The organism is Bacteroides fragilis NCTC 9343, assembly GCF_000025985.1.
Classification (GTDB): domain Bacteria; phylum Bacteroidota; class Bacteroidia; order Bacteroidales; family Bacteroidaceae; genus Bacteroides; species Bacteroides fragilis.
The window spans coordinates 3,287,273-3,517,958 of the sequence record NC_003228.3 but is presented as its reverse complement, the minus strand read 5'-3'; the positions used below and the strand labels follow the sequence as shown (position 1 = coordinate 3,517,958).

The window sequence follows — 230,686 nt, the reverse complement described above, 5'->3', positions numbered from 1 at the left end:
TACGGAAGAATGCAGTTGACAATCCGGCTTCCCAGGATGTCGTTTTCTGAGGTTTAATGTAGTAGTTGACCAGAGAAGAAGGGTAGGAAATAGATGGATTTGAACCGTAATTGGAATCTTTTGTATAAGTGGACATGATCTGGTAGGGAGACAGGTCGGTAGAGACAACCGCCCATGAACCATACATTTTGAGATAGTCCATAAATGTTGGCAATTTGATGTATTCGGATACCATAGTACTCAGTGCGACAGAAGGATAGAAGTAAGAGTTACTGCCTTTTGCCAGAGTAGATGACCAGTCATTACGTCCTGTCAACGTCAGATAGGCATATTTGTAAAGATCAAGGTTGATTGATCCATAAATACTACGGATTGATTTTTCATTTCGGTTGGCATCGGTAATGGAAGGACCTTGTGTGTTTTTGATACTGTATACGAATGGAACAATCAAACCGTCGGTAGACTGATATTCCTGACGGTAATTACGGTAGAATACCGAAGTTCCGGCATTCAGGGTGAAGAGGATATCCGGAGTCAGATCTTGAGTGTAGGTAGCCAGTACATCAGCGTCTACATTAGTTTGACGGTCATTCCATACTTTGTAGTCACCTTCCCGGGAGTCACCGTAGTTCATGTAAGTTTTGGGTACTTTCATTTCCTGAAGAATTGTTTTCTGGCGTAAGGCGGCACGTCCCTGTATGTTCAGATTGGGGAGGATTTGATAATTCAGGCGGACTTGCCCGTTCACCACATCCCGACTTTCGGATTGCTGGAGCTCTTCGGCTGCAAAGTAAGGATTATTATACCATGCATAATTGTAACTTGCCTGCCGATACCCTTCCTGTCCGGGAACGTATTTGTGTTTTTGGAGTTCTTTACCGTTCACATCGTCTCCCATCCATACAACGATGGTGTACATGTGGTTTTTAGGTCCGTATCCGTAGCGCGGATAACTCGGGGCAACTATTTTGTTGTAGGCCAGATTGGCATCCAGCTGCAAGTTTTTAGCCAGATCAAAGGTAGAGTTGAAGTTGATACCTCCACTGTGCATTTCAGTAGAAGGCACCTGTCCCTTTTGGTAAGCATATTGTCCGGTGACGAAGTAGCGTGCTTTTTCTCCTTTATAAGCTATTGAGATATTATTGTTGGTTACTAGTCCGGTTTGCAGAAAGTCTTTCAGGTTGTCATGGGATACCCAGTCGATAGGTATACGTTCATAGCGCGATTTGTCATCATACTGAGTACCTTTTACATCTCCCCACCAGGGAATCTCTTTTCCAGTCACTTTATCCCTGATCGGGCTGTTCCACTGAGCTACTTTGGTTCCTACATTTAATTTGGGTCCCCAAGTCATGTCACCGTCCGAAATGCCGCCATCTGCACCGTCCCAGAATTCATATTTACCATTTGAACCGCTACCGTATTGATGTTGTGTCTCGGGAAGCACTGCAAAGCCGGCTGTGATCATGTTGTTGGTAGAGAAGTTGATTTCCAAGCCTTCTTTTTTGGCCGTTTTACTGGTGATCAGAATTGCTCCGTTTTTCCCGCGTGAACCGTATAAAGCTGAGGCTGCCGTACCTTTTAGTACATTGACACTTTCAATATTCTCACTTGAGATGTCGAAAAAGTCGGTTTCTACCGGAACTCCGTCCAGTACAACCAATGGTGCGTTGCCGCGCAGTTTGAAACTCGGTGCCTGGAAAATACCGGTAGGGTTGGCTACCAACAGACCGGCTACTTGTCCGGAAAGGGCCGAGCCCACATTCAGACTGGGAGTGGCATTCAATACCTCACTGTTGATTTGTTGGGTTGTGTAACCGATCTTCTTCTTTTGCTGCTTGATACCGATTGCAGTGACCACTACCTCGTCGATGGCCTGAATGTCATCGGACAGTTCAACATTGATTACAGTGTTGTTACCTACCTCTTTCTCTACTGTGCTGTAACCTACGAAAGAGAATAGTAGTGTTGCGTTTTTAGGAACTTCGATGCTGTAACGACCATCTATATCGGTGACAGTTCCGTTTGATGAGTTTTTCACCATGATAGTGGCACCAATTACTGCCCCCATTTTGTCTGTGACTGTACCTGTTACTTTGACTGATTGTGCGAATGCAAGTGATGTGCACAATAACATACTACAGAGTAGCAGGAGAAATTTACTGTTCATAAGTACTAATCATTGAGTGTTTAGTCATGGCGAGTGCGGGGGCAAAAGTTTTCTTTTGCCCAAGACTTGCCATTAATATTAATTTACCTATTGAAAAAAAGAATTTTAGATTTCTGTCAGTTTTACATTTTGAAATACGGAGAGAAGGTCGGTTGCATTTTTGCGATTTATCTGTAAAGCGTCTTCAAATGATTCGCTTTCGGAATCATAGGCAGAAATCGCTACTTTCAGTACATTTGTGAACTCTGCAGCTACTTGCTCTCTGGTCATTTGGTTGCTTTTGAGCTCTTTGTTCAGCTGTTTCTCGATGGAGCGTACTGCGTTGTAGATAGTGGGTTTGCGAATTACGGTACGGCGGGTAGGGTCTCCGGGAACCACTTCTTCCCTGACTACATAGATCTTCATGAATTGGTTATAGAGATAACCGGCTTCTTGCCCGAATTTGTAGTTACCCGCATTAGCCAGTGCATCGGCAGAAGGTTGTTTGATGGTGGAGTAGAACTCCCATGTCTTTTTGACGACAGAATTGAGTTCTGTTTTGTTCTTATTGTCGGATTTATCATCGTCCGGCAATGAATTGACTGCATTTAAGGCAACACTGGATGCCAATAAAGCAAATACTAAAATAAGATGTCTTTTCATAACTTTACCTCTTTTTAATATGGTGCTGCAAAGATCGCAGTGTCATGTTAAAAAGAGGTATCGTCTTTGTTACAATTCGGCTATTTCTTTCAGCCATGCAGCCGAACTGGCATCACTTGGCATGCGCCAGTCTCCTCTGGGGCTGATGGATATACTTCCTACTTTCGGTCCGTCCGGCAGGCAAGAGCGTTTAAACTGCTGGTTAAAGAAGCGGCGGAAGAAAGTTTGCAGCCATTTTTTGATTGTTTCATCATCATAAACTCCACTGAATGCAGTTTGTGCCAGGAAGTAGATTTTTGACGGGCGGAAGCCGAACCGTAAGAAATAATACAGGAAGAAGTCGTGTAGTTCGTAAGGACCGACGAGGTCTTCCGTTTTTTGTTTGATTTCTCCGTTTTCATCTGCCGGTATCAGTTCCGGACTGATAGGAGTGTCCACAATATCCAGCAGAGTTGCTTTGGATGTTTCATCCATACCGTTTTCGGCTACCCACTGTACTAAGTGTTTCACCAGTGTCTTGGGAATACCTGCGTTGACACCATACATCGACATATGATCTCCGTTGTACGTTGCCCATCCCAATGCGAGTTCCGACAGGTCTCCGGTTCCGATCACCATACCCCATGTTTGGTTGGCTATATCCATTAAGATTTGGGTACGTTCGCGTGCCTGTGAATTCTCGTACGTTACATCGTGTATATTGAGATCGTGTCCGATATCTTTAAAGTGTTGGATACATGCTTCCCTGATACTGATTTCCCGTATTGAAACTCCCAAGGAATTCATCAGGTCGATGGCATTGTGATAAGTGCGGTCGGTTGTTCCGAATCCCGGCATTGTTATACCCAGAATATCTTTGCGGGATAATCCCAATTTATCGAATGTCTTGACGCACACCAATAAGGCGAGTGTTGAGTCAAGTCCTCCGGAAATACCTATTACGGCTGTTTTTGCTCCGGTATGTAGCAGACGTTGTGCCAGTCCGGCTATTTGAATCGAGAAGATCTCTTCACAGCGACTGTTGAGTTCGTTTCCTTGCGGAACAAAAGGATGTGGATTGAATGTACGGGTCAGGTTCAGATCTTTACTGTTGACAAACTCTGTAGAAATTCTGACAGCCTCTTTGCCCGGACAATTAGCCTTGTTGGCAGCAAAAGTTGTGTTGACCCGACGCTCTGCACGGATACATTCCACATCAATTTCATTGATAATCAACTGTTCCTCCATGCAGAAACGTTCACTTCGTGCCAGTAGATATCCGTTTTCGTAAATAAGTCCGTTTCCGGCAAAAACAACATCTGTTGTCGATTCACCGAAGCCACTCGACGAAAAAACATAACCGGAGATGCAGCGTGCAGATTGCTGGCTGATCAGAGAGCAAAGATAATTGTGTTTACCAATACCTTCGTCATCGGCGGAAAGGTTAAAGATGATTTCAGCCCCTTGCAGTGCGAGTGAGGAACTGGGCGGAACGGTAGCCCAAAGGTCCTCACAGATTTCTATGCCGAAAGTTGTTTCCGCAGTTTCGAACAACAGATTGTTGCCCATCGGGACAATCTGTCCGCAAAGCCGCACACTGTTTTCCGAGACTTGTAGGGCGGATGTAAACCAACGTTGCTCGTAGAACTCTTTATAATTAGGCAGGTAAGTTTTGGGCACTACTCCCAGTATTTTGCCTTTCTGGATAACTACTGCAGCATTAATTACTGTGGAGTTGACTACTACCGGCATGCCCAGTATGGAAATGATGTCCAGTTGGCGGGTACTGTTTAGAATCTGTATCAAAGCCATTTCTGCCTGTTCAAGCAAAAGTTGCTGGGCGAACAAGTCTCCACAAGTATATCCGGTAATGCACATTTCGGGAAAAGTGAGAATCTGTACTCCTTTACCTTCGGCTATGGTAATAAGACCCTCCAATCTTTCAGAATTAAATTTGCAATCTGCTACTTTTACGCGGGGAACGGCCGCCGCAACTTTTACGAATCCGTAGTTCATTTTCTATTAGAGTTTATCATTTCTTGTTGCAAAAGTAGACATTTTAATCGAATCTTTGTATTTTTGTCAAAATTGAATTGATACATTATATTATTAAATCGCACAAAAACATGAAGAAGATGCTTATGGCTGCCGGAATGGCTGCCGTGATGACTGCTTGCGGCACAGCCGGACAGAAAGCAGCCACCGATGCCGGAAACCCTTTTCTGGCAGAGTATTCAACTCCTTTCGGTGTTCCACCGTTCGACCTGATTAAAGTAGAGCATTACAAAGAAGCTTTCCTGAAAGGAATGGAAGAACAGAAAAAAGAAATAGATGCTATTGTCAATCAGCGTTCGGTTCCCGATTTCGATAATACCATCGCTGCATTCGATCAGAGTGGAGAGTTGTTAAATAAGGTGAGTACTGTGTTTAGTGGTCTGAACAGTTGTAACACGAACGATGAAATGCAGGCTTTTAATAAAGAGATTACTCCGTTGCTTTCGGCACATCGGGACGATATTAGTCTGAATCCGGCTCTTTTTGCCCGTGTGAAAGAAGTTTATGAACGTCGGGAGAAACTGGGATTGGATAAGGAGCAGAATAAGTTACTGGAAGAAACTTACAAGAAGTTTGTTCGTGGAGGTGCCAATCTTGATTCTGTGGATCAGGCGAAGTTGCGTCAACTCAATAGTGAGATTTCGATGTTGCAATTGACTTTTGGACAGAATCTGCTGAAAGAAACCAACGCTTTTGAGTTGGTGATTGATAAGAAGGAAGATCTCGCCGGATTACCCGAAAGTCTTGTGGCATCCGCAGCCGAAGCGGCTAAAGGGGCAGGTATGGAAGAGAAGTGGCTTTTCACTTTGCACAATCCGAGTGTAATGCCCTTCTTGCAATATGCAGATAATCGCGAGTTGCGTGAGAAAATCTTTAAAGGATACATCAATCGCGGCAACAATGGCAATGAGGCCGATAATAATGAAATCGTGAAAAAATTGGTTGCTTTGCGTCTGGAGAAAGCCAAATTGATGGGATATGCCGATTATGCTTCTTATATTTTGGAAGACCGCATGGCAAAGAACGAGGAAAATGTATATCGTTTACTGAATCAGATCTGGACTCCTGCAGTGGCGAAAGCCAAGGAGGAATTGTCTGATATTCAGTCTGAAATAAAGAAGGAAGGCGCTAACTTTACCCCCGAAGGATGGGATTGGCGCTATTATTTTGAGAAAGCGAAGAAAGCCAAGTTCAGTTTAGACGAGAATGAAGTGCGTCCTTATCTTGAATTGAATAATGTGCGTGAAGGTGCTTTCTATGTAGCTAACAGACTTTATGGCATTACTTTCACCGAAATTAAAGACATTCCGAAACCGCATGAAGAGGCACAGGCTTTTGAGTGTAAAGATAAAGACGGAACCCATCTTGGTGTGCTGTATATGGACTTTTTCCCTCGTAATAGTAAGCGGGGAGGCGCATGGTGCGGAACTTATCGTTCTCAAACCTATCGTGACGGTAAACGTTTGGCGCCGGTAGTTACGATTGTGTGTAACTTTACCAAGCCTTCTTCGGGACAGCCTGCCCTGCTTAGTGCCGATGAGGCCGGTACTTTATTCCATGAATTTGGTCATGCACTCCACAATTTGTTTAAAGATGTACACTTTCATGCCGTATCCGGTGTACCGCGTGATTTTGTGGAATTACCTTCTCAGGTTATGGAGCATTGGGTATTCGAACCGGAGGTGCTGAAAATATATGCCAAACATTATCGGACCGGTGAAGTGATTCCTGCTGCATTGATTGAGAAACTCGATAAGAGTGGAAAGTATGGCCAGGGGTTTGCCACAACCGAATATCTTGCCGCTTCTCTGCTTGATATGGATTACCATGTACTGAAAGAGATTCCCCGGAATATGGATGTCACTGAATTTGAGGCTGCTGTGCTGAAAGAGCGTGGCTTGCTAAGTCAGATACCTCCTCGTTATCGTACTACATACTTCAATCACATCATGAACAGCGGCTATACGGCTGGTTATTACAGTTATATTTGGGCCGAAGTGTTAGATAGCGATGCTTTTGAAGCATATAAGGAAACCGGTGATCTGTTTAATCAGGAAGTGGCTTCCCGTTTCCGTCGTTATATTCTCACTCCCGGAGGCATCGACGATGCGATGGATATGTATAAGAACTTTCGGGGTAAAGAACCGGGCATAGAACCTTTGTTGAGGAATAGGGGACTATAGATCGGCTTGTATAAGGCTTTGGCACTATGTTGTTGGGTGAGAGGCTAGCTCTTTTTTTATTTTTTGCTAAAAATAAATGCGGAAAATATAAAAAATATAAATAGTAGTTAGTATATTTGTGGCAGTTTATAGGAATAAACACAAAATACCAACAATTATTAACTATTAAAAGATTTGAAAGATGAAAGAGTACATTGATGTTTTAAAGAAGTGGAAAGATTTCGACGGTAGAGCCAGAAGACGTGAATACTGGATGTTTGTCTTGTTCATGGCTATTTTTGCTATTGTCGCAAGTATTATTGACGCTATTTTGGGTACGATTTGCGTATTTGTAGGTATTTATTATTTGGCTATGCTTCTGCCTATGATTGCTGTTAGTATACGTCGTATGCACGATATCGGCAAAAGCGGATGGTGGTTATTTATCACTTTCGTACCGGTGATCGGCAGCCTTTGGTATCTCTTCCTGACTATTCAGGACGGACAGCCGGGTAGCAACCAATACGGTGAAAACCCTAAAGGAATTTAATACGTACATATTATTGTCATAAGAAACGGCATACGAAAGCAATTTTGTATGCCGTTTTTCTGTTTAATCAAAAAAATATTCGTATTTTGTTTGCGAAAATAAAAGAACTCTTTATCTTTGCATCAGATTTAAAATTGTAATGAATACAATTTTGGAAAGGAGAAAGAAAATGGAATCATACAACCGATTACTAGAGCACAACATCAAACCGTCCATGCAGCGAATTGCTATCATGAATTATTTGATGGAACATAAGACACACCCATCGGCTGATGAAATATATACGGAGTTATCTTCCTCTATGCCAACACTTTCAAAGACTACAGTCTATAATACCTTGAGGCTGTTTTCTGAGCAGGGAGCGGCACAAATGCTTACTATTGACGAGCGGAACACCAATTTTGATGCGGACACTTCACAACATGCCCATTTTCTGTGCAAGCGTTGCGGGCGTATTTATGATTTGAAATGCCAGGTTGAGATGAAACAAGTGGAAGGTCTTCAAATGGATGGACATGAAGTAAGCGAAGTGCACTACTATTATAAAGGTGTTTGTAAGAAATGTTTAAATAATATACGTATTGACTAATTAATTTAAAATTAAGACGAAATGAAAAAGTTTAGATGTACTGTCTGCGGTTATGTTTATGAAGGTGACGCAGCTCCTGAGAAATGTCCTTTGTGTAAAGCTCCTGCAAGCAAATTCGTAGAAGTTGTTGAAGAAGAAGGTGGTGCACTCACTTTTGTTGACGAACACGTAATCGGTGTAGCTAAAGGTTGTGACGAAGAAATGATTAAAGACCTGAACAATCACTTCATGGGCGAATGTACTGAAGTTGGTATGTATTTGGCTATGAGCCGTCAGGCCGATCGCGAAGGCTATCCTGAAGTAGCTGAAGCTTTCAAACGTTATGCTTGGGAAGAAGCAGAACATGCTTCTAAGTTTGCTGAACTGTTGGGTGATTGCGTATGGGATACTAAAACAAACCTTGAAAAGAGAATGAATGCTGAAGCCGGTGCTTGCGAAGACAAAAAACGTATCGCTACACGTGCTAAAGCTTTGAATCTGGATGCTATCCACGATACCGTACACGAAATGTGTAAAGACGAAGCTCGTCATGGTAAAGGTTTCGAAGGACTTTATAACCGCTATTTCGGTAAGAAATAATCTACGTAAATGATTTATAGAGAAAGGCTTGTGTCCGGTTTGGGATACAGGCCTTTTTTGTTAAATTTTCTTTTGAAATAAAGATGTTGACTGATGATTCTTTTATATTTGTGCTTTACTAAAAAAGATACATAATTATGAAAAAGTTACAGTTTTTAGTGTGTTTCCTGCTTTTGTCGGTGGCAAGTTATGCTGCCGAGCGGACGATTCAGTTACCTAAGCCCGACATGAATCGTGCCGGACTGCTAATGAAAGCGTTATCCGAACGTCATTCTACTCGTGAATATGCTTCGAAGGCTTTGAGTAATACCGATTTATCCGATTTACTCTGGGCTGCCAATGGCATTAACCGGTCATCTGAAGGCAAACGTACAGCTCCGTCAGCCATGAATCGTCAGGATATCGACATATATGTGGTGCTTCCGCAAGGAACTTACCTGTATGATGCTAAAGGGCATAAGCTCAATCTGATTTCTGAGGGAGATCACCGTTCTGCGGTTGCTGGCGGTCAGGCCTTTGTCAACAATGCGCCGGTATCGTTGGTGCTGGTCAGTGATCTGTCTAAGCTGGGTGATGCGAAGAGTAATCATGTTCAATTGATGGGAGCTATGGATGCAGGGATTGTTTCGCAAAACATCTCGTTGTTCTGTTCGGCTGCACGTCTGGCCACAGTCCCGCGTGCATCGATGGATCTGGTACGGCTCAAAGCTGCTTTGAAATTAAAGGATACTCAAATGCCGATGATGAATCATCCGGTTGGATATTTTAAATGATGTGTCTTGGCAGATGTTCTGCCAATCTCGTTAACAGTGTTAATTTATCAGGAGATACTTGATTTTCTTAGTGCCAAAAGACTTGATCTTTGCTACCAAATAACTAATGTTTTGCAGTTAAAAGACTAACTTTAACACTATGTTAATTCTAAGCTTTTAATAGCAAAGTATAAAAGAAACAAACTGGTGAATATTAGATGGTTGGGTAAACATATCAGATAGGCAGGGCTTTTATGTCCCGATCTTAGATGTAGGGAATAATTGTTTTATTGATAACTTGATATTCGTTCGGAGTGAAGATAGTGAAGACGGCAGCATATAAAAAGGGCATGGTTCCGTTGAGAAAACCATGCCTTTTTTATTATTGAATTTATTCAGTCCTATTTCTGTTTCAACAGGAACTCGTCGATTGCTTTTTTATAAGTGGCTTTATCTGCTGCTCCACGAAACAGTTGGGGTTCGCCCTCCATTGGGATAAATACAAAGAGGGGAATACTTGTTGCATTGAATAGTGCAGCCAGTTCCTTTTCTTTATCCACGTTCACCTTATATATTACGATTTTTCCGTCATATTCTTTAGCAAGCGATTTCATAATCGGGGCTGTCATGCGGCAGGGACCGCACCAATCTGCATACAGGTCGATAATGGCAGGTTTATCACCTTTATATTTCCACTCTTTTGAATTCTGGTAATCAAAGACATCGTTGATAAACATCTCTTTATTCATCACGATAACCTCACCGCTCTTTGCCTCTTTTTTGTTTTGATCTGCTTTGACTCCATCGTTTACAGCAAACATAATGGTGCTGATCATGGCCAAAGCTACTAATGATAATACTTTCTTCATTCTTTGTTTTTATGTGTATTGTTCAATAACTCCTTTCAGTTCGCTGGCTTGAATCATACCGGAATGGCGCCAGACAGCTTCTCCCTTTTTGAAAAGGATAAAAGTCGGCACAGCCTGAATTCTGTATTTTACAGCTAGTTCTTCGTGTGTGTCCACATCGATTTTTACAATACGGGCTTTCTCGCCTACCTGCTGTTTCAGATCCTCAAGAATCGGTTTCATTGCTTTACAGGGGCCGCACCATTCTGCGAAAAAATCTACTAAAACGGGACTTTGTGACTGTATTAAATCTTCAAATTTTTCCATAATTTTTCCTTTCTTTTGATAAATATAGAGCCCTCGTTTACAGGGGGCAAATATAGTTATTTGTTTTATTATAATAACAGAGAAGTCCCGATTTTGTTCATCATATAGTAACCTTACATTCATCCTCCTGTAATCCGGAAACGGGATCTTTGCGTAACGAAAAAAACAAAAGTTATGCATTTACGGACGTATTATCCCACAGTAGTTCTCTCGGATATTCATCTGGGAACTCAACACTCCAAGACAGAGGAAGTCACTCACTTCCTGAAATCAATAAATTGTGATCGCTTAATTCTGAATGGTGATATCATTGACGGATGGCATTTGCAGAAAAGCGGTTTGGGTAAATGGAAAGCTAAACATACGGATTTCTTCAAAGTAATAATGAAGATGATGGAGAATTTCGGGACACAAGTGATTTATGTTCGTGGTAATCATGATGATTTTCTAGATAATCTGGCACCTCTGAATTTTTATAATATCCGGATTGTGAAAGACTGTATCTACGAAAGCCACGGCAGACGTTATTATGTGACACATGGAGATATTTTTGATACGGTGACTACTCAAATGAAATGGCTGGCTAAGTTGGGCGACACAGGATATACTTTTCTGTTATGGTTGAATAAGGTATACAATCTCCGCAGAATGAAGCAGGGAAAACCTTATTATTCCCTTTCCCAGTCTATTAAGAATAGGGTAAAGACTGCCGTTTCTTATATTTCTGATTTTGAAAAAGAGCTTGTTGGCCTGGCAAGGGCTAAAAAGTGTGATGGCGTGATATGCGGTCATATTCACCATCCTGCCAATACTTTTTATGAAGATATCCATTATCTGAATTCAGGCGACTGGGTAGAAACACTTTCGGCTCTTACTGAAGATGAAGATGGTAACTGGACTATCCGCTATTTTGATAGTGGATTACTAAAGGAAGATAATCATAAGGAAAAACAAACTATATCCATAACAATAGCATCATGAAATTTCTGTTTATTGTGCAAGGAGAGGGGAGAGGGCATTTCACCCAAGCCATTACCCTTGAAGACATGTTATTACGTAATGGGCACCAGGTAGTGGAGGTTCTTGTCGGCAAAAGTTCGTCACGTACCTTGCCCGGCTTTTTCAACCGGAGTATCCAGGCACCGGTAAAGCGTTTCACCAGTCCGAATTTTTTGCCTACAGCCGAAAATAAACGGGCTGATCTGAAAAAGAGTTTTGCATACAATCTGATACACGTACCGGAATATTTTCGCAGTATGTGTTATATCAATCAGCGCATTAAGGAAACAGGGGCGGAAGTTGTGATCAACTTCTACGAACTTCTGACCGGACTTACCTACGCACTCTTCCGTCCCTCCGTTCCTTATGTTTGCATCGGACACCAATATCTGTTTTTGCACAACCACTTTGAGTTTCCCCGAAAAAGTGTGATTCAACTCTCCATGTTGCGCTTTTTCACGCGGATGACGAGTCTGCGCGCTAGCAGGCGGTTGGCACTCTCTTTTCGTAAAATGGAATCGGACCGGACTGAACGGATATCCGTTGTTCCTCCTCTGCTTCGCAGGGAAGTGACCGCTATGCAGCCGGAACAGGGTAACTACATTCACGGATATATGGTTAACTCAGGTTTTGCAGATAGTGTAGAGGCTTTCCATGCCTTGCATCCTGAAATTCCTATGCACTTTTTCTGGGATAAACAGGATGCTGACGAGGTGACTAAAGTGGATGCCACACTGAGTTTTCATCAGATTGATGATGTGAAGTTTCTTAATAGAATGGCCGGTTGCAGAGCATATGCCAGTACGGCCGGTTTTGAGTCTATCTGTGAAGCGATGTATCTGGGCAAACCTGTACTGATGGTTCCTGCTCATATTGAGCAGGATTGCAATGCTTATGATGCCCGGCAGGCCGGTGCCGGAATTATTGGAGAATCTTTCGATTTGGAGTCGTTGCTTCGTTTTGCCGGAACGTATGTTCCCAACCGGGAATTTATTCGTTGGGTTCGTAGCTGTGAACGACAGATCATTGGAGAACTTGAACGACTTGCTGATCAACATTCGGCTGTCACTGTACCTACATTAACTAATTATTTTCCGATATGAAATTGAATAAGACTGATTATATGCTTGAGCGCACATCCGATGGCGGTTATTATGCTTGGCTTACTGTAAATATGCAGTGTAATGCGTATGGGGATTCACCCGAAGAAGCGGTAAAAAACCTGGAACAGACCATGGAAGACCTGGTTGAAGAAATGTATTTGGTAGAGGATTTTATATAGGACAAGAGTTTATAGCATATCAGATGCTGAAACTGAGAAAAAACTTCATTGATAATCAAAAGAGACAGGGTACGCCGTTTGAACGGAAGTGTACCCTGTCTTTTTATTATTCTTCTACAATATCCAGCTCCTTGATGATGTGTGAGGCACCTGCATACTTATCAATAATAAATAGAGTATAGCGGATGTCTACTACTGCGGCACGTTGTGAAGAAGGCCGGAAAGCAATGTCTCCTGTCAGGCCTTCATAATTACGATCGAATCCGGTCCCGATCAATTGCCCTTTTCCATTGAATACCGGGCTTCCGGAATTTCCTCCTGTATTGTCTGTATTGACAATGAAGCAAACAGGCATTTCTCCGTTTTCCATCGCGTAATGTCCGAAGTCTTTTGCATGATACAGTTGTTTTAGTTTTTGAGGCACTACGAACTCCCAATTATCCGGATCTTCTTTTTGCATTACCCCTTTCAGTGTTGTATAGTAATTGTATACTGTCCCGTCGGCGGGCTCGTACGGCAATACCTGACCATAAGTTAACCTCAGGGTTGAGTTTGCATCCGGATAGATAGGCGTACCGGCAACTTGACGCATATCCATCATACCTTTTACCCATACTTTATGAGCTGCATCATAGTTCTTATTGGCATCCTTCATGGCGAGTGCCGTTTTCAACAGTCCGTCCGTGATGGAATATTTAAAGAGGATCATCCAGTCTTTATCCAGTTTGTTAAGAGTGGGGTGAGCGATAAACTTGTTGAAGTTCTCTTTCGAACCAAAGATCGAGTACTTGAAGCAAGCATCGATAAAGGCATCCTTGTTCCCTTTAAAACGGCTGTCTATTACTTTGAAAATACCGATTTGCTGATCTTCCGGAATATATCCGGCATAGGTTTCCAGCATTTTCTTTCCTACGAGTCGTTCTACTTCCGGAAACGGAACAGATGCGAAATATTTATCTGCTTCTGCTTTCAGCTTATCAGTTTCTTCTTTAATCTTTGTGGCATTTTTGCTTTCAAGTGCTTTTTTCAATCCGTCGGTTGAAGGAATTTTCATGAAATCGAGTGCCGTTACCAATGCTTCGCTGATGGCTTGCTGATGATACATGGCATCATGACGATGCGCCACAATCGAGCGTATCTCATCAAAAGCCTTTTGATAAGAGTCATCGCCTTTCTCACGTCCCATTGCCAACAGTTGTTCTTGTTGCTTTTCTTTGGTATCCAACACTTTCAGTCGGACCAAACCTTCGTTCATACCGATGGCATTTTTCCAGTAATTAGCGGAGGAAGCATATTTGCTTGCATAATGTATGCGTACTGCCGGATCTTTCAGCATTTGATCCATCAGTACGGCCTGCCGTGCCTCACGTACGTGGTGGCGCATGAAGTTGGTTGTTTGCATTCGTTCTTTCACTTCGTCGGAAATCATGTAGCGCCAGTTGCGTCCGGGAAATCCCATGACAAATGTAAAATCACCTTCTTTAACTCCTGCCAGGCTGATTGTCAAATGTTTCTTTACTTGTAAAGGAACATTGTCTTTAGAGTATTCAGCCGGCTGACCGTTCTTGTCTGCATAAATGCGGAACAAAGAAAAGTCTCCTGTGTGGCGTGGCCACATCCAGTTGTCGGTATCAGCTCCAAATTTGCCGATCGAAGAAGGAGGGGCACCTACCATGCGAATGTCATTGTAGACTGTCTTTACAAATAGATAGTATTTGTTGCCTCCGTAAAATGGTTTCAGCTCCAAACGTGTTGCCGGAGTGATTTGGATATTTTCTGCTTTTGCAAATCGGTCGGCAACCGTTGCCAGATATTTGGGAGACAAATAATTGATGCCGTTGGGATCGTCATCTTTTTTAAGTTGCTCGTTTACATAGGTTGTCACGTCCAGGATACGGTCGATGAAGGTTACTGTCAACCCTTTGCAGGGTAACTCTTCGTTCCGGTTCATTGCCCAGAATCCATTTGTCAGATAATCGTGATCTACACTGCTATGTTGTTGAATTGCTCCATATCCGCAGTGGTGATTAGTCAATACCAATCCCTCCGCCGAGATGATTTCACCGGTACATCCGCCTCCGAAATGTACAACAGCATCTTTTAAAGCTATTCCATCCGGATTGTAGACTTCCTCTATAGGGATTTGTAACCCGAGATCCATCATGGCAGCTTCATTCTGTGCTTTCAGGTCAGTCAGCATCCACATTCCTTCGTCAGCACTGACGGCCAATGCCATCAGTGCAAACGCAGCAGATAATAAGTTTCTTTTCATCATTATTCAACAATCGTCATTTCGTTAATCAAATGTCCACATCCTCCCAGCTTTTCGAGAATAAAGAGTACATAACGGATGTCCAGGTTGATACAGCGTTGCAGGTTATTATCGAAATTGATGTCACCGCTCAGTGATTCCCAGTTACCATCGAATGCACAACCGATCAATTCGCCGTTTTCGTTCAGTACCGGACTTCCGGAGTTACCGCCTGTGATGTCATTGGTAGACAGGAAACAAACCGGCATTTCACCATTGGGCAATGCATAGCGTCCGAAATCTTTTTTCTCGATCAACTCTTTCAGTTTGGCAGGTACTACGAATTCACGGTCTTCCGGATTTTCTTTTTCAAGGATTCCGTCGGTTGTTGTGTAGTATTTGTAATATACCCCATCTTTCGGGCTGTATGGTTTCACATTGCCATAGGTCAGGCGGATAGTGAAATTGGCATCCGGATAAGATGGTACAGGCAATTTCATTTCACCTAGTCCGCGGATATATGTTTTGTGTAATAAAGCCAGTTCTTCCGGCAATTTTCCCATTTGCTCGGCCAGATTGGTGTATTTGTCAAACTTGGCACGTGAATATTGAGTGGCTATATCTTTTTCGATTGCTTTTACAGTCGGTTTTTTGATGAATTTATCAAAGTTTGCCTGATTGGCTAAAATTGAAGTATCGTACATTGCATCTACGTAGGCATTGTAGTCGCCTTTGTACTCTTTCTCAATCACATCGTAGATGGCAGGGCGCTGTCCGGCAGGAATCATTTCTGCGTATAGTGGCAACAGGGCTTTGGCCACTTTACGGTCTACTTCGTGATCATAGTCTTTATTATGGATGTCGTTGAATACCTCTTTCAGCACTTTGATATTAGCTTCAATACTTGAATCGTTTTTCTGTTCCAATGCTTCTTTCAGTTTGTCCATTACCATAAATGGGCTACCGAATTCAATACCGCCGAAGAATGTTTCCGTCAGACAGGTCTGTTGATATTTGATTGGAGAAGTTTTAGCTACAGCCTCGTCGATCTTTGCCACTACATTCATGTAGTCGGTATTATTTTTTTCTTTGGCAAACTTAGCGAATTTAGCTTCCTGTTCTGCTTTTGTTCCCAAAACATTGTTATCGATGATAGCTTTGTTCATGCCGATGGAGTTCTTCCAATAGTTGCTTGAACCTGCATATTTATTGGCATATTGAATACGTACTTTATCGCTGGCATTCATCGCTTCTTTCAACACGTCCTGACGGGTTCCGCGGATACGGATACGGGGGGCATTGCTTGCCTCCATGCGTTCTTTCACTTCCGAGACGGTGAGATAACGGCTGGTGCTTCCCGGGAATCCCATAATCATGGCATAATCTCCCTCTTTCAGCCCTTTGATAGAGATATTCAGGTGTTTCTTGGTTTTCAGGGGGACATTGGAAGCACTGTATTCTGCCGGTTCGCCATTCGCGTCAGCATAGATACGGAACATTGAAAAGTCACCGGTATGGCGTGGCCACATCCAGTTGTCTGTTTCACCACCGAACTTACCGATTGATGAAGGAGGAGCGGCAACCATACGTACGTCCGGATATACCTTCTTATAAAACATATAGAATTTATTTCCGGCGTAAAAAGGCAAAGCTTGAGGAACGATTCCTTTTTTTCCTTTCAAGTCGCTCTTTTCAAACAACTCCTTAGCCAGTTTATTAAGAAATGTACTGCTGAATGATTCTGATTCAGTGATTTCTTTAGCGGCAATTCTTAAATTTACAATATCCGTAATGTCTTCTATGCGTTCGATAAATGTAAATTTCAGTCCTGGAGTCGGCAATTCTTTGTCTCTTGAAGTTGCCCAAAATCCATCTGTCAGATAATCATGCTCTACAGAGCTATGTTGTTGGATGGAAGCGTATCCGCAGTGGTGGTTGGTTAATATCAATCCTTCCGGTGAAATAATCTCGCCGGTACATCCTCCCCCGAAGATACCTACGGCATCTTTCAGTGAGACTCCGTTAGGATTATACAAATCCTGTGCCTCGAGTTTCAGTCCCTGTTTTTTCATCATATCGATAGAGTGTTGCTGCTGCATTAATTGCAGTAACCACATACCCTCGTCCGCCTTTGCGGAACAAACGGCCAGCGCAGTCAGCGCCAGTAAGTAAAGTTTGAGTCTGTTCATTAGTTTATAAAAAAATTAGAATGATTCGTTGTTTTACTATTTTAATCTATGATCAATTTGTTTTCTTTGATAGCGTCCATCACATTGGCCGGCGGCCGCTGGTTCATCAATTCGTTTTTCATGAAATCCATATAAGGAGCCACATGCTTGAAAAATTGATGATATCCTTTGCACAGATAGTTTAGTCCCGGTTCACCATTTGCTGTGCGACAAAAACGATTTTTGGGGCATTCACCATTGCAGGCAAATAAAAATTCGCACTCTTTGCACTGGGTGGGAAGTGACTTTTGTTTCATTTGTCCGAAAGCAGTCTGGCGTTCACTATACATCATCTCTACCAAAGTTTGATTGTAAATGTTGCCCAGTTTGAATTCCGGAAACACGAAATGGTCACATGAGTAGACGTCTCCGTTGAATTCCATTACGCCGGCGTGTCCGCATGTTTTTGCCATGGAGCATACTCCCGGTTGTTCGCCTACCCAGTTGGCAAGGGTAGAATCGAAGAGTTGGATATAATAGTCGCCTACATCTTCTTTCACCCATTCATCGAAGAGTGTACAGAGAAAGTTTCCCCATTGCTCCGGTGTTACGGAAAATTCTGCCAGTTCTCCTCCTTCGCGCTGTGCCAGTGAGGCCAGATGACGTCCGTCCTGATGCGGGAAGATCCGTTCCACAATGGGAGCGAACTGAATATAATGGCAACCTAATTCTTTGAAAAAGTGATAAAAGTCCAACGGATAATCAGCATTAAAGTCATTCACTACCGCCATGGCATTCCATTCTACTCCATGCTTTTTCAAAAGATTGATGCCATTCGTGACTTTCACAAACGAGGGTTTGCCAAGCTTGTTTTTCCGGTATTCATCATGAAACTCTTGAGGACCGTCTATCGAGACTCCTACCAGCCAGTTGTTTTCACGAAAAAACTCACACCACTCGTCGGTCAACAGGGTTCCGTTAGTCTGTATGCAGTTGTCTATGCTTCTTCCACGGGCATATTTCTTCTGCAACTCCATTGCTTTTTTGTAGAAAGAGAGTGGACGCATCAATGTCTCTCCTCCGTGCCAGGTGAAGAGTACTTGCGGCATGGTTTGCGAATTGATGTATTGCTCGATAAACTTTTCAAGCAGTTCATCGCTCATCACATGTTTGGGATTTTCTTGATAAAGCCGGGACTTTTCCAGATAATAACAATAATCACATGCAAGGTTGCATACAGCCCCTACGGGCTTGAGCATTACGTATAGCGGCTTGGCAAAGGGTGCGTAGGTAGACATTTCTATAATATACGGTTACAATTTTACGGATTAACGGATTGACGGCTTCAATAACTCATTGACTATTTGTCAACTCCGAAAGTGCAAATTTAGGTAAAGTAAATGAAAAATCCGTCCTTATGTAGATGTTTATAAGGATTATTAAAGAAAAGAGTCTTACAAGTTTTAAATATTGATAAAATGTTTCATTTGCATACGAATCCGTTGTACCTTTGTCGTCGAAAAAGTTGTGTATCCTATGAATAAAGTATTGCCTTTTTTACTTTTGCTTTTTGTTTTTACCTCTTGTAGTCGCAAGTATAAGATTGAAGGCGCCTCTTCTGTAACCAGTCTGGACGGTAAAATGCTTTTTATTAAAGTGCTTCAGAATGGCGAGTGGCTCAATATTGATTCTGCCGAAGTGGTGCATGGACTATTTTCGATGAAAGGTAAAGTCGATTCGGTAGTAATGGCTACACTCTATATCGGTGACGAAAGCATCATGCCTTTAGTGATTGAAAAAGGTAATATTCAGGTTTCAATTACAAATACAGAATTGGTAGCAAAAGGAACCGCTCTGAACAATGCCCTCTACGCTTTTATTGATAAAAAGAATTCATTGGATGTTCAGATAGAAGAATTGCAACGTAAAGAAGCCCGCATGGTGATGGATGGTGCCGACTTGGCTGATATTCATGAGCAATTGACTCACGAGGGCGATTCGTTAATGCAAGATATGAATGGCTTTATCAAAAAATTTATCTCAGATAACTACGAAACAGTTTTAGGTCCGAGTGTATTTATGATGCTGTGCAGCACACTACCTTATCCTGTTATGACTCCCCAAATAGAGGACATCATGAAAGATGCTCCTTATTCGTTTAAGAATAACAAATTAGTGAAGGATTTTATTACAAAAGCGAAATCGAATATGGAGCTGATTGAAGAGCATCAGCGCATGGAACAAAATGCGACCTTGAACCATTAGCTAATAAGTTTTTTTCGTATTTTTGCGAAAAAACTTAATGAAAATGAACACGCACTCACTATTTGGTTACCTTTTTATTGCTTTATTTAGTCTTTTAGTTGTATCATGTTATTCGACGCCGGATGGAGTCATGTCATCTCTGTCTCAGGCTGAGAAAATAATGGAATCTCGCCCGGATAGTGCAATGGCTATTTTGCAACATATCCCAACTCCGGAAACTCTTCATGGTAAAGCGCAGGCGGACTATAGCCTATTGATGACACAGGCTATGGATAAAAACTACATAAATTTTACTTCAGATTCGCTGATTAAATTTGCTGTTGGTTATTATGGAGGCCATACTGAAGATCTTGTAGCTAAAGGAAAATCTTTTTATTATTATGGAAGGGTGATGGAAAGCCTTGATAAAGTAGAGGATGCAATGACGTTTTATTTAAAGGCGAAAGATGTACTTCAAAGCAGTGATCAGTTTAAATTATTGGGACTTGTAACAGAGAAAATTGGAGATTTAAATCGCCGGCAGAAATTACTTGATGCAGCTTTAAATGATTATAAAGAATCGTTTGATTTTTATGCTTCAATACCAGATTCTTTATGTATGCTTTATGCGTATAGGAATTTAGGTCGGGGATTCTTATATAAGAATCAAATAGACAGTGCTTACTATTATTATGATAAAGCATTATATATTTTAAACCTTAAAAAGTATTCTGCTGTAGGATCAATACTTTTAGAATTAGGAGTAATTCATCGTTCTGAAAAAGATTATGTTGGTGCTGAGCAATATTTTTTATCTTTTATAGAAAAAGAAAAAGATCCAGAAAAATTATTTTCAGGTTATTTAGCATTGGGAAATCTGTATTTATATATGGACAGATTAAAAGATGCAGAGAGATATCTCTTATTATGTCTTGGAAGTTCTAATCTCGTTATAAAGAGAGATGCTTGTGAATGTTTATATGATTTGGAGAAAGAATTGAATAATTTTAAAGGTGCTATCGGGTATAAAGACATAGCTGACTCTTTACGAATTATTACTCAAGATATTGATATTCAAAATAGCATAGCAACTTTACAGAGTCGGTATAATAGTGAAAAATGGCAGAGGGAAAGTCTACAATCCAGTATTGAGAAAAAGAATATTCTTTTAATAAGTTCATTTGTGAGTTTTATTGCAATAATGGTTATTATTTATATTTATTATAAATATAGAACGAATCAGAAACTGGTTAAGGATATCAATGAAAGAATTCGTAAAAATGATGCTGACATAAAGATGTATCAAAGGCAAATACTCAATTATCAGGACTTACAAAGAGAAACATTGCAGGATTATCGAAATCAGATAGGAGAATTGCATGGGAAAATGTCTGTCCTTGAAGATCAGAATAAAGCATTATCTCTTCGTTTAACAGAGAAGAAGCATGATATACCGGAAAGTGAAGCCGATGATCTCTATGCTATTTATATGCAAGCACTTCATATACTAATAATGTTAAGAGGGAAAAATATAGAGAATACTTCAGGTAAGAAATTGCTTTTGGATGCCGATTGGGATAAGTTATTTCATCTATCTAATGCTATACATGGTGATTTTATTACGCGTATTAAGAATGATTTTCCTACTCTTACCAAACATGATATTGAAATTTGCTGTCTATTAAGATTTGGTATTGAACATGAGGTCTTAGGAAGTATTTTTCTGACGGAGACTGATTCAGTGACAAAAGCTAAAAGACGTATGAAAAAACGACTGAATCTATCTGCTTCGGATGATTTGGACGTTTTTTTGCTAAAATATTAGTTTGGCTTGAGGGGAAATTGTCCGGGTAAATATCTGTTCCTTATTTTTTATCTATTGATTTTAAGATAATTAGATGCCATTAACCCTACCTGAATTTGTCCGGGTAATTTCTTTGGCTGTCTGAAAAATATGCGCTACATTTGACGAAACCAAAACAAATAAAATATGAAATTGCGTGTTATTTTATCGTTAATTGTGGTATTGTTCATTGGACAGTCCATGTGTGCTATGTCCACTCAAATTCTTCGTAGACCCATTGTTTTAGATGGTGAAATTATCGAAGAAGGTAATCGTTCCATCAATCCGTTGATTCCTATTTCTGCAGATATTGATGGCACTACTTTATTTATTGAATTTACAAAGGTTATAGGTAATGTGGATATTACAGTGAAAGATGATACCAAAAAAGAAGTTTATTCATCTTCTGTGGATGTAACTGCTGCTAATCAAGCTACTTCGTTCTCTATTGCCGATTTAGCACCGGGAACTTACCTGCTTGAATTTACCAATTCGAATGGTGGTTATGTATATGGACAATTTATTGTAGAATAAATAATTTTAGTTTAGATGAAAAGCATATTATTATCTGCGGCGATGGAACGTATAAGCAATCAGGCAATCAAGAGGATATAGCTCATTTACTGGAAGGGAGATAAGCTATATGTCGGAAGTAAGTGAACGAGAGTGGGACAATTGGAGATGTTTGTTTACCACCCCTTGTGAAAAATGGATTAATCTTACAGATGCTGAGCTTCAAAGTTAATATGCTGTAGGCTTTACAGACAAACCTGTTAAATCTGATGATGGATATTTTTCAATGGCAAATTACTCCATGAAGATAAGCAGGTATGTGAAAAGATTCTAAGAGTAGTTTCATCTCTATGTTAGCATTCATTGATGCAACACTGGATTTGGACTTGTTTTTTTATATAGTACTATCATATGTTTTTAGTTTAATTGTTTAATACTTAAATGGTTGTTGTGTGCGGGGTGCGTGATGTATCCCGCATACTTTTTATTATTTTATCCTTATATATCTATATTTTTTCTGCTGATTTATCCCTGATTAGTACATAGTATTCTTCATTAGTCTTGTCGGTGATAATTGTATACTTACTGTTGATTTCCTCTAAAATTTTCTTTAATTTATTGATTGCGCTTGTCATATTATTGGTTGGATCACTGTTTTTAGGCCAAAACTCTTCCTTCAATTCGTGTTTGTTCACTCTGTAATTAGGCCTATTTAAGAAAAATATTAATATCTTTTGTTGTTGATTAGGCATTTTGATCGGACGGTCATTGAATAGGACAAAGTCTTTCTCAAAGACAAATTGATCCTTGAATGATAACTCCTCTTTTATGGTAGAATTAGTCCGCTTTTCTGTTTCTACAGTATTGTCAACTGATATGGGGTCCGTGATAATATTGGGATCTGATGTTATATCAACTGTAGATACAGATCTGTTCTTTTGCTGTTTCCTATAGTATAGTACAAATAGAGTAATGGTGTAGATGAGAATCACTTCGACTACTAAATTGATGTAGATATTGGTTTTAGGCATTCGCTTCCACAAAGTTGAGAAACTATAGTCGATATACATTATGTAATCTACACTAACAATTTCATCTTCCAAGTGATAGATAATTTTTTCTGCATTACAAGGAATGCTACTTTGAGGCTGACTCCATATTTCTCTTTGTAGGTGTTTGGAAGTAATAATGCCAACATTAATATATCCTTTTATTTTGTTCTTACTTAAACTATTAATTATTAGATTTTGTATATCAGTGCTTTGTAAACTATCCATCATAAGCAATCCTAATTGACGGGCAAAGAATATTTCTGTATCAATATCTTGAACTTGGTGTTGATAGGTGAACAGTGTATCTTTTGAACAGAAAGTGCGAGTTTCATATGTTCCAATTTTATTAGGTGAATTACTAAGTCCATTCAATGCTAAGTCTTTAGTTTTTTGAGTTATATTGTTGATAACCGCTTCTTTCAAGATGTTTTCAACTTGTGGCTTGAATGCTTCTTTTTCTTTTTGAATGAGGGAATGAATAATTGTATAGGTCGAAACACCTATAGCAATCATAATAAATAGTATAATGACTCCGATTACTAAGAATATTCTTTTATTCATATTTGCCAGATCTTGTGTTGGTGTCGCAAAGTTACTTTAAAAGTTTGAATTTACCATCCTGTTTGTTGAATTAGTGATAAAAACAATTGCTATCTTATTAGAACTTAATATATTGATATTTAGACGTCATTAAATAAAATGACGTTGTTAATAAAAGTGTTGACGTAGAACATTTGTGTGCTTCTATCCACTCGCTTATCTTTGCTGATATTTATTAATTTATTGGTGAAATGAAAATAAAGATTTTAGCAGTATTAGCTGTTGTTACAGTAATTGTAGTCTCTATGTTTATGAGAGAAAAGAGAGAGGATCCTTCATCATTAGTAATGATGAATGTAGAAGCGTTGGCAACAGGTGAGGGGACTTCACCTGCTATATGTGTGGGAACAGGTTCAGTAGTTTGCCCTAATGATGGATCCAAAGTATTGTATTATAGGTAATTGAAAATCATGAAATACTGTCTGACATTTCTCTTTCTTTTGGCAATCTTTACCGGGTGCACTTCAGATTTGCCGAAAGATCGGATGTTGTATGTTTCTTTTCCTAAGGAGGAGACACTACATTCTAAGGTAATTCAGCTTGATTCGGTTTATATGCGTTATCCGTTTCGGGTACATGTGTCCGGTGATCAGGCTGTTGTCTTGGATTTACATGGTACTGATGTGTATTGCCATCTTTTTCATTATCCTGATTTCCATTATCTGTCTTCGTTTGGCAGGAGAGGGGATTCACCGGAAGAGATGCTTTCAGTAGAAACAGTGAAATGTATAGATGGTTCATTTTGGACTTTAGATGCCAACAAAGGCGAGTTAACTAGGTTTGAGTTTGTTTCGGATAGAGATTCGCTTCTGCGTGCAGAAGCGATCTCTTTCGATAAAGACAGCATTCTGCGTGCTCTTGATTTTGTGGCATTCAATGATACGACTTTTCTGATACCTGACTATTCGGGAGATAGCCGATTCTGTTGGGTGAACCGACAAGGAAAGTTTTTGAAAAAAAGTGGAGTGATTCCTTCATTGAACGAAGAAGCATTGAAAGAGGCGCGTCCTGCCTTAGCACAAGCTTGGCGCAGTTTTATAGATTATAATCCTCATAACGGAGTGTTGGTTGCTGCTACTCAATTAGGTGAAGTTCTTGAGATTTATAATCTTCAAAACGGTTTTCATAGGGTCTGTTTAGGTCCTAAAGGGGAACCGGAATTCAAACTTGCGGGCGGGTATGCTATTCCGGATGGGATCATGGGATTCTCGGATGTGCAGGTTACGGATGAGGCTATTTATGCTGTTTTCCATGGTCACACTTTTAAAGAGATTATGGCACAGCACCAAAAGGAGGGAAGAGCTACAGATGGTGGACAATATATTTATGTTTTCAACTTACAAGGGGAACCTTTATGTAAATATACCTTAGATCGTTATATCACAGGTTTCCATGTTGATGAAAGAAATAAGACTATTACAGCAACAGATGTTAATAACGACCAACCCATTGTGGAGTTCCGCTTTGGCTAAAGTCAAGTGTAACAGGTTCGAAAAGGAGCGGGTAAAGCCAACTTGTCGATATGGAAGCTATTTTCCCGCTCCTGACAACCTTTAGAAAAGGAGGTTTAACAGGTACATCTTCCAGGAAAGGAGACATAGACAAAATTATTATTATCAATATAAAATAAAAAGAATGAAAAAGAAATATTATGCAGCGTTATTAGCTGTAGTTGTTATTGCATTTACGGGATATAATGTTTATCAGAGTCAAAAGGCGGATGCCTCTTTATCTGATTTGGCAATGGCTAACGTAGAAGCATTGGCAAATGGAGAACTTTCGAATGGAAATTGTGAAGGTTCTTGGTCACAAGAATGTTGTAAGTGTGATTATATTCATTATACTTATGCTTGTGCAATAGAAGTGACTGGTAATAGCTGCTATACAGTAAGTGGATGTAGCCATTATACAAATTAAAATTTAATAAAAAGGATGTGTCAGTTGTAATATTTGTGACACATCTTTTGGTAACTTTATTAAAGTTATGCATAAGATAATTCTATATATTATTTCTGTTTTAACAGTGTTTACTTCCTGCACAACTACTGATGTACCTGATAAGGTGAGTTTACAACCCCAGGTAATGAATGATAGTCTTTTGACAACTATGCCTGGTGATTTATTGCTGATTGACGATTATTTAGTTTGGTCTGATCCTTTCTCTGATAACAAATTTCTGCATGTACATCGTTCTTCCGATGGAAAATATATCGGTTCTATGGGGCAAAAGGGAGAAGGTCCACAGGAATTTGTAAGTCCTTTAATCAATCGTTTTTCCATTAATCGCTGTATTGCTGCTCATGATGCTAACGGGAAAACCAGAGGCTATTTATCTATTGACAGTTTAATTGTCGGAAAAGAACCTTTTATGTCTTTATCAGATTTTGATCGGAATATACGAATGGCTAAATTGGACGAACAACTGTATCTGACTGAAACCGAAAATGGTGAGAACGATTATTTTAAAGTGAGTTCAAATGGGAAAAAATCTACATTTGGGGTTTATCCGATTCGTGAAGTGAAACACCATATGGGTACATATAAAACTTACGATAAAGATCGTGGACTCCTTGCTTTTGGTCCTTTTAATTTTTCTTATTTGGCTTTGTATAAAAAGGAAGGGGATAATTTTAAGTTATTATGGGAACGCATGCCTGAAAAAGAAAACTATTCTGTTGTTGATGGGGCGATTAGGTTTGATCGTAGCGTGATGGGAGTGAGAGATATATGCATGACTAAAGATTATATTGTTACTCTGGAGCGTGACCGGGAAGTTGATCCGTTGGATGAAAGGACTGTCGGACGTAATGCAAGTAAATGTCCCCGTACGGTTTTTGTGTATGATTATGATGGTAAATTACTGAAAATTGTAAATTTGGGCATGCCTGTAATGCGCATTGCTGCTGACGGACGAAGTAATGCTCTGTATGTGATAGGAGTTAATCCTGATTTTGCATTGGCGAAATATGATTTATAGAAATTGGCTTGGGATTATTGGGGTAGCTTGTATACTTTTTGTCTCATGCAAACCCACGGAGGTTGACGTGCCTATTACTTATTATTCGTCTTTTCTCTTGAAAGATACTACTGTTATGCTTTCTAAAGTAGAAATGGATCCTATGCAGGTAAATGCACGGTGTATGGTGTGGGATGGCGATAAGCGGGTATTGGTTCGTACGTCAACTACAGATTCTATTTATGCTGTGTTTGCTTATCCGGAAATGAAATTTTTGAGCTATACCGGTAGTTTGTCAGAATATAAACAGATATTAGCCGAATGCAATGAAGGCTTTTACTTGGTAAAAGATGATTCGTTATATTTATATCATTTAACAGATAAGGATTTGTTGCAGAAAACGACAACTCATTTCCTTTATAATAGCAATAAGATTCGATTATCTAAAATTAAGAAATTGAATGATAAAATGTATACAGCTCATGCATATACGGATCCTTCTTATAATGATATTAGGTTAAATGAGTTCTATATGCTTGATGCTGAGAATAATATCTTATATCCTAAAGGGCATTATCCGGAGCGTACTGAGGTAAGATTTAAAACGATATTTGACTTTAAGTTTGCCTATGCGCACGAAGTATGGCCAAAACCGGACGGAAGTCGCATCTTAGTTAATTATGTGAGGACTCGCCGTTTTCGGATTTATGATTTGAGTGCCCGATTATTGCACGATGTATGTCTTGATTATGCATCTAATAAATATGTTGTGGATGCAGATCCTAAACGTTGGACAACGTTTATTAGAGATTGTTTTGTTACTGATAAATACATTTATTTGCTATGTCCGGAGGGTGAGCAATCCAGTTTGGTTATAGTAGATTGGGAAGGTAGACCAATAGCGCGTTATCGATTGGATGAAAAGATTTTTTTCTTTTTTATAGATCCGGATAGAAATCTTTTTTGTGGTATTAACTCAAATAATGGGCAGTCTTTTTATTTCCTTGATTTAGATATAAATTAGTAGATATTTATGAAATACTTATATGTGTTATTAGCTTTTTCTTTTTTGTTTTCTTGTAAAGATGAGAATAAAAAACATGCGGAATCTGTTTTGAGGGAATGGATGAATAAGGAAATTGTTTTCCCGAATAAAATGTATTTTAGTATTCAGGGTAAAGAGAATGTTGATTTTCGTATAAAAGATACCGAATATAAGATTGTCGCCTATGTTGATTCTGCCGGTTGCACCAGTTGTAAATTACACTTGTCTAAATGGAAAGAGTTAATCCATTATGTGGATTCTACTCAGTCTGAGCGTGTACAGTTTTTGTTTTTTTTCTTTCCCAAGAATGGAAGAGACATATATCATACAATGAGAATGGATAAATTTACCTATCCGGTTTGTGTTGACACACTCGATTCTTTTAATAAGTTAAATCATTTTCCTGACGATGTAAGATTCCAGACTTTTTTACTGAATAAGGAGAATAAGGTTGTAGCAGTAGGTAACCCCATTCATAACCCGAATATCAGAGATTTATTTTTGAATATAATTTCCGGTGGCACTTCTCTTCCAGATGAAAAACGTCCTCAAACAGAGGTGAAGATAGAGGCTCTGTCTATGGACTTGGGTATGTTTGATTGGAAAAAAGAACAGAAATGTATTTTTACCGTTGAGAATACGGGAAAAGAGTTGCTTGTGATTGATGATGTCAATACTTCGTGCAGATGTACTACAGTGGAGTATTCGAGAGAACCGGTTCAGTCCGGAAAGACGGTAGATATTACTGTCGTTTATAAGGCTGAATATCCGGAGCATTTTAACAAGACGATTACTGTCTACTGTAACTCGCCTGTTTCACCTTTGCAATTGAAAATAAAAGGAGATGCTAAATAAAAGTTAAGAGATTGCCGGCTGACGGTTGAGGCGCAGTGGACAAATAACCATGGGGGGCGATTTTGTTCAATGGTTTATTTCTAGGAGTAGTTGATAAACTTGCTGCAATTCACCGAAAGCCGGCTTTTTATGATTAAGGGTAGTATATGACAGGAGTAGCGGAAAAGAAAAAAAGAATGATAAAGATTTACCTATTATGGGTGCTGTTAGTCGGTAGCTTGTGCTGTTCTTGTACAGGAAATAAACGATTGGAATATGCGTTGGAGTTTGCCGGATAGGAATATTTTTTTCGGACTTTAAAGAAATTTAATGATGCTAAAATGAAAAAGAAATTTTATGCAGCGTTATTAGCTGTAGCTGTTATTGCGTTTACGGGATATAATGTTTATCAGAGTTCCACTTTATCTGATTTGGCTTTAGCTAATGTAGAGGCTTTGGCTAATATGAGTGAGGAGAGGGAAACAGTTAAATACTATTGTAAGGCTTCAGAGGGCAGATATATTTGCTCCTCTTGGAGACCTGGCTTATTGTGGAGTGGAACTAACCTTTGTTCTAATCATGATAGAAATTGTCGTTAAACAAGTCGATTAATAATAAACTAAGATTCATATATTGTTATTATATATGAATCTCAGCCTTTAAAATGAAGTTATTGGTTTATATTATGAAAAAAATAGCATTCTTGTTGCTTCTTTGTTCTTTGTTTGCATGTAGTCGTCAAGCGAAGAATGTTCCTCATTCTGGAGAGCGGCTATTAAATAAGAAAATATATTTGGATTCGGTAGTTGTTGATGCCAGTTATACCAGTGGTTGGGGGAATTTTTATTTAGTTGACTCTATCATTACATTTGCTGATACATATTATTCTAAATTTTATGATTATAAAGCTAATTCTGGTGATTCTGTTGCTGAACATTTTAGAAAAGGCAATGGTCCTGGAGAATTAAATGAATTTATGTTTGCTTATCCTATTCGTAATAAAAAGGGTCAGTGTTTAATTGTTGATAATTCAATTATGCTTCATTCTTTTAAACAACAGGATTATGAATTATTTCATCATGGTCGAATTAATTTCGGTTGGAATGGAGTATGTAAAGATTATGACTCCCCGCGAGCTTATAATATGATGTATTTAACTGACTATGGAGTTGATTTCTACTATCTAAATGACTCTATTATAATTTTTCCTGTAAACCTAATAGATCGTTTCGTTTCGGAGAAAGAGATAGAATCAGATCGTTATGATAAGTTGCATATTTTTGGGGAATTGAACGTAAATACTATGATAGTTGAACGTATCACGGGAAAAATGCCCGAAATTTATCATGAAAAACCTATTCCGAATTTTGAATCTTTTCGTTTTGCAATGAGAGGAGATACTGTATATGTAAATCATTATGTAGATTCATTGATTTATGTTTATTTGTATCCGGATGAACTTATTTACACTATGGGGTTTGAAGGTCGAGATATTGATCGTAATTATACGCAAACAACAGAACTGGATGAGGGGAAGACATTCATGAAAGATTATAAAACTGTTGGTTCAAGTGCTGGATTAGATTATGTACCTGAAACTAATATGTTGATTCGAACATATGTGAAAGAGAGAGTTATGAGAAAGACAGGGCTACAGTTGTATCAAAACTCAAACATGCTGGCTGATATAGATGTACCCAATTACTTTATGTTTCTTGGATACAATAATGGTTGGTACTATGGAGTACGTAAATTACCTTTAGAAACAGAGAATGATATACGTTTTGTTTTTTATAAATTCCGAATAGAATGACATTTTTTTATGTTCTTATCACTTTTCTATTTATGAATACCTATATCTGTTTTAGTCGGAAAAGTAAAGATGAGGTTATTTTTAATAAAAGGAGAGTTGATGTTGGTACTATTATGAATGATACATTACTGAAATGTTCTTTTAAATTTACCAATGTTAGTTCTCATGATATAAAAGTAAATAAAATATATCGATCTTGTAATCTTAGAACAGGAGAGTCATCTTATATATATGATTGTAGACACATCTAGTAAGAATGGATATTTTGAGGTTGCTGTTGTGGTTCAGTTGAATACTTTACAAGAAAATTATGCATTAAAGGTGGTAGGGAATAAAAAAGATTAGAAATGAAATATGATAGTGTATTGTTGTTAATTTCGGTTGTGTTGAGGATTTGTTCATGTAAGAACTAAAATGTAGAAAAAAAGAATGATAAAGATTTACCTATTATGGGTGCTGTTAGTCGGCAGCTTGTGCTGTTCTTGTACAGGAAATAAACGATTGGAATATGCGTTGGAGTTTGCCGGGGAGAATAGGGGAGAGCTTGAAAAAGTTTTGGAACACTATAATGATAGCGGACTGAAACAGGATGCCGCACGCTTTTTGATTGAAAATATGCCCCGCTATTTTAGTTATGAAGGATGGCAATTGGATACGTTAAAAGCAATTCATGCAGCCACAGAACATACGGATGGATGGGTGAATAAAAAAGATCGCAAAAAATGGGAACATTTTTCTTTTCGGACTTTAAAGAAAGTTTATGATGCTAAAGTGATTAAAGCTGAGTTCTTGATTCATCACATAGATCAAGCCTTTGAAGTTTTTGAAAAAAGATCCTGGAATAAATATTTGCCATTTGATGATTTCTGTGAATTGATTTTGCCATATCGGATTGGTGATGAACCCTTGGAGGAATGGCGTGGTTGGTATAGGGAGCGTTATGAATCTATATTGGATTCGCTCTATCAAGGGACAGATGTGGTAGAAGCCACCGATCGTTTAGGGGCTTATTTGCGTCAGGAAAAAGACTTCAGGTATAGTGTTGAGCTGGACTTACCCCATTTAGGTGCAGGTTTTTTGCTAGCTAACAGGGTTGGAAGCTGTGAGGCGTCTTGTGATTTTACGGTCTATGTGTTACGTGCGCTTGGTATTCCCGCTGCAACGGATATTTATCATTATGGACCCGGTAAGGGAGCCGGTCATGTCTGGAATGTATTGAGGGATACAACCGGTGGCTATGTTCCTTTCTGGTTTATTCAGACTAAAGTGGAGCGGGGCGGAAGTGATAAACGAGAAAAAGGGAAGGTATACAGGCGGTGTTTTGGAGCACAGCAGGAGAAAGTATCAGGTATCCGCCGCGATCGGTCTGTTCCGTTTCCGCTGAAAGATCCATATTTAAAAGATGTTACAAGTGACTATTTCCCGGCAAATCAGGTTACAATAGAAATTGATCCTCAGGTTGATAAAAAGTATATCTGCCTGGGTGTGTTTACATTGGAAGGATGTATGCCCATAGATATAACTGTGCAGAAAGGAAATAAAGCAACCTTTATGAATGTAGAACCCGGAATTTTGTTTCAACCGCTATATGATAACGGGATGAAGTGGGTGGCAGCCGGATACCCTTTCCTTGTAGACGAAAAGGGAGAGGTGAAGTATCATAAACCCGATTGCGCTGTGAAAGGAAGTATGGATTTGAGCCGTAAATTCTTATTGCGACAATATCTGAAAGATTATCTCAGCGCTGTAGTGGGGGATAAGATAGAGGGAGCCAATCATTCGGATTTTTCGGATGCCTGCCTGTTGCATCAGATAGTGGATACACCTAAGGTAAGCTACCAGGTAGTCTACCCACAATCCCGGAAGAGATACCGGTATATACGTTATACTTCGACTCCCGAAAAAACACTTCAACTGGCGGAATTACAGCTTTTCCGAAAAGTGGATGATCAAGAGAAAATAGCGGCTAAGGTCATCGATGGCAGTAATGCTTTTATTGCAGATGACCGGTTTGATCGTTTTAAAGTGAATGACGGTGATGGATTAACCTTTTTTCTTACGAAAGAGAAGGGAGCATTCGTTACACTTGATTTAGGTAAGCCGGAAAAGATTGAAAAAATAGTCTATATGCCTCGTAACGATGATAACTTCATTCGGTTAGGGGATCAGTATGAACTGTTTTATCAGGATGGATTTCGTGGTTGGATTTCTTTAGGCAGGCAAGTAGCCTCAGAATTAACATTGCACTATGACAATATACCCCAAAATTCAGTACTTTGGCTTCGGAATTTATCAAGAGGGAGAGAAGAAACCGTATTTCGAAACGAGGGCGGTCGGCAGGTTTTCTTTGTAAAGTGGTAAAAACAGGAAAGAAACAGATCAAAAAAAGAGGAATTTCTTTTATTTATTTTGTAAAATAGACTGTAAATCGCTGAATGGTCTGATTTTGTTGTTTTTTGACCGGATATTAGCTTCCTTAATCTTATTTTTTCTCAAACTTTGTAAGGTAAATCAATGTAGAAAGTATGACTATAATGAAGTTGAGACTGGGAGTTCGTGGGATGATGTGGCTAACCTTGGTAATTATGATGTGGGGCATCATATCTTGTCGAACTCAAGAAGAGAAACGTCTTGAAGAGGTTTTATCTCTTCCGCTCGCCAATAAAGAAGAACTACAAAAAGTACTGGATCATTATAAAGATGACAGCCTGAAGTATCAGGCCGTTTGCTTTCTAATCAGGAATATGCCTTTTCATGCAGGATACGAGGGAAATGCTTTGAAGCATTATTACCAATATTTTGATATTTACGCGCAAGGAAAATTAGGACCGTACGAAGTGATTGATTCTTTAAAAGAAAATTCGTTTTCTGTTTCGCAATTAAAACGGATAGAGGATATTGCCAATATTGATTCTTCTTTACTGGTGCAGAACGTGGATTGGGCTTTTAAGGTGTGGAGAGAGCAGCCTTGGGGCAAGAATGTAAGTTTTGATAATTTTTGTGAGTTTGTTCTACCTTATCGGCTGGGAGATGAACCACTTGGATTCTGGAGAGAAGATATTTATAAACGCTATAATCCAATATTAGATAGTATCCGGTTGTTGCCTCAAGCTCAGGATCCGTTGGTTGCTGCAAAGGTGTTGATGGATTCGCTTGTTGTGGAACCATCCCATTTTACCGGTCTGTTTCCCGCCGGTCCTCATTTAGGTCCTTCAGTAGTGTCATGGCGTGCGGGGAGCTGTCGCGAGTTCGCCGATTTGGTAGTGTATGTAATGCGTGCTTTGGGTATTCCTTGCGGGACAGACTATATGGCGATGCGTGGAGATAATAACGTGCCGCATTTCTGGAATTTTACATTGGATAAAGATGGAAAAACGCATATTACGGAATTTCCCGATCCTAATTGGAAACGGGCTGTGAGTATGTATAATCCTAAGGCAAAGGTATACCGGAATACGTATGGCTTAAACTGGAAAGATGTAAAGAGACAACAGGGAAAAATGATGCATCCGGCGTTTCGAAAACCTCTATATCAGGATGTCACGGCTGTGTATGCCGACAGCTTGAATCGTGATCTGGTAGTGTCTTCTGATATTTTGTGTAAGGAAGTTCACAAAGGAGATATTGTCTATTTTTGCCTTTCCACAAGGATGGATTGGGTACCTATAGCATGGACTGTTTTTGAAGAAGACTCATTGCGCTTTCAAGATACGGAAGGTAGTGTGATTGGTTGTTTGGCTACATGGAATGGAAAACGTCTTGTGATGCAGTCCGAGCCGTTTACCTATGATAAAATGTCAGGAACGATTGCTTTGCTCACTCCTCAAAGTGAAAAAGAAGATATAACCTTGTATTTTAAGTTTCCGCTGTTCTGCGACTTAGGTATCCTTCGTATGCCCGGAGGAGTTTTTGAAGGAAGTAATGATTCGCAGTTTCGCTCTGCAGATACATTGTATTATGTAAAACAATGGCCTTTCCGCTTGAACAACACTATTTTTCCGGAGAAAGAAAAGTCTTATCGCTATGTTCGGTACAAGGGGCCGAAGGGGAGTTATTGCAATATAGCAGAGATGGCTTTCTTTGAAGATACCTCGGATACGTTGGCGTTGAAAGGGCGGATCATCGGAACTCCGGGTTGTTTTCAGAAAGACGGCTCGCATGATTATTACAAAGTATATGATGGCAATCCCTATACTTATATGGATTATAAGACTCCTGATGAGGGGTGGGTCGGATTAGATTTTGGCATTCCCCACCGGATAAAGAAATTTACTTATATTCCTCGTAATTCGGATAATTTTATCCATAAAGGAGATGTATATGAATTATTCTATTGGCATGACAAGAAATGGAATTCGTTAGGTCGGCAAGTGGCAAAAGCAGATTCTTTAAATTATGTAATTCCGAAAGGGGTAGCCTTATTTTTAAAGAATCATACGGAGGGAAAGGACGAACGGATCTTTAAGAAGACCGATGGGAGACAACAGTTTTGGTAGAAGAGAATGAGGATGGTATGTCGTCATTACTAAAGCAAGAATATCTGCCGGACTCTGTCTCGGTTTATAATCGAGAGCCAGATATTTTAAAAGAGATAAATAATGAATGTTAGATGTTTTTTATGGGGGATTTTGTTTATAACTGTATCAAGTTGTATAGAATCTGATAGGATTATGCATTATGTTCGATTTGAACATACCATAAATTTGAAATCCGACAGGATACAGGTCCCTTCGGTGTTATTGTATCCACGAAGTTTGGTTTTATGTGATAGTAATCTGGTAGTATTCAATGAAAAAATGGATACCATGTTTCAATGCTTCCATTTGCCGGATTTGACCTTCCAATATGGTTTTGGAACACAGGGGCAGGGACCGGGTGATTTTTTTCTTCCTTCTATTTCTCCTGTGGAACATAAGAAGAACGGTTTTGTCATGTTAGACGGAATTAACCTGAAACATATTAGTGTTGAGAAAGACAAAGCTATCGTACAGACTTCGACTTTAAATTATGGATTTAATTGTTTTAATGACTTGATAAGTATTTCCGATAGCAGTTATTGTTGTAACGGAGGTTTTGAGAATGAAAAAGAATTTAGGTTTCTTTATCCTGACGGAAATCATGAATCATGGGGAGAATATCCTGAAACAGAGGAACGTTTCGGATCTGTTTTGGGCAGGAATCAAGCGTATATAAAGATGACCGTCGCTAAGCCTGATAAGAGTTGTTTCGTTTCGTTCTACCAACATATACGCCGTTTCAGAATTTATGGTAAAGATGGAGAATTAAAAAGAGATGTTATTTTAGATATTCTTCCCGGGCAAGAACGTCCTGATGTGGATGATTATTTGAGATTCATACATCCTATAAGTATCTATGCAACGGACAGTTATATTTATACATTAAATATGGATATGACAACAGAGGAAATTGAGAATCGAAAAACTACTCCTAACATCCAAGTATTCGATTGGGAAGGAAAACCACTTACACAATATAAACTCGATTGTTTTATTAACACTTTTGTCGTTGATGAAGTTGCAAATAAGATTTATGGAGCTTTTGTTGAAGACGAAGATCATATTTATGTATTTAATTTACCCCGATTATGAGATGGATGATTTTGATTTTTTTGAATTTTTTGTTTTGTGCCCAACTTGTTGGGCAAGTATCACGACCCGATAGAAACCTTTTGCGTGGTGAGACGTATGTGATTGAGGTGCCGAAAGGATGGAAACGTCCTTCTGCTGTGCATTCTTGCAATGATGAACCTTTGAAACGCGTTAATGGGAAATACGAAACTACAAAGTTTATGAGAGTATATTCAAAACGTAAAGATCGTTGTGGTGCGGTATTGACCATTATGGAAATACAAAAATGTGCATCTTTTCAGGAAATATTTAAGGAAGACAGTATTTGGGCATCGACGGATACTACGCAGGTGAAGGTGATATATAAGTCTGTCAATAGTAAGAATGGGGTTAAAAAGATGGCTTTTACTTCGTATAAGGCAGAGCGTCATCCGGAAACTAACGAATTATCTGCTTTGCAAAAGGCTGAATGGTATTTGCAGGGGCGTGAAAATGTATATTATATCAGTTTTACGTCTTGCTCATTGTTTTTAGAACTGCTACCGCAGATTAAAGATATTGTGGCGTCGTTAAAGGAACTTTAAGTAAAACATTTGGTAATATTTTTACGAATAAGATGTGTTTATAATTTAAAATGTATTATTTTTGCGAGTATAGAAAAGAATATCGCAATAAGTAGCCTTGACTAATATATGTGGAAGAAGTTGTCGCTGTATGTTTGTTTAATAACTATTTTGTGTTCTTGTCAGAAACAATGTAGTGCTTATGCACCTCCTACGTTTCCGGAAGTAAAGAAAATACATGCTCATCGTTTGTCGGACGAACTCCTGATCAGCTATCCTTTGGATATGGCTGTTAGTGAGGACTATATCTTTATATTGGCTTTGGCAGATAATGCCTGGTTGCAGGTATATGATAAGACTACAGGGCAACTGCTTGGAAGTTTTGTAACAAGAGGGCAGGGACCGGGTGAAGCGACTACTGCGAACATGTGCTATTATAATGCACGTGAAAAGAAAATTTCTGTGTATGACGAATCTTCTATGAAGTTATTGACTTATCGGTTTGATAAAGACGCTGATAATTGGGGAGCGTTGATAGAAGAACGGTCTTTTTATGATTTAGGAGGTACAGTACGCCGGGTGTGGGAACTTCGGAATGGTAGGTTTTTGGTAGATGGTCAGTTGGGAACAAAGTCGGATCAGCAAAAACGTTTTCAGATGTTGGCAGATGCAAAAGTGGTGGCTGATTACAATGATTTTCCTATAGATACTCCGAAAGAACGTTCCGTTTGGTCATCGCCAGCAATTGCGATATCTCCGGATTGTAAAAAGATGGCCGTAGGAACTTTATATGGAGGAATCCTTGAATTATTTGATTTATCACAAAACATAGAATTAAGAGCAATCCGAAAATTTTATCCTCCGGTCGTGCAATATTTATCCGGAACTATCCAAAACACAGAGGAGACTGTTTGGGGCTTTTCTGCGTTATGTGTTACAGATGAAAGGATTTATAGTGTATTTATAGGTGACAAGAATCCCAATTTATTTAATAACTTATCCGTTTTTGATTGGGATGGCCGGGAATTAATCAAATATAATACTGATTGCCTCGTTTTGAGAATTTGTGCTTCAACTCAGGAACCAAATAAACTGTATGGGATTGCTTTTTCTGAAACTCATGAATTTTATCTGGTCTCTTTTTCCTTGGGTTCTTGACAGGGGATCGCATTAAAATGTATATATATATGAAGAAAGAGGTTTGGATAAAACTGGTGAAACGAATCGGGAACTGGATTGTGAATATCTGTTTCTATTCTTGTGTGGCTTTTGTTGCCTGGATGGTATTGCAGGTGTTTTGCCTGACTTCTTTCAAAATCCCCTCCAATTCAATGGAACCGGCATTGCTTTCGGGAGACAAAATACTGGTGGATAAATGGACCGGTGGGGCACGTCTGTTTAATATCTTTGCGTCATTGCGAGGAGAAGAAGTGGATATCTATCGTCTACCGGGTTTCGGATCGTTTCAGCGGGACGATGTGCTTGTTTTTAATTTCCCTTATCAGGATGGGAGCGACAGCATCGGATTTGATATAATGAAGTATTATGTGAAACGGTGTATTGCCTTGCCGGGTGATACTTTGGAAATACGTAAGGGCTATTATCATATAAAAGGAATCACAGACAGTGTGGGGAATGTGCAGGCGCAACATCGGATTGCACGTGTCAGAAGGGAAGATTCACATGGGATCGTGATGGATGCTTTTCCGTGGGACGGACGTCTGGGATGGACCATTCAGGAATTCGGACCTCTTCCGGTACCGGCCAAAGGGCAGGTGGTGAAAATAGATACATTGTCTTGTTTGCTTTACGGAAGACTGATCCACTGGGAGCAGAAGAAGAGACTGCGGCAAAAAGGAGAGGCGGTATGTCTGGGTGATAGTGCGATAACGGAATATAAATTCACAGAGAATTACTATTTCGTATCGGGGGATAATATGGAAAATTCCAAGGATTCACGTTATTGGGGAATGTTGCCCGAATCATATATTGTAGGTAGGGCATTTACAATATGGCGGTCGGACGATCCTTTACGGGGAAAGATTCGTTGGAACCGGGTATTTAAAAGAATAAAATGATGAGAGAAAAAGTAGATTATATGCATATTATACTTCGTGGAGGACTTCTGGCAATGGTATGTGCACTGCTGTCTGTGGTATGGGTAAATGATCCGATGCTTCCGGCAGGTGAGTTGTCGGGGCAATGGCTCTATCTGGCAAAAGTTGCTATGGGAGCTGCTGTCGGTTGGGTGGTGTCGGCCTTTCTCTATTATAGAAAGGGGTATGATATGGGGGCTGATTTTTATCAGGTCGTTATTTGGAGTTTTATTGTTTTGGCTGCTTCTGAGGCTATTTATGGCTTGAGGCAGCTTTATGGTTTTACTTCTTCCCATCATTCTCTGTATTCCTTGACCGGATCTTTTTTTAATCCCGGACCGTATTCCGGTTATCTGGCTATGATATTTCCTCTTTGTCTGGATCAATGGTTACGATTACGGAAAAGGGAGAATAAGAATTGGATGGAATGGACGGGATATTATGGGGCCGTGGCAGTATTGTTTCTTATACTCTGTGTGCTTCCTGCGGGAATGAGTCGTTCGGCATGGGTGGCTGCTCTTATTTCAGGTATTTGGGTATATGGAGTGCATAAATCCTGGCCGGTACGCTTGAAAAGAGTGTGGATGCGCAAAAAGACAAAGGTGCTGGCCGTCACCTCTGTGTTATGTATAGTTGTGTTGGTCGGAGGAGTCTGTTTGTTTAACCTGAAAAAAGATTCGGCCAGCGGGCGACTGTTCATGTGGAAAATCAGTAGCCGGGCCATTGCAGAGAAACCATTTACAGGCTATGGGCAAGGAAATTTTGCACTGGCATATGGGACAAGTCAGGAAGCTTATTTTGCCGAAGGGAGTTATTCGCCTCAGGAAGAATTGGTGGCAGGAAGTCCGGAATATGCTTTTAATGAATATTTGCAGATAGCACTCGAGTGGGGGATACCCGTATTGCTTTGTTGCCTGGCTTTTGCAGGATTTTGTCTACGGAGAGGTGTGGAACTGAAACGTTGGGGGCCTTGTGGCAGTGTGATCTCTTTGTTGGTATTTGCTTTTTCTTCTTATCCGATGCAATTGCCTGCTTTTGTTATTGCATTCCTGATTTTACTGATGGCTTGTATTGCAGGACGCTTTCTTGCCTGGCAACTGGCGTTTGCTTGTGTGTTGGGATTTTCCGGATACCATTGGTGGCAGGCAGATGTGCATCAAGAGTGCAAGGACTGGGCCAACTGCCGTATGTTGTATCAGGCAGGTGCTTATCAAAGTGCAAAAGAAGGCTATGAACGTTTGTATCCGAAATTAAAGGGAAGAGGGGCCTTTTTGTTTGAGTATGGGCATTGTTTGCATAAATTAAAGGAGGCGGATGCTTCGATTCTATTATTGAAAGAAGCTTCTACCCGAAGTTGCGATCCGATGATACTAAATATTATTGGTAAGAATTTTCAGGAAAAAGGAGAATATGCTCAAGCTGAAAAATGGCTTTTGCGTTCCACTCACTTATTGCCGGGAAGGATTTATCCATATTACTTGTTGGCGAAGCTATATGCCTCGCCTGGATATTTACAGCCCGATAAATTCCATGAAATGGCGGACTTGGTCTTGACCAAGGAACCCAAAGTACAGTCGACAGCCGTACGGGAAATGAGAGATGAAATAAGGAAGTTAGTTATAGATGTAAGTAACGAAAAAATCGTAAATAGCAGAAATGTAAATGATTAATATGTTTTAAATGCAAGAAAAAGTATACAATTTCTTTTGCGTTTCTGAAGATTAGCAATTATATTTGTGACTGTATGCTAATAATATGAAATACATCATATATATGTCTTGGAAATAAGACATCAAATAAATAGAATTTGCTATGATAAACAGAATAAACGAACTACAAATAAGATTCGGGAATGAAATGCAGTTTTCCTATCCGAATCTTGACGGATTAATTGGAAGAAAAGTTTTTTGTCCACCTATGTAAGTAACGTAAAAATCGTAAATTGCTAATAATTAATGGATTTAAGTTTCTGCGTTATCCGGAATTAGTCCACCATTTATTTTGAGTTTTAGAAAGTAACCAACTATATTTGCAATCATAATTAATAGAGAAAAAGTTTAATAACATTATGAAAAACCAGTATCCCTTCTATACGCTTTGTCTGGCATTGACAATGCTGACAGCTTGTTCCGGTGAGAAGAAAGAGAGTGCTTCTGAAAAAGGAGTGGAAACCGTGTTGCCCGACACGAAAAACGAGGTGTCTGTCATGACGCTCAAAAAGCAGATATTCAATCATGAATTGGTGAGTAATGGAAAAATTTCTGCCCGGGGAATGGCTGACCTGAGATTTGAAAGTGGTGAAGTGATAGCCCATATTTGGGTAAAGAACGGAGACCGGGTACGAAAGGGGCAGAAGTTGGCGGAGTTGGACAAATTCAAACTTGACAACCAGTTGTCGCAATCGGAAGACGCTTTAAAAAAGTCGGAATTGGAATTGAGGGATGTACTTATCAGTCAGGGCTATCCGGCAGACGATATTAGTCAGGTACCCGAAGAGACAATGAAGTTGGCAAAGGTGAAGAGTGGTTATGATCAGAGCAAATCACAATATGAAATGTCGAAATACAATGCAGAGCACGCTACTTTGACCGCACCTTTTGACGGAGTAGTTGCTAACCTGTTTTCGAAACCCTACAATCTGGCCAGTACTTCGGATGTATTCTGTACGGTGATCGATATGCAGGGGATGGAAGTAGATTTTACTGTACTTGAAAGTGAGTTGCCATTAATAAAGAATGGAGATAAGGTAGTGATCAAGCCCTATTCGGATGCCGCAACAGTACACGAAGGAAGTATTTCGGAAATCAACCCTTTGGTAGATGATAAAGGAATGGTGAAGGTGAAAGCCCGGGTGAACGGGGCCGGTAAGCTGTTTAGCGGGATGAATGTACGTGTCAGTGTACATCGTTCGTTGGGAGAGCAGTTGGTGATTCCGAAAAGCGCAGTCGTACTTCGTTCGGGCAAGCAGGTTGTATTTACCCTGAAAGATGGGAAGATGGCCCAATGGAACTATATTCATACCGCTTTGGAAAATGCAGACAGTTATAGTGTGGCCGACGGACTGACAGAAGGAGATACGGTCATCGTAAGCGGAAACATTAACCTGGCACACGAAGCTCCGGTCACAATCATTGAATAAGGATGAATCACTAACACAGAACAATTATGATTAAATTCCTGATACAACGTCCCATTGCCGTATTGATGGCTTTTACGGCTTGCTTCATAGTGGGGTTGGTGACGTACTTCACATTACCGGTATCGCTGTTGCCGGATATCTCCATCCCGGAGATTACCGTACAGGTATCAGCTAAAAATACCTCGGCACGTGAATTGGAAAACACAGTCGTGAAGCCTGTCCGTCAGCAATTGATTCAGGTGGCTGCCCTAAAAGACATGACCAGTGAAACGCGTGACGGTGCGGGTATTATCCGGCTTAGTTTTGATTTTGGTACCAATACGGACCTGGCATTCATAGAGGTTAACGAAAAGATTGACGCAGCTATGAACTATTTGCCTAAAGATACCGATCGTCCGAAGGTGATCAAGGCAAGTGCTACCGATATTCCGGTATTCTATCTGAATCTGACTTTAAAGACAGACAGTGCTTATGAAGAGACGGATCAGCAGGCTTTCCTGAATTTATGTGAGTTTTCAGAATCGGTAATCAAACGCCGTATCGAACAGTTGCCGGAAGTGGCAATGGTAGACGTTACCGGTTTGCTGGAAAGACAATTGCAGATTGTACCCGATATGGATAAACTGGCTATGCTTGAATTATCCATTGAAGATATTGAGACGGCTCTGGCGCAAAACAATGTAGAGCCGGGAAGCATGACCGTACGGGATGGATACTATGAATATAACATCAAGTTCTCAACTCTGCTCCGTACTGCGGAAGATGTGGAGAATATATATATCCGTAAAGGAGATCGCATCATACAGTTGAAAGAATTTTGCCGGATAGCGATAGTACCGGTCAAAGAAAAAGGAGTATCTGTGTCGAACGGTAAAAGGGCCGTGACGCTTGCCATCATTAAGCAGGCCGACGAAAACATGGACAATATGAAAGATGCTCTGTCGGAAACAATGGATTATTTCAAAAAGATCTATCCGGATATCGAGTTTAGCGTGAGTCGTAATCAAACCGAACTGCTGGACTATACAATATCCAATCTTCAGCAGAATCTCTCACTCGGTTTTGTTTTCATTTGTATCGTTGCCGTACTCTTCTTGGGAGATGTCAAATCTCCATTCATTATTGGGCTGAGTATGGTGGTGTCTATTGTCATCAGTTTCTTGTTTTTCTACCTGTGTAAAATGTCTCTCAATATCATCTCCCTGTCCGGACTGATCCTGGCACTGGGTATGATGATCGACAGTTCGATTATCGTAACGGAAAATATATCGCAATACAGGGAAAAGGGTTATTCGTTGCGGAGAGCCTGCGTGGCGGGAACAAGTGAGGTGGTGACTCCTATGCTGAGTTCTTCGTTTACGACGATTGCTGTATTTGTACCTTTGGTATTTATGAGTGGTATCGCGGGTGCTATCTTCTACGATCAGGCTTTTGCCGTTACGGTAGGATTGATGGTCTCTTATTTCACCGGTATCATGTTGCTTCCTGTTCTGTATATGTTGGTCTATCGTACCGGGATCAAAGGTGGTCCGAAGTGGTTGAGGCTGAAAATTAATAATCCTTTGAAAGAACATACTCTGGACCGCTTCTACGATAAGGGTGTCGACTGGGTATTCAGTCATAAGACGTTGAGTGTATTGTTCTGTGCCATCTCTTTTCCGTTATGTATCTTCTTTTTCTACTTTATCGATAAAGAAAGAATGCCGGATATCGACGAAAATGAATTGATTACCCGTATTGAATGGAACGAAAACATTCATGTGGACGAGAATCAACGCCGGGTCGACGAATTGTTCCGTGAGTTGCAGGGAGCATCTGTGGAGCAGACAGCGTCCATCGGATTGCAGGATTACATCTTGAACCGGGAACAAGAGTTGTCTTCATCGGAGGCGGAACTTTATTTTAAGACCGAAACCTCGAAAGAGATTGCTCCGTTACAGGAACAAATTTATCAGAAGCTGAAAGAACGTTATCCTTTGGCTGTGATTTCATTCTCTCCTCCTGAAACAGTTTTTGAGAAACTGTTTGTGACCGGTGAGGCTGATATTGTGGCCGAATTATATGCCCGCAATAAGGACAGGGCACCCGGCCCCGGTACTTTGCGTGGATTGGAGCAAACATTCGGTCAGAAGACAGGAATACCTCCTACAGGTATTGCTTTCGAAAACCAATTGAACCTCAGTATTAATCAGGAAAAGCTATTGTTGTATCAAATCTCTTATAACGAGTTGTATCGTGTGCTGAGAACTGCTTTCAAGGAAAACAGTGTAGCTATGTTGCACTCTTATCAGCAATATCTGCCTATCAGCATTGCAGGAGACGAAAAGACGGTTAACCAGGTTTTACAGGAAACCTTGATTCAGACACAACCGGACAGCAAGACGGGAGAGGTGAACTTTATTCCCTTACGGGAGCTGATAAAAGTAACTCCCGCAGAAGATTTGAAGAGTATTACAGCCGGAAGAAATGGGGAGTATATTCCTTATAAATTCTATGGAGTGGAGAATGCGGAGAAGTTGATGACCCAGGTTAAAGAAACCTCTAGCGAGACAGGAGATTGGGACATCGCCTTTTCTGGAAGCTTCTTTTCCAATCAGAAGATGCTGGACGAACTGGTGGTCATTCTGTTCATCTCCCTTTTGCTGATGTATTTCATTTTGGCGGCTCAGTTCGAGAGTTTCATGCAGCCTTTGCTGGTGTTGATGGAAATACCGATTGACGTGGCGTTTGCATTGGTATTGCTTTGGGTGTGCGGACATACATTGAACCTGATGTCGGCCATCGGATTGATTGTGACTTGCGGTATCGTGATCAATGACTCCATCCTGAAGCTGGATGCCATCAACGAATTGCGTAAGGAGGGAGTACCATTACTGGAGGCCATTCATGAAGCCGGACGAAGAAGATTACGACCGATTATCATGACATCGTTGACCACTATTTTTGCAATGGTACCGTTGCTGTTTTCGTTCGACCTTGGTTCCGAACTTCAGAAACCGCTGTCCATAGCCATGATAGGTACTATGACAATCGGTACCCTGGTGAGTTTGTTCATCATCCCTTTGTTGTATTGGTTTATTTATAGAAATAAAGAAAAACGATAGATATGAAGAAAAGGTATTATATAGTAATAGCAGCCTTGCTGTTTGGGGCTTCTGTAGCGAAGGCTCAGGATCATATAAAACTCGATTTGCAGAAGACGATACAATTGGCCAATGACAGTTCACTGGAGGCATTCCGTACGCAGAATATGTATCTTTCCGGTTACTGGGAGTATCGGACTTACAAGGCCAATCGCCTGCCGAGCCTTACTTTGAATATGACTCCTGCCGAGTATAACCGGGATATCACCAAGCGATACGATTCGGAAAAGGACTTGGATGTTTATCGTAGCCAACAGTCGTTCTATGCATCGGGTAATCTGGCTATCCAGCAGAACTTCGATTTGACCGGCGGTACTTTCTACCTGCAATCGCAATTGGGATATATGCGTAGTTTTGGTGGGAACAAGACAACGCAGTTTACCAGTGTACCTATCCGGTTGGGATATTCACAGAGCCTGGTCGGATATAATTCGTTCAAGTGGGAGAGAAAGATTGAACCCTTGAAATATGAAAAAGTAAAGAAAGAGTTTGTGTATAATGTGGAAGCCGTATCCGTGCAGGCCACTACGTATTTCTTTAACCTGGCTATGGCGCAGGCCGAGTATAACCTGGCCAAGGAGAATATGGTTTCTTCGGATACGCTTTATAGCATCGGAGTGCAACGCCAGAAGATAGCAGCCATCTCGAAAGCCGACTTATTGACACTGAAGTTGGATGTGGTGAATGCACGCAATACGTTGCAGAACAAGGCTAGTGCCCTGAAACGCGCCATGTTTTCACTGGTTTCGTTCCTGAACCTGGATAAGAATACGGTTATCGATATCGACTTGCCTGTCCGGCCTCAGGAATTGGTGATACCGGTGGACAAGGCATTGCAGATGGCACATGAAAACAATCCTCAGTTACTGGGGTTAAAGCAGAACGTACTGGAAGCCGAACGCAATGTGGACAAGACGAAAAAAGAGTCGCGTTTCAATGCGAGCGTGAATGCCTGTATCGGTTTCAACCAGGTGGCTGATAATTTTGGAGATGTGTACCACAAACCCATGCAGCAGGATTTGGTATCAGTCAGTGTCAGTATTCCGTTGGTTGACTGGGGGGTAAGGAAAGGTAAATATAACATGGCCCGCAATAACCTGAATGTGGTGAAAACTTCTGCCCGCCAGGATGAAATCAGCTTGGACGAAGAAGTGATCATGACTGTGAACGATTTCAATATTCAACAGAATATGATCACCAGTGCCGAAGAAGCACTAGACCTCTCTATCCTGGCCTATAACGAGACTCGTCAGCGGTTTATCATCGGGAAAGCAGATATCAACAGTCTGACGCTGTCTCTGAACCGTCAGCAAGAGGCACAACAGAATTACATTTCAGCCTTGCAAAACTATTGGCTGAACTATTATAAGATACGTAAACTGACGTTACATGACTTTGCTACCGGAATCTCGCTGACTGACAAGTTTGACTATGCGGGAGGACAATTGGTGCGATAGTGCTAACTAACATTGAAACGATGGATAATCCTTCTAAAATAAAAACGCAGACGAAAGCCTCTTCTTTTACGCTGATTGTCGCCTTTATATGCGTGGCGTTGATCGGTCTGGCCTTAATCCCCCTGCTTCCCGTAAAGCTGAACCCTTCGAGAACCCTGCCCGGTTTTACGGTGCAGTTCAGTATGCCCGGTACTTCGTCGAGGGTGGTGGAAATAGAGGCTACCAGTAAACTGGAGGCTATGTTGGCACGTATCAAGGGCATAAAGAATATCTATTCTACCTCCGATAATGGTTCGGGAAGCATCACCATTGAATTGGATAAGTATGCGGATATAGATGCGGTACGTTTTGAGGCTTCTACCATTATCCGGCAGACCTGGCCGCAGCTTCCCGATGGAGTGAGCTATCCTTATATCAGGATGAAGCGCCCGGACGAGAATGCTTCCCGCCCTTTTATGTCGTTTACACTCAACGCTCCTTCTACTCCTATCTTGATTCAGCAATATGCCGATGAGCATATCAAAACAAGACTGGCACAGATTCAGGGCATCTATAAGATAGACCTGAGCGGAGCTACTCCCATGGAGTGGGTCTTGGAGTATGATAGCGAACAACTGAGACGATTGGGAATTACTTTGAGTGATATCCAGCAGGCTGTCAGCCGCTATTATCTGAAAGAGTTCCTCGGTACCTATAATGTCGAATCATCTACAGGGGGTAAAGAGTGGATCCGGTTGGCGCTGATGCCTGAAACAAAAGATGAGGGTTTTGATGCATCCCGTATCCGGGTGAAGAGTGCCGAAGGTAAATTGATCAGTCTGGACGAGCTTGTAACTGTGTCCCACATGGAAGAGGCCCCCCAAAGCTATTATCGCATCAACGGACTTAACTCCATTTATCTGTCGATAACAGCAGAAGAAACTGCCAATCAATTGCAATTGAGCAAACAAGTGAAAGAAGAGATGGAGGCCATACAAAAGGTGTTGCCTGCCGGATATGAAATTCACACCAGTTATGATGCGACGGAATTTATTCACGAAGAATTGAACAAGATTTATCTGCGTACCGGCCTTACGGTTCTGATCTTGCTGTTCTTTGTGCTGATTATCACTCTGAATCCGCGTTACCTATTCTTGATTGTAGTCAGCCTGAGCATCAATATTGCGGTAGCAGTCATTTTCTATTATCTTTTTGGGTTGGAGATGCAGCTCTATTCGCTGGCCGGTATTACGGTTTCGCTCAATCTGGTGATAGACAATACGATTGTGATGACCGACCATATACTGCACCGGCGTAACCTGAAAGCCTTTATGTCTATCCTGGCCGCTACTCTGACTACAATGGGAGCTTTGGTGATCATCTTCTTCCTTGACGAGAAGATACGGTTGAACTTGCAGGACTTTGCAGCCGTGGTGATTATCAACCTCGCCGTATCCTTGTTTGTCGCTCTGTTCTTCGTACCTGCCCTGATCGAAAAGATCGGGTTGAAAAAGAGGAAACGTCGTCGGACCCAATCCCGCTTCTTCCTTCTCCGGGCCTCTCTTCCGCGAAGAATAACGGTTTACTTTACCCGCTTCTATGGCTGGATGATACGTAAATTGTGTCGTTGGCGTGTGGCTGTCTGCATCTTGTTGATACTATTGTTCGGACTTCCGGTGTTTATGCTTCCGGATAAAGTGGAGGGTGAAGGACGTGCCACGGAGTGGTACAACAAAACCTTGGGATCGTCCACTTACAAAGAGAAGATCAAGCCGATAGTCGACAAAGCATTGGGAGGTAGTTTGCGCCTGTTTATCCAGAAGGTATACAACGGCAGCTATTTTACCCGGAACGAAGAAGTCGTGTTGTATGTATATGCCAATCTTCCGAACGGCAGTACGTTGGAGCAGATGAACGAACTGATCAAGAAGATGGAAATCTATCTGAGCCAGTTTAAAGAAATTAAGCAGTTCCAGACCTCGGTATACAATGCCCGTCGGGGTAATATCAATATCTATTTTACCAAAGAGCATCAGAATAGCGGTTTCCCCTATACACTGAAAGCCAACATTATCAGTAAGGCCCTGCAACTGGGTGGAGGTAGCTGGGGTGTATACGGCTTGCAGGATCAGGGGTTCAGTAATGATGTTCGTGAGGGAGCCGGTTCGTTTCAGGTGAAGATGTACGGATACAATTATGATGAACTGTACGAATGGGCTGAAAAGTTGAAAGCCAAGTTGCTGACCCACCGACGGATCAAGGAAGTCATCATCAATTCGTATTTCTCTTATTGGAAAGACGATTATCAGGAGTTCTATTTTAATCTGAACCGTGAACGTATGGCGCAGGAGAATATCAATGCCAATATTCTGTTCTCCACCATCCGGCCGATATATGGTAAGAATATGGAGATCGGCTCGGTAGTGGCGGAAAATGGTTCGGAAAAGATAAAGCTTTCTTCCAAGCAGTCTCAGGAATATGATATCTGGGCCATGCAATATTTTCCGTATGGAACAGACGATAAACAGTATAAGCTGTCTGAACTGGCCACTATGGAAAAAGGGCAGATGCCCCAACAGGTTGCCAAGGAGAACCAGCAGTACAGGCTATGCCTGCAATACGAATATATCGGTTCGGGCGAGCAGGGAAACAAAATCCTGAAGCGGGATCTGGAAGAATTCAATAAAGAGTTGCCGATGGGGTATACGGCTCAGTCGGAGAGAGAGAGCTGGGGTTGGGGAAAAAAGGATAACAAGCAATACTTGCTTTTGCTGGTAGTGATTGCCATTATCTTCTTTACTACCAGTATTCTGTTCAACTCTTTGAAGCAGCCTTTGGCCATCATATTTATCATTCCCGTGTCGTATATCGGGGTATTCCTGACGTTCTATTGGTTTAAGCTGAACTTTGACCAAGGTGGCTTTGCTTCGTTCGTTTTGCTATGTGGTATTACGGTGAACGCCAGTATCTATATCCTCAACGAATACAATGCCATCCGGAGGCGTCATCCACGAATGTCGGCTTTGAGAGCTTATACCAAAGCCTGGAATGCAAAAATCCTTCCTATCTTCCTGACGGTGGTTTCCACCATCCTTGGTTTTATTCCCTTTATGGTCGGTACGGATAAGGAGGCATTCTGGTTCCCATTAGCGGCAGGAACTATCGGAGGATTGGTGATGTCTATCATCGGAATCTTTTTCTTCCTCCCGGTATTCGTGTTGAAGAAGAGGGTTGGTAAGCGTTGAATACCTTTTAAATAGTGAATGCTTTGAGCAATGGTGCTCTTAAAAGATGAACGATGAACGAGCTGTGCGATAGTCAATGCAGCTTGTTCATCGTTCATTTTTTACCAGTGTTTTTTCTATTTAAGAACGTCTATCGATCCTGATCTTCGTTCTTCACCATTCCTTTGAATTTATCGGGAAGTGCACTTTCTACAGCTGTGTAAGCCTCGGCCATAGTAGCTTTCATATTATCTGCTCCTTGTCCTTTGGGGGGGATGGGATCATGAATGGTCAGAATCATGCGATGACGGTGAATCCATTTGCCGGTGCGTGGCAGGATTTCGAAAGAGCCGTCTATGGTTACGGGAACTACGGCAAGCTGTAAGTCATCTGCCAATTGAAAAGCTCCTTTTTTAAAATATCCCATGTGTCCGGTGAAAGAACGGGCTCCTTCCGGGAAGACCACTAATGATACTCCGTCCTTCAGGGAGTCTTTGGCTTGACGAATGGTTTCAAGTACCTTTTTCGGTCCCGAGCGATCTACAAAGATATGTCCTGCGCTTTCGCATGCTTTTCCGACGAAAGGAATTTTGCGAAGGCTTTTTTTCATCATCCATTTAAAGTTACGTCCCAGAAAACCATAAATCAGAAAGATATCGAATGAGCCCTGATGATTGGGGACAAAGATGTAAGAAGTTCTTTCATGTAGCTTTTCGCGCCCATGCACTTTGACCGGGATCAACAGAAAAAGGCAGATCAGTTGTGACCATATTTTCCCCGGATAATATCCCCAGATGTGGGCTCCTCCCAGCAATGAACCAACGATTGTGACAACCGCCGTGAGGATAGTCAATACTAACAAAATGGGCAATGCAATGCAGATTTGATAAATATAGTATAGTATCTTCATAATGATTTTGGTTTTAGCTTGTGCAAAAATAAACAAAATAATATTGCTGTCCTGAATAATTGCTAACTTTGTTTCAAATTTCAATAGCATGATACGTATACTACATACAGCCGATTGGCATTTGGGACAAACCTTTTTCGGGTATGACCGCACACAGGAACACGAACATTTTCTGGACTGGTTGGCCGGTGTCCTCACTAAGAACAAGATTGATGTACTGATTGTTGCCGGAGATGTCTTTGATGTTTCCAATCCGTCTGCTGCTTCCCAGCGGATGTTCTATCGTTTCATTCACAGGGTGACGACTGAGAATCCGCGATTGCAGTTGGTTGTTGTGGCCGGCAATCACGATTCGGCTGCCCGGCTGGAATCTCCTCTGCCTTTGTTGCAGGAGATGCGTACGGAGATTAAAGGAATTGTCCATAAACAGAATGGCAAAATAGATTATGAGCATTTACTGGTAGAATTGAAGAATGCGGCGGGGGAGGTAGAAGCCCTATGCCTGGCGGTACCTTTCTTGCGACAGGGAGACTATCCGGTGGTAGAGACTGAAGGCAATCCGTATGCGGAAGGGGTGAAGGAACTGTATGCCCGTTTGTTGAAATATGCGTTGAAGAAGCGGACTGACGGACAGGCATTGGTGGCTGTCGGACACCTGCTGGCAACCGGTTCGGAGATTGCCGAGAAAGATCATAGTGAGCGCATCATCATCGGTGGTCTGGAGAGTGTATCGCCCGAGTCTTTTCCCGAACAGATTGTTTATACGGCTTTAGGGCATATCCACAAGGCTCAGCGCGTATCGGGCAGGGAGAATATCCGTTATGCCGGCAGTCCCTTACCTATGTCGTTTGCCGAGAAGCATTATCACCACGGAGTGGTAAAAGTGACCCTGGATGAAGGTTGGGCGGTTGAGATAGAGAAACTTGAATATACTCCGTTGGTGCGTTTGCTAAGTATCCCTGCCACAGAAGCTGCGGCTCCGGACGAGGTGCTGGATGAATTGCGCGGGCTGGAACTACCGGAAGATGAACCGATGCCCTATCTGGAAGTCAAGGTGAAACTAAGCGAACCGGAGCCGATGTTGCGGCAGCAAGTGGAAGAAATACTGGAAGGCAAGCCGGTCCGGCTGGCCCGTATCGTTTCTTTCTATCGGCAGGCGGCAGAGGGGAGCGTGGAAGAAGAAACCCTGACCGCCGGATTGCAGGAGATGAATCCCTTACAGATTGTGAAAGCAACCTTTGAGAATAGTTACCAGGCGGAGATGCCGGAAGAACTGGTAAATTTGTTCCAGGAGGCTTGCCGGACCATCAATTTAGAATGAATCAAATAGGAATTCACCACAGATTACACAGGAATTCACCACAGATTACACAGATTCACACAGATTAATAGATGATCTCGTTGATAGTAAAGATTAAAAGATCTGTGTGAATCCTGTAGTGATCTGTGTTAATCCGTGTAATCTGTGGTGAAAGCAAACCGAATAACCATGAAGATACTAACCATACGATTAAAAAATCTGGCTTCCATTGAAGGAACTTTTGAAATTGATTTCCAAGCCGAGCCTTTACGCTCTGCCGGGATTTTTGCAATATCCGGACCTACAGGAGCCGGAAAATCTACGATACTGGATGCGCTCTGTCTGGCGCTGTATGATAAGACACCCCGCTTCTCCGCTTCGGTTGAGAGTCTTTATATGTCAGATATCGGTGAGAGTCGGGTGAATCAGGCCGATGTGAAGAATATCCTTCGCAGAGGGACGGGAGAGGGATTTGCCGAAGTTGATTTTTTAGGAGCGTCCGGACACTGTTATCGTTCTCGTTGGTCGGTACGCCGGACAGGAAGCCGGGCTAACGGTGCTTTGCGGTCGCAGACGATACAAGTGACCGATCTGACTGCCAATCAGGAACTACAGGGAACGAGGAAAGAGTTGTTGGCACAATTGGTGACTTTGGTCGGTTTGACTTACGAACAGTTTACCCGTACGGTGCTGCTTGCCCAGAATGACTTCGCTACTTTCTTGAAATCCCGTGAGTCTGCCAAAGCCGAGTTGCTCGAGAAGCTGACCGGAACGGAGATATACTCCCGTATTTCCAGTGAAATCTATCTGCGTAGCAAAACAGCCGATGCAGAACTGAATCAGCTGAAGAGCAATGCCACTCTGATCGAACTGCTTTCCGAAGAGGAAATCACTCTTCTACGGATCGAAAAAGAGAGTCTGACCAACCTTCGTGAACAGGGAAGCAAAGCATTGATAGACCTGAATGCACAGCTATCGGTGCTGCATACTTTGAAATTGCAGCAGGAGCAGCGTGATAAGAAAGTGCAGGATATGCGGCTGGATGAAGAAAAAAGTAAGAAGCTCCGGGAAGAATATACACGCCAGTCCGACTCTCTCATTCGCTTCAGGGGACAGTGTGAAGCTGTGCAACCCGATCTTAGCCGGGCACGTGAACTGGATGTTCAGATTCAATCACTGGTCAGCCAATCTAAGCAGGTAGAGGAGATACTGCAAGGTACTGAAAAGGCAGCGAATGCACAAGCCAATAAATTGCAATCTGTGCAGGGAGCCCTGCATACTTCCTGCCTTTCGTTGAAGAATCTGACGGGAGAGATCGAGCTACCGGTTACGGAAGAGACCGGGCTATTTCTTGAATCTATCCGGAACAGGCTGAAAGAGCAGGAAGACCAACTTGCCATTCTTCAGGAAAAGAACGAAGCGCGTGTGAACCGTCTGAATGCTTTTGGGATTGAAGCGGTGACTGACGAGCAAGCCCGATGGATGCAGGAACAAACCCGTTTGCAGAATGCCCGCCAGCAGATGTTGGAATGGAGAAAAGCGGGGACAGAGGCCGAACGTCTGAAAGCACAACAGGAAGAGATGGGGCACAAACAAGAACAGATGCGGAAAGAGATGACCCTTCTGACCACCCGGTTGTCAGAGAAGGAGGCTGAACTGAAAGTGCTGCAACGCCTTTTTGAGAATGTCCGTATCGCGATGGGGAAAGACGTTCGGACCTTGCGGCTGAATTTGCGTGAGAATGAACCGTGTCCGGTATGTGGGGGCACTGACCATCCTTATAGGAATGAGGAACAGGTAGTCCATAGTCTGTATCAGAACATCGAACAGGAATATCAAACCGCATCTGCTGAGTATCAGCAACTAAATAACCGGAATATTGCCTTGAAACAGGATTTGCTTCATCTGTCGGAATTGTCCGGAGAGATAACCGTACAGTTGCAGGCGTTCCTCCAAGAGGCTGAGCAGAAACGTCCTTCGTCTGAGGAGGAGCAAAATCCGGACTATTTTGAGAAACAATTGCATACCGTGCAAGGGAAGCTAAATCTGCTCGCGGAGAAAATGCACCAATACCATCAGCTCTACAAGGAATGGCAACAGCATGAGGGGCAGATCAGGACGGTTCGCTCGGCTTGTGAGGCTTTGCGCGAAGGGGTGGCCCGTTGCCATCTGTTGATACAGCAAGTTCTGGCTGCTAAAGAGCAATTTGAACTACTGAAAACGGCGGAAACGACTGCTCGGGAGCAGTTCCGAGTGGTCAGTGAACAGTTGATAACTCTCCGTCAGGAACGGGCTCCTTTGTTGAAAGGCAAATCTGTCGAGGATGCGGAAGCCGCTATTCGGAAAAAAGAAAAACAATTAAACGATTCCGTGGAACAGGTGCGCAAGGAGGGAGAAGAAGTCCAGTCGCGTATTTCCGGTATGCAGGGAGAGATCAGACAACTGAACAGCTCCATCGACGAATTGATGCTCCGGAAAGAACAGATAGCCGATCCGGAACATTTGCCGGAGACGATCGCCCGCCAGCAAGCCACCAATCAGGAGACCGAACGGCGTCTGTCGACCGTCGAAGCACGTCTTTTGCAACAGGAGCAAAACCGGAAGAAGCTGAAGCAACTGGAGCAGGAACTGACCGAAAAACAGGAGACAGCCAACCGATGGGGAAAACTCAATAAACTGATTGGCAGTGCGGACGGGACAAAGTTCAAGGTGATTGCCCAAAGCTATACGTTGAATCTGTTGCTGATGCATGCCAACAAGCACCTGTCTTATCTATCGAAACGTTACCGGTTGCAGCAGGTGCCGGGAACGCTCGCCCTGCAAGTGATCGACTGCGATATGTGTGACGAGGTGCGTACCGTTTATTCTCTTTCCGGCGGAGAATCTTTTCTGATTTCCCTGGCGTTGGCTCTCGGCTTGTCGTCTCTTTCGAGCAATAACCTGAAAGTGGAGTCACTTTTCATCGACGAAGGTTTCGGTTCGCTCGATGCCGACAGTTTGCGCACGGTGATGGAAGCTCTCGAGCAATTGCAGATGCAGGGACGGAAGATCGGAGTCATTTCCCATGTACAGGAGATGAGTGAGCGCATCGCCGTGCAAGTGCAACTCCATCGCGCGGCGAATGGGAAGAGTGCTATCACTTTGACAAGTTGATAATTGGAAATCGTCAGGCTGCGTTTTTTCGGGGCGGAGTGCGGTCCGAATGGAAAAATCGTTCTGTAGGGAGTTATGGGTTTGTCTTATGGACGGTGATTCCGCTCGCTTTCTGATAGAATGTCACAAGATAGGTGCGATTGCTTCGCTGAAGTATTTCCTTGAAGGAAAGCTGTGTCTTTCTGTTGTTCCTTTAAGTGCTTCGGACACTTCACAACCGGTACGGAAAACGCAAGAATCAGGGGAGAAAAACAGGACAATAGACCTGATGGACAAAAACAATAGGAGATATTTGAAAAAGAAGTAAGCATATTGGGGAAATGCTTACTTCTTTCGGACCAAATGCTTACTTCTTTTTCCTGAAATGCTTGCTTCTTTTGTGAAAAATCCCGGTTCTTCACCTGTTCAATCCCGGTTCTTCACCTCCGTAACCCCACTTTTGGGGACTTTCCCTCTCCGGTTTACTGCTTTTATCGAAAGGTGCTGTTTGTGAAACCGGGTATTTGCTTTCTTAATGTATCGCTATTTGCATCAATCACTTTCTATCTGATACCTCTTCCGAATCGGGATTACGGTTGCTCCATCCCCGGCGCGGTTTCCGTGGTAGTCCGTTTATTTGAATTGCTCTTCATTCAGCGAATAATATTTTCCCTTCAATGCAAGTAATTCCTGATGACTGCCTTGCTCGATGATTTCTCCGTGCTCCAGTACCAGGATGGTATCTGCATTGCGGATCGTAGACAGGCGGTGGGCGATGATCAGGCTGGTGCGTCCCTGCATCAACTGGTCCAATCCCCGCTGGATCAAGATTTCACTGCGTGTATCTATGTTGCTCGTTGCTTCGTCCAGCAACAGGATGGCCGGATCGGCCACTGCGGCACGGGCAATGTTCAATAGCTGCCGTTGCCCTTGGCTTAGGTTGGCTCCGTCGTTTTCGAGCAAAGTATCGTACCCTTGCGGCAAGCGTTTGATGAACGAATGGGCAGCGGTCAGGCGGGCGGCTGCCACTACCTCGTCATCCGTCGCACTGAGGCGTCCGAAGCGGATGTTCTCCCGTACCGTACCTGTGAAGAGATGGGTGTCCTGCAACACGATAGCCATCGAACGGCGAAGGCTGTTGCGCTCGATCCGGTCGATCGGGTGATTGTCGATGGTGATCTCTCCCGACTGAATATCGAAAAAGCGGGGAAGCAGGTTTAATATCGTTGTCTTTCCGGCTCCGGTGGCGCCTACCAGGGCTATTTTCTTTCCTGCCGGTGCATGCAGGGACACTCCTTTCAAGATGGTTTTCTCCGGACGGTAGCCGAAATACACATTTTTCAGGGCTACGTCTCCTTTTATATTTTTCAGTGTGACGGCTTCCGGAACATCCGCTTTCTCGGGCGCTTCATCTATGATTTCGAAGATACGTTCGGCTCCGGCTATGGCAGCCTGTATGCTGTTGTAAAGGCTTGCCAGTTCATTGATCGGGCGGCCGAACTGCCGTGAATATTGCAGGAAAGCTGCCAGTCCGCCTACGTCGAATCCGCGGAAGATGGCCAGTAAAGCCCCCACAATGGTGATGATCACATAGTTCAGCGTATTGAGGTTTTGCATGACAGGCATCATTAGCCCCGAGTAGAATTGTGCTTTCAACGATTTGTCCTTCAGGCTTTGGTTCAGTATCCCGAAGTCTGTTTCCACCTTCTGTTCGTGTCCGAATACTTTCACCACTTTCTGTCCGCTGATCATTTCTTCCGCATAGCCGTTCATCATTCCCAGTGCTTCCTGCTGCGCTTTGAAGTATTTCCGGCTCCGTTTCACAATGCCTTTGGCACTGAGGAACATCAGAGGGACGGTAATCAGCGTTACCGCTGTCAGTATCGGGCTGATAAAGATCATCAGGCAGAAAATACCGATAACCGTCAGTGCACTGGACAGCATATCGGACAGGCTGTCGGTCAATGCGTCACTGATGCGGTCAATATCGTTGGTGTACCGGCTCATGACATCACCGTGCTGATGGGTGTCGAAGTATCTGACAGGCAGACGTTCCATCTTGCCGAACAGTTCCTCACGCATCCGGGTCACGGTGCGTTGTCCTATCTTGTTCAGCAGGATATATTCGATGTAAGTAGCCGCCACTCCTGTCAGGTAGATAGCTGCCAGGAACAGCAGGATGCGCACCAGTCCCTGAAAGTCGCCCGGCAGGATGTAGTCGTTGATAATCGGGCGAAGCATGTACGATCCGGTGAGGTTGGCCGCAATGCTGATCACGATCAGCACACCGATCACAATCAGTAACCGCCGGTCACAGGCCACGTACGATATCAGGCGTAGAAATGTTTTCTTTCCCGCCTTAGGCTTTCCGCTGTATTTCAGATGATCTCCGTGTGCCATGGTCAGATAACGATTTGCTGTGAGTAATATATTTCCTGATACATTTCCGACCGTTCCAACAACTCTTCCGGGGTGCCGATGGATTCTATCTCCCCGTCGTCCAGCAGAATGACCCGGTTGGCCGATTGCATGGTGTATATGCGTTGGGTGATGATAAGTACCGTGGTGTCCCGCAGCCAGGCATTCAGGTTGTTCCGGATACGGAGTTCCGTTTCAGAGTCTACGGCACTGGTACTGTCGTCCAGTATCAATATCTTGGGTTTACGCAGCAAGGCCCTGGCGATGCAGATGCGTTGCTTCTGTCCGCCGGAAAGGTTGATTCCACCCCGTCCCAGCAGTGTGTCGTATCCGGCAGGCAACGAGCAGATGAACTCATGGGCTTCGGCGGCACGGGCTGCCACTTCGAGTTCTTCTTGCGTGGCATCCGGTTTTCCCCAGCGAAGGTTTTCGGCGATGGTTCCCGTAAAGAGTTCGTTCTTTTGCAGCACCATTCCGATGCGGGCATGGAGTTCGCGCAGGTTATAGTCTTGTACAGGGATGCCGTCAATGCGTATTTCTCCGGCGCTGACATCATAGAGGCGGGGGATCAGTTGCACGAGTGAACTTTTTGCCGATCCGGTAGCACCTGCTATGGCCACTGTCTCGCCCGGGCGGATGTGGAAACTGATGTTTCGTAATACGTCCGTCTCTCCGCCGCCATAACGGAAGCTGACCTTCTCGAAGGCGATCTCTCCTTTTTCAATCTCTCGGGTGCTCCGCATGCCTTCGGGTGTGTCGGTCAGCGAAGGTTGTGTGTCCAGTACCTCTAAAATACGTTTCGACGAGGCAGAAGCACGGGCATAAGACATGATGATCATGGAAAGCATCATTAATGACATCAACACCTGTCCCAGGTAGTTGACAAACGATATCAGTTCGCCTACCTTCAGCTCTCCGGTCATCACCTTGTGGCCTCCCATCCAGAGGATAGCGATGATAGACAGGTTCATCACCAGTTGCATTACCGGAAAGATGGAGACAATGATGTTGGAAGCATGAATCACCGTATCACGCAGGCTCTCGCTTTTGTCTTTGAACTTATGTGCTTCGAAGTCCTCTCGTACAAATGACTTTACCACCCGGATGTTAATCAGGTTTTCGCGTACCACCTCATTCAGTTGATCCACCTTCTGCTGAACCTTCAGGAAGAAGGGGAAACCTTTCCGGAGAATAAAGAATACGCTGAAACCCAATATAGGGATGGCAGCCAGCAGGACACCCGCCAGTTCGAGATTGATGCGTACAACGAAAAACACCGCCATGACAAGCATCAGCGGAGAGCGCAGCATCAGGCGCATCGACATCATGATGACTTGCTGGATGCGGCTGATGTCACTGGTCAGGCGGGTAATAAGCGAAGCCGTACTGAACCGGTCGATGTCGAAGAAAGAGAGTTGCTGTATCTTGCCGAAAAGGCCGGTGCGCAGATCGGTTCCGAAACCAATGGATGCATGGGAAGATACGTAAACATTGGCAATGCTGAAAATCAGTCCGACAATGGAGATCAGTATCATCTTTCCGCCCACGGCAGTGATGACGGAGAGGTCTCTTTGCATCACTCCGTTGTCTATAATATCCGCCATGTACATCGGCTGAACGGTTTCGCACATCACCGACACGAGTACCAGCAACGGGCATGCCAGCAGGCTTATTTGGTACTTCTTCAGTATTTGCCAGTATTTTTTCATTTATCCAGTGTTATCACGGTAATCTCCGGCCATGCTCCGAAGCGGAAAGGCAGACCTACGAATCCCATGCCGACGTTTACGTACAGCCCCCGGTTGTCCTCCATGTACATACCTCCCCATTCCGGATAAATCCAGGAGGCAGGCGAGTGATGTCCGATGGCCAGTTGCATGGCATGAGTATGTCCCGCCAACATCAGATCGATGTCCGATTGAGGTAACACTTCACGCCTCCAGTGGGTAGGGTTATGACTTAGTAACAGCTTGAACAGCCCGTTTGTTCCTGCCTGTGCTTTGGTCAGGTCGCCGTGCTGGGAGAAAGGAGGTTCTCCTTCGTTTTCTACCCCGATCAGGGCAATGCTGTCATTTCCCCGGTGTAGCAGGGTGTGCTCGTTGTTCAGCAGTATCCAGCCCATGTCGGCCTGTCTTTTCTTCAGGTCGTTCAGGTTGTTTACCTGGTCACGCTTGCTTTTCCAGCGATAGTAAGGTCCGTAGTCATGGTTCCCTAATATGGAGTAGACGCCGTCTGTGGCATGCAGTTGAGACAGTATCTCTTCAAATCCGTCCAATTCCGCAGCCCGGTTGTTCACCAGGTCACCCGTGAATACGATTAAGTCCGGTTTTTGTGCATTCACCAGGTCCACCATCCGTTGCAGGCTCTTGGCGTTTCCCTGCCAACTCCCGATGTGGATATCGGACAACTGGACAATGCGGTATCCGTTGAAGGCTTCGGGTAGACGGGGAGACCGGAAAGTGACCTCCTTTACTTCGAAACGGTCTTTGCCGACCATCGATCCGTAAAGAATCAGCGCCGCATTGAGTGTGGCAAGTACCAGTCCGGTTGCCACAAAGGGCTTCCGGGACCAGTGCAACCATCGGTTAAACGGGCGTCCGATGATGGAACAGATCGTGAAAATCAGTTTCGGTGAAGCAAATAGGAAAAAGACAACGGCAAAACGCCCTATCCATAACGTATGTTGCTCGGCGTATTCATAGTTGGCAAAGAAAGCCAGTGACACGACTCCTGCCATCAGGAAAAGAGTGGGGAAGAAGTACAGAATCCGCCAGAAAAGACTTAGAGTCAGTTGTTTGATAAATGTCCGGTAAATATAAATGTCCGGCAGTACAAGGATTACTATCAGAAAGCCTAAAACTCGTTGCAGCATATTTTCTTAACTATGGAGTTGAATACATAAAAAGAGGCGCAGGTAAGTTTTTTTGGGGGGACTTCCGAACGCCTCTTCAAAGTTAGAGAGAATTTGTAAAGTACGGTTTAAGTTAAGCTGTATGATTTAATTCTTTTAACTCGTTGAGGTTCTTCTTTATTTCTTTTATATGTCTTATGTTCCGGCGATACACCCATAGGCAGATTCCGAGCCCGATGGCCCAGACGATCAGGCTGACGATAATTCCCGCAGCACCATATTGCCAGACTTGCCTGTGGAAAAAGAAAAAAGTAGCCATCGCAAGCAGATAGAGGATACCTATGATCCATTCGCGAACCATCCATCTATGGTACCGATTGATGCGGGAGATGACTGTGACCAAAGGCATCTCATCGATCCGGGTCCGGCTCAGGTAATGGGCGGAGTACAAATCCCAGCAAAGAGCCGGGATGCACAGTGAGAGGGTTATCCAATAAAAAAGGTCTGTAAGTGTGTCGGCGCATATCCAGAAGAGCACCGCTAATGTCAGTATGCCGATCGAGGCAAAACGCAGTTTCCTGTTGAACCGGTCGATGCTGTTCATCTTGTTACGGGCACGTCCCAGCAGTTGTGCTATCTCTTTTTCTTCAATGAACTCCTTGTTTTTCAGGTGTTCATCCAGAGCATTCCACGATTTCTTCAAGTCATCCAGTTCCATATCTTATTCCTCCTTTTTCATCTTTTTAAGTTTGTCCTTGATCCGGCTCAGCTTAGTGGCTACATTGGTCACAGTCAGTCCGGTGATTTCGGCTATTTCCTCGTAGCTTTTTTCTTCCAGGTAAAGCAGTACGATCGATTTGTCCAGTTGTCCCAATTGATTGATCATCCGGTACAGTTGCCGCAGCATTTCCGTCAGTTCGTCTTTCTCTTCTGTCATCCAGTCGGCTTCGCGGGTCAGTGCGACGATTTCCGGCACATTCTTTTCCTTGCGGATGAAGCTGATGCAAGTGTTGAGGGCTATCCGGTAAATCCAGGTCGATATTTTGCATTCTTTCCGGAATTTGGGATAAGCTTTCCACAGATTGAGAATCACTTCCTGGTAAAGATCGCCGAGCGTAGCGTTCCGGGTGGTATACAGATAGCATACTTTGTAGATAACCCGCTCGTATTCCTTGATTACCGAGAGGAACTCTTTTTGTACAGGCTCGTTGATATGCGCCGGATTCAGGTTCATTGATCTTCTTTTAGGATTACTTTTATTTGGTTAGTCGCAAAGAAAAGGAAATAATCACAGAATAAGAGTGAAAATTGGTGGTAATTGGGGTTCGTCTCCGGATATTTATTAAATTTGGAAGCCATATGGATCAGTGAGCAATGGAGCGTTGGCATGAAGATCAGAAGGCTTTTATCAACCCATACCATACCCATTGGTCTTTCGTTCTGCCGGGTGAAGAAAAGTGATGCGGGGCGGAAAGTATGGGGAAATAGAAAAGATAGAATAGAAATAAACAGTCATTGACAAATGGAAGTACCCTTAGTGGATAAAGATTACTTGCTTGAGAGAACTCCCGGCAATGGAGGATGGACTTATGCACCCATTCCCGAAGTGCCGCAAGATAAAAAGGCACCTTTCGGCTGGGTGAAAGTAAAAGGAAGTATTGATGGTGTCGAAATCAAAAAGCACCATTTGATGCCAATGGGGAATGGAGAATTAGGACTTTCTGTAAAAGCTGAAATCCGTAAGAAGATCAAAAAGCAGGCGGGTGATTATGTACATGTTGTTTTGTACCTTGATGAAGAGCCGTCGGAGATTCCCGAAGAACTGCAATTGTGTTTGCAAGACGAACCTCGAGCATTGGAGTTTTTCAATTCACTGGCTGAAAACGAGCGGCACAATTATGTGAAATGGATCTATTCTGCAAAGACCGATCGGGCAAAAGTAGCCAGGATGGCCAAAGCGATTGACAGGCTTGCAAGCAACCTGAAGTATTACGATAAAGGCTGAATGTGTGGCTATATACATCGATGATCACTCATATTCAGATTCCGGATATATCCTGTTTACCTTCCCGTTATGCCTCGCATAACTTTGCTCCTATCACTTCAAGCAATAGGATGATAAACCATCCGAACACCACCAGCCGGGGAGGAATGATGCTTCTCCAGGCACTCCGGCGGTAATGGTGCCTGATAGCCGATACCCGGTCTTTCCGGTATCGTAGACGGGTACAAACGAAAGGGAGTAACATGCCGGCAAAAACAATTGTCACATCTATGCTCTCGCTAAAAAGATGAATCCCATTTAATCTTGTCCCAAAGGCAACAGGACCCCATATACAAAATGTCCAATAATTAAATATCACTCCGCTTCCCCATACGCGAGAATTTCTTTTCGACCACCGGTCACCGCAATAGTAAAGGTAATCAAAGAAATAAAATCGGTATTTCTTGGGATGTAACCGGCTGCGGGTACGTTCAAAATAATCGGGGTTCTGCATCATATCGTTATGGGTGTTTGCAATGGGGGTACTTCAGGGGGGTACCTCTGTCTGTAAATATAGGGAGATAATATTGAATATTTATTATTCCGGGGGGCTTTTCTTGCCTGAAGCAAAGTATATGCCGGTTGGCAACATCGGACGGTTTCCGGCCGGGGGGATGTTATTTGTTGTGTTTCCTTTATACCGGCTGGAGGATACTCCGGATTTGTAGAGAATCAAATTGTTTTATTTTGTTATATTTATGATAAATATTGTAACTTTGCGGACGATTAACACTATAAATAGACAAAGATGAACAAGAGAAAATTACTAGGCTTGCTCTGTCTGATGACATTGCTGGCTACCTCCTGTGATAATAAAGGAGATTATTGGGGGGCTATGGAATCTTCTAAAGCAACATTAACGTTGGAGCGGATTTGTGATATGGCTACGCTTTCACAAGATTCCGTGGAATTGCTGTCCAATATTCTGGGGATGAATACAGAAGAACTGTATCGGACAGACGTGGTCATGATAGGGAAAGTGACAAGTGAAGAAACCGGATTCTACCAGTATCCCAGATTCCTGATAGCTAAAGATCGAGAGATGAAAGAAGTGCTTACGGAAGCTTATGTACATCGTGATACAGAAGGGACTTTTTATGCTTTCCTGGAATCGAATATGCTCCCCGTGGGCGAAACTTATTATTGCGCCATGGTTGATTATAATTATGGCTATAACGGACGTCCGGGATTGCTGGACCATGTATTGGGCGGAAATACGCGTGGCGAACGTTACAGTGAAGTGAAGCCATTCCGCCTTTCAGGGTTGCCAAGATTGGTTGTGCACGATGCACATTTTACAGGATACAGTTTCTATTTATCTGCGGAGGTCCGTTTCAAAAGCAATGGCGGAATTATAGAACAGGGCGCTTGTTACAGTTCTACTAAAAGAATCCCTACGGTTGATGATCAGAAGACATTGGCACGGGAAACCCGGAATTATGACTATTCGTTTTTAGAAGTAGAGGTGACCGATCTGCTTCCCAATACACATTATTATATACGTCCCTATGTGACTACTGAGGAAGGGACAGGCTACGGACCGGTAGTTGAGTTTACAACCGAACCGGGTACGGAACCGATTATTGATTATTTCACGATGTATATAGATACCGATAGGTCGGTAAACCTGTATGCCACTTTCTATATAGATAATTATCAGATTACGCACTACGGATACAGCTATGGCATTTATTCTCCAGAAACGGGAACGGTGACGGATGAACAGAAGATAGAGGTTCCACTTGAGGATAATCACGGACAACAGCTTAGTAAAGTCATTACCGGATTGCGTCCGGGAATACTTTATGCTTTCCGTGTTTATGCGGAAAATGGAGTAGGGGTTACTTACAGTGGTTACCAGACCGTTAAGATTCCCGTAGAATAAGAAAATGGATTTAAAGAACGAAAACAGATGAAAAGAATAATAATAGGAATGATTGCCTGCATTTGCGCAATCACCGTAATGGCTCAGGTTCAGACACACGACGTAAAAGGAGTAGTATTCGATAGACGACAGCAACCTATTGTGGGAGCATTGGTCACCGCCAAAGGAACCAATATCAGTACAATCACCGATGTAGATGGCAAATTCCTCTTGCAGGAGGTTCCTCTTTCGGTAAAGAAAGTAGTCGTTACATCCATCGGGATGGAGACCCGGGAAGTTGACTTGAATGTACCGGTACAGCTGACCGGAAAACGTAAGAAGGTCTCGTTTGTGGCACATGCCGGTCTTAGTATGAGTAAATATACGATATATGGTTCCGACTTTAAAGTGGGATATGAATTCGGTCTGGGTATCGAGGTGCGTATGTCGAAGCGTTGGGCTTTTCAGCCTACCTTGCAAATCTGTAATCACGGAGCTGAGTTCAATGCCGAAAGATATGGCGTGAAATATCAGGAGACTTGGAATCCGGTATCACTGGATTTGCCGATGTTATTCATTCTTCGTTGTCCGATAGCCCGCAAAATGAATCTGGCATTTTCTATGGGACCTGTTTTTTCGTATGGTTTTGCAGGGAAAGTGAAAGCTAGCGAGACAGGCAAACCCGATGAAGAGTATGATATTTATAGCAGTGAGTATGAATACGACTATTCCGGTGGGAAACATTCTTTGCTGCATCCTTTCAGCTTTGGTGTGGCCTATGGCATAGGGGTGGAATACAAAAAGTGGCTGGCCGGTATTTCAGGAAAGAGCATGTGTCTGGGGCAGGATGATGAAGGCTTTGAAGCAAAAGAGCACAATCTGGTACTTACCTTGGGAGTCATTTACCGTTTCTGATGAAGCGGAAACGGATAATTGGATGTTGAATGTAAAAAACAGAAAGATATGAAAAAATATATAGCATTGGCATGGGTCTGCCTGGCATTGACCGACGTAATGGCACAAAAGCAAAAGGTAGTAGAGAAGGTTGTGGACGAAGATTACTATCCGGTAGAGGGTGCCGTGGTTACCCTGAAACGTACGAATCAGAATGCGACGACCGATAAAGACGGAGTATTTATACTGGAGGAGGTACCGGTATATTTTGATTCGTTACAAGTGAAAAAAGGAAAACGTAGCGGATATATAGATCTTCCGATGCGCATACAGATGCGCACACAGGTGATGCAACGCTTCTCGTGGTCGGTAAAGGCAGGAATTGGAGCAGGGAAATTCATGCAGGGGCCCGAATCGAAACTGAAAGACGGATTCAGTATCTATGGTGGGGTGGGAGCCGATATCCGGATGTCGAAACATTGGGCTTTTCAGCCGTCACTTTTGCTGGTTTCCCGTAAAATGAAAGGGTATGATTTCTATGGCTATTATGCCGAAAATAACGGAGATGGTTCTTCATCCGCTTCTTATGAGCAGGTCAGTGGCACTTATAATCCATTCTATTTGGAGATTCCTCTGTTGTTTGCACTGAAATACAGGGTAGGGAATGATATGAACCTGGTGTTCAGTTTCGGCCCTTACATTGATCTGGGACTTAGTGGAGATGAAAAGAGAGAATATATCAAGCATTATTACGATACGATGGAGGGCAATAAAACCGAGTCTGTTACCAATAGCCGGTCGTTGTTCGGTAAACGGTTTACAGGAGGATTCGCCTATGGAATCGGAGTAGAATACGGTCGTTTCCTGATAGGAGGAACCGGAAGAGTGGGATGTACTTCATGGAATCATTCGGAGGGCTTTATAGATGTAGCTTTTGAAATAGGATATCGTTTCTGAGATAATAGACCATGAAAAGGGGGTGTTTCATAACTCACCACAGATTACACAGAATTTACACAGAATGATTTTTAATCTACTGATAACCCATAATATTTATCTGTGTAAATTCCATGTAATCTGTGGTGAATACGAGTTTTGGCACACCCCTTTTCTCTTCACTCTTTTGTGTGTTTTCAATGCTTAAATAAAGTATTCATTTAGAATCTGTAGCCCACTGTCAGGATTCCACCGATCGGGTAGTGCTTTTCGGTATCACCGGCATACAATGTTCCTCCTTTGATCGGGTCCATGAATCCGTGCTGGAAAGAGGCATTGATCAGATAATGCTTCCATATTTCAAATCCGATGCCTCCCTGCACTCCAATGTCGAAGCGTTTCAACAAGGCGTCCTTATCTTTCATTTCGGCTGTGGAGGAGTAGGATTTAAAAGGATTGTGTGATTCGTTTTTATGTCCGCCTGTATTGGTCAGTTCGTATTTTCCACCCATACCTACGGATAAATAGGGACCGATATTGATCGCGAACTTAACATGGTTCGATATATCTATTTTAAAAGCTGCCAGGATGGGGATATCCAGGTAGATCGGAGATATCTTGGCTTTGTAGGAGATGGGATCGGTAGACGAAGATAGTGGAGAGTAGCCTTCGTATTCGGCAGTTGCTCCTTTGCTGGTGATCATCAATCCCGACTGTATGGCCCAGTGTCTGCTGAAATTATATTCCACACCGGCACCGACACTGAATCCGGTCCGTTCGTCCAGTCCATCCGGGCGGCGATAACTGAACAGGCTGACACCGGCTTTCACATTCCACGAAAAGCCTTGTTCTACGGGTTGAAGCTGAATGTATACGTTGGGAGCAACATCTACCTCTTTGCGTTCCATACCTACATGGTACACTACGAGCCGTTGTGCCGAAGCGGGTGCTTCTGCTATTACGAACTTGCCGTCTACATTCGTCACGGCACCGATATTGGTTCCTTTGACAACGATGGCGGCACCGACGGCAGGCTGGCCGTCACCAACTACGACAGTACCCGCTATGCGCTGAGTCTGTGCAAAGATCACTACACTGCATGAGGGCAGTAACCATAATAACAGAATAAGAACCTTTTTCATAACTTCTTCTATTTATAAAGAATAGGATCAGTTACAAATATATCGAAAGAAAACTTTTATTGCAAGTTTGCTGCCAGAAATTTACGCATCTCTTCTACGGTTTTTCCCCTTCGGCCGGCATAGTCTGCCAGTTGATCTTCACCGATCTTCCCCACGGAGAAATATTGGGATGCGGGATGGGCAAACATTAATCCGCATACGGAAGCATGAGGATACATGGCACCATTCTCGGTCAGGTGGATACCTATTTGTTTCATATCGAGAATCTCGTCCAGGATGAAGTTCACGGATTGGTCGGGCAGAGAAGGGTATCCCACAGCAGGACGGATGCCTTGATACTTTTCGACAAGAAGATCGGGTATGGAAAGATTTTCATCCTTGGCATATCCCCAGGCTTCTTTGCGGACGTACTCGTGCATCTTTTCGGTAGCGGCCTCGGCCAGGCGGTCGGATAGCGTTTGTACCAAAAGATGCTTATAGGGGTCTTTCTCATAAAGTCCTTCCATGTCCGCATCGATGGATGAGGCAAAAGCTCCTACCACATCGGTGATGCCTGAAGATAGCGGGCGTACGAAGTCACTGAGGCATAAGAACGGTTCGTTTTCTTTCTTCTTGACTTGCTGCCGGAGCAATGGGAAGGTGATACCGTCTATAATCAGATTATCTCCATCCGCATTGGCAGGACAGAGCTTAAAAATAGTTTTTACCTCAAAATCTCTGTCCAGTTCGTTCAACATCCGGTTAGCTTCTTTATAAAGTTGCATCGCTTCTGAAGCCTTGCTCCGTTCTTCTTCCGGGAAAGTGGTCAGCCAGATAGCACGGCAAGAGTCACATCCGTGAATATTGGCAATGGCAGCATAACGCGGTTGGAATCCCCAGGCGTGGAAGAAGTAAATCCAGTTGATATAAGGGGTTAAATCATGAATGGCGAATGATGAACGATGAGCGGGGGAGGAGCTATCAACGGTGAATGATGACGGGTTATGCTTTTCCATATTTGACTGTTTTAATACTGGTAATCATAAGTTTCATTAATTCATTTGCGTCTGCAAACATGCTTGAATATTCTGTTTCGGATAAATATTCTGTTTTAAATAACAATTCAAGCCGGAAAAGGGTTTCGTTACGTTCTTTTGGGGCGATGCTATATTATGAATAAAGTCGGCGTTGCTTTCGGCGCATTCCGTTTCTTTTTGCAGAACTCCGATGGCTGTACCGGATATTAGAATCTGGTCGGATAGAGAGTAAGCTTTTCTTTTGTTCGGATATTTATGCAGGTTTACGATTTGTATCGCGAAAGCCATACTTTTATCTTTCAATATATTTCCCATTCTCCTCGCATTTATTGTTCCCCGTTCCTCGTTTATTGTTCATCGTTCAAAATAGATCTCTTGTCCGCGATAGGTTTCGTCTACCTGTCCGTCAGTATACAATAGATGTCCGTTGGCAAATGTCTTTTCTACTTTCCACTCGAACGTACGTCCTTCAAGCGGGCTCCATCCGCATTTGCTTAAAATCTGATCCGCGCTTACCGTCCATAATGCATCCGGACGAACCAATACGAGATCGGCCTGATAACCGGGGCGGATAAAGCCGCGGTTGTGAATATTGTATATTTGTGCAGGGGCGTGACACATCTTTTCGACAACCTTTTCTATCGTAAAGATACCTTCGTTCACCAGTTCGAGCATGCTGACCAGAGAGAACTGGATCATAGGCATACCGGACATTGCTTTCAACGGCCCTCCTTCTTTTTCTTTGAGAAGGTGTGGGGCATGGTCTGTCGCGATTACATCGATCAGGTTGGAGTTGACTGCCTGACGGAGCGCATCCCGGTTGGTTTTTGTTTTGATAGAAGGATTACACTTGATGCGTGCACCGAGTTCCGGATAATCGGAAGAGTCGAATAACAGATGTGAAACGCAAGCTTCTGCTGTGATTCTCTTTTCCTCTAACGGGATATCATTGTCAAACAGTGAAAGTTCTCTGGCTGTAGAGATATGCAGGATATGCAGGCGTGCATCTGCAATGCGTGCCAGGCGTACAGCCAGTTCGGACGATTCGTAACAAGCCGCAATCGAACGTATTTTAGCATGATAACCCATCGGAAGGGTCTCATGATGAACATGGTAATATTGATGAGGATATTTTTCAATATACTCTTTTACATACTTCTCCGTATTCTTTTTAATCGTTTCGTGATTCTCGCAGTGAGCGGCAATCAGCAGATCGGTTCCATTGAAAATATTCAGTAGACTGTTCATTTTGTCTACCAGCATATTTCCGGTACTCGATCCCATGAAAAGCTTAATTCCGCATACACGGTTCTTGTCCAGTTTGTCGAACTCGGTATAGTTATTATTGGTTGCCCCGAAATAGCACGAATAGTTAACGCTACACTTTTCGGCAAGCAGATCGAACTTGGCATTGAGCGCATCCAGTGTGGTCGTTTGCGGATTTGTATTGGGCATGTCCATGATAGAGGTTACACCTCCAGCTGCGGCAGCCCGGCTTTCGGTAGAGATGTCGGCTTTGTGGGTTAGTCCCGGATCACGGAAATGTACATGATCGTCGATCACACCCGGAATCAGATAGCATCCGTTGGCATTGATTGTTTCTTCGCAGGGGATAGCAGGTTTCTGTCCTTTTTCAAGTACTTCGGCTATTTTTTCCCCTTCGATAACTACCGAACCGCGCACAGAACGTCCTTCGTTTACTATGGTAGCGTTTTGTATTAATGTTCTTTTCATATCTTAATTCATTTTTGTTTTCTGGGGGAATGTGTGAAACCAGCTGTTCACTTTCAGTTTGATGACACCGAATACCGCTTCACCAAAGATACTGCTGTTCATTTTTGAAGTACCCAGTTCGCGGTTGATAAAGATAACCGGTACCTCGATAATCTTGAATCCGCATTTGTAGGCCGTAAATTTCATTTCTATCTGAAAAGCATACCCCTTAAAACGTATGTGGTCGAGATCGATGGTTTCGAGTACCTGGCGACGGTAACATTTAAATCCGGCAGTCGTATCGTGTATCGGCAGTCCGGTAACGATTCGTACATATTTAGATGCAAAATAAGACATCAGCACACGTCCCATCGGCCAATTTACTACATTCACTCCGCTTACGTATCGAGAGCCGATAGCTACATCGCCTCCCTGAACGGCACAAGCCTCATAGAGCCGTGGCAGATCGTTGGGATTATGACTGAAATCGGCATCCATCTCAAAGATGTATTCGTATGAATGTTCCAGTGCCCACTTGAATCCGGTGATGTAGGCTGTTCCCAATCCCAGTTTACCTTTACGTTCTATCATGAAAAGGCGGTCGGGAAACTCCTGCTGCAAGGTCTTTACAATGGCGGCGGTCCCGTCAGGAGAACCGTCCTCGATGATCAGAATATGAAAGGTCTTTTCCAGTCCGAAAACGGCGCGGATGATGTTCTCTATGTTTTCCCGTTCGTTGTAGGTAGGGATGATTACGATGCTGTCCGATGTCTGCATATTGTGTCTAAATTTGAAGACAAATGTAATGCTTTTCCGCTACTAACCAAAGATAGCGCATTAAAACTAAGGATAATTTAGTACTTTTGCGGTGAATTTGCATCACAGGTTACAGGGATTTGCATAGATGGTTCGGAAACATGTTTCATCCGTGTAAATCCATAGGATCGGTGATGGGCTAAAATTGCATTTATGACAATTACTGAACTGCAACATCAATATGCGGGGCATCCGAATGTAGAGGCCCTGAATAAACTGTTGGGGGAGCCCGCAGTCAGACATATCTATTGCGGCGGCTTATATGCTTCCGCTGCTTCCTTGTTCGCTTCGGCGTTGGTTGAAAAGAGTCCTTGCCCGTTTGTTTTTATATTAGGTGACCTGGAAGAAGCCGGTTATTTTTATCATGATCTTACCCAAGTGTTGGGTACAGAGCGCATTTTGTTTTTCCCTTCTTCGTTTCGTCGTTCGGTGAAGTACGGACAGAAAGATGCTGCTAACGAGATTTTGCGTACCGAAGTGCTCAGTCGCTTGCAGAAGGGTGAGGAGGGATTGTGTATCGTCACTTATCCCGATGCATTAGCCGAAAAGGTCGTATCACGGCAGGAGTTGAGCGAGAATACCCTGAAACTGCACGTGGGTGAGCGGGTGGATACGGGTTTCATTACGGATGTATTGCATAGTTACGGGTTTGAATACGTGGATTATGTATACGAACCGGGGCAGTATGCCGTTCGTGGAAGTATTATCGACGTGTTTTCATTTTCGTCCGAGTATCCCTATCGTATTGACTTTTTCGGTAATGACGTGGAGAGTATCCGTACATTTGAGGTCGATTCACAGTTGTCGAAAGAGAAGAAAGAGAGTATTGTGATTGTGCCCGATCTTGCCGTAACCGGAAAGGTTACAACTTCTTTTCTTGATTTTATCCCGAAAGATACCACTTTGGCGATGCGTGATTTCCTTTGGTTGCGGGAGCGTATTCAGGTTGTTCACGATGAATCGCTCACACCGCAGGCTCTTGCTTCTCAGGAGGCCGAAGAGAATGGAGGCATTACTTTGGAAGGAAAATTGATCGATGGGAGTGAGTTCACTGTTCGTGCGCTCGATTTCCGGCGGATGGAGTTTGGTAACAAGCCGACCGGCACACCGGATGCTACCTTGACATTTCATACTACGGCACAACCTATTTTTCATAAGAATTTCGATTTGGTGGCGGAGTCTTTCAAAGAGTATCTGAACCGGGGATATGCACTTTATATCTGTAGTGACAGTACGAAACAGACGGATCGTATCAAAGCCATTTTTGAGGATCGGGGAGACCGGATTCAGTTTACGGCTGTGGAGCGGACTCTGCATGAAGGGTTTGCAGACGATACCTTGAAACTTTGTTTGTTTACCGATCACCAGTTGTTCGACCGTTTCCATAAATATAATCTGAAGAGTGATAAAGCCCGTTCGGGAAAGGTCGCCCTTTCGCTGAAAGAGTTGAATCAGTTCACCCCCGGTGATTATGTGGTACATACCGATCATGGTGTGGGACGTTTTTCCGGTCTGGTACGTATTCCTAACGGAGATACGACACAGGAGGTCATGAAACTGGTCTATCAGAATGAAGACGTGGTATTTGTTTCTATCCATTCGTTGCATAAAGTTTCAAAATATAAAGGTAAAGAAGGAGAAGCCCCCCGACTGAACAAATTGGGTACGGGCGCTTGGGAGAAACTGAAGGAGCGTACAAAGACAAAGATTAAGGATATAGCTCGTGACTTGATAAAACTTTATTCACAACGTCGTGAAGAGAAAGGGTTTGCATACAGTCCCGATAGTTTTTTGCAACGGGAATTGGAGGCTTCGTTCATCTATGAAGATACCCCCGATCAGAGTAAGGCTACGGCGGATGTGAAACAGGATATGGAACGGGATATGCCTATGGATCGCCTGGTATGCGGAGACGTTGGCTTCGGTAAGACTGAAGTGGCCATCCGTGCCGCATTTAAAGCCGTAGCAGACAATAAGCAGGTAGCCGTACTGGTGCCTACAACGGTTTTGGCATACCAACACTTCCAGACTTTTCGTGATCGCCTGAAAGGACTTCCCTGCCGGGTAGAATATCTCAGCCGTGCCCGTACGGCGGCACAGGCAAAGGCGGTAATCAAAGGATTGGAAGCTGGAGACGTGAATATTCTGATCGGTACGCACCGTATCTTGGGAAAAGATGTCAAGTTCAAAGACCTCGGACTACTGATTATTGACGAAGAGCAGAAGTTCGGTGTGTCGGTCAAGGAGAAGCTGCGGCAGATGAAGGTCAATGTGGATACATTGACAATGACGGCAACTCCTATTCCGCGTACTTTGCAATTCTCGCTGATGGGAGCGCGTGACTTGAGTGTGATTTCAACTCCACCTCCCAACCGTTATCCGATACAGACGGAGGTACATACGTTCAGTGAAGAGGTGATAGCTGATGCCATTAACTTTGAGATGAGTCGTAATGGGCAGGTTTTTCTGGTAAACAACCGTATAGCCAATCTTCCGGAACTGAAAGCAATGATTCTTCGTCACATTCCGGATTGCCGGATAGCCATCGGACACGGACAGATGGAGCCGGCGGAATTGGAACAGATCATTTTCGGCTTTGTCAATTATGACTACGATGTACTGATTGCAACCACTATTATCGAGAGTGGAATCGATATACCGAATGCGAACACGATTATTATCAACCAGGCACAAAACTTCGGATTGAGCGATCTGCACCAGATGCGCGGACGTGTGGGACGTAGCAATAAAAAGGCGTTCTGTTACTTGCTGGCTCCTCCGTTGTCTTCGTTAACCCCCGAAGCCAAACGTCGCCTGCAGGCGATCGAGAATTTCAGTGATCTGGGTAGTGGTATTCATATTGCCATGCAGGATCTGGACATTCGCGGTGCGGGTAATATGCTGGGAGCCGAACAGAGTGGATTTATCGCCGATCTGGGTTATGAAACTTATCAGAAGATATTGTCGGAAGCTGTGCATGAACTGAAAACGGATGAATTTGCCGAACTTTATGCTGACGAATTAAAAGGAGAAGGTGTCATTAGTGGTGAAGAGTTTGTTGAAGAATGTCAGGTGGAAAGCGATCTGGAATTGCTGTTACCGGCTAATTATGTGACGGGCAGCAGCGAACGTATGTTACTGTATCGGGAACTGGACGGACTGACTCTCGATAGAGATGTAGATGCTTTCCGTTCACGATTGGAAGACCGTTTCGGCCCTATTCCGCCTGAGACTGAAGAATTGTTGCGTATAGTACCGTTAAGGCGCCTGGCTGCCCGATTGGGAGTGGAAAAAGTGTTCTTGAAAGGAGGACGTATGACACTGTTCTTTGTCAACAATGCAGAAAGCCCGTATTATCAGAGTGCTGCTTTCGGCAAGATGATCGACTATATGATGAAGTATACCCGAAGATGTGATTTGAGAGAGCAGAACGGACGTCGGTCTATGTTGGTAAAAGATATTCCGAATGTGGAAACGGCTGTCAGTGTACTACTGGAAATTGTGGCATTACCGGTGAAAGAGAAAGAGTAAGTGAAGTGTGGAAAGAGGAAGTTGTCATTTCCTCTTTCCGTATAGTTTGTCTATCAGGTCCGCCCGTCCGATGCGGCGCAATTCATTGATGATATTCCGTCGTTCTTCCGGTTTATACCAAAAGAAAAATTGTCTTTGTGCCAACTTTTCCCGTTGAGTCTTGGCACTGAATACCGGTTCGAGTGTATACGGATGAAAGCCTGTATACCAAGCTTCGGTGGCTACGGTCATAGGGGTAGGGGTGAAATCCTGCACTTGTTCCAGATGGAAGTCCAGTTGTTTGGTGATGACTGCCAGTTCCGCCATATCTTCTTCTTTACAGCCCGGATGACTGGAGATGAAATAAGGGATCAATTGTTGGCGCAAGCCAAGTTCCCGGTTGATTCTGTCGAATATCTTTTTAAATTCTCCGAATTGGCTGAAAGCGGGTTTACGCATGATACTCAGTACCCGGTCACTGGTATGTTCCGGTGCAACTTTCAGGCGTCCGCTGACGTGGCGGGCTATTAGTTCGCGAGTATATTCTGCTGTGATTTTGTTGACGGTAGCATCCTTGCTTTGATGGAGCAATAAGTCGTATCGCACTCCACTTCCGATGAAACTTCGTTTGATCTCAGGTAAAGAGTCCACTGCATAGTAAATATCCAATAGCGGACGGTGATCCGTATTCAGGTTCGGACACACTTTGGGATGAATGCAAGAGGGGCGTTTACAACGTTTGCAAAGGGAGAGATCTTTCCCGCCCATTTTATACATATTGGCAGAAGGACCTCCTAAATCGCTCAGATTTCCTTTGAAATCGGGCAATTGAACTACCTCTTTTACTTCTTTCAGAATGCTTTCCTTGCTTCGGCTGACTATAAATTTTCCCTGATGGGCGGAGATGGTACAAAAAGCGCATCCGCCAAAACATCCCCGGTGGATATTAACGGAAAATTTAATCATATCATAAGCCGGAATGCGTTTGCCTTTGTATTTGGGATGAGGCAAACGAGTGTAAGGGAGATCGAACGAACGGTCCAGCTCTTTCTCTGTCATAGGAGGGTAGGGTGGATTTACAACCACTGTTTTACCATCGACAGCCTGTACGATTCGGGCTGCCGCGTATTTATTGCTTTCCTCTTCTATATGACGGAAGTTGGTTGCCTGTTTCTTTTTATCAGCCAAACATTCTTCATGCGAATAGAGGGTGATATCATTCTCGTCGGATTCATATTTTCTGGTCAGATAAGCCGTCTGCGGGATAGAGGATAATGCCGGAGAATGAATGTCGGATGATGAAATCACTCCATCCTGATTATCACACAGGGCTGTCAATCGGCGGACCAACTCACAAATAGGCTTTTCTCCCATGCCGTAAATCAGCATGTCGGCACCGCTTTCACAAAGTATACTTTTCTTTAACCGATCCTGCCAATAGTCATAATGGCTGAGGCGGCGCATACTTGCTTCAATACCTCCCAAAACGACGGGAACATCGGGATAGAGTTTTTTCAGAATTTGGGTGTATACGATCGAGGGATATTCCGGTCGCATATCGGGACGTCCGTCCGGGGTGTAAGCGTCATCGCTACGTAAGCGTTTGTTAGCTGTATATTTGTTCACCATGGAGTCCATGCAACCTGCACTGATGCCGAAAAAGAGTCGGGGACGTCCCAGCTTGCGAAAGTCACGCAAGTCGTCACGCCAGTTGGGTTGGGGCACAATGGCTACACGCAGGCCTTCGGCTTCAAGGATACGACCGATAACGGCGGCTCCGAATGAAGGATGGTCCACATAAGCATCGCCGCTAAAGAGGATAACATCCAGTTCGTCCCAGCCGCGAAGCTCTACTTCTTTCTTGGTAGTGGGTAACCAATCGGTAAGTCGATATTCTTTCATGGGGACAAAGATACGGATAATTTCGCTATACGAGGGCACGGATAAAGCAGAAGATGAACCAACCGCATACGGCTACCTTCAGTACGGTGCCCAACAGGAACCCTGCAAATGCTCCGAATCCTGCTTTCAGCGCGTATTTCGTTTCTTTTCCACCCAATAATTCGCCTACAACTGCGCCCACAAACGGGCCGATAAATACGCCCCAGGGGGCGAACAGAAAAATGCCGGCAAAGGTACCGATGATGCAACCCCATTTACCCCATGGGGTACCTCCGAGTCTTTTTACACCGAACATCGGAATGAAATAGTCGAGTATTTGTATCAGTACCACAATGAACAACCAGAAGAATAGTTGTGGAATGGTAAAAGAAACCTTATCGGTGAAATGCAGAAATACCAGTGCCAGATAGGAGACAGGAGGCCCGGGGAGCATAGGGACGATACATCCGGCTAATCCGACAAGCAGGCAGATACTACCCAGAATAATCAGGAATATATCCATGCGTTCAACCTATTCTTTTGATAATGGCAATAAATTCTTCATTGGTCATTCCGAAGTCTTGTTCGCGATAGTTCACAAAGTCTTCCAGATACTCTCCGGCTATTGTGTCCAGGATTTCCTTACCATTGAGTCCTTCTTCATCGAGCATAAAGCGAATCATACCCTGATAGGCATGAATCGTCTTCAAGCGTTGTTCCGCTCCGGCCACTCCCATCATCTGGCAATGATGTTCGTTGCGGGCTATAAGATAAACGGTAGCGTAGAACTTTTCTGCGCTACCGAATGTACTTTTGATTTTTTTGATTGCCGTTACCGGCCATTTTTTAATTTGATTTTGTATTTCGCTCATAAAATAGTAAACTGTAAAGTCATCCGTTCTCCATCATATATTTCACGGAATCCGATACCTTGTTCTGATAAATATTCCTTAAGATCCTGGAATGCAGCCACCTGATCCGTTACAATCTCCATCTTGTCACCGGGATTGGCATTACACATCGCTTTTATGGCCGGAATCAACGGGCTATAGTTCGTCATTCCACAGGTATCGACGGTAATCATGCCTCCTCCTCTTCTTCTGCTTCCTGCTTTGACAACCAGGTGAGATAGAGCTTGATGAGTTGTTGCAACCCGAATGCTTTCATATTGTTGTGATAAATCACATCTATACAAAGGTCGAGCAGGTCTTTACTGTCTTCTTCCTGACTTGCGATCAGAGAACGTATATTGAGTTTCAGCTTTTCCAGAACAGCTTCATCTACAATTCCATTGCTGTCTATCAGATGCTGGAATAAAGAGTATTTTTCAATGGTTACCAAATTCTCTTCAGATATTTCCATGCTGCGTGTGCCACTTGGATTTGCCTGTATTGTGTACATAGTGTTTTTATTTTAATAGTTATTACTAGGAGCAAAGATAGAATTTAAAATGAAGAATGGAGTAAGTGGCAGGGATTTTTTTTTGATGAATATATATTTCCAATGGTTTCTCTTCCTTATCTCTGTTTTTTAGTTTTCTCCCGAATAGCTTTTAAATGGTCGTTTATGTCCGGTTTGTATTTGTCTTTATTTTCCCTCCGGATGCAGGTGCGCATCGCGGAGGGAGTTCTATGACAATTTATTTGTCACTTGTTAAGGCCACGGCTGAACGATGACCTCAATGGTTTGTCTTCCTAATGGAGGCTGGCCCGGATTGAGCGGATTGTACCATTTCATATCCACTTGATATCTTCCCGCTGCAACTCCTTTTATACGCAGGATAATCATAGTTCCAAAGATATATGATTCTTCTTGTTCTATACCTACCGGTGGATTATCACATTCCCATACCATTGCCCCGATCATGGGATATGGAGTTTCGGAAATTTCACCGACATGAAGAAATATCTGACTCGGCAACGGAGGCGGTGGAATATGGGGAGGTGGAATATCTTGCTCAATTCCTCCCGACTTTGAAATCGGATCGTTCGCCGAAGGGCTGTATGCATAGGCTACACCTCTGCAAAGTAGCATGGCTACTACTAAAAAAAACATTTTTGCTTTCATAATTATATAAAATTGGTTCATGTAGTACGCTACAAATGATTATCCGGGCACAAATAATCAGATTAGAAGACTCTATTATGAAATTAGAAAAATATTATAGAACGAAAACAGCCGGATTAGAGGGGCAACCGAATAAGAAGAAGAATAAGAGGATGGCAGACATTGTGGCAGTTAATGTTAAATATGTCTTGTTTGGATAGCAGACATTATGTCAGTATAAGCTTTAAGAGTGTCAGGTATGACCGTAGAGCCGAGGGGGTGTCTGCCGAAAGTGATGTTCAAAATGTATCGGTGAGTGAAAGAAAACACAAGGTGTTTTTCCCTATGGATGTTTTGCTTGGAAGAGTTATTCATGTAGTCTTTTGTCTGCAAGAAACTTGTTTCTTGCAGACAAAAGACTGACATCACCCATCAGGTTTCGGCAAAGTGGATTGGGATATTTATTTTTCTCCGAAGAATTTTAGTATTGCCGCCATTACTATGGCACGGTCTGTTTCGCTTTCGATGCTTTCGAATGGAAATCCCATTGCGAATACCCGGTAATTTCCTTTATAAGCGATTCCGGCACTGTATTGTCCGGGTTGATAGACAAATACCGGAAACGCGGAGTCTACGGGAACGATACAATCAGGAGCTGTTACTGCATAAGCCTTCTCGTTGGGCAAACGGGGGATTTGCAGGGTGCGTCCCAATCCGGTGATCTGTCCCGAACGGGTATCTTTGAGTGAACCTTGGAAGCCGTATTTCAGAATTTTTTCCGTAAACTCCCGGTTACCCTGTGAATTACTCATGTCGCTGCCAATGTAAGACCCGCTGACGAGAAGGTTTCCTCCTGACTGACAGTAAGCGGTTAATATCCGTTGCATGGGTGAAGAGAATGTCTTATAATACGTTTTGCGTGCCGGGTTGCTTAAAATATCATCTTTCTCCAGTCCCAGGATAAAATCCACAATGGGATAATGTTCCGGTTGTATACGCCCGTTTTCGACAGCTTCATCGCTGCATGATACGAAACTGTAGTTTCCGGCAGCTTGGATTGCCTTGCCGTGTACAAAAGGATAGTCGAAAGTGTTTCCGGCAATTTTCATTCCTTCCAGTTCGTTTCCGCTATAGCCCAGACTTCCTTTTCCTTCTTTTCCCGCCTGAGAGCGATCAAAGCCGGTCTGTGCCCCGCAAAGTGAAATATTGTATTGATAAGCGACACCGGGGTCTTGTTCCAGGTCAAATCCGGCTTCGTCCGGTGTGTCGATTACTGCCGGTCCGCTCAAACGGTTAAAACCATTGATGATCAGCACTCGTGCATGTTCTTGTTTGGCTTTATAGGCAGATAAGATTTCGGATGGAAAACTTTCGCCTCCGTGGTTGACAGCTGTAACCTTAAATGAATAGACCAATCCGGGTTCTATTTTCAGGGTGTACGAAGGTTTATTCACACGTACTCCATTGTCGAAACCACCGTATCCGATACGAGTGTATACCATGTATTCGCGGGGACGGGCGGTAGGCTCCAACGGATCGTTTTCACCCTGCCATGAGAGTTCCAAGGTGTTTCTTTTTTTGCCAAACTCGATGGCGAAGTTGCTGACGGGGAGTGGTTGCACTACATACTCCTTGTTGTGCTGACTGCTGATGAACTGTAATACGGCTTTGTAAATGGCACGTCCTACGGTAAATTTGAAATTCGGGTCGTGACCGAGTTTCATATCTGCGAAATTTTGGTGTGAAAGCAATTCGACGATAGTGGATGGAGTGGCAGGCAGGCGTGTTTCGCTATAATTGCGATCCCACATACTACGGCGTGTCCACTGTATATTGAATTTGGCACGAATGTCTTTTTGTATTTGGGTGAGCAGGAGATCTGCCAGGTCACGTGAAGCATACCGGCTGTTTCCCGAGTTAAGCAGTCCGTTATTGAAATCGGTGGTATAGATACTGAGTGATCCCACTATATCGTTCGTTTTACTGTATCCGGCATCACTATGCAGCGCCACGTTCATTTCAAAGGGGACACCCAGTCCTTTTTGTCCGGGATTGAATACAGAACCACCGGACAGGTAATTGATGGTGTTGGAGCGTGCATTGATGTCGTCAGCATAGTCATTTGTTCCTTGTTTGCCTCCGTAGACATCATAGGGCATACCTGCCCATTGGGCAGAATAACGGGCTCCCTCCAGATAACGGGGCAGTCCGCTTACTGTGCCGCGGGATATATTTCCCATTCCTCCGCCGAAACGAACGGCATCGGCACAGATAACCCCGTTTTCGCTGCTCTCATTGCTTAGTACCACCATGCCATAATCATTGCTGCCTTTGTCAAACTCAAAGGTTCCGAGATATACCCATGTACCACCGCCGATCCTCTGGTTGACTTTAAATTCTGTAACACCACCTTTGTGAAATACCAGATATTTGGCGTCACTGACGCTGTTTGGAAGTGTCTGATAGGATACATATACTGCGTAACTCCCTGTTTCGGGGATTGTAGGAATCCATTCGGCAAATGCCTTATTCTTTTTCTTTTCAGTCCGGGTGAAGCGTGCGCTACCTGTCAGGAAAGGGTTTTCTCCATCTTCATATACAGGTTTTCTTTGTGCGAATCCGTAACCGTCGGTTTTCTCCCAACGGGCTTTGCGGCTTTTCATCTCCAGATAGATGGAACCGTTTCGTGTATCGTTGTCCACAATCACCTCATTCTTTTGAGTATCCCGCTCCCGGGGGGTATAGACATTGGCTCCGGCGTTTTCGAGCATAGGGATGACATAAGGCAGAATGAAAGATTGCGTGAACAGGTCCTCGGTAGTGCAGAACAAACGTGGACGTTGCCATCCCCATTCGCCTTTATCGTTCTTGTAATATTTGCCATGGCTTTGCCACAAAGAGATGTGCCGGTTCTGCAATCCTTTGGTTATTTCGTAAGGGCGGGAGGTGTTTATCACCCAAGGTGCTCCTTTATATTCTGCGTTTGAAAGCCGCGATTTATCTTTTTTCTTCTTCCCGCGAAAGAAATTGGGAATCAACTCCTCGATAGGTTGGTTGTTGGCATAAATTGTAGTTCGGAAAAAACGTACCGGGCCGGGCAGCAATTCTTCTATCTGATGATAGATTTCGTCTACTGTTTCCGGTACAAACGGCTGATAAGCAAAACTCTCGGAAGCATAGATAGATAGTTTCCTGCCTTCGAAGTCTATGTCTACGCTTTTTAACTTACAGCTTCCGGTATTGGCAGATGCCGGGGTGTAAGTCTCAAAGTAATTACTGAGCCGCTCTTTCACGCTTTTTTCTATTTCTTGTGCAAACAAGATTCCTGTTGCAGCAAAGAGCAGCAGGAGAAATATACATAGTTTTTTCATATGCTCGGTTGAATGATTATCGGGTGCAAAAGTAGAAGAAATAAATGAAAAATCGGCAATTGCCGATAAGTCATTGGCTGAGGAAGTTGCTAACTGTCCATTTATTCGGTATACAGCATTCTCAATCTGTGGGTATCTACTCCCAATTGATTTTTCAGGTAGTTATCCATACCTTGATAGTCAGTGTCAATGGTTTGGAAAGTAGCTTCCAGATATTCTTTCCGTACTGTGGTGAGAGGGGCAAATCCAGGATGAGCTTGTACGATTGCATCATATTTCCCTTTTATATATTCGGCAGACAGCATGTAATCTTCCATTATCACTTCCCTGTCGACACCCAATGCTCCCAGTAGTAAGGCTGCGGCAATTCCGGTACGGTCTTTTCCCGCTGAGCAGTGAAATAAAAGAGGAGTATTCCGTTCTTCCGAAACAATCCGGAAGAATTCCCGATAAGTATCCTGAGCATTTTGGATGATATAAACGTATGCCTGTTCGAGTATTCCCGGTATATTGTTCAGGTTGAAGTGTGCCATGTCGGTCATGTCGCCTGCTTCGATAGATAAGGGAATATATTGTGTAACTGTTGAGGGAATTTTGTCTGCCGCTGCTTTTTTTTCCTGCATGCTCCTGAAGTCGATGTCGGTTCGGATGTGCAAGGAGGTAAGATAGTCCAGATCGGATTCTGTCAGTTTGTCAAGATCGCCCGAACGGATGAATGTTTTCCATTTTACATGTTTATGGTCTGATGTCGGATAACCTCCCAGATCACGAATATTATAAGCTCCCTCTATAGGAAGAAGACGGAAGAATTTTTCTTGTTTCATATATAATTTGTATCTTTTCTGTTTAAACAAAAGAAGAGTGAAGAGTTCCAAACTCCTCACTCTTCTTTTGTTTTATTTCACTAATTGGCTTTGGTTATAGTGGGATGTATTCTACGAATGCTTCCATTGCTTCGTAAGAAGCCAGTCCCAAGCTGTCGTAAAGAGCGGCAGTACCTCGGTTACGATCCTCGCTACGCTGCCAGAACAAGCGTTCGTCGTTGCCCAGGAATGGAGCACTTTCCATCTGTGACTGATGCTTCAGGATAGAGTTACGTTTTGCACGCAATTCTTCAGGACTGATAGGTACAGCCATTTCGATGTTTTCAATTTCCCATTCGGCCCATGCGCCACGATACATCCAGATACGGCAGTCTTTCAACCATTCGGCTCCTTCTTCCTTTTCAAGGTCTACGGCAGCAAATACGGCATCTGTACATACACGGTGTGTTCCGTGCGGGTCGGCAAGGTCACCGGCTACAAAGATCTGATGAGGTTTCACTTCACGGAGCAGGTTGCGGACAATTTCTACGTCGGCTTCACTGATCGGATTCTTCTGGATTTTACCGGTTTCGTAGAAGGGGAGGTCCAGGAAGTGACAACGTTCCAGCGGAATGTTGTTGTAAGTACAAGCTGTGCGCGCTTCGCCACGGCGGATCAGACCTTTGATGGTCAGGATATCGCGTGTATCCATATCACCGTCTTTTTTGTCTTTCAGGAATTTACGGATTTCGGCGTACTTTTCACTGATCACCTGATCTTCACTGTTTATAAAGATTTGGTTGAATCCGTTGATGAAATGCATGAAGCGAACTACTTCTTCATCGCCTACGGCAATGTTTCCCGAAGTTTGGTAAGCTACATGGACTTCATGTTTCTGTTCTACCAGACGGCGGATCGTACCACCCATAGAGATCACATCGTCATCGGGATGCGGAGAAAATACGACTACTCGTTTCGGATATGGTTTTGCACGTTCCGGACGATATGTGTCGTCTGCTTTCGGTTTACCCCCCGGCCATCCGGTAATGGTGTGCTGCAGGTCGTTGAATATCTTGATATTTACGTTATAAGCAGATCCGAAGAGGGCAAGCAGCTCGCTCAAGCCATTTTCGTTGTAATCTTTATTGGTCAGTTTCAGGATTGGTTTGCCGGTCAATTGGCACAGCCACACGATTGCGCTACGGATCAGTTTGTCATTCCATTCGCAGGAAGTGACCAGCCATGGACGTTGAATGCGTGTCAGGTTGGAAGCTGCTGACAGGTCGATAGCTACATGTGCATTGTTGTGGGTCTGTAAGTAAGATGCCGGAATGGTATCTGTTACGTTACCTTCTACACACTCTTTCACCATGTGGGCTTTTTCTTCACCCCATGCCAACAAATAGATTTTCTTAGCAGCAAGAATTGTGGCTACACCCATCGTAATAGAACTGATAGGGGTGTTGTCGATGGTGCCGAAGATCTTGGATGCTTCGTTGCGTGAACCGCTATCCAGCAAAATCAGTCGGGTGGTGGAGTTCAGGCGTGACCCCGGTTCGTTGAAGGCTATATTACCTACACGGCCGATGCCTAGCAGAGCGATATCGATACCGCCGAAGCTTTCGATGCGCTGTTCGTACAGGCGGCAGTATTCAAAGATGGTATCTTTGGCAATCGTACCGTCCGGAGTAAAGATATTCTGTTTATCGATATCTACATGATCGAGGAACATCTCTTTCAACGCATTGAAATTACTGTTGATTGCATCTTGAGACAACGGATAGTATTCGTACATGTTGAATACAATTACGTTACGGAAACTGAGTCCCTCTTCTTTGTGCATGCGAATTAATTCGGCATATACGCTGCGCGGAGAATTTCCACCCGGCAATGCCAGTACGCAGAAACGTCCTGCTTTCTGTTTATCACGAATAACCTGTGCTATTTCGCAAGCGATATGATTTGCACCTTCTTCTACAGATTCATAGATGTCTGTAGGAATTTTCTCTAATCGGGTCAATACCGATCTCTCGAATGCATTCTCTGGTCTGTAATACCTGGGGGAGACCCTGTTGAGAGTAATCTGAGAACTAAGATTTGTCTTCATAAGTTTGTTATTAATTAAGTTTGACTGAGTCTTTGTCGTTATTGGAAACTCTGAACAAATATATATAAAAACAATCAACTATGCGATAAGGTTGACAGGGAAATTAAATTAAAATCTTTTTTTACCTATAAATAGGGAGGAGGGAACGATAAATGATGGGAGATAAACGATGAACGGTTTTGAACAATGAGCGATAAGTAACAGGCGATAAATAATAAACGATTAACGGGCTGCACCGGCACAGCCTGTTAATCGTTATCGCTCAAAAACGTTTATCGTTTAAAACAGAGTATTTGTTTCAGGTACCAACTTACCCATGGCCCATACGGCTCTTACGTTGAGGTCTTCGTCCAGTACCAGAATATCGGCATCCTTACCTTTTTGCAAGGAACCTTTGCGATCATATACCCCCATGATGCGTGCCGGAGTTTCGGAAGCCATGCGAACTGCATCTTCCAGTGGGATCTCTGCTTTCTGCACAACGGTGCGGATCAGGCGGTCCATGGTGGCGACACTTCCCGCCAAAGCAGAATGGTCGGCCAGTTTGCAGACTCCGTCTTCGATAATTACGCGCGGGTCGAAAGCCTCTTTGCTGTCACTATCGGCACATGCAAGGGCATCGGTGATCAGACAGGTTCTTTCCACACCTTTTATTTTATATACAAGTCTCAGGATCGTAGGGGGGACGTGAATACCGTCGGCTACTACTTCTACTGTCATGTCATCCAACAGATAAATGCTTTCGACTGTACCTTCGTACTTGTACTCTCTGCGTTTGTGGAAGCCGGGCATTGCATTATAGAAGTGGGTTGCATGAGTGTATCCGGCTTCATAAGCTGTACGGATATCTTCAAATTCGGCTTGTGTATGTGCTACGGAAGGCAGTATGCCTTTGGCAGCAATATATTTACCGAATTGCATGGCTCCCGGAAGTTCCGGAGCAGCATCCCAACGCTTGATGCAATGATACTGTTCTACGATCGGAATGTATTCATTCGGATCAGGATTTTTAATGTTTTCCGGAATTTGTCCTCCTGCCATTTTCATGTTCAGGTAATGACCTTCGAGGTGCAGTCCCAGGATAGGGCTGTTTTTCTCTTCCATCAACTTGGTACAGGTTTCTGCAGCTTGTTGAATCATGGGGACTGTAGATGATGACAGTGTGGGGAAGATACTTGTTGTGCCATGTTTCATGTGAGTATGGACCGCTGCCCGGAAAGCATCTTCCGTACATTCCATAAAGTCGCGGCCTCCACCACCATGCACGTGGATTTCTACTCCACCGGGGACTACATACATACCTTTGACGTCAATAAGTTCAGCTCCGATAACGGCCAGATCGCAGTTTGTGACTTCTAAAATCTTATTGTCTCTGATAAGCACGGAACCGTCTTTCATCCATCCTTGGGGGGTGAGTATACGTGCATTAATTAATTGGGTTAACATTCGTGTTATGAGTTAAATTAGGGTTTGTTTTTTGGTACAATAAATTGATTGTCTGGCAAAATTAGATACTTTTTTGCATTTATATACTATAATTCAAGAGATATTTTTAGTAAATACGGAAATTTAGGCTTGGATATTTAGTAAAGGAGAAAGGGGTCTGCATCTTTCCAGCAAGGGAATTTATGACGAAAAGTAGTGAGGGCTTCCAGGCTAAGTTCAATGGTTTGTATTTTTTCTTCCGAATCGGGAGTTCCTGCCAGGTTTTCTCCTTTAGGTCCATATAAAGCGGAATACCCCGGATAACAGAGCCCGTTGCCGTCCTGTCCTATACGGTTCACACCGCATACATAACATTGATTTTCAATGGCACGTGCGCATAATAATGTATTCCATGCCTGAATACGTGGAGTCGGCCAACTGGCTACATATATAAGGAGGTCATATTCATTGTTCACATTCCTGCTCCAGACAGGAAAGCGGAGGTCGTAACATACCTGCAGGCAGATGTTCCAACCGTTGTAGGGAATGATCACTTTCCGGCTGCCTGCCGAAAAATGTTCCGCTTCGTGTCCCATGCGGAAGAGGTGGCGTTTGTCATAGTAAAATTCCTGTCCATCGGGAGTGATCAGGAAAGCCCGGTTATAATAAGAACCTTGTTCTTCACAAATGAAACTCCCGGCCAATGACAAATGAAATTCTATGGCATAATTTTTGAGACTCCGGAGCGTGGTACCGGAAACCGGTTCGGCTAATAGCCGGCTGTTCATACTGAATCCTGTTGTAAACATCTCCGGTAAAACAACAATCTCCGTTGTTCCGCGAAGAGGTGATAGCTTTTCGCGGAGCAAACGGAGATTTTCCTGTTTATTTTCCCAGATAATATCTGTCTGTACAATCGAGATTTTCATGAATAATCATTCAACGTCTCCAATGGAGAAGTTCTCGGGATGTTTTCCCTTGAAATCTTTGAAATAAAGTTTTATTTCACGCATATCCTTTTCAATGTCTCCGCTGGGCATGATTGCTTTGGTGGAGGTAACTGTTTTCGTATTGTAATCGATTCCGATCAGCACGATAGGGACTTGCGCTTTCAATGCGATGTAGTAGAATCCTTTTTTCCAGTTGGGGTTGCGTTTACGGGTTCCTTCGGGAGTGATTGCAAGATGAAACTTAGGTCTTTTGGCAAAGACCTCTGCCATTTGTTCTACCAGTGAGCTTTTGCGTCCTCGATTTACGGGGATGCCGCCTACGGCCTTGAACAAGATTCCTAAAGGAAAGAAAAACCACTCTTTTTTCATCATGAAACTGGTTTTACGGCCTATCGCTCCATAAAACAGTTTACCGATAAAGAGGTCCATATTCGTTGTATGAGGTGCCGCACAGATTACACATTTATCATAGTTCGGTACCGTTACATTGGTTTTCCACCCCAACAGGTGATAGTAGATAAAGCTATATATTGCTTTCTTCATTCTTAATTCAGTTTCGCGATAGCGTCGATGATTTCATTTACCTTTGCATTGAAGTCCGAACGGAATTTTTTGTAGAATCCTTTCACGTTACCCGGTTCTGTATGACTGATTCGACTGATGAATTCATCTTGCATTTTCATAATTTCCACCATCAACTCGTCAGCTTTCTTTTTGTCGGTACCCGGTATAAACTTACTGTTGATCAGACACTCCGAAAATAATTCACCTGCGATATAATTTACGTTTTTTTTAAGTTCTCTTCTCTTTGCCATTATTCCAAATGTTTTATGTGAGTATATAGAAAATATTTTCGGTAAAGATAATGACTTTCTTTGGTTCTGAGTAATAAATTTGAAATAATTAAATAAATCCGTGCTCTGTCTGTCCGGTTGTCCGGTCGTCTGAGAAGGGACCGAAATAGGGTGTAGCCATCCGCAAGGCAGAGCTACACCCTATTGTCCGGATGGCTACACCCTTTGCTTCATAAGGCTACACCCTATCGGGATACGGGTTAAGTTTCTTAAAAAGAGAATCCTAAATTTACGTAGAATCCCACGTCTTTGGATTGATTGGAATATCCTAATGAAGCTTCCAACGGACCGAACATACTGTCCAGGCCGTATCCGATACTGCAACCGTAAATCCGGTTACCTTTCAGGATTTTGAAAAAATTGTCATCACTCAAGGCGAAATTTCCGGCCAACGTGATATAATGTTTGCTACCCATGCGTTGGCGTAGTTTCAAGGAAGCCACGGCAACGGAATTGTGAGTTAGTTCTATATTGTAAATTCCTGCAAACGGGAGTTGTTGAGGAAGGTAACGGCCGAATACATCGCCTCCTAACGCATTTTCATAAGCATAAGGGATCTCTTGGCCGATCAATACCCTGCCATAAAGTGCCGGGATCAATGTCAGGCGGTTACTTATGGAGAATACACTTTCCCAGGAAGCACTGAGTGCAGAGAAGGGGGCATGTCCGTTATATCGGGCAAAGTTGTCTGTGTACAGCGAATAAGCTCCGGAGAAGTTACTTCCCTTAGATGGAAAATACCCTTTGTCGAAAGTGTTGTAACGCAATTGTGCAAAATAGCTGATGAAATATTCGGAATTGACATTCATCGTAAATTCCGGTTTCTTGAAGAGGAAATCTTTGTATTTGAAATACTCGATTCGTGCTCCGAACCCAAACCGAAAGTTTTTATACCATACATCCGAAAATCCAAACTCACCGGAATGATATTTGTAAGTAGTGTTATAGGCACGGTCACCATGATCGTAAATGTTGATGTCATTGTATTGGAACATGTACGAAAAGTTGACGTTTCGTTGTTGCATCGGCTCCAATGTATAGTCTACCCGTGCCATGTATCGTTTGCCCAATCGCCCGGTGACGGAGACTTTGGAGGGAATATGAGTCTTTAACTGTGCCGTAGCGTTTATTAATAATGAAGCTATCTCTTCCGAGTCGAACCGGATGCCTACATTAATCGTTTTCTCGTACTTTTTCTCTAGCAGGAAGTTTAGTTTGTAACCTTCGGGAGTATCGGTCAGTGTATAACTGGCATTTGAGTAAGACTGGTTTCCACGCAGGATGAACAGTGCCTGCTCAATCTGACGCATGCTGATTCTGCTGTTTTCTTGCAGTTTACATTTCTTCATTAACCATTTCTTATCGTTTTCTTCTACATCGGAGAAGGTGATTTCTTTCACATGCAGGGTCCGGTCCTTTGAGAACATGGTATAAGGGCCGTGCGATTGGGGTACGAACGTGTCTGCAATGCCGATTTTCTTTTTGAGAGCGAGCAGAGAAGCCCATTGCTTGCGGGCTGCTACTTCTCCCCGGTGCATCAGGGAGTCGATGGCTGCGGGAGTAAAACTGGCCGAGGAATATCCTTCTACATTTACCTTTATATAAGTATCGGTCAGGCCGACATTGCTTTGATGGTTGTTTTTAGTTGTCAGGTCGATGATTTGAGAGAGTATGTCCGGAGCGCTGTTTAGTTTGTCGATTCCTTTCAGATTGTTTTGTACATCTACCCCGATGATGATATCCGCACCCATCGATCTGGCCACATCTACAGGGTAGTTGTTGATCATGCCGCCGTCAATCAGGATCATACTATCCTTCCGTACCGGGGTGAATACTCCCGGAATAGCCATACTGGCCCGCATAGCTGTGGCAAGTATTCCATTGTGGAACACAATCTGTTCGCCATTTACGATATTTTGTGAAACGCAGGCAAAGGGGATGGGAAGTTTGTTGAAATCTACGGAATCGTGATATCCCACTGTCAGTTCCGTAAAAAGATTGGCCAGATTTTGTCCTTTTATGATGCCACCTGAAACTGCATCTTTGGGACTTTTGGTAAACGGAAACGAAAAAACATATTTTTCTGACTTTTCACGTTCATTGAGTGACATGGCGCTACGTTTCACCCGGTCGCTCAGTAAGAACATCCAGTCCTGTTTGCGCACCATGCTGTCCAATTGCTGAGGAGTATATCCGATAGAGTATAATCCGCCGATAATGGATCCCATACTGGTACCTACTATATAATCGATCGGAATGCCGGCTTCTTCTATGACTTTCAGTGCCTGGATATGTGCTACCCCTTTTGCACCTCCTCCACTGAGTACCACTCCGACTTTTTTACGTTCTTGTGCCAGAGCGGGGAGTGCCAGAAAAAGTACCGGTAACAGAACTAATATCAATGACAAATGTTTTTTCATTATAGTGTTATTATGAATGTTACTACAAATTTATACTATTATTTGATAAATAAGTAGCGAATGCCATTAAAAGTGAAAGTTATGGAACTTATGCAGAAAAGAATTATCTTTGCGGCCCTTTTGTGGAATTATTCTACACTAATGGGCATAATTCCACACTTTTAACGAATGGCAACTAAGTTCGGTAAATCATTAAAATTGCCTTTGTAAGACGTATGGAGGCGCTTTTAGTTGAAAAGATCGGTTCAGGTATAATTTGGTATCTGATTTGTAAGGTAGCTAATAAAGGATAAGTTAATTTTAATAATACAAACAAGCATGAGACTGTTTTTTACGAGAAAAGAGCTAAAACTGAGGAGAAAAAGAACAATTGCAGGCATCGTCTGTTTGGCTTTGGTGGCAGGCATTTACTGGATTCTGACACGACCACATAAAGTAGAGCCGGAAGTGCCGACTGTAATTGTAGAGCCCGCAGAAAGGGATAATGTAGAGATTTTCGGTGAGTATGTGGGGCGCATACGTGCACAACAATTTGTGGAAGTGCGGGCCCGTGTGGAGGGGTATCTGGAAAGTATGCTCTTTGCCGAGGGAACGTATGTGAATAAAAATCAGGTGCTTTTTGTGATCAATCAGGATCAATATCGTGCAAAGGCAGATAAAGCACGGGCACAACTGAAAAAAGATGAAGCACAGGCATTGAAAGCAAAGCGGGATTTGGAACGTATCAAGCCTTTGTATGCCCAGAATGCGGCCAGCCAGTTAGATCTGGACAATGCGGAGGCGGCCTATGAAAGTGCGGTGGCAACCGTTGCCATGAGTGAGGCGGACCTGGCGCAGGCAGAGTTGGAGTTGGGTTATACATTGGTCCGTTCGCCGTTGTCCGGACACATCAGCGAACGTAATGTGGATTTGGGGACACTGGTGGGACCGGGTGGAAAATCGCTTTTGGCTACAGTTGTGAAGAGTGATACGGTGCTGGTGGACTTCAGCATGACTGCTCTGGATTATCTGAAGAGCAAAGAACGTAATATCAATATCGGTCAGCAGGACTCTTCCCGTTCCTGGCAGCCGAACATCACCATTACCTTAGCGGATAATACGGTATACCCTTATAAAGGATATGTGGATTTTGCCGAACCTCAGGTAGATCCGCAGACCGGTACTTTTTCGGTAAGAGCGGAGATGCCGAACCCGAAACAGGTATTGCTTCCGGGACAGTTTACGAAGGTAAAGCTGCTCTTGGATGTACGTGAAGGAGCCATCGTTGTACCGCATAAAGCAGTGACTATCGAGAAAGGCGGAGCATATATTTATGTGATGCGCAGAGATTCTACGGCAGAGAAACGGTTCATTGAGTTGGGACCTGAATTTGGTAATAAACTCGTTGTGGAGAGAGGTTTGGGTGCAGGTGAAGAAGTGGTGGTGGAAGGGTATCACAAGCTGACACCGGGAATGAAAGTGAGAGCCACTTTACCCCAGCCGTCAGCTGAGAAAAAAGAGACTGAGTGATTCCCTTTTCCTGAGATAGATAAAAACGTATAATTTAAAAGAAACTCTTCCTCCCTCTCGTTGGGAGAGGGGCGGGGTGAGACCTTACTGAATATGAAAGTTAGTTTTTTTATAGATAGACCTGTTTTCTCGATCGTTATCTCGATACTGATAGTCATCATCGGCATCATCGGACTGACCATGTTGCCTGTCGACCAGTATCCGCAGATCACTCCTCCGGTAGTGAAGATCAGTGCCTCTTATCCGGGAGCCAGTGCGCTTACGGTTTCGCAGGCTGTAGCAACTCCCATCGAACAGGAGATTAACGGAACACCGGGTATGCTTTATATGGAGTCGAACAGTTCCAACTCCGGAGGCTTCTCGGCAACGGTTACTTTTGATGTTTCTGCCGATCCGGACCTGGCCGCTGTAGAAATTCAGAACCGGGTGAAGCTGGCGGAAAGCCGTTTGCCGGCTGAAGTTATTCAAAACGGAATTTCAGTTGAAAAGCAGGCGCCCAGCCAGTTGATGACCCTTACATTGATGTCGTCCGATCCGAAATTTGACGAAATCTATTTGAGTAATTTTGCGACGATTAATGTACTCGATGTAATCCGCCGTATTCCGGGAGTAGGACGTGTGTCGAATATCGGTAGCCGTTATTATGCCATGCAAATCTGGGCAGAACCGGATAAATTAGCTAACTTCGGGCTGACTGTGCAGGATTTGCAGAATGCTTTGAAGGATCAGAATCGTGAATCGGCTGCCGGTGTACTTGGGCAGCAACCGGTGAAGGGGCTCGATGTGACAATCCCTATCACTACGCAGGGACGTCTTTCTACTGTAGAACAATTCGAAAATATTGTGATTCGTGCCAATACAAATGGCTCTATCATTCGTCTGCGCGATGTGGCACGAGTTTCACTGGAAGCCTCATCATATAGTACGGAGAGTGGCATCAATGGTAAGAATGCTGCCGTTCTGGGAATTTATATGCTTCCGGGCGCTAACGCAATGGAAGTAGCGAAAAGTGTAAAAGAGGCGATGGATGAAATCAGTAAAAACTTCCCTGAAGGGCTGAGCTATGAGGTTCCGTTCGATATGACGACTTATATTTCCGAGTCTATTCATGAAGTTTATAAGACCTTGTTTGAAGCATTGATCCTGGTAGTACTCGTCGTTTATCTTTCTTTGCAGAGTTGGCGGGCTACGTTGATTCCGATTGTTGCCGTTCCTATTTCACTGATCGGTACATTTGGTTTCATGCTGATTTTCGGTTTCTCGCTGAACATATTGACATTGCTCGGGTTGATTCTTGCCATCGGTATTGTGGTGGATGATGCTATTGTAGTGGTGGAAAATGTAGAGCGTATTATGGAGGAAGAGAAGTTGCCGCCATATGAAGCTACCAAGAAAGCCATGAATGGATTGGCAGGTGCGTTGATTGCTACCTCGCTGGTACTTTGTGCCGTATTTGTGCCGGTGAGCTTCCTCAGCGGAATTACGGGCCAACTTTACCGCCAGTTTACTATTACCATCGCTGTATCCGTACTGATTTCGACTGTTGTGGCGCTGACTCTGAGTCCGGTCATGTGTTCGCTGATTCTGAAACCGGACAATGGCAAAAAGAAGAACATTGTTTTCCGTAAAATCAACCATTGGTTGAACGTGGGCAATCATAAATATGTAATCGCTATCCGTAGGGTAATCGGTAATCCGCGTCGTGTATTGGCCGGTTTCGGAGTGGTGCTTATTGGTATTTTGTTGATTCACCGGTTGATTCCGACAAGTTTCCTTCCGGTGGAAGACCAAGGGTACTTCAAGATAGAGTTGGAATTGCCAGAAGGTGCTACGCTGGAACGTACCCGGGAGGTGACGGATCGTGCCATCACTTATCTGGAAAAGAATCCGTATATAGCCTATGTACAGAATGTTACCGGAAGTAGTCCCCGTGTAGGTAGCAATCAGGCTCGTAGTGAATTGACTGTTATCTTGAAGCCGTGGGAAGACCGCAAGGATACATCAATTGATGAGATTATGTCAAACGTCCGTCACGACCTGAGTGAGTATCCGGAGTGTAAAGTCTATCTTTCTACTCCTCCTGTTATTCCCGGTTTGGGAACCTCGGGTGGTTTTGAGATGCAACTGGAGGCTCGTGGCGAGGCTACTTTCGAAAATTTGGTGCAGGCGGCGGATACGCTGATGTATTATGCCTCTCAGCGCAAAGAGTTGACGGGACTTTCTTCTTCACTTCAGTCGGATATTCCACAGCTTTATTTCGATGTGGACCGTGATAAAGTGAAGATGCTAGGTGTGCCTTTGGCGGATGTTTTTTCAACAATGAAAGCTTATACCGGTTCGGTTTATGTAAATGACTTCAATATGTTCAACCGTATCTATAAGGTATACATTCAGGCTGAGGCACCCTATCGGGAACATAAGGACAATATTAACTTGTTCTTCGTGAAGGCTTCCAACGGGGCTATGATTCCGCTGACTTCTTTGGGAAACGCATCATATACTACGGGTCCCGGCAGCATTAAACGTTTCAATATGTTTACTACTGCTGTATTCCGCGGTGAGGCGGCACAGGGGTATAGTTCCGGACAGGCTATGGAGATTATGGAGCAGATTGCCCGGTATCATTTGCCCGATAATATCGGACTGGAGTGGAGTGGGCTTTCCTATCAGGAGAAAAAGGCGGGAGGACAGACCGGATTGGTATTGGCGCTGGTGTTCCTATTTGTATTCCTTTTCCTGGCAGCACAGTACGAAAGTTGGACGGTACCGATTGCTGTGTTACTCTCTTTGCCGGTGGCTGCCTTGGGGGCTTATCTGGGAGTATGGGTTTGCGGATTGGAAAACGATGTATATTTCCAGATCGGACTGGTGATGCTTGTCGGGTTGGCAGCAAAAAATGCCATCCTGATTGTAGAGTTTGCCAAAGTGCAGGTAGACCGTGGAGGTGATTTAATACAGTCTGCCATCCATGCCGCCCAATTGCGTTTTCGCCCCATCTTGATGACTTCCCTCGCCTTTGTGCTGGGTATGCTTCCGATGGTGCTGGCAACCGGTCCCGGTTCGGCAAGCCGTGCTGCTATTGGTACAGGAGTCTTTTTCGGAATGATCTTTGCCATTGTAGTGGGCATTATTCTGGTTCCATTCTTCTTTGTGCTGGTTTATAAGACAAAGGCAAAACTGAAAAATGTACCGAATGTGAACGTGAAATTACCGTTCAAGTCTAAAAAGAAAACTGATTGAATTATGAAAAGAAGCTATTTATATATTACTCTTTTATTAGTTGTATTAACTTTAGGTTCCTGTAAAATAGGAAAAAGTTATGTCCGTCCGGAACTGAATCTGCCCGATAGTCTGGCGCAACATCAGGACAGCTTGAGTTTCGGAGATAAGGAATGGTGGCAGATTTACACTGACAGTACCCTTCGGAGTCTGATAGACAGGGCCTTGGAACACAATAAAGACATGCTGATAGCTGCTGCCCGTGTCAAGGAGATGGCTGCGCAAAAACGTATTTCAACAGCAAATCTGTTGCCTGACATTAGAGGTACCGTGACTGCGGAGAGAGAAAATGAAAACCACGGTGGTGATGCTTTCAAGCGTAGCGATACTTTTGAAGCGCAGCTTCTTTTCTCTTGGGAACTCGATCTGTGGGGAAATCTTCGTTGGGCGCGTTCCGCCAGCATTGCCGAGTACCTTCAGTCTGTGGAGGCACAACGTGCCCTTCGCATGACTATCATAGCCGAAGTAGCGCAGGCATACTATGAACTTGTAGCTCTCGATACGGAATTGGATATTGTTCGCCAAACATTGAAAGCACGTGAGGAAGGCATGCGTCTTGCCCGCATCCGTTTCGAAGGAGGTTTGACATCTGAAACTTCTTATCGTCAGTCTCAGGTTGAGTTGGCACGTACTGCAACACTGGTGCCCGATCTGGAACGTAAAATATCTCTGAAAGAAAACGATATAGCTTTTCTAGCTGGTGAATATCCCAACAAAATTACCCGTAGCCGTTTGTTGCAGGAGTTTAACTTTCCACAAGAGTTACCTGTCGGGTTGCCTTCCGGATTATTGGAACGTCGCCCTGATATTCGTCAGGCTGAACAGAAATTGATTGCTGCCAATGCCCGGGTAGGAGTGGCTTATACGAATATGTTTCCACGTATTTCACTTACCGGTAGGGTAGGGTCGGAAAGTACCGCTCTCTCCGAACTGTTGAAATCGCCTTATAGCATTATGGAAGGTGCTTTACTTACGCCTATTTTTGGTTGGGGAAAAAATCGTGCCGCTCTCAAAGCAAAGAAAGCCGCTTATGAAGCTGAAGTGCACAGCTATGAAAAGGCTGTCCTGACTGCTTTCAAAGAGACGCGCAATTCGATTGTCAACTTCAATAAGATTAAGGAGGTATACGACCTTCGTGCGAAATTGGAACGTTCGGCTAAGAGTTATGTAGACTTGGCACAATTACAATATATCAATGGGGTGACGAACTACCTTGATGTGCTCGATGCCCAGCGTGGATATTTCGATGCCCAAATCGGACTCAGCAATGCGATAAGGGACGAATTGATCGCTGTAGTACAAGTGTATAAGGCTCTGGGGGGCGGATGGCAGGTGCAATGACAGAATCTTGGTTGGATGTTAAGCTGCCATAAACAACATGAATAAATTGAGGTTCTTTTTGAGGAATTTCAGGGCCAGATTGATATGGCGCTCTATTGCTTTTTCAGTAATAGAGAAGTGTTCTGCTATTTCTCTGTTGCTCATGTGCAGTTCCCTGCTCATGCGGAATACTTCTCGTTGGCGGGGGGGGAGTTGCATAACAAGTTCATCGATATATTTCTTTAAATCGGCGGCATCCAACTCTCCCTCCATGTCATAAGATTCTTCGACTGCTTGTATAGCTGTTATTTTGAGGGCTGTCTCTTTGTAATACCTACGTGAATGATTGAAGATCACGTTTCGGGTTATGATAAAGAGGTAGCCTTCAAAACTTTTGTTTTCATCCAAGAAATGATGAGATTCCCATACTTTCACAAATACTTCCTGCACAATTTCCTCAATATCCATAGAGGCGGTGAAATAGAGTCTTGTGAAATTATAAACTTGTTTCCAGTAATGATTGTATAAAAAAGCAAATGCTTCCTGATCGCCATGCTTTAATTTCCTGACTGTTTCTTTTTCTTGCATCTGTTTTAGTAATTAGAGGTGCAAAAGTAATCTTTTTGTTCTAAATTGCTGCGATTTCTACAAGAATATTAAAAAATAACATTTTTTGTTTAATTTATCTTGGTGTATTATGGCTATATTATCCTATTATATGCACTTAATTGGGTAATATGTTCTTTCTCTTTATAAATAAAATAATAGCAACATATATTTATTGGATAAGTTCTAAAGGAACTATTCTTTTGTGAACTTTTATGCATTGGTTCTCGATCTTGTCCCATATCTTATTTCCAATCTCATTTTCTACCGGAGTATTCTTATTTTCTTTCCATTGTTTTCTCATTTGTTTTTCTATTAAATTTGAATAATAGAGTTTCTTGCGTTCCTTCTTGTCCAATTGATCTGCCAATAGCTTCTTGATCAGATTAGTTTCTTTGTTACTTTTATTCATTTTAATAATTATATTTAGATTTATTTTGTGTTATCTAAAACTAAATACACAACAGCCCCATCTACCACCACATGACAAGAGCAACTTTTTTTTAGAAAAGTTTCTTGACTGGTATCTATAATATACATGTTGTTTATTTTTCTATCTATTAAACTTCTGATATTTAGTATAATATCTAATAAATTAATTGGTAATAATAACTTCTTTATTTTTTATGTGATATAGCATTAGTTCCTTTAGAACTATGGTATATTGCTGCTTCTGTAGCTCTTGTTTTGATTGTCGGTGGACTTTGGATGCATTTAAATGAAGGTAGTACCCCGATGGATAAATATATTGAAATTACAGCTCAGAAAAGCAGAATGTATTTATTACCAGATAGTTCGAAGGTCTGGATGCAGCCGGGAAGTTCTATACGTTTTGCCGAAGATTTCAAGAAGCATCGGAATGTATGGCTGAAAGGTAATTCTTTGTTCGAAGTTCACAAAAATATGGGTAGAAAATTTAGGGTGTATATCGATAAAGCCTTTATCGAAGTGAAAGGAACTTGCTTTTTGATAAAGCAGAACAATCCCAGTGCCAATGAAATTACTTTGTTTAATGGAAGCATTGAATTTAATGTTGAATCGACTCAACATAAAATAGAGATGAAACCACTTCAGGAATTGGTATATAATCCTGCTGATGCAGGGACTCAATTAAGGCAAATAGAAAATATAGAGTGGCAAAACGGCCGTTATAATTTTACACAATTTAATTTGGAACATTTGACTAGGATTATAAACCAAATGTATGGTTCACGTATCATTATCAGCGATAAAGTGAATAAAAATTGTGCCTTTACAGGGAGTATCCGCTATGATGAGTCTTTGGAAGACGTTATTGATAAAATTTGTTTTAGCCTGAATCTTCGGAAAAAAGAAATAAATCACGAGATTATTATTTACAACTAATATTTATTAACCCAATGTTAAATCTAAAAATTGAAGCATGAACAAGTTTTTATTTTCTTGTCAGAAGCGGTGTCTCAAATACATCGTTATGGCTTTGTTGCTTTATCCGCTGTCTGCACTTGCTGCGCAAGGACAGATTGTGGTTAAAGGTCAGTCTCTCACTATTCCTCAAGCCATCCGGCTCATAGAAAAAAGCAGTCAATATACTTTTTTCTATAACGCTAATGATTTGAAAAACACAACTCTTAAGAGTATCGATTGTAAAGGTTCTATTGATGACGTCTTGAACGAAGTCTTTAAAGGGAGTAATATCAGTTATGTTATTAAAGGGAATGAAGTTATTCTTAAAGTTGAGAAAACGGAAAGTACACAACAGAAAAAGGCAAAAATCATTGGTATAGTAACAGATTCAAAAACCGGTGAACCTATCATCGGTGCAACAGTGCAATTACTGGGTACTACCACAGGTGTGATTACCGATGTAGATGGTAAATTTGAATTAGCGGCATTTCCTAAAAATGAAATACAGATTTCATATATAGGATATGTTACCAAGAAAGTTAAAGTCGGTAGTCAAAAGGTAATGTCTATCACTCTTGCGGAAGATGCCCAGCAACTGGATGAGGTGGTGGTCACTGCTTTTGGTACGGGACAGAAAAAGGAGACTATCACCGGATCGATTCAGTCGGTTCGTCCTTCGGATCTTCTGGTACCTTCTGCCAACCTTTCTTCTTCATTTGCCGGACGCTTGTCGGGTGTGATTGCTTACCAACGTAGTGGAGAACCGGGACAGAATTCTGCGGACTTTTTCATTCGTGGTGTTGCAACCATGAACGGAGCGACTTCTCCTCTAATTATTTTGGATGGAGTTGAAGTATCCAAAGCGGACTTGAATTCGTTGGATCCTGAAGTAATTGAAAGCTTTTCCGTATTGAAGGATGCGACGGCATCGGCGATGTATGGTACTCGTGGAGCAAACGGTGTACTTATCGTTAAAACAAAATCGGGAAGTGACTTGGACAGACCGATCATCGGCGTACGTTTAGAAGGCTATGTAAATACTCCGACTAAGAAACCGGAAATTGTTGACGGACCCACTTATATGCGTTTGTACAATGAAGCGGTTACCAATCAGGGAACAGGGGCTGTGCTCTATTCTGATGAAAAAATAAATGGTACGATCCATAATCTGAATCCTTATATTTATCCTAATGTGGACTGGTACAAGGAGGTCTTCAAAGATGCGACATTTAATCAAAAAGCGAATTTTAATGTACGTGGAGGTACATCTAAAATTACTTATTTTATGAATGTCAATATGAATCATGAAACTGGAATGTTGAAAGATCGTTCCAGTGACTTCTTCTCTTATAAAAATAATATAGACTACATGAAATATGCGTTCCAGAACAACGTGGATTTTCATCTCTCTAAGTCTTCTACCATTTCGCTTCACCTGAATGTACAGTTGAATGATATGCATGGTCCTTTGACAACTAAGGATGGTAATGGCGTAGGCGATATATTCAGTGCTATTATGGGAACCAATCCTGTTGATTTTCCGGTTATGTTTCCGCAGGGATCTGACACATGGTACCATTGGGGAGGTATCCTTGCCGGAAATTATCAGCCGCTCAATCCGGTAGCTCTTTCAAGTGCAGGTTACAAGGATACGTTTGAGAGTACGGTAGTAGCCAATGTAAACTGGGATCAGAAACTGGATTTTATAACGAAGGGATTAAGCTTCAGAGCTTTGGTTTCATTTAAGAATTGGAGTTATAATCAGAAGTTCCGTCTGCAAGGATATAATAGTTATCAGCTTTCCGATTATAAACAGAATGAAGACGGTTCCTATGACTTTACCAATACACCTATCGGAGAACCGAGTAATCATACGATGGATGCCTTTTTCGGTACCAACGGTGACCGTCGGTTTTATATTCAGGGATACCTGAATTACGAACGTTCGTTCGGTTCGCACAATGTAAGTGGTATGTTGCTTTATAACCAGGATGATTACAATACGAATGTAAACAGCAGTCTTATTGCTTCGCTTCCAAAACGTAAAATGGGTGTGGCGGCACGTTTGTCTTATGATTACGATCATCGGTATATGCTTGAAGTAAATGCGGGCTACAATGGTTCTGAGAGTTTTGCCAAAGGGCATCGTTGGGGACTGTTCCCATCCATATCGTTGGGATGGAATATCAGTGAAGAAAAATTTTGGAAGCCGATAAAACCGGTTATTTCCAATTTTAAAGTCCGCGGTTCGTATGGTTTGGTAGGTAACGATCAAATCGGCAGTGACCGTTTTGCTTATCTGGCAATCGTGAATTTGACTGAAAGCCCGTCTTATACAACCGGATATGGTGGTAGTACCACTTCATTATCAGGACCTACTTATAATCGCTTCCAGAATAATGAACTTACGTGGGAAGTCGGAAATAAACTGAATGTGGGTGTCGATTTACAGCTCTTCAATTCATTAAATATCACTGTCGACGGATTCAGGGAGATTAGAGATAATATTTTTCAGCAGAAAAATTCCATACCGAATTATCTGGGAACTGCCAGTACTAAAATCTACGGTAATTTCGCTAAAGTGAAGAATACAGGATTTGACCTTGCTTTGGATTATGGAAAACAGTTGAACCGGAACTTTTCTATCCAGATGAAAGGAACTTTTACCTATGCACACAATGAGGTTTTGAAGTATGATGAAGCGGCAGGACTTCGTCCGGCATTATCGCAGGTTGGAAAGAGCCTGAACTCAATCTGGGGATATGTAGCAGACGGATTGTATATTGATGAAGCTGATATTGCGAATAATCCTCAGTCGACTATCGGTAATATTGCTATTGCACCGGGCGATGTGAAGTATGTAGATCAGCCGGACGCGAGCGGTAATTATGATGGAAAAATAACATCAGATGACAGAGTGGTATTAGGATATCCCACAATTCCGGAGATAATATACGGATTTGGTCCCTCTATTACATGGAAGAATTGGGATTTCTCTTTCTTCTTTCAGGGACAAGCGCGCGTGTCATTTATGATGAGCGGTTTCGAACCATTTGGAACGCAAAGTAAAAATAATGTTCTGAAATGGATTTCTGATGATCATTGGAGCAAAGATAATCAGAATCCGAATGCACGGTATCCGCGATTGACACAATATAATAACAACAACAATACGGCGTCTTCTTCTTATTGGCTGCGGAATGCTTCGTTCCTGAAATTGCGGAATGCCGAAATCGGCTATCGTTTCAAATGGGCAAGAATCTATGTGAACGGAAGTAACTTGTTGACCTTTTCTCCATTTAAGCTATGGGATCCTGAAATGGGTGGAGGTGCCGGTATGAAATACCCGACACAACGTACATATAATGTTGGTATTCAATTAACTTTTAAATAATATATACTTATGAAGATAATATATAAACTCCTATTTTTGTTTTTGCTGACGATAGGATATAGTTCCTGCGACTTTCTGGATATTGTTCCGGATGAAATAACGACTGAGGCAGATGCATTTAAAGACCGGAATGCGGCTAAGAATTTTGTTTATTCTTGCTATGGCTATTTGCCGCAAAGTAATGTGGCATCAGGCAGTCTCGATTTGCTGACAGGAGATGAAGTGATAACGGCTTTTGAACATGAAACGTTTGCCAGTTTTCCAAAAGGCAACTATACGGCTTCTTCGCCGGTGATTTCTTATTGGAATACATTTTTTCAAGGATTGCGTCAGTGCTATATATTTCTGGAAAATGTAGACAAGGTACCCGACCTGACTGAAAGTGTAAAAACAGACTATATCGCACAGGTTAAGTTTCTGATTGCTTATTATCATTATCAGTTGGCACGTTGTTACGGACCTATTATCCTGATCAAGGAACTACCGGATGTAAATGCTTCGCAAGCAGAATATTTACCCCGAACTTCATATGACGAATGTGTAGACTGGATATGCAATTTATTGGATGAAGCCGCAAGTTCATTGCCTGCCATACGTACCAATAAAGAAGATTACGGACTGGCAACCAGTGTAGGAGCTAAGGCTGTGAAAGCGAAAATGCTTTTGTATGCAGCTTCTCCGTTATTCAATGGAAACTCAAGTTTCTATAGTAATTTTACAGATAAATCCGGTAGTCAGTTAATGCCTCTGACTTATGATCCTAATAAGTGGGTAAAAGCAAAGACAGCTATTAAAGAGGCGATTGACCTTGCCGAGCAGAACGGACATGCTTTGTATGTAAAGCAAGACTATAAGATAGGTAATGAGGATGCGAATCCCTATCCGGCGGCAGGTCCTGTCCGGTGTCTTCGAACCAGCTTGGTCGATTGGGATTCGCGTAATCCGGAGGTTCTTCTGGCAGAAACGCGTAGTGAAGGCTCGTATGGTATACAAAACAAATCGTTACCATTTGTGACTGACGGCTGGGCGTGGAATGGTGTCGGCCCGACATGGACCATGTTAAATCGTTTTTATACTAAAAACGGTTTACCTTGGGACGAAGATCCGGAGTATAAAGATAAAGACAAATTAAAGATCGTCAATGTGGATGCCAGCCATGCTGACGAGGCTCATGAAGGAAGTAAAACACTTCTGTTTAATTTGGATCGTGAACCTCGCTTTTATGCTTGGGTAGCTTTTCAGGGTGGATATTACGAAGTGATGAACGGGTCAACTAATCCGGCCTATGTTATGAGTAACGGTAAGAAAGATAATTCGGATAGCAGATTGATATGCGATTTTGTATTGGGAGGTAACTGCAGTCGTGGTACGGCCACCGTACAGCGACCGGGTAACTATACTCCAAGTGGTTATCTGAACAAAAAAGGTGTCGATCCTAATACTGTTGTTTCTACAAATGCTACGAAATTGAATCAGTATCCCTGGCCCATTATTCGTCTTGCCGACTTGTATTTGGCATATGCCGAAGCATGTGTGGAGACTAATGATCTGGAGACAGCCAAACAATATCTGAACAAAGTCAGAGAACGTGCCGGTATCCCTACAGTAGAAACAGCATGGAGTGGTGTTGCTGCATTGGATCAGACAAAATTACGTCAGATTGTACGGCAGGAGAGAATGAATGAACTTTATTTGGAAAACCAGAATTTCTGGGATATGCGCCGTTGGCTGCTGGCTGGACAATATTTTAATGTCAAGGCTAAGGGGTTGAATATTGCTGCTACTACCATAGAAGATTATGCGATAGTGAAGACTATTGACTTTGAGCGTAAGTTCGAGGCGCCGACTCAATATCTGTTGCCCATACCTTCTGCCGATATTAACAGAAATGAAAAATTAGTAAACAATCCGGGTTATTAATCTTTTTAAAGAGAAATGAAGATGAAAAAAATATTACTTGGCCTGTGTGTGATACTGGGCCTGATAAATATGATCGGCTGCTCCAGCGATGAGAAGTATCCCATGCCGACCTCTATAGATCAGAATTCACTGTCGGCTGAAGCCAAAGCCGGTGCTATCAAATTGAAATGGACCGTACCAGCCGATTCTAATTATTATTATGTAAAAGTGACCTATACATTACCTGAAGACGGGAAGAAATGTATGAGATTGGCAAGTGTGAATAGTGATACCATGTTGGTGGACAATCTGCTGCATCGGTATGGTGACATTAACTTTACATTGCAACCTTGCAATCGTGCCGGGGAAGCTTCGCAAAGTTGCAGTATCATGGCACAGGCACTTCCTGCTCTGAAACAGATCAAGACTGACCGGAATCCTATAACCTTGTCTGCAAAACAGTTGTATACAGATGATCAGGAGAGTAGTGAAGGACCTATCGCAAACTTGGTGGATGGAAGGAATGACACTTATTTCCACATGTCATGGAGCAGTCCTACGCCTTTCCCTCACTATATTGTGGTCGACTTGGGTGAAGAGAATGCTTTGTCCACTTTCCTGTTCTCCTATGTTTGTCGTGACAATAACAATAAAGACAATCCCAAAGAGATGGATATTCTGGGCAGCAATACTTTTGATGGAAAGAATTATGATGAGAGCCAGACCACTTTGTTGGCGTCTTTGAGTAATTTGCCTAATACAAAAGCTGCGTCTTACGAATCGGATATAATAAAAGCCGGTGCATCTTACCGCTATCTTTGGTTTAAGGTGAAATCTTCTACAAGCGGCTCCAACTGGATTGCGTTGGCAGAACTCGGCCTTTCGAAGGTAATTGTGAAAACCTATGATCCGGAAACCGGAGAGACTACCATTGAATAAGAAACTGTTTTGAATTTCTATACATATCTTTTTTGATTGACTTTTGCCTATGTTTTGAGTGATATTCCGGTCTGTTTCGATTCTTTTAATCGTCAGATAGCTTGTTATCTTCCTCTTATAACAACCGGAATAACCGTGAAAATTCATCTCAAATCATTAGACGATTCATTCAAAAGCAGTTTCTAAAACAGGATTCAATAGGTACCTATATAATGTAGTATGAATTTGGCCACCTATGGTTGTCAGATTGATGCTAAATACGAGAATCAAGTAATTATTAAAAAGGAAATACAAGTGAAGTCTTTTATGAGAACAAAATTTGTATTTCCTTTGTTTTATTTATCTTATGTTTAATTTACCCTAATAACATGAAGAAACATCTAATTCTAATGATTTCTGCAGCTATTATCCCTCTGCTGCTGTATGCTTGTTCTGCTGAAGAAGAAAGAGCGTTAACATCGACTACTCTTGAGGTAGCACAGTCTGCCATTGATTTTAAAAGTGATGCAGGGACCCGTGACATCGCTATTGTTACCAATGCAGACCATTGGACGGCACGGTCTGATAAAGATTGGTGTTCGGTTGCTGTCAACGAAAGTACATTGACGGTGAATGTGTCCGGATACGATGGAAAAGAGACAAGGGAGGCAGTGATTAAAGTTACTGCCGATGGATTGGCAGAAACTGTTAACGTACGCCAATTGGGATCAGAGCCTGCTATTTTGATATCCCAACAGATCTTTACCGTTGAGGCCAGTGGCAGTGATATCGCATTCGATGTAACTACAAATGTTTCGGTGACTATCACATTGCCGGAATGGATCAAAGAGAAACCGGCAGGTACACGTGCATCCGAAATGGTGACTACGACGCATAATTACATTGTTACAGCCAATCCGGAAGATAGTGAACGTACGGGCAATATCACCGTGAAAGAGGTCGGCGGAGAACTTGAAGCCTTGGTATCTGTTACTCAAAAAGGATTGGGAGAATATGAATCCGGAAATCTCGAGGGTATCAAAGACGATATTAAGGTTCCGGTAGAATCAGGTGAAGCAAGCTCTTTTCAGGGTGGCTCGAATATTGATAAATCATTCGATGGTGATATGAGCACTATTTACCATTCTAACTGGAATAACGCGGGAGATCATTATTTCCCCATTACGTTGACTTATAATTTTGCTGCGGGTTCGGATATGGACTATCTTATATATTATCCCCGTACCTCAGGACCGAATGGTAACTTCAAGGAAGTGGAGATCCGTGTAAAGTCAAATGCGAATACCAGAGGGACCGATGAATGGAATACGGTGATGACTAAAAACTTCGGGGGGACGAATGCCGCAGTCCGTGTTAATTTTCCGAAGGCACAAATCGGAGTCACGTCGGTTCAGTTTATTGTCAAATCAGGATCGGGAGACGGGCAGGGATTTGCTGCTTGTGCCGAGATGGAATTTTATAAAAAGAATCCGGATGCATTCGACCCGCTCACTCTTTTCACCGATGGTACATGCTCTGAATTGAAGCCCGGACTTACCGATGAAGAAATAGAGAACTGTCCGTATTCATTCTACAAGAACATAGCTTACTATATGAAGCAGGGTAAGTATCCGGCAGAGTTCCGTATTCAGGAATATAAGGCTTGGCCCCATCCGGATGCCCAGTCAGAAACACATAAGACCAGTCCTTATAGCCTGCGTGATAATCCTACGGGAATTTCGGTTAAAGATGGAGAGCAACTGATGATTTTTGTCGGCGATACACATGGGCAGACTGTCAGTGCAGTGATTCAGAATCTGGATGTTCCCGGTGGTGATGGTTTCGGAGGAACCTCTTATCCGTTGTCTGAAGGGGCCAACAAGATTACGGCCCGGAATAAAGGATTAATGTATATTTTGTATCACACTCCTGACTATGAAACTGCTCAGCCTGTAAAGATACATATCGCTTCCGGACAAGTAAACGGCTATTTCGATGTAGCTAAACATCAGGCTTCCGATTGGAATAAATTGTTGAGTAACGCTGTGGATAAGTATTTCGATGTGGTGGGACATTATGCACATCTCACATTCCCGACCGAGCGTTTCCGTACTCATACTCCGGACGGGAAAGCATTGATCGATGCTTATGATCAGATTGTGAATTCGGAGATGGAACTGATGGGATTGTATAAATACAATAAACTGTTCAAGAATCGCATGTACCTGCATGTGATGTATACCAGCTATATGTATGCCACCAGTTATCATACTGCTTACAATGACGGTACTCTGGCCGAACTTTGTAATGTGGATAAATTGAAGACATCTGCATGTTGGGGACCTGCACATGAAATAGGGCATTGCAACCAGACACGTCCCGGATTGAAATGGTTGGGGACAACGGAGGTAACGAACAATATCATGTCCGAGTACATCCAGACTACAATTTTCGGACAGCCTTCTCGCTTGCAAACAGAAGATATGGGAGATGGCAGTCGTAACCGTTATTCCAAGGCCTGGACCCAGATCATTGCGGCAGGTGCGCCACATGGAAATTTTGGAAGTGACAGCGATGTTTTCTGTAAACTCGTTCCTTTCTGGCAATTGGAACTCTATTTCGGTAAAGTACTCGGACGGACACCTCTTCAGCAATCTGACAAAGGAGGATTCTATCCGGATGTGTACGAGTATATCCGGACGCACGATAATCTGAGAACGGCCGGGGAACAGCAGACTGAGTTCGTTTATATCTGTAGTCTGATAGCTAAAGCCAACTTGCTGGATTTCTTCACGAAATGGGGATTTCTGACTCCGGTCGACATAACAGTGGATGACTACGGAACGGGCAAACTCACCGTTACCCAGGCCCGTATCGACGAAATACGAAGTCGTGTAGAGGCTTTGGGATATCCGAAACCGGATGTTGCTCTGGAATATATAACGGATAATTCTGTAGAACTTTATAAGGACAAACCCGGAATTGTAGCCGGTACAGCCACACGGAGCGGTTCGACATTTACCATGACCAACTGGAAAAATGTGGCAGCTTATGAAGTTGTAGATGAAACCGGCAAGAAAGTCTGTATCTCTGATGGGCTGTTAGCACCTTCCGGTACTGCTACGTTTACCATGAAAACCGCTTGGAAAGACGGCTTTAAGGTATATGCTGTTTCTGCTACGGGAGCCAGGACTGCAGTGACGTTTTAAAAGAGACTGACAGATAGTGCCGAACAGGCGAAGAGGGTACGGAGTGCTATGGAATTGCAGAAGCAAGGATGTAAACTTCGTGCCCTTCGTCTGCTCTGTGGCATACCTGTAGAGAACAAAATCATCATTTTCTTTCATAATTCGGAAAAAAACACGAAATTTGCGACACTTTTAAGTTCGAATTACTAACACCTTTAAATATAAGATAAAGAAAATGACTAAAAGTGCATTGCAAATTGCCAGGGCTGCTTATCAGCCCAAACTTCCGAAAGCGCTGAAAGGCTCAGTAAAAGCAGTTGAAGGCGCAGCTACACAATCAGTAGCCGATCAGGAAGCTATCCAGAAACTGTTCCCGAACACTTACGGAATGCCGTTGATTAAATTCGAAGAAGGTGAAGCTATCCAGCTCCCCGCTATGAATGTAGGTGTTATCCTTTCAGGAGGACAGGCTCCGGGCGGACATAACGTAATCTCTGGTCTGTTCGATGGTATCAAGACACTGAACAAAGACAACAAGCTGTATGGCTTTATCCTGGGTCCCGGCGGATTGGTTGACCATAATTATATGGAACTGACTGCCGATATCATCGATGAATACCGTAATACAGGTGGTTTCGACATTATTGGTTCGGGACGTACCAAACTGGAAACTCCGGAACAATTCGAAAAGGGGTTGGAGATTATCAATAAATTGGGTATCAAAGCACTGGTAATCATTGGTGGTGACGACTCTAATACAAATGCCTGCGTTCTGGCCGAATACTATGCTGCCAAGAATGCCGGTGTACAGGTGATCGGTTGTCCGAAAACTATCGACGGTGACTTGAAGAACGAAATGATTGAAACTTCTTTCGGTTTCGATACTGCATGTAAAGTATACTCAGAAGTGATTGGTAACATCCAGCGCGACTGTAACTCTGCACGTAAATACTGGCACTTCATTAAACTGATGGGCCGTTCGGCTTCTCACATTGCACTGGAATGTGCTTTGCAGGTTCAGCCTAACGTATGTATCATCTCTGAAGAAGTGGAAGCGAAAGATATGTCATTGGACGATGTAGTAACTTACATTGCTAAGATCGTTGCCGATCGTGCTGCTCAGGGCAACAACTTCGGTACTGTGCTGATTCCTGAAGGTCTGGTTGAGTTTATCCCGGCTATGAAACGTCTGATCGCTGAGTTGAATGACTTCCTGGCAGCCAATGCCGTTGAGTTCGCAAATATCAAACGTTCTCGTCAGCGCGAATATATCATCAGCAAACTGTCAAAAGAAAATGCTGAGATCTATGCAAGCCTTCCTGAAGGTGTAGCACGTCAGCTTTCTTTGGATCGCGACCCGCACGGAAACGTACAGGTATCATTGATCGAAACTGAAAAGCTGTTGTCTGAAATGGTAGGAACAAAACTGGCTCAGTGGAAAGAAGAAGGGAAATACGTAGGTAAATTTGCTGCACAGCACCACTTCTTCGGTTACGAAGGACGTTGCGCTGCTCCATCAAATTACGATGCTGACTACTGCTATTCACTGGGTTACACAGCTTCTATGTTGATTGCTAACGGTAAGACCGGTTACATGTCATCTGTACGTAATACAACTGCTCCTGCTGCTGAATGGATCGCAGGCGGTGTGCCCATTACAATGATGATGAACATGGAACGTCGTCATGGCGAAATGAAACCGGTAATCCAGAAAGCATTGGTGAAACTGGACGGAAAACCGTTCCTGACATTCGCTGCTAAACGCGATCAGTGGGCGTTGAATACAGATTACGTATATCCGGGCCCGATTCAATACTTCGGTCCGACGGAGGTTTGCGACCAGCCGACTAAGACACTGCAACTGGAACAAGCTAAGTAAGCTTTTCCCCGCATTACAATAGTAGAAACCCATCGGGGCGGATTGATTCAATTCCCTTCGGTGGGTTTTTAGTTCATCTGAATATCCCTATTTTATATGAAACGACTTTCTACCCTATGCCTGCTGGCAGCAGGCTTTTTCATTCCGGGACAAGCACACCAGGCCCGTCCGACGGTGCTTGATTCGGTTTACGCTCCCCTGAAAGTGGCTACACCTCCTTCCGATGCTTATATCGGCTTATCGCTTCTCGATAACGGTGAGATCAGACACTATAATTATGGAGAACAGGCTGTGGCAGGTACTGTATATCTGTCCAGTACCGATCATGGTTTGACCTGGAAACGGGTGAACCGTCCCAAAGAAATGCCTTTTGCCGATTGTCAGAGCCCTGTCAGTAAGGAGTATATTCGTCTGGTAGATATGGGGGCAATGGGTGTTTATTGCATTCGTACTTCCGGTGGATTGACAGGAGGACGTACTCTTACGAAGGTGGCCGATCGTAACTCCATCATGATTAAACCGCCTGTATTTATCCGAAACGGCAAACGTATTGTCGTGGCTGCTCACGGAGGGGTAACACCGAAAGGGTGCTATACCTATTTTTCCGATGATGACGGTCTGACCTGGAAATGCTCGAATACAGTCACATCCCCCGATCATCAGGGAGGAGGCTTCCATAAAGGTATCCGTTGGAATCATGGTGCTGTGGAGCCTACGGTGGTCGAACTGAAGGACGGAACTCTCTGGATGTTGATGCGTACTTCACAAGACTTCCATTATCAGGCTTTTTCTAAGGACGGCGGACAAACCTGGGGCGAATCGGAACCATCTCCTTTTTATGGTACCATCACGATGCCTACTTTAGGGCGGTTGGCCGATGGACGACTGTTGCTTTTCTGGTGCAATACGACTCCTCTTCCCGAAAAGGAGGGTACGGATGGTGTTTGGGATGATGTGTTCACCAATCGTGATGTGACTCACGTGGCGGTTTCTGATGATGATGGAAAGACTTGGAAGGGTTTTCGCGAACTTTACATGGATCCCATGCGCAATGATATCGACTATGCCGTTCATGGTGGCGGGATTGACCGTGGCGTTCATCAGGCACAGTTTGTAGAAGTAGCTCCGGGTAAGGTGCTGGCATCTATCGGTCAACATCCTCTTCATCGTGCTATGATGATGTTCGATGTGAATTGGTTGTACGAGAAGAGCCGCTTCAACGACTTTACCGACTCTCTTTCACAATGGAGTACATTCAACTACATGAATGGTATCAAAGGACATTGCGCTTATAATCGTATACAGGGTTGTATGCTCGAACCCCATCCCCGGAAGGAAGGTCGGCAAGTGCTTCATCTGACTTACCGGCCGGATGCTTCACTGGTGGCAGATACACGTGGTGCGGTATGGAACTTTCCGGCTATGAAGAAAGGAACGTTCACCGTCAGTTTACGTATTCCCGAAGGGAGTCATTCGGTTTCGTTGTTATTGAATGATCGCTGGATGAATCCTTCGGACACCGTAGCCCGTTACCAGTCTATGTACGAACTTCCACTTACCCGTAAGCAACTCGGAGTGAAGGATGATCGTTGGCACGAGGTTTCTTTGGAATGGGATTTGTTGCAGAAGCGCCCGCAAGCACGTGTCTGGGTAGATGGGCGGCTTCGTCCGTTGCGCCTTCCGCTCAAGAACAAATCTCAGAATGGGATTAGTTATGTTCATTTCATCGCTCCTCCTGCTGAGGCTAATCCGGGTGTTTATCTGGAGTGGGTGAGGGCAGAAGCTGATGGAGCCATCTAGGAATGAATTCATTTCACCACAGATTACACGGACTTTCATAGATTAATGATTTTATTTCATTGAGAATCAAATTAAAGTATCTGTGGTAATCTGTGTAATCTGTGGTGAATCAAACTCTAAATAAGAATAAAAATCAATGAAGTCTTCACGAAACACTTCTACCTCCGGCAAACCCGCTTCCGGTCGTCGTACACCGGCACGGAAGACGAAAGCGAAAAAGAAAACTACCCGTACCATGCCCGTTTGGATGCGCAATACCCTTGCGCTTATTGTGGTCGGGGTATTTTCTCTCACTTTCTATTATTTCGTTATCCGCCCTTATTCTTATCGTTGGAAGGAGTGCTACGGACGGAAGGAGTATGGCGTTTGTATCCCTTGTGGCTATGAGGTGCATGGCATCGATATCTCCCATTATCAGGGGAACATCGACTGGAAGGAGTTGAAACAAAACAGAGAAACGGATTTTCCGCTTCACTTTATTTTTATGAAAGCCACCGAGGGAGGAGATCATGGTGACGATACTTTCAAAGACAACTTCGAACAAGCACGTCGCCATGGCTTTATTCGTGGGGCCTACCATTTCTTCACTCCACGTACGGATGCCTTGAAGCAGGCGGACTTTTTTATCCGTACCGTGAAACTCGATAGTGGAGATTTGCCTCCGGTGCTCGATGTCGAACTGACAGGTAAGAGGCCTAAAAAAGAGTTGCAACAAAATATTAAGAAATGGCTCGACCGAGTGGAGGCACATTATGGTGTAAAACCTATTCTCTACACTTCTTATAAATTCAAGACCCGCTATCTGGACGACTCGCTTTTCAATGCTTATCCCTACTGGATAGCCCACTATTACGTTGATTCGGTGAGGTACGAAGGTAAATGGCACTTCTGGCAGCACACTGATATCGGAAGTGTGCCCGGTATTCATCACGATGTAGATCTGAACGTATTCAACGGTTCGCTCGAAGATCTGAGGAAGATGACCATGAGATGAACTTTACCCTCTTTCCCTGCGTTATATTTCTAAAAAAAGGAAATACAGATGAATATAGCAATAAGCGGGGCCTCCGGTTTTATAGGCAAGCATCTTACAGAGTACCTTACAGAAGCGGGACACCGGGTAGTCCCTCTGGGGAGGCCTATGTTCCGTGAAGGCACATCGGGGCATTTAATTCAGGCTCTGTCACATTGCGATGTTATCATCAATCTGGCAGGAGCACCCATTGGCAAGCGGTGGACACCGGAATACAAAAAAGAACTTTATGACAGCCGGATTAAGGTGACGCACTGCATCATCCGGGCAATGGATGCAGTAAAGACGAAGCCGCGGTTAATGATTTCCGCCTCTGCCGTAGGATATTATCCAGAGGAGGGTACATTCGATGAATATACCAATACCCGGGGAAGTGGCTTTCTGGCGGAACTTTGTTATGCATGGGAGAAAGAAGCCCGCCGTTGTCCGTCGCAGACAAGGCTGGTAATCACCCGCTTCGGCATTGTGCTGTCACCCGATGGCGGGGCGATGGAACAAATGCTTCGTCCCCTCCGGATAACGCGGGTAGCCGGTGTGATCGGTCCGGGTACACAGCCTTTCCCCTGGATTGCTATTCAGGATCTTTGTCGGGCGATGGAGTTTATTATCAGGCACGAAGAGGCAAGCGGAGTTTTCAACCTGGTGGCTCCGCAACAAGTTTCACAGTATGCATTTACTCAGGCAATGGCAGCACGCTATCATGCCTGGATGAAGGTGGTCGTACCGCGTTGGTTCTTCCGGATGCGATATGGTGAGGCAGCTTCCTTCCTGGCATCAGGACAGAATGTGCGTCCCACACGTTTGCTCGAGGCCGGCTTCCGCTTTGCGAAGCCGACGATAGAAGATTTCTTCGAAGGTACGGATCATGCTGTTGTAGATCGATTGGATTTGCACCGCTACATGGGTACGTGGTATGAGATAGCCCGTTTCGACCACCGTTTTGAGAGAGGATTATCGGAGGTGACGGCCACTTATACGCTGATGCCCGACGGGACGGTCCGTGTGGAGAACCGGGGATGTAAGCATAAGAAACCCTATGATGTTTGTAAGACAGCGGAAGGACGTGCTAAGATACCCGATCCGTCTCAACCGGGTAAACTGAAAGTATCGTTTTTCCTGTCTTTTTATTCAGACTATTATGTATTGGAATTAGATCAGGACGAATACAATTATGCTCTGATCGGTAGCAGTTCCGATAAATATTTATGGATACTGAGCCGTGCACCAATTTTGCCGGAAGAGATTAAGAAGAAGTTGCTGGATGCTGCCACCCGCAGGGGATATGATGTGAAGAAACTGATCTGGGTGGAGCAAAGAGAAAAAAAAATAATGTAGTCTATATTAACCTAAACAAAAAGGAGATTAGAAAATGGAAGAATATGAAGTAATTCACCGCCCGGAGCGGAATCGTTTTGAATTGGAGAAGAATGGAATGACTGCCTTTGTGGAATATGAAGTCGAAGATGGAGCACTGGATATTATGCACACTATCGTACCTCCTCCCTTGGAAGGAAAGGGAATTGCGGCCGCACTGGTAGAAGCGACTTATAAATATGCCTCTGCGCAGGGGTTGAAGCCCAAAGCAACGTGTTCGTATGCCGTCGCATGGCTGAAACGGCATCCGGCGGAATAAACCGTCCGGATTGAGGCCTGTTCGGAGAATGAACCGTTTTTGGGTTCACCACGGATTACACGGATTAACACAGATTCTTTGTATCTTAGTATCAATGCTCTAAGCTTAACTCACCACAGAGCAACACAGAGTCTCACAGAGAAGATCTTTTTCTTCAACACTTTATTGACCAAGAGATTATAAGAGTTTGTGTTAATCCGTGTAATCCGTGGTGAACTTGTTCTGTTACCATTCCGTCATAAAATCCCTCGGAGGAAGCTGACTGTTGCCCATCCTCTTCACTGTTTCCACCTTTTCAGCATTGGGAAGAATTGCTTCATGTTTGCAATGGCCTCTTCCTTCGTCATTTTCACTTCCGAGCCTTTATTGAATTCGTCTACGAACTGTGCGCATTGGTTAATCATTTCGTCCATCGTGCATTCCACGGTGAAATGTCCGTCGGCATAACAATAGGTGCAATACTCTTCGTTTTTGCTACCATCCTTTTCTGTTCCCAATACTTCCGGGTTAAGCGGCATGCCGCAGCTCTGGCAAAATTTCTGTTCCATTCTTTTTCTGTTTTTAATGGGTTATTCAATAGGGATATATATTCTTGTCACGTAATCTTTTTCTTCCGTATCTGGTTCGCAATTAAGATATTCTTCAAATGAAGTTGCATCACGAAATGCTGTAGGCAGTGGATGCGAGTAAATCCGGTCATACATTTCTTGCAAACCACTGTAGCTTCCGCGGAGTGTGTAGACGGCATAGCGTCCCTGCGGAATCGTCTTCATGCCAAAAGCGCCTTGCGGTGATACATCGTGTTCCACTGTTGCACAAGCGTAAAAGCGGCATTGTTCGGTTTTCGTTACTGTGGGGTCGTCAAAGCTGATGCCTATCCAGCGGGTAGAAGGAGTCAGAAGACCGTTTATTTGGAGAAAATCTCTCAGTTTTCTCCACGCTTCTATGTAAGGTTCCTCTTCACCATAACGCCCGATGATGCGGATATATACCAGCTTCAATTCCGGTTCTGTCAGGATTTCCGGTTTCAGAGACTCCTTTTTCAGAGTGCTGAATTCTTCGTAACGTTCTGCACGCCGTTTGCGGTAGGCGGTGGGGGATATCCCGAAAAACTGCTTGAATGCTTTCGATAACGATTGTGGCGTTTCGTATCCGACCATCTCTGCCACTTGCGCCAGACGGATATTCTTCATTTGCAGGTACATTACCGCACGTTCCACTCGTTGCCGGGCGATGTACGTAGCCAGCGGTTCATGCAGGTAAGCCCGCATAATGCGATGGAAGTGATACTCCGATAGGCATACTTCACGTGCCAGTGTTTCCACCCGCAAAGGTTCGTTGAGGTGTGAGTTGATATAATCTATCACCCGGTTCACCTGTTGCAGATATTTCTCTTCAGTATCGCTCTTCATTGTTTTTGTTCCGTTGGGTTCCGGGACAAATGTAGCGGGTTTTACTGAAAGAGCGGTTATCCGATCTTGCTATTTTTTTCTGTCGGTTTCTGCCCTGTCCGTATGGGTAATTGTTTCCATATCCGGCGCGGAATCATTCGCCAGAAAAAGACGATAATGGCATAGCGCCAGTCTATCACCACTACCCGTTGGCGGTGGTTCAGTGCCCGTACAATCCGTTTGGCTACCTTTTCCGGCCGCATCAGTAGCGGATAGTGTTTTCCGTCGTTCAGTAAGTCGGTAGATACGAATCCCGGGCGGATGTCCGTGAAGCGGATGTTCAGTTTTTGCATTCCGGCCAGCTGTTCCAATGCATCGATGTAGGTGTTCTGAAACCGTTTCGTAGCAGAATAGGCAGGGGCTACTCCCAATCCTTTTGTCCCGGCAATGGAACTGATGACTGCCAACTGACCGCCGCCATGCTCACGGAAGTGGTGGAAAGCGGTATCTACCATCCGCATGAATCCTTCTACATTGGTACGGGCGGTATCCAGTTCGATGTCCGGATTCAGTTCCATGTTCTGGTAACCGATGCCGGAGCTTAGAAGGAACAGATCCATGCCTCCGACCCGTCTGATCAGGTTATTGAGTTTGGGTGTTGCATCCGGTTGGGTGACATCCAGAACTGCGATTTCTATAAGGTCCGGAGCACTGCTTTGCAGTGCTTCAAGTGCCGGAAGCCTACGCCCTGCAATGCCGAGGCGCCAGCCTTGTAAGAGAAGTTGTTTTGCCACTTCGCGGCCGATACCTGAAGTAGCTCCGATGATAATGGCTCGTTTCATATCTGAATTCATGTCCAGGGGTTTGAGGCAAAGATAAGAAATAAAAATAAGACAAGGTACGGAATGTGGAAAGTGAATAAGCTGTATTTTCCATATCTTGTTTTGTAATAGTCGGCTAGCGGGCGGATGAGGTTGCTTTATAAGTAAAGAACCATGTCCCGACACAGCAAGCCACGATAATGATACCGGTAGAGTAAAGCATATTGCCTATTCCCGTCAACGGGGACAGCAGCCCTCCAAACACGAACATCAGGAATCCCAACAGGGCCGATGCATTACCCGAATTCTTACGTTCCATATCAAGTGCAAGCGTTGTGGAACCGGGAAGGATTAATCCTAAAAATGCAAGGAGGAAAAACAGTGTTCCTTCTACAATCCAGACGGATGGACTGAAAATTAGTGCAGCAGCAACCGGAAGACTCATGGTTGTGAAACCTGCTACTCCGAAACGTAGAGCTGCTGTCGCATCTTTAAACCGGGAGACAGCCAGACTGCCCAACATAATGCCTAATGCATTGACACCGAAACAGAGGCTGTAAGCAAAAGGTGAGGTCCCGAAGTGGTTTTGGAAAATAAAGGGAGATGCTGCGATATAGGTGAACATGACCCCCATGGCGAATGCTTGTATCAAGACATAGCGCATGAATTGCCTGTTACGGAGTACCGGCAGATAATATTTGAATGTAGAAAAGACATTCCCTTTTTGGCGTTTCTTAATCTCCAACGATTCCTTGAAGGCAGACAAGGCGACAATCAATAGTATGCCTATAGCCAATAATATCCAGAAGATACCTTTCCAATCCATCGCTCCGAGTAATATTCCGCCCAATACTGGGGCACAGACGGGAGCTAATCCCTGTACGGAACTCAGCATGGCGAAAAAACGTGTTAGTTCTTTTCCCTGGTAAAGGTCAATGGCTATGGACTTGGAAATCACGACTCCTCCGGCTCCGGACAACCCCTGCAACAAACGGGCGAAGATAAAGCCATGGATCTCCGGCGAGTAAAGGCATCCTACTGTGGAAATACAGAAGATCACTAATGAGACCATTAGAGGCAGTTTACGTCCATATTTGTCGCTCAGTGGACCTATGATTAATTGCCCTACTGCCAATCCCACCATACTGAAAGTCAGACTAAGCTGCACCAGCGAAGCCGTAGTATCGAAATATTCGCTCAACACTGGCAGGGCCGGCAGATAAAAATCGGTCACGAACGGACCGAATGCTGATACAATCCCTATAAATATCAGGATGTAAAGCCTGGAGTTTCCTATTCTTTTCGTCATTGTTATATTGTTTGATTAGTTCCGGTTGCAAAGTTGCCGTTATTTTTGCATACTATTTCGTCCGATATCATGCGAGGTTCGTTCAAATAGTAACCAAAAGCAGGTCGTTATTCCGGTAGAATCGCTTATCTTTGCTCAGGTCTATTATATGTAATATGTGTAATCTGTCTGATGAGTCGAAGCAGTTTGAGATGACGCCTCCGAGCAGCAATCTTTCGTCACTTTTTCCTACAGGGAGAGCCGTGCGCAATCCTTTTGGTAAGGTTTATTTCGTGGTTATATTAAAAGGGAAGGCCATGGTACGGATAGATGGCAAAAGCATGCTGTTGCTCGAACGGACTTTCTTGTTTCTTCCGCCGGGGCATCTACTCCTCCGGCTTTCGTGTACGCAGGATTTTCTTTTTCAGTATCTTTCATTCAGTTTCGACTTTCTGTCCGATTTTCCCCTGTTGTTGAAGGCAGACATATCGAATCAGGTTACTAATGCACCTTGTCTGCCAATGTCCCCGGAGGATTTCAGTTTGATAAAGATGTATTATCATTTCATTTATCATCGTTATTTGGATGCCGAATGTCCGTCAGAAGTTATCAAAGGGATGCTGTTCTCTTTGGTACTGGAAGTGTGCCGGATGTATTCGGGTAGAAATATTTCGGTAGAGATGTCCCGGCAAGATAAATTGGTAGATGGTTTCTTCAGTCTGTTGCATAAATATTGCACACAAGAACGGATGGCAGCCTTTTATGCGAGCCGGTTGTGTATATCGGATAAATACCTGATGAGGAGTATAAAGAAACAAACCGGGCAAACGTTTCACTATTGGATGGCGGATTTTATACTGAGAGAAGCCAAACTGATGCTGAGATCAACGGATTTGAGTGTCACAGAGATAGCGGATAAACTTAGTTTTCCGAACTCTTCTTCTTTCGCGCGTTTTTTCCGTAAATATACAGGCTTCTCGCCTGTTCAGTTCAGAAATGAAGCATAAACTTTTTATGCAGGGATAACCGGCTTTCCTGAAGATGCACCTTTTCGTTTTGAAAAGCTGATCCTATCAAAATGGTAGGGTGATGATCACTGTTCGATACTTGAATGGAAAATCTATTTGTCTGGTAACTATTTACTTGCACTTTTTCTTTCCGTTTTGGCACGATATTGGCTATATGCCTTTCGCAAAAAAAATCGTGTGTTATGGAAGAATACCTGTCGACGGACATATACGTTAGTAAACGGAATAACAGTCTGATAAACGGCAAAATGATAGGGCGCGTACTTGGGGTCTTACTTTTTATAGAGGCGGGAATGTTTGTACTCTGCTCCGGCATATCCGTGGTTTATGGTGAAAGCGATTACAAGTATTTCCTTTATACGGCGGGTATCAACCTCCTGTCCGGTGCGTTACTGATGTTTTATGGACGTGGTGCGGAAAATCGGTTGAGCCGGCGTGACGGTTACTGCATTGTGACACTTTCGTGGGTGTTTTTCACACTTTTCGGTATGTTGCCTTTTTATTTGAGCGGAAGTATTGACTCGTTGACTAATGCTTTCTTCGAGACCATGTCGGGATTTACTACTACGGGAGCTACGATTCTTGATGATATCGAATCGCTTTCGCATGGTATGCTTTTCTGGCGAAGCCTGACACAATGGATTGGGGGGCTGGGGATTGTTTTTTTCACAATTGCCGTATTGCCCGCTTTCACCAGTGGGGGAGTACAGCTTTTTTCCGCCGAGTCTACGGGAGTAACCCACGACCGTACCCATCCTAAGATTAATGTGATGGCCAAATGGCTATGGACAGTCTACCTGATATTGACACTGGCAGAAACCATTTTGCTGATGCTGGGAGGTATGAGCCTTTTTGATGCTGTCTGCCAGTCATTTGCTACGACGGCCACCGGTGGATATTCTACCAAGCAGGCCAGTATTTCGTATTGGAATTCACCGTTTATCGAATATGTGGTCGCTATATTCATGCTTCTTTCGGGAGTCAATTTTGCATTATTCCTGATGTGCCTTCGCGGTAAAGTCAGTCGTCTTTTGAGGGACGAAGAATTACGTTGGTTCCTCGGTTCTGTCGCTATCCTGACTTTTCTGATCACTTTCGCACTGGTCTTTCAAAATCATTATGACTGGGAGACGGCTTTCCGTAAGTCGCTGTTTCAGGTGGCTACGGCACATACTTCTTGCGGATTTGCCACAGACGACTATAATCTTTGGCCTGCCTTTACGTGGTTGTTGTTGCTGATTGCCATGCTCTCGGGAGGATGTACCGGTTCTACCAGCGGTGGTATCAAGAACATGCGTTTGCTGATTATTGCCCGCTCTATCCGGAATGAATTCAAGCATTTATTGCATTCCAATGCCGTATTGCCGGTAAGAGTCAACAAGCAGAGCGTTTCACCTTCGATTGTGTCTACTGTGGGTATGTTTTTTGCTTTTTATCTTATCATCGTCATTCTTGGTTGGGCAGTTCTCCTGTTCTTGGGTGTCGGCTTTTCCGAGTCCATCGGTACGGTGATCTCCAGTATCGGTAATGTGGGACCGGGATTGGGATCTTGTGGCCCAGCCTATTCGTGGAATGGATTACCCGACGCTGCCAAGTGGGTACTTTCATTTCTGATGCTGATAGGACGGTTGGAGCTCTTTAGTGTACTTTTGCTTTTCTATCCCGGATTCTGGAAAAGTTGATGATAAGGGGGAACGGGAAAACATCCGCAGCGATAAAATGTCATTTTGTATATTCTATCACTTACCGGCAGCCTTGTTTTGTCCCCGGTGGCGAATGGATTTGAAAAAAAACGATTACAGGCGATTAGGGACGGAGCGTGGTGACGCCGATCTTGCGGCATTCCGGCTTTTATGCTTTGTATACGCCTGGTCTGCTTTCGGATCGAAAGTGTACGGCCGGGAACCGAACTTTTTGTCAGTTCGGATCGCTTCGCTTCAAGGGTCCTGATAATTCGGAAATGGCCGGATCAATCTCCCTTTTTTACCCTTTCAGCGTTGCTTGGAAGAGGATGCACCGTTGGTTTGAAAGGGATGCACCGTTGTTTTGAAAGGAATGCACCGTTACTTTCCTTCCAATGCAGGCTCTGATGGTTGGAATCACTGCATATATTTCCTTTTTATTGCATCTTTATAAGATAATGAAGCTGCATTTTTGCATATTCTTCCACTCTTCTCTGTCTTGACTTTCTATCAGTGCTTTTTTGTTTCTATAGGCTGTTAGCAGAAAGGAAGGATTAGTTGCTTTTTTGATAGGATATATATGGAATTAGTTTCAAAACGTATTTTTCTGTTTGATGGATTTAATCGTTTTCAGAGCCGACCATGTCTATCCCAACAGATGCTTGATTGCCTCCCAAGGAGCGTAAATCAGCATCCGGGGACCGGAAAAGCGCATCACCCGTCTCATCTGTTCCCGCATGGCGGGTTTGTAGCAGTGTATGCTGCACTGCTTGCATGCTTTCTTTTTCTCCCCGAAGGGACAGCGGTCCAGGCGGGCGTGTGCATAGTGCAACAACTCTTCGCACCGGGGGCAAAGCGTGACATTCTTTTCTTTTTTACGGCAGTAAAGGCGAATCATCAACTCTACTACTCTCTTTTCCTGATCAATACGGTTTTTGCTCAATTTTAATCTCTGTTAGAATTGACGCAAAAGTAACCAAGATCTCTAAAAAACCGTATCTTTGCACCCCGAAAAAATGAATATAATAATGAATATTAATAGTAAGGCTAAAGGATTTGTGTGCGGGGCTGTGGCTGCCGCCACTTATGGCATGAATCCGTTGTTTACACTGCCGCTTTATAAAGAGGGAATGTCAGTGGACTCTGTCTTGTTCTACCGCTACGGGTTTGCCGTGCTCATTCTAGGCATTCTGATGAAAGTACAAGGACAATCGTTCGCTCTGAAAAAGAACGAGGTTCTGCCGCTGATTGTAGGCGGACTGCTCTTTTCTGCTTCCTCATTGTTGTTGTTTCTGAGTTATAAGCACATGGATGCCGGCATTGCTTCCACCATTCTGTTTGTCTATCCGGTGATGGTGGCGCTTATCATGTTCTTGTTTTTCCACGAGAAAGTATCGTTACTGACCGTGTTCTGTATTCTGTTGGCCCTTTCCGGCATCGGACTGCTTTACAAAGGAGAAGGGGGTGAGACGCTAAGTCTGGTAGGGATGTTGCTGGTCATTCTTTCTTCGCTGTCTTATGCGGTCTATATAGTCGGTGTCAATCATTCCACCCTGAAGTTGATGTCAACGGCCAAGTTGACCTTTTATGCCCTGCTGTTCGGTCTTTCCATTTATATAGTCCGTTTGAATTTTTGTTCGGACTTGCAAGCTGTGCCTTCACTTCCTGCCTGGGGTAATATTCTGGCAATGGCTTTCCTGCCTACCGTGATTTCACTGGTATGTACCGCTGTGTCCATTCACACCATTGGCTCCACGTCGACCGCTATCTTGGGAGCACTCGAACCGGTGACGGCTCTCTTCTTTGGTGTCATGATTTTTGGTGAGCGGCTGACGCCCAGGCTGATGCTGGGTATTCTGATGATTCTGGTGGCCGTTACGTTTATTGTTGTGGGAAAGCCGTTGATGACTTTTCTCAAAGAAGAAGTGGCCGGAGGAATGAAGAGAAAACTGACAAGATAAGGAACCCCGAAAAAGTTTATAGCCGTTATACATGACTACATTTCACTCTATTGACGAGTTGCTGAAAATGATGAGCCGCGAACAACTTTTGTTGAAACAGATGTTCGGCAAACGGAAACAGCAATCCTTCCGGCGGGAGTATGCACTGGAACTGACTGAATACAAACTGCAACGTATACAGAGCCTGATCGACCACGGAGTGCTTCGTGAGAATGGTTCGTTTCTCGAAATGGAGGATATCTACCTGCACTTTTTCGAGCAGGTGCTCGAGGTAAACGAGGAGATCAATACTTCGTTTGTTAACGAGCATATCAGCTATCTCAAAGATACCATCTCTTATTATCAGCAAGAAAACCATGAGAAAAGGAAGACCACTTACCTGCGTACCATTAAGCGTATATTGCGTAACATTGCCTTGACTACCTTGCGTAATGTCATCGACCTGAAGCGCAACATCGACAGCACATTCAAGAATGAACCGAACTATCAGATCAAGAAAAAGAAACTGGTCCGCCTGGATGAAAAACGGCGGGATATCAAGGCACTGATACGAGTGAGTGAAGAACTCCTTGTCACCGAAGAAGACCGTTTCTTTCGCCGGGTTCCGGATGATGAACTGGTTTTGGTGGTGGCTAACGTACGGATACAACTCAATGAATGTTTCCATAACCTGATCGAGATACAGAAGCAAATCATCAGCTACCTGAACCGGATAGAGTATCAGAATAAGATACGGGTCAAAATCCGTCAGCTGAAATATCTCAAAGATCAGTTCGAACTGGAAGAACGGACCGATATCTGCCGGGTGCTGATGCAGAAAGACAGTGTCTGGTTTGAGCCTGCACCGGCATATCCGTTGCGTCTCTCTGTCGAATATCTCCGTAACGACGATGAAGTGTTAGAGAGTATCCGTAAGGTGATAGCCACAGTCGGCAAGCGAGCCATACTGGCCCGTAATGTGGCCGACAGCATCGCTGAGGAGTCACTTGAGACCCATATATCCGAAGAGGCTTACATCAACCTGGAAGAAGTGAAGAAGCGGTTTATGCAGGCTGGTGGAGACTTGTTTTCGTTTGTTGCCGCTTACCCTTTCACACAAGAGGTGTCTTTTGATGAAAGAATCACATTCTATTGCCAGATCGTATCCCAGTTTTACGAAGAACTCCGCATCACCGACGAGTATGGCAGGATGGATGGTGTGGAATATGCGTTGATTTATCCGGAAAGGACGGGAGAAATAGTTTAGGAATAAATAAGATTCACCACCGGGTAATACCGATTCTTACAGATACTTTGGTCTGAATTCTCAATGGAATTCTGTGAGAATCCGTGTAATCTGTGGTGAAATGAATTTAAAACCATTACAGTAATGATTAAACAAACTGCTGAGATATTTGAAATATTGAGTAAAGGAGGATTTATCTCTTCCGATAGTACCAATCCCAACATCCGGCAACTTTATACGGTGATTGAAGACAACCAGTCGGAGTTGTACGACTTCTTTGCCGCCATCAACTTCGTGCTCGAAAGCGGAAACGAATACTATTATTTTTCCCGTCGCGAGAATAAAGTCGACTTGGAACGTAAGTTGGAGATTGCTGTCCGTTGGATTGATGTACTCGACTTTATCAAGACTTATGACGCGGCCTTTTCATCCGGATTCCGTTTTCAGCCGGCCGATATGGTTGTGAAAGTGGGAACCGACTTAGAGTTGAAAGAGAAGCTTACCGGCCTGAAAAAGCTTACCGGACGGGAAAAGCATGAAGAGATGATTGACAAAATAGTAAACGACCTGAAACGTGACGGCTTTATTGAACTGGAAAATGAGATTACTTCCACCTATAAGGTAGTGGCGGCTTTCGGCTATCTGGAAGAGTTGGTCGCTTGCATTAACATACCAGAAGAGATACAGAATGAGATACCTGAATAAGATTATTTTTATCAATAGTGCCCGTATCCAATATGCCGAAATACAGATAGACGGCAATGTTCATTTTATCGGTACACAGGGAGTGGGGAAAAGTACGGCGTTGCGTGCATTACTCTTCTTTTACAATGCCGATAAGACAAAGCTGGGCATTTCAAAAGAGAAAAAGAGTTTTGATGAATACTATTTTCCGTACGTCAATTCATACATTATTTATGAAGTGGTGGTGGATGATGCTTCGTATTGCGTATTGGCTTTCCGTTCGCAGGGAAGGGTCTGCTTCCGCTTTCTGGGCACGGGCTATAAGAAAGAATATTTCATTTCACCCGAGGGAAAAGCATACGAAGAGTGGGATCAGATACGTGATGCGCTTGGCAGTTTTGTCTATAAGAGCCGTCGTATAGAGACGTATGAGGAGTATCGAGACATTATTTTCGGTAATGGCCGGGGGCTTCCTCCGGAGTTTCGGAAGTTTGCTATTACCGAAAGCCGGCAGTACCAGAATATACCTCGGACGATTCAGAATGTTTTTCTGAACTCAAAACTTGATGCAGAGTTTATCAAGCAAACCATTATCATGTCTCTGAACGAAGAAGATGTGCGTATCGATCTGGGGCAGTATGCCCATCATCTGCGCCGGTTCGATGAAGAAGTGACCGACATCAGTAAGTGGTTTCGGAAAAATAAGAACGGTGAGGTAACTGTCCGCAGGCAAGCCGACCGGGTGATTGAACTTTATCGGGAAATGCATTATCTGGAGCAACAGGCCCGTACATTGGCCGGAGAATTGAATTACGCTTTTCGGACAGCGCGGGAAGTACTCCCTTCTCTGCAAAAACAGAAAGAAGAGCTGTTGAAAGAAGTGGCAAAGGAGAAACGCCAGTTGGAAGAACTTTCCGGGAAATTTCAGAGTGAGCGTGACCGATTGTTGGGAGTGGTCAAAGTGCAGAACGAAAATCTGAAAACAGCACGGGAGCGAAAAGAACGGTACGAATCGCAGGATATTCATCATGTACGGGAACGGGTGAATGCGGAGTCCGAAGCTGTGCTTCACAAGCAAATGCTGGAAGAGCAGCTGACCATGCTGACTGCACGCTTTGACGACATCAACAGCCAGTATAAACTGCTGAAAGAACAGGCGGCCAGTGCCTTTGAGCGTTTCCGTAACGGGAAAAACGCCGAGTTGAATACCCTCCATCTGCGTGCCATCGAGCGTAAGGAAGCCATACGTAAGGAGTTCGATAAAATATTGAAAGAGGTAAGGGAACAGGAAGTTGGGAAACTGACCCTTCTGCGTGAGCAGACAGAAAAGAAAAAGGAAGGCATCTATCAGTTGAAAATGGAACGGGAGAAGTGTTTGCACCGGACTCTTTATGAAGAGGAGTTGCAAGCCTGCCGGACGGAGCGTGCCGCACTGGAAAAGGAGAACCATGAGCATAGGCTGAAGCAGAAAGAAGCTGAACAACAGATGGAGCTGGTGCGCCGCCGGTGGGAATTGGATCAGACTGCCTGTGAGCAGCAGTTCACTGCCCGCCAAAAGGATATCGAACAGCAGATTACACTTGCTAAAGAGAGGGTAGCGGAGATAGACCGTTTGCTCGACAACCGTCAGGGTTCATTCTATGAATGGCTGAGTCAGAACTGTCAGGGGTGGGAAGATACCATTGGCAAGGTCGTGGACGAGAAACAGGTTTTGTTCAGCAAGGAACTGAAGCCTCAGTCTGTTCCGGATGCCGGTCAAGACTCTTTCTATGGCATTAAACTCGACCTCTCGGCTATCCGTAAGGAGGTGAAAAGTGTACAAGAGTATGCGGCGGATCAGGAAATAGCCGGTAAGGAAGTATCAGAGTGGCAACAGCAGCTTGAGAAGTTGGGAGAGGAAAAAGAAAAGGAACTGGCCTTGATTCGGAAAAGACATCAGGCCACGCTTAGTACCTGTAAGGAGGATGTGGCTCAATCCACTTATTGTATGGAGCAGAACGATAAGCGTATCCGGTTCCTGAAAGCGGATGAAATCAGGTGGGAACAGAAGGCAGGGGAGGAGAAGCGTGTCCTGCTGGAACAATTGGATAAACAGTTGGCCGAGGCTACCCGTAGCCTGCAGGGGACAGTGGCGGAATTGGAACAGTTCAATCATCTGCTCGAAACTCGTGTACGTCAAAAGGAGAAGGAACGTAACCAGAGAATGCAAGAAGAGGATGCCCTGATCCGTAACAAACAAGAAGAAATTCACCTGTCCATTGCTTCCGAAAAGCAGAAAACCGATGAACTGCTGGCAACCATGGACAAAGACTTGCTGCACGAACTCTCCGGGAAAGGAGTGGATACGGAGCGTATCACTGCTTTGCGTAATGAAGTGGCCCGTACGGAACAGGAGCTGGTGTTTATTGACCAACATCGTCGCCTGGTCTACGATTACGAGAAGGACAAGAGAGAATTCTTTGACCGGATGGACGAATTCAGAAACGAAAAGCAGTTGGCCGAGAAAGAACTGGAAGGCGAGAAAGAAAAGTTCCGTTTGAAAGAGGAAGAATTGAATCTGAAAGTGACGGGACTGAACAAGCAGCTGGCTGAGACAAACACCCGCCTGAAACATTTGGACGAGGATATTCGGGAGACGGAGAACTTCAAAACGCTCAATATCTGTCCGCCTGTGTTACAAACGGGGGTGGAAACAGAGAATGCCAAGCGCTGTAAGAAGGTGATTGAGGAACTGACTCAAAACCATTACCGGCAGATTGAACAGGAAAAAGATTTCAGGGAGGCCGTCGGTCGGTTTTCCGGTAATTTTTCCGAGCAGAATACGTTCAATTTCCGTACGCGGCTTACGAAGCGGGAAGAGTTTATGACTTTTGCCGCCGATCTGAAAGAATTTATTGATAATGATAAGATTATTGATTTTGAACGTCGTTCAAACGAGGCATACACCGACTTGATTCATCGGATTGGAAAAGAAACGACGGACATGCTTTCAAAAGAGGGACTGATTCGTAAGACCATAAGCGATATCAACAGTGACTTTGTGGAACGCAATTTTGCCGGAGTTATCAAGAGTATAGCCTTGCAGATTGTGCCGAGCGGTAATCGTATCATGCAACATTTTGTCACGATCAAAGAGTTCTGCGACCGGAATCAGCCGGGTGGCCCGGGCATGTTCAGCCTGTTCGGACAAGAGGATTTTGTAGAACGGAATCGGCAGGCGGTAAGTTTATTGCAGTCATTGGTGAAAGAACTGGCATTGAATAAAGAAAAAGAACTTACCCTTTCCGATACCTTCGAACTCCAGTTCCGTATTGTGGAGAACGACAACGATAGCGGATGGGTGGAGAAACTGGCAAACGTGGGTTCCGATGGAACGGATATCCTGGTGAAGGCCATGATTAATATCATGTTACTAAATGTGTTTAAGGAGAAAGCATCGCATCAGTTCAACGACTTTAAGTTGCACTGTATGATGGATGAAATCGGAAAACTTCACCCTAATAATATTAAGGGGATTCTGGACTTTGCCAATAACCGGAATATTATCCTGGTGAATAGTTCGCCTACCTCTTATCGGGCAAGCGATTATAAATATACTTATATTCTGAACAAGGATAAGCGGAACATCACAAGTGTGACACGGTTGATAAAGCAGGAAGTGAGGGAATAATTCCCTCACTCACATCTGCAAAAGTCATTGGCTCCGCAGCTACAGCGCGGTAGTAATTGCTCTCTCAGATCGTCCCGGTATAGTTCGTACATTTTTCTTTGTATATCTTCTTTCAGGCGTATCAGGCGATCCCACAGTTCCGCTTCGCTTGGTGCCGCTGTGGAGAACAAGTCTTCAAAGGGAAGATGATACCAGTGTTTTACCTCCTTCCGGAAGAGATTGCGTATATCATCGGCCGTACCGGAAAGTACGATGATATGGTCCCAGTTTTCGTTGGTGTATTCACGGATGGAGTGGGGAGGTTGTGTGTTCGGTTCGATATCTGTTTCCTTTATTAGTTTCAGGACCAACGGATGAATCTCTGCTGCGGGCATTGTCCCTGCAGAATATACTTTCATGCCTTTTCCGAACGAAGAAAGAAGTGCTTGTGCGATTCGGCTGCGGCAGCTATCGGCGTTACTGATGATTAATAGGTTCATAATGGTGTATTGTTTTCCTGTTAACAATGTTAATTCTGAATATATGGTTTTGATGGTTTATAAATAAAGAATTAGTTTTCTACAGTCAAAGAACAAATCTTTTGTTTATAGAAAACAAGTTTTAATACTATGTTAAAACATGCTTTCCGGAACTTGCTTGTTTGTTTTGGTAGACAGCTCAATGTCAATGATATCTTTAGATGGCAGTCGCTCTCTTGTGAAGATCGTCTCCCTAAAGGATTTGAGTCGATACTTGCTGATTTGATAACCCTATCTTTCTCAAAATCTCCATGCCAGGATCCGGCTGGTTTTAGTACCTTGGTGCATCTCAATGATTCTATGTTCGGCTATATCGGTCGATTTCAGCTTGGCGGTCAGTTTACCCAGGTTCTTTTCTTTTGATACCAGACTGGTGAACCATCCGCAATTTTTCCGGTAGTTGCGACTTTCTTCGATCATAGTCAGCAGAAATCGAAATTCACCGCCCTCACACCAGAGTTCGTTGGCATTGCCTCCGAAGTTGAGCTGGGCTTTGGTTACTTTCTTACCTTTCAGGCTGCTGAGTTTGCGTAGCGTACCGTCTTCTGCTTCTTCTTTGGAACTGTGGAAGGGAGGATTACAGAGAGTTACGTCGAAATATTCATTCGGAGCAATGATTCCTTCAAATATTTTCCGGCTATCCCGTTGTAGCCGAAGTTCTATTTTGTGAGCCAATGCCGGATTACAAGTTACGATCTTTCGTGCATTGTCAATGGAAACCGGATCGATATCGGAACCGACGAAAGTCCATCCATATTCCGTTTGACCGATAATGGGGTAGATGCAGTTGGCACCTACACCGATATCCAGGCACCTGTATTGACGGGTGTTTGGGACAGCTGTTTTCAACCCTGTCGATTCATCGGATATATCCGGCTGAATCAAATCTGCTATGTAATGGATATAATCTGCTCTCCCGGGAATGGGTGGGCACAGATAATTCTTGGGAATATCCCAGTATCGTATGCCGTAGTAACTTATCAAGAGGGCTTTGTTGAGTGCCTTTACTGCCCGGGGATTAAAGAAATCGATGCTTGTTGTTCCATAAGCGTTCAGTACGATGAACTTTTTTAACGGTGGGTATTCCTCCGTCAGTCTTGAAAAATCGTACTGTCCGTTATGCCTGTTCCTTTTATGTAATTCGTTTCTCTCTGCCATGTGGCAAAGATACGGAGAATCTTCCGGCCGGCAAATCTGGCCTGATTAAAAATATGTATCTTTGCAGGAGAATTGCAAAAAGGCTGACTGTTGAAGTTACTTATTTTATATTTAGTAGTTGTGAATATCGTTGTTTTCGTTATGTATGGTATTGATAAACGGCATGCATCCCGGAAACGATGGCGTACTCCTGAAGTCCGTCTGCAGGGAATAGCCGTAGTAGGTTCGTTAGGTGCACGGGTGGGGATGTATATCTTTCGGCATAAGACATGGTATTTTAAATTCAAGTATGGAATACCGGTGATTGAGGGATTGCAAGTAGGTATAGCGGTATATTATTGGTATTTAACGATATCTATTCAGTTATAAGATTTATCACTTCCGTTATTGAATTATATTCTTTAAAGAAACATTTATAATCAATCCTCGAATGCCGAATAGGAATTAATCGTTTTGCACCAGTTAAATAAGAGGGAGAAGTAAGTTTCATGTAAATTCTGAAGTCAGAAAGATCCACATTTTCTTTTGGTTCTATTCCTGGAATGTCGTTCCTATGTCTAACTGATGCATATTCAATGCGATAGACATCCCTGATTTTTCCTTCAATTACCGGAATAAAGTAATCATATTTCTGGAAATTTAAATGTTCGTATACACCTCCCATTTTGATTTTGCCAAAATAATAATGAATCACTTTACTACGTTCATTAAAATCTTTGAAATAGGAGCGGCTTTTTGCAATGGGAACTAATAATACACTTCCAGGTTGATTGAAAGTTAGCATTGTTTCTTTGTGAGTAAAAGTTTGTTCTAAAATCTGATAGGTTGGACATTCCCAAATCAATCTTTTAAGAAAACCTCTAAGCAGCTCTTTGCTTTCATTATCCTGTGGACGTAGGGGGAAAGCGCCGATGTTAACTTTTCCAATAGATTTATAGAAATTCATCTCTTCGACAGCGCTGTCTTCACCATTTCCGGGAAATAAGATATAACCACCAATAACCTCTTTCTTTAGCTGTTTAGTATCTTGATCTATGTAGTATATTGCATCTCGATAGCGGTGCATTTGATTGATAGCATCGTCAGGTGGAGTGTCTACATTATCTTGAGTATCTCCTATTCTGTATTTTGCGTCAAATAAATAGGTTAGTTTTATACCTTGTTTGATATCGCGTCTTGTTAGTTGTAAGATAATGTCTGGCTGTTGTGAGACAGTATATGAAGTTGTACACGGAATTATTGTGGATAGTTGTTCTTCTCCAACGTAACTTTTAGGATTATAGCAAATTTTTGCCAGCTCAATGTTGTGTTTAGAGAAGATGACCTTAGATAATTTTCCTTTTCCCAACTGGGTAATAAATTTTTTTTCTGGTCGTTTAGAATAATTTGTTTCGACTTCGTTTCCTAATAATTCTTTAATAATATTCTTGAGTTCGATGAAGCACCATATTTCGTATAATTTAGCTATATCTTTTAGCTCTAGACTATTAGCGCCTTCTTTTAGATCATATCCACAACTAAGTATGATCCAATCATGATAAATTTCCGAATATCCAGTGGCTTGTTTTAATATCAAAGATTCTTGTGTGAATCCTCGAAATTCACCTACTGTTCTGAAGAATGGGTGGTGAACCAATCGTTGTAATTCCTCCTGTTGCTGATTCAGATTGATAATATATTTCTCTGTCAATTGCTTGTAACTATTAATAATTCTGCATTTTAAATCTGAGAATTTTTCGGCAATGAAGATAATACAGTACTTCAAAAAACGATTCTCCATTGTATCTACGCAGGCAATAGGGTGCTCGGTACGGTATAAATGCGCTGGATTTTTACGATGTTCTGTTAATTGTATTTCCAATTGTGGAGTTAATCGTTTTAGTTTGTCAGCCCGAAGATAGGTCTCTTTTTGTACTAGCCGGTTACGGGGACAGTCCACAATGGTTTTTACAGCTTGTATAAAGTTTGTTTGAATGTCTTTAAATAGATTCCACCAGATAATATCTGGTGTTTCTCCTACTACATCTACATCAAAAGTGTGGTATGTTTTTCGCAGAAAGTCAATAGAAAGCATTCGATATTCTTTCTCAATATCGTCTACAATCTTCTTTAAGTCTTTATGATAATCTAATTTTATTGAAAGTACATCGTAACCAAGTTTTGAATGCCTTATTTCTCCATTTTTCAGTTTATAATCAATATTAAATTCTGCTCTACCGATATCGTTTCCATAGTTAAGATGTCCAAAGAGTATCTGATTTTCTTGATTGAACATAAAATTATCTTGAATGTTTCTCAAAGGAGTATTGATCCAAGCATCTTCTATATCTATTCTTTTAAAATTGATCCAGAATTGATAATCTGTATTTTCAAAAAAGATAGAAGGGTGCCTTTTACCTTCTATTAATTGCTCTCCATTAATTTGAGTGAATGCATTTTTATCCCACGTATAAATAGAATAAAGAGTTTCATCATTCTGCTTTACACGCATGCAAGTTTGCGCCTTCTTAAATATTTTATCATAAGAAGGACAATAGACCATTAATTTATAGTCTGGATGGTTCAGTGTGAGCAGCGCCTCCATAATTTTTCGTTAGTGATTAGTTCCAAAAGTCGCAATAATAGGCCGTTTCCAATTTCTTTTTCATTCTTCGAATTTTATCAAGAGAGATTGATTTTTCTGAATTAATACCACTTGTTTCAATTCTCTTTTGTATAATGGTATATAAGTCATCTAATACTGTACCTACTTTGTTTTTGTCTCCTTCGATACGACTCAGTATTTTCATACAGGTTATTTCGTCGAGTGCACGAGTGATACACTGTTCCTGAGTCTCTTTACCTTGATATGGTAAATTAGCTAACACATAGATAAGAAATTCATTGCGTGTGCGATAGGCAATTTTGAATGGACTATCTTCTAACTTCTCATTAACTTGTTGTAGATATTTGATAATAGATTTACATATTTCTGGGTTTTGTTCATAAACATCATATCCCTCAACTACTTCAGGTAAAAGTGCTTTAGCCGTGATAGGAGTAATATTATCTTGTGCTTTGCTGAGACCACTATTTAAATCTACATGATTCATCTCAATGGTCATTGCACGGTCCAGTACCTTACGACTAAAACTATAAGTTGTTTCATCCATGTTCACAGTTCCCATTACAATCAGATTCTGAGGAATAGAAATACCTGTATTTTTGAATTGTTCTTTTAATTCTTCAATTCGGGCAGCTATTGTAGAGTTATTCCAACCTTCATTATTCCAAAATTCATGAAATAATTCTTTAAGTATTTGATCAGAAACAAGTGTTTTCTGATCTGCTTTATCCCAAGTTGTCAATGGAGGTACTATCGGGTCTGTAACTATTTTATTATTTCTCAATTTTCGGCTCTCGACAACACTAAGGTACTCTGCAAAATATTGTTCTACGGGTGCTAGGTTCATTTCATCCAAGCAAAGGAAGAATGGGATTCCTTCGTAGAACCAAGCTTTAGCTATAAATTTCAGAAAATCAGTTACTATATACTCCGGATTTCCGGAAACCCGAGTTACATATCCTAACAATTCTGTAGAGTCGTGCCAGTTTGGATGTACAGATATCATTTCGTAATTATATGGCTTTTGAACTTTTTCTGGGTTTTCTCCACCAGTGGCATAAGCTAATTGTCGGACTATACGTGATTTTCCTGTACCAGAAATGCCAGCTAACAGTATGAATGGTTTCGATTTAATAGCAGTGACAAATTGTCTTAGATTAGCTGGTATAGACTGATAATCTATGTTAATACTGGGACTTTGCATTTTATTAGTATTAGTTGATATTTCTGTATATGAAGCCATTAAATTCTTATAATTTTCGATGATTTCAAATAAATCTTTATTGATTGTAGAAGGATTTAAGTTGTTAATATCATAATCCTTAAATACATATGAATTTCCATATCGTTTAGGTTTTATTCCTTTCCGTTTAAAAAAATCAAAAATTGTTTCAGGACTAGTATTAAACTTCCACTCTATATTGGGTGGAGTGGTTTCACTTACACCATACGCTAAAAACAGTGTATTATATTCTTTGTAATATAAGTATACAGGGTATATACCATGTTGAGTCTTTTGTCCATCGTACAAGAAAGAAATCCATGGAGTCTTTGAAGGGCCACCTATACCAAAACTAACACTAATATTCAGTCCCAAAAACTCTTTGGGATAGTCTTTATATTTTTGACTTTTTGTCTTAGTTTGTTCAAGGAATTTAGTTAGTGTCTCATAAAAGTTAGGATTTTTCTCTTTATGAACTATAGTAAATCCTAATTCTTTCAATCTATTAAAACATGGTGTCTTTTCTCCTCCTTCAAAATCATTTCTGGTTATTTGTTTTCCAGTAGAATGTTGATAAGCATATTCCATCACTAGTTTAGGTGGATATCTCTTACCTTTGTATAAAATATCATAAGTAGAAGAGTGCGCATTTTTAGGGATGCCATTTTTCTTGATTTCTAGTAAAGCTTGTACTACAGCTTCTTTGGTGATTTTTTCAAAATCCATAATGATCATATTGTTACCATACAAATTTACGTAAAATTTTTTGTAGCAACAAATGTGTCTTACAAAAATGTACTGTGCATTATAAATATATCTTTATTTCTTTCTTTCCCGCATTCTTTTATTACTTTTGCCTCTATTATTTTTAATCCCAATATCATAGTCATTATGAAAAGTATAGAAGTTGTAGCAGCCGTTATTCGATTAGGTGAGAAATATCTTTGTGTACAACGGGGGCAAACTAAATTTTCATATACTTCTTTCAGATATGAATTTCCGGGTGGAAAAGTGGAGGAAGGTGAATCTTTGCAGGAGGCGCTTCAAAGGGAAATCATGGAGGAAATGGATTACGTTATTGAAGTGGGAGAGAAACTTTTGACCGTCCATCATACCTATCCCGATTTTGAGATCACGATGCATGCTTTTCTTTGCCATCCTGTCGGGCAAAGATATGTATTGAAAGAACATATTGCTGCACAATGGCTTTCTACACGAGAGATGGCAATATTGGACTGGGCGGAAGCGGATAAACCGATAGTAAGAAAGATTTCGGAGCAATAAAAAAGTCTGTTTAATTACGTAATTCCGGGATGCTTTTCTTTTTAGGAAGATGCACGTTTACCTCTTTTTCTACTCTATCCTTACACCAAAGGGATACGTAAAAAGTCAGGTGCTTATCGGACATGCCAAAGATTATTTCATGTTGACTTTTTTCACACTTTATATCCGTGACTCGTCTGTTTGTATCGAGTCCGAAGGGTTTAATCAAACTATTTCTTACTATTAGAAGCAGGATAATCCAAGAGGGAAGTTGGTTAAAAGCTATATCTGCGAACTCGTCAATGGAGATGACGTTCTTGTTATGCGACTCTTTTGAAAAAGAGTCGCATAATAATCTGCCGGAAGATAATTCTCGATTAGGCTGTCCGGATTAGTTTTTGGTTGCTTCATTGACCTGATCTCTTATGATTACGGGTTTCATTGTCATCACATGTCACATCATTGTTAGGGGATCGTAAAGAGAATATTTTCTTCTCCTCTTTTCCAGTTAGACATACGGGGTTCCATGAAATTTCCTTCTATAGCCAAAAGAGAATCATCGGATAATTTATGTTGTCCCATATGCTTGATGAATATGTAGTTATCTCACAAGTCCATTTTTACTGAAATCATAAAATGCCTCTATCTTTTCTTGTGTATCGGCTTTCAATGCTAATAGCAACTCACGGGTGAATTCCAGATAACCGGTACCATTTGCCGTAACTATGTTCTTATCGCCGACAGCCTGCTTTTCCAAGTAACCATCCTCGTTGGTATATCGCTCTCCACCCCACTGTTTAAGTACGGCAAGAGTGTTTCCCGTATGTTTGACATGATTCAGGAAGCCATGGGCACATAAAAATGAAGCAGCGTTACAGATACCACCAATCACTTTCCCTTTTTCGAAAGCATCCTGTACAATGGGAAATATACGTTCTGCTTCAGGAGATTGCCATTGCATACCTCCTATCAAAACCAAGCCGGCATAATCAGAGGGCATAGTATCAAAACTGTAGTCCGGCAGAGTACGGAAACCACCCAAGGAACGGACTGCCTCCAAAGTGGGGGCTACTGTTTTGACTACATACTTGATTTCACTACCCGGCATCAGTCCGGAATGGAGAGAAGCTGCCAGAAAGGCACTTTCCCAATCGGCATATTCATTGAGAATGATAAATAACACTTCTTGTTTCATCTTATTCAAGTATCTGGATATTTTGTTGAGAAATAGTCAATATATGATTAATTGTGGTGGATAAATTATCTGTAATTTGTTTCATAGCATTTTGGGCATTAATTTCATTATTAAAAGTAATCAAAACCTTAGAAGAAACTTCATCAATAATGAAGAACTTATCTTTTTCTTCAACTAAAGATAAATGGATACTTTTTACTGGAACAAAATTCATAGGAAACTCTTTTTCTTTGCACATAACTAATTTGATTTAAAATTAAACAGTGTGACAAAGATAAACAAAAGTAGATAAAAATAATCATTTTTTTTTTTAATATGTTTGAACGTTGTCTGATAACCAACACAAATGAATATTAAACATCTCTTTGTGTGGAGAAGAAACCTTCGTTCAATTCGATAAAACCACAAAGTTGGTATCCAGCATTTCTTAGTCTCATTACATTGCGAAGCTTGTGCATAAGCTCCTAAATTGGTTGATAACAACTATGACTCAATTATCTTTGCATTTCTAATGCTAAGAATGACTTTTTCATAGAAGTAAGAAAATGCATTGCAATGTATCAGTACATTATAGGGAGTTTAGTTCCATGCATAACAGTACCAGAGGTTAGTGTAGTTCTTTCTACACTGTCATTTATTTCTGTTCTTGTTCCAATAATGATGAACGCGCCCGCATTTTAAATAAATAATACCTTGTTTTTCTCTTTGTTTTTTGAGGTGTTTTTTGCAACTCTCTTCATCTAGAAACAAAACTCTTTTGTAAAGCTTAAAGCTAATTGGATTCATATCTGTTTCTTTTTTATTACAAAATAAATATACTAGCTATTTAAGTGTATCCCAATATTTGGGGTGAAAGTCTAGAGGAGGTTAACAACTGTGTTTAGTATTCTCTAGCATAATTCCCTTTGCATAAATGAGATTAAATTGTTATCTTAATAGTTTGGGGAATTATGCGGATAGTCATATATTTTTTGTCTAACATTAATTTAATGAAATATTGATATGTGTTAAATAAATGTAAAGTGCGATTAGCGGTATATGAAAATATTAACTTTGTTCTTAGTTAAAGTATCACAATACCTTAAAATATGACTACTACTAGGATAAGCGAACAAATAATAGATGATATAAATGAAGGAAAAGAAAGTGCCTTTTCTGCTTTATATGATTGCTATTATAGTTATTTATGCGCTTATGCTACTACTTACGTATTCGATCCGGATGAGGCAAAGGAAATCGTTAATGATGTTTTTATGAATATCTGGAGCAGTAGAGGTCAGTTAAGTTTCCCTATTCATAATTACCTATTGCGAAGTGTACAGAATCGTTGTTTGAATTACATCCGTACTTTACATACACGAGAACGTGTGCTTGATGAGTATCGGGAGGAACTGATTGCTTTTCAGGAAGAATTCTGCAAAAATGATAATAACCCGTTGCAATTATTGGAGATAGAGGAACTGAAAAGTCAGGTTAACACGGTGATAGACTCTCTATCCGTAAAATGTCGCCTAGTTTTTGAAAAATACTTGTATGAAGGTATGTCTCCTCAGGAGATTGCTGATGAACAGGCCATATCGGTAAATACGGTGCGTGTTCATATCAAGAATGCGATGGATCATATTAAACTTCAATTGGGCCCTACTGCAGGCATACTGCTTTTGTTTCTTTACGGAAGGCTTTGAGTCAGTTCTTTATTCCCCTTGTTTGTTTTACGCATTACCCTACTCATCTCTCTAAGGAATATCATCTCCCACATGCCTATGTAGGAGAATGGGTAGGTATAGGAGAATCTAAAGTAGGTCGTTTATAGAATTTCTTGCAATTTATTTAAAAAAAGTTTCTTTAAGACTAAATGTTTCCATATCGAGATGTGTATTATATATAAACGAACATGGAAATGATGGAAAAGAAACTTGATACTTTTGAAGAATTGATGCTTGATTTTCTGGCAGGAAAACTGTCGGAGGATGGAGAACGGAAGCTACTTCATTTTCTGCAGTCGGATATTTCTTATCAGCAGAGATATAAAGAAATGGCACGGACACGGGCTAAATCGTTTATCGGTAAGTTTGAACAGGAAAAACAAGCTGACTATGAGGCTTTGTCTGTGAAATTAGGAATAAAGAAAAAATCGGAAAAGAAAAGGATACCGTTGTGGAGTACTTTCTCGCAAGTAGCTGCTATTGCTTTATTGATTCTTACTACTTCTATTGCAGGTTATTATATATATAATGATGTAGCCGAATCGAATCAGGAAATGGCTTTGTGTCAAATGGAAGTACCTTTAGGATCGCAGACCAAAGTGATTTTGCCGGATGGTTCGGTCGTTTGTCTGAATTCCGGTTCCGTGTTGAAGTATGATCCTGCTTTTCTCCGTAAAAAGAACCGGGAAGTCTATTTGATAGGTGAAGGATATTTTGAAGTACAAAAGAATCCGGAGAAACCTTTTATTGTTCATGCCGATGATATAAATGTCAAAGTACTCGGTACGGTTTTTAATGTGCGTTCTTATCCGGAAGATTCTGAAATAGAAGTCAGTCTGATAAAAGGAAAAGTAAATGTATTCTCCACTTCCGAAACCCGGGACAATGTGATTCTTGCCCCCGATGAACAGTTGACGTATGATAAGAGAAGCGGTAAAATGAACCATCATCATGTAGATGCTTTACAAACTTCACAATGGACTACCGGTCGTTTGAGTTTTGTCAATGCATCAGTACCTGAAATAATGAAAGCTATCGAGCGTAAGTATGATGTGCGGATTGTTATCCACAGTAAATATCTGGATAAAGAGGTCTTCTCAGGAAGTATTAGCCCTAAACTTACGGTTGAAGAAATACTGGACTATATGGATGTCGACAATAAATATAGCTGGAGTCGGAGTGGTAATGTGATTACTATTACCGATAAGTTAATCAAGTAGTAACCTTCAAAAAGAATATTATGGAAAACTGTACGTAAAAAAACAAAAATCGGAGATACATATTGGGGTATGTCCTCCGATTCCGAATTTAAGTTATCTTTTAAGAAAATCTTTAAATCAGTACAAATGTATGAAAAAAAAATGTTTTTATAGCGGAATGACATATTTATTTTGTCATTCCGGAGCTAATCTTTTGTTGGTAAGAACACAGATTTTGCTTTTCTTTTTTGTTTTTCTTTTGCCTCTCTCAGGTGTTGCTTCACCCTTACAAGAGATTAGGATTACTATTCAGCAAAAAAATGTACCGTTAAGTAAAGTATTTAAAGAAATAGAGGAGAAAACAGATTGTTCTTTTCTGATTCGAAACAATGATGTAAATACTAATGAGAAAGTATCGATTGATGCCAAGAATAAGACTGTTGCCGAAATTTTGGGGATACTTTTTGATGGTAAGGGTATCAAATATGAAGTAAACGGCAAGCGTATTTCTGTATATAAAGCTGTCCGGCAGCACACCATTGGAGGCAAACGTAAAGTGACCGGACAAGTAACGGATAATATGGAAGAAGCTGTCATTGGTGCTTCTGTCTTTGTAGTGGGAGCTTCCAATGGTACTATTACGGATATGAATGGGCATTTTTCGTTGGAATTACCTGATGATAATGCGAAGTTACAGGTGAGTTATATTGGCTATAAGACACAAGTAATTAATGTGGGGAATAAATCGTCGGTAAATATTGTATTGGTAGAAGATTCAAAGGCATTGGAAGAAGTGGTGGTGGTAGGCTATGGAACACAAAAGAAAGTGAACCTGACAGGAGCCGTTGAGACTGTAAAGTCCGATAGACTTGCCAATAAACCGGTTACTTCTATTGCCTCTGCATTGACAGGTGAAGCTGCTGGTGTTACTGTCACGCAGAATTCTGGTCAACCCGGACCTAATCAAGGTACGGTACGTGTTCGTGGTATTGGTACTTGGGGGGATGCATCTCCTTTGGTTTTGGTGGATGGAGTATCCATGAGCTTAAATGATGTGATTCCGAGTGAGGTGGAATCAGTGTCTGTGTTGAAAGATGCTGCGTCAGCTGCTATTTATGGTTCACGGGCTGCTAATGGTGTTATCTTGATTACTACAAAGAAGGGTAAAGAAGGGAAACTTACTTTTAACTATTCAGGTAATGTAGGTTTCCAGTTTGCGACAAGGGTACCGGAGTCGGTAACTTCTTGGCAGTATGCCGAGCTTTATAATCAAATGCAATATAATGAAGGAAAAAGTTCCTCTTTGTTTCCTCAGGATCGAATAGACCGGATGAAAGCAGGTGGTGATCCTGACAAGTTGGAAGGTAATACGGATTGGTATGACGAATTACTCCGTTCGGGTGCCCCACAACATAATCATCAATTAACTGTATCCGGAGGTAGTGATAAGATAACCTATATGATCTCAGCCGGTTATTCCGATCAACAGGGTATTATTCCTTCTACAGATTATGAACGTTACAATCTTCGTGTTAATACCACCTCCAAACTTACTTCTTGGCTGAAGTTGGATGTGAATATGGCATATTTAAATAGTACTCAAGAAGAGTCTGCAGCAGGAGCAGCTGAGGCTTATCGTAGAACGATGCGTGCATTGCCTTATTTGCCTGTTCAATTCTCAGATGGTACTTATTCTTATGATGCTGCACCTTCCAATCCTGTACGTATGGTGAACGGAGATTATGGGATGAGAAGAAAGAACAATGACTGTATGACATTGTTGATTGCTCCTGAAATTAATATTTTGGACGGTCTTAATATCAGGGGTACTTTTGGGTATGAATCAAATATATATAAAGAAAAAATATTTAATAAAACAGTTACTTACGGAAGTTTTGAGCCTGCAGGACAGAGTGGACTTACAGAAGTTTCCCGTAATAAACAAACTGACCGTTGGGATCAATACCGCAACTTGACTGCTAATGTCACAGCTTCTTATGAGAAAACAATCGGTAAACATGATTTCAAGGTAATGGCAGGTGGTTCTTTGGAAACATTTAAGTGGGCTTATACGAAAGCCTCACGAATGGATTTTCCAAATGATGATTTTGGTGAAATCAATGCCGGGGATGCTACTACGGCAGCAGCAGAAGGTAATTCCACTTATTCTGCATTGGCTTCGCTTTTCGGACGTGCTAACTATGTATATGCTGATCGTTACCTGTTTGAATTTACTGCTCGTTATGATGGTTCTTCCAAGTTTGCACGTGGACATCGTTGGGGATTCTTCCCTTCTGTATCTGCTGGCTGGCGTATATCTGAGGAAGCTTTCTTTGAACCTTTGAAGAAACACGTGCAGAATCTAAAACTAAGAGCGTCATGGGGAGAACTCGGTAATCAACGAATCAATGATTATCAGTTTATTTCGAATGTCGGTAATGGTGGAAGTTATCTTTTTGGAGGTACCCCTATTATCGGTTATAAAGAGGCCTTGATGGGGAATGAAATAATTACTTGGGAGTCTTCTCGTAATTTGGATTTCGGTATTGATTTTGCTTTGTTTGATAACAGGCTGCAAACCACTTTTGACTGGTACTGCCGGACAACTTCGGATATTTTGTTAAACTTGGAAGCTCCGGGTGCATTGGGAATTAAACCTGCTATGGAAAACGCTGGTAAAATGGAGAATAAAGGATGGGATTTGACTGTAAGTTGGCGTTCGAACATAGGGAAAGATTTTAAATACAATATAGGATTCAATCTGTCTGATGTAAAGAATAAAGTGATTGATTTGAGAGGATATAAATCTTCAACCACCGAATTGACAGCTAAGATAGAAGGGCAACCGTTGAATGCAATCTTTGGTTTCGAGACTTTAGGTATTTGTGACAATCAAGAGTTATATGACAAATATGCTCCGATGATGCAGAAATACAATCCTAAATGGGGGATGGGTGATATTATTATTAAGGACCGGACGGGAGAAGGTGTAATTAATGATGAAGATAGAACTGTTATTGGAAATTCTATTCCTCGTTTTACTTTTGGATTGAATTTGGGATTTGAGTACAAAGGCTTCGATTTCTCTTGCTTTTTTCAAGGGGTAGGTAAAGCCGATGGATATGTAACAATGGAAGCTATTCAGCCAATGGGGATTAATGGAGCGCGCAAAGAACATTATAAAGAGTCTTTCAATCCGCAGGATCCTAAGCCGGGGGCTTATTTCCCACGTATTCTGTCCAGTGATTATAATTACGCTTACATGTCTCACTGGGTACAGGATGCTTCCTATATTCGTTTAAAGAACCTGCAGATCGGTTACTCTTTCAAAATAAAGGGACTCAACCAATTGCGTGTATATGCTTCGGGAGAGAATTTGTTCACGGCTACCAAATACCGTACTTGGGACCCTGAAACTCCAGTTGGTGCAAGAGGATTTTATCCTAATGTAGCAGTTTATTCAATGGGAGTGAATCTTAATTTTTAAACCTTAAATGATTTATAGATATGAATAAAATAGCTTATATGACCTGTGTTTTGAGCTTGGCTTTTACTATGCAGGCATGTGATGATTTTCTGGATTCTTTTCCACAGGATACAGTTACAAATGAAAACTTTTGGAAAAGTAAAGAGGATGCAGACAAGGTGTTAGTAGATATTTATGCATCACTACTTCCTAAAGATGCCATCTTTTTTGATGAGGCTATGTCTGATAATGCCTATCTGGTATGGGATTGGTGGGGAGGTGCTCAACAGGTGGCAAACGGTTCTTATACAACAAGTGGCGAGATACCTACTAATAGATGGAATGGCAGCTATGAAGTTATCCGTAAATGTTGGTTTTTACTTGAGGGTATTGAAAAGATTGAGGATATATCAGAGCAAGATAAAAATAAGATAATAGGTGAAACCTACTTTATGTTAGCCTATAATTACTATGTTTTGACAAGTTATTTTGGCGATGTTCCTCTGGTGACTAAAACACTGGCTATTCCTGAAAGCAAACAACTCGTTCGCACTCCCAAAGCGGAAGTAGTGGATTATGCCATTAACAAGTTGAAAGAGGCTGCCGTAATGCTGGAAGGGCTTTCACAAGAGAAAGGTAGAGTTACGGCAGATGCTTGCAGATTTTTGATTGCCCGTATGTATTTGTATAACGGTGACTATTCGAATGTATTGGAAACTGTTAAACTATTGGAGGGTAAATATCAATTATACAGGGAAGGTGATACACCTTATGAAGATTTATTTTCAGGTGTTGCAGAAAATAGTTGTGAAGTAATATTGAGTGTAGTTTGTGATAAAAGAGTTGGAGAAATTTATACTTCCCACGGTGGTAATGGAATCATGCTGTTAAAGGGCATCACCGGTGAGGATCCTTATCGGGGAGTTACGCCTTCAGGTTCGTTGGTTGATGCTTATCCTATGGCAGACGGACGATTGATTCATGAAGCCGGTTCTTCCTATGATCCGAAAAAACCTTATGAAGGTAGGGATCCGCGTTTTTATCAGTCTATTGTATATCCTACCGGACAGATAAAATATCTGGATGTAGAAACTGGTACTGTCAAAGAACGGTTATATGATCCGGAAGATCCTACTACCGTACCTGAACACCAGTATAATTACTCTCAGCCTTCGGCTACCGGATATATGTGGAACAAATACATTGACTACTCTGTCTATGCCATGAACTCCGTGTGGGACTGCACTAATGATATTATTGTATTCCGTTATGCGGATGTGTTATTGATGAAAGCAGAAGCTTTATTGCAAACGAAAGGAGAAAGTGCAAAAGAGGAAGTATGCAATCTGATAGATCAATTACGTGATCGTTGTTCCTGTGGTAGAGTACACCGTGAAAATTATAACTCAAAAGACGAGTTGATGGAGTTATTGAAAAATGAACGCCGTATTGAGTTAGCCAATGAAGGACTTCGTTATATGGATCTTATCCGTTGGAAAGATGCTGAAAAGAATACGATTGTTACAGGGGTAGGATTAACCGGGCAGATGTATGGTGCATATATGCGTAAAGATGGAGTTGGCAAGGACGACAAAACTGTGGATGTTGACAATACTCCTCGTCGTTATATCGAAACGCGTTATTTTAATGCATCTAAAGGGTATCTGTTCCCAATACCTCAAAAAGAACGAGATCTGAATCCGAACTTAACTCAAAATCCGAATTGGTAACTTCCGTTTTCCGATTTTATTAAATTTTTAGGTTTTCAGGATACAACTACTTATAGAAGTGGTTGGCTGACTATTACGTAGTGGCTCTACAGCCACTACGTGGTAGCTCAGTATCTGTTCCGTAGTAGTTTAGAGATTTTTTAAGTAGTTATTAAATTAAACAAACGATCAATGAAGAATTATATATTCACAGCAGTATTACTGTTTTTAACCATCAGTTTATCGGCGCAACCCATCCCTAAATATAAAGATGCCTCACAGCCGATAGAAGTAAGAGTGCAGGACTTGTTGAGTCGTATGACCATAGAAGAAAAGGTTGCCCAATTACGTCATATCCATGAAGGCAGTATCCTGAATGATGACCATACTTTGAATTTGGAAAAGATGAAAAATATCATCGGTACATTGGGCTGGGGGGCTGTCGAAGGACTTACTTTAGAGGGGATCGAGATGGCTCGTTATACCTATCAGATTCAAAAGCACTGTATCGAAAATACCCGCTTGGGTATTCCAATCTTTACTATCTCTGAGTCACTTCATGGGGCCGTGCAGGGTGGGGCTACTATTTTCCCACAAGCTGTAGCGTTAGGGAGTACCTTTAATCCTGATTTGGCCTATCAGATGACAAAAGCTATTTCGGGTGAGTTGAATGCAATGGGTGTGAACCATGTGTTATCCCCTACTATTGATGTGATACGTGAACTGCGTTGGGGACGTGTGGAAGAGAGTTTCGGTGAAGATCCATTCCTGGTATCCCAGATGGGAGTGCATGAGATAAACGGATATATTGACGGGGGAATTTCGCCTATGCTCAAGGTATTCGGTCCCCATGGGGTGCCAACTTCCGGATTGAATTTAGCTTCTACCGAAGCCAACGAAAGAGATTTGAGAGAGGTTTTCCTAAAACCTTATGAAGTAGCCGTTAAGCAAACGGGTGTGAATTCTGTAATGACTGCCTACAATTCTACCAACCGCATACCCAATACAGCATCGAAATGGCTGTTGACAGATTTATTACGTACGGAATGGGGATTCAAAGGATATACCTATTCCGATTGGGGGGCGGTGTCTATGTTATATGGTTTTCATAAAGTAGCTTCCAATGTTAATGAGGCGGTTAAGATGGCACTGATGGCAGGTACCGACTTGGAAGCCTCAAGTGATTGCTATGCCAATATACCTGCTATGGTACGTTTGGGTGAATTGGACGTGAAATATGTGGATTTAGCTTGTTCCAGAGTGCTTTATGCCAAGTTCAAAGCAGGCCTGTTTGAAAACCCTTATGGACTTCCTATCGAAGAATACGAAAAAAAGGTGCGTACAAAGGAGAATGTTGCTTTGTCTCGTAGGATATCGGAAGAGAGTGTGGTAATGGTTAAAAATGAAGGAAATCTGTTACCGCTCGATATGAAGAAGCTGAAATCTGTTGCTGTTATCGGCCCTAATGCCAATCAGGTGCAGTTTGGTGACTATACCTGGAGCCGTAATAATAAGGATGGGATTACCCCGTTGCAGGGAATACAGAATCTCGTTGGTAATAAACTGGCTGTTCATCACGCTGTAGGTTGTGATTTGGTATCTGATGATAAGTCGGGGTTTGCAGATGCCGTGGCTACTGCCAAGAAGTCGGATGTGGTATTTTTGTTTGTAGGCTCTGCCAGTGCTTCATTGGCGCGCGATTATAGCAATTGTACTTGTGGTGAAGGGTATGATCTGACTGATTTGAATCTGACCGGTGTGCAGGGTGATTTGGTGAAGGAGATTTATGCGACCGGGAAACCAGTGGTCTTGATTTTGGTAACCGGACGCCCTTTCTCCATTACCTGGGAAAAGGAACATATTCCGGCTATCCTGTTCCAATGGTATGGTGGCGAAAGAGAAGGGGAAGTGATTGCCGATGTGTTGTTTGGCAAAGTCAATCCTTCGGGCAGCCTCTGCTACTCCATACCGCAGAGTGTCGGCCATTTACCTATACATTACAATCGTTTGCCTTCGGATAAGGGTATCTATCGTTCACCGGGTACCATTAACAAGCCGGGCCGTGACTATGTGTTCTCAACTCCCGAACCCTTGTGGCCGTTCGGTTATGGTCTGAGCTATTCCGACTTTGAATACAGTGACTTCTGCTTCGACAAAGAAAATTACGGATTGACTGATACCGTACGTATTCAGGTAAATGTGAAAAACAAGAGTGCCATTGAGGGTAAGTCAACTGTACAGGTATATGTGAGAGACCTGGCCGGCAGTGTGGTCATGCCGATGAAGCAACTGAAAGGCTTTTCCAAGGTTACGGTTCCTGCCTATGGAAGTACGCTTGCCGAAATCTCTGTACCTGTGAGTGAATTGGGGTTGTATGATATGAATATGCGCTATGTGGTAGAACCGGGAGATTTTGACTTTATGATCGGCACTTCTTCTGACAGTATTTGTTTCAAGAAGACTATTCATGTGGGAGAAGTGGACGCTAAGGCAGAAAGAGTTTCTTCCGCAGCTTCTAAGGAAACGCAAACGGTTAAGACCGGCAAGAAGATGATTGTAAAAGGAGTGGTACGTGATGTACAGGCTAAGACATTGGACGATGTGAAAGTGTCTGTGAAAGGCAGAAAAGGGAGTGTGATAACCAATGGGAAAGGTGAATATTCCATTGAAGCTACTTCTGCAAGTGTATTGGTTTTCAGTAGGAAGGGATATGAAATGCAGGAAGTGGAAGTGAACTCGCAAAAAACACTTAATATAACTTTGTTGAACAAGATTTAAAATCAAGAATATTATGAGTACATCAAGAGATAGAGTCAGACAGGCTCTGAGTCATCAGGGTAGTGATCGTATTCCGGTTGACTTCGGAGCTACAGCCGTAACCGGCATTCACTGCCGGGTAGTGGAGGCTTTACGCAAGCATTACGGATTGTCTTATAAACCGGTAAAGATTGTCGATACCTTCCAGATGTTGGGTGAGGTGGACAGGGATTTGGCCGACGCAATGGGAGTGGATTGTATTGGAGTAGGAGGTACAAGAGATATCTTTGACCATGACACAGAATGCATGCATGAGCAAGTCACACCGTGGGGGCAGAAAGTGTTGGTGCCGATACAACTCGACTTGACTCAGGATAAGGAAGGAGATGTTTATGTATATGCAGGAGGAGATAAAAACTATCCTCCGAGTGCAGTTATGCCGAATGGTTGTTTCTTTATCAATGCCATCGAAAGACAGCAGCCGATTGATGAAGATAAACTGAATCCTATGGACAATCTGGAAGAGTTTAACTCCATTACCGATGAAGAATTGGATGTCTACAAGAAAAAAGTGAATGAAGCATCTGCCACCGGCAGGGCAGTGGTAGCCAGTTTCGGTGGCACTGCATTGGGAGATGTTGCTTTTGTACCCGGTATGGGGCTAAAAGAACCGAAGGGTATCCGCAGTGTGGTGGAGTGGTATATGTCCACTGTGATGCGTCAGGAATACTTACACGAAATATTTAGAAGACAGACGGACATCGCCATCGCAAACTATGAGAAATTGTGGGCGGTATTGGGTGATAAAGTGGATGTGGTATTAACCTGTGGTACGGACTTCGGTTCTCAAGAGTCGCAATTCTGCTCAGTGGAGGTTTTTAATGAGCTTTGGCTGCCTCATTATCGGCGTATGAACGACTGGATTCATGAACATACTACCTGGAAAGTTTTCAAACATTCCTGTGGTGCTATTGTGCCTATTTTGCCGGGACTGATTAAAGCCGGTTTTGACATTATCAATCCGGTGCAGATTAATGCTAAGGATATGGATTCCGGAATGTTGAAGAGGGAGTTTGGAAGCCATCTTACCTTTTGGGGAGGTGGAGTCGATACTCAGAAGATGTTGCCTTTCGGTACTCCGGATGAGATTCGCAGGCATGTTCTCGGACAATGCGAAATCTTGGGAAAGGATGGCGGTTTTGTATTTAACTCAGTACATAATATTCAGGCTAATGTGCCGGTCGAGAATGTAATAGCAATGCTTGATGCTTTAAAGACTGTATGAACCACTGATAAAAATAAAAGATCATGAACTTAACAGATTTATACGATGCAATTTTAAATGGCAAACTTGACAGAGCCGTTGCAGTAACCAATGAAGCAATCTCCGAAGGAGTACTTCCGAACGAAATTATTACTAATTACATGATTAAGGCGATGGAAGAGATTGGTAATCGCTTTGAGGCAGGAAAAGTGTTTGTGCCTAATTTGCTGATGAGTGCACGTGCCATGAAAGGTGCACTGGATCTTCTGAAACCGTTATTACAGGGAGAGACTGATGCCTATGTCGGTAAAATTGTTATTGGAACCGTGAAAGGGGACTTGCATGATATAGGCAAGAATCTTGTGGCTTCTATGTTCGAAGGTTGTGGATTTGAAGTTGTCAATTTGGGAGTGGATGTTTCCAGTGAGAAGTTTGTAGAAGCTGCCCGTACATACAATGCAGATATCATATGTATGTCTGCACTGCTGACTACTACTATGAATTATATGAAGGTAGTAGTAGATGACTTGAAGACGGCAGGATTGTATGGAAAAGTAAAAGTGATGGTGGGGGGCGCTCCGATCAATGAGGCTTTTGCACACTCGATAGGGGCTGATGCATATACAAGCAATGCTAATGCAGCGGTGATAATGGCGAAGAAACTGATAGGAGCGGCTTGATATGGATTTCCGCTATAAAGAGCTTTCATGGAAAGACATTTGTCTGGACTGGGATGACTTTGTTTTTTCTCTGGGTAAAGGTTACAAGATGGAAGGTGAAGTATTGACCATGTTCTCCGCTCTGGAAAGAGAAGTGACTCAATTTTGTAAACCTCGTTGGGGATATCGTGTCTTTTCATTGGATGCTTCCGATAAATCTCGGATTATATTGAATGGATGCCGGTTACAGACAGGACGCATTATCACTCCTTATCTGGAGAATGCGGAGTTATGTGCCCTGTTTGTGGCTACAGCCGGTGAGGAATTTGAACGATTTCAACAGACTGTCAAAAAATCAGGGCAGATTGTTGAGGAGTTCCTGCTGGATGCATTAGGTTCGGCCATTGCTGAGGCTACTGTGAGGGAGGCGTGCAAAGCAATAGAAAAGGAGTTCGGGGCGAAAGGATTGGGAATAAGCTATCCTTATAGCCCCGGCTATTGTGGATGGAAAGTCTCTGATCAGCAGATTCTCTTTTCATTGCTTCCCAATCAGCCTTGTGGAGTCAGCCTGACTGCCTCTTCATTAATGTGCCCTATTAAATCGGTGAGTGGAGTGGTGGGAATCGGTAGACAGATGACCAGGCAGAAATACGGTTGTGAGTTGTGCGGGAAAAAAGACTGTTATAAAAATAGATTAAATAAATGATGTAAGATATGAATGTAGATGAATGGATAGAGTATATAATAGTGTCGGATAAAAAGGTTGCATTACCTATTATGACCCATCCCGGCATTGAACTGCTAAATAAAAGAGTTCTGGATGCAGTAACCGATGGTGAAGTTCATTTTAAGGCAGTTGAAGCTTTAAATATGAACTATCCGCAGTCGGCAGCTTGTACGGTCATTATGGACCTGACGGTAGAGGCGGAAGCTTTTGGTGCACAGATTCAGTTTAGTGAGAATGAAGTACCCAATGTTATAGGGCGCTTGGTGAGTAATTATGAAGAGGTCGTCGGATTGAAAATTCCTACACTGGATATAGCTCGTATTCCGCAATATTTGGAGGCAAACCGTTTAGCTGCGAAAGGATTGGATAAACCGGTTTTTGGAGGTTGCATTGGACCGTATTCTCTTGCAGGTCGCCTGTTTGACATGACGGAAATAATGATGGCTATTTACACAGAGCCTGAAACGGCTTTGCTGTTATTGGATAAATGCACTCGATTCATTACCCAATATTGCCGTGCCATCAAAGATTGCGGTTCTGCCGGAGTCATAATTGCAGAACCGGCGGCAGGGTTGTTGTCCAATGAAGATTGTATGCAGTATTCCTCTGTATTTGTCAAACGAATCGTCGAAGAGGTCCAGGATAGTCATTTTGCAGTTATATTGCATAATTGCGGTAATATGGGGCAATGTACTCAGGCTATGGTTGCTACGGGGGCTAAAGGATATCATTTTGGAAATAAAATAGATATGCTTGCTGCTCTGGAAGAATGTCCTTCGAATGCGTTGGTTATGGGTAATCTGGATCCGGTTGGAATTTTCAAACAAGCCACTGCGGAGGAGGTGTATCGGCAAACCTATACTTTGTTGCAAAGAACCACAGCTTATCCTAATTTCGTGATATCTACAGGTTGCGATGTACCTCCTGAGATTCCATTGGATAATATTCGCGCGTTTTATGAAGCGGTAAAAGATTATAATCAAAAACAATAATAAATAAATCGGTGTATCATGAAAAAACTAATATTTCTTTCATTGATGGCAATATGCTTTTGTGTCCGTCTTTATGCACAAACCAATTTTAAATATAAGAATGCTTCACTACCTGTAGAGGTAAGGGTACAGGATCTGTTAAGCAGGATGACATTAGAGGAAAAAATTGCTCAAATGCGCCATATTCATGCTTATTCAATCATGGAGAATGGAAAACTGAATGAGGAAAAACTGGAGAAAATGATTGGTGGGCAGAACTATGGGTTCATAGAAGGTATTACCTTGCCCGGAAAGGAATGTCTGACCTTGATGAATGAAGTACAGAAATATATGCGCGAGAAGACCCGGTTGGGTATCCCTGTATTCACGTTGACTGAATCTCTACATGGCTCTGTACACGACGGATCTACTATTTTTCCACAAGCCATCGCATTGGGAAGTACATTTAATCCTATACTGGCTTACGAAATGACTTCTGCCATAGCAAAAGAGTTGTCGGCACAAGGCATCACGCAATCTTTAACTCCCGTTATCGATGTCTGCCGTGATTTGCGCTGGGGACGAGTGGAAGAATGTTTCGGTGAAGATCCTTTTCTGGTGTCGCGTATGGGGGTATCGCAAGTGAGAGGTTATCTTGATAATCAAGTATCACCAATGATCAAGCACTTCGGTGCCCATGGTGCTCCTCAGGGAGGATTGAATCTTGCTTCTGTATTGTGCGGACAGCGGGAGTTACTTTCCATCTATTTGAAAACTTTTGAAACTGTAGTAAAAGAAGCCAAACCTTGGGCGGTGATGTCCTCATATAATTCTTGGAACAATGAACCTAATTCTTCTTCCCACTATCTGATGACGGAACTTTTACGTGACCGGTGGGACTTTCAAGGATATGTTTATTCCGATTGGGGAGCGATAGGTATGCTGAACTATTTTCATAAAACGGCACAAAACAGTGCAGAAGCCGCTATTCAGGCATTGACGGCCGGACTGGATGCCGAAGCTTCAGACAATAGTTACGCTGAGCTTCAGCAATTGGTGGAGAACGGAATGTTGGATGTGAAGTATATTGACCAGGCAGTGGCTCGTATTTTAACGGCCAAGTTTAATATGGGACTGTTTGAATACCCATTACCAATGGAAAAGAACTATGATAAAGTAGTGCATGCTCCTGCCCATGTGTCATTGGCTCGTAAGATTGCTGAAGAATCAATCGTTCTTCTACAGAACAAAAACAATATCTTGCCCTTACAAATGAATAAATTGAAATCCATAGCTGTGATAGGTCCTAATGCTGATCAGGTACAGTTTGGGGATTATACATGGAGTCGTGACAATAAGGACGGGGTTACATTACTTGAAGCCCTGAAAGAAAGAGTCGGTAATCAGTTGACATTGAATTATGCCAAGGGATGTGATTTGGTTACGGATGATCGTTCGGGATTTAAAGAAGCGGTGGATGTGGCAAAGAAAAGTGATGTTTGTATTGTTGTTGTCGGTTCGGCAAGTGCTTCTTTGGCTCGTGATTATAGTAATGCTACTTGTGGGGAAGGTTTTGATTTAAGTGACTTGACCTTGACAGGTGTACAGGAAGATTTGGTGGAGGCCATTCATGCTACAGGTAAACCGGTAATTGTTGTTCTATTATCCGGAAAGCCTTTTGCAATGTCTTGGATAAAGGAAAATATACCGGGGATTGTAGTACAGTGGTATCCCGGTGAACAAGGTGGACTAGCCCTTGCAGACATGCTTTTGGGTAAGGTTAATCCATCGGGAAAATTGAATTATTCTTTTCCGCAAAGTGTAGGACATCTACCTTGTTATTATAACTATTTGCCTACAGATAAGGGCTTCTACCGCTCACCGGGCAGTAAGAATAAACCCGGTAAAGATTATGTGTTCTCTTCGCCGAAAGCATTGTGGGCATTCGGCCACGGATTGAGCTATACAGACTTTGAATATCTTTCTGCCACTACCTCCAAAGAAGATTACGCTTGTGAAGATGTGATTGAGGTGACGATAGCAATTCGCAACACAGGCGATTACGACGGTCTGGAAGTGCCGCAGGTTTACGTGCGTGATATGGTTTCCAGTGTCGTGATGCCTGTTCAGGAACTGAAGGGTTTTGAGAAAGTGCTTATTAAGAAAGGAGAAACGAAGCAAGTGATAATTAAGATTCCCGTGTCAGAACTGGCCCTCTACAACAAGGAGATGAAAAAAGTGGTTGAACCGGGTGCTTTTGAGTTACAGATAGGCCGTGCATCAGATGATATTCGCATTAAGAAAGTGATAACGGTAGAGCGTGCATCCGAGAAATACATTCCTACTTTGAGGGACAAGGAGAAAAAAGTGTCTTCAACAAAGAATATGACAGCTACACCGGTAGTGGTAAAGGGAACCATACGGGATGTACAAGCAAACCTGTTGCCTCAAGTAACTGTCAAAGTTGGGAAAGAAGAAGTTGTCACAAACTCAAAGGGAGAATATTCTATTCGTGCCATGTCCACCGATACTTTAATTGTGAGTGGAAGTAAGTTCAAGACTGAACATATTTCTATCGAAGGAAGGCAGGTAATCAATATAAGAATGTTGAATCGATAATTTTTTATTATGTGTCTAAACATCATGAATAAGATAGTAAGCTTTTTGTTTATATGTCTGCTTCTGGCGGATCTGCATGCACAGAATACAATTAAAATAATAGATAAAGATAAAACAAGTACACCTGTGAGTCCTTATTTATGGGGTAGTTTCTTTGAAATGGGGTTTGGCAGAAGCGACTTGTTGTGGGGTGAACTTCTCTTTAACCGCAGTTTCGAGAATACGAAACCTGTAAGTGAGTCAAACTCTTGGTACACGTGTTACCGGGGGGATGTAAAAGAAGCCAAGTGGTGGCATTCCGGCTATGAAGAGCCAAAGTGGTATCTGCTTGCTGATGGAAGGAAAGAAGAGAAGTTACCTCTTATTTTCAATAATTATTGGCCATCGGCTCATGGAAAGTATTTTTTGCAGATTGATAATCGTAAAAAGCAAATTCCAACTCTATTAGTTCAGGAACGCATTTATATTGAAAAGGGAAAAGGATATACAGTTTCAGGCCTTTTCTCCTCCGGTGGTTACCTAAGCGAAGAGAAATACTCAAAGGAGAGTGTCCCGGTAACTATTGCCATTTATAAAGAAGGTGATTTCCATACTCCGTTGTCAAAGACTGAACTGGCTGTGAATACAAACCAATTTATCTTATACAGTTCTTCATTAGATGCGACGGAGTATGAAGGCTGGTGTACTTATACTATAGAAGTACCTGCAGGCGGTTGTGTAGGGATAGATCTGCTGTCATTGATGGCAGATGATGTAATAAAAGGTTGGAAACGTGAGTCGGTTGAACGTATTAAGAATGAACTTCGTCCTAGGACCATGCGAATGCCGGGCGGATGTTTCACTTCGCTTTATGACTGGCGTTCGGGAATTGGTCCACGTGAAGAAAGACCGGTCAGCTATGATACTTGGTGGGGATGTGAATTGCTGAACGATGTAGGTACGTTCGAATTGGTGGATCTGTGTGAGGCAGTGGGGGCGGAACCCTTCTTTTGTGTACCTGTTATGTTCAATAATGAATACAGTGCTGCAGACTGGGTTGATTTCTGTAATAATCCTACCAATGCACAACGTATTGCCTATGGTCGTACCAAACCGTTGAATGTGAAATATTGGGAATTAGAGAATGAACCTTACCGTCGGTTCGATGCCGTCACGTATGCCAATCGTTGTGTAGATTTTGCAAAGGCGATGAAAGCAAAAGATCCTTCAATCAAAATAGCGGTGGGTAATTATTGGTTGTTTAATAAGAAGTTTAAGGAAATGTTGGAGATTGTCGGACCTTATGTGGATTTAATTACAAACAGGGGAGGAACTCCGGAAGAGATGCGTGCTGATATCGTAATTTTAGATGCATATAACAAGGCGCATGGTACAGACATCAAATTATGCCATACGGAGTTTCGTGCTCCGGTAACCCGAAATGAAGGAAATACCGACGGACTGAATCAGAAGGACACAGGTGGTGAAGAAACTCTCTTTAATGCTTCCATCCGTTGGGGATTTGCCATGAATATGGTGGAGCAATACATTGCCTATCAGAATATGGGTGGGAGTTTCTTTACTGCCAATTATACAAACCTGTCCGATGGTTGGGGAGAATGTCTGATAAATACTCCTAAAGAAGGTACTTATCTGAATGCTCCGGGCGTGGCTTTCGCTCTCTTGAATTCATTGGATATAGCGTATCCTCAAATAATAGAGCAGGAAAAGGAGAATCAGGATATTGTGATTCAGGCTGCATGGAATAAGAGACGGGACAAATTGACATTGGTCGTACTGAATTTTAGTCAGAATACTCAACCTTGTAAAATAGATTTTAGCCAGATAAAGAAATCTTTCCGTGTGAGGAAAGGTATGAAGATTGCTCCACAGTCGGATTTGAGCTTTAATACATTACAACATCCGGAAGAGGTGAAGGTAGAGTCGTTTGTTCCTTCAACGGGTAAAATGATGAAACTCGGGTTGCCCGGCAACTCTTTGATAGTAGTCGAATTGCAGGCGGAACGGAGTCATGGCATACATGTGAACGCTTCGACAGGAAACGATGCATCAATCGGTAGTTTAGCCTATCCTTTGAAGACGATACAAGCTGCTGCCGATATGGCTGAGCCGGGAGATACGGTTATTGTACATGAAGGTATCTATCGTGAAAGGGTTTCTCCTTCACGGGGCGGAGAGTCGGAAGAAAAACCGATTGTCTTTATGGCGGCCAAAGGGGAGAATGTGGAGATAAAAGGTTCGGAAGTAATGAAAGGTTGGAAGAAGGTTAATGATACGACTTGGGAAGTCGGAATACCGAATAAATTTTTCGGTGGGTTCAATCCATATGCTGAAACTTTACATGGTGATTGGTTTGAGAGAGGCAAGTGGTGTCATACGGGAGAGATATATCTGAATGATATAGCCCTGATGGAGAATCCGTCATTGAGCAATGTTTTGCAGAATAAAGGCGATAGTTTGTTGTGGTTTTGCAAAGTAGAGCAAGACACTACTCGCCTGTACGCTAATTTTGGCGATAAGAATCCTAATCAGGAACTGGTTGAAATCAATGTAAGGCAATCTGTCTTTTATCCGGAAAGACCTTATGTGAATTATATTGTGGTTAACGGATTTAAGCTGAGTCAGGCTGCTACCCCCTGGGCACCTCCTACAGCAGAACAGATTGGCTTGTTGGGGACTCACTGGAGTAAAGGATGGGTTATTGAAAACAATACAATCACCCATTCCAAGTGTGTGGGGATTACTTTAGGTAAGTATGGAGACGAATGGGATAATAAATCAGAATCAGAAGAAGGGTATGTCAATTGTGTGAAGCGTGCACTTCGGCACAATTGGAACAGAGAACATATCGGAGGGCATCTGGTACGTAACAACACTGTGGCTTATTGTGGACAAGCCGGTATTGCAGGTAGCTTGGGCGCTATTTTCAGTAAGATAAAGAATAATACCGTGCATGATATTAGTACACAGAACTTGTTCTGGGGATATGAAATGGCGGGAATTAAGATACATGCTGCTGTAGATGTGGAGATCTCAGGCAATCATATTTATCGTGTAGAGGGTGGTATTTGGCTCGATTGGATGGCACAAGGTGCAAGAGTGACAAGAAATCTTTTGCATGACAACAGGGTCGTGGAAGTTTCATTTGAGGTGAACCATGGACCTATTTTAGTTGACAATAATCTGTTCCTGTCTCCAGAACTCGCCCAAATCAAACTGTCACAAGGCATGGCTTTTGTTCATAATTTGATTGTTTGGAAAGTTTGGAAACTGAATAATGTAGATCCACGTAAAACACCTTATCTTGCACCTCATGGGACGGAGATTATGGGATATCACGATTGTCCTTGTGGAAATGTCTCTTATTTCAACAATATCTTTACCAGGGCCGAAATGACAGAGTATGATGATTGTGTATTGCCGGTACAGATGGAAAAAAACTGTTATTGGGGAGAAGCGGTATCTTCAGGCTTGGATAAAAATGCTACTGTTAACTCCGGTTTCGATGCAGATATTCAAGTGATAGAAAAAACGGATGGATGGTATCTGCAAATAAATGTTCCTGAAAACTGGAAGGATGAAAAGTTCCGTGACAAGGTTAGTACGAAAGACTTAGGTCGTGCTTCCATACCTGATCAATCTTTTAATAAAGAAAATGGAACAGTGATAGATTTAATACAAGATTATTGGGGACAGAACAGAAAAGGACAAAAGAAGTATTACCCCGGACCGATAGATTTTACGACTAATGGGGGAAAAGTGATGTTGAAGGTGTATGACAAATAATGGATGAAAATATTCTATTTCCAAAGTTAAATTGCTTATGCTTAGTACTTATCAAGTAAACAAACTTGTGTGTAAGTATGCTATTAGAGGGACTCTCCATAATATTGTGTAAATAGAAAACTACGGGATTCTTCTCGTAGTTTTTTTATTCATTTTATCAATAGGGTTACTGTATTGTTATAATCTGTAAGTCGAAATAGGCTTATCCTTTTGCTCTCACTTAATATTGTTATATATCAGGGTACAATTCATACGTGCATCCATCCTCTTTCTGACAGCCGTTTTCGGTAACCCGATTTTCCTTTGTCTCTTTTTTCCTATCCCTTCTTTTTCCCGTCCCTTATCTTTGCCGGGATGATCCAAAAAAACAATATATTTGTAGTCTATGCAATCATTCAGAGTCATAAAGCCCACAGCGGCACTCGTTCCTTATGTCCGGCATTACTGGGTGTTGAGCGACGATGCGTTTGCACCGGTATCCGAACGGACGCTGCCCGTGGGGTGCGTCCAAATGGTCTTTCACCGGGGGCGCCAACTGTTTTCGCTGACCGAAGGCCGGTTGCAACCCTCTTCTTTCATCAGCGGGCAGGCGTTCGGCTATTCCGATGTCGAGTCTACGGGGATGCTGGAGATGATCGTAGTCGTTTTTCAGCCTTTTGCCGCAAAAGCTTTTCTCCATATGCCTGTCAGCGAGTTTCGTGGGATGAATGTAAATACCGAAGAGACGGGCGATCCTCTGTTGGTTGATCTGGGCAGGCGGATAGCCGATATGCCGGATCGGGTAGCGTGTATCCGTCTGATAGAAGAGTTTCTGTTAAGCCGTCTCTATGCTTTTCCCGAATATAACCTGAAGCGGGTTTCGACCGTTTTGGAGGCTGTGAACCTCCATCCGCACATCCGTACGGCACAACTGGCAGACGTAGCCTGCCTGAGCAATAAGCAGTTCGGGCGGGTGTTTGCGGAGTATGTAGGCGCTACTCCCAAGGAGTTTCTGCGCATTGTGCGGATACAGCGGGCGTTGTATACTCTACAATGCCAGCCGGGCATTTCGTTTGCGCAACTGGCCTACGAATGTGGTTTCTTTGACCAATCGCACATGATTAAGGAGTTCAAACTCTTTTCGGGATATACTCCGGCGGAATATCTGGCTGTTTGCGCTCCTTATTCCGATTATTTCTTTGTGGAGGAATGATGTCTGTTTTTTACTATCCGGGGCGGATGCTTTGCCCTACTTTTGCGGTGTGCTTGGGAGACGTGACTTCCGGCATACAGTATTCATCTTATTAATATAAAGAATATGGAAAAGTTTATTGCGTTTTTTGAGATTCCGGCGGCAGATTTCCACCGGGCGGTAGGATTTTATGAAACAGTGTTGGACATCAAATTGGCGGTCTCGGAGTATGAAGAGGAGAAGATGGCCTGCTTCATGGAGCAGGGCGAAGCGGTGGGAGCGGTGTCGTGGGCACCCGATTTTCTGCCTTCTGAGCGGGGAACGCTGATTCATTTCTATTGCGAAGAGATCGGCAAGTCGCTGGAACGTGTCCTGCAGAAAGGTGGGAAAGTCATTACCCCCGAGACGGAGATTGACGCTGAAGGCAGGGGACATTTCGCTGTTTTTGCCGATAGCGAAGGAAACCATATCGGTTTGTATTCGGATAAATAGCAGGTGTGAGTGATTCTCACTATATTTGCCCGAAATTGAAGTATGTATAGAGAATATCAACCTTGTGGACTACTGGCTCCTTACGTCGATAAAATTTGGGAGTTCAAAGGAAGTCCTGAGTATGGGATGCGCATCAATGTCCTGCCGGACGGGTGTACCGATTTGATTTTCGCTTTGGGCGGGATAACACAACCCGTAGGCAGCGAAGGGCGGATCATGCCGTCTTGCCGTTCGTTTTTCGTGGGACCGATGAAACGCTATTCGGAGTTGGTCGCGTATACCGAAACGGTTCACATGGTTGGTATTCGTTTTCATCCTTGCGGATTATTCCGATTCATGGACTTGCCCGTGCAGGAGTTGGGCGGTCAGCGAATCAGTAGTGCCGACTTGGGGATCAAGTTGTTCGATGATTCGTTTACGGAACGACTCTACGAGCTTCCGGATTTGCGGAGTAGGATTCAGTGTATTGAGACAGTATTGGTGCGGTCGATGCACAAGCACGATGTAGTGGACAAACAGATTGTTTTTGCGGTAAACCACATTCATTTGTACCACGGTCAGCGGGAGATCCGTTTGCTGGCAGAAGATACCTGTTTGTGTCAACGGCATCTGGAACGGCGGTTCAAGCTGTTTACCGGATTTACCCCTAAAGAATACAGTCGGATTGTGAAGTTCAGGCATGCGATCGATCTGCTGAAAAATACGACGGAGGCAAATAACCTGCTCTCGGTAGCGGTGAATGCCGGATATTACGATGTTTCGCACTTCTTGAAAGAGGTCAAGACGCTCTCCGGCGGTACGGCAGAATCATTCCTTTCTCCGACCTTGCCGCAAGAGGGGCTGCTGACGTATATTGAGAAATAAAATACCGGTTGGGTGATAAAGGAAATCGCCTTTAGAAAAGCGTTTCGGATTTGGTTTCGGGTACAGGCATTGTATTGCGAGTGTAAAATAAACTATGTCTGTAAGAAGTTTAGTCTGTTTCTTATTCTGTAAAAAGTCGTTTTTTTACAACGCCGGGGTAGGTAGGCAAACTTATATTTGCAGGGATTATCAATCTCAATATAATATACAATGAAATCATTAAACGAAAGAGCAGCAGATTTGCTGCAAGGTTGTGAAACGGTAATACTCAGTTCGGTCAATCAAGAGGGATATCCCCGTCCTGTTCCTTTGAGTAAGATTGCTTCGGAAGGTATTTCTGAGATTTGGATGGCAACCGGGGAACATTCTGTGAAAACGAAAGATTTCCGGAGCAACCCGAAAGCGGGTCTTTGTTTCTACGAACAAGGGAATAGCGTTGCCCTGACCGGTGAAATAGAGGTAGTGACAGATGCCGGACTCAAACAGAAGTATTGGCAAGACTGGTTTATCGCCCATTTCCCAAAGGGACCGACTGATCCGGAATACGTTTTACTGAAGTTCCGTTCTGAGCATGCCACGTTCTGGATCGACGGACAATTCGTCCATCGGAACATTTAACCCGTTACCCTGTATTCTGCTTCTTTTATGGTAAATCTTTTAGCTTCTCAGAGGTAGGTACAAAAAAACGGTACTTCGATTCACATCGCAGCACCGTCACAACACAAACACAAAATAAAACACGACAAAACTACTATGCAATCTTACCTGTCTATGCCGGGGAGGCATACGGTGCGACTATTATGGATATTCCCATAGGCATAAAGCGCTTCAGGCCGATTTGCATAATTATAAACGCAGAAGAAATCATTTTGTTCAGGAGTGAGCAAAAAAAAATGTATTTTTTTCGAGTTATATGTATTTCCCCAAGTCTATGACCGGCTCTCAATAGGCTATAACCGTATCGGGCACATTCAATAGAATCGCGTAGTCTGTTCGGTTCGTATGGATATCTTTTAGTAAAGTGATGGAATATATTTCAACCGTATTTCCCTGTGTTTCCTCTTTTTGCCTGATGACAAAAGATACATCCTTGGTTTTACTGGCCAGTACTAACAATTCGATTAAGTGACGTAAATATTTGATGCTGATCCAGATATCCTCTCGATGTATCTTAATTATACTGATTGATTAGTGAATTTTTTGTTATTAAATATCGGTAATAGAATATTCTGAGTTAAGAATCGATCGATTGGATGATTTTCTTTTCAGAGTATCGGTCAATATCGTCTACGAACAAGAATATTCTTAAGTCCTTCGTGTACTTGTCCCATGTTTTAATCAGAGTTTTAAGTTCCTTTTTTAATTTTGTAGTTTTATCATGGAAACTAACTTTCTTTTTAAATTGTGGATAATCATTAAGCTCTGTCTCTATTATGTTCAATCAAAGGTAGTGAGAAATATTATTGGTCAATGAACGGATAAAAAACAGGAAACTATGGATAATTTTCCTATTTTATTCTCTTATAATCGGGAAAAAGAATACTTTTGTTATCATAAAATAAGCATAATCTATGAAAGCATCTTCCAATAATCTTTTAAGCATCATAAAGGGACCACGACAGTTTGTGATTCCCATTTATCAGCGTACATACAGTTGGCAACTGGTTCAATGCAATCAATTGTTGAATGATATTTTGCGTATTAGCAACGATTCTGCCGTCCAGGGGCACTTTATCGGTTCTATCGTTTATTTTCAGGAGAGCATACATACAGTGTCCGATGTGCCTAAACTTCTGGTTATTGATGGACAGCAGCGCTTGACCACTGTCTCTTTGCTGATAGCGGCTATTGCCGATTTTATAAAAGAAAATGCAGTAGAGATAGATACCAGCTTCACTAAACTTCAGAACTATTATCTGATCAACCCGGAAGAAGATAATGAATTGCGGTATAAACTTCTGCTGACCCGGAGAGATAAAGATACCTATATAAATTTATTGAAAGGGATTCCTCGGTCCGAGGGGATGTCACAACGCATCATTGAAAACTATGACTTCTTTAAAAGTAAGATAAACAAGGAGAATGTGGTAGCTATTTATAGCGGGGTACAGCGACTGTTTGTTGTGGATGTGGCTCTTGAAAAGGAGAAGGACAATCCACAATTGATATTTGAAAGTATGAACAGTACGGGACTTGATTTATCACAAGCCGACTTGATTCGCAATTACGTGCTGATGGGACAAGAAGTTCACTTGCAGACCTCACTTTATGAATCTTATTGGTACCCTATGGAACAAGGATATGGTAGTGAATATGCGGCGCTGTTTAATAGCTTCATGCGCGATTACTTATCAGTGAAGACAGGTACCATTCCTCGTATCGATATGGTGTACGATGCTTTCAAGGCCTATGTGATAGGGGGAAAAGCTCCCGATACTATCAGCGAAGTAGTCAAAGACATTTATACTTATTCCGGATATTACGTCAACATGGTTCTTCACAAAGAGCCGGATAAGCTGCTTTGCGGGGCTTTCAAACGCATCAGCCAGTTGAGGGTTGACGTTAGTTACCCGTTTTTATTACCGTTGTACAACGATTATGTCAACGAAGTTATCAGCAGGGACGAGTTCTACGAAGCTCTTTGTCTGGTTGAGAATTATGTGTTCAGACGTGCCATTTGCGGCATACCGACAAATAGCCTGAATAAGACGTTCGCTACTCTCTATAAGTCATTCGATAAAGCGAATTATATGGATGGTCTGAAAGCTGCATTCCTATTGCTGGATAGTTATAAGCGCTTTCCGAACGATACGGAGTTCACCACTTTCCTACAAACCAAAGATGTTTATAATTTCCGTAACAGGAACTACCTTTTAAATCGGTTGGAAAATTTTCAGCGTAAGGAGATGGTGAATATTTCTGATTATACCATCGAACATGTCATGCCTCAAAATCCTAATCTATCACACGAATGGCAAGAGATGTTAGGGGAAGGTTGGGTAGAAGTCCAGGGTAAATATTTACACACACTTGGTAATCTGACTCTGACAGGTTATAATTCGGAATTGAGTGATCGTCCGTTCCAAGAAAAGAAGAGTATGGAGGGAGGTTTCGACGATTCTCCTATTCGCCTCAATTCATATCTGAGGAGAATCAGTTCGTGGAATGAAGAGCAAATACTTGTGCGTGCGGGGCAATTGGCTGAGAAAGCTAAAGAAATATGGAGGTTTCCGTTATTATCGCCGGAGACACTCGAAGTTTATAGATCTGCGGAGAGAGATCCTGCAGAGTATACGTTGGAGCACTATGAATATCTGAAGGGAGACATACTTACTCTGTTTCAGGCCTTGCGCAGAAGGATAATGAATATAGATCCTTCCGTAAAGGAGGAACTCAAGAAGTTGTACATTGCCTTTAAAGCTTATACTAACTTTGTGGATGTCGTGCCTCAGAAATCCCGGTTGCGCCTTTCTCTAAATGTAGCATTTGCAGATATACTTGATCCAAAAGGTTTGTGCAAAGATGTATCCAACTTGGGACGATGGGGCAATGGCGATGTAGAAGTCGGTATTTCGAATATGAATGAATTGGATGATGTCATGGAGTTGATTCAACAAGCGTTTGATAAGCAAATGGAAGCGAACTGATTGTTTTTGTGCGTGATGTAGTCTGCTATGAATAACTTTTGTTCGGCATGTATTTAAATATGCTGGGCAAAAGTTATTTTTTTATTTCTGGATAGGTGGTTTGCTTTTGTGACAGTCGTGTCGGTTTTGAATGCAATAAAGAAGGCTTTAGTGCTTTTAGAAGGTCTAACCAAAAAAGAAACTGCAAACGTATTCATAACATTTAATTTAATTGTTAGTAAATCAAACGTTCTTATGAATTCAAATTTGAAGCTGAATATTATGTGTCGGAGACACGAAAGGTAAAGGTACAATATTTTAAAAGTAACCAATATATAACATTCATCAGTTCAGGTGGTTAGAATACATGAATGTTACGCATGGATTGGTCGCACGGGTTACTAATAGTTGGTCGCACATTATACACACTATATTTAAAAGTGTAGCAAAGGTAAGAACATAAAAAAAGCACTAATATATTGAATATCAGTGCTAAATATTTGTTCGTCATTCTCCTTTGCGGTGCGTACGGGACTCGAACCCGTGACCCCATGCGTGACAGGCATGTATTCTAACCAACTGAACTAACGCACCAATTTTATTTTTAAATTAAGACTTGAGATGCGGTGCGTACGGGACTCGAACCCGTGACCCCATGCGTGACAGGCATGTATTCTAACCAACTGAACTAACGCACCAGAATTTCATTTCTTAATTGCTATCTCTCTCGATTGCGGTTGCAAAGGTAGGCATTTTTCCGAAACCTGCAATAGCTGAACGAAAAGTTTTTTGAAAAAAATGAAGCTGTTTTGGCTTAGTTCCTCATTCTGAACGTATTTAGTTTGAAAAAAAAGTGTGAAAAAATAATAGTCTTATCAGGTCTCGGTTATCTCTCTGTTTTTCCATTCGGATAATACTTATTCATTTTATATGCCTAAAATCTTTCTATCTGTTATAAATCTATCTTTTAATTCAAACTTCTTGCTCTGATTTTTCGTGGTTTTGCAATAATTCGTTATTTTTGCGAACTAAATGTAGAACATTAAAATGAAAGTAGCAGTTATCAAATATAATGCAGGCAACATCCGTTCTGTGGACTATGCCTTGAAGCGCTTAGGGGTGGAAGCAGTGGTTACATCTGATAAAGAGGTGCTGAAAGCTGCCGATAAAGTGATCTTTCCCGGGGTGGGAGAGGCCGAGACTACCATGCTTCATCTCAAGGAGAGTGGCATGGATCATTTCATTAAAGAACTCCGTCAGCCGGTGCTGGGCATTTGCCTGGGCATGCAACTGATGTGCCGCTTCTCCGAAGAGGGGAATGTCGATTGTCTGGGTATTTTCGATACCGATGTGAAACGTTTTGCTCCTCGGAAGCACGAGGAAAAAGTTCCCCACATGGGATGGAATACCATCAGCTGCCTGAAGAGTGACCTGTTCAAAGGATTCACCCGTGATGAATTTGTCTATTTCGTACATAGTTATTATGTGCCCGTCAGTGAATTTACCGCTGCCGAAACCGATTACATCCGGCCTTTCAGTGCCGCTTTGCATAAAGATAATTTCTATGCCACCCAGTTTCATCCCGAAAAAAGCGGTGAGGCGGGCGAAAGAATTATAAAGAATTTCCTGGAGCTTTAGTCCCTCCGGGATTTTAAACCGTAAATTGAAAACAGATAGATGATAGAATTGATTCCGGCCATTGATATTATCGATGGGAAGTGCGTACGCCTCTCCCAGGGAGATTATGGCAGTAAAAAGGTATATAATGAAAATCCGGTAGAAGTTGCCAAAGAGTTTGAGGCCAACGGTATCCGGCGTTTGCACGTGGTGGATCTGGATGGAGCCGCTTCGCATCATGTGGTCAACTACCGGACACTCGACTTGATATCCAGTCGCACATCGTTGATTATCGATTTCGGCGGTGGGTTGAAGAGTGATGAAGATCTGATAATTGCTTTTGAGAATGGTGCGCAGATGGTGACCGGCGGTAGTATTGCCGTCAGGAACCCTGACCTGTTTTGCCGTTGGATCGACCGTTATGGCAGTGGGAAAATCATTTTGGGAGCCGATGTTAAAGATCGTAGAATAGCTGTCAACGGATGGAAAGACGAAAGTACTTGTGAACTTTTCCCTTTCTTGAAGGATTATACCCAGAAAGGAATTGAGAAAGTGATCTGTACCGACATCAGTTGTGACGGCATGCTGGCGGGGCCATCTTTGGATTTATACAAAGAGATTCTGGCAGAGCATCCCACTCTTTATCTGATAGCCAGTGGCGGTGTGAGCAGTATAGCCGATATTGAAGCGTTGCACGAAGCCGGGGTACCTGCCGTTATTTTCGGTAAAGCCCTTTATGAAGGACGTATTACTTTGAAAGAGCTTCAGGCATTTCTTTAACGGTAGCATAGCGGGGTAGAGTTGTGTTTATGCCTGTCGAAAGTCCGGTGTGTGCTTTGTAGTGAATCATTTGTCAAACGTAAAATCGTATATATATAGTTGTGTTAGCAAAAAGAATCATACCTTGTCTTGATATCAAAGACGGTCAGACCGTAAAGGGGACGAATTTCGTAAACTTGCGCCAAGCCGGTGATCCGGTGGAGTTGGGACGTGCTTATAGCGAGCAGGGGGCAGATGAGTTGGTTTTTCTCGACATTACGGCCAGCCACGAAGGTCGCAAAACTTTTGCCGAGCTTGTTCGGCGAATAGCTGCCAATATCAGTATTCCGTTTACTGTCGGGGGAGGGATCAACGAACTGAGTGACGTAGACCGCCTGCTCAATGCCGGTGCCGACAAGATTTCCATTAACTCTTCCGCCATTCGCAACCCGCAGCTGATAGACGATATTGCCAAGCATTTCGGGTCGCAGGTATGTGTGCTCGCGGTAGATGCCAGACAGACCGGAAACGGATGGAAATGTTATCTCAACGGTGGGCGTATCGAGACTGACAAAGAACTGAGGACGTGGACCAAAGAAGCTCAGGAGCGCGGAGCCGGTGAAGTGCTGTTTACCAGTATGAACCACGATGGAGTGAAGACCGGATACGCCAATGAAGCCCTGGCGGAGCTGGCTTCCCAACTCTCCATACCCGTTATCGCATCGGGCGGAGCAGGCCGGATGGAGCACTTCCGCGATGCTTTTACACTTGGTAAAGCAGATGCCGCACTGGCAGCCAGTGTTTTTCACTTCGGAGAAATTAAAATTCCCGAATTAAAATCGTATCTTTGCGGCCAGGGAATTACCGTCAGGTAGAAAGCGTAAGCAAATCTTAGCCTGAAGATTAAAGAAAGAATAGAAACGAATCAGACTCACCACAGAGTAGCACAGGGTTCCACAGAGATGGTTTTCTCTTAATATCTTATAAACAAGAGATTAAAACGCTGTGAGACTCCATGTTACTTTGTGGTGAATCAAACTCAAAAATATAATAAATAAGAACCATGGATTTAGATTTTGATAAAATGAACGGACTTGTTCCGGCCATCATACAAGACAACGACACCCGCAAGGTGCTGATGCTTGGCTTCATGAATAAAGAGGCTTACGAGAAGACTGTTGAAACCGGGAAAGTAACCTTTTTCAGCCGTACCAAGAACCGTTTGTGGACCAAAGGCGAAGAGAGTGGTAATTTCCTGAATGTCGTTTCTATTAAAGAAGATTGCGACAAAGACACGTTGTTGATTCAGGTAAATCCTGTCGGCCCGGTATGCCATACCGGCACCGATACTTGCTGGGGCGAGAAGAACGAAGAGCCGGTCATGTTCCTCAAACTGTTGCAGGACTTCATCGACAGACGTCACGAAGAGATGCCCGAGAAGTCGTATACCACCAGCTTGTTTCAGTCCGGCATCAACAAGATAGCGCAGAAAGTAGGCGAAGAGGCGGTGGAAACAGTGATCGAGGCTACCAACGGTACAGATGACCGTTTGATATACGAAGGTTCCGACCTGATTTACCACCTGATTGTATTGCTGACCTCTAAAGGATACCGCATCGAAGATCTGGCACGCGAATTGCAGATAAGACATAGCGACTCATGGACGAAACACTGATTCACTATACCGATGTAGAGATACATCAGCAGGAACTCTGTGTGCTGAGCGAAGTTAATTTGCAACTGCACAAGGGGGAGTTCGTTTATTTGGTGGGTAAAGTGGGCTCCGGCAAGACCAGCCTGCTCAAAACCCTCTATGGCGAGCTCGATGTGACTGCCGGTGAGGCCGAAGTGCTCGGTTATCGGATGACATCCATCAAGCGCAAGCACATTCCGCAGTTGCGGCGCAAGCTGGGCATTGTTTTTCAGGATTTCCAACTGCTCACCGATCGTACGGTGAACGATAATCTGGAGTTTGTGCTTCGTGCCACCGGATGGAAGAATAAACAGGAAATCAAGGAACGCATAGCCGAAGTACTCAACCTTGTCGGGATGGAGAATAAGGGCTATAAACTGCCAAACGAGCTTTCGGGCGGTGAGCAGCAGCGCATCGTGATAGCGCGTGCCATGCTCAACTCTCCGGAGATTATCCTGGCGGACGAACCTACCGGAAACCTCGATGTAGAGACCGGAAAAGCCATTGTAGAGTTGTTGCATAACATCTGTCAGGCCGGATCGCTGGTAGTGATGACCACTCACAACCTCCAGTTGGTAGCCGAATATCCCGGACAGGTATACCGGTGCGCCGAACATCGCATTGTCAATGTGACGGACGAATTTGTGAAGAAAGAAAATAATTAATATACATACTAATTTTAACACAGTAACGAAAATGAAAGTTTTAAAGTTTGGAGGAACTTCCGTAGGTTCTGCACAGCGGATGAAGGAAGTGGCCAAATTGATTACCGATGGTGAAAGAAAGATTGTTGTCCTCTCGGCTATGTCGGGCACAACAAACACATTGGTGGAGATTTCCGACTATCTGTACAAGAAGAATCCGGAAGGTGCCAACGAGATTATCAATAAGCTGGAGGCTAAATATAAACAGCATGTTGACGAACTTTACGCTACTGAGGAGTATAAACAGAAAGGCCTGGAGGTCATAAAATCTCATTTCGACTACATCCGTTCATACACCAAAGACCTCTTTACATTGTTCGAAGAGAAAGTGGTGCTGGCACAGGGCGAGCTGATCTCCACCGCTATGGTCAACTACTACTTGCAGGAGTGCGGTGTGAAGTCCGTGTTGCTTCCGGCTTTGGAATATATGCGTACTGATAAGAATGCGGAACCCGATCCTGTTTATATTAAGGATAAACTTCAGGCACAATTGGATCTCTATCCGGATGCTGAAATTTATATCACTCAGGGATTCATCTGCCGCAATGCTTATGGCGAGATTGATAACTTGCAGCGTGGCGGAAGCGACTATACCGCTTCATTGGTCGGTGCTGCCATTCACGCTTCCGAAATTCAGATCTGGACGGATATCGACGGTATGCACAATAACGACCCGCGCATTGTCGACAAAACGGCCCCGGTGCGTCAGCTGCACTTTGAAGAGGCTGCCGAGTTGGCTTATTTCGGTGCCAAGATTCTACACCCGACTTGTATCCAGCCGGCTAAGTATGCCAACATACCGGTTCGCCTGCTGAACACGATGGATCCGCATGCCCCGGGTACATTGATTTCCAATGATACCGAAAAGGGCAAGATCAAGGCTGTTGCGGCTAAGGGTAATATTACTGCCATTAAGATTAAATCGAGCCGCATGTTGCTGGCACACGGTTTCCTCCGCAAGGTATTCGAAATCTTCGAGAGTTACCAGACTTCCATCGATATGATCTGTACATCTGAGGTAGGAGTTTCCGTATCTGTCGATAACACCAAGCATCTCAACGAAATCCTGGATGACCTGAAGAAGTACGGAACCGTTACCGTCGACAAGGATATGTGTATCATCTGTGTCGTGGGTGACTTGGAATGGGAGAATGTAGGTTTCGAAGCCAAAGCGCTCGATGCCATGCGTGACATCCCCGTGCGTATGATTTCGTTTGGCGGTAGCAACTATAATATCTCCTTCCTGATTCGTGAGTGCGACAAGAAGGTGGCTTTACAGTCGCTCAGCGACATGTTGTTCAACGGCAAATAGAAACCGAATTAGGTTCACCACAGAGTGACACAGAGTCTCACAGAGTTTTAATCTTTTGATAATATAATAGGATGATGAAGAGAAAAAACTTTCCCTGTGAGGCTCTGTGTGACTCTGTGGTAGATCAAACTCAAAACTGATTAGTAACTTTTCAAAATGAAAACTGTATTCCCCATTCATAAATTTCGCGAGTTGCCGACTCCTTTCTATTATTATGATACGAAAGTGCTTCGCGACACGCTGGCGTGCGTCAACCGTGAGGTGGCACGTTACGACAATTTCAGTGTACACTATGCCGTCAAGGCCAATGCCAATCCTAAGGTACTGACCATCATCCGCGAAAGTGGACTGGGTGCCGATTGTGTCAGCGGAGGCGAAATCCGCGCTGCCATCAAGGCCGGTTTCCCTGCCGGGAAGATCGTTTTTGCCGGAGTCGGTAAGGCTGATTGGGAAATCGACCTGGGACTCGATTACGATATTTTCTGTTTCAATGTCGAGTCGGTGCCTGAGTTGGAAGTCATCAACGAGCTGGCTGCCGCCAAAGGTAAAGTTGCCAATGTAGCTTTCCGCATCAATCCCAATGTAGGTGCGCATACCCATGCCAATATCACTACCGGATTGGCCGAAAACAAATTCGGTATCAGCATGCACGATATGGATAAGGTGATCGACGTGGCTTTGGAGCTGAAGCATGTGAAGTTCATCGGTCTTCATTTCCACATCGGTTCTCAGATTCTCGATATGGGCGATTTCATAGCGCTATGCAACCGTGTCAACGAATTGCAGGATAAGCTCGAAGCCCGTCACATCCTTGTGGAGCATATCAACGTAGGCGGTGGGCTGGGCATCGATTATGATCACCCCAACCGTCAGCCTATTCCGGATTTTGCCGACTATTTCCGTACATACGACGAGCACCTGAAGCTTCGTCCGCATCAGACTTTGCATTTTGAGCTGGGACGTGCCATCACGGGACAATGCGGTTCGCTGATTTCAAAAGTACTTTATGTCAAGCAAGGTACCAACAAGCAATTTGCCATCCTCGATGCGGGCATGACCGATTTGATTCGTCCCGCCCTCTATCAGGCACATCACAAGATGGAGAACCTTACTTCCCAAGATCCTGTGGTCGAAACTTATGACGTGGTGGGCCCCATCTGTGAGTCGTCCGATGTATTCGGCAAGGCTGTCGATCTGAATAAGGTGAAGCGTGGCGATCTGATAGCCCTTCGTTCTGCCGGTGCTTATGGCGAGATTATGGCTTCAGGTTATAACTGCCGTGAACTGCCGAAAGGGTACATCTCAGAGGAGTTGGTGTAATGCTGTCATAGGCCGGTTGTCCGGTAGTCCGGATGATTTAAGGAAGATTTCTCTTCTTTTTTCACTTTCTCCGAACAACCTTTCTTTTAAAATTGTTATTTTTGTAGTGATTTTAATAACCTAAAATGAATACGATCATGATTTCAGAAAAATTACAGAATGCAATTAACGAGCAGATTTCAGCCGAGATGTGGTCTTCTAATCTGTATTTGTCTATGTCTTTCTATTTTGAAAGAGAAGGTTTCAGCGGTTTTGCACACTGGATGAAGAAGCAGTCTCAGGAAGAGATGGGGCATGCTTATGCCATGGCCGATTATATTATCAAACGCGGCGGTATAGCCAAAGTAGATAAGATTGACGTTGTTCCCACCGGTTGGGGTACTCCTCTTGAAGTGTTTGAGCACGTCTTTGAGCACGAACGCCATGTTTCTAAACTGGTAGATGCCTTGGTTGACATTGCCGCAGCCGAAAAAGATAAAGCGACTCAGGATTTCCTTTGGGGATTCGTTCGCGAACAAGTAGAAGAAGAAGCCACCGCTCAAGGGATTGTCGATAAGATTAAGAGAGCCGGTGATGCCGGTATCTTCTTTATCGATTCTCAGCTCGGTCAGAGATAAGTTCCGGCCGACGCAAGCCTGAATGATGGACAGTAAACGATGGACAAGCTATGCGATGCAGCGTGGCCTGTTCATCGTTTATGGTTTAAAGGCGGTTCATCTTATTTCTTCCGCCGTATGCTTGGATAGTTCTTTTTTAAAACTTATATTTGTAGGATAGATATTATTCGTATATGATGGAACAGAAAGACAGGTATATTCGTTTTGATTGGGCGGTGAAGCGCCTGTTGCGTAACAAGGCCAATTTCGGCGTGTTGGAGGGTTTTCTCACCGTTTTGCTGGGTGAGCCCATCCGTATCGTCGAGATTCTGGAGAGTGAAGGCAATCAGTTGAATGAAACGGATAAATTCAACCGTGTCGACATAAAGGCGCGTAACAGCAAAGACGAGATCATCATTGTGGAGGTTCAGAATACCCGTGAGATTTATTATCTGGAACGTATTCTTTTCGGTGTTGCCAAGGCGATCACGGAACATATCGAGTTGGGTCAGCTCTACTCTGAGGTTAAGAAGGTGTATTCCATCAGTATCCTCTACTTTGATATCGGTCGTGGTACTGATTACCTTTACCACGGTCAGAACTCTTTCGTGGGTGTCCACACGGGCGACCTTCTGGAGGTGAGCACCAAAGAGAAGAACGCCATCGTCCGTAAATTGCCTGCCGAGATCTTTCCTGAGTATTTCCTTATTCGTGTGAACGAGTTCAACAAAGTGGCTGTCACGCCCCTTGAGGAGTGGATTGAATATCTCAAGACAGGTGTGATCCATCCCGACACCAAGGCTCCGGGACTGGAGGAAGCGCGTCGTAAACTTGTCTATTATAACATGAATAAGGCAGAACAATTGGCTTATGATGAACATATCAATGCGATTATGATTCAGAATGATGTATTGAGTACGGCAGCTATGGAAGGCCGCCAGGAGGGTCTTGCCGAAGGTCGCCAGGAGGGGCTTGCCGAAGGTCGTATGGAAGAGAAGCAGGCGAATGCCCGAAGGATGAAGGCATTGAACCTGCCGGTCGAAACCATCTGCCAGGTGACAGGATTGTCCGCCGGAGAGATAGAGAACTTGTAAATTCCGTCTTCTCCGTCTTATTCCGTCTTCCCCTCTATTCATGGGGGGTGTGTTAAAACTCGTATTTACCATAGATTACGCAGATAGATAGTATTGGTTATCAATAGATTAAAAATTATCTTGTGTAAATCAGTGTAATCTGTGGTGAGTTATGAAACATCCTCTCTTTGTCAGGTCCCTGTGGTGACTGAAGCACGTATTTATGGGTTGGGGATTCAAGATCTATGTTTTTTCCCGGAATAGGTTCAGTCGATGTATTCATAGTATTTCATATTACAGGTTATTAAGTGTACCGTTCTTTCCCGAACGGTATGACAAAGTTAAGCATGGAAAGGCAGCGATGCAAGAAAGTGATGCAGAGTGCCGCATTACGGCGCAAAAAGTCACAGTGTCCACTGCAAGGCAATGCACGCTCTGCCGGGGTGAAACCGAGCCTCGTCCGGACTCTTCCGGACCCTCTGTTTCCGTCATTCGGAGCCTCTGAATCACCAACATGGATACCAACATGCTTTAGTATTCGTAATACGCTGTTGCTCAGCTTTTTGTGCGAGCGAAATTCGAGGCCGCCAACATGCAGACCTGCACATAAATAAATAATAAACAAAAGATATATAAAATATATCAGTCGAATTTGCGGTCGGCGAACAGTTTTTGAACCCGATCCGCCGCACCGGGCATTCTCCGGAATTTACCACGAATTTTGAAGTCCATGTATGTTGCCGTTTGGGCCCCGGCCCGTCATCGTCACCGAAGTGCTACTTGGCCTTTTACTGATAATAGGTATTTAGATCCGGGTGGTATCTTTGGTAGTACAACACGTAAAATACAGAAGAAAATGTTATCTTTGTATTTACGAGTATAAGAAAAATAAAGAAGAGTGCCAATTGTTGCATCCCTTACATTTTGTAACCAAGTGTGAGAATCTAAAAAATAATTGTGTACATTTGCAAAAGACTAACTTCAATGCCCCATGGATACACCGATCAATGCCCCGCTTAGAAAACTCCCGATAGGGATACAGAGTTTTGAGAAACTGCGCTCCGAAAATTTCCTTTATGTAGATAAGACCGCATTGATTTATCGGCTGGCTCAAGCAGGCAATCCCTGTTTCCTGAGCCGTCCCCGCCGCTTTGGCAAAAGCCTGTTGCTTTCTTCTTTCGAGGCGTACTTTCAAGGTAAGAAGGAACTCTTCCGCGGATTGGCTATCGAGAAATTGGAAAAAGAGTGGCTACAATATCCCGTGCTGCATCTCAGCCTCAATGCGGAGAAGTATGACAGTCGTGAGGGGCTGATCGATATACTTGAGCGGCAGTTGCGGCAGTGGGAAGAGTTATACCGGACGGGAGGGGAAGGTATTACGCACTCCGGACGTTTCATGACCGTCATCCGGCGCGCCTGCGAACAGACGGGGCGCCGCGTGGTGGTGCTTATCGACGAATATGACAAACCCTTGCTGCGTTCGTTCGACAGTCAGGAGTTGCAACACGACTTCAGGGAGACGCTGACCGCTTTCTATACTGTGCTCAAAGATGCCGACCCCTGGTTGCAGTTCGTCTTCATCACCGGAGTGACCAAGTTCGCGCAAATGGGTATTTTCAGTAATCTGAACCAACTGAACGATATCAGTTTCGACCTCGACTATAACACCCTTTGCGGCATGACCCGTGCGGAGATAGAAGCTACCTTCTCTCCGGAATTGGAAGCCCTGGCAGTGAAAAGTAATGCGACCTGCCGGCAGGTGATGGACCGGCTGACTCGCCAATATGACGGATACCGGTTCACCAAAGACGAGGAATTCACCTCCATGTACAATCCCTTCAGCGTGTTGAGTGCCTTGCAGAAGCGTTCGTATGGCAATTACTGGTTTGCCAGCGGCACGCCCACCTTCCTGGTGGAGATGCTGCAGAAGACCGATTTCGACTTGAGGGAGATGGAGGGTATTGAGGTGAATGAGGCTTCGCTGAGCGACGACCGCGCGGATATAAACAATCCGATACCCATGATTTATCAAAGTGGATATCTGACGATTAAGGACTACGACGAGCGCTTCCGGATGTACACGCTGGGGTTCCCCAACGAGGAGGTGAAATATGGTTTCCTCAACTTCGTCAGTCCCTTCTACACTCCTATAGCCCAGACAGACACCTCGTTCTATATCGGCAAGTTCATCCGCGAGTTGGAGAGCGGTGATGTGGACGCTTTCCTCACGCGCCTGCGCTGCTTCTTTGCCGGTATCCCCTACGATCTGAACGACCGCACGGAGCGGCATTATCAGACGGTGTTCTACCTCGTCTTCCAGCTTATGGGGCAGTTTACGGAGACGGAGGTCCGGAGTGCCCGGGGGCGTGCCGATGCGGTGGTGAAGACACCGGACTACATCTACGTGTTTGAGTTCAAGCTGAACGACAGTGCCGAGGCTGCCTTGAGGCAGATTGATGAAAAGGGATATCTGCTGCCCTATCAGGCGGACGGACGGAAAGTAGTGAAGGTGGGTGTAGCCTTCGAGAAGGAGGAACGGAATATTGGAGAGTGGATGATAGGAGGATGATGCGTCCTTATGATTCCTCTTCAAGGAAACATACACACTGACACAAAGCAGTCAGGATGGATGCTATGTGCGAGACGATGGATCCGTGACGAAGCACAATAGCTCTGGGAGAGTCTTCGTGCTCGCTGGTGATTTCGGCAAGTCGGATGGCAGAGTAATCTGTGTGCATCTTTCATCCTGGATAAATCATAGAGAGTGTTTTTAGTTTAGTCTCTATGTATACGGCTTTTATCCTCCTCTTTCTCTCTTAAAATACCCCAGTATCGTGCAAGGCGACAGTTTGTGGCGGTCGTGATAGCGTGATTCGAACTCGTAGCGGGTGCAGAGCCAGCGGCAGAAGCAGCGATAAGTGATGCGCAGGTTCAGGCGCCTTTGCAGATCTTCGTAAAACATGGAGATCCGGGTAAAAAAGTCGTTTATCTGCTTTTGGGGGATTTTTCGTTTCCGGGGGGCTTGTGGTGAGGCAGCCTCTTCCTCCTTGGCTATCAGGTACCGCAGCACACGGATGTCTTTTTTTACCGTTTCTTCTTGTTCGTGCAGTCTTTGTTGTTTCTCTTCCTTCTTTCTTAGTGACTCTTTCAGGTCTTGAATGCTCTTTTTCATCTTACTTTGAGGTTTGCATGGGATGGCTGGATGCCAATGTTTGTTAAAATGACGTTAGGATCGGCAAAGATATACAAAAAGAGTATAGCATATCGTCCCGGGGATTGTTCTGCAAAGTCTCTTTAGATGTTTTTTGTAAAGATATAGATTCGGTTATCCGACTATTTACACAATTTATATTTAAAGATGATTTGTAAACTAAAAACAATGAATAAGATGAATGAAACATTAACAGTATTTATGATTTCGGAGATTGAAAGGCTCCGTGAAGAGGGACGTGAACCGGCCCGGCGTATCTACCATAATATGCTGCGTACGCTCAGGGAGAGTGCAGGAAAAGAGGAGATCGGATTTGAAGAGGTGACTCCGGTGTTTCTGGGCAAGTATGAACATTGGCTGCTGGGCAAGCGGTTGAGCTGGAACACGGTATCGACTTATATGCGTGCCCTGCGTGCGGGCTACAACCGGGGGATGAAGGGGCGTCCGGGATATGTCACCGGGCTTTTCGATAAGGTATATACCGGTACGCGCTCCGACGTGAAGCGTGCCGTGGATGCCCGCACGGTGGGGCGTATGATCCGCATGTCGGGGTGTCCGGATGAATCGGCCTCGGCGAAGGCTGTGGACTGGTTTGTACTGATGTTTATGCTGCGGGGCATCCCGTTTGTCGATCTGGCACACTTGCGCAGGAGCAATCTTGATAAGGGGGTGTTAACCTACTGCCGGCATAAAACGGGGCAGGAGGTCAGCATTAGCGTGCCCCGTGAGGCGATGGAAATTATCAATAGGAGGATGGTTGAGAACTGCCATCCGAGTTATCTGTTGCCTATTTTGGGGCAGCCCCGCACCCGAAAGCGGCATACAAAGAAGGCATTGACTCCTTATCAGGAGTACCAATATGCGTTGCGTAACCTGAACCGCCGGTTGGAACGGGTGTCGGTGGATTTGAGATTGGGCGGCAGGCTCAGTTCATACACTGCGCGCCACACGTGGGCCACGATTGCCTTTCATCAGGAGACACCCGTGGGAGTGATCAGCCGTGGACTGGGACACTCTTCGGTAAAAGTTACGGAAACTTACCTGAAACCTTTCGGGGATAGGGAAGTAGATCGGACAAACAGGAAGATACTCAACTATGTGCTGAATGCGGTTTAAAGATAAAATGATTTGAATGTATTACACTTATATACAGGGATATAAATAGTCTGTTACTTTGTAGGTAACGGCAATGAATAATTGCTGCAAAATTGGATATTATTTTTCACACAAACAAATAAAAAGGCAAGTTTCTCAATAAAAAGATAATTAATTTTAAAAAAGATGCATGCTTAGCATTAGTTTTCCCTATTTTCTCTTAAAAAAGCAATAAGAAGGGTTGTCCACGTTGATGTAATTTAACGCGGACGAACATTTTATTGTCATCATCGGATGTATTTTATTATTTAATTCATATTATTGGGTTCAGAACGCTTTCTGTATTCGTTATCTGTTAAATGCCGTTACCTACAAAGTAACGGTTGATCACACAACAAAACAAAATAGCTTATGCTTACGCCGTTAACTTTGACAGCCATATCTGTCTTACGTCATATTTCCTCTCACGAAACAGGAAATCTCCAGGATTTGGAATGTGGTTGTAAGCCTCTTGACGAACTCCTGGGTCAACTGGAATCCGCGGGGTTGATACGTGTCAGGACAGACCAATCCGGCAGTGGCATTCCGAAAACCTATGAACTGACCCGCCCTCTTTTCCGTATCTCCCTGCTCGATTTGATGGAAGCCGTGGACCAGCATCTGAACTGTAATCAACCGGATTGTGAGAAAATGTATGCACGTTATCATTATGCCGCCCATAAGCTGGGCATTGTCAACCAGATGACCCGTGCCTATCTGTCGGAGATACCTCTGACAGATTTATAGGCGGATTGGCGGATATGTTTCAGATAAACTAACAGAATGAAAAAACAACTATTCATATTGCTTTTGCTTGTTTCGGGCAATGTACTGGCGCAACGGGCAGCGGTTAAAACCAATTTGCTGCACGATGCAGCGACGGCACCTTCGCTTGCTGCCGAGTGGGCGTTTGCCTCCCGCTGGACACTCGATGTTGCGGGAAGCGCCTGTCCGTGGAACTTTGCGGACAACCGGAAGTGGAAATTCTGGATGACGCAGGGTGAGGCACGCTATTGGCTTTGTCAGTCATTCTACGGACACTTTCTGGGTGTGCATGCCGGTGGGGGAGAATACAACCTGAGCCGGGTGCATCTTCCTTTTGTTTCCCGTTCGGCTTCTTACCGCTACGAGGGGTGGGCGCTGATGGCGGGGTTTTCATACGGTTACTCGTGGGTGCTCGGCAAACGCTGGAATCTGGAGGCTACCATAGGTGCAGGGTGGGTGCATGCCCAATACAAACGTTTTAATTGTCCGGTCTGTGGTGAATATCGGGGAGCGAACAAGAAAAATTTTCTGGCGCCGACCCGTGCGGGCATCAGTCTGATTTATATGTTAAAATAAAAAGTCTTATGAAAGAGAAGATACGATCGACCCGTTTAAGAATGTGCTTTCGGAAGATGCCGCCGACAGTCTGCTTCCTGACGCTCTTTGCGCTGTGCTTCGGTGCGCTGTCTGTCCGTGCGGCAGATCCGTCCGGAAGAGTAGCCCTTACCGCCGTCCGAATGCAGCGTGCGGGTGGACAGGTATATGTCTCGTTTGCCGTAAAGATAGCCCCCCGTGCAGTGCGTGCCCGTCACCGCTGGGTGATTACCCCTTGTCTGGGCAACGCCTCGGATAGTGTGTTGCTTGGCCCGTTTGTGGTGACGGGACGCATCATGGCGCGCAAGGAAAATCAGCGGCGCCTATTGGCCGGCCTTCCGGACCGTGACGTCAATCATCGGTGGACCGCCCGCAATGGAGACACCTTCTTGTATACCGATACGTTGCGCTATGCCCCGTGGATGGAGAATGGCTTGAACCTGCGGCTCGACATCGACCGGGAAGGTTGCTGCCGGGTACAGACAGTGGGAAGCATCGTCTCCTCCGGCGCTTTTCCGGTGGCTTTGCCCTATCGTCCGTCGGTTAGTGAGCTCACTCCGAGGGTGAGCCGGACGGTGGCGGAACATGCGGATGACTATCCGTTCCTGTGCGAGGCAGGCAGCCGCCCCCTGCATGAAAGCGGCATCGGTATTCGCTTCCGTGCGGCATCGGCAGTGGTGGATACGCTGTATTCCGCCAATGCCGGAAACCTGCGCCGGATAACGGAAGCCATCGGGTTGCTGCGTGCGGACAGTTGCGCATTCCTGCAAGGTATCTCGATCAGCGGATATGCTTCGCCCGAGGGCACGACGGAACTGAACCGGAAATTATCGGCGAAACGTGCCGAAGCTCTGCGGCATGCTCTCTCGGTGCGCATGAACCTGCCTGTATCGTTGTTTGAACTGAATGCCGGAGGAGTAGACTGGGACAGGCTGGCCGAACTGGTGAATGGGAGTGACATGACATATAAGGAGGAAGTGCTCGCTATTCTCCGCAGTCATCCGGAGGAAGAGCGGAATGACAGGCTGAAAGCCTTGGCGGGCGGGCGTCCGTATCGTTCGGTGCTGGATGTGCTCTATCCGCAGTTGCGCGATGCCTGCTACATCCGTGTGCAGTATGCCAACCGCCCTGACAGCGTGGCGGATACGGTGAACCGTGCGATAGAAGCCATTCGGGGGCGGAAGTATGAAGAGGCATTCCGGTTGCTGAAGACGGTGGAGGCGGACGAACGCTCGTGGAATGTACGGGGAGTCTGCCATCTGTTGTGCGGAGACGACAAGGAAGCCGGGCTATGGCTGCATAGAGCGGTGAAAGCCGGAAACCGGGAAGCGGAAGAAAACCTTAAAAAGATGAATGCGGAACGACGGGCCGCTACCATCGGTATAACGCAATAAATGTATCACATAACGTAAAAAAGAAATGAAAAAACTAAAGTACATGAGTATGATGGGGTTGGCTGCTTTATTGCTGACAACCTGGGCCGCCTGTTCCGACGATACGGATGCTTCGGGCGGAGAGAATCCGGAAGAAGCGAGAGCTTATACCACAGTGACCATTGCCGTACCGAATGGTGTGGCGGAGACAAGGGCCTCCGATCCGACGGCGGATACTGACGATACGAATATGGATATCGGTTTAAAGGATGAATACAAAGTGACGAAGGCCAATCTGTATCTGTTTCCGGGAGGAGCATCGAGTAGCTTTGGTACTGCTACATTGACAGAGATTATTTCCATCAGCCAGTTTACGCAAACCACCACTACTACTACCGACCAGAAGACCATTGTATGGACCAGTAAGAAAACAGCCCTGACCCCGGGAGACTATCGTATTTATATAGTGGTGAACGGTACGGTCAATGGGGTGGGTGACAGTGACAAGGGAACTCTGACCGAAGCTGCTTTTCTCGTAAAGACAACGGCTGACGCTACGAGCGTGATAGCTGCTGTACCGAGTGACGGACTGGTAATGGCGAGCCGTTCTCCCAACAGTAATAACTCGAATACTCTTCCTTATATTGCCCAGAAGATAACCAAAGACCCGGAGCAGACCATTGCGGCAACAGTGGAGCGTGTGATGGGAAAGATTACGGTGACTGCGGGAGGAACCAGTGTGTCTTCTGCTGCTACTGCTAATAAATATACTTCGTTTTCTACCACAGTAGCTCAGATCAACAATATTAAGGATATCACCCTAAAAAACTATTATGTAGTCAACGCACGGAAAGAGGGATATTATTTCCGTCATGTGGATAAAGAAAGCACTGTAACGAATCCTTTGACTGAGGCAAATTATGGTAACTCAAGCGTTACATTGCCGTATGTGACAGATCCGAAGACGTATAATAAAACTTATACTGCCACACCTGCTTTAGCCAATAGCTATGGCGACTGGTATCTGCAAGGATCAAGCGCATTTGGCTTGTCGTCTTTCGGCACTTTTTCCGGAACTTATACGGATATGCCGGGCTACTCTTCCGGGGCGGTGGAAACTAAAGTCGCCGCTTACTGCTATGAAAACACGATGCTGAAGGATAAACAGAAGAACGGATATACAACCGGCATCGTATTTAAAGCAGAGATTGCTCCGAGTAAAATGATGCAAAAAAAAGTCTTCGGGCGGTGGTGTGGAAGAAACTACTACAATTGGTTCGATTGGTGAAATCTTCTACCATTCCGGCATCTTCTACAAAAATATTGAAGCGCTGAAAGAAGCCGGTGTATTACTGGCAGACGGAACTACTTCCAGTTCGGCCAGCGGTGCCCTTACCGACCTGAAAAAGAACGACGTCCAGTGTTTCCAGAAAGGAAATACCGATGGCAAGTTCATTTGTTATTATCCGTATTGGATCAAACATCTCCCCTCGGCAGATACAGCAGAAGATGTGATGGAGTTCGGCATTGTCCGCAACAATGTCTATCAAGTAACCGTCACCGGTATTCAAGGTGTCGGCAAAGACGGTGTAACCGAAAATATCATTACCGATACCGAAACCGATGATCCGACTACCGTATTGCTGAATGTGAAGTTAAGTATCAAACCTTGGGTAGTGCGTACGAATAGTGCCGTATTGGGCCGTTAACCCACTGTTTTCTCTAAAAAAGTAATTGCTTTGAGATGGGTTTTCACCACGGAGTAACACTGAGTCTCACAGAGTTTTAAGTTCTCGCTTATCAGGATATCTTAAGAGAAAAAGATCTCTGTGGAACTCTGTGTTACTCTGTGGTGAAACACCCGTTCAATCATAAAATTTTCCCAACCATGTCCGATAAGTTTCAGACTTTCTGTTTTTCCCATTCCGGCAGTTGGTTTCTGCCGTTCTTGTGGCTTTCGTTGTTGGCGGGCTTATCTGCCTGCTCGTGGACCGGGGACGACCGTAGCGACTGTCCCAGTGGTTTCCGTATTCGTCTTCAGCCTGCATTGCATGCACAGATACAGCCTGACAGCGGGACAGGCGTCATCACCGACGAGATCGACACACTGTCCCTTTACGTGTTCGACGCACAGGGACAGTTTGTCTGCCTGCACACAGAGAACAGGCAATCGCTGACTGAAAACGATTATATCATTACCCTGCCGCTGGAATATAAAGACGGAGACGTTTACGAACTGGTGTTCTGGGCGGGAGGGGACAACCGGCATTACCGGATGCCGCAACTCACACCGGGCAGTTCGACCCGTGACGAGCTGACCCTCCGGCTGGAACGTGACGGAGACGGACGTCAGGATGACGAATTGGGGCACTTGTGGTACGGTCATCTCCGGTTGAGCCGGATACAGCCTTCGGAACTGACATCGGTCAGCGTGCCGATGTTGAAGGACAGCAACCGGTTCGTCATTACCTTGCACGATACGTCGGGGCAGGGGCTGGACGCCGATGATTACGACTTTACGCTGTTGGCGGATAACGGCCGGATGAATGCCGACAACGAAGTGATGACGGGCGACCGGGTGACTTATGCCGCCTATCATACCGAGTCCGCTTCCGAAACGGAACCGGCCGCCACCCGTACGGGAGAAGTCAGCCTGGCGCGTGCCCGCTTGAACACACTGCGCTTACTGGCGGATCAGGAGGCCCGTCTGGTGGTGACGGACCGTGTCTCGGGGCAGAAAGTAGTGGATGTCGACCTGACGCGTTATCTGCTGATGACGCGCCCCCTGTTTGAAGAGAGCAACGGTGTGGAGCTCAGCGACCAGGATTACCTTGATTACGAAGATCGGTTCAACGTGATTTTCTACCTTACCCCGATGGGAAAGCTGGAGGCGCTGAACATTAACGGATGGATTATCAGACTGAACGATGCACAACTGTAAAGGCAGCATATGGATCATATTCTTTCGGTTTCTGCTCTGCCTGTGGGCATGCGGATGCTCCGATGATGCCGGCATGCCTGCCCCTCCGGCAGGGGCGGACCGGGTGACGGCGTGTGTCCGGCTCTCGGTACGGGTAGTGGGGGAGACTACCCGGGCGGCGGTACAGGCGGATGCGACGGTGGAGGAGAAGATCTCTTCTGTTGCCGTTTTCCTGGTGTCGGTCGACGGGAGTGGAAAGGAGGATTGGAATGATGTGCAGTACGAAGTGGTGTATGGCACGACCAGTAGCGCGGCGGACGTGTATCAGGCGCGCATACCGACCACTCCCGGAGAGAAGAAGGTCTATGTGGGGGCCAATCTGTTGCCCGGTCAGGTGCATGCCATCTGCGGGCAGGCAGAAGGCAAGGGATTGTATACCGCCACCGGGGCGGGGTATGACGAGGTGATCCGGCAGTTTGCCCGCGGGACGGAGGGGATCGCCATGACCGGAAAAGCCGGGACTTCCGTAACGGTCAGTGCGGGCACCGATGTGAACGTGGATCTCACGGCATCGCCTATCACACTGGAACGGGTGGTGGCCAAAGTACTGTTGGTGTGCGATACCTATACAGACGACGGAGGAGCGTACGTACGGATGTCCGGTAATGCGGCTCGTCCGTCAGCCGATCCGGGCTGGATACGTTTGTCGGATGTGCGGTATGCCCTCAACACAGTCAACCGGAAGGTGTATCTGAATGCGCCCCCGGATGGGAAAGATCCTAATCATGAAGTAGATCCGTATGTGGTTAAAGATGATGGCGGCAATTATGTATCGGCACCCGATGTGGCTGAACAGCAATTCGTTTACCGTACTTTGGGCAGTGTATGGGCGGAAGGGATCGCTCCGGAAGCGTATGAAGAGGTCAAATTCAATGCGACGAAAGCCACTCCTCCGGAAAGCGGTGCTTATACCGGTGGGCTGTATTGTCCGGAGAACACGACTGCGACTTCCACCGCTTCTCTTGCGGGCGGACTGGATCTGACAGGAACACTTAATTCGACTCAGGCGGAAATTCCCCGCCTGGTGACTACCCATCTGCTGGTAGCGGCGAAGTTTGTCCCCAAACAGATTATTATCGGGGCCGGAACCACGCAAACCCTGACATCTCCCGCCGATGCCGCTACTTACTTGCCCGCAACGACGACACCTGTCGATGCGGAAGCACATGCGGCAGGCACTTACTTTACCAACGGGAGTGACTATTACAGCTATGCGGGCATGAAGGCCGCCATCGGTGCGGGTACCCTGAAACGTACTGATTTTACCGCTTACGAAGGCGGGATCGGCTATTATTACACTTATATAGACGGCACAAGTGCTACTGACGGCACAATCGCTTTCAGTGCGGATTCCGGCATCTTGCGCAACCGTTATTATCTGTTGCGTATTACCCGGTTCAGCCTGCCTTCGGCCGCATTGCCGCAACCGATGCGTGCCACGATGAAAGTAACGGACTGGGTGACGAGTTCCGGTAATCAAATTATAGTAAGGCCGACGTAGAAAGGAAAATAAATACGATTCACCACAGAGTAACACAGAGTCTCACGGAGTTTTAATCTCTTGTTTATGAGATATGAAGAGAAAATCATCTCTGTGGAACTCTGTGTTACTCTGTGGTGAAAGCTGAAAAAGAAAGTATACAACTATGAATAAAGAAGAAAAAAAGAGTAGATTCTGCCGGGCATGCCTGCTGCTTTGCCTGTGTCTGCTGTCTGCCTCGTGTGCATCCGGAGAAGGAGAGTACGAACAGGAGATACCCATGGAGGTAGCTCTCACCCGTACGGATGGGGTGGCAGGCAGCGAAGGCACTCCGTTACTGCTGTTCTGGAAAGAGACGGATTTCAGTACGGGGACATTGGGCTCTCCTTATAAAACCTCCACTCCGGCAGGGGGGATCGGTGATTACGCCGATGCACCTTATAATACGGAAACGGATTATCCGGCTGATAACTCCCGGGTGGTGGTGATGGGGCTTTGCCCTTCTGTGATGACTACGGCGGACAGTCATACTACCTATTCGTTACCGTCTTCGAGAGCAGGGCTGACCGATGTACTGGTGACTCCGAATGGGGTTACGGGTAGCAGGAAGCAGCCTTTCGGACGGGCATTGGAGTTTGCACACGCTGCCGTACGTATCGTGCTCAAGGCGAGGCGTACGGACAACACGGTCGGCAAGCTGTATGTCAAGAACCTTAAGTTGACCGTGCCTGCAAGATTGGTGTGCGGAGGGGTGAAATGGGATACAGGGACAAAACAATATCTGGCGGCTCCGGCTGCCGCCGATTTGGTTATCAATCATTCCGGACAGATATTGAGTACGGAGGATACGCAGGTCGCCGTGTTTTATCTGTCACCTTGCAGCCCGGCTGATTTGCTGGCCGATCTCACTGGAACAGGTGGTACACCGGGGCTTACGTTGACGGCGGATGTGGCTAAGGATATAAACTTTACGACCGGAGCGCGAAACGCAAATTTTCCTATCTTGGATGGCAACCTGAACTTTATGGATCAGTTTGGAAGTCCGGCAACTCAGCTGAAAGGCGGAGAATCGTATGAAACGACCCTCAAATTTGATATCGACTCTTTCACGCTGGAAGGCGAAGAGAAGGAGTGGGAGGACGGAGGAAAAATGACTGTCCCTGTGGTGGTGCCGGAACCGACTCCGGGCCCATAGATGAATGGTGAATTTAATAAAAAGAGCTGAATATATGAAAACGATAAAACGATTCTTTCTTTCAACCGCAGCCGTGACTGCTGCGCTGATTACCGGCTGCACTCCCGAAGAGGAACATATGCCCGTGCAGGGTGGTGACAGTTTCACACTCTCCTCGAGTGAAGAACAGGTCATCACCCGTGCGGGAGATGTGTCGGTGAGTCATTTTACGGGTGGCACTAAATACCGGCTGTACGGACTTGTGGGAGGTGCATGGGACAAGAAACTTCCTACAATGAATGGACAGGAAGGCACGGAGGCTGTGGCTGCGGACGGCACCCATCAGATAGACTACCTGAGTGCCGGTGCCGACGAGGACCGTTTTGAAGGCAGAACCCTTGACTTTTATGCGCTGACATACGGCAATACGACCTTGCCCGTATGCGGCTCCGAAGTAGATGGCGTACCGGCCTGCGGCATCCATGCCGATGTCGGGGGAGTGTTGCCCGACTTGCGCCGTGCCGTACTGACGAAGCAATCGGGCATCAATTCGGGAGTGATTACCTTACCATTCAAGCATACGTTGGCTAAGCTGAAGTTTGAGGTGGTGAAGCAAAAAACGGAGAATGGTTCGACGGGTGTCGATGTGTTGGCGGGTATCGAACTGAAGGGGATCTCAGTCAGTGATTACAGTGAAGGCAGCCTCTTGCTCTCGACCGGAGAATATAGCCATACGGGAGGGAAAAGTGACCGTACGCTGCTCGGTAGCGGGTTCTCTCAAACGGTGACGGAAAGTGTGTTGCCGGTAACTACGAATGGGCAGGCGGGCGGTGCGGCTGCCGAATGTCTGATATTCCCGACTCTCTCCGGGACCACGGAGGGACTTAAAATAAAAGTAGCTACGAAAGGGACGAACAGTGCGGACCGCACGGATACGTATGAAATTCGTGTCCCGGTTGTCGGAGATGATGGAGAGGTCCGGAAGGATGAAAACGGTAAGACTGTGACGGAACCTTTCCGCTTCCTGCCCAATTACGAGTATATGCTTACCATTACGATTACTAATAGCGACGTACAGATTATTACCATCATCCCCCGCCGGTATGATTGGATCGAACATAATGACGATTCGCAGTATATGGGGCAGCCCCTGACTTTTAACGGTGTCATGTGGATGGACCGGAATCTCGGAGCTACCAGTGCGGATATGACAACGGCCGAAGGATGGGAAGGGGCCAGAGGATATGTATATCAATTAGGAAGAAGTATTCCGTATTATTTGCCTAAAACAGTAGAGTATACGGGAAGTGACGGAAAGAAGTATCTGAGACCTAGAAGTTGTGTTGACCAAAACGGAGGGGCAAGACCTTACCCACAGGTAGTGGGACATGAAAACGACGCTCCCGTCAGTCGGCCTGCGGTGGCGTCCTTAGCGCTTAATCCGGGAGATGCCAGTAAGACATTTAATTACGTTATGATCGGTGGGGATTGGGATAATACTGCTGCTATCAGCTCTACTTATTGGGCGACTACAAAGAATGATCCCTGTCCGACGGGCTGGCGTGTACCTACTAAAAAAGATTTTGATGGGATTATGCCTATAGGAGAAAAATATGGCGACTTGACATTTATAAACGGCCATAGCGGGACGGCTTGGAAAGAAACCTCTCAGAATGATCCGGAAACAGGAGCTAAAACAGTTTATGTCTGTAAGCGGGTAAATGCGAATACGGGTACGTATGGGATTATTTATGCCATTAAGTACCAGGGAACTCCACAAGCTTACCGCCTGATGTGGGCTTTGAATATGGTTGGGGACAATCAGTCTGTAACGGATGCTAATGGAACGCGATATCGTGCTTATGTCACAATAGCGAGGTTTCCGTGTGGTAAGGATGATGATCTGAATATAAATACCTGTCATACGGATTATGACTGGGAGCATCCCAGTGATTTTATCAATCTTCCTATTTCCGGTTATATTTATCCTGATCAAGCGGCACTGTATAATGCCGGTGCTGAGGTAGTATATGCGACGTCTACCCCTATCGGTGTCTATATGTATGGCGCTTCGTTTAAATATATAGGTAATACCGGGCATCGCTATTTTGCGCTATATCAGATGGGAAGGGCTGCGGGTGTTTCCATTCGTTGTGTGCGGGATGTCACTTCACAATAAAATAGTATGATGTATGAAAAGAATGATCGTTTATAAAAGTTGCTCGTATGTAATCATGGCTCTGCTTTGTACGGCATGTGCCGCTGGCTCTCCCGAAGAAGATATGGAGGATCGGGTACGGATTGATCCCGTTGCCGGTGGATATTATCCTTCAATTTCTCCTTCGGCCCAGACCCGTGGGGCGACACCGGATGGCGAAACGTTGAAAGATAGACCGATTTTTCTGCTGGAAGACGGGAGTACGATACGCCTGGTGGTATATGATGATGCCAAGAATCTATTGGAGGAGTATTCCAAAGCTTATCTGGTACGTAACGCCGGTACGTCAGGCAGCAGTCTGCTCTATCCCTGTGAGGTAGACGACAACGGAGCGGTAATATCTTCAAGCAGCACTCCTCTTTATATGAAGGCGGGTACTTATTACTTCAGAATCCTGTCACCTGCCAAGGCCTTAAACTCAAAGGGGTTTGTCAATATCGGTAACGGAGAATACCTGCTTGCGACCGACGACCGGTATACGCAAACAGCCATGACGGCAGTGACCATTACGAAAATTGATGAAGGGGGTACATTGAACAATGTCCAGACACTGTATCTGCCCCCCATCATCAACCAGACAGCGCGGATGCAGTTTACTGTCAGGGCGGGTGAAGGGGTGCACACCTTGGAGATGCTTGCCGAAGGAATCGAAATCAGCGGTATTCAGCAGCCACTGGACAATACGACCAGCTTCGACTGGGTAAATGGAGATGTGCTGCCTGTGAAAGTGGGGGATCAGAGTGCATCGGTACGTATCACACAGGCCACCCGAAATGCCGATAACAGCCTGGTGGCGCATACCGGCGTATTGCCCACAGACGCACGCTCTCACTCTATCAGTGTGTTGCTGAACCTGAAGGTGAACGGTAACCCCACTCAGTATCAGATGTTGCTCACCGGTTTGTATCTGACAGCAGGGCATTCGTACAACTATACGGCTACGGTGAAGATCAGTAATGGCGTCACTGTGCTGACCTGGCAAAACCGTTCGTGGACGGAGAATGTAGTAATGGATAAATAAGAATTCACCACCGATTATACCGATCACCACCGATTAATGATTAATCCCGGTGGTCTTTAAGATTAAAAGTCCTGTGAAAATCCGTGTAACCTGTGGTGAAATAAACAGATTAGAGTAATGAATAATAATGATCCCATGAAAAGATTCGGATATATCGTTTTTAGTATTTGCCTGTTTGCGCTGAGTGCCTGCACACCCCATGAACAGATGGATCAGGAGGAGGGAATAGTGAAAGTGTCGATGGGACTTACTGCCGCTTCTTTCACCGATGATGATGCGACAACCCGTGCGGAGCAGCCGATGGCACCTGATTATGAAAACCTGATTAGTAATTTGTGGATTCTACAGTTTGACCGTGAAGGTATCCTGACAGGCAGCGAACATAAAGTGCTGCCCACACCGGTGCTCAACACCACGCTTGAAGGAATTGCGTTGAGGACCGGGCGCAGTACGGTTTGTGTGGTGGGCAATCTGGCGGATGGAGAGATTACCGCGTGGCCTGATAACTTGAGTGGTTTCAAGAGTCTGGTGGTGGATATGGGATGGCTGAAAGAACGGAATACGGACCGGAATGTGTGTCTCTTCGGTTATTACGAAGGCGAGATTGCTGCCGGCACCACAGCTGTGAATGTAGTATTGGGACGTCTGGTATGCAGGCTCAATATAGCTGTTTCGGCCAAGACGGCAGGGATATTCAGCAACGTGAAGATCCAGTTGCAGAATGCGCAGACCAAAGGCTATTTGTTCCCTTCGGATGTATATCTGTCACCGGAAGGAGGCGGGGATTATACGGAAGAGGTTGTCATCGGTGCCGACAAAGTATTGGGGACAGCCCCCCTTTACCGCTACTATTATATGGCTGAGAATGTGACTGAGGGAACCGACTCCGGTGAACGCACCCGGCTCCAAATCAAAGCAAAGAAAGGAGGGGCCGAATATACAAAAGCCATTGACTTGGGCAGAAGTGACATCCATGATTATTCCCTCCGCCGAAACAATAACTATACATTCAACATCGTTTTAGAGTAATCATAAATTCTACAGTGTGGAGGCATCTGTGACAGACACTTCCCCTTGTTTGTTTTGTTTGTAAAAGTTCCGCCCGATCCCGATGGGGAGAGGACGGAACTTTCTGTGTATGGGTGGTATGAATCCTGAACATGGGCTGTTAATGCTTCAGCTTGCCTTCCATCGTACTCAGGTAGATGTCCAGGGCACGGGTGGATATCTGTATCTCGCGGAGGGAAACCCCCAAAGAAGCGATCAGCAGTAGCAATGCCAACCCGAAGATATAGATTGAGAGCAGGAACAATCCGATGTAGATAAGAAACATGGTGACTACGCAGAAGAATAGACTGGCAATGCCGAATACCTGCATCATACGGGTCAGGTTGAGGCGTTTGCGCAGATTCTCAATTTGGGCAACATTGATGTCGGAAGGATCTTCCATATAGCGGTCACGAAGAATTCGGACCAATTGGGCATACGAGAGAAAGCGGTTGGTGTATGCCAAAAGAATAAGTGAAACGGCTGAAAATAGCAGCGCGGGTGTCGTGAGTGTAAGTTCTTCCATTGTTATCGTATTTTTTTATATACAATAACAATGGAAGTGGGAGATTGGTTTACTTCAGTACACCTAATTCTTTACCTACTTTGATGAATGCAGCGATACATTTATCGAGGTGTTCTTTTTCGTGACCGGCTGAAATCTGTACACGGATACGTGCCTGGTCTTTCGGAACTACCGGATAGTAGAAGCCTGTTACGTAGATACCTTCTTCCTGCATGCGGGCTGCATAGATCTGTGACAGTTTGGCATCGTAAAGCATCACGGCACAGATAGCACTCTGAGTCGGCTTGATATCGAATCCGGCTGCAGTCATCTTGTCGCGGAAGTAGTTTACGTTGTCTACCAGTTTGTCATGGATTTCGTTGCTTTCTTTCAGCATCTTGAATACTTCGAGGCTGGCACCGATAATGCCCGGAGCGAGTGAGTTGGAGAACAGGTACGGACGGCTGCGCTGGCGAAGCAGGTCGATGATCTCTTTGCGGCCGGTTGTGAATCCGCCCAAAGCACCGCCAAAAGCTTTGCCCAGAGTACCGGTGTAGATGTCTACACGTCCGTAAGTGTTGTACTGTTCGCTTACTCCATGACCGGTTGCACCAACCACACCGGCTGAGTGAGATTCGTCTACCATCACCAGGGCATCGTATTTTTCGGCCAGGTCACAGATTTTGTCCATCGGAGCAACGTTTCCGTCCATTGAGAATACACCGTCGGTGACGATGATGCGGAAACGTTGAGCCTGTGCTTCCTGCAGGCAACGTTCCAGGTCGGCCATGTCTGCATTGGCATAACGGTAGCGCTTTGCCTTGCAAAGACGTACTCCGTCGATGATGGAAGCGTGGTTCAGCGAGTCGGAGATGATGGCATCTTCGTCGGTGAACAACGGTTCGAATACACCGCCGTTAGCGTCAAAGCAGGCTGCGTACAAAATTGTGTCTTCGGTCTTGAAATAGTCTGAAATTGCGGCTTCCAGCTCCTTATGTATATCTTGAGTTCCGCAGATGAAACGTACAGAAGACATACCGTATCCACGACGGTCCATCATCTTCTTTGCACCTTCGATCAGGCGGGGATGGTTAGACAATCCAAGGTAGTTGTTGGCACAGAAATTCAGCACTTCTTTGCCTTTAACGGTGATAGCAGCTTGTTGTGCACTTTCGATTAAGCGTTCCTCTTTGTAGAGGCCTGCTTCTTTGATTTCAGCAATCGTATTGCTGAGGTGTTCTTTCATTTTACCGTACATAGTGTTTGGGGTTTTAGTTTCTTTTGCAAAGGACACAATTTTTCTTGGAATAAACAACATATATTTGGTATAAAAATGAAAAAAAAGTGCTTACTTTGCGCACCATTTAGCTTAATACACCTTATTAGTAAAGATAATGAAAAATATTTTGGTAATTGGAGCGACCGGACAGATTGGTTCGGAGCTCACGATGGAACTACGTAAACGCTACGGAAACACACATGTAGTAGCAGGTTATATTCACGGGGCAGAGCCCAAAGGGGAATTGAAAGAATCCGGTCCGTCGGCTGTAGTCGATGTAACAGATCAGGATATGATTGCCTCTGTAGTGAGAGAGTATAATATCGACACAATCTACAACCTCGCCGCCCTGCTGTCTGTTGTAGCCGAGTCGAAGCCGAAGCTGGCTTGGAAAATCGGTATCGACGGTTTGTGGAATGTACTTGAAGTGGCTCGCGAAAACAAATGTGCCGTATTCACTCCGAGTTCGATCGGTTCGTTTGGTGAAAGCACTCCGCATGTGCAGACACCGCAGGACACTATTCAGCGTCCGCGTACCATGTATGGTATCAGCAAGGTGACCACTGAGTTGCTGAGCGACTACTATTTTAATAAGTATGGCGTAGATACCCGTGCCGTGCGTTTCCCGGGAATCATTTCGAATGTAACTCCTCCGGGAGGTGGTACGACTGACTATGCGGTAGATATCTACTACTCTGCCGTTAAAGGAGAGAAGTTTATCTGTCCGATTCCGGAAGGAACACTGATGGATATGATGTATATGCCGGACGCGCTGAATGCAGCTATCTCGCTGATGGAGGCCGATCCGACGAAACTGGTGCACCGTAATGCTTTCAACATCGCTTCTATGAGCTTTGCGCCGGAGACCATTTATGCTGCTATCAAGAAACATGTTCCTGACTTTGAGATGGAATATAAGGTAGACCCGCTGAAACAACGTATCGCCAACAGCTGGCCCGACAGTATGGATGATTCTTGCGCCCGTGAGGAGTGGGGCTGGAAACCGGCTTACGATTTGGAAAGTATGACAGTGGATATGCTTGAAAAACTAAGAGCTAAATTAAAATAATGTGATGATATAAATCCCATGTGCCGACCGGAGTATGAAAGAGTTTCGAAAACCGGTTGGCATGTGGGGATATCGACACATTGCTAATTATTAAAATGAAAACAATAATGGCGGGAGTCACCGTCCTGGTGTTGTTCGCTTCGTGCGGCAACAGTAATAAGACTGACGCTGACCCCTTTGCATCTATTACACATCTGGTAGATTCGGCAATGGTGAACAAAACCGATTCTATTGACAGAGAAAAGACTTCGGACGAACCTAAACCGATTGAGGCTGACGAATCGTTTGACGACTTTATCTACAACTTTGCTTCTGATGACGCTCTGCAAAGGCAGCGCGTGGTGTTTCCGTTGCCCTACTACAACGGAGAACGGGCTTCGAAAATCGACAGGAAGTACTGGAAGCATGATGACTTGTTTGCCAAACAAAGTTATTATACCTTACTCTTCGACCGGGAAGAGGATATGGATCTGGTAGGAGACACTTCACTCACATCCGTTCAGGTGGAATGGATTTTCGTGAAAAAACGAATGGTGAAGAAATATTATTTTGAAAGAATTAAAGGGGCGTGGATGCTCGAAGCAATCAATCTGCGTCCGATTGAGGAAAACGAGAACGAGGACTTTGTTGAATTCTTCGGTCATTTTGCGACGGATAGTATTTTCCAGAGCCGGCGAATCCGCCAACCGCTTGTCTTTGTGACAACCGATCCGGATGATGACTTCTCGATACTCGAAACTACACTTGACTTGAACCAATGGTTTGCCTTTAAGCCGGCATTGCCTGCCGATAAACTTTCGAATATCAACTACGGGCAGCAAAATGATGACAATGCCTCACATAAAATATTGGCATTGAAAGGCATTGGCAACGGGTTCTCCAATATCCTCTATTTCCAGCGCAAAGACAGTGGCTGGGAGTTGTACAAGTTTGAGGATACAAGTATTTAGAGATTGCTTTTATAGGATTATGGAACAGAAATACTCTCTTTTATCACATAACACTTTTGGTATCGATGTGTCTGCGGCTTGTTTCCTGGAGTATGCTTCGGTGGATGAATTACGCGGGTTGATCGGGTCCGGACGGGTTACCTCTCCTTATCTGCATATCGGAGGGGGGAGCAACTTATTGTTTACTAAAGACTACGAAGGTACTATCCTGCATTCACGCATCGGGGGCGTAGAGGTTGTGGCCGAAACGGATGACGATATTGTTGTGCGTGTGGGGGCAGGTGTGGTCTGGGACGACTTCGTGGACTATTGCGTGCAACGGCATTGGCACGGCGTGGAGAATCTTTCACTGATCCCCGGAGAGGTGGGAGCCAGTGCGGTGCAGAACATCGGGGCCTACGGGGTTGAAGTTAAAGATCTGATTGTCCGGGTGGAAACCCTGAACATTGAAGGGAAAGAGCATGTTTATGATGTAACGGAGTGTGGATATTCTTACCGGGACAGCATCTTCAAGCGCCCTGAGAATAAGAGCGTTTTTGTTACCTATGTCAGTTTCAGGCTGAGCAAGAGGGAACATTATACATTAGATTACGGTACTATCCGCCGGGAGCTGGAGAAGTATCCCGGAGTGACATTGGATGTGGTGCGCCGGGTGATTATCGCTATCCGTGAAGAGAAGTTGCCTGATCCCCGGGTAATGGGGAATGCGGGAAGTTTCTTTATGAATCCGATTGTGGGTCGTGAGCAGTTCGAAGCCTTACAGGCAGAATATCCTCAAATGCCTTTTTACGAGATCGATACTGACCGGGTGAAGATTCCGGCCGGATGGATGATTGATCAGTGTGGCTGGAAGGGTAAAGCATTAGGCCCTGCGGCGGTACACGATAAACAAGCGTTGGTGCTGGTGAATCGCGGAGGCGCAAAAGGAGCGGATGTCATCGCATTGTCCGATGCCGTGCGTGCTTCGGTCCGTGCGAAGTTTGGCATAGACATTCATCCGGAAGTGAATTTTATCTGATTACGATGGGGCTGCAGGGCATGCCGGCTCTCAGGAATGACAGATTGATAATTGAAAGAAATGAAAATAAGAATACTTGGTAGCGGGACTTCTACCGGAGTGCCCGAAATAGGATGTACTTGTGCGGTTTGTACTTCAAAAGATCCGAGAGATTGCCGTCTTCGCACCTCAGCATTGGTGTATACTGACGACGCTACTATACTGCTGGATTGCGGTCCGGATTTTAGGGAACAGATGTTGCGCGTTCCGTTTGGAAAGATCGATGCTGTGTTGATTTCGCATGAACATTATGATCATGTGGGAGGGTTGGATGATCTTCGCCCTTTCTGCCGTTTCGGGGAAGTGCCCATCTATGCCGAAACTTATACAGCCGAACGTTTGCGCAGCCGGATGCCCTATTGCTTTGTGGAGCATTCCTATCCGGGAGTTCCGAATATTCCTTTGCGTGAGATTGAACCCAATCGCCCTTTTCTTGTTAATCATACCGAAGTGTTACCCTTAAGGGTAATGCATGGCAAACTGCCCATTTTGGGATATCGGATCGGAAAGCTTGGATATATAACAGATATGCTGACCATGCCCGATGAATCGTTTGAGCAGTTGCAAGGGATAGAGGTGCTGGTGATGAATGCATTGCGCATAGCGCCACACAACACCCATCAGAGCCTGTCTGAAGCATTGGAGGCTGTGAAACGCATCGGAGCGAAGGAAACCTGGCTGATTCACATGAGTCACCATATCGGACTTCAGGCAGATGTAGAGAAGCAACTTCCTCCGCATGTGCATTTTGCATTCGACGGGCTTGAATTAGAATGTTAGTGATTGATGCTTTATAATTCTTTCTTTAAGTATATTTTGTTTTATTTGGAGAAATTATTATTTTTGCACTGAGCCGATAAACAACGAATGCCATGAAACTCCGTACGATAGTGAAAATAGCCGTAATCTCGTCTGTTGTACTGCTGTGTACAGGCTTTGCCATGTTTTCTTTCTTCAGGTTGTCGGCGGCGGAAGGACGCAAGGATTTTAATCTCTACACGCTTGTTCCGGGTTCGGCCACTGTAGTCCTCGAGACGGATGATCTTGCCGGAATGATACAGGGGATCAATGAGTTGAGTTGCAGTAAAGACCGACATTTTCTTTATGTTTCCAAATTATTTTCTTATCTGAAGCTCCATCTGTATACGTTGTTGGAAGATACGCCGCACGGGTTGAGCAAGCAGATGAATAAAGTGTTGTTGAGTTTCCATGAACCCGACAATGATCGCAACCAGGTGTTGTATTGCAGCTTGGGAAACGGCGATTACGAGTTGGTGGAAAAGTTTATACGTAAATACTGTTCGAGTAGTTTCCCGTCAAAGCTGTTTGACTATAAAGGGGAAGAGATTCGTATTTATCCGATGCCGGATGACAGTTTCCTGGCTTGTTATTTCACTTCCGACTTTCTGGTTGTGAGTTATCAGAAAAAACTGATTGAGCAAGTGATCGATGCCCGTTTGTCCAAGAAATCTTTGCTGACCGATGCCTCGTTTGCCAAAGTACACGAGGATAAACGTGCCCGTGTGGCAGCTACTATTTATGCCCGTATGCAACCGTTGAGTATGGGAAAGGCTACCGACGGGATTCGTTCGTGTACACAGTTGGGCGGATGGACCGAATTTGATATGAAAATGAATGGAGATGCCATTTATTTCTCCGGTGTCAGCCATGATACGGATACTTGTCTGACATTTATGAATGTGTTGCGCCAACAACAACCGGTGGAGGATTTCCCGGGAGATATCCTGCCGGCTTCTACTTTTTTCTTCAATAAACGGTCGGTAACCGATATGCAGGCTATGCTTGATTTCACTGCCAGGCAGGAGTATACGACATCGACTTATTCCGACTATATCAGAGATCGGGATGGGGAGTTGCTCGCATATCTTAAAGAGAATGCCGGGGGTGAGATTGTGACTTGTCTGTTTCATTCGACAGATACTCTTTCAAATCCTTGTGCGGTGATGAGTATTCCATTGAGGGATGGGCAGCAGGCTGAGCGTGTGTTGCAGGGAATGCTTCGCACTGCTCCGAAGGAGGTAGACGGTCCTCCGAAACCACGTACTACTTTCTGTAAAACTCCTTTAAGGGCTTATACGCTCTATGTACTGCCTCGTAATACGTTGTTTACGCAATTGACCGGGATAACAGAGTCGGCTTTATACATTTACGCTTGCTTCTACGAGGGAAGACTGGTTCTGGCCCCGGATGTGGAAAGCCTTACCGCATATCTCCGTCATCTGGATAAAAAAGAAATTCTGGATGATACTCCCGGATATGAAGAGGCGGTGGTCAATCTTTCTCCGTCGTACAACTTTATGATGGTTGCTGATTTGGGAGAGACTTTCTCACAACCGGAGAATTATGTGAGGCTGATACCTGCATTTTTCTTTCGTAATCAGGAATTTTTCCGCCACTTTATTCTTTCTGCACAATTTACTTGTACGGACGGAATTGTATATCCCAATGTGGTATTGATTTACAAAGGTGAGTCTGATGACGTTTCCTGACCCCGTAAAAGGTATAAAACCCCGAAAGATCTTGAAGAACTTTCGGGGTTTTATGCCTTCTGCCAAAGCTTGTTTGTTTAGAAAGGCAGATCGTCTTTTGCGTCACCGGCAATAAATTCGGGTGCCGAAGAGGGTGCCGGAGGAGGAACCGGAGCTCCCGGAGCCATGGGTGCGCCTGCACTTACGCGTTCTACTTTCCATGCGCGGATACTGTTGAACCAGCGATCCTGCCATTGACGTGCATCGATATCGAATGACACGGTCAACTCTTCACCCATTTGGATGTTGAATTGTTCTATTTTGTCTGCTCCGAAAATGTCGAAACACATTTTCTTAGGGTATTGGTCATGATTTTCGATTACATACTCCTGGGCTTTCCATTCGTTGCCGCTGGTTTTAGAAACTCCACCTCTGGGCTGGAGTATAGCGATAATTTTTCCTGTAAATTCCATTGCGATAATTTTAAATTGTGCGGCGAAGTTACAATTTTTTAGGGATATCCGACGAATATTCCCCTGTTTTTTCTTCTCTTTTATTGTGCTGCCTCGATCTTTTTTGTAACTTTGTGCTTTGCAAAAATATAAAATTTAAAATCACAGATTATATGAAATTTATCGTTTCAAGTACTGCACTTTTCAGCCATTTACAGGCTGTTAGCCGTGTGATAAACTCAAAAAATGCACTGCCTATTTTAGATTGTTTTCTCTTTCAGTTGGAGGACGGAACACTGTCTGTGACTGTCTCTGATAGTGAAACTACAATGGTAACCTCGGTTGAGGTGAACGAGAGTGATTCTAACGGAAAATTTGCTGTAGCTGCAAAGACATTGCTCGATGCATTGAAGGAGATACCGGAACAACCGTTGACATTCGATATCAAACCGGATACTTATGAAATTACGGTACAGTACCAGAATGGTAAATATAGCCTGATGGGACAGAATGCCGATGAATTCCCACAATCGGCTACACTTGGCGATAATGCAGTTCGTGTAGAGATGGAAGCACAGATTCTGCTGGGAGGCATTAACCGTTCGGTATTTGCTACGGCTGATGATGAACTTCGTCCGGTGATGAACGGTATCTACTTTGACATTACGACGGAAGACATTACGATGGTGGCTTCGGACGGACACAAGTTGGTGCGTTGCAAAACATTGGCTGCGCGCGGAAACGAACGTGCCGCATTTATTTTACCCAAAAAACCGGCGACTCTGTTGAAGAACCTTTTGCCTAAAGAATCGGGTATGGTAGTGATCGAGTTTGACGAACGCAACGCTGTCTTCACGCTTGAAAGTTATCGTATGGTATGCCGTCTGATAGAGGGACGCTATCCCAATTATAATTCAGTAATTCCGCAAAATAATCCGCATAAAGTTACGGTGGACCGTATGCAACTGATGGGCGCCTTGCGTCGTGTATCTATTTTTTCTTCGCAGGCAAGCAGCCTTATAAAACTCCGCATGCAGGAAAACCAGATCGTGGTTTCGGCTCAGGATATTGACTTCTCTACCTCTGCAGAGGAAACACAGGTATGCCAATATGCCGGTGCAGCCATGAGTATCGGTTTCAAATCTACTTTCCTGATCGATATCCTGAATAATATCTCGGCGGACGAAGTGGTTATCGAATTGGCTGATCCGTCAAGGGCCGGTGTCATTATCCCGGTAGAACAGGAAGAAAATGAAGACTTGCTGATGTTGCTGATGCCGATGATGCTGAACGATTAATCGCGGAACAGAAATAAAATCGGATTCATTACAGAGGACACAAAGATCACAGGGACATCATTCTTTTTTGAATTGAAACTCTGTGCCCTCAGTGTCCTTTGTAGTGAATTAAAACAAAACCGTATAAACAATGAAACTCAACCTAAAGAATCCTATCGTCTTTTTTGATCTGGAAACGACCGGGACAAATATCAACTCAGACCGAATCGTAGAAATCTGTTATCTTAAAGTGTATCCCAATGGGAATGAAGAGTCGAAAACTCTCCGTATCAATCCCGAAATGCCTATCCCTGCCGAATCATCTGCTGTTCACGGTATTTATGATGCTGATGTAGCCGATTGTCCTACTTTTAAGGAAGTGGCAAAGAGTATTGCCAATGATATCGAGGGTTGTGATCTGGCTGGTTTCAATTCCAACCGTTTTGATATTCCCGTGTTGGCAGAAGAATTTCTGCGTGCGGGTGTGGATATCGATATGAGTAAGCGCAAATTTGTCGATGTACAGGTGATTTTCCATAAGATGGAACAGCGTACCCTTACGGCTGCTTATAAGTTCTATTGTGGCCGTAATCTGGAAGATGCGCATACAGCGGAAGCTGATACCCGTGCCACGTACGAGGTACTGATGGCTCAACTCGATCGTTATCCGGAAGAGTTGCAGAATGATATGTCTTTCCTGGCCGATTATTCAAGCTATAACAAGAATGTGGATTTTGCAGGACGTATGGTATATGACGACAATGGGGTAGAGGTTTTCAACTTTGGTAAATACAAAGGACAGTCGGTGAGTGAAGTACTGAAAAAAGATCCGGGATATTACAGTTGGATTCTGAACAGTGATTTCACGTTGAATACAAAAGCCATGTTGACCAAGATTCGTCTGCGTGAGTTAACCGGAAAATAATTATGCTGAACGGAAAGAAAATTATACTCGGTATTACCGGTAGCATAGCTGCCTATAAAGCTTGTTACATCATACGTGGCCTGATCAAACAGGGAGCTGAGGTACAAGTCGTAATTACTCCCGCCGGAAAAGAATTTATCACTCCGATAACTCTCTCTGCGTTGACCGGCAAACCTGTCATCAGTGAATTCTTTGCTCAACGTGACGGTACGTGGAATAGCCATGTAGACCTGGGATTGTGGGCGGATGCTATGTTGATAGCCCCTGCCACGGCTTCTACCATCGGAAAAATGGCGAACGGCATAGCCGATAATATGTTGATTACGACTTATCTTTCTGCTAAAGCGCCGGTTTTTGTTGCTCCGGCTATGGACCTGGATATGTTTGCCCATCCCAGTACTCAAAAGAACCTGGATACGCTTCGTTCGTATGGTAATCATATCATTGAGCCGGCTTCGGGTGAATTGGCCAGTCATCTGGTAGGAAAAGGCCGTATGGAAGAACCGGAGAATATAATCCGGGTACTTGATGAATTCTTTTCATCAACGGGCGAACTGGCGGGGAAAAAAGTGCTGATCACGGCCGGACCGACTTATGAAAAGATTGATCCGGTGCGCTTCATCGGCAATTATTCTTCCGGTAAAATGGGGTTTGCCTTGGCTGAGGAGTGTGCCCGTCGCGGAGCCGATGTGGTACTGATTGCAGGGCCGGTACAACAGAAAACATATCATTCACATATTACCCGCATTGATGTGGAGTCCGCTCAGGACATGTATGAAGCAGCCATGGCGCAATACCCCTTGGTCGATGCCGGAATACTGTGTGCAGCGGTAGCGGATTTTACTCCGGACGCTGTTGCTGACAAGAAGATAAAACGCGAAGGAGACGAGTTGTTGCTGCATCTTAAACCCACTCACGATATTGCTGCTGCATTGGGCAAGATAAAAACTCCGGGACAGAAGTTAATCGGTTTTGCTCTTGAAACGAATGACGAGCAGCGCAATGCCGAAGGAAAGCTGATCCGGAAGAACTTTGATTTCATTGTGCTGAATTCGTTGAATGATGCTGGTGCGGGATTCCGTTACGATACCAATAAGATAAGCATTCTTAGTTGCAGGGGCAGAACCGATTATCCGTTAAAATCGAAGACGGAAGTAGCCAGAGATATTATTGATAGAATGATAAAAGAAATGTGATTTATGTTACGTTCATTATACATCCAGAATTATGCTCTGATTGAGAAACTCGATATTCGTTTCGAAACCGGATTTTCTGTAATCACCGGAGAGACCGGTGCCGGGAAATCCATTATTCTGGGTGCAATCGGACTTTTACTCGGACAACGTGCCGATGTGAAAGCTATCCGGCAAGGCGCTTCTAAATGTGTCATCGAGGCACGATTCGATATATCGGCCTATCACATGGAAGCCTTTTTTGAAGAGAACGAGTTAGAGTATGAGCCCGAATGCATACTTCGTCGTGAAGTACAGTCATCCGGTAAAAGTAGGGCATTTATCAATGATACACCTGCTTCGCTCACACAAATGAAAGAACTGGGTGAGCAATTGATCGATGTACACTCTCAACATCAGAACCTATTGCTCAATAAGGAGGGCTTCCAGCTTAATGTGCTCGATATTCTTTCCCATAACGAAGAGGCTTTGGATGTATACCATCATTTATATCAGGATTGGAAAAAACTCTGTAAGGAACTCGATGAACTGATTGTTCTGGCTGAACAAAGTAAGACGGATGAGGATTATATTCGTTTTCAGTTGGAACAACTGGAGGAGGCGCATCTTACGGGCGGAGAACAGGAAGAGTTGGAACAAGAGGCCGAGACATTGGCACACGCCGAAGACATCAAGGCCGGACTGTACCGGGTGGGGCAAACTCTTGCTTCAGATGAAGGAGGGCTGCTGCCTGTATTGAAAGAAAGTCTTGGCGCTTTGAGTGGTCTGCAGAAAGTATATCAACCTGCCGGTGAGTTGGCCGAACGGATGGAGAGCACTTACATCGAGTTGAAAGATATAGCTCAGGAGATATCAGATCAGGGCGAAGGCATTGAATTTAATCCATTACGACTGGAGGAAGTAAATGACCGGTTGAACTTGATCTACTCTTTAGAACAAAAACATCGTGTGCAGACCGTCGAAGAGTTGATTGCTCTTTCGGAGCAATATGCAACAAGACTTGCTGCCATTACTTCGTATGACGACCGGATCGTTAAACTGACGGAACGGCGCGATGCACAATATAATAAGGTAAAGAAGCAAGCCGCTGTCTTGACAAAGGCCCGTACAGAGATTGCCCGTGAAGTGGAGCAACAGATGGCTGCCCGTTTGATTCCTTTGGGAATACCCAATGTCCGCTTTCAAGTGGAGATGGGGTTGAAAAAAGAACCGGGTCCACAGGGCGCGGATACTGTTAATTTCTTGTTCTCAGCCAACAAAAACGGAACGCTGCAAAGCGTGTCTTCTGTTGCGTCGGGTGGTGAGATAGCTCGTGTTATGTTATCTATTAAGGCTATGATTGCAGGAGCTGTGAAACTTCCCACAATTGTATTCGACGAGATCGACACCGGTGTATCCGGTGAGATAGCAGATCGTATGGCGGATATTATGCAAGAGATGGGCGAACAAAACCGGCAGGTAATCAGTATTACGCATTTGCCGCAGATTGCCGCCCGTGGACGTGCCCATTATAAAGTGTATAAGCGGGATAATGATACGGAGACTAACAGTCATATCCGTCGTTTGACCGATGAAGAACGGGTAGAGGAACTGGCTCACATGTTGAGTGGTGCCACCTTGACGGAGGCGGCGCTGAGTAATGCGAGGGCGTTGCTGGAACCATCTTTGAAAGAAAGAAAAATAATAAAATAAGTATATGGTGGTGTACAATAAGTGATAACGAGTTGTATGTCCTAAAATGCAGACAATTACATGATTGATAAAAGCGAAATGATTTTCGGCGTTCGTGCCGTGATTGAAGCCATTCAGGCTGGTAAAGAGATAGACAAGATTTTGGTGAAAAAAGACATTCAGAGTGACTTGTCAAAAGAGCTGTTTACTGCTCTGAAAGGTACGCTGATTCCTGTCCAGCGTGTCCCGGTGGAACGTATCAACCGTATCACCCGTAAGAATCATCAGGGGGTGGTTGCGTTCATCTCTTCGGTAACGTATCAGAAGACGGAAGATTTGGTGCCTTTCCTTTTCGAAGAAGGTAAGAATCCTTTCTTTGTCATGCTTGATGGAATTACGGATGTGCGTAATTTTGGTGCCATAGCCCGTACTTGCGAATGTGCCGGAGTAGATGCCGTCATTATTCCTGCAAAAGGAAGCGTTACGGTCAATGCGGATGCGATGAAGACTTCGGCCGGTGCATTGCACACTTTGCCGGTTTGCCGTGAACAGAATCTGAAAACAACCTTGCAATATCTCAAAGATAGCGGCTTCCGTATTGTGGCTGCTACCGAAAAAGGAGATTATGATTATACGAAGGCAGATTATACCGGCCCGATGTGTATCATTATGGGGGCTGAGGATACCGGTGTTTCCTATGATAATCTTGCACTATGCGACGAATGGGTCAAGATTCCGATGCTGGGCAGCATTGAATCACTCAATGTATCTGTAGCCGCAGGTATCCTGATTTATGAAGGCGTGAAACAACGTACAAATTAAAAGAAACAACATTCAAATACATGAAAAAGAGCATACTATTCACATTTGTGCTTTGCCTCCTGTCACAATGGAGTGTAGCACAAGCCCCTAAGTGGGTTGAGAAAGCGAAACGATCGGTTTTTTCCATCGTTACGTATGATAAAGACGACAAAATTCAGAATACCGGTAACGGATTCTTTGTAACCGAAGACGGAGTGGCTCTGTCTGACTATTCACTGTTTAAAGGTGCCCAGCGTGCTGTTATTATTAACTCAGAAGGTGAAAAGATGCCTGTTGAGTGTATTCTGGGAGCCAATGATATGTATGATATCATTAAGTTTCGTGTGGGCATTACAGTGAAGAAAGTACCGGCTTTACAAGTGGCTGCTCTTGCTCCGGCTGTGGGTGCTGAAGTTTATTTATTGCCTTATTCCACTCAGAAAGGCGGTAACGTGACCCGTGGTAAAGTGAAAAAGGTAGATAATATCGGTGGTGATAAATATCATTACTATACGCTGGACATGGTATTGAAAGATAAAATGGTCAGTTGTCCGGTCACTACGGCGGACGGTAAAGTGTTTGGAGTGGCACAGAAGTCCTCGGGACAAGATACTGCCTCTATCAGCTATGCGGCCGGTGCGGCTTTCGCCATGTCTCAAAATATCAGTGCACTTGCGCTGAGCGACCCTGCCTTGAATGCTATCGGTATAAAGAAGGGGTTGCCCGAAGATGAAGATCAGGCTCTGGTCTATCTCTTTATTGCTTCAACACAATCCACACCTGAGGCTTATGCCATCGCCCTTGACGATTTTATAAAGACTTTCCCGAACAGTGCCGACGGTTATCTTCGCCGTGCCGGAAACTATGTTTTTGCAGACAAGGATGAAAACCACATGGATAAAGCGGCTGCCGACCTGGAACATGCGCTGAAGGTTGCACAGAAGAAAGACGATACCTATTATAACATAGCCAAGCTGATATACAATTATCAATTGAGTAAACCCGAAACTGTTTATAAAGACTGGACGTATGATCAGGCTCTGGAGAATGTACGGAGTGCGATTGCCATTCAGAGTTTACCCGTCTACCAGCAGTTGGAAGGAGATATTCTTTTTGCCAAGCAGGATTATGCAGGTGCATTTGCCAGCTATGACAAAGTGAATCAGACCGAACTGGCATCTCCTGCCTCTTTCTTCAGCGCTGCCAAAGCGAAGGAGTTGAGTAAAGCTGCTCCTGAAGAAGTAATTGCTTTGTTGGACAGTTGTATAGCCCGTTGCCAGACACCTATAACTTCCGATTTGGCTCCTTACCTGTTGGAACGTGCCCAGATGTATATGAATGTAGAGAAGTATCGTTTGGCTCTGGCAGATTATGATGCCTATTTCAATGCAGTGAAAGGTAGTGTCAATGACCTGTTCTATTATTACCGTGAGCAGGCTGCCTTCAAGGCTAAGCAGTTCCAGCGTGCGTTGGATGATATAGCAAAGGCGATCGAACTTAATCCGGAAGATCTCACTTATCGTGCAGAACAGGCTGTGGTAAATCTCCGTGTAGGCCGTTACGAAGAGGCTGAGAAAGTATTGAAAGACGCATTAGCTATCGATCCGAAATATGCTGAAGGGTATCGTTTGCTGGGAATTTGCCAGATTCAGTTAAAGCAAGAGAAAGCGGCTTGCGCAAGCTTTGCCAAGGCAAAAGAGCTTGGAGACCCCAATGTAGACGAACTGATTAAAAAACATTGTAAATAAACTATCCCCGAAATCTAAAAAAGAAGAGGCTGTCGCCATTGCGATAGCCTCTTTCTTTTTATGGAGAGCGTCATTGCGACTTCCTCCGTTCTGTAAAGTTTAGGTCTTATTGAGTTAAAGTTATATCTGGTTCTTTTGTGTATTCATATATATAAATGCGTTTGTTTGCCAAATACTGCATAGCTCTTCCATATTTTTCTTATCTTTGTTCACCTAAGATATTTTTGATGGATGCTTTTAGCATCTTCAGGATACTAACTTTGCTATAAATATTAATTATTAATGAATTAAATAAGATGAAAAAAGTAATTTGCAGTGAGAAGGCACCGGGAGCTATCGGGCCTTACAGTCAAGCTATTGAAGCTAATGGAATGGTATTTGTCTCTGGTCAGCTTCCTATTGATGCGGCTACGGGTGTGATGCCTGATGGTGTGGAGGCGCAAGCCCGCCAGTCACTCGAGAATATAAAACATATCCTTGAGGCTGCCGGTCTGACAATGGCAGACATTGTAAAAACAACTGTTTTCCTCCAGGATATGTCTCTGTTTGCCGGAATGAACGGAGTATACGCAACTTATTTTGACGGTGCATTTCCCGCTCGTTCGGCTGTTGCCGTGAAAGCCTTGCCTAAAGATGCCTTAGTCGAGATCGAGTGCATCGCGGCACGATAATAAGTCGGCTACAATAAAGCTACTGCCTCCTACGAAGATCAGGTCTTCCGGGAGGCTTTTTTCTTGTGCGGCCTTTACGGCAGACTGAACATCGGGATAAGCCTTTCCTTGCAGTCCGGCAGAAGCTCCGATCTGTTGTAACTGAGCCTCCGGTAATGCTCTTTTGACGCTCGCTTTTGTGAAATAGTACACTGCGTTTTCAGGAAGTATGGACAATACTCCACTTACGTCTTTGTCGTTCACCATGCCGATGACCATGTGCAGGCGATTGTATTTCATTTGTTTCAGTTGCTCCACGATATAAGAAATCCCTGCTACATTGTGTCCCGTATCGCAAATGACAGTGGGAGAGTCACTCAATTTCTGCCAGCGTCCTTGCAAACCGGTCATTTTATCTACTTGCAGGAATCCGTTTCTCACGTCATGATCTTCTATCTTATAACCCAGGCTTTTCAGAACAGGGAGAGCCGACAGTAGTGTATTTGTATTTTTTAGTTGGTACGAGCCTCCCAATACTCCTTCCAACCCGGGATATGCATCATTTTCGTAGATCCAGCCGGTAATATACTCTGTATCTTTTTCTGCTGCGGTATTCGGCTGATGATCTGTATACTGTCCCGGTTTTCGATCCGCGCGAGTTTTGAATTTAGTTGCTCCTTTTAGTCGTTGTTCGTCTTCTGCAAAGGTGATAGGTGCCTCCATCTCTTGTGCTTTCCGATAAAATACAGGCTTGGTCTCTTCTGTCGTCTCACCGACAACGACCGGTATGCCCCTTTTGATGATACCCGCTTTCTCCGTTGCAATTTTGGCCAGCGTATTACCTAAAAACTGCATGTGATCGAAACTGATGTTGGTGATGATGCTTAAGTCCGGACGGATGATGTTGGTACAGTCCAGTCGCCCTCCCAATCCGACTTCAATGACAGCCACGTCTATATGTTGATCGGCAAAGTATCGGAATGCCATTGCGGTGGTCAATTCAAAGAAAGAAGGATGCAGAGGTTCAAAGAACAGACGATGGTCTTCCACAAAGCGGATGACGTATTCTTGCGGGATGGGCTCGCCATTGATGCGGATACGCTCTCGAAAATCTACTAAATGGGGCGAAGTGTAGAGCCCGACTCTATATCCGGCCGATTGCAGAATGGCAGCCAATGTATGTGAGCAGGAACCTTTTCCGTTGGTCCCTGCAATGTGAATGCTTTGAAATGCTGTGTGGGGATGTCCCAAATATTCATCTAATGCATAGGTGTTTTCCAGTCCCTCTTTGTACGCGCTGCTTCCTACCTGCTGAAACATGGGAACGCTGTTGTATAGGTAGTCTAAAGTCTCCTGATAATTCATGTTTTATAATATTTAACGGGCAACTTCCTTTGTTTGCCTTTTTATTTGTTATCTTAGTTGCAACAATTCATCACAGTGGTGGTCAATTGGCTTTTTGATTGCAAATATCAACATTTAAATCTAAGAATCATGGGAACAAAGAAAAATTTTGTGCTCGACACGAATGTTATTCTTCACGACTACAATTGCCTGAAGAATTTTCAGGAGAATGATATTTATCTTCCGATTGTTGTTTTGGAAGAATTGGATAAGTTCAAGAAGGGAAATGAACAAATCAATTACAATGCACGTGAGTTTGTACGCGAACTCGATTTGATAACCGACGACAGTCTGTTTACCCATGGTGCTCCTTTAGGTGAGGGGTTGGGTAAGTTGTTTATTGTCACTGGCGATTCGGAGGCTCCCAAGGTACATGAATCGTTTCCGGCCCGTAAACCGGATCATCAGATATTGGCGGTAGCCGAATATTTGGCCCGGAAATATCCGAAGATGAAAAATATTCTGGTGACCAAGGATGTCAACCTTAGGATGAAAGCCCGTTCCATCGGTATACTTTGTGAGGACTACATAACCGATAAGGTGGTGAATGTCGATATTTTTGAAAAGTCGAACGAGGTGTTCGAAAATATAGAACCGGATCTGATCGACCGTATTTATTCGTCCAGAGAGGGGTTGGATATCAGTGAATTTGACTTTAAAGACATCATCCGTCCCAACGAATGTTTTATTCTGAAGAGCGATCGCAGCAGTGTGCTTGCCCGCTACAATCCTTTTACACATACGGTCTGCCGGGTGAATAAAACCAAGAATTACGGTATCGAACCTCGCAATGCGGAACAGAGTTTTGCTTTCGAAATTCTGAACGATCCGGATATCAAGCTGGTGGCCTTGACAGGTAAAGCCGGAACAGGTAAAACCTTGCTTGCACTGGCGGCAGCCTTGGGTAAACTCACGGAATACAAGCAGATCCTGTTGGCCCGTCCTATCGTGGCTCTTTCCAATAAAGATTTAGGATTCCTTCCGGGAGATGCAACAGAAAAGGTAGCTCCTTATATGCAACCTCTGTTCGACAACCTGAATGTGATCAAACGCCAATTTGCTTCTAACTCTACCGAAGTGAAGCGGCTGGAAGATATGCAGAAGAGTGAGCAACTGGTTATCGAGGCATTGGCATTCATTCGCGGACGAAGCCTGAGCGAGACCTATTGCATCATCGATGAAGCACAAAATTTGACTCCACACGAGATTAAAACCATTATCACCCGTGCCGGAGAAGGTACCAAAATGGTATTCACCGGAGATATTCAGCAGATCGACCAACCTTATCTGGATAGTCAGTCCAATGGCTTGGTGTACATGATCGATCGCATGAAAGATCAGAACCTCTTTGCGCATGTCAACTTGGTGAAAGGCGAACGTAGTGAATTGAGCGAATTGGCAAGTAACCTGATGTGATATCTATATCTTGGAGGGGGTGGGAGAGAAGGATTCCACCCCCTTTTTGCACTGTTATTCTACTTTTATTGTGTTAAAAACTTTATTTTGTCAAATAAAAACGCACGTGTTAGTGAAAATAGTGTATCTTTGCACCGCCTAAAACAAAAACTGTAAAACAAATGAAACAGAATTTTTTTCATCGGTATCTTTCTGCGAAGGTACTGCCCATTTGGACTATTCTATTGATTGATATATTTATTATCGTCGCATCCTGCCTGCTTGCTTACTCGCTTCGTTACGATTTCCGCAGCATTTTCTTGGATTCGTCGACAATAGATAAGACCATTCTTTGGACGGTAGTGGCTAACTTAATCTTCTTCCGGGTATTCCGTACCTATTCAAATGTGCTTCGCTTTTCTTCGTTTGTAGACATTATGCGCATATTTGTGTCGCTTACGGTCTCATATGGGGTATTGATGATTCTGAGTCTTCTGCTGGATGCTTACCTGGGCATTCGGATTGGTGCCATCAGTGTACTGTTTATGGCATATGTGATCAATTTTGCTATGATGGCCTGTTCGCGTATTGTGGTCAAAATGTTCTTCGAGGTACTCAATTTTGACGGTAGCCACACGACCAACGTCTTTATTTATGGTGCTAAAGAAGCCGGAGTAAACATCGCCAAATCCCTGCGTGTCAATTTGCGTAATCATTATCGTCTTCGTGGTTTCATTGCCGATGAACCCGAACTGATTGGTAAGGTGATGATGGGGGCGAAAGTTTTCCCGAATGATGAAGCATTGATTGAAAACATGAATGACCGTGATGTGCATACCATCATTGTTTCTCCGGCTAAGATGGAAAAGCTGAAGAAATCAGATATGATTGATACTCTGCTTTCCAATAACGTGAAGTTGCTTACTGCTCCCCCTTTGAGTGAATGGGGTGGGCAGGCACTGAATAAAACTCAGTTGAAGGAAATACAGATTGAGGACCTTTTGCAACGCGAACCGATTGAGGTGGACATCCATAAGATAGCTTCTCACCTGGAAGGTAAACGTGTAATGATTACAGGAGCCGCCGGTTCTATTGGTAGCGAAATCATGCGACAGGTCGCTTCTTTCAATCCATATAAGTTGATCCTGATTGATCAGGCTGAAACTCCGTTGCATGACATTCGTCTGGAATTGCAGGATCGTTGGCGTGACATTGATGCTGAAACGATTGTAGCTGATATTTCGAACGCAACTCGTATGGAGGCCATTTTCCGTGAATACAAACCTCAGTATATATTCCATGCAGCTGCCTATAAGCATGTGCCGATGATGGAAGACAATGTTTCGGAGTCTATTCAGATTAATGTATCGGGTACACGTACGCTTGCCGATCTGGCTGTTAAATTCGGTTCAGAGAAATTTGTAATGATTTCTACGGATAAAGCCGTTAATCCGACAAATGTTATGGGTTGTTCAAAGCGTATTTGTGAGATCTATGTACAGTCCTTAGCCAAGAAATTACAGAAGGAAGGCACACGTTCGGTACAGTTCATCACCACTCGTTTCGGTAATGTATTAGGATCTAACGGTTCGGTTATTCCCCGTTTCCGCGATCAGATTCAGCGTGGAGGACCTGTCACAGTGACCCATCCCGAAATAATCCGTTATTTCATGACCATTCCGGAGGCTTGTCGTCTGGTATTGGAAGCAGGAAGTATGGGTAATGGTGGGGAAATCTACATCTTCGATATGGGTAAACCGGTTAAGATTGTCGATCTGGCAAAACGGATGATCAGTCTTTCGGGACGTACGGATGTGAAAATTGAGTTTACCGGTTTGCGTCATGGTGAGAAACTGTACGAAGAGTTGCTCAATGTGAAGGAGCTGACCAAACCTACTTATCACGAAAAGATTATGATTGCCACTGTGCGTGAGTATGATTATGACGAAGTGAAAGAGAGAATCCAGAAATTAATTGATGTAAGCTATACCTATGATCAGATGAAGATCGTGGCTGCCATGAAAGATATTGTCCCTGAGTTTGTGAGCAAAAACTCTTGTTTTGAGGCGTTGGATAAGAAAGACTGATCGTATAGGAATATCCTGATCTTATTTATATAATCCGAAACTATAGATTCAACTATAGCTTCGGATTTTTTTATGTATTCATGCTTTTCGTTACTTCGTAATCTTATTAAACATGTCCTTTACATTTTGTATTTCAGGCATATTTTGCAGATAAAACTTTTCGTAGGCTCCTGCTCCATATTGGCAGTTAACCGTTCCGAAATCTTCTTCTTTACGGGATGGATTATTTCCGTCCATGCGGAGAAATACATTCGGAAAAGCTGCTGATTCGATTGTATATGAACCATCACTTTGTTCGTGTAACTTGAAACGTTCCCAGGCACTTGCTCCGAACTGACAGTTTACACGACCGCTACCCGATCCTGCGAATGCGTGAATGCCATTTCCGTCCATACGGAGAAATACTCCGGGATACTTTGAAGATTCGATAGTAAATGTACCATCGGTCTGTTTTTGTACTTTAAAGGCTCCGGTGGGAGCCATGCTTCTCTGACAGTTTACTTTACCTGCACCGGCACCACAGGCTGTGCTAATTCCCTTCCCATCCATGCGAAGGAATACCTCTTTGAAAGCTACTGATTGAATCAGCATCGGTTTTGAGAAATTTACTTTACTTTTGTCCATACGGCTCTTTTCCCTTCTTTTAAACTTAATTTAAATCCTTCTTTAATATTATCAATGGATATGTCCGGACCAATAACTGGACATGCAATTGATGCATACATTGTTTTTCCCTTTTGTATTGCATATAGCGCATATTCTCCATTATAATATGTACGTCCTACGATTTTAGTGTATTGACTTTGATTGTCGACACGATATTGGTCTTTGTTAGGTTTAGTTGGAATCTCTGTTAAACCATCTATTAATTCATGAATTGCTTTTTGTTGCTTACTGTTAAAGTTATCAAACTTACCGCCTGCTTTTTCTAATTCCCACATGATATATTAATTGTTATATGATTTATATAAGATAGTTAGATTTTATCGAAATCAGAATGATTTTTAATTACCATTTTAATTCCTTTTGATTTTAAATTCAGACAATAAGTCTTAAATTCAGTTCCGGTAAAAGGGTGATTAATATCTACTTCGAATTTGCTACATTCGTAGTAAGTTAAAGTGTTATTCTTTCGAGTATAGATAGCTGGAACGATTCCATCCGACCATACTTTTAATCCTTCCTTATTGCCATTTATCCACCGTTCATAGGTGTCTTTACCTGTTTTAGTTTCGATGCTGTTTACTTGGCAGATACCTACATGACATAATATGATTCCATCATCTGTTAACATCTCTTTGAAATGTGGAATATGGCAGGCGCTATGGCAAGCATCAAGAACTAATCTACAAACTTTTCCTTTGAAGAAATAGCTCAGATCTTTTATGTCTGGTTTGGTTAGTTTGCAAATTTCCTTTTCATTTCCGTGTGTTCCGTAAATAATTAACTCTATACAGCTATTGCTATTAATAGATTTTGTGTTCAAATCCAGAGTTTTTTTCAGTACACTATAATCTTTGTATCGGATTTCTAAAGAGTTTGTTGTACATGTCGTTTGTGCAACTTGACAACTATCATCTTGTTTTAAAATAATAAGCATAATAGTGATTTGTAAAAAGTTCCTACTCTTTCTTCGGCTTTTCGGAATCCGCCGTTTCTATTTATTCTTTGTAAGCTTACGGTGACAAAAGTGAGAAGAAAAGTTCCATCTTAAAAATATAAATTCTGAATACGGAATAGTTTCTTTCAGGAGTGTAAATCAATCTTTCAAGTGCTGTCTTCTAAGCCACGAAAGCAATATACCTGTATGCTTATAAGACAATATCGTCCATTCGGAAAAACATTCTTCCTGTTTAAAATATAAAATTGTAACCGGGTCGATCACTCTCTATTTTTGCCATCATAAACGTCAGAACAAACGGTTGAAATTCATAAATAACAATAGATATGGCAGTAAAAATATTGAGTGTAGATGATGAACTCGATTTAGAAGTATTACTTACCCAGTACTTCAGGCGACAAATACGAAAAGGTGAATACGAGTTCGCTTTTGCCCATAACGGGTTGGAAGCTTTACAGAAACTTCTGGAAACTCCCGATTTCGATATCATCCTGAGTGATATTAATATGCCGGAGATGGATGGGTTGACCCTATTGGCTAAGGTCAATGAACTGAAAAATCCGGCAATGAAGTGTATAATGGTCTCTGCTTATGGAGACATGGATAACATACGTTCTGCTATGAACAAGGGAGCGTTTGATTTTGCAACCAAACCGATCGATTTGGATGATCTGTCGCGGACTATTGAAAAGGCGATCGAACAGGTTCGCTATATCCGTGAGTCACAGCAGGAGCACAACCAACTGGAATCTATCAAAAATGACCTGGCCATTGCGGGAGAAATCCAGCAAACGATTCTTCCCCGTTCCTTTCCTCCTTTTCCGGAACTGACGGAAGTGGTTGATATTTATGCTTCCATGACTCCGGCAAAAGATGTAGGTGGCGATTTTTATGATTTCTTCCAGATTGACGATGAACGTATCGGGCTGGTGATTGCTGACGTATCCGGGAAAGGGGTGCCGGCATCCTTGTTCATGGCGGTTAGTCGGACCCTGCTCCGTGCAACTGCTCTTCGGGGTGTTTCGTCGGCAGAATGCCTTACTTATGCCAATAAGTTACTGTGTAAAGAGAGCCTGGACTCTATGTTTGTTACGGTCTTTTATGGGATTTATCATTATAAAACCGGCATGATGGACTATACCAATGCCGGGCATAATCCCCCTTATCTCCTTCGTGGCGGACGGACTGTTGAATGCTTGCCTGTCGCTTCTAATTTTGTGGTAGGCGTGTTCGATGATATTGAATTTGAGAGTAATACATTGACGTTCGGCATCGGTGACACTTTACTTCTGTATACGGATGGTGTCACAGAGGCTTTTAACGACAAGCGGGAACAATTCTCGGAAAGTAACTTACAGGATATATTGGCGTCTATGCACGAAAGTAGTTCCGCAAAAGAGGTTGTTACGAGTGTATTGCAGTCTGTTAAGACTTTCTCCGGAGACTATCCTCAGTCCGATGACATAACCCTGCTTTCTCTTCAACGAATCAAATAATATTAAAATAAAAGAACGATGGAAAAGTATGAAATTCATTTTGTAGGTTCCGTCTTGGATTCAAATACAAGCGGTGACGAACAAGCAAAAATTGTAGCTCTTATCGAGCAAGGACATTCTGTTGCATTAGATCTCAGCGGCTGTTCTTATGTATCCAGTGCCGGATTGAGAGTCATGCTTTATGCCTTTAAGTTGGCGAAAGCTAAAAGTAGAGATGTTTGCCTTGTCGGTGTGTCACAAGAGGTTAAAGACGTGATGCACATGACCGGATTCGATAAATTCTTTCGTTTTTATCAGACTCTCGATGAATTATCACAACCCTAAAAATTACCTGAGCAATGACGTTACTTCAGTTTCGCCCTGTCGATGGGAGGTTAGATGAAATTCTTAGTATGCTGATGCATAGTCGTGAAGTTGCTTCACATCCTTCCCTGTCTTATGCCATCCGTTTGGTCAGTGAAGAGATCATTGTCAATATTCTCAATTACGCTTATCCGCAGCAGGCAGAAGGTTATCTGACTCTGTGCTTATGGGATGAAGACGGAGAGATTACTTTGGAGTTTATAGATGGTGGTATTCCATTCAATCCTTTGGATAAAGCCGATCCTGATATTTCATTACCGTTAGAACAACGTGAAATAGGAGGATTGGGCATTTTCCTGGTACGTGAAATGATGGATGACGTAGCGTATACGTACGTGAATAAGGAGAATCGGTTGACCATTAAAAAGAAATATCTGCAACCCACTGATGAACCTGTATCATGATCAAGTTAAACGAAAATATCATCCGTTGGATCATTGCCGTTCCTTGTATACTTTTGACAGTATGTCTGGTCCTATACCGGGCATATCGTCATTCGGCATCGGACAGGGAGCGCCTTGCTCTGTCTCTGGAGGAATTCCGGGATAAAGAAAAGAAATCGGTTCTTATACAACGGGTCAGTCAACAAATGGAGGAGATTGCTTATCAACAAAAGGATATTTCCGAAAAGAGAAGACAGGAAGCCGTTGCGCAAACTCAAAAGGCCAACCGAATGCAACAGCAGGCAGAGTTGGCACGGGAAAGAGCGCTTGCTGCACAATTGGAGGCTGAGAAAGCGTATCGGATGGCAGATGAACAAAAGAATCTGGCGATGGAACGGCAACTACAGGCCGAACAGTCGAAGAGGGTTGCCGATACATTGGCTTTTCTGGCTTTGGGACGTTCATTGGGGACACTCTCTGTTACTCAATATCGGTCGGGCAACATGGAATTAGCTTCTCTGTTGGCATATACCGCCTGGTGGTTTACCAAGCGATATGATGGCGATGTATATCATCCGGCTGTTTTCAATGCATTGTCTTTGTCTTGCAGGCAAGATCAGCTTTGGTTCGGGCATAAAGGAGCTGTTACCGGGATCAAACTGTTATCCGGAGGCGAGGAAAAAGCAAAAGCCGGTCGGAATCCTCTGCCGGGATTGGTCACTGTCGGCAAGTACGGTGAGATGATACGTTGGAAATCGGAAAATGGGCAGACCTATACCTCCGAATTACTGTTGAATGATCCCTGTTATGATTTTCGGGATGTGCTGTTGCGGTCCGATTCACAGAAGTATGCCTTGTCATACTGCGGGCAGCTTATCTCCACGGATTCCGCCGGTATCGTTACCCGCTTTTTGCCTAAAGGAGAATATCGGCAATTGATTTCGATTGCCTCTAACTTGGTATTGGCGGTTTCCACAACCGGTATTTATTCTTTTGACTGTATCAACCATGAGATACAACCTTGTTTTCAACCGGAACATTCGATAACTTGTGTCGGTCAAATGGAAGGCTATCTCTATGTTTTTTTTAAGAATGGGACAGTAGCTTTACTTTCGTCGGATGGTACATTTCTCAGATTTATAGACAGCTTGCCCGAGAATAGTGTGGTTACTGCATTCTGTCCTCTTGCCAATGAAAGATATGCCATTGGCTGTCGTGAAGGAGTTATCCTGATTTGTGATAAGAATGGAAATATCCGGCAGAAGTTGATAGGGCATCAGGCTGCGGTTACTGCTATTTCCCGGAAAGGGAACAAACTGTTTTCGAGTAGTTACGATTGTACACTGCGTCTGTGGGATCTTTGTAAAGGAAAGACCGAGTCGGCTGTTATTGTGACAAGCCCCGGTTGGATTCATACTTTTTGCTTTCATCCGGACGGTACATCTGTCTTTATGGGAGACGAACAGGGGCGGTTGTATCGGGTGCCTGTTTCACCCGATCACATGGCTGCTGTTGTCCGTCAGGGGTTACAGCGTGATTTTACTCGAGAAGAATGGGAGTATTATATCGGTAAGCAAATTCCATTTGAATCCTATTACCTAAAAACGTATCAGCCATGAAAAAGATAGTCTTTTTGATAATGTGTCTTTGCTCGGTATATGCAAATTCACAAGAAGGTATCCCGTTTTTTGTAAACTATCCGGCTTCGGTTTATCAGGCGCACAATCGTAATTTCGATGTCGTTTGCGACAGTTGTGGAAATGTCTATTTTGCTAATTTCGAAGGTATCCTTCATTATGACTATAACCGTTGGGAAACTATTTATACACCGGGCTTTTCCCGTGTCACCCGTTTGTTTCGTGATTCGGAAGGTAGGATATGGGTGGGAGGATATAACGTGTTCGGACGGATAGAGCGTGATGGACGCGGATGTATTACGTTGAGAACCCTTCTTTCCGATCTGGACACAGACTCTTTGGGCGAATTGGAAGATATGGCAGAAATAGATAAACGCATTTATCTGAAAGCTACATCAGGAGGATATTATACGGTTCAGTCAGATTCCATTTTGGCACCGGTTCAGGTACTTCCGGCCCAATTGCAGGAAAAGTGGAGAAATCAATCCTCAGTCTCAATGAATCGGGCGTTTTCTCTACCCGGAGGAGAAACAATCTCGATAAACTCTGCCCATGGATTAATAATGGATGACAGTGGGAAAAAAGAACGGTTTTCCGTAACTGAGAGAAATGGCTTATGCAGTAACGCTGTTTCGGGTATTGCGGCCGATGGGCGTGGCAATCTCTGGGGAGCTACGGATAACGGTGTGTTTCATGTTTTTATTCCCTCTTTGTTCAGCCGTTATACCTCTGGTGAAGGTCTGAAGGGAGAGGTAATATCGGCTGTCTCTTACAAAGGAATGATATATACCGGGACCTTACAGGGATTATACGTATTGAAGCAAAACACTTTTGTTCCTGTTCAGGGAATTTCGCAAGCATGTTGGCAACTGTGTCTTTCTCCACAAGGAGAATTATATGCAGCGTCCGGCGATGGTGTGTATGTGATCCGGGATTATAATCATTCGGAAAAACTCACAGATATGGCAGCTTATTCATTGACATTCATTGGGCATACGAACCTTCTGATGGGCACTATGGATGGGATTTATCAATATTCGGCAGATGAGGAACGGATAAAGAAAATTTCCGATGTCGAAAAAGTCGTTCGTCTGGAAGTGAAGAAAGATCGTTCTGTATGGGCTAAAACGTTGTACGGAGAAATCTATTTGCGGGAAGAGGGCGAAAGCTCTTTTGTACTTCAAGACAGAGAGAGTGAAGAAGTAATGACCGAGTATACGGACAACGATGGCTGTCATTGGCAGACAAATCTGAAAGGAAAAGAGGTACAGGTACATCATTCGCAAATTGATACGGAGAAATTCAACCAATGCCTGTATGCCATTCGGAATTATGTCGTGAGGGTGATTTATATTGAAGAAGACAGGGCGGCATGGTTCGGCGGTGATTTTGGTTTAATTCGGATGGACCTTGAAAAGGCCCGGACATTTACTCCGGTTGCTCCCCGCATCTATCTTCGTGAAGTTTGTCTGAACCGTGATTCTGTCTATTGGGGAGGAGATCTGCCGGAAGAGTCCGGGGGAGCGGACTGGCAGATAAATAGTACAGTACCTCGTTTGGGGAATGATGTACGTTCCATTCGTTTTTCATTTGCTACCGATGCGCCCTGTTTCACCGGTTCCAATGAGTATAGATATCGCCTGGTCGGTTATGATCCGGAATGGAGTTCGTGGGATTCCGGGACTGTGAAAGAGTATGCCAACCTTTCGTCGGGTACGTATACGTTTTGTGTCCGGGCCCGTGATATTTACGGCACAGAGAGTGAAATGAAACAATTCCGCTTTTCGTTATTGCCTCCTTTTTATTTGCAATGGTATTGTCTGATCCTATATACCGTTGCTTTTGGAATGCTGTTGTTCTTATTGTTTAAATGGAGAATGCGCAGTTTGCTGAAAGAGAAGGAGAGGTTAGAGGCCCTTGTCGGCCAACGTACCAAACAGTTGGTACAACAAAAAAATGAAATTGAGGAAAAGTCCTTAAAATTGGAAAAAGCATTGAAGGAGCTGGGCCAGGCACAAGATGAATTGGTTCGACAAGAAAAAATGGCTACTGTAGGTAAACTGACTCAAGGGTTGATTGACCGTATTCTGAATCCGTTGAATTACATTAATAATTTTTCCCACCTGACCTCAGGATTACTGAAGGACCTATATCAGAATCTGGAGAGTGTAAAAGAACTTTTGGATGAAGATACCTACTTGGATTCGGTAGATGTCATCAACATGATGAGAGATAATCTGGAAAAGATTGAGGAACATGGAAGTAACACCACTCGTGTACTGAAGGCCATGGAAGAAATCCTGAGAGACCGTAACAGGCAACTGGAAAAAACAGAATTAATCGGTTTATGCCGGAAAGACATGGAGCTATTGAGCAGTTATTATCAGAAGGAGATTACGGCTATGCATATTGAGGTTCGTACTTCCTTGCCCGATAATCCGTTGTTTATTGACGGGAATGCCGAACAACTGGGAAAAACCATTATGAGTCTTCTTAACAATGGTATGTATGCCATAGCCAAAAAATACGGTAAGAAAGCCTATCCGGCAGAGATTGGCCTGGCATTGGAAAGTAAGGACGGACAGGCAGTCATTCGCCTATATGACAATGGAGTGGGGATCGAGCAGAGTATTCTGGATAAAATCTTCGATCCGTTCTTTACTACCAAAACAACCGGAGAGGCAGCAGGTATCGGTTTGTATCTGAGTAAGGAAATCATATTAAATCACCATGGGCAGATAGCAGTACGTTCTGAAAAAGATGAATTGACAGAATTCACTATCACTCTGCCATTGTGGGAGGAAAAGTCAGTATAAATAAACATAGAACAGATTGATTATGGAAAAAAACATTTCACAAGAGAAACGAATTGAAGAGTTGGAAGCACGGCTCAAAGAGCAGGAAAAGCTGGGATCATTGGGTTTGTTGAGTGCAGGCATTGCACACGAGATACAGAATCCTTTGAATTTTGTCATCAATTTCAGTAAACTGTCCGGTCAATTGTTGGCCGACCTGGCCGATAGGGTGGATGAAGCAAAAGCTCGTATTCCGGAAGCGGAACTGGAAGATATCAAAGATATACTTTCCGGGCTGAGAGAGAATGTGGACAAAATCAAAGAGCATGGTGATCGGGCTATCAGCATTATCCGTGGTATTTTGCTTTACTCCAGGGGGAAAGAAGACGAATTCATGCCTACACAAATACAAAAATTGACTAAAGAATATGTGTGGCTGGCTTATCATGCCATGCGGGCCAATTATAAGAATTTCAATATTGCTATCCGTGAAGATTATGCTAAAGATATCCCCTCGATCCGGCTGATCCCGCAGGATTTCAGTCGGGCAGTCTTGAATGTGATGAATAATGCCTGCTATGCAGTATGGAAAAAATGGCAGAATGCTCCCGAAGGATATTCCCCCGAGATAATGGTGACCTTAGAAAAGTTGGATAAAAGAGTTGTACTTTCTATTCGTGATAACGGAGAGGGCATGAGTCCGGAGGTCAAACGAAAACTATTTGACTCTTTTTTCACAACAAAACCGGTGGGGCAGGGGACAGGCCTTGGTATGGCAATCGTTCGTGATATTATAGAAAACAAACACCATGGAAAAGTATTGTTTGATTCGGTCCTGCATGAATATACTTGTTTCCGGTTTATCATTCCTATCGCATGAAACGCTGTCTGCTATATATCCTTTGCTGCTTTGGGGTTGTGCAACTGTCAGCTCAGCCGGCGGATAACATCCGTAATTCGTTTGTAAAGGCGGAAACATTTTATAAGAGCGGAGATATCGATGAAGCTTGTCGTATCTTGGAGGAGAATCTGTCGTCTTTTCAAGGTACGATGCATACCGAGGCGTGCCGTTTGGCTGCATTATGCTGTTTAGCTTTAGACCGCTTCCCGGAAGCGGAAAAGTATGTTTCGCTGTTATTGAAAGACGAACCTTATTATTATATCTCGCTTCAAGATCCGGAACGCTTTGCGGATATGGTAAGGAAACACAGGGAGACTAAAGTAACTCTGGTCACAGCCTCACAACAGGTAGAGACCCCGGAAGAAGCTCCGGTGCCTGTTACTTTAATTACGGAGGAGATGATACGGGCTATCCATGCCCGGTGCCTGCGGGATGTACTGATAGCTTATGTGCCCGGTATATCCGGTTTGTCTTCCAATGAAGAGATGAATCTGGCTATGCGCGGGGTATATTCTCCCGAACAGGAGAACATATTGATTATGCAGGATGGACAACGTCTGAACAGTTATATTACTAATGCTGTTTCGCCGGATTATGGTATTAGTCTGGCAAAAGTCAAACAAATAGAGGTGCTGCGCGGACCGGCTTCTTCGCTTTATGGCAGTGTGGCTTTGACAGCCGTGATTAATATAGTTACTAAAGACGGGGTGGATGTTCGTAATGGTTCCGTATCTGTCAGTGCCGGTAATCGGGGCCAGTTGGCTGCTGACCTGCTATTGGGAAAGCACGACATGAACATGGACTTTATGGCATGGTTCTCCTTGTACCGTGCAACGGGAGAATCGGTTTTTGTCCCGGCCGAAAAACAATATGCTCTTTACCCCAGGGACGGATTCATCCGTCTGGACAATTATTCGGGATTTCCTGCCATGGATGGAGGAATTAAATTGCAACGTGGAAATTTGCTTTTTAGTTTCAGTATGAATTACGCGAAGAAAAGGCAACCTTATAGCATGTGGCTCTTTTCTTCTCCATATTCTTATGAGCGGTTTCGTACTTTTGACGGTTCCGGCCCGGGATATTCCAGATGGTCGGCAAGAGAACAGGCTGTTTATAGCCACACGTGGCAGCGGATCACTTTCAGTACCGCATTTTATACCGATTGGAATAAAAACGTACATTATGAAACCTCGGGAGATACTTTACAAGACTATCCTATTTTTCCTAACTATGATTATCAACCTATTATTTATCCGACTCGCGGAGCATTTCAATACATCCGCTGGATGGATTTTAACGTAGGCTTTAATGGGCGTGTAAACTATGCCTATGATTGGGGGAAGCTGGGGAAAGGCAATATGCTTGGCGGTGTGGAATGGAATCGGTATACGCTTTATGATTCCGAGTATTTGGAAGGTATGAATTTTAAAGAGATCGTCAGGACGTGGATCGAAAAACGACTTTACACGGGACACGAGATGAACACGGATGCCTTTCTCCAGATTAAACACAACCTGCATAAAAATTGGATTGTCAATGCCGGCATCAGGTATGACTATAAACGGCGAAGTAATAAGCGGACATTACAGGCTTTTTCTCCCCGTCTGTCACTAATTTATCTCAGGAACGGATTAAATATCAAAGCCAGTTATTCCAGAGCATTTGTCGATGCGCCCTATTATTACAGAAACAATGAAATGGATACCTATTCGGGTGGCGAAAATCTGCAAGCTGAATATCTAAGTTCATATCAGGTGACTTGTGCTTATCATCATTCACCTTCACATATAGATGTAGAGTGTAATTTATTTTATAATCGGGCGTCCCATTTCCTGTTCACACAGCCGGAAACACGTGTTTATGAAAATGCCGGTTCTCTGGATATGGGAGGTGTCGAGGTTGTTGCCCGTTATAAGGCAGACCGACTAAGCCTGGATGGAAACCTGTGTTTTCAGAAAGTATTGAATTATACCAATTTTTTTGTTACCGATGGATCTGTGAATAACGTACCCGGCTTTTCTATGAATCTTGTAGCAAACTACTTTTTACTTAAAAAGAAAGTACAGAGCTGGTCTGCCCATTTAAAATTGAATTGCAGTAGCCACTGCTACACTCAGGTAAGTGTATTGGAAGATGGACTCAATGGAGATGCGACGAATTACACAGTCCGTTTGCCCGGTTATGCTGTCTTTTCTTTCACTACCAGATATAAGCATAAAAGGATAGAAGGCAGTCTGGGCATTGAGAATCTTTTCAATAACCGATATGAATGCGGAGGAGCGACTGTTCCTATCCGCCAGAAAGGAAGGTGGATTTCCGCCAGTATATTGTATAATTTCTAAATCAAACTAATAATGAAAACAAACATTCAAGAAAATCTTTCTCGATCACTCTCTACCTGGGGTGACAAACCGGCGGTCGTTGCAAAAGACGGTACCGTCTCTTATCAAATGCTGGAACGTTACTCTGCCAATATAGCACAATCTATCCGTCAACGTTTATCGGTAACTGATCCGTCCGGACTTCGGAATATCTGTATCGGAGTTTGTATGGAACGAAACAAAACTTTAGTACCTGCCATTCTGGCTATTTTCCGGTTAGGGGCAACTTATTTACCGATAGATCCCTCGCTGCCGGATAATCGTAAACGGTATATGGCTGAAAATGCGGATATGGTTTTGTTGTTGACCGATTCATCGAATGAAGTAGGTGGAATTCCGTCCGTCCGCCAACTTTACCTGAATGGGGAGCAACTATCCGAACCGGTTGTTGGTGACTATACTGAAGTTCTTCCCGATGATTGCGCCTATATTATATATACTTCCGGAACAACAGGCAATCCCAAAGGTGTACGTATTAGTTATCGGAATCTGGATACATTTACGAGGAATCTGATAGATAAGAAATTGTATCATTTGTCTGATCCGGCAAACAGGTATCTGGCGTTTGCGAGTATCAGTTTTGATGCTTCCATATTAGAACTGATGATGTGTATTCCGGTCGGAGGAACATTGATCCTGGCCGGTGAGGACGAACGCAGAGATATTTCTTTACTAGACGAACTGATCAGGCGCGAGAAGGTGAATATTGCTTTTTTTCCTCCTTCGTTGCTGGGCATGTTTGCCGACCTTGACTTTCCATCCTTTAAGACTCTGCTCTTTGGTGCGGAGGCTATTGGTGAAAAGTTATTTAACAGGCTGAAACAGCAGCCTTACCGGTTGATGAATGTATATGGACCGACAGAGAATACCGTACTCAGTACCATACGGATTGTAGGCAAAGATACGTCGTATGACGATATTGGCTATCCGCTCAAGGGAACTGTCTGTTATGTTTTGTCTGAAAACCTCCAACAGACAACTCTTGGGGCTACAGGAGAACTTTGCTTGGGAGGACCTCAGGTTTCGCTGGGATATATTGGGAGTGTTCAGCTGAATGAAAAATCATTCATCTCGTACGATGGAGAACGGTTGTACAGGACAGGTGACCTGGTACAGCAGCAACCGGACGGTTCGATACGGTTTATCGGGCGAAAAGATACTCAGGTCAAGATACGTGGTTTTCGTATCGAATTGACTGAAATAGCAGAACGATTGAATAGAGATCCGGACGTGGAGAGAGCCCACGTAGTAGTTGTTGAGCGGAATGGGCGTCAATTATTGGGAGCTTATTTGCAACCCTCAGTCTCCGGTAACTTTCATCCGGAAGAGGTCAAAGAGCGTTTGCGTGCAGAACTTCCTTACTACATGATACCCAATTTATGGCAGGTGGTAGATCATTTTCAGCGTACTATAAATGATAAGATTGATGTCCGGGCGCTCCCGGCTTTTACTTCATTGGAGTTGAAGTATGTTCCTCCTGTTCATCCGGGGGAGGTTATCTTATGTGGAATTTTGAAGGAAATGTTAGGTTTGCCTCAAGTCAGTGTTGAGGCCGATTTGATTGATGATCTGGGATTAACTTCGCTGGATATGTTGAGGCTTGTTACCGAGGCCAATAAAAAAGGATGTCCCATCAACGTATCTGCAGTTTATACTGCCCGTAATCTGCGCCGATTATTGCTCGTTCCGCGGCAAGAACCTATCTATTGGTACAGGCAGCAAAACCTGAAGAAACCCGTAATCATTCTGGTTTGTGGATCTGCCTATTTTAATCATTTGTACTTTAATTTGGCCGACCGCCTTTATCCCAAATATGACTTTCTAGTTGTAGATGCTATCTACGATCATTTTAATAAAGTGGCTACGGATATTCCGGAACTGTTGGAATATTATGTCCGGACGGTTCAGCCAATGATCCGGGAGCGTACCGTCTATGCGCTTACCGGCTTTTGTATGGGAGCTGAACTGGCTGTCGGCCTGGCCGAAATGTTACATCGCTCCATGGGGATAATGCCAAAAGTTTTTGCTCTGGATGGACAGGCTTGGCAAAATCCGGCTCTCTGTCAAAATTATCCTTTGTTGGTATTTCCCGGAGATACAGATGAAATGGTACGTGAACGGAACGAAATCATAAATATTTATTTTCGAACCACTCCTAATCTGATTTATCAGGGAGAGGTTATTGTTTTGCTGTCCGGATTGTTCCATCAACAGGCGGGATTGTCTCCTGAAGAGTCGTGGACGGAGGAAAACTATCGTATATTCCGGACAGAATATGACAATTGCGAAAGATTATGGAATAAATATTATCCGAACGCTCCTGTTTTGCGATTGCCGACAGATCATTGGCACTTTTTAGAAGGGGAATCATTGGAACAATTAATAACTGTGTTTTTGAAGTAGATTTATGCAGACTGAAAACTTCACTTTAGGTAAGAAAGAGCTTCTTATTTTGCTTGGCTTGACTCTTGTACTGCCTTTTCCAATCAATTGGGCATTAATCGAACTGAATCCGTTGACTCTGATGGCGGGTGCAGACGATGTGCCCACCTGGATTGGTTTCGGCGGCAGTTATATTGGAGGAATCATCGGAGGGGTCATCTCGATTATGATTCTGAACAAGACACTTCAGCAGACAGGTGTACTTCATCACGATTTGAAACTCCTGCAGTTAGATACCATAATTTATACTCAGCAACAAGATTGGTTTACCGGTTTCAAACAAGAACTGGCAGAGAATCTCAAATCTATTGATTTGTATGTGTTGAATACGGTTGTTTCGTCTATATCCATGAAAAACTATGCATATGCCAAAGAGGTGTTGACAGAAATCAATAAAGGGCTCGAATATCAGATGGTTGCCGCATCCTTTTCTTTCACTTCTACGCATTTATCATCCGAAGAAAAAAAGTATATGAATCTGGTACGCCGCGTACAGACTGAATATAGCTCTTTTATCAAGGATATTCTTTACTATATTCCTTTGGCAGAAACGATATCTTCCAGGAAAAAACTAAACTATGATCAGCTGATGGACTATACTTTGTCCCAATATGATTATTTGCAAGGTCAGGAAGGGGAGTCTACAGCTTCGGGAGCCATCATACCGCGTGTTATGGAAATCGATCCATCTGATGATATACGGAAAGAACTAGAACGGATAATGGAAGAAAGATTAACCGGGCGTACCTATTTGTATCACCTGAAGTCAGATCTTGCAGAGGCTACGCATCAATTAATTATTTATGAAGAGAACCGTATAAACTCTATTCTGCATAAACCTGAGAGAGAAATGAATTGACATATATTAATATAATATGGTATTTTTTTATTTCAGTATTAAAAATGAATTTATATTTGTTTTTATTTGGATGAAAAGTTACTTTAAACTTGATTTATCTTTTATATAGGAATAGTTTTAGAAAAAATAATCCGGTATTCGGAAAAAAAAGAGATCTAGTCAGAATGTAAAATTTCCATAGATTAATAAAATCCTATTTTTGCACTAAATGAAATTTAAAAGTTTTATATATGGGTAAAAATAGGAATCATTACAGCTTTTTTTTGTATTTTGTCTTTATCATATTTGTGCTTTTGGGTTGTCGACCTGTCCGGATACAGATGCCGGACGGAATGTATGGAAGATGGAAATCTTCTGCAGGCCGTCCGGATATTACATTAGGGACAGACAGCATAGGGAGCTTCGCTATAGTTCACCACCGTATTTATGACGGAAAAATTTGTCCTGTCCGTTATCCGCTTCATCTTAATTCACCTACTAAAGGGTATATCCGTGCAGAAGGTTGTATCCTGTTTTATTATGACAGTTTGAAATGTGTTTTATACTTCTCTCCCGGAGGTGATTATACACAATAATTACATGCAAACACTTCAGTTAACTAACAATAAATAATTTATGAAAGAGAATTCAATCAAACCGTATTGTTATTGTGGTGAGTCAGAAAGCTCATTGGTCGATAATGCTATTTTTGTTTATTTTGGTGATGAATACAGAAGAGTACTTCTGGATGAAATCTTATGGCTGGAAGCATCCGGCAGTTATTGTGTACTCTGTATGGAGAACGGTGCAGAGATAACAGTCAGCTATCCTTTGGATCGGATCTTCAATAATGACCTTCCTCGCGGCAAGTTTCAGAGAATTCATCGTTCTTACGCTATCAATGTGTTCAAGGTGACCGGATTTGCAGGTAACTATGTACATATAGGAAAGAAGATGTTGCCGGTCAGTGAATCTCACAAAAAGAATTTTTTAGCTTGTTTCCATAAAATTTACTCAAAGCGTGCATTGGGAAAATAAAGGAGGTAACTAAAAAGAAAACCAGTTTCGTTTAAAATTAAAAATTTACTACGCAAGGGATGTGCACTACCTTTGCATCGTAAGCTTACAAAAGAGAAAAACAATTAAGTAACAATTTAAAAAAACAATTATTATGGCAGTTGACAAAACACCGTCGCAGGTTGCAACCAGTGCGTTGCAGGCGATTCCGTTCGGTTCTATTATTGGTGGTCCGTTGAAAGCATGTGTGGAAGCACAGGCTTTGGCAGCAAAAACAACTTGGGAATTTATTCAGAATGTAGGTATAAATGTTAATCCCGAAACCGGTGAGAAGACAGCAGTCAATGTTTCTTTCTCTTTCATTCAAGGCGGACGTTTGGTCCAGTTGAATATTCCGTTGTTGACCATTGTTCCTATCCCTTATATTGCAATCCGTGAAGTGGATATTAATTTTAAGGCTAATATCAGTGCTTCCTCTTCAACAACGGCAGAGACGAATGAATCTGTATCTAAGGATGCGGCTTTGAAGGCTTCGGCCAGTATGAGATTCGGATGCTTCAAAATGAATGCGGATATGAACGCAAGCTATTCATCGAAGAAGGATTCTAAAGCAACTTCCGATTCTAAGTACAGTGTAGAGTATACCATGGACGTGGCTGTAAAAGCCGGACAAGACAGTATGCCCGCAGGTCTTTCTAAAATTCTGGAATTGCTGGGTAACTCACTGGATGTTTCCGATCCTGCCGGTACACTGGAAGTGAACAGCAACTTGCTGCTTATTGAAAATGGAAAAGAAACAGTACGGTTGATTGCCACCTATAAGGATGGCAGCGGTCTGTTGGCTCCTGACAAACTGACTATTACAGGAACCGGAGCCAATGCGGCCGACTTTAAGGTAAGTGGTGACAGTAAGATTATCGACTTGCCGGAAGGTACATATACTATCAAAGCAGAGGGAAGCAAGAAGGAAGTGATTGTCGAAGTGAAAAAAGATACGGCAACTCCCCAGGAAGAGGTAACGGAATAACGTTAATTAAAACTTAAAAAATCATATTATGGCTCAGTTAAGTTCAGTAATCGGCTCTATATTGCGTGATATCGTTTCGGCACAACACGAAGCAAATCTTTATTCGTTGTCGCTTGGCGACTCTTACGGAAAAGACGGAAAGGCGAAAGATTTTCAATTGCCTAATGTTATGGTAAGCGATATGGAACTGGATTTGAAATATGGTGTGAAAAGTGCATCGGAAAGTCAGCAACAGTTTAATATCAAGTATGATAAGTTCCGTCAGTTCCTTAAAGAACTGTGCGAACAAGTTGCCAGGGTAGCCATTAGCAGTGCTGTCACCACAGTGATGACTTCGGATATAGAGAGAAATGAAGGAGAGAAACACTTCTTTGAACGGCTTAAAAAAGAAAACAAACTTCATCAGGAATTCTGCACTTTTCTGAGCCGTAATATGAGAAACTCTTTCCGAAATAATCTCTATGATGCCGTAGACAGTAGTAATGGTTCTGTGAATAACGATGTTGTGATTAGCAGACTGACAGATGTCGTACGTAAAAAATTTCTTTACGATACAGATCTTGATGATCTTTTTGCCGGAGAAGATGGAGAAAAACTTCGTGATACCGCTGAAAAGAATATTATAAAAGCGATGGAAGCTATTGTAAAAAAGCTGTCGGTAGATGCCAACTTTAAAAGTCTTCATTCATTTCCACAGCTGGATGTGGCCATCACGGCTGATGAACTGATGAATATGCCTGAAGAAGCGATACACAGTTTTAAGATCAAGTTCAGCCCTCGCAATTATTCAGTCAGTCAAACGGATGATGATTCGTTACTGGAAGATTTTGTGATGCGATAAAATCAAATGATATAATATGGATAATAAGAAAGTTAGGAGCACTAGTAGCCAGGTAATGGAACTTCAGCAATTGATTGCCGGTCCTTTGATTGCAACTATTGAAGCGGATTCATTATCTTCACAAAGATATCTGGATTATCTGATGAAAATCGCATTTGAATCCTATGATCCTGTGACAGGACGGACCGGTAAGATACGTATGCTTACGTTCAACTATCAGAGTCAGGATGCCGGCGGGGGAAGAACGCAAAGTGTAAGTATACCGATACTGACATTGGTACCTCTGCCACTGTTGCAAGTACAGGAAGCAGATTTCGATTTCGATATTAAAATTCTGGATGCGCTGTCGGAAACAGCTGAAGAGAAATTTTCACTGGAAGAAGGTAAAAGCGTGAATGAGCCGCAAAGTGGAGGGGGATTTAAACTCCGGGCTTCACTGGCTCCCAAACAAGGAGAAGGCAGCAGCACTTCGAATGTGCAGCAGAGCTTGTCGGCAAATATGAAAGTGAAAGTGAAGATGCGTCAGGCAGATATGCCTGCGGGGTTGTCTAATCTGTTACATCTGACGGCGAGCAATATGCAAGTAGAAGAAACTGAAGCTGAAGAAATAACGGAAGGAGGAAATAAATGAATAATGTAGCCGAACATGCCCGTGAACAGAAAGCCGGGATGAAGTGCCCGCAATGCGGAGCATTTATTGAGACATCGATCTTTGAATTATTGACATCCAATGCCTTGCAGTGTCCATCCTGTCACTTGCGTTTGAACATAGACCGCATGAAGTCGAAAGCAGCTTTTGACGCATTGCGGAAAGTTCAGAATGCGCAGGAGAATTTGGAGAGAAAAAGCAAGTTCAACGGTTAAACGGACGAGGCATGAAATTGACTTTTTTCAAGCGGATGGGGGAGAAGATCCGCCATCCGTTCCGAAAGGAAATTCCGAAAACAATTCCCGTTGTAGAAACTGCCCCTCAGCCGGTAGCGGATAATGCAACCGAAGCAACGGCAGAAGAATCTTCCGTCATAAGATCGGCAGATCAATGTGGGGAACAGGCACGTTATTTTTTACTAAGAAATAACAAGCCGGTTGGTAAACCTTTCAGTTATTATCATCCCGAGATACGGATCGTTCATGTCGGTAGTTTTGTAAATGCCTTTTTATTTTTCTTGCGTATGTGCGATCAGCGTCTGTTGACCTATCGCCAGACCGGAGAATATCTGCATTGTACAGCCGTTTTTCCGGATGAAAGCGGTAATTTGTATTTCACGAATAAAGTGACTTGCCGTAACAAGGAAAATACTGTTGCGGTCCTGAAAATTGATTATGTTGGCCTTAAGCCAAAAATCACTGAAATTAGATTTGAATTAAATATTAAAAAATGAAAGAGTATGAATCCTATATTGAATAAAATGGGCGCAAATGCCAATGAACAGAAAAAACTCTTGATGGAGTGTGTGTCAATGCTTGAAAAGTATGTGAACAGATTTCCGGCAGAAAAGGGATGTGCTTCATTCTCCGGAGAAGATATGAAGCTGTGGAAGGAAGTTTATTTTCCGAAACTTGTTCAGACGGATATTTTGTTGGACGGTAAATTTTTCTGTGGCACGTCGTCCGGTAATAGTGGTATTGGTACAGACGGTTATTTTACCGGTTATGAATTTTTCCAGTTTATTTATCGTGCCTACAAGGCGCTTTATGAACTGGAAAAGGCTTCACAAATGAGATGATAAATAAAAAATAATTGGAATATGAAGACTATTAAATTAGGTTATGAAGGTGAAGAAGCTCTCTTGCTGTGTCGGGAGTTGAAACGCAATGGTTATTCAGTAAAGGAAAGCCGGACTTTTACACAAGAAATGAAAGAGGCAGTTATTGATTTTCAACAGAAAAACAAGTTGGATGCTGATGGAATCGTGGGATATCGCACTTGGGAAGTTCTGTTCTTTACAGGGCATCCCATTACCGAACGTTTGACTGAAGAAGATTTTATTCTTGTGGCCCGGTTGCTCGATGTGGAAGTGGCTGCTTTAAAAGCGGTACAGCAAGTAGAAACAGGTGGGAGAGGAGGATTTTTTGCTCCCGGTAAGCCCGCTATCCTTTTCGAAGGTCATATTTTCTGGAATCAATTGAAAAAGCGGAATATCAATCCTGAATCGCATGTGAAGGGGAATGAAAACATTCTCTATCCCAAATGGGAGAAGGGACATTATAAAGGCGGTATGGGTGAATACGATCGTTTGGAACAAGCCCGTAAGATCAATCATGAAGCAGCGGATGCTTCTGCCAGCTGGGGGATGTTCCAGATTATGGGTTTCAACTATGCAGCCTGTGGAGAGAAGAGTGTCGACAGCTTTGTAAAAGCTATGTGTATGAGTGAATGTCGACAATTGGTGCTGTCCGCCCGCTTTATCAAACAATCCGGAATGCTTTCCGCTTTGCAAGCCAAAGACTGGGCAGAGTTTGCCAAACGTTATAATGGTCCTGCTTATGAGCAGAATCAATATGATAAAAAATTAGCAGCGGCTTACCAGAAATTTTCGTAGGACAATTATAACCTTTGAACCATCTCAATAAAATTTGAATTAAAAGAGAACTGTGGATTAAAAAAGAGTGGTGAACAAACTGTGAAGCTTGTTCACCACTCGCTATTATCATCTTACTTCTCAGAGAAGTATTTTAAGAACTGGGTACGTTCAAACATGTTGATGCCTCCCACATCTTTAGCGTTCAGCTTACCTTTGAATTGAGAAATGTGCTTAAATCCTTTCCGCTCCATCCATGCGCTAAGGAAGCGGTTCATTTCTCCTACAAACAGATTGGTGTTCTGGTAGATGGCACTACATATTTCGATGGCCGATGCTCCTGCTAAAATAGCTTTTACAATTCCGTCCGGTTTATGAATTCCTCCTGAAGCGGCATAATCAATTTTAGATACCAGTGAAGAAGAGATACCTATCCAACGCAGGGTTGTCGAAAGGTCGGATGCGTTGCTGAACACGTCTCCTGAAGTATGCTCCATCTTCTCTACGTCAATATCCGGTTGGTAGAAACGGTTGAAAAGGACAACAGCTGCTGCACCGTTGGCATAAAGTTGATCGATCAAGGCTACCGGATTGGTAAAGTTACTGCCCAATTTCATAATAACCGGGATGCGAATTGTTTTCTTGATGTGGCTCAGAATATCGATGTGACGTTGTTCAAATGAGCCGTATTTATATTGGATGTCCGATTGTAGAGCAAGAATATTTATTTCCAGTGCGTCTGCACCGGCTTCTTCTATTTGCTTTGCAAAGTCTACCCATTCAGCGTCGGTATAGCAGTTTATACTTGCAATAACAGGAATGGTGCATATCTTCTTGCTTTCTTTAATCAGTTCCAGATATTCTGCCAATTTATGATTACGGATATATTCAGCCAGATAATCACTTCCTTCCGGATAGTATGATGGATTCCTCAGACGGTCAGCTTCCATCATAATTTGTTCTTCAAATAGTGATTTCAGGAC

186 protein-coding genes, 2 tRNA genes and 2 pseudogenes (2 of these 190 cut by a window edge) are annotated in these 230,686 nt (G+C 43.6%); 128 read left to right on the top strand and 62 right to left on the bottom strand.

Going from position 1 to position 230,686, the window contains the following annotated elements; all coding sequences use genetic code 11:
• The 3 genes from BF9343_RS14480 to BF9343_RS14470 all read right to left on the bottom strand — a co-directional run.
• A protein-coding gene (locus tag BF9343_RS14480) for a SusC/RagA family TonB-linked outer membrane protein (protein WP_010993235.1) crosses the window boundary here: on the bottom strand, positions 1–2,170 show its 5' portion. Its footprint begins 986 nt before the window's first position; only the first 2,170 of its 3,156 coding nucleotides appear in the window; it begins with the start codon at positions 2,168–2,170; the stop codon falls past the left edge of the window.
• A 105-nt stretch (positions 2,171–2,275) separates the two neighbouring features.
• A complete protein-coding gene (locus BF9343_RS14475) occupies positions 2,276–2,812 on the bottom strand; it encodes a hypothetical protein (RefSeq protein WP_010993234.1) in 537 nt (178 codons plus the stop codon).
• 69 nt (positions 2,813–2,881) lie between these two features.
• A complete protein-coding gene (locus tag BF9343_RS14470) occupies positions 2,882–4,807 on the bottom strand; it encodes an NAD(+) synthase (protein WP_005815085.1) in 1,926 nt (641 codons plus the stop codon).
• A 110-nt stretch (positions 4,808–4,917) separates the two neighbouring features.
• Between BF9343_RS14470 and BF9343_RS14465 the strand changes: the two genes are divergently transcribed.
• The 5 genes from BF9343_RS14465 (at position 4,918) to BF9343_RS14445 (ending at position 9,499) form a co-directional block, all read left to right on the top strand.
• On the top strand, positions 4,918–7,029 hold the full coding sequence (locus BF9343_RS14465; RefSeq protein WP_032533562.1) for a M3 family metallopeptidase: 2,112 nt from the start codon (positions 4,918–4,920) through the stop codon (positions 7,027–7,029).
• Between the two features lie 181 nt (positions 7,030–7,210).
• The gene (locus BF9343_RS14460; protein WP_005789114.1) at positions 7,211–7,558 is read left to right on the top strand and encodes a DUF805 domain-containing protein; all 348 of its coding nucleotides are present in this window, start codon (positions 7,211–7,213) and stop codon (positions 7,556–7,558) included.
• A gap of 169 nt (positions 7,559–7,727) precedes the next feature.
• Positions 7,728–8,147 carry a Fur family transcriptional regulator gene (locus BF9343_RS14455; RefSeq protein WP_010993232.1) on the top strand — a complete coding sequence of 140 codons (420 nt, stop codon included), beginning with the start codon at positions 7,728–7,730 and terminating at the stop codon, positions 8,145–8,147.
• Between the two features lie 21 nt (positions 8,148–8,168).
• Positions 8,169–8,726: an NADH peroxidase gene (locus tag BF9343_RS14450; RefSeq protein WP_005780311.1), complete on the top strand. Its 558-nt coding sequence runs from the start codon at positions 8,169–8,171 to the stop codon at positions 8,724–8,726.
• Positions 8,727–8,863: 137 nt separating this feature from the next.
• Positions 8,864–9,499: a SagB/ThcOx family dehydrogenase gene (locus BF9343_RS14445; RefSeq protein WP_005798768.1), complete on the top strand. Its 636-nt coding sequence runs from the start codon at positions 8,864–8,866 to the stop codon at positions 9,497–9,499.
• 380 nt (positions 9,500–9,879) lie between these two features.
• Here BF9343_RS14445 and BF9343_RS14440 read toward each other — a convergent pair whose 3' ends face one another.
• Complete coding sequence (locus tag BF9343_RS14440; RefSeq protein WP_005789107.1) at positions 9,880–10,347, bottom strand: thioredoxin family protein; 468 nt, start codon at positions 10,345–10,347, stop codon at positions 9,880–9,882.
• A 9-nt stretch (positions 10,348–10,356) separates the two neighbouring features.
• Positions 10,357–10,653, bottom strand: coding sequence for a thioredoxin (trxA, locus tag BF9343_RS14435; RefSeq protein ID WP_005789105.1), 297 nt, complete (start codon positions 10,651–10,653; stop codon positions 10,357–10,359).
• A 174-nt stretch (positions 10,654–10,827) separates the two neighbouring features.
• Here trxA and BF9343_RS14430 point away from each other — a divergent pair, with 174 nt between their 5' ends.
• Genes BF9343_RS14430 through BF9343_RS14420 form a run of 3 tightly spaced genes read left to right on the top strand, consistent with a single transcriptional unit; the run spans position 10,828 to position 12,934 of the window.
• A complete protein-coding gene (locus BF9343_RS14430) occupies positions 10,828–11,634 on the top strand; it encodes a UDP-2,3-diacylglucosamine diphosphatase (RefSeq protein WP_005798766.1) in 807 nt (268 codons plus the stop codon).
• Positions 11,631–12,755 carry a glycosyltransferase family protein gene (locus tag BF9343_RS14425; RefSeq protein ID WP_005798764.1) on the top strand — a complete coding sequence of 375 codons (1,125 nt, stop codon included), beginning with the start codon at positions 11,631–11,633 and terminating at the stop codon, positions 12,753–12,755. Before BF9343_RS14430 ends, BF9343_RS14425 begins: the two co-directional genes overlap by 4 nt.
• Positions 12,752–12,934, top strand: coding sequence for a type II toxin-antitoxin system HicB family antitoxin (locus BF9343_RS14420; protein ID WP_005789100.1), 183 nt, complete (start codon positions 12,752–12,754; stop codon positions 12,932–12,934). Before BF9343_RS14425 ends, BF9343_RS14420 begins: the two co-directional genes overlap by 4 nt.
• A gap of 106 nt (positions 12,935–13,040) precedes the next feature.
• On the opposite strand, the gene BF9343_RS14415 is transcribed toward BF9343_RS14420, so the two are convergent.
• From BF9343_RS14415 to BF9343_RS14405, 3 genes are read right to left on the bottom strand one after another with little or no spacing between them, the layout of a single operon-like run.
• Positions 13,041–15,209, bottom strand: a complete 2,169-nt coding sequence (locus BF9343_RS14415; protein ID WP_008661032.1) for a S46 family peptidase — start codon at positions 15,207–15,209, stop codon at positions 13,041–13,043.
• Positions 15,209–17,374, bottom strand: coding sequence for a S46 family peptidase (locus tag BF9343_RS14410; RefSeq protein ID WP_005789096.1), 2,166 nt, complete (start codon positions 17,372–17,374; stop codon positions 15,209–15,211). Before BF9343_RS14410 ends, BF9343_RS14415 begins: the two co-directional genes overlap by 1 nt.
• Before the next feature lie 41 nt (positions 17,375–17,415).
• Entirely contained in the window at positions 17,416–18,651 is a 1,236-nt protein-coding gene (locus BF9343_RS14405; protein WP_010993230.1) for an anaerobic sulfatase-maturation protein, read from the bottom strand.
• Positions 18,652–18,889: 238 nt separating this feature from the next.
• Between BF9343_RS14405 and BF9343_RS14400 the strand changes: the two genes are divergently transcribed.
• From BF9343_RS14400 to BF9343_RS14390, 3 genes are all read left to right on the top strand, one after another.
• Positions 18,890–19,618 (top strand): DUF4369 domain-containing protein, encoded by a 729-nt coding sequence (locus tag BF9343_RS14400; protein WP_005789092.1) that lies wholly within the window; start codon positions 18,890–18,892, stop codon positions 19,616–19,618.
• A 43-nt stretch (positions 19,619–19,661) separates the two neighbouring features.
• A complete protein-coding gene (locus BF9343_RS14395; protein ID WP_008661028.1) occupies positions 19,662–21,422 on the top strand; it encodes a tetratricopeptide repeat protein in 1,761 nt (586 codons plus the stop codon).
• Positions 21,423–21,587: 165 nt separating this feature from the next.
• Entirely contained in the window at positions 21,588–21,974 is a 387-nt protein-coding gene (locus tag BF9343_RS14390) for a DUF3244 domain-containing protein (protein WP_008661026.1), read from the top strand.
• Between the two features lie 485 nt (positions 21,975–22,459).
• Here the strand turns inward: BF9343_RS14390 and BF9343_RS14385 are convergent, their stop codons facing one another.
• A complete protein-coding gene (locus tag BF9343_RS14385; protein WP_010993228.1) occupies positions 22,460–23,566 on the bottom strand; it encodes a helix-turn-helix domain-containing protein in 1,107 nt (368 codons plus the stop codon).
• A gap of 230 nt (positions 23,567–23,796) precedes the next feature.
• On the opposite strand from BF9343_RS14385, the gene BF9343_RS22895 reads away from it, so the two are divergent.
• The 19 genes from BF9343_RS22895 (at position 23,797) to BF9343_RS14300 (ending at position 49,463) form a co-directional block, all read left to right on the top strand.
• Positions 23,797–24,006, top strand: a complete 210-nt coding sequence (locus BF9343_RS22895; RefSeq protein WP_005815102.1) for an NVEALA domain-containing protein — start codon at positions 23,797–23,799, stop codon at positions 24,004–24,006.
• A 9-nt stretch (positions 24,007–24,015) separates the two neighbouring features.
• On the top strand, positions 24,016–25,077 hold the full coding sequence (locus BF9343_RS14380; RefSeq protein ID WP_010993227.1) for a TolB-like 6-bladed beta-propeller domain-containing protein: 1,062 nt from the start codon (positions 24,016–24,018) through the stop codon (positions 25,075–25,077).
• 163 nt (positions 25,078–25,240) lie between these two features.
• Positions 25,241–25,522: an NVEALA domain-containing protein gene (locus tag BF9343_RS14375; protein ID WP_005789042.1), complete on the top strand. Its 282-nt coding sequence runs from the start codon at positions 25,241–25,243 to the stop codon at positions 25,520–25,522.
• Positions 25,523–25,589: 67 nt separating this feature from the next.
• The gene (locus BF9343_RS14370; RefSeq protein WP_005789041.1) at positions 25,590–26,582 is read left to right on the top strand and encodes a BF3164 family lipoprotein; all 993 of its coding nucleotides are present in this window, start codon (positions 25,590–25,592) and stop codon (positions 26,580–26,582) included.
• Positions 26,572–27,585: a hypothetical protein gene (locus tag BF9343_RS14365; RefSeq protein WP_010993226.1), complete on the top strand. Its 1,014-nt coding sequence runs from the start codon at positions 26,572–26,574 to the stop codon at positions 27,583–27,585. The genes BF9343_RS14370 and BF9343_RS14365 overlap by 11 nt, the downstream gene beginning before the upstream one ends.
• Positions 27,586–27,594: 9 nt before the next feature.
• Positions 27,595–28,461 (top strand): DUF1573 domain-containing protein, encoded by an 867-nt coding sequence (locus tag BF9343_RS14360; RefSeq protein WP_010993225.1) that lies wholly within the window; start codon positions 27,595–27,597, stop codon positions 28,459–28,461.
• A 320-nt stretch (positions 28,462–28,781) separates the two neighbouring features.
• Complete coding sequence (locus BF9343_RS22890; RefSeq protein WP_005789035.1) at positions 28,782–29,039, top strand: NVEALA domain-containing protein; 258 nt, start codon at positions 28,782–28,784, stop codon at positions 29,037–29,039.
• 86 nt (positions 29,040–29,125) lie between these two features.
• Positions 29,126–30,253 carry a hypothetical protein gene (locus tag BF9343_RS14355; RefSeq protein ID WP_224223145.1) on the top strand — a complete coding sequence of 376 codons (1,128 nt, stop codon included), beginning with the start codon at positions 29,126–29,128 and terminating at the stop codon, positions 30,251–30,253.
• A 429-nt stretch (positions 30,254–30,682) separates the two neighbouring features.
• The gene (locus BF9343_RS14350; RefSeq protein WP_010993222.1) at positions 30,683–32,614 is read left to right on the top strand and encodes a transglutaminase-like domain-containing protein; all 1,932 of its coding nucleotides are present in this window, start codon (positions 30,683–30,685) and stop codon (positions 32,612–32,614) included.
• Positions 32,615–32,787: 173 nt separating this feature from the next.
• The gene (locus tag BF9343_RS14345; protein WP_032568131.1) at positions 32,788–34,749 is read left to right on the top strand and encodes a transglutaminase domain-containing protein; all 1,962 of its coding nucleotides are present in this window, start codon (positions 32,788–32,790) and stop codon (positions 34,747–34,749) included.
• 102 nt (positions 34,750–34,851) lie between these two features.
• The gene (locus tag BF9343_RS14340; protein ID WP_010993219.1) at positions 34,852–35,862 is read left to right on the top strand and encodes a BF3164 family lipoprotein; all 1,011 of its coding nucleotides are present in this window, start codon (positions 34,852–34,854) and stop codon (positions 35,860–35,862) included.
• Entirely contained in the window at positions 35,859–36,425 is a 567-nt protein-coding gene (locus tag BF9343_RS14335; RefSeq protein ID WP_010993218.1) for a hypothetical protein, read from the top strand. Before BF9343_RS14340 ends, BF9343_RS14335 begins: the two co-directional genes overlap by 4 nt.
• Positions 36,426–36,533: 108 nt before the next feature.
• Complete coding sequence (locus BF9343_RS14330; RefSeq protein WP_010993217.1) at positions 36,534–37,562, top strand: BF3164 family lipoprotein; 1,029 nt, start codon at positions 36,534–36,536, stop codon at positions 37,560–37,562.
• Between the two features lie 29 nt (positions 37,563–37,591).
• Positions 37,592–38,482, top strand: coding sequence for a signal peptidase I (gene lepB, locus BF9343_RS14325; protein ID WP_005789018.1), 891 nt, complete (start codon positions 37,592–37,594; stop codon positions 38,480–38,482).
• On the top strand, positions 38,482–40,170 hold the full coding sequence (locus BF9343_RS14320) for an O-antigen ligase family protein (RefSeq protein WP_010993216.1): 1,689 nt from the start codon (positions 38,482–38,484) through the stop codon (positions 40,168–40,170). The genes lepB and BF9343_RS14320 overlap by 1 nt, the downstream gene beginning before the upstream one ends.
• A gap of 398 nt (positions 40,171–40,568) precedes the next feature.
• The gene (locus tag BF9343_RS14315; protein WP_005789014.1) at positions 40,569–41,639 is read left to right on the top strand and encodes an efflux RND transporter periplasmic adaptor subunit; all 1,071 of its coding nucleotides are present in this window, start codon (positions 40,569–40,571) and stop codon (positions 41,637–41,639) included.
• A 26-nt stretch (positions 41,640–41,665) separates the two neighbouring features.
• A complete protein-coding gene (locus BF9343_RS14310; RefSeq protein WP_005798729.1) occupies positions 41,666–44,743 on the top strand; it encodes an efflux RND transporter permease subunit in 3,078 nt (1,025 codons plus the stop codon).
• 2 nt (positions 44,744–44,745) lie between these two features.
• Positions 44,746–46,239: a TolC family protein gene (locus BF9343_RS14305; protein ID WP_010993215.1), complete on the top strand. Its 1,494-nt coding sequence runs from the start codon at positions 44,746–44,748 to the stop codon at positions 46,237–46,239.
• A gap of 20 nt (positions 46,240–46,259) precedes the next feature.
• A complete protein-coding gene (locus BF9343_RS14300) occupies positions 46,260–49,463 on the top strand; it encodes an efflux RND transporter permease subunit (RefSeq protein WP_005789008.1) in 3,204 nt (1,067 codons plus the stop codon).
• A gap of 130 nt (positions 49,464–49,593) precedes the next feature.
• On the opposite strand, the gene BF9343_RS14295 is transcribed toward BF9343_RS14300, so the two are convergent.
• Positions 49,594–50,352 carry a lysophospholipid acyltransferase family protein gene (locus tag BF9343_RS14295; RefSeq protein ID WP_005789007.1) on the bottom strand — a complete coding sequence of 253 codons (759 nt, stop codon included), beginning with the start codon at positions 50,350–50,352 and terminating at the stop codon, positions 49,594–49,596.
• An 88-nt stretch (positions 50,353–50,440) separates the two neighbouring features.
• Here BF9343_RS14295 and BF9343_RS14290 point away from each other — a divergent pair, with 88 nt between their 5' ends.
• The 3 genes from BF9343_RS14290 (at position 50,441) to BF9343_RS14280 (ending at position 55,112) form a co-directional block, all read left to right on the top strand.
• The gene (locus BF9343_RS14290; RefSeq protein WP_010993213.1) at positions 50,441–51,673 is read left to right on the top strand and encodes an exonuclease SbcCD subunit D; all 1,233 of its coding nucleotides are present in this window, start codon (positions 50,441–50,443) and stop codon (positions 51,671–51,673) included.
• Positions 51,674–51,841: 168 nt separating this feature from the next.
• Positions 51,842–54,805 carry an AAA family ATPase gene (locus tag BF9343_RS14285; RefSeq protein ID WP_010993212.1) on the top strand — a complete coding sequence of 988 codons (2,964 nt, stop codon included), beginning with the start codon at positions 51,842–51,844 and terminating at the stop codon, positions 54,803–54,805.
• An 88-nt stretch (positions 54,806–54,893) separates the two neighbouring features.
• Positions 54,894–55,112 carry a hypothetical protein gene (locus tag BF9343_RS14280; RefSeq protein ID WP_032533548.1) on the top strand — a complete coding sequence of 73 codons (219 nt, stop codon included), beginning with the start codon at positions 54,894–54,896 and terminating at the stop codon, positions 55,110–55,112.
• A 305-nt stretch (positions 55,113–55,417) separates the two neighbouring features.
• Here the strand turns inward: BF9343_RS14280 and BF9343_RS14275 are convergent, their stop codons facing one another.
• The 5 genes from BF9343_RS14275 to BF9343_RS14255 form a co-directional block, all read right to left on the bottom strand.
• Positions 55,418–57,184 carry an ABC transporter ATP-binding protein gene (locus BF9343_RS14275; RefSeq protein ID WP_005802963.1) on the bottom strand — a complete coding sequence of 589 codons (1,767 nt, stop codon included), beginning with the start codon at positions 57,182–57,184 and terminating at the stop codon, positions 55,418–55,420.
• A 2-nt stretch (positions 57,185–57,186) separates the two neighbouring features.
• Positions 57,187–58,911: an ABC transporter ATP-binding protein gene (locus BF9343_RS14270; protein ID WP_010993210.1), complete on the bottom strand. Its 1,725-nt coding sequence runs from the start codon at positions 58,909–58,911 to the stop codon at positions 57,187–57,189.
• Complete coding sequence (locus BF9343_RS14265; RefSeq protein ID WP_005798721.1) at positions 58,908–60,074, bottom strand: metallophosphoesterase; 1,167 nt, start codon at positions 60,072–60,074, stop codon at positions 58,908–58,910. The genes BF9343_RS14270 and BF9343_RS14265 overlap by 4 nt, the downstream gene beginning before the upstream one ends.
• 112 nt (positions 60,075–60,186) lie before the next feature.
• Positions 60,187–60,771, bottom strand: a complete 585-nt coding sequence (locus BF9343_RS14260; protein WP_010993209.1) for a hypothetical protein — start codon at positions 60,769–60,771, stop codon at positions 60,187–60,189.
• A 3-nt stretch (positions 60,772–60,774) separates the two neighbouring features.
• Positions 60,775–61,287: an RNA polymerase sigma factor gene (locus BF9343_RS14255; protein WP_005802969.1), complete on the bottom strand. Its 513-nt coding sequence runs from the start codon at positions 61,285–61,287 to the stop codon at positions 60,775–60,777.
• Between the two features lie 288 nt (positions 61,288–61,575).
• Between BF9343_RS14255 and BF9343_RS14245 the strand changes: the two genes are divergently transcribed.
• Positions 61,576–62,058 carry a YdeI/OmpD-associated family protein gene (locus BF9343_RS14245; protein ID WP_005788988.1) on the top strand — a complete coding sequence of 161 codons (483 nt, stop codon included), beginning with the start codon at positions 61,576–61,578 and terminating at the stop codon, positions 62,056–62,058.
• Between the two features lie 67 nt (positions 62,059–62,125).
• Here BF9343_RS14245 and BF9343_RS14240 read toward each other — a convergent pair whose 3' ends face one another.
• Positions 62,126–62,554: a hypothetical protein gene (locus BF9343_RS14240; protein ID WP_010993208.1), complete on the bottom strand. Its 429-nt coding sequence runs from the start codon at positions 62,552–62,554 to the stop codon at positions 62,126–62,128.
• Between the two features lie 291 nt (positions 62,555–62,845).
• Here BF9343_RS14240 and BF9343_RS14230 point away from each other — a divergent pair, with 291 nt between their 5' ends.
• The 3 genes from BF9343_RS14230 to BF9343_RS14220 are packed head-to-tail and all read left to right on the top strand — an operon-like array spanning position 62,846 to position 65,812.
• Complete coding sequence (locus tag BF9343_RS14230) at positions 62,846–63,982, top strand: fibronectin type III domain-containing protein (protein WP_005788982.1); 1,137 nt, start codon at positions 62,846–62,848, stop codon at positions 63,980–63,982.
• Positions 63,983–64,009: 27 nt separating this feature from the next.
• A complete protein-coding gene (locus BF9343_RS14225) occupies positions 64,010–64,876 on the top strand; it encodes a porin family protein (protein WP_041926243.1) in 867 nt (288 codons plus the stop codon).
• A 48-nt stretch (positions 64,877–64,924) separates the two neighbouring features.
• Entirely contained in the window at positions 64,925–65,812 is an 888-nt protein-coding gene (locus BF9343_RS14220; protein ID WP_005788975.1) for an outer membrane beta-barrel protein, read from the top strand.
• 200 nt (positions 65,813–66,012) lie between these two features.
• Here BF9343_RS14220 and BF9343_RS14215 read toward each other — a convergent pair whose 3' ends face one another.
• The 5 genes and pseudogenes from BF9343_RS14215 to BF9343_RS14195 all read right to left on the bottom strand — a co-directional run bounded on the left by BF9343_RS14215 (position 66,013) and on the right by BF9343_RS14195 (position 70,439).
• Positions 66,013–66,933, bottom strand: coding sequence for a porin family protein (locus BF9343_RS14215; RefSeq protein WP_005788972.1), 921 nt, complete (start codon positions 66,931–66,933; stop codon positions 66,013–66,015).
• A 56-nt stretch (positions 66,934–66,989) separates the two neighbouring features.
• Positions 66,990–67,928: a vitamin B12 dependent-methionine synthase activation domain-containing protein gene (locus BF9343_RS14210; protein WP_005788969.1), complete on the bottom strand. Its 939-nt coding sequence runs from the start codon at positions 67,926–67,928 to the stop codon at positions 66,990–66,992.
• A pseudogene (locus BF9343_RS14205) lies at positions 67,915–68,237 on the bottom strand (four helix bundle protein). The gene BF9343_RS14210 and the pseudogene BF9343_RS14205 overlap by 14 nt, the downstream one beginning before the upstream one ends.
• A 66-nt stretch (positions 68,238–68,303) precedes the next feature.
• Entirely contained in the window at positions 68,304–69,683 is a 1,380-nt protein-coding gene (locus BF9343_RS14200; RefSeq protein WP_005788965.1) for a dihydroorotase, read from the bottom strand.
• 3 nt (positions 69,684–69,686) lie between these two features.
• Positions 69,687–70,439 (bottom strand): polyprenol monophosphomannose synthase, encoded by a 753-nt coding sequence (locus tag BF9343_RS14195; protein WP_005788964.1) that lies wholly within the window; start codon positions 70,437–70,439, stop codon positions 69,687–69,689.
• A 192-nt stretch (positions 70,440–70,631) separates the two neighbouring features.
• Here BF9343_RS14195 and mfd point away from each other — a divergent pair, with 192 nt between their 5' ends.
• The gene (gene mfd / locus BF9343_RS14190) at positions 70,632–74,009 is read left to right on the top strand and encodes a transcription-repair coupling factor (RefSeq protein WP_005788962.1); all 3,378 of its coding nucleotides are present in this window, start codon (positions 70,632–70,634) and stop codon (positions 74,007–74,009) included.
• A gap of 24 nt (positions 74,010–74,033) precedes the next feature.
• On the opposite strand, the gene BF9343_RS14185 is transcribed toward mfd, so the two are convergent.
• The 14 genes from BF9343_RS14185 to BF9343_RS14120 all read right to left on the bottom strand — a co-directional run bounded on the left by BF9343_RS14185 (position 74,034) and on the right by BF9343_RS14120 (position 89,845).
• Positions 74,034–75,890, bottom strand: coding sequence for a YgiQ family radical SAM protein (locus BF9343_RS14185; RefSeq protein ID WP_005788960.1), 1,857 nt, complete (start codon positions 75,888–75,890; stop codon positions 74,034–74,036).
• A gap of 25 nt (positions 75,891–75,915) precedes the next feature.
• Positions 75,916–76,392: a DUF456 domain-containing protein gene (locus tag BF9343_RS14180; RefSeq protein WP_005788959.1), complete on the bottom strand. Its 477-nt coding sequence runs from the start codon at positions 76,390–76,392 to the stop codon at positions 75,916–75,918.
• Positions 76,393–76,396: 4 nt separating this feature from the next.
• Entirely contained in the window at positions 76,397–76,741 is a 345-nt protein-coding gene (locus BF9343_RS14175) for a hypothetical protein (protein WP_005788957.1), read from the bottom strand.
• Entirely contained in the window at positions 76,738–76,953 is a 216-nt protein-coding gene (locus tag BF9343_RS14170) for a sulfurtransferase TusA family protein (protein ID WP_005788955.1), read from the bottom strand. Before BF9343_RS14170 ends, BF9343_RS14175 begins: the two co-directional genes overlap by 4 nt.
• Entirely contained in the window at positions 76,950–77,270 is a 321-nt protein-coding gene (locus tag BF9343_RS14165) for a hypothetical protein (protein ID WP_005798707.1), read from the bottom strand. Before BF9343_RS14165 ends, BF9343_RS14170 begins: the two co-directional genes overlap by 4 nt.
• A gap of 252 nt (positions 77,271–77,522) precedes the next feature.
• On the bottom strand, positions 77,523–77,924 hold the full coding sequence (locus tag BF9343_RS14160; RefSeq protein WP_005802995.1) for a hypothetical protein: 402 nt from the start codon (positions 77,922–77,924) through the stop codon (positions 77,523–77,525).
• Between the two features lie 452 nt (positions 77,925–78,376).
• A complete protein-coding gene (locus BF9343_RS14155) occupies positions 78,377–81,286 on the bottom strand; it encodes a golvesin C-terminal-like domain-containing protein (protein WP_008769700.1) in 2,910 nt (969 codons plus the stop codon).
• Between the two features lie 101 nt (positions 81,287–81,387).
• A complete protein-coding gene (locus BF9343_RS14150) occupies positions 81,388–82,110 on the bottom strand; it encodes a tyrosine-protein phosphatase (RefSeq protein ID WP_041926242.1) in 723 nt (240 codons plus the stop codon).
• A 94-nt stretch (positions 82,111–82,204) separates the two neighbouring features.
• Positions 82,205–84,196, bottom strand: a complete 1,992-nt coding sequence (locus tag BF9343_RS14145) for a glucosamine-6-phosphate deaminase (RefSeq protein ID WP_005788942.1) — start codon at positions 84,194–84,196, stop codon at positions 82,205–82,207.
• Between the two features lie 279 nt (positions 84,197–84,475).
• On the bottom strand, positions 84,476–85,642 hold the full coding sequence (gene nagA, locus BF9343_RS14140) for an N-acetylglucosamine-6-phosphate deacetylase (protein WP_005788940.1): 1,167 nt from the start codon (positions 85,640–85,642) through the stop codon (positions 84,476–84,478).
• Between the two features lie 137 nt (positions 85,643–85,779).
• Entirely contained in the window at positions 85,780–86,550 is a 771-nt protein-coding gene (locus tag BF9343_RS14135; protein ID WP_005788937.1) for an amidohydrolase, read from the bottom strand.
• Between the two features lie 6 nt (positions 86,551–86,556).
• Positions 86,557–87,114 carry a 1-acyl-sn-glycerol-3-phosphate acyltransferase gene (locus BF9343_RS14130; protein WP_005788935.1) on the bottom strand — a complete coding sequence of 186 codons (558 nt, stop codon included), beginning with the start codon at positions 87,112–87,114 and terminating at the stop codon, positions 86,557–86,559.
• A 2-nt stretch (positions 87,115–87,116) separates the two neighbouring features.
• On the bottom strand, positions 87,117–87,386 hold the full coding sequence (locus BF9343_RS14125; RefSeq protein ID WP_005788933.1) for a hypothetical protein: 270 nt from the start codon (positions 87,384–87,386) through the stop codon (positions 87,117–87,119).
• A 248-nt stretch (positions 87,387–87,634) separates the two neighbouring features.
• Positions 87,635–89,845, bottom strand: a complete 2,211-nt coding sequence (locus BF9343_RS14120) for a patatin-like phospholipase family protein (RefSeq protein WP_005788931.1) — start codon at positions 89,843–89,845, stop codon at positions 87,635–87,637.
• 318 nt (positions 89,846–90,163) lie between these two features.
• Between BF9343_RS14120 and BF9343_RS14115 the strand changes: the two genes are divergently transcribed.
• From BF9343_RS14115 to BF9343_RS14105, 3 genes are all read left to right on the top strand, one after another.
• Positions 90,164–91,354: an efflux RND transporter periplasmic adaptor subunit gene (locus tag BF9343_RS14115; RefSeq protein WP_005798690.1), complete on the top strand. Its 1,191-nt coding sequence runs from the start codon at positions 90,164–90,166 to the stop codon at positions 91,352–91,354.
• A 93-nt stretch (positions 91,355–91,447) separates the two neighbouring features.
• Positions 91,448–94,594: an efflux RND transporter permease subunit gene (locus tag BF9343_RS14110; RefSeq protein ID WP_008769702.1), complete on the top strand. Its 3,147-nt coding sequence runs from the start codon at positions 91,448–91,450 to the stop codon at positions 94,592–94,594.
• 3 nt (positions 94,595–94,597) lie between these two features.
• Complete coding sequence (locus BF9343_RS14105) at positions 94,598–95,974, top strand: efflux transporter outer membrane subunit (RefSeq protein ID WP_005798684.1); 1,377 nt, start codon at positions 94,598–94,600, stop codon at positions 95,972–95,974.
• 18 nt (positions 95,975–95,992) lie between these two features.
• On the opposite strand, the gene BF9343_RS14100 is transcribed toward BF9343_RS14105, so the two are convergent.
• Both BF9343_RS14100 and BF9343_RS14095 read right to left on the bottom strand, forming a co-directional pair.
• Positions 95,993–96,541: an RNA polymerase sigma-70 factor gene (locus tag BF9343_RS14100; protein ID WP_005788923.1), complete on the bottom strand. Its 549-nt coding sequence runs from the start codon at positions 96,539–96,541 to the stop codon at positions 95,993–95,995.
• A 190-nt stretch (positions 96,542–96,731) separates the two neighbouring features.
• Positions 96,732–96,971, bottom strand: a complete 240-nt coding sequence (locus BF9343_RS14095) for a hypothetical protein (protein WP_005798679.1) — start codon at positions 96,969–96,971, stop codon at positions 96,732–96,734.
• A 323-nt stretch (positions 96,972–97,294) separates the two neighbouring features.
• On the opposite strand from BF9343_RS14095, the gene BF9343_RS14090 reads away from it, so the two are divergent.
• The 10 genes from BF9343_RS14090 (at position 97,295) to BF9343_RS14045 (ending at position 113,689) form a co-directional block, all read left to right on the top strand.
• Complete coding sequence (locus BF9343_RS14090; protein ID WP_045899291.1) at positions 97,295–97,924, top strand: FecR family protein; 630 nt, start codon at positions 97,295–97,297, stop codon at positions 97,922–97,924.
• A 37-nt stretch (positions 97,925–97,961) separates the two neighbouring features.
• Positions 97,962–101,339: a TonB-dependent receptor gene (locus BF9343_RS14085; protein ID WP_005788914.1), complete on the top strand. Its 3,378-nt coding sequence runs from the start codon at positions 97,962–97,964 to the stop codon at positions 101,337–101,339.
• 9 nt (positions 101,340–101,348) lie between these two features.
• Positions 101,349–103,259: a RagB/SusD family nutrient uptake outer membrane protein gene (locus BF9343_RS14080; protein ID WP_005788911.1), complete on the top strand. Its 1,911-nt coding sequence runs from the start codon at positions 101,349–101,351 to the stop codon at positions 103,257–103,259.
• 21 nt (positions 103,260–103,280) lie between these two features.
• Positions 103,281–104,177 (top strand): discoidin domain-containing protein, encoded by an 897-nt coding sequence (locus BF9343_RS14075; RefSeq protein ID WP_005788909.1) that lies wholly within the window; start codon positions 103,281–103,283, stop codon positions 104,175–104,177.
• Positions 104,178–104,545: 368 nt separating this feature from the next.
• Complete coding sequence (locus BF9343_RS14070) at positions 104,546–107,365, top strand: M60 family metallopeptidase (protein ID WP_005798674.1); 2,820 nt, start codon at positions 104,546–104,548, stop codon at positions 107,363–107,365.
• Positions 107,366–107,579: 214 nt separating this feature from the next.
• Entirely contained in the window at positions 107,580–109,223 is a 1,644-nt protein-coding gene (locus BF9343_RS14065; protein ID WP_005788903.1) for a diphosphate--fructose-6-phosphate 1-phosphotransferase, read from the top strand.
• A 96-nt stretch (positions 109,224–109,319) separates the two neighbouring features.
• Complete coding sequence (locus BF9343_RS14060) at positions 109,320–111,023, top strand: sialidase family protein (protein ID WP_010993200.1); 1,704 nt, start codon at positions 109,320–109,322, stop codon at positions 111,021–111,023.
• 136 nt (positions 111,024–111,159) lie between these two features.
• The gene (locus BF9343_RS14055) at positions 111,160–112,017 is read left to right on the top strand and encodes a glycoside hydrolase family 25 protein (RefSeq protein ID WP_022347186.1); all 858 of its coding nucleotides are present in this window, start codon (positions 111,160–111,162) and stop codon (positions 112,015–112,017) included.
• 48 nt (positions 112,018–112,065) lie between these two features.
• Positions 112,066–113,391: a TIGR01777 family oxidoreductase gene (locus BF9343_RS14050; RefSeq protein WP_010993198.1), complete on the top strand. Its 1,326-nt coding sequence runs from the start codon at positions 112,066–112,068 to the stop codon at positions 113,389–113,391.
• Positions 113,392–113,425: 34 nt separating this feature from the next.
• A complete protein-coding gene (locus BF9343_RS14045; RefSeq protein WP_005788897.1) occupies positions 113,426–113,689 on the top strand; it encodes a GNAT family N-acetyltransferase in 264 nt (87 codons plus the stop codon).
• A gap of 278 nt (positions 113,690–113,967) precedes the next feature.
• Here BF9343_RS14045 and BF9343_RS14040 read toward each other — a convergent pair whose 3' ends face one another.
• From BF9343_RS14040 to BF9343_RS14025, 4 genes are all read right to left on the bottom strand, one after another.
• Positions 113,968–114,237 (bottom strand): zinc ribbon domain-containing protein, encoded by a 270-nt coding sequence (locus tag BF9343_RS14040; protein WP_005788894.1) that lies wholly within the window; start codon positions 114,235–114,237, stop codon positions 113,968–113,970.
• Positions 114,238–114,258: 21 nt separating this feature from the next.
• Positions 114,259–115,101, bottom strand: coding sequence for an AraC family transcriptional regulator (locus BF9343_RS14035; RefSeq protein WP_005788892.1), 843 nt, complete (start codon positions 115,099–115,101; stop codon positions 114,259–114,261).
• 56 nt (positions 115,102–115,157) lie between these two features.
• A complete protein-coding gene (locus BF9343_RS14030) occupies positions 115,158–115,922 on the bottom strand; it encodes an SDR family NAD(P)-dependent oxidoreductase (RefSeq protein WP_010993197.1) in 765 nt (254 codons plus the stop codon).
• A 115-nt stretch (positions 115,923–116,037) separates the two neighbouring features.
• The gene (locus tag BF9343_RS14025; RefSeq protein WP_005798662.1) at positions 116,038–117,210 is read right to left on the bottom strand and encodes a multidrug effflux MFS transporter; all 1,173 of its coding nucleotides are present in this window, start codon (positions 117,208–117,210) and stop codon (positions 116,038–116,040) included.
• 155 nt (positions 117,211–117,365) lie between these two features.
• On the opposite strand from BF9343_RS14025, the gene BF9343_RS14020 reads away from it, so the two are divergent.
• Together BF9343_RS14020 and BF9343_RS14015 are read left to right on the top strand one after the other, a co-directional pair.
• The gene (locus BF9343_RS14020) at positions 117,366–118,196 is read left to right on the top strand and encodes a helix-turn-helix domain-containing protein (protein ID WP_041926241.1); all 831 of its coding nucleotides are present in this window, start codon (positions 117,366–117,368) and stop codon (positions 118,194–118,196) included.
• Positions 118,197–118,399: 203 nt separating this feature from the next.
• Positions 118,400–119,899, top strand: coding sequence for a TrkH family potassium uptake protein (locus tag BF9343_RS14015; RefSeq protein ID WP_041926240.1), 1,500 nt, complete (start codon positions 118,400–118,402; stop codon positions 119,897–119,899).
• A 646-nt stretch (positions 119,900–120,545) separates the two neighbouring features.
• Here the strand turns inward: BF9343_RS14015 and BF9343_RS14005 are convergent.
• Positions 120,546–120,842: a nitrous oxide-stimulated promoter family protein gene (locus BF9343_RS14005; RefSeq protein ID WP_008769712.1), complete on the bottom strand. Its 297-nt coding sequence runs from the start codon at positions 120,840–120,842 to the stop codon at positions 120,546–120,548.
• A gap of 85 nt (positions 120,843–120,927) precedes the next feature.
• On the opposite strand from BF9343_RS14005, the gene BF9343_RS14000 reads away from it, so the two are divergent.
• The 4 genes from BF9343_RS14000 (at position 120,928) to BF9343_RS13985 (ending at position 127,439) form a co-directional block, all read left to right on the top strand.
• Complete coding sequence (locus tag BF9343_RS14000) at positions 120,928–121,860, top strand: DMT family transporter (RefSeq protein ID WP_008769713.1); 933 nt, start codon at positions 120,928–120,930, stop codon at positions 121,858–121,860.
• Between the two features lie 31 nt (positions 121,861–121,891).
• Positions 121,892–123,106, top strand: coding sequence for a hypothetical protein (locus tag BF9343_RS13995; protein WP_041926239.1), 1,215 nt, complete (start codon positions 121,892–121,894; stop codon positions 123,104–123,106).
• A 123-nt stretch (positions 123,107–123,229) separates the two neighbouring features.
• A complete protein-coding gene (locus BF9343_RS13990) occupies positions 123,230–123,790 on the top strand; it encodes a condensin complex protein MksE (protein WP_005788879.1) in 561 nt (186 codons plus the stop codon).
• Entirely contained in the window at positions 123,774–127,439 is a 3,666-nt protein-coding gene (locus tag BF9343_RS13985; RefSeq protein WP_005788877.1) for an ATP-binding protein, read from the top strand. The genes BF9343_RS13990 and BF9343_RS13985 overlap by 17 nt, the downstream gene beginning before the upstream one ends.
• Before the next feature lie 5 nt (positions 127,440–127,444).
• On the opposite strand, the gene BF9343_RS13980 is transcribed toward BF9343_RS13985, so the two are convergent.
• A complete protein-coding gene (locus tag BF9343_RS13980; RefSeq protein WP_005798652.1) occupies positions 127,445–127,918 on the bottom strand; it encodes an arsenate reductase/protein-tyrosine-phosphatase family protein in 474 nt (157 codons plus the stop codon).
• Between the two features lie 279 nt (positions 127,919–128,197).
• Complete coding sequence (rlmF, locus tag BF9343_RS13975; protein ID WP_010993191.1) at positions 128,198–129,115, bottom strand: 23S rRNA (adenine(1618)-N(6))-methyltransferase RlmF; 918 nt, start codon at positions 129,113–129,115, stop codon at positions 128,198–128,200.
• Positions 129,116–129,205: 90 nt separating this feature from the next.
• Between rlmF and BF9343_RS13970 the strand changes: the two genes are divergently transcribed.
• On the top strand, positions 129,206–129,484 hold the full coding sequence (locus tag BF9343_RS13970; protein ID WP_010993190.1) for a DUF1294 domain-containing protein: 279 nt from the start codon (positions 129,206–129,208) through the stop codon (positions 129,482–129,484).
• Here the strand turns inward: BF9343_RS13970 and BF9343_RS13965 are convergent.
• Both BF9343_RS13965 and BF9343_RS13960 read right to left on the bottom strand, forming a co-directional pair.
• Positions 129,471–131,699: a restriction endonuclease-like protein gene (locus BF9343_RS13965; RefSeq protein WP_005788867.1), complete on the bottom strand. Its 2,229-nt coding sequence runs from the start codon at positions 131,697–131,699 to the stop codon at positions 129,471–129,473. The two genes, BF9343_RS13970 and BF9343_RS13965, sit on opposite strands and share 14 nt — an antisense overlap.
• Before the next feature lie 16 nt (positions 131,700–131,715).
• Positions 131,716–133,668 (bottom strand): MrcB family domain-containing protein, encoded by a 1,953-nt coding sequence (locus tag BF9343_RS13960; protein ID WP_005788865.1) that lies wholly within the window; start codon positions 133,666–133,668, stop codon positions 131,716–131,718.
• A gap of 165 nt (positions 133,669–133,833) precedes the next feature.
• Here BF9343_RS13960 and BF9343_RS13955 point away from each other — a divergent pair, with 165 nt between their 5' ends.
• A complete protein-coding gene (locus BF9343_RS13955; RefSeq protein WP_005788863.1) occupies positions 133,834–134,226 on the top strand; it encodes a (deoxy)nucleoside triphosphate pyrophosphohydrolase in 393 nt (130 codons plus the stop codon).
• Positions 134,227–134,236: 10 nt separating this feature from the next.
• On the opposite strand, the gene BF9343_RS22860 is transcribed toward BF9343_RS13955, so the two are convergent.
• The 3 genes from BF9343_RS22860 to BF9343_RS13945 form a co-directional block, all read right to left on the bottom strand.
• The gene (locus BF9343_RS22860; RefSeq protein WP_121955731.1) at positions 134,237–134,509 is read right to left on the bottom strand and encodes a DUF2867 domain-containing protein; all 273 of its coding nucleotides are present in this window, start codon (positions 134,507–134,509) and stop codon (positions 134,237–134,239) included.
• Positions 134,510–134,806: 297 nt separating this feature from the next.
• Positions 134,807–135,400, bottom strand: coding sequence for a type 1 glutamine amidotransferase family protein (locus BF9343_RS13950; protein WP_005788859.1), 594 nt, complete (start codon positions 135,398–135,400; stop codon positions 134,807–134,809).
• A 1-nt stretch (position 135,401) separates the two neighbouring features.
• Positions 135,402–135,638, bottom strand: a complete 237-nt coding sequence (locus BF9343_RS13945) for a hypothetical protein (RefSeq protein WP_008660926.1) — start codon at positions 135,636–135,638, stop codon at positions 135,402–135,404.
• An 850-nt stretch (positions 135,639–136,488) separates the two neighbouring features.
• Here BF9343_RS13945 and BF9343_RS13935 point away from each other — a divergent pair.
• The 15 genes from BF9343_RS13935 to BF9343_RS13865 all read left to right on the top strand — a co-directional run bounded on the left by BF9343_RS13935 (position 136,489) and on the right by BF9343_RS13865 (position 159,408).
• The gene (locus tag BF9343_RS13935; protein ID WP_008660925.1) at positions 136,489–137,085 is read left to right on the top strand and encodes an RNA polymerase sigma-70 factor; all 597 of its coding nucleotides are present in this window, start codon (positions 136,489–136,491) and stop codon (positions 137,083–137,085) included.
• Positions 137,086–137,300: 215 nt separating this feature from the next.
• Positions 137,301–138,326 carry a FecR family protein gene (locus BF9343_RS13930; RefSeq protein ID WP_008660924.1) on the top strand — a complete coding sequence of 342 codons (1,026 nt, stop codon included), beginning with the start codon at positions 137,301–137,303 and terminating at the stop codon, positions 138,324–138,326.
• Positions 138,327–138,456: 130 nt separating this feature from the next.
• Entirely contained in the window at positions 138,457–141,792 is a 3,336-nt protein-coding gene (locus BF9343_RS13925; protein ID WP_010993185.1) for a TonB-dependent receptor, read from the top strand.
• A 20-nt stretch (positions 141,793–141,812) separates the two neighbouring features.
• Positions 141,813–143,501, top strand: a complete 1,689-nt coding sequence (locus tag BF9343_RS13920) for a RagB/SusD family nutrient uptake outer membrane protein (RefSeq protein WP_005788850.1) — start codon at positions 141,813–141,815, stop codon at positions 143,499–143,501.
• 171 nt (positions 143,502–143,672) lie between these two features.
• A complete protein-coding gene (locus BF9343_RS13915; protein WP_010993184.1) occupies positions 143,673–146,258 on the top strand; it encodes a glycoside hydrolase family 3 N-terminal domain-containing protein in 2,586 nt (861 codons plus the stop codon).
• A 13-nt stretch (positions 146,259–146,271) separates the two neighbouring features.
• Positions 146,272–147,522 (top strand): uroporphyrinogen decarboxylase family protein, encoded by a 1,251-nt coding sequence (locus BF9343_RS13910; RefSeq protein WP_010993183.1) that lies wholly within the window; start codon positions 146,272–146,274, stop codon positions 147,520–147,522.
• Between the two features lie 23 nt (positions 147,523–147,545).
• Positions 147,546–148,181 (top strand): corrinoid protein, encoded by a 636-nt coding sequence (locus BF9343_RS13905; protein ID WP_010993182.1) that lies wholly within the window; start codon positions 147,546–147,548, stop codon positions 148,179–148,181.
• A 1-nt stretch (position 148,182) separates the two neighbouring features.
• Positions 148,183–148,866, top strand: a complete 684-nt coding sequence (locus BF9343_RS13900; protein WP_011203128.1) for a vitamin B12 dependent-methionine synthase activation domain-containing protein — start codon at positions 148,183–148,185, stop codon at positions 148,864–148,866.
• An 8-nt stretch (positions 148,867–148,874) separates the two neighbouring features.
• Positions 148,875–149,879 carry a methylcobamide--CoM methyltransferase gene (locus BF9343_RS13895; RefSeq protein ID WP_010993180.1) on the top strand — a complete coding sequence of 335 codons (1,005 nt, stop codon included), beginning with the start codon at positions 148,875–148,877 and terminating at the stop codon, positions 149,877–149,879.
• An 18-nt stretch (positions 149,880–149,897) separates the two neighbouring features.
• Positions 149,898–152,477: a glycoside hydrolase family 3 N-terminal domain-containing protein gene (locus tag BF9343_RS13890; RefSeq protein ID WP_010993179.1), complete on the top strand. Its 2,580-nt coding sequence runs from the start codon at positions 149,898–149,900 to the stop codon at positions 152,475–152,477.
• Between the two features lie 24 nt (positions 152,478–152,501).
• Entirely contained in the window at positions 152,502–156,263 is a 3,762-nt protein-coding gene (locus BF9343_RS13885) for a right-handed parallel beta-helix repeat-containing protein (RefSeq protein ID WP_032575894.1), read from the top strand.
• A 385-nt stretch (positions 156,264–156,648) separates the two neighbouring features.
• Positions 156,649–157,455 (top strand): AraC family transcriptional regulator, encoded by an 807-nt coding sequence (locus BF9343_RS13880; protein ID WP_010993177.1) that lies wholly within the window; start codon positions 156,649–156,651, stop codon positions 157,453–157,455.
• Between the two features lie 105 nt (positions 157,456–157,560).
• On the top strand, positions 157,561–157,926 hold the full coding sequence (locus tag BF9343_RS13875) for a VOC family protein (RefSeq protein ID WP_010993176.1): 366 nt from the start codon (positions 157,561–157,563) through the stop codon (positions 157,924–157,926).
• A gap of 42 nt (positions 157,927–157,968) precedes the next feature.
• Positions 157,969–158,790, top strand: a complete 822-nt coding sequence (locus tag BF9343_RS13870; protein ID WP_010993175.1) for an AraC family transcriptional regulator — start codon at positions 157,969–157,971, stop codon at positions 158,788–158,790.
• Between the two features lie 210 nt (positions 158,791–159,000).
• Positions 159,001–159,408, top strand: a complete 408-nt coding sequence (locus BF9343_RS13865; RefSeq protein WP_005788828.1) for a pyridoxamine 5'-phosphate oxidase family protein — start codon at positions 159,001–159,003, stop codon at positions 159,406–159,408.
• A 616-nt stretch (positions 159,409–160,024) separates the two neighbouring features.
• Here BF9343_RS13865 and BF9343_RS24190 read toward each other — a convergent pair.
• Entirely contained in the window at positions 160,025–160,231 is a 207-nt protein-coding gene (locus tag BF9343_RS24190) for a P-loop NTPase fold protein (protein WP_008769726.1), read from the bottom strand.
• A 130-nt stretch (positions 160,232–160,361) separates the two neighbouring features.
• Here BF9343_RS24190 and BF9343_RS13855 point away from each other — a divergent pair, with 130 nt between their 5' ends.
• Positions 160,362–162,437 carry a DUF262 and DUF1524 domain-containing protein gene (locus tag BF9343_RS13855; protein WP_010993174.1) on the top strand — a complete coding sequence of 692 codons (2,076 nt, stop codon included), beginning with the start codon at positions 160,362–160,364 and terminating at the stop codon, positions 162,435–162,437.
• A gap of 499 nt (positions 162,438–162,936) precedes the next feature.
• Here the strand turns inward: BF9343_RS13855 and BF9343_RS13850 are convergent.
• Positions 162,937–163,010 (bottom strand) — tRNA-Asp (locus BF9343_RS13850).
• Between the two features lie 30 nt (positions 163,011–163,040).
• A tRNA-Asp gene (locus BF9343_RS13845) sits at positions 163,041–163,114 on the bottom strand.
• Between the two features lie 349 nt (positions 163,115–163,463).
• Between BF9343_RS13845 and hisH the strand changes: the two genes are divergently transcribed.
• From hisH to BF9343_RS13795, 10 genes are all read left to right on the top strand, one after another.
• Positions 163,464–164,054 (top strand): imidazole glycerol phosphate synthase subunit HisH, encoded by a 591-nt coding sequence (gene hisH / locus BF9343_RS13840; RefSeq protein WP_010993172.1) that lies wholly within the window; start codon positions 163,464–163,466, stop codon positions 164,052–164,054.
• Positions 164,055–164,093: 39 nt separating this feature from the next.
• Complete coding sequence (gene hisA / locus BF9343_RS13835) at positions 164,094–164,813, top strand: 1-(5-phosphoribosyl)-5-[(5-phosphoribosylamino)methylideneamino]imidazole-4-carboxamide isomerase (protein WP_010993171.1); 720 nt, start codon at positions 164,094–164,096, stop codon at positions 164,811–164,813.
• Positions 164,814–164,914: 101 nt separating this feature from the next.
• A complete protein-coding gene (gene hisF / locus BF9343_RS13830) occupies positions 164,915–165,667 on the top strand; it encodes an imidazole glycerol phosphate synthase subunit HisF (RefSeq protein WP_010993170.1) in 753 nt (250 codons plus the stop codon).
• A gap of 188 nt (positions 165,668–165,855) precedes the next feature.
• Positions 165,856–166,467, top strand: coding sequence for a bifunctional phosphoribosyl-AMP cyclohydrolase/phosphoribosyl-ATP diphosphatase HisIE (gene hisIE, locus BF9343_RS13825; RefSeq protein WP_005788819.1), 612 nt, complete (start codon positions 165,856–165,858; stop codon positions 166,465–166,467).
• Positions 166,452–167,150 carry a cell division ATP-binding protein FtsE gene (locus BF9343_RS13820; RefSeq protein ID WP_005788818.1) on the top strand — a complete coding sequence of 233 codons (699 nt, stop codon included), beginning with the start codon at positions 166,452–166,454 and terminating at the stop codon, positions 167,148–167,150. Before hisIE ends, BF9343_RS13820 begins: the two co-directional genes overlap by 16 nt.
• Before the next feature lie 31 nt (positions 167,151–167,181).
• Positions 167,182–168,501, top strand: a complete 1,320-nt coding sequence (locus BF9343_RS13815) for an aspartate kinase (RefSeq protein ID WP_005788816.1) — start codon at positions 167,182–167,184, stop codon at positions 168,499–168,501.
• Between the two features lie 156 nt (positions 168,502–168,657).
• Complete coding sequence (gene lysA, locus BF9343_RS13810) at positions 168,658–169,821, top strand: diaminopimelate decarboxylase (protein ID WP_005803068.1); 1,164 nt, start codon at positions 168,658–168,660, stop codon at positions 169,819–169,821.
• A gap of 137 nt (positions 169,822–169,958) precedes the next feature.
• The gene (locus tag BF9343_RS13805; protein ID WP_005788812.1) at positions 169,959–170,438 is read left to right on the top strand and encodes a ferritin; all 480 of its coding nucleotides are present in this window, start codon (positions 169,959–169,961) and stop codon (positions 170,436–170,438) included.
• A 173-nt stretch (positions 170,439–170,611) separates the two neighbouring features.
• A complete protein-coding gene (locus tag BF9343_RS13800; RefSeq protein ID WP_005788808.1) occupies positions 170,612–171,511 on the top strand; it encodes an Rpn family recombination-promoting nuclease/putative transposase in 900 nt (299 codons plus the stop codon).
• Positions 171,512–172,481: 970 nt separating this feature from the next.
• Positions 172,482–174,059: an ATP-binding protein gene (locus BF9343_RS13795; RefSeq protein ID WP_005818232.1), complete on the top strand. Its 1,578-nt coding sequence runs from the start codon at positions 172,482–172,484 to the stop codon at positions 174,057–174,059.
• A gap of 7 nt (positions 174,060–174,066) precedes the next feature.
• On the opposite strand, the gene BF9343_RS23755 is transcribed toward BF9343_RS13795, so the two are convergent.
• Positions 174,067–174,228, bottom strand: a complete 162-nt coding sequence (locus BF9343_RS23755) for a hypothetical protein (RefSeq protein ID WP_010993168.1) — start codon at positions 174,226–174,228, stop codon at positions 174,067–174,069.
• Between the two features lie 59 nt (positions 174,229–174,287).
• The gene (locus BF9343_RS13790; protein WP_005788800.1) at positions 174,288–174,662 is read right to left on the bottom strand and encodes a hypothetical protein; all 375 of its coding nucleotides are present in this window, start codon (positions 174,660–174,662) and stop codon (positions 174,288–174,290) included.
• A gap of 207 nt (positions 174,663–174,869) precedes the next feature.
• Here BF9343_RS13790 and BF9343_RS13785 point away from each other — a divergent pair, with 207 nt between their 5' ends.
• The 11 genes and pseudogenes from BF9343_RS13785 (at position 174,870) to BF9343_RS13730 (ending at position 188,469) form a co-directional block, all read left to right on the top strand.
• A complete protein-coding gene (locus BF9343_RS13785) occupies positions 174,870–175,817 on the top strand; it encodes a Tsr25 family tyrosine-type DNA invertase (protein ID WP_017141893.1) in 948 nt (315 codons plus the stop codon).
• A 390-nt stretch (positions 175,818–176,207) separates the two neighbouring features.
• Complete coding sequence (locus tag BF9343_RS13780) at positions 176,208–176,582, top strand: helix-turn-helix domain-containing protein (RefSeq protein WP_005788797.1); 375 nt, start codon at positions 176,208–176,210, stop codon at positions 176,580–176,582.
• A gap of 36 nt (positions 176,583–176,618) precedes the next feature.
• The gene (locus BF9343_RS13775; RefSeq protein ID WP_005798618.1) at positions 176,619–177,176 is read left to right on the top strand and encodes a DUF3575 domain-containing protein; all 558 of its coding nucleotides are present in this window, start codon (positions 176,619–176,621) and stop codon (positions 177,174–177,176) included.
• 8 nt (positions 177,177–177,184) lie between these two features.
• Positions 177,185–178,588 (top strand): OmpA family protein, encoded by a 1,404-nt coding sequence (locus BF9343_RS13770; protein ID WP_010993167.1) that lies wholly within the window; start codon positions 177,185–177,187, stop codon positions 178,586–178,588.
• A 25-nt stretch (positions 178,589–178,613) separates the two neighbouring features.
• Positions 178,614–180,276: pseudogene (locus BF9343_RS13765) on the top strand (Mfa1 family fimbria major subunit).
• A 179-nt stretch (positions 180,277–180,455) separates the two neighbouring features.
• A complete protein-coding gene (locus BF9343_RS13755; RefSeq protein WP_005788789.1) occupies positions 180,456–181,508 on the top strand; it encodes a FimB/Mfa2 family fimbrial subunit in 1,053 nt (350 codons plus the stop codon).
• Positions 181,495–183,048, top strand: a complete 1,554-nt coding sequence (locus tag BF9343_RS13750) for an Mfa1 family fimbria major subunit (RefSeq protein WP_010993164.1) — start codon at positions 181,495–181,497, stop codon at positions 183,046–183,048. Before BF9343_RS13755 ends, BF9343_RS13750 begins: the two co-directional genes overlap by 14 nt.
• A gap of 145 nt (positions 183,049–183,193) precedes the next feature.
• Positions 183,194–184,222 carry a hypothetical protein gene (locus tag BF9343_RS13745; RefSeq protein ID WP_010993163.1) on the top strand — a complete coding sequence of 343 codons (1,029 nt, stop codon included), beginning with the start codon at positions 183,194–183,196 and terminating at the stop codon, positions 184,220–184,222.
• Positions 184,223–184,256: 34 nt separating this feature from the next.
• The gene (locus tag BF9343_RS13740; RefSeq protein WP_010993162.1) at positions 184,257–186,380 is read left to right on the top strand and encodes a fimbrillin family protein; all 2,124 of its coding nucleotides are present in this window, start codon (positions 184,257–184,259) and stop codon (positions 186,378–186,380) included.
• A gap of 13 nt (positions 186,381–186,393) precedes the next feature.
• On the top strand, positions 186,394–187,440 hold the full coding sequence (locus BF9343_RS13735) for a BF2992 family fimbrillin-A clan protein (RefSeq protein ID WP_005788781.1): 1,047 nt from the start codon (positions 186,394–186,396) through the stop codon (positions 187,438–187,440).
• Between the two features lie 117 nt (positions 187,441–187,557).
• Complete coding sequence (locus BF9343_RS13730; protein ID WP_041926237.1) at positions 187,558–188,469, top strand: DUF4906 domain-containing protein; 912 nt, start codon at positions 187,558–187,560, stop codon at positions 188,467–188,469.
• 139 nt (positions 188,470–188,608) lie between these two features.
• Here the strand turns inward: BF9343_RS13730 and BF9343_RS13725 are convergent, their stop codons facing one another.
• A complete protein-coding gene (locus tag BF9343_RS13725) occupies positions 188,609–189,013 on the bottom strand; it encodes a DUF2721 domain-containing protein (protein ID WP_005788775.1) in 405 nt (134 codons plus the stop codon).
• Between the two features lie 49 nt (positions 189,014–189,062).
• Positions 189,063–190,250 (bottom strand): glycine C-acetyltransferase, encoded by a 1,188-nt coding sequence (kbl, locus tag BF9343_RS13720; RefSeq protein WP_005788771.1) that lies wholly within the window; start codon positions 190,248–190,250, stop codon positions 189,063–189,065.
• A 136-nt stretch (positions 190,251–190,386) separates the two neighbouring features.
• Here kbl and BF9343_RS13715 point away from each other — a divergent pair, with 136 nt between their 5' ends.
• The 5 genes from BF9343_RS13715 to BF9343_RS13695 all read left to right on the top strand — a co-directional run bounded on the left by BF9343_RS13715 (position 190,387) and on the right by BF9343_RS13695 (position 195,857).
• On the top strand, positions 190,387–191,340 hold the full coding sequence (locus BF9343_RS13715) for an NAD-dependent epimerase/dehydratase family protein (protein WP_005788767.1): 954 nt from the start codon (positions 190,387–190,389) through the stop codon (positions 191,338–191,340).
• A 95-nt stretch (positions 191,341–191,435) separates the two neighbouring features.
• Positions 191,436–192,290, top strand: coding sequence for a DUF4348 domain-containing protein (locus BF9343_RS13710; protein WP_008769737.1), 855 nt, complete (start codon positions 191,436–191,438; stop codon positions 192,288–192,290).
• Positions 192,291–192,309: 19 nt separating this feature from the next.
• Positions 192,310–193,308, top strand: a complete 999-nt coding sequence (gene murB / locus BF9343_RS13705) for a UDP-N-acetylmuramate dehydrogenase (RefSeq protein WP_010993160.1) — start codon at positions 192,310–192,312, stop codon at positions 193,306–193,308.
• Between the two features lie 60 nt (positions 193,309–193,368).
• Positions 193,369–194,127 (top strand): MBL fold metallo-hydrolase, encoded by a 759-nt coding sequence (locus BF9343_RS13700; protein WP_005788758.1) that lies wholly within the window; start codon positions 193,369–193,371, stop codon positions 194,125–194,127.
• A gap of 92 nt (positions 194,128–194,219) precedes the next feature.
• Complete coding sequence (locus tag BF9343_RS13695; protein ID WP_008660867.1) at positions 194,220–195,857, top strand: DUF3352 domain-containing protein; 1,638 nt, start codon at positions 194,220–194,222, stop codon at positions 195,855–195,857.
• A gap of 77 nt (positions 195,858–195,934) precedes the next feature.
• Here BF9343_RS13695 and BF9343_RS13690 read toward each other — a convergent pair whose 3' ends face one another.
• Positions 195,935–196,309: a DUF3127 domain-containing protein gene (locus BF9343_RS13690; protein WP_010993159.1), complete on the bottom strand. Its 375-nt coding sequence runs from the start codon at positions 196,307–196,309 to the stop codon at positions 195,935–195,937.
• A gap of 152 nt (positions 196,310–196,461) precedes the next feature.
• Between BF9343_RS13690 and dnaN the strand changes: the two genes are divergently transcribed.
• The 7 genes from dnaN (at position 196,462) to BF9343_RS13655 (ending at position 204,574) form a co-directional block, all read left to right on the top strand.
• Positions 196,462–197,586: a DNA polymerase III subunit beta gene (gene dnaN / locus BF9343_RS13685; RefSeq protein WP_005788748.1), complete on the top strand. Its 1,125-nt coding sequence runs from the start codon at positions 196,462–196,464 to the stop codon at positions 197,584–197,586.
• A gap of 130 nt (positions 197,587–197,716) precedes the next feature.
• Positions 197,717–198,490 (top strand): 3'-5' exonuclease, encoded by a 774-nt coding sequence (locus BF9343_RS13680; protein ID WP_005788747.1) that lies wholly within the window; start codon positions 197,717–197,719, stop codon positions 198,488–198,490.
• Positions 198,491–198,492: 2 nt separating this feature from the next.
• On the top strand, positions 198,493–199,686 hold the full coding sequence (coaBC, locus tag BF9343_RS13675) for a bifunctional phosphopantothenoylcysteine decarboxylase/phosphopantothenate--cysteine ligase CoaBC (RefSeq protein ID WP_005788745.1): 1,194 nt from the start codon (positions 198,493–198,495) through the stop codon (positions 199,684–199,686).
• Between the two features lie 3 nt (positions 199,687–199,689).
• Positions 199,690–201,375 (top strand): DNA repair protein RecN, encoded by a 1,686-nt coding sequence (gene recN, locus BF9343_RS13670; protein WP_010993158.1) that lies wholly within the window; start codon positions 199,690–199,692, stop codon positions 201,373–201,375.
• Positions 201,376–201,435: 60 nt separating this feature from the next.
• Positions 201,436–202,176: a 23S rRNA (guanosine(2251)-2'-O)-methyltransferase RlmB gene (gene rlmB, locus BF9343_RS13665; protein WP_005788741.1), complete on the top strand. Its 741-nt coding sequence runs from the start codon at positions 201,436–201,438 to the stop codon at positions 202,174–202,176.
• Positions 202,177–202,196: 20 nt separating this feature from the next.
• Positions 202,197–203,903 (top strand): tetratricopeptide repeat protein, encoded by a 1,707-nt coding sequence (locus BF9343_RS13660; RefSeq protein ID WP_010993157.1) that lies wholly within the window; start codon positions 202,197–202,199, stop codon positions 203,901–203,903.
• A 296-nt stretch (positions 203,904–204,199) separates the two neighbouring features.
• The gene (locus BF9343_RS13655; protein ID WP_005788735.1) at positions 204,200–204,574 is read left to right on the top strand and encodes a RidA family protein; all 375 of its coding nucleotides are present in this window, start codon (positions 204,200–204,202) and stop codon (positions 204,572–204,574) included.
• Here the strand turns inward: BF9343_RS13655 and BF9343_RS13650 are convergent.
• Positions 204,542–205,918 carry a bifunctional folylpolyglutamate synthase/dihydrofolate synthase gene (locus BF9343_RS13650; RefSeq protein ID WP_010993156.1) on the bottom strand — a complete coding sequence of 459 codons (1,377 nt, stop codon included), beginning with the start codon at positions 205,916–205,918 and terminating at the stop codon, positions 204,542–204,544. The genes BF9343_RS13655 and BF9343_RS13650 overlap by 33 nt on opposite strands.
• Positions 205,919–206,047: 129 nt before the next feature.
• Here BF9343_RS13650 and BF9343_RS13645 point away from each other — a divergent pair, with 129 nt between their 5' ends.
• Together BF9343_RS13645 and BF9343_RS13640 are read left to right on the top strand one after the other, a co-directional pair.
• Positions 206,048–207,373, top strand: coding sequence for a PhoH family protein (locus tag BF9343_RS13645; RefSeq protein ID WP_005788731.1), 1,326 nt, complete (start codon positions 206,048–206,050; stop codon positions 207,371–207,373).
• A 161-nt stretch (positions 207,374–207,534) separates the two neighbouring features.
• A complete protein-coding gene (locus BF9343_RS13640) occupies positions 207,535–209,439 on the top strand; it encodes a polysaccharide biosynthesis protein (protein WP_005788730.1) in 1,905 nt (634 codons plus the stop codon).
• A 90-nt stretch (positions 209,440–209,529) separates the two neighbouring features.
• Here BF9343_RS13640 and BF9343_RS13635 read toward each other — a convergent pair whose 3' ends face one another.
• From BF9343_RS13635 to BF9343_RS13625, 3 genes are read right to left on the bottom strand one after another with little or no spacing between them, the layout of a single operon-like run.
• Complete coding sequence (locus tag BF9343_RS13635) at positions 209,530–210,063, bottom strand: fascin domain-containing protein (protein ID WP_041926236.1); 534 nt, start codon at positions 210,061–210,063, stop codon at positions 209,530–209,532.
• Entirely contained in the window at positions 210,045–210,380 is a 336-nt protein-coding gene (locus BF9343_RS13630; RefSeq protein ID WP_010993154.1) for a hypothetical protein, read from the bottom strand. Before BF9343_RS13630 ends, BF9343_RS13635 begins: the two co-directional genes overlap by 19 nt.
• Positions 210,381–210,415: 35 nt before the next feature.
• Complete coding sequence (locus BF9343_RS13625; RefSeq protein ID WP_005815252.1) at positions 210,416–211,039, bottom strand: hypothetical protein; 624 nt, start codon at positions 211,037–211,039, stop codon at positions 210,416–210,418.
• A 347-nt stretch (positions 211,040–211,386) separates the two neighbouring features.
• Between BF9343_RS13625 and BF9343_RS13620 the strand changes: the two genes are divergently transcribed.
• The 18 genes from BF9343_RS13620 (at position 211,387) to BF9343_RS13535 (ending at position 229,724) form a co-directional block, all read left to right on the top strand.
• On the top strand, positions 211,387–212,556 hold the full coding sequence (locus BF9343_RS13620) for a PP2C family protein-serine/threonine phosphatase (protein WP_005788722.1): 1,170 nt from the start codon (positions 211,387–211,389) through the stop codon (positions 212,554–212,556).
• Between the two features lie 18 nt (positions 212,557–212,574).
• On the top strand, positions 212,575–212,880 hold the full coding sequence (locus BF9343_RS13615; RefSeq protein WP_005788720.1) for an STAS domain-containing protein: 306 nt from the start codon (positions 212,575–212,577) through the stop codon (positions 212,878–212,880).
• Between the two features lie 14 nt (positions 212,881–212,894).
• On the top strand, positions 212,895–213,323 hold the full coding sequence (locus BF9343_RS13610) for an ATP-binding protein (RefSeq protein WP_005788717.1): 429 nt from the start codon (positions 212,895–212,897) through the stop codon (positions 213,321–213,323).
• Positions 213,320–214,921 carry a hypothetical protein gene (locus BF9343_RS13605; RefSeq protein ID WP_010993153.1) on the top strand — a complete coding sequence of 534 codons (1,602 nt, stop codon included), beginning with the start codon at positions 213,320–213,322 and terminating at the stop codon, positions 214,919–214,921. The genes BF9343_RS13610 and BF9343_RS13605 overlap by 4 nt, the downstream gene beginning before the upstream one ends.
• On the top strand, positions 214,918–217,755 hold the full coding sequence (locus BF9343_RS13600; protein WP_010993152.1) for a sensor histidine kinase: 2,838 nt from the start codon (positions 214,918–214,920) through the stop codon (positions 217,753–217,755). Before BF9343_RS13605 ends, BF9343_RS13600 begins: the two co-directional genes overlap by 4 nt.
• A 22-nt stretch (positions 217,756–217,777) precedes the next feature.
• Positions 217,778–218,614 carry a sensor histidine kinase gene (locus BF9343_RS13595; RefSeq protein WP_005798589.1) on the top strand — a complete coding sequence of 279 codons (837 nt, stop codon included), beginning with the start codon at positions 217,778–217,780 and terminating at the stop codon, positions 218,612–218,614.
• Positions 218,611–220,977 (top strand): TonB-dependent receptor plug domain-containing protein, encoded by a 2,367-nt coding sequence (locus BF9343_RS13590; protein WP_010993151.1) that lies wholly within the window; start codon positions 218,611–218,613, stop codon positions 220,975–220,977. Before BF9343_RS13595 ends, BF9343_RS13590 begins: the two co-directional genes overlap by 4 nt.
• Before the next feature lie 12 nt (positions 220,978–220,989).
• On the top strand, positions 220,990–223,419 hold the full coding sequence (locus BF9343_RS13585) for an amino acid adenylation domain-containing protein (RefSeq protein ID WP_010993150.1): 2,430 nt from the start codon (positions 220,990–220,992) through the stop codon (positions 223,417–223,419).
• Between the two features lie 4 nt (positions 223,420–223,423).
• Complete coding sequence (locus tag BF9343_RS13580) at positions 223,424–224,317, top strand: hypothetical protein (protein WP_010993149.1); 894 nt, start codon at positions 223,424–223,426, stop codon at positions 224,315–224,317.
• 230 nt (positions 224,318–224,547) lie between these two features.
• Positions 224,548–224,892, top strand: a complete 345-nt coding sequence (locus BF9343_RS13575; RefSeq protein WP_010993148.1) for a DUF3876 domain-containing protein — start codon at positions 224,548–224,550, stop codon at positions 224,890–224,892.
• Between the two features lie 40 nt (positions 224,893–224,932).
• The gene (locus BF9343_RS13570; protein ID WP_005788701.1) at positions 224,933–225,334 is read left to right on the top strand and encodes a LytR/AlgR family response regulator transcription factor; all 402 of its coding nucleotides are present in this window, start codon (positions 224,933–224,935) and stop codon (positions 225,332–225,334) included.
• A gap of 133 nt (positions 225,335–225,467) precedes the next feature.
• On the top strand, positions 225,468–226,340 hold the full coding sequence (locus BF9343_RS13565) for a DUF2589 domain-containing protein (protein WP_005788700.1): 873 nt from the start codon (positions 225,468–225,470) through the stop codon (positions 226,338–226,340).
• 28 nt (positions 226,341–226,368) lie between these two features.
• Positions 226,369–227,181, top strand: a complete 813-nt coding sequence (locus tag BF9343_RS13560) for a hypothetical protein (protein WP_005788697.1) — start codon at positions 226,369–226,371, stop codon at positions 227,179–227,181.
• 16 nt (positions 227,182–227,197) lie between these two features.
• A complete protein-coding gene (locus BF9343_RS13555; RefSeq protein ID WP_005798583.1) occupies positions 227,198–227,812 on the top strand; it encodes a DUF2589 domain-containing protein in 615 nt (204 codons plus the stop codon).
• Positions 227,809–228,045: a hypothetical protein gene (locus tag BF9343_RS13550; RefSeq protein WP_005788695.1), complete on the top strand. Its 237-nt coding sequence runs from the start codon at positions 227,809–227,811 to the stop codon at positions 228,043–228,045. Before BF9343_RS13555 ends, BF9343_RS13550 begins: the two co-directional genes overlap by 4 nt.
• An 11-nt stretch (positions 228,046–228,056) precedes the next feature.
• Positions 228,057–228,563 carry a hypothetical protein gene (locus BF9343_RS13545; protein WP_005798581.1) on the top strand — a complete coding sequence of 169 codons (507 nt, stop codon included), beginning with the start codon at positions 228,057–228,059 and terminating at the stop codon, positions 228,561–228,563.
• 6 nt (positions 228,564–228,569) lie between these two features.
• Positions 228,570–228,908, top strand: a complete 339-nt coding sequence (locus BF9343_RS13540) for a hypothetical protein (protein WP_005788693.1) — start codon at positions 228,570–228,572, stop codon at positions 228,906–228,908.
• A gap of 21 nt (positions 228,909–228,929) precedes the next feature.
• Positions 228,930–229,724 carry an N-acetylmuramidase family protein gene (locus BF9343_RS13535; protein ID WP_005788692.1) on the top strand — a complete coding sequence of 265 codons (795 nt, stop codon included), beginning with the start codon at positions 228,930–228,932 and terminating at the stop codon, positions 229,722–229,724.
• A gap of 113 nt (positions 229,725–229,837) precedes the next feature.
• On the opposite strand, the gene BF9343_RS13530 is transcribed toward BF9343_RS13535, so the two are convergent.
• Positions 229,838–230,686: the 3' portion of a dihydroorotate dehydrogenase-like protein gene (locus BF9343_RS13530; RefSeq protein WP_010993147.1), read on the bottom strand. The gene runs 126 nt beyond the window's last position; 849 of the gene's 975 nt are visible here — the last part of the coding sequence; its start codon lies off the right edge, out of view; it ends in the stop codon at positions 229,838–229,840.

Bases quoted from the DNA above. Each gene is read 5' to 3' on its own strand.
- BF9343_RS14475 (WP_010993234.1), bottom strand. From the start codon at position 2,812: ATGAAAAGACATCTTATTTTAGTATTTGCTTTATTGGCATCCAGTGTT.
- BF9343_RS14470 (WP_005815085.1), bottom strand. From the start codon at position 4,807: ATGAACTACGGATTCGTAAAAGTTGCGGCGGCCGTTCCCCGCGTAAAA.
- BF9343_RS14465 (WP_032533562.1), top strand. From the start codon at position 4,918: ATGAAGAAGATGCTTATGGCTGCCGGAATGGCTGCCGTGATGACTGCT.
- BF9343_RS14460 (WP_005789114.1), top strand. From the start codon at position 7,211: ATGAAAGAGTACATTGATGTTTTAAAGAAGTGGAAAGATTTCGACGGT.
- BF9343_RS14455 (WP_010993232.1), top strand. From the start codon at position 7,728: ATGGAATCATACAACCGATTACTAGAGCACAACATCAAACCGTCCATG.
- BF9343_RS14450 (WP_005780311.1), top strand. From the start codon at position 8,169: ATGAAAAAGTTTAGATGTACTGTCTGCGGTTATGTTTATGAAGGTGAC.
- BF9343_RS14445 (WP_005798768.1), top strand. From the start codon at position 8,864: ATGAAAAAGTTACAGTTTTTAGTGTGTTTCCTGCTTTTGTCGGTGGCA.
- BF9343_RS14440 (WP_005789107.1), bottom strand. From the start codon at position 10,347: ATGAAGAAAGTATTATCATTAGTAGCTTTGGCCATGATCAGCACCATT.
- trxA (WP_005789105.1), bottom strand. From the start codon at position 10,653: ATGGAAAAATTTGAAGATTTAATACAGTCACAAAGTCCCGTTTTAGTA.
- BF9343_RS14430 (WP_005798766.1), top strand. From the start codon at position 10,828: ATGCATTTACGGACGTATTATCCCACAGTAGTTCTCTCGGATATTCAT.
- BF9343_RS14425 (WP_005798764.1), top strand. From the start codon at position 11,631: ATGAAATTTCTGTTTATTGTGCAAGGAGAGGGGAGAGGGCATTTCACC.
- BF9343_RS14420 (WP_005789100.1), top strand. From the start codon at position 12,752: ATGAAATTGAATAAGACTGATTATATGCTTGAGCGCACATCCGATGGC.
- BF9343_RS14415 (WP_008661032.1), bottom strand. From the start codon at position 15,209: ATGATGAAAAGAAACTTATTATCTGCTGCGTTTGCACTGATGGCATTG.
- BF9343_RS14410 (WP_005789096.1), bottom strand. From the start codon at position 17,374: ATGAACAGACTCAAACTTTACTTACTGGCGCTGACTGCGCTGGCCGTT.
- BF9343_RS14405 (WP_010993230.1), bottom strand. From the start codon at position 18,651: ATGTCTACCTACGCACCCTTTGCCAAGCCGCTATACGTAATGCTCAAG.
- BF9343_RS14400 (WP_005789092.1), top strand. From the start codon at position 18,890: ATGAATAAAGTATTGCCTTTTTTACTTTTGCTTTTTGTTTTTACCTCT.
- BF9343_RS14395 (WP_008661028.1), top strand. From the start codon at position 19,662: ATGAACACGCACTCACTATTTGGTTACCTTTTTATTGCTTTATTTAGT.
- BF9343_RS14390 (WP_008661026.1), top strand. From the start codon at position 21,588: ATGAAATTGCGTGTTATTTTATCGTTAATTGTGGTATTGTTCATTGGA.
- BF9343_RS14385 (WP_010993228.1), bottom strand. From the start codon at position 23,566: ATGAATAAAAGAATATTCTTAGTAATCGGAGTCATTATACTATTTATT.
- BF9343_RS22895 (WP_005815102.1), top strand. From the start codon at position 23,797: ATGAAAATAAAGATTTTAGCAGTATTAGCTGTTGTTACAGTAATTGTA.
- BF9343_RS14380 (WP_010993227.1), top strand. From the start codon at position 24,016: ATGAAATACTGTCTGACATTTCTCTTTCTTTTGGCAATCTTTACCGGG.
- BF9343_RS14375 (WP_005789042.1), top strand. From the start codon at position 25,241: ATGAAAAAGAAATATTATGCAGCGTTATTAGCTGTAGTTGTTATTGCA.
- BF9343_RS14370 (WP_005789041.1), top strand. From the start codon at position 25,590: ATGCATAAGATAATTCTATATATTATTTCTGTTTTAACAGTGTTTACT.
- BF9343_RS14365 (WP_010993226.1), top strand. From the start codon at position 26,572: ATGATTTATAGAAATTGGCTTGGGATTATTGGGGTAGCTTGTATACTT.
- BF9343_RS14360 (WP_010993225.1), top strand. From the start codon at position 27,595: ATGAAATACTTATATGTGTTATTAGCTTTTTCTTTTTTGTTTTCTTGT.
- BF9343_RS22890 (WP_005789035.1), top strand. From the start codon at position 28,782: ATGAAAAAGAAATTTTATGCAGCGTTATTAGCTGTAGCTGTTATTGCG.
- BF9343_RS14355 (WP_224223145.1), top strand. From the start codon at position 29,126: ATGAAAAAAATAGCATTCTTGTTGCTTCTTTGTTCTTTGTTTGCATGT.
- BF9343_RS14350 (WP_010993222.1), top strand. From the start codon at position 30,683: ATGATAAAGATTTACCTATTATGGGTGCTGTTAGTCGGCAGCTTGTGC.
- BF9343_RS14345 (WP_032568131.1), top strand. From the start codon at position 32,788: ATGAAGTTGAGACTGGGAGTTCGTGGGATGATGTGGCTAACCTTGGTA.
- BF9343_RS14340 (WP_010993219.1), top strand. From the start codon at position 34,852: ATGAATGTTAGATGTTTTTTATGGGGGATTTTGTTTATAACTGTATCA.
- BF9343_RS14335 (WP_010993218.1), top strand. From the start codon at position 35,859: ATGAGATGGATGATTTTGATTTTTTTGAATTTTTTGTTTTGTGCCCAA.
- BF9343_RS14330 (WP_010993217.1), top strand. From the start codon at position 36,534: ATGTGGAAGAAGTTGTCGCTGTATGTTTGTTTAATAACTATTTTGTGT.
- lepB (WP_005789018.1), top strand. From the start codon at position 37,592: ATGAAGAAAGAGGTTTGGATAAAACTGGTGAAACGAATCGGGAACTGG.
- BF9343_RS14320 (WP_010993216.1), top strand. From the start codon at position 38,482: ATGAGAGAAAAAGTAGATTATATGCATATTATACTTCGTGGAGGACTT.
- BF9343_RS14315 (WP_005789014.1), top strand. From the start codon at position 40,569: ATGAAAAACCAGTATCCCTTCTATACGCTTTGTCTGGCATTGACAATG.
- BF9343_RS14310 (WP_005798729.1), top strand. From the start codon at position 41,666: ATGATTAAATTCCTGATACAACGTCCCATTGCCGTATTGATGGCTTTT.
- BF9343_RS14305 (WP_010993215.1), top strand. From the start codon at position 44,746: ATGAAGAAAAGGTATTATATAGTAATAGCAGCCTTGCTGTTTGGGGCT.
- BF9343_RS14300 (WP_005789008.1), top strand. From the start codon at position 46,260: ATGGATAATCCTTCTAAAATAAAAACGCAGACGAAAGCCTCTTCTTTT.
- BF9343_RS14295 (WP_005789007.1), bottom strand. From the start codon at position 50,352: ATGAAGATACTATACTATATTTATCAAATCTGCATTGCATTGCCCATT.
- BF9343_RS14290 (WP_010993213.1), top strand. From the start codon at position 50,441: ATGATACGTATACTACATACAGCCGATTGGCATTTGGGACAAACCTTT.
- BF9343_RS14285 (WP_010993212.1), top strand. From the start codon at position 51,842: ATGAAGATACTAACCATACGATTAAAAAATCTGGCTTCCATTGAAGGA.
- BF9343_RS14280 (WP_032533548.1), top strand. From the start codon at position 54,894: ATGGACGGTGATTCCGCTCGCTTTCTGATAGAATGTCACAAGATAGGT.
- BF9343_RS14275 (WP_005802963.1), bottom strand. From the start codon at position 57,184: ATGGCACACGGAGATCATCTGAAATACAGCGGAAAGCCTAAGGCGGGA.
- BF9343_RS14270 (WP_010993210.1), bottom strand. From the start codon at position 58,911: ATGAAAAAATACTGGCAAATACTGAAGAAGTACCAAATAAGCCTGCTG.
- BF9343_RS14265 (WP_005798721.1), bottom strand. From the start codon at position 60,074: ATGCTGCAACGAGTTTTAGGCTTTCTGATAGTAATCCTTGTACTGCCG.
- BF9343_RS14260 (WP_010993209.1), bottom strand. From the start codon at position 60,771: ATGGAACTGGATGACTTGAAGAAATCGTGGAATGCTCTGGATGAACAC.
- BF9343_RS14255 (WP_005802969.1), bottom strand. From the start codon at position 61,287: ATGAACCTGAATCCGGCGCATATCAACGAGCCTGTACAAAAAGAGTTC.
- BF9343_RS14245 (WP_005788988.1), top strand. From the start codon at position 61,576: ATGGAAGTACCCTTAGTGGATAAAGATTACTTGCTTGAGAGAACTCCC.
- BF9343_RS14240 (WP_010993208.1), bottom strand. From the start codon at position 62,554: ATGATGCAGAACCCCGATTATTTTGAACGTACCCGCAGCCGGTTACAT.
- BF9343_RS14230 (WP_005788982.1), top strand. From the start codon at position 62,846: ATGAACAAGAGAAAATTACTAGGCTTGCTCTGTCTGATGACATTGCTG.
- BF9343_RS14225 (WP_041926243.1), top strand. From the start codon at position 64,010: ATGAAAAGAATAATAATAGGAATGATTGCCTGCATTTGCGCAATCACC.
- BF9343_RS14220 (WP_005788975.1), top strand. From the start codon at position 64,925: ATGAAAAAATATATAGCATTGGCATGGGTCTGCCTGGCATTGACCGAC.
- BF9343_RS14215 (WP_005788972.1), bottom strand. From the start codon at position 66,933: ATGAAAAAGGTTCTTATTCTGTTATTATGGTTACTGCCCTCATGCAGT.
- BF9343_RS14210 (WP_005788969.1), bottom strand. From the start codon at position 67,928: ATGGAAAAGCATAACCCGTCATCATTCACCGTTGATAGCTCCTCCCCC.
- BF9343_RS14200 (WP_005788965.1), bottom strand. From the start codon at position 69,683: ATGAAAAGAACATTAATACAAAACGCTACCATAGTAAACGAAGGACGT.
- BF9343_RS14195 (WP_005788964.1), bottom strand. From the start codon at position 70,439: ATGCAGACATCGGACAGCATCGTAATCATCCCTACCTACAACGAACGG.
- mfd (WP_005788962.1), top strand. From the start codon at position 70,632: ATGACAATTACTGAACTGCAACATCAATATGCGGGGCATCCGAATGTA.
- BF9343_RS14185 (WP_005788960.1), bottom strand. From the start codon at position 75,890: ATGAAAGAATATCGACTTACCGATTGGTTACCCACTACCAAGAAAGAA.
- BF9343_RS14180 (WP_005788959.1), bottom strand. From the start codon at position 76,392: ATGGATATATTCCTGATTATTCTGGGTAGTATCTGCCTGCTTGTCGGA.
- BF9343_RS14175 (WP_005788957.1), bottom strand. From the start codon at position 76,741: ATGAGCGAAATACAAAATCAAATTAAAAAATGGCCGGTAACGGCAATC.
- BF9343_RS14170 (WP_005788955.1), bottom strand. From the start codon at position 76,953: ATGATTACCGTCGATACCTGTGGAATGACGAACTATAGCCCGTTGATT.
- BF9343_RS14165 (WP_005798707.1), bottom strand. From the start codon at position 77,270: ATGTACACAATACAGGCAAATCCAAGTGGCACACGCAGCATGGAAATA.
- BF9343_RS14160 (WP_005802995.1), bottom strand. From the start codon at position 77,924: ATGTTTTTTTTAGTAGTAGCCATGCTACTTTGCAGAGGTGTAGCCTAT.
- BF9343_RS14155 (WP_008769700.1), bottom strand. From the start codon at position 81,286: ATGAAAAAACTATGTATATTTCTCCTGCTGCTCTTTGCTGCAACAGGA.
- BF9343_RS14150 (WP_041926242.1), bottom strand. From the start codon at position 82,110: ATGAAACAAGAAAAATTCTTCCGTCTTCTTCCTATAGAGGGAGCTTAT.
- BF9343_RS14145 (WP_005788942.1), bottom strand. From the start codon at position 84,196: ATGAAGACAAATCTTAGTTCTCAGATTACTCTCAACAGGGTCTCCCCC.
- nagA (WP_005788940.1), bottom strand. From the start codon at position 85,642: ATGTTAACCCAATTAATTAATGCACGTATACTCACCCCCCAAGGATGG.
- BF9343_RS14135 (WP_005788937.1), bottom strand. From the start codon at position 86,550: ATGAAAATCTCGATTGTACAGACAGATATTATCTGGGAAAATAAACAG.
- BF9343_RS14130 (WP_005788935.1), bottom strand. From the start codon at position 87,114: ATGAAGAAAGCAATATATAGCTTTATCTACTATCACCTGTTGGGGTGG.
- BF9343_RS14125 (WP_005788933.1), bottom strand. From the start codon at position 87,386: ATGGCAAAGAGAAGAGAACTTAAAAAAAACGTAAATTATATCGCAGGT.
- BF9343_RS14120 (WP_005788931.1), bottom strand. From the start codon at position 89,845: ATGAAAAAACATTTGTCATTGATATTAGTTCTGTTACCGGTACTTTTT.
- BF9343_RS14115 (WP_005798690.1), top strand. From the start codon at position 90,164: ATGAGACTGTTTTTTACGAGAAAAGAGCTAAAACTGAGGAGAAAAAGA.
- BF9343_RS14110 (WP_008769702.1), top strand. From the start codon at position 91,448: ATGAAAGTTAGTTTTTTTATAGATAGACCTGTTTTCTCGATCGTTATC.
- BF9343_RS14105 (WP_005798684.1), top strand. From the start codon at position 94,598: ATGAAAAGAAGCTATTTATATATTACTCTTTTATTAGTTGTATTAACT.
- BF9343_RS14100 (WP_005788923.1), bottom strand. From the start codon at position 96,541: ATGCAAGAAAAAGAAACAGTCAGGAAATTAAAGCATGGCGATCAGGAA.
- BF9343_RS14095 (WP_005798679.1), bottom strand. From the start codon at position 96,971: ATGAATAAAAGTAACAAAGAAACTAATCTGATCAAGAAGCTATTGGCA.
- BF9343_RS14090 (WP_045899291.1), top strand. From the start codon at position 97,295: ATGGATAAATATATTGAAATTACAGCTCAGAAAAGCAGAATGTATTTA.
- BF9343_RS14085 (WP_005788914.1), top strand. From the start codon at position 97,962: ATGAACAAGTTTTTATTTTCTTGTCAGAAGCGGTGTCTCAAATACATC.
- BF9343_RS14080 (WP_005788911.1), top strand. From the start codon at position 101,349: ATGAAGATAATATATAAACTCCTATTTTTGTTTTTGCTGACGATAGGA.
- BF9343_RS14075 (WP_005788909.1), top strand. From the start codon at position 103,281: ATGAAAAAAATATTACTTGGCCTGTGTGTGATACTGGGCCTGATAAAT.
- BF9343_RS14070 (WP_005798674.1), top strand. From the start codon at position 104,546: ATGAAGAAACATCTAATTCTAATGATTTCTGCAGCTATTATCCCTCTG.
- BF9343_RS14065 (WP_005788903.1), top strand. From the start codon at position 107,580: ATGACTAAAAGTGCATTGCAAATTGCCAGGGCTGCTTATCAGCCCAAA.
- BF9343_RS14060 (WP_010993200.1), top strand. From the start codon at position 109,320: ATGAAACGACTTTCTACCCTATGCCTGCTGGCAGCAGGCTTTTTCATT.
- BF9343_RS14055 (WP_022347186.1), top strand. From the start codon at position 111,160: ATGAAGTCTTCACGAAACACTTCTACCTCCGGCAAACCCGCTTCCGGT.
- BF9343_RS14050 (WP_010993198.1), top strand. From the start codon at position 112,066: ATGAATATAGCAATAAGCGGGGCCTCCGGTTTTATAGGCAAGCATCTT.
- BF9343_RS14045 (WP_005788897.1), top strand. From the start codon at position 113,426: ATGGAAGAATATGAAGTAATTCACCGCCCGGAGCGGAATCGTTTTGAA.
- BF9343_RS14040 (WP_005788894.1), bottom strand. From the start codon at position 114,237: ATGGAACAGAAATTTTGCCAGAGCTGCGGCATGCCGCTTAACCCGGAA.
- BF9343_RS14035 (WP_005788892.1), bottom strand. From the start codon at position 115,101: ATGAAGAGCGATACTGAAGAGAAATATCTGCAACAGGTGAACCGGGTG.
- BF9343_RS14030 (WP_010993197.1), bottom strand. From the start codon at position 115,922: ATGAAACGAGCCATTATCATCGGAGCTACTTCAGGTATCGGCCGCGAA.
- BF9343_RS14025 (WP_005798662.1), bottom strand. From the start codon at position 117,210: ATGACGAAAAGAATAGGAAACTCCAGGCTTTACATCCTGATATTTATA.
- BF9343_RS14020 (WP_041926241.1), top strand. From the start codon at position 117,366: ATGTGTAATCTGTCTGATGAGTCGAAGCAGTTTGAGATGACGCCTCCG.
- BF9343_RS14015 (WP_041926240.1), top strand. From the start codon at position 118,400: ATGGAAGAATACCTGTCGACGGACATATACGTTAGTAAACGGAATAAC.
- BF9343_RS14000 (WP_008769713.1), top strand. From the start codon at position 120,928: ATGAATATTAATAGTAAGGCTAAAGGATTTGTGTGCGGGGCTGTGGCT.
- BF9343_RS13995 (WP_041926239.1), top strand. From the start codon at position 121,892: ATGACTACATTTCACTCTATTGACGAGTTGCTGAAAATGATGAGCCGC.
- BF9343_RS13990 (WP_005788879.1), top strand. From the start codon at position 123,230: ATGATTAAACAAACTGCTGAGATATTTGAAATATTGAGTAAAGGAGGA.
- BF9343_RS13985 (WP_005788877.1), top strand. From the start codon at position 123,774: ATGAGATACCTGAATAAGATTATTTTTATCAATAGTGCCCGTATCCAA.
- BF9343_RS13980 (WP_005798652.1), bottom strand. From the start codon at position 127,918: ATGAACCTATTAATCATCAGTAACGCCGATAGCTGCCGCAGCCGAATC.
- rlmF (WP_010993191.1), bottom strand. From the start codon at position 129,115: ATGGCAGAGAGAAACGAATTACATAAAAGGAACAGGCATAACGGACAG.
- BF9343_RS13965 (WP_005788867.1), bottom strand. From the start codon at position 131,699: ATGGAGGCGCTGCTCACACTGAACCATCCAGACTATAAATTAATGGTC.
- BF9343_RS13960 (WP_005788865.1), bottom strand. From the start codon at position 133,668: ATGGATTTTGAAAAAATCACCAAAGAAGCTGTAGTACAAGCTTTACTA.
- BF9343_RS13955 (WP_005788863.1), top strand. From the start codon at position 133,834: ATGAAAAGTATAGAAGTTGTAGCAGCCGTTATTCGATTAGGTGAGAAA.
- BF9343_RS13950 (WP_005788859.1), bottom strand. From the start codon at position 135,400: ATGAAACAAGAAGTGTTATTTATCATTCTCAATGAATATGCCGATTGG.
- BF9343_RS13945 (WP_008660926.1), bottom strand. From the start codon at position 135,638: ATGTGCAAAGAAAAAGAGTTTCCTATGAATTTTGTTCCAGTAAAAAGT.
- BF9343_RS13935 (WP_008660925.1), top strand. From the start codon at position 136,489: ATGACTACTACTAGGATAAGCGAACAAATAATAGATGATATAAATGAA.
- BF9343_RS13930 (WP_008660924.1), top strand. From the start codon at position 137,301: ATGATGGAAAAGAAACTTGATACTTTTGAAGAATTGATGCTTGATTTT.
- BF9343_RS13925 (WP_010993185.1), top strand. From the start codon at position 138,457: ATGAAAAAAAAATGTTTTTATAGCGGAATGACATATTTATTTTGTCAT.
- BF9343_RS13920 (WP_005788850.1), top strand. From the start codon at position 141,813: ATGAATAAAATAGCTTATATGACCTGTGTTTTGAGCTTGGCTTTTACT.
- BF9343_RS13915 (WP_010993184.1), top strand. From the start codon at position 143,673: ATGAAGAATTATATATTCACAGCAGTATTACTGTTTTTAACCATCAGT.
- BF9343_RS13910 (WP_010993183.1), top strand. From the start codon at position 146,272: ATGAGTACATCAAGAGATAGAGTCAGACAGGCTCTGAGTCATCAGGGT.
- BF9343_RS13905 (WP_010993182.1), top strand. From the start codon at position 147,546: ATGAACTTAACAGATTTATACGATGCAATTTTAAATGGCAAACTTGAC.
- BF9343_RS13900 (WP_011203128.1), top strand. From the start codon at position 148,183: ATGGATTTCCGCTATAAAGAGCTTTCATGGAAAGACATTTGTCTGGAC.
- BF9343_RS13895 (WP_010993180.1), top strand. From the start codon at position 148,875: ATGAATGTAGATGAATGGATAGAGTATATAATAGTGTCGGATAAAAAG.
- BF9343_RS13890 (WP_010993179.1), top strand. From the start codon at position 149,898: ATGAAAAAACTAATATTTCTTTCATTGATGGCAATATGCTTTTGTGTC.
- BF9343_RS13885 (WP_032575894.1), top strand. From the start codon at position 152,502: ATGAATAAGATAGTAAGCTTTTTGTTTATATGTCTGCTTCTGGCGGAT.
- BF9343_RS13880 (WP_010993177.1), top strand. From the start codon at position 156,649: ATGCAATCATTCAGAGTCATAAAGCCCACAGCGGCACTCGTTCCTTAT.
- BF9343_RS13875 (WP_010993176.1), top strand. From the start codon at position 157,561: ATGGAAAAGTTTATTGCGTTTTTTGAGATTCCGGCGGCAGATTTCCAC.
- BF9343_RS13870 (WP_010993175.1), top strand. From the start codon at position 157,969: ATGTATAGAGAATATCAACCTTGTGGACTACTGGCTCCTTACGTCGAT.
- BF9343_RS13865 (WP_005788828.1), top strand. From the start codon at position 159,001: ATGAAATCATTAAACGAAAGAGCAGCAGATTTGCTGCAAGGTTGTGAA.
- BF9343_RS13855 (WP_010993174.1), top strand. From the start codon at position 160,362: ATGAAAGCATCTTCCAATAATCTTTTAAGCATCATAAAGGGACCACGA.
- hisH (WP_010993172.1), top strand. From the start codon at position 163,464: ATGAAAGTAGCAGTTATCAAATATAATGCAGGCAACATCCGTTCTGTG.
- hisA (WP_010993171.1), top strand. From the start codon at position 164,094: ATGATAGAATTGATTCCGGCCATTGATATTATCGATGGGAAGTGCGTA.
- hisIE (WP_005788819.1), top strand. From the start codon at position 165,856: ATGGATTTAGATTTTGATAAAATGAACGGACTTGTTCCGGCCATCATA.
- BF9343_RS13820 (WP_005788818.1), top strand. From the start codon at position 166,452: ATGGACGAAACACTGATTCACTATACCGATGTAGAGATACATCAGCAG.
- BF9343_RS13815 (WP_005788816.1), top strand. From the start codon at position 167,182: ATGAAAGTTTTAAAGTTTGGAGGAACTTCCGTAGGTTCTGCACAGCGG.
- lysA (WP_005803068.1), top strand. From the start codon at position 168,658: ATGAAAACTGTATTCCCCATTCATAAATTTCGCGAGTTGCCGACTCCT.
- BF9343_RS13805 (WP_005788812.1), top strand. From the start codon at position 169,959: ATGATTTCAGAAAAATTACAGAATGCAATTAACGAGCAGATTTCAGCC.
- BF9343_RS13800 (WP_005788808.1), top strand. From the start codon at position 170,612: ATGATGGAACAGAAAGACAGGTATATTCGTTTTGATTGGGCGGTGAAG.
- BF9343_RS13795 (WP_005818232.1), top strand. From the start codon at position 172,482: ATGGATACACCGATCAATGCCCCGCTTAGAAAACTCCCGATAGGGATA.
- BF9343_RS23755 (WP_010993168.1), bottom strand. From the start codon at position 174,228: ATGCACACAGATTACTCTGCCATCCGACTTGCCGAAATCACCAGCGAG.
- BF9343_RS13790 (WP_005788800.1), bottom strand. From the start codon at position 174,662: ATGAAAAAGAGCATTCAAGACCTGAAAGAGTCACTAAGAAAGAAGGAA.
- BF9343_RS13785 (WP_017141893.1), top strand. From the start codon at position 174,870: ATGAATAAGATGAATGAAACATTAACAGTATTTATGATTTCGGAGATT.
- BF9343_RS13780 (WP_005788797.1), top strand. From the start codon at position 176,208: ATGCTTACGCCGTTAACTTTGACAGCCATATCTGTCTTACGTCATATT.
- BF9343_RS13775 (WP_005798618.1), top strand. From the start codon at position 176,619: ATGAAAAAACAACTATTCATATTGCTTTTGCTTGTTTCGGGCAATGTA.
- BF9343_RS13770 (WP_010993167.1), top strand. From the start codon at position 177,185: ATGAAAGAGAAGATACGATCGACCCGTTTAAGAATGTGCTTTCGGAAG.
- BF9343_RS13755 (WP_005788789.1), top strand. From the start codon at position 180,456: ATGTCCGATAAGTTTCAGACTTTCTGTTTTTCCCATTCCGGCAGTTGG.
- BF9343_RS13750 (WP_010993164.1), top strand. From the start codon at position 181,495: ATGCACAACTGTAAAGGCAGCATATGGATCATATTCTTTCGGTTTCTG.
- BF9343_RS13745 (WP_010993163.1), top strand. From the start codon at position 183,194: ATGAATAAAGAAGAAAAAAAGAGTAGATTCTGCCGGGCATGCCTGCTG.
- BF9343_RS13740 (WP_010993162.1), top strand. From the start codon at position 184,257: ATGAAAACGATAAAACGATTCTTTCTTTCAACCGCAGCCGTGACTGCT.
- BF9343_RS13735 (WP_005788781.1), top strand. From the start codon at position 186,394: ATGAAAAGAATGATCGTTTATAAAAGTTGCTCGTATGTAATCATGGCT.
- BF9343_RS13730 (WP_041926237.1), top strand. From the start codon at position 187,558: ATGAATAATAATGATCCCATGAAAAGATTCGGATATATCGTTTTTAGT.
- BF9343_RS13725 (WP_005788775.1), bottom strand. From the start codon at position 189,013: ATGGAAGAACTTACACTCACGACACCCGCGCTGCTATTTTCAGCCGTT.
- kbl (WP_005788771.1), bottom strand. From the start codon at position 190,250: ATGTACGGTAAAATGAAAGAACACCTCAGCAATACGATTGCTGAAATC.
- BF9343_RS13715 (WP_005788767.1), top strand. From the start codon at position 190,387: ATGAAAAATATTTTGGTAATTGGAGCGACCGGACAGATTGGTTCGGAG.
- BF9343_RS13710 (WP_008769737.1), top strand. From the start codon at position 191,436: ATGAAAACAATAATGGCGGGAGTCACCGTCCTGGTGTTGTTCGCTTCG.
- murB (WP_010993160.1), top strand. From the start codon at position 192,310: ATGGAACAGAAATACTCTCTTTTATCACATAACACTTTTGGTATCGAT.
- BF9343_RS13700 (WP_005788758.1), top strand. From the start codon at position 193,369: ATGAAAATAAGAATACTTGGTAGCGGGACTTCTACCGGAGTGCCCGAA.
- BF9343_RS13695 (WP_008660867.1), top strand. From the start codon at position 194,220: ATGAAACTCCGTACGATAGTGAAAATAGCCGTAATCTCGTCTGTTGTA.
- BF9343_RS13690 (WP_010993159.1), bottom strand. From the start codon at position 196,309: ATGGAATTTACAGGAAAAATTATCGCTATACTCCAGCCCAGAGGTGGA.
- dnaN (WP_005788748.1), top strand. From the start codon at position 196,462: ATGAAATTTATCGTTTCAAGTACTGCACTTTTCAGCCATTTACAGGCT.
- BF9343_RS13680 (WP_005788747.1), top strand. From the start codon at position 197,717: ATGAAACTCAACCTAAAGAATCCTATCGTCTTTTTTGATCTGGAAACG.
- coaBC (WP_005788745.1), top strand. From the start codon at position 198,493: ATGCTGAACGGAAAGAAAATTATACTCGGTATTACCGGTAGCATAGCT.
- recN (WP_010993158.1), top strand. From the start codon at position 199,690: ATGTTACGTTCATTATACATCCAGAATTATGCTCTGATTGAGAAACTC.
- rlmB (WP_005788741.1), top strand. From the start codon at position 201,436: ATGATTGATAAAAGCGAAATGATTTTCGGCGTTCGTGCCGTGATTGAA.
- BF9343_RS13660 (WP_010993157.1), top strand. From the start codon at position 202,197: ATGAAAAAGAGCATACTATTCACATTTGTGCTTTGCCTCCTGTCACAA.
- BF9343_RS13655 (WP_005788735.1), top strand. From the start codon at position 204,200: ATGAAAAAAGTAATTTGCAGTGAGAAGGCACCGGGAGCTATCGGGCCT.
- BF9343_RS13650 (WP_010993156.1), bottom strand. From the start codon at position 205,918: ATGAATTATCAGGAGACTTTAGACTACCTATACAACAGCGTTCCCATG.
- BF9343_RS13645 (WP_005788731.1), top strand. From the start codon at position 206,048: ATGGGAACAAAGAAAAATTTTGTGCTCGACACGAATGTTATTCTTCAC.
- BF9343_RS13640 (WP_005788730.1), top strand. From the start codon at position 207,535: ATGAAACAGAATTTTTTTCATCGGTATCTTTCTGCGAAGGTACTGCCC.
- BF9343_RS13635 (WP_041926236.1), bottom strand. From the start codon at position 210,063: ATGGACAAAAGTAAAGTAAATTTCTCAAAACCGATGCTGATTCAATCA.
- BF9343_RS13630 (WP_010993154.1), bottom strand. From the start codon at position 210,380: ATGTGGGAATTAGAAAAAGCAGGCGGTAAGTTTGATAACTTTAACAGT.
- BF9343_RS13625 (WP_005815252.1), bottom strand. From the start codon at position 211,039: ATGCTTATTATTTTAAAACAAGATGATAGTTGTCAAGTTGCACAAACG.
- BF9343_RS13620 (WP_005788722.1), top strand. From the start codon at position 211,387: ATGGCAGTAAAAATATTGAGTGTAGATGATGAACTCGATTTAGAAGTA.
- BF9343_RS13615 (WP_005788720.1), top strand. From the start codon at position 212,575: ATGGAAAAGTATGAAATTCATTTTGTAGGTTCCGTCTTGGATTCAAAT.
- BF9343_RS13610 (WP_005788717.1), top strand. From the start codon at position 212,895: ATGACGTTACTTCAGTTTCGCCCTGTCGATGGGAGGTTAGATGAAATT.
- BF9343_RS13605 (WP_010993153.1), top strand. From the start codon at position 213,320: ATGATCAAGTTAAACGAAAATATCATCCGTTGGATCATTGCCGTTCCT.
- BF9343_RS13600 (WP_010993152.1), top strand. From the start codon at position 214,918: ATGAAAAAGATAGTCTTTTTGATAATGTGTCTTTGCTCGGTATATGCA.
- BF9343_RS13595 (WP_005798589.1), top strand. From the start codon at position 217,778: ATGGAAAAAAACATTTCACAAGAGAAACGAATTGAAGAGTTGGAAGCA.
- BF9343_RS13590 (WP_010993151.1), top strand. From the start codon at position 218,611: ATGAAACGCTGTCTGCTATATATCCTTTGCTGCTTTGGGGTTGTGCAA.
- BF9343_RS13585 (WP_010993150.1), top strand. From the start codon at position 220,990: ATGAAAACAAACATTCAAGAAAATCTTTCTCGATCACTCTCTACCTGG.
- BF9343_RS13580 (WP_010993149.1), top strand. From the start codon at position 223,424: ATGCAGACTGAAAACTTCACTTTAGGTAAGAAAGAGCTTCTTATTTTG.
- BF9343_RS13575 (WP_010993148.1), top strand. From the start codon at position 224,548: ATGGGTAAAAATAGGAATCATTACAGCTTTTTTTTGTATTTTGTCTTT.
- BF9343_RS13570 (WP_005788701.1), top strand. From the start codon at position 224,933: ATGAAAGAGAATTCAATCAAACCGTATTGTTATTGTGGTGAGTCAGAA.
- BF9343_RS13565 (WP_005788700.1), top strand. From the start codon at position 225,468: ATGGCAGTTGACAAAACACCGTCGCAGGTTGCAACCAGTGCGTTGCAG.
- BF9343_RS13560 (WP_005788697.1), top strand. From the start codon at position 226,369: ATGGCTCAGTTAAGTTCAGTAATCGGCTCTATATTGCGTGATATCGTT.
- BF9343_RS13555 (WP_005798583.1), top strand. From the start codon at position 227,198: ATGGATAATAAGAAAGTTAGGAGCACTAGTAGCCAGGTAATGGAACTT.
- BF9343_RS13550 (WP_005788695.1), top strand. From the start codon at position 227,809: ATGAATAATGTAGCCGAACATGCCCGTGAACAGAAAGCCGGGATGAAG.
- BF9343_RS13545 (WP_005798581.1), top strand. From the start codon at position 228,057: ATGAAATTGACTTTTTTCAAGCGGATGGGGGAGAAGATCCGCCATCCG.
- BF9343_RS13540 (WP_005788693.1), top strand. From the start codon at position 228,570: ATGAATCCTATATTGAATAAAATGGGCGCAAATGCCAATGAACAGAAA.
- BF9343_RS13535 (WP_005788692.1), top strand. From the start codon at position 228,930: ATGAAGACTATTAAATTAGGTTATGAAGGTGAAGAAGCTCTCTTGCTG.